The 226,225-nt window shown below is 70.5% G+C and carries 195 protein-coding genes and 14 pseudogenes (2 of these 209 cut by a window edge); 123 read left to right on the forward strand and 86 right to left on the reverse strand.

Going from position 1 to position 226,225, the window contains the following annotated elements; genetic code table 11:
• Positions 1 to 1,484 carry the 5' portion of a hypothetical protein gene (locus tag ACIBJB_RS23965; RefSeq protein ID WP_398933150.1) on the reverse strand. Its footprint begins 826 nt before the window's first position, so 1,484 of the gene's 2,310 nt are visible here — the first part of the coding sequence; the start codon lies at positions 1,482 to 1,484; its stop codon lies beyond the left edge, outside the window.
• Between the two features lie 102 nt (positions 1,485 to 1,586).
• Positions 1,587 to 2,795 carry a pyridoxal phosphate-dependent aminotransferase gene (locus ACIBJB_RS23970; RefSeq protein WP_398933151.1) on the reverse strand — a complete coding sequence of 403 codons (1,209 nt, stop codon included), beginning with the start codon at positions 2,793 to 2,795 and terminating at the stop codon, positions 1,587 to 1,589.
• Between the two features lie 87 nt (positions 2,796 to 2,882).
• On the opposite strand from ACIBJB_RS23970, the gene ACIBJB_RS23975 reads away from it, so the two are divergent.
• Positions 2,883 to 3,509 (forward strand): winged helix-turn-helix transcriptional regulator, encoded by a 627-nt coding sequence (locus ACIBJB_RS23975; RefSeq protein WP_398933152.1) that lies wholly within the window; start codon positions 2,883 to 2,885, stop codon positions 3,507 to 3,509.
• A 428-nt stretch (positions 3,510 to 3,937) separates the two neighbouring features.
• Here ACIBJB_RS23975 and ACIBJB_RS23980 read toward each other — a convergent pair whose 3' ends face one another.
• From ACIBJB_RS23980 to ACIBJB_RS23990, 3 genes are all read right to left on the reverse strand, one after another.
• On the reverse strand, positions 3,938 to 4,756 hold the full coding sequence (locus tag ACIBJB_RS23980; protein ID WP_398933153.1) for a hypothetical protein: 819 nt from the start codon (positions 4,754 to 4,756) through the stop codon (positions 3,938 to 3,940).
• Positions 4,756 to 6,021, reverse strand: a complete 1,266-nt coding sequence (locus ACIBJB_RS23985) for a VWA domain-containing protein (protein WP_398933154.1) — start codon at positions 6,019 to 6,021, stop codon at positions 4,756 to 4,758. Before ACIBJB_RS23985 ends, ACIBJB_RS23980 begins: the two co-directional genes overlap by 1 nt.
• Before the next feature lie 94 nt (positions 6,022 to 6,115).
• Entirely contained in the window at positions 6,116 to 7,600 is a 1,485-nt protein-coding gene (locus tag ACIBJB_RS23990; protein ID WP_398933155.1) for an IucA/IucC family protein, read from the reverse strand.
• Between the two features lie 92 nt (positions 7,601 to 7,692).
• Here ACIBJB_RS23990 and ACIBJB_RS23995 point away from each other — a divergent pair, with 92 nt between their 5' ends.
• The 3 genes from ACIBJB_RS23995 to ACIBJB_RS24005 are packed head-to-tail and all read left to right on the forward strand — an operon-like array spanning position 7,693 to position 10,439.
• Positions 7,693 to 9,189, forward strand: coding sequence for an IucA/IucC family protein (locus ACIBJB_RS23995; RefSeq protein ID WP_398933156.1), 1,497 nt, complete (start codon positions 7,693 to 7,695; stop codon positions 9,187 to 9,189).
• Positions 9,190 to 9,225: 36 nt separating this feature from the next.
• Positions 9,226 to 10,131 carry a HipA family kinase gene (locus ACIBJB_RS24000; protein ID WP_398933157.1) on the forward strand — a complete coding sequence of 302 codons (906 nt, stop codon included), beginning with the start codon at positions 9,226 to 9,228 and terminating at the stop codon, positions 10,129 to 10,131.
• Entirely contained in the window at positions 10,128 to 10,439 is a 312-nt protein-coding gene (locus tag ACIBJB_RS24005) for a SelT/SelW/SelH family protein (protein WP_398933158.1), read from the forward strand. Before ACIBJB_RS24000 ends, ACIBJB_RS24005 begins: the two co-directional genes overlap by 4 nt.
• On the opposite strand, the gene aceB is transcribed toward ACIBJB_RS24005, so the two are convergent.
• Positions 10,429 to 12,054, reverse strand: a complete 1,626-nt coding sequence (gene aceB / locus ACIBJB_RS24010; RefSeq protein ID WP_398933159.1) for a malate synthase A — start codon at positions 12,052 to 12,054, stop codon at positions 10,429 to 10,431. The two genes, ACIBJB_RS24005 and aceB, sit on opposite strands and share 11 nt — an antisense overlap.
• Positions 12,055 to 12,238: 184 nt before the next feature.
• Positions 12,239 to 12,838 (reverse strand): NTP transferase domain-containing protein, encoded by a 600-nt coding sequence (locus tag ACIBJB_RS24015; protein WP_398933160.1) that lies wholly within the window; start codon positions 12,836 to 12,838, stop codon positions 12,239 to 12,241.
• A 205-nt stretch (positions 12,839 to 13,043) separates the two neighbouring features.
• Here ACIBJB_RS24015 and ACIBJB_RS24020 point away from each other — a divergent pair, with 205 nt between their 5' ends.
• A complete protein-coding gene (locus tag ACIBJB_RS24020; RefSeq protein WP_398933161.1) occupies positions 13,044 to 13,328 on the forward strand; it encodes a DUF5955 family protein in 285 nt (94 codons plus the stop codon).
• Here ACIBJB_RS24020 and ACIBJB_RS24025 read toward each other — a convergent pair.
• Positions 13,325 to 14,014 (reverse strand): DUF6304 family protein, encoded by a 690-nt coding sequence (locus ACIBJB_RS24025; protein ID WP_398933162.1) that lies wholly within the window; start codon positions 14,012 to 14,014, stop codon positions 13,325 to 13,327. The two genes, ACIBJB_RS24020 and ACIBJB_RS24025, sit on opposite strands and share 4 nt — an antisense overlap.
• Positions 14,011 to 14,805, reverse strand: a complete 795-nt coding sequence (locus tag ACIBJB_RS24030; protein WP_398933163.1) for an IclR family transcriptional regulator — start codon at positions 14,803 to 14,805, stop codon at positions 14,011 to 14,013. Before ACIBJB_RS24030 ends, ACIBJB_RS24025 begins: the two co-directional genes overlap by 4 nt.
• Positions 14,806 to 15,068: 263 nt before the next feature.
• Between ACIBJB_RS24030 and allB the strand changes: the two genes are divergently transcribed.
• On the forward strand, positions 15,069 to 16,406 hold the full coding sequence (gene allB / locus ACIBJB_RS24035) for an allantoinase AllB (RefSeq protein ID WP_398933164.1): 1,338 nt from the start codon (positions 15,069 to 15,071) through the stop codon (positions 16,404 to 16,406).
• Positions 16,407 to 16,443: 37 nt separating this feature from the next.
• The gene (gene alc, locus ACIBJB_RS24040; RefSeq protein WP_398933165.1) at positions 16,444 to 17,559 is read left to right on the forward strand and encodes an allantoicase; all 1,116 of its coding nucleotides are present in this window, start codon (positions 16,444 to 16,446) and stop codon (positions 17,557 to 17,559) included.
• A 542-nt stretch (positions 17,560 to 18,101) separates the two neighbouring features.
• Here the strand turns inward: alc and ACIBJB_RS24045 are convergent.
• On the reverse strand, positions 18,102 to 18,857 hold the full coding sequence (locus ACIBJB_RS24045) for an SDR family oxidoreductase (RefSeq protein ID WP_398933166.1): 756 nt from the start codon (positions 18,855 to 18,857) through the stop codon (positions 18,102 to 18,104).
• Positions 18,858 to 19,027: 170 nt separating this feature from the next.
• Between ACIBJB_RS24045 and ACIBJB_RS24050 the strand changes: the two genes are divergently transcribed.
• Entirely contained in the window at positions 19,028 to 19,417 is a 390-nt protein-coding gene (locus ACIBJB_RS24050) for a ribonuclease domain-containing protein (RefSeq protein ID WP_398933167.1), read from the forward strand.
• 11 nt (positions 19,418 to 19,428) lie between these two features.
• On the opposite strand, the gene ACIBJB_RS24055 is transcribed toward ACIBJB_RS24050, so the two are convergent.
• Entirely contained in the window at positions 19,429 to 19,629 is a 201-nt protein-coding gene (locus tag ACIBJB_RS24055) for a hypothetical protein (protein WP_311715926.1), read from the reverse strand.
• 169 nt (positions 19,630 to 19,798) lie between these two features.
• Between ACIBJB_RS24055 and ACIBJB_RS24060 the strand changes: the two genes are divergently transcribed.
• The 3 genes from ACIBJB_RS24060 to ACIBJB_RS24070 all read left to right on the forward strand — a co-directional run bounded on the left by ACIBJB_RS24060 (position 19,799) and on the right by ACIBJB_RS24070 (position 23,092).
• Positions 19,799 to 21,058 carry a sensor histidine kinase gene (locus tag ACIBJB_RS24060; protein ID WP_398933168.1) on the forward strand — a complete coding sequence of 420 codons (1,260 nt, stop codon included), beginning with the start codon at positions 19,799 to 19,801 and terminating at the stop codon, positions 21,056 to 21,058.
• Between the two features lie 117 nt (positions 21,059 to 21,175).
• Entirely contained in the window at positions 21,176 to 21,865 is a 690-nt protein-coding gene (locus ACIBJB_RS24065; RefSeq protein WP_398933169.1) for a response regulator, read from the forward strand.
• A 39-nt stretch (positions 21,866 to 21,904) separates the two neighbouring features.
• Positions 21,905 to 23,092: a cytochrome P450 gene (locus ACIBJB_RS24070; protein ID WP_398933170.1), complete on the forward strand. Its 1,188-nt coding sequence runs from the start codon at positions 21,905 to 21,907 to the stop codon at positions 23,090 to 23,092.
• Between the two features lie 410 nt (positions 23,093 to 23,502).
• On the opposite strand, the gene ACIBJB_RS24075 is transcribed toward ACIBJB_RS24070, so the two are convergent.
• Positions 23,503 to 24,525 (reverse strand): Gfo/Idh/MocA family oxidoreductase, encoded by a 1,023-nt coding sequence (locus tag ACIBJB_RS24075; RefSeq protein WP_398933171.1) that lies wholly within the window; start codon positions 24,523 to 24,525, stop codon positions 23,503 to 23,505.
• Positions 24,526 to 24,655: 130 nt separating this feature from the next.
• On the opposite strand from ACIBJB_RS24075, the gene ACIBJB_RS24080 reads away from it, so the two are divergent.
• The 5 genes from ACIBJB_RS24080 (at position 24,656) to ACIBJB_RS24100 (ending at position 32,564) form a co-directional block, all read left to right on the forward strand.
• Positions 24,656 to 25,393 carry a GntR family transcriptional regulator gene (locus tag ACIBJB_RS24080; protein ID WP_328643695.1) on the forward strand — a complete coding sequence of 246 codons (738 nt, stop codon included), beginning with the start codon at positions 24,656 to 24,658 and terminating at the stop codon, positions 25,391 to 25,393.
• Positions 25,394 to 25,512: 119 nt separating this feature from the next.
• Complete coding sequence (locus tag ACIBJB_RS24085; RefSeq protein ID WP_031051879.1) at positions 25,513 to 26,661, forward strand: ROK family glucokinase; 1,149 nt, start codon at positions 25,513 to 25,515, stop codon at positions 26,659 to 26,661.
• Positions 26,658 to 27,242, forward strand: a complete 585-nt coding sequence (locus tag ACIBJB_RS24090) for a sugar kinase (protein WP_398933172.1) — start codon at positions 26,658 to 26,660, stop codon at positions 27,240 to 27,242. The genes ACIBJB_RS24085 and ACIBJB_RS24090 overlap by 4 nt, the downstream gene beginning before the upstream one ends.
• An 85-nt stretch (positions 27,243 to 27,327) precedes the next feature.
• Positions 27,328 to 30,195, forward strand: coding sequence for an SNF2-related protein (locus ACIBJB_RS24095; protein WP_398933173.1), 2,868 nt, complete (start codon positions 27,328 to 27,330; stop codon positions 30,193 to 30,195).
• Positions 30,192 to 32,564 (forward strand): SWIM zinc finger family protein, encoded by a 2,373-nt coding sequence (locus ACIBJB_RS24100; protein ID WP_398933174.1) that lies wholly within the window; start codon positions 30,192 to 30,194, stop codon positions 32,562 to 32,564. Before ACIBJB_RS24095 ends, ACIBJB_RS24100 begins: the two co-directional genes overlap by 4 nt.
• Before the next feature lie 162 nt (positions 32,565 to 32,726).
• Here the strand turns inward: ACIBJB_RS24100 and ACIBJB_RS24105 are convergent, their stop codons facing one another.
• From ACIBJB_RS24105 to ACIBJB_RS24130, 6 genes are all read right to left on the reverse strand, one after another.
• Positions 32,727 to 33,437: a TetR/AcrR family transcriptional regulator gene (locus ACIBJB_RS24105; protein WP_398933175.1), complete on the reverse strand. Its 711-nt coding sequence runs from the start codon at positions 33,435 to 33,437 to the stop codon at positions 32,727 to 32,729.
• A gap of 219 nt (positions 33,438 to 33,656) precedes the next feature.
• Entirely contained in the window at positions 33,657 to 34,415 is a 759-nt protein-coding gene (locus tag ACIBJB_RS24110; protein ID WP_398933176.1) for an SDR family oxidoreductase, read from the reverse strand.
• Positions 34,412 to 35,200: an enoyl-CoA hydratase/isomerase family protein gene (locus ACIBJB_RS24115; protein ID WP_398933177.1), complete on the reverse strand. Its 789-nt coding sequence runs from the start codon at positions 35,198 to 35,200 to the stop codon at positions 34,412 to 34,414. The genes ACIBJB_RS24110 and ACIBJB_RS24115 overlap by 4 nt, the downstream gene beginning before the upstream one ends.
• Positions 35,197 to 36,840 carry an AMP-binding protein gene (locus tag ACIBJB_RS24120; RefSeq protein WP_398933178.1) on the reverse strand — a complete coding sequence of 548 codons (1,644 nt, stop codon included), beginning with the start codon at positions 36,838 to 36,840 and terminating at the stop codon, positions 35,197 to 35,199. Before ACIBJB_RS24120 ends, ACIBJB_RS24115 begins: the two co-directional genes overlap by 4 nt.
• Positions 36,837 to 38,594 (reverse strand): CocE/NonD family hydrolase, encoded by a 1,758-nt coding sequence (locus ACIBJB_RS24125; protein ID WP_398933179.1) that lies wholly within the window; start codon positions 38,592 to 38,594, stop codon positions 36,837 to 36,839. Before ACIBJB_RS24125 ends, ACIBJB_RS24120 begins: the two co-directional genes overlap by 4 nt.
• 337 nt (positions 38,595 to 38,931) lie before the next feature.
• A complete protein-coding gene (locus tag ACIBJB_RS24130; RefSeq protein ID WP_398933428.1) occupies positions 38,932 to 39,093 on the reverse strand; it encodes a hypothetical protein in 162 nt (53 codons plus the stop codon).
• Here ACIBJB_RS24130 and ACIBJB_RS24135 point away from each other — a divergent pair.
• Entirely contained in the window at positions 39,026 to 39,178 is a 153-nt protein-coding gene (locus ACIBJB_RS24135; RefSeq protein WP_398933416.1) for a hypothetical protein, read from the forward strand. The genes ACIBJB_RS24130 and ACIBJB_RS24135 overlap by 68 nt on opposite strands.
• A 347-nt stretch (positions 39,179 to 39,525) precedes the next feature.
• On the opposite strand, the gene ACIBJB_RS24140 is transcribed toward ACIBJB_RS24135, so the two are convergent.
• Positions 39,526 to 39,837: a MarR family transcriptional regulator gene (locus tag ACIBJB_RS24140; protein WP_398933180.1), complete on the reverse strand. Its 312-nt coding sequence runs from the start codon at positions 39,835 to 39,837 to the stop codon at positions 39,526 to 39,528.
• A gap of 145 nt (positions 39,838 to 39,982) precedes the next feature.
• Between ACIBJB_RS24140 and ACIBJB_RS24145 the strand changes: the two genes are divergently transcribed.
• Positions 39,983 to 40,459 (forward strand): ATP-binding protein, encoded by a 477-nt coding sequence (locus tag ACIBJB_RS24145; RefSeq protein WP_398933181.1) that lies wholly within the window; start codon positions 39,983 to 39,985, stop codon positions 40,457 to 40,459.
• 176 nt (positions 40,460 to 40,635) lie between these two features.
• On the opposite strand, the gene ACIBJB_RS24150 is transcribed toward ACIBJB_RS24145, so the two are convergent.
• Positions 40,636 to 41,856, reverse strand: coding sequence for a protein kinase (locus ACIBJB_RS24150; protein WP_398933182.1), 1,221 nt, complete (start codon positions 41,854 to 41,856; stop codon positions 40,636 to 40,638).
• 769 nt (positions 41,857 to 42,625) lie between these two features.
• Here ACIBJB_RS24150 and ACIBJB_RS24155 point away from each other — a divergent pair.
• From ACIBJB_RS24155 to ACIBJB_RS24170, 4 genes and pseudogenes are all read left to right on the forward strand, one after another.
• Positions 42,626 to 42,979 (forward strand): hypothetical protein, encoded by a 354-nt coding sequence (locus ACIBJB_RS24155; protein ID WP_398933183.1) that lies wholly within the window; start codon positions 42,626 to 42,628, stop codon positions 42,977 to 42,979.
• Between the two features lie 773 nt (positions 42,980 to 43,752).
• A pseudogene (locus ACIBJB_RS24160) lies at positions 43,753 to 43,998 on the forward strand (transposase); the annotation flags it as partial.
• Between the two features lie 255 nt (positions 43,999 to 44,253).
• The gene (locus ACIBJB_RS24165; protein WP_398933184.1) at positions 44,254 to 44,376 is read left to right on the forward strand and encodes a hypothetical protein; all 123 of its coding nucleotides are present in this window, start codon (positions 44,254 to 44,256) and stop codon (positions 44,374 to 44,376) included.
• Positions 44,373 to 44,895 (forward strand): annotated as a pseudogene (locus ACIBJB_RS24170) (GNAT family N-acetyltransferase). The gene ACIBJB_RS24165 and the pseudogene ACIBJB_RS24170 overlap by 4 nt, the downstream one beginning before the upstream one ends.
• A 576-nt stretch (positions 44,896 to 45,471) precedes the next feature.
• On the opposite strand, the gene ACIBJB_RS24175 reads toward ACIBJB_RS24170, so the two are convergent.
• Positions 45,472 to 46,125 (reverse strand): TetR/AcrR family transcriptional regulator, encoded by a 654-nt coding sequence (locus ACIBJB_RS24175; protein WP_398933185.1) that lies wholly within the window; start codon positions 46,123 to 46,125, stop codon positions 45,472 to 45,474.
• A gap of 143 nt (positions 46,126 to 46,268) precedes the next feature.
• Here ACIBJB_RS24175 and ACIBJB_RS24180 point away from each other — a divergent pair, with 143 nt between their 5' ends.
• Positions 46,269 to 47,018 carry an NADPH-dependent F420 reductase gene (locus ACIBJB_RS24180; RefSeq protein WP_398933186.1) on the forward strand — a complete coding sequence of 250 codons (750 nt, stop codon included), beginning with the start codon at positions 46,269 to 46,271 and terminating at the stop codon, positions 47,016 to 47,018.
• 152 nt (positions 47,019 to 47,170) lie between these two features.
• Positions 47,171 to 47,563 (forward strand): nuclear transport factor 2 family protein, encoded by a 393-nt coding sequence (locus tag ACIBJB_RS24185; protein ID WP_398933187.1) that lies wholly within the window; start codon positions 47,171 to 47,173, stop codon positions 47,561 to 47,563.
• 10 nt (positions 47,564 to 47,573) lie between these two features.
• Here ACIBJB_RS24185 and ACIBJB_RS24190 read toward each other — a convergent pair.
• Positions 47,574 to 48,071, reverse strand: a pseudogene (locus ACIBJB_RS24190) (IS5 family transposase); the annotation flags it as partial.
• Between the two features lie 75 nt (positions 48,072 to 48,146).
• On the opposite strand from ACIBJB_RS24190, the gene ACIBJB_RS24195 reads away from it, so the two are divergent.
• The 3 genes from ACIBJB_RS24195 to ACIBJB_RS24205 all read left to right on the forward strand — a co-directional run bounded on the left by ACIBJB_RS24195 (position 48,147) and on the right by ACIBJB_RS24205 (position 51,391).
• Positions 48,147 to 49,085: an alpha/beta fold hydrolase gene (locus ACIBJB_RS24195; RefSeq protein ID WP_398933188.1), complete on the forward strand. Its 939-nt coding sequence runs from the start codon at positions 48,147 to 48,149 to the stop codon at positions 49,083 to 49,085.
• 441 nt (positions 49,086 to 49,526) lie between these two features.
• Positions 49,527 to 49,763, forward strand: a complete 237-nt coding sequence (locus ACIBJB_RS24200) for a hypothetical protein (protein WP_398933189.1) — start codon at positions 49,527 to 49,529, stop codon at positions 49,761 to 49,763.
• A gap of 464 nt (positions 49,764 to 50,227) precedes the next feature.
• Positions 50,228 to 51,391, forward strand: coding sequence for a serine hydrolase domain-containing protein (locus ACIBJB_RS24205; protein WP_398933190.1), 1,164 nt, complete (start codon positions 50,228 to 50,230; stop codon positions 51,389 to 51,391).
• A 1,020-nt stretch (positions 51,392 to 52,411) separates the two neighbouring features.
• Here ACIBJB_RS24205 and ACIBJB_RS24210 read toward each other — a convergent pair.
• Both ACIBJB_RS24210 and ACIBJB_RS24215 read right to left on the reverse strand, forming a co-directional pair.
• Positions 52,412 to 53,020, reverse strand: a complete 609-nt coding sequence (locus ACIBJB_RS24210; RefSeq protein ID WP_398933191.1) for a hypothetical protein — start codon at positions 53,018 to 53,020, stop codon at positions 52,412 to 52,414.
• Positions 53,021 to 53,264: 244 nt separating this feature from the next.
• Positions 53,265 to 54,428, reverse strand: coding sequence for a DUF1996 domain-containing protein (locus ACIBJB_RS24215; protein WP_398933192.1), 1,164 nt, complete (start codon positions 54,426 to 54,428; stop codon positions 53,265 to 53,267).
• A gap of 161 nt (positions 54,429 to 54,589) precedes the next feature.
• On the opposite strand from ACIBJB_RS24215, the gene ACIBJB_RS24220 reads away from it, so the two are divergent.
• The 4 genes and pseudogenes from ACIBJB_RS24220 to ACIBJB_RS24235 form a co-directional block, all read left to right on the forward strand.
• A complete protein-coding gene (locus ACIBJB_RS24220) occupies positions 54,590 to 55,585 on the forward strand; it encodes an NAD-dependent epimerase/dehydratase family protein (RefSeq protein WP_398933193.1) in 996 nt (331 codons plus the stop codon).
• A gap of 237 nt (positions 55,586 to 55,822) precedes the next feature.
• A complete protein-coding gene (locus ACIBJB_RS24225) occupies positions 55,823 to 56,548 on the forward strand; it encodes a glycosyltransferase family 2 protein (protein ID WP_398933194.1) in 726 nt (241 codons plus the stop codon).
• A complete protein-coding gene (locus ACIBJB_RS24230; protein ID WP_398933195.1) occupies positions 56,545 to 57,162 on the forward strand; it encodes a DUF2064 domain-containing protein in 618 nt (205 codons plus the stop codon). The genes ACIBJB_RS24225 and ACIBJB_RS24230 overlap by 4 nt, the downstream gene beginning before the upstream one ends.
• Before the next feature lie 209 nt (positions 57,163 to 57,371).
• Positions 57,372 to 57,650 (forward strand): annotated as a pseudogene (locus ACIBJB_RS24235) (class I SAM-dependent methyltransferase); the annotation flags it as partial.
• 188 nt (positions 57,651 to 57,838) lie between these two features.
• Here the strand turns inward: ACIBJB_RS24235 and ACIBJB_RS24240 are convergent.
• Positions 57,839 to 58,339 carry a hypothetical protein gene (locus ACIBJB_RS24240; RefSeq protein ID WP_398933196.1) on the reverse strand — a complete coding sequence of 167 codons (501 nt, stop codon included), beginning with the start codon at positions 58,337 to 58,339 and terminating at the stop codon, positions 57,839 to 57,841.
• Positions 58,339 to 59,571 carry a molybdopterin-dependent oxidoreductase gene (locus tag ACIBJB_RS24245; RefSeq protein WP_398933197.1) on the reverse strand — a complete coding sequence of 411 codons (1,233 nt, stop codon included), beginning with the start codon at positions 59,569 to 59,571 and terminating at the stop codon, positions 58,339 to 58,341. Before ACIBJB_RS24245 ends, ACIBJB_RS24240 begins: the two co-directional genes overlap by 1 nt.
• 113 nt (positions 59,572 to 59,684) lie before the next feature.
• Here ACIBJB_RS24245 and ACIBJB_RS24250 point away from each other — a divergent pair, with 113 nt between their 5' ends.
• The 3 genes from ACIBJB_RS24250 to ACIBJB_RS24260 all read left to right on the forward strand — a co-directional run bounded on the left by ACIBJB_RS24250 (position 59,685) and on the right by ACIBJB_RS24260 (position 63,233).
• Positions 59,685 to 61,031: a hypothetical protein gene (locus ACIBJB_RS24250; protein ID WP_398933198.1), complete on the forward strand. Its 1,347-nt coding sequence runs from the start codon at positions 59,685 to 59,687 to the stop codon at positions 61,029 to 61,031.
• A gap of 337 nt (positions 61,032 to 61,368) precedes the next feature.
• Entirely contained in the window at positions 61,369 to 62,124 is a 756-nt protein-coding gene (locus ACIBJB_RS24255; protein ID WP_398933199.1) for a response regulator transcription factor, read from the forward strand.
• Positions 62,121 to 63,233, forward strand: a complete 1,113-nt coding sequence (locus ACIBJB_RS24260) for a sensor histidine kinase (protein ID WP_398933200.1) — start codon at positions 62,121 to 62,123, stop codon at positions 63,231 to 63,233. The genes ACIBJB_RS24255 and ACIBJB_RS24260 overlap by 4 nt, the downstream gene beginning before the upstream one ends.
• A 32-nt stretch (positions 63,234 to 63,265) precedes the next feature.
• Here ACIBJB_RS24260 and ACIBJB_RS24265 read toward each other — a convergent pair.
• Both ACIBJB_RS24265 and ACIBJB_RS24270 read right to left on the reverse strand, forming a co-directional pair.
• Positions 63,266 to 63,409: pseudogene (locus tag ACIBJB_RS24265) on the reverse strand (IS5/IS1182 family transposase); the annotation flags it as partial.
• Between the two features lie 172 nt (positions 63,410 to 63,581).
• Positions 63,582 to 64,002: pseudogene (locus ACIBJB_RS24270) on the reverse strand (TerD family protein); the annotation flags it as partial.
• A gap of 147 nt (positions 64,003 to 64,149) precedes the next feature.
• On the opposite strand from ACIBJB_RS24270, the gene ACIBJB_RS24275 reads away from it, so the two are divergent.
• On the forward strand, positions 64,150 to 64,719 hold the full coding sequence (locus ACIBJB_RS24275; RefSeq protein WP_398933201.1) for a DM13 domain-containing protein: 570 nt from the start codon (positions 64,150 to 64,152) through the stop codon (positions 64,717 to 64,719).
• 33 nt (positions 64,720 to 64,752) lie between these two features.
• Here ACIBJB_RS24275 and ACIBJB_RS24280 read toward each other — a convergent pair whose 3' ends face one another.
• A complete protein-coding gene (locus tag ACIBJB_RS24280) occupies positions 64,753 to 65,400 on the reverse strand; it encodes a peroxiredoxin-like family protein (RefSeq protein ID WP_398933202.1) in 648 nt (215 codons plus the stop codon).
• A gap of 120 nt (positions 65,401 to 65,520) precedes the next feature.
• On the opposite strand from ACIBJB_RS24280, the gene ACIBJB_RS24285 reads away from it, so the two are divergent.
• Entirely contained in the window at positions 65,521 to 66,111 is a 591-nt protein-coding gene (locus ACIBJB_RS24285; protein ID WP_398933203.1) for a TetR/AcrR family transcriptional regulator, read from the forward strand.
• 123 nt (positions 66,112 to 66,234) lie between these two features.
• Here ACIBJB_RS24285 and ACIBJB_RS24290 read toward each other — a convergent pair whose 3' ends face one another.
• Positions 66,235 to 67,293 carry a PucR family transcriptional regulator gene (locus ACIBJB_RS24290; protein WP_398933204.1) on the reverse strand — a complete coding sequence of 353 codons (1,059 nt, stop codon included), beginning with the start codon at positions 67,291 to 67,293 and terminating at the stop codon, positions 66,235 to 66,237.
• 247 nt (positions 67,294 to 67,540) lie between these two features.
• Here ACIBJB_RS24290 and ACIBJB_RS24295 point away from each other — a divergent pair, with 247 nt between their 5' ends.
• The 3 genes from ACIBJB_RS24295 (at position 67,541) to ACIBJB_RS24305 (ending at position 75,168) form a co-directional block, all read left to right on the forward strand.
• Complete coding sequence (locus tag ACIBJB_RS24295; RefSeq protein WP_398933205.1) at positions 67,541 to 68,032, forward strand: hypothetical protein; 492 nt, start codon at positions 67,541 to 67,543, stop codon at positions 68,030 to 68,032.
• Between the two features lie 75 nt (positions 68,033 to 68,107).
• Complete coding sequence (locus ACIBJB_RS24300; RefSeq protein ID WP_398933206.1) at positions 68,108 to 70,141, forward strand: flotillin family protein; 2,034 nt, start codon at positions 68,108 to 68,110, stop codon at positions 70,139 to 70,141.
• Positions 70,142 to 70,275: 134 nt separating this feature from the next.
• Positions 70,276 to 75,168 carry a DNA repair ATPase gene (locus tag ACIBJB_RS24305; RefSeq protein WP_398933207.1) on the forward strand — a complete coding sequence of 1,631 codons (4,893 nt, stop codon included), beginning with the start codon at positions 70,276 to 70,278 and terminating at the stop codon, positions 75,166 to 75,168.
• Positions 75,169 to 75,883: 715 nt separating this feature from the next.
• On the opposite strand, the gene ACIBJB_RS24310 is transcribed toward ACIBJB_RS24305, so the two are convergent.
• The 5 genes from ACIBJB_RS24310 to ACIBJB_RS24330 all read right to left on the reverse strand — a co-directional run bounded on the left by ACIBJB_RS24310 (position 75,884) and on the right by ACIBJB_RS24330 (position 80,064).
• Positions 75,884 to 76,384 (reverse strand): CBS domain-containing protein, encoded by a 501-nt coding sequence (locus ACIBJB_RS24310; protein ID WP_398933208.1) that lies wholly within the window; start codon positions 76,382 to 76,384, stop codon positions 75,884 to 75,886.
• A gap of 197 nt (positions 76,385 to 76,581) precedes the next feature.
• A complete protein-coding gene (locus ACIBJB_RS24315; RefSeq protein ID WP_398933209.1) occupies positions 76,582 to 76,809 on the reverse strand; it encodes a hypothetical protein in 228 nt (75 codons plus the stop codon).
• Positions 76,810 to 77,187: 378 nt separating this feature from the next.
• Entirely contained in the window at positions 77,188 to 78,486 is a 1,299-nt protein-coding gene (locus ACIBJB_RS24320; RefSeq protein ID WP_398933210.1) for an SLC13 family permease, read from the reverse strand.
• Complete coding sequence (locus ACIBJB_RS24325) at positions 78,483 to 78,842, reverse strand: hypothetical protein (RefSeq protein WP_398933212.1); 360 nt, start codon at positions 78,840 to 78,842, stop codon at positions 78,483 to 78,485. Before ACIBJB_RS24325 ends, ACIBJB_RS24320 begins: the two co-directional genes overlap by 4 nt.
• Entirely contained in the window at positions 78,829 to 80,064 is a 1,236-nt protein-coding gene (locus tag ACIBJB_RS24330; protein WP_398933213.1) for a cation:proton antiporter, read from the reverse strand. The genes ACIBJB_RS24325 and ACIBJB_RS24330 overlap by 14 nt, the downstream gene beginning before the upstream one ends.
• A 1,188-nt stretch (positions 80,065 to 81,252) precedes the next feature.
• Between ACIBJB_RS24330 and ACIBJB_RS24335 the strand changes: the two genes are divergently transcribed.
• From ACIBJB_RS24335 to ACIBJB_RS24355, 5 genes and pseudogenes are all read left to right on the forward strand, one after another.
• The gene (locus tag ACIBJB_RS24335; protein WP_398933214.1) at positions 81,253 to 81,987 is read left to right on the forward strand and encodes a flavodoxin family protein; all 735 of its coding nucleotides are present in this window, start codon (positions 81,253 to 81,255) and stop codon (positions 81,985 to 81,987) included.
• A gap of 33 nt (positions 81,988 to 82,020) precedes the next feature.
• Positions 82,021 to 82,422, forward strand: a pseudogene (locus ACIBJB_RS24340) (MerR family transcriptional regulator); the annotation flags it as partial.
• A gap of 923 nt (positions 82,423 to 83,345) precedes the next feature.
• Positions 83,346 to 83,390: pseudogene (locus tag ACIBJB_RS24345) on the forward strand (hypothetical protein); the annotation flags it as partial.
• Positions 83,391 to 83,449: 59 nt separating this feature from the next.
• Complete coding sequence (locus ACIBJB_RS24350; protein WP_398933215.1) at positions 83,450 to 83,707, forward strand: tyrosine-type recombinase/integrase; 258 nt, start codon at positions 83,450 to 83,452, stop codon at positions 83,705 to 83,707.
• Positions 83,686 to 83,805 (forward strand): annotated as a pseudogene (locus tag ACIBJB_RS24355) (3-oxoadipate enol-lactone hydrolase); the annotation flags it as partial. The gene ACIBJB_RS24350 and the pseudogene ACIBJB_RS24355, both read left to right, overlap by 22 nt.
• Positions 83,806 to 84,084: 279 nt before the next feature.
• Here the strand turns inward: ACIBJB_RS24355 and ACIBJB_RS24360 are convergent.
• Complete coding sequence (locus ACIBJB_RS24360; RefSeq protein ID WP_398933216.1) at positions 84,085 to 87,462, reverse strand: type ISP restriction/modification enzyme; 3,378 nt, start codon at positions 87,460 to 87,462, stop codon at positions 84,085 to 84,087.
• A 264-nt stretch (positions 87,463 to 87,726) separates the two neighbouring features.
• Between ACIBJB_RS24360 and ACIBJB_RS24365 the strand changes: the two are divergent.
• A pseudogene (locus tag ACIBJB_RS24365) lies at positions 87,727 to 87,923 on the forward strand (VapC toxin family PIN domain ribonuclease); the annotation flags it as partial.
• 3 nt (positions 87,924 to 87,926) lie between these two features.
• Here ACIBJB_RS24365 and ACIBJB_RS24370 read toward each other — a convergent pair.
• Complete coding sequence (locus ACIBJB_RS24370) at positions 87,927 to 89,009, reverse strand: hypothetical protein (protein ID WP_398933217.1); 1,083 nt, start codon at positions 89,007 to 89,009, stop codon at positions 87,927 to 87,929.
• Between the two features lie 1,082 nt (positions 89,010 to 90,091).
• On the opposite strand from ACIBJB_RS24370, the pseudogene ACIBJB_RS24375 reads away from it, so the two are divergent.
• A pseudogene (locus tag ACIBJB_RS24375) lies at positions 90,092 to 90,251 on the forward strand (ATP-binding protein); the annotation flags it as partial.
• Positions 90,252 to 90,261: 10 nt separating this feature from the next.
• On the opposite strand, the gene ACIBJB_RS24380 reads toward ACIBJB_RS24375, so the two are convergent.
• Positions 90,262 to 91,344, reverse strand: a complete 1,083-nt coding sequence (locus ACIBJB_RS24380) for an AraC family transcriptional regulator ligand-binding domain-containing protein (protein WP_398933218.1) — start codon at positions 91,342 to 91,344, stop codon at positions 90,262 to 90,264.
• Between ACIBJB_RS24380 and ACIBJB_RS24385 the strand changes: the two genes are divergently transcribed.
• From ACIBJB_RS24385 to ACIBJB_RS24395, 3 genes are all read left to right on the forward strand, one after another.
• Positions 91,334 to 92,398, forward strand: a complete 1,065-nt coding sequence (locus ACIBJB_RS24385) for an AraC family transcriptional regulator (protein ID WP_398933219.1) — start codon at positions 91,334 to 91,336, stop codon at positions 92,396 to 92,398. The two genes, ACIBJB_RS24380 and ACIBJB_RS24385, sit on opposite strands and share 11 nt — an antisense overlap.
• 173 nt (positions 92,399 to 92,571) lie before the next feature.
• Positions 92,572 to 93,477 carry an alpha/beta hydrolase gene (locus ACIBJB_RS24390; RefSeq protein ID WP_398933220.1) on the forward strand — a complete coding sequence of 302 codons (906 nt, stop codon included), beginning with the start codon at positions 92,572 to 92,574 and terminating at the stop codon, positions 93,475 to 93,477.
• Between the two features lie 67 nt (positions 93,478 to 93,544).
• A complete protein-coding gene (locus ACIBJB_RS24395) occupies positions 93,545 to 93,988 on the forward strand; it encodes a tautomerase family protein (RefSeq protein ID WP_398933221.1) in 444 nt (147 codons plus the stop codon).
• 70 nt (positions 93,989 to 94,058) lie between these two features.
• Here the strand turns inward: ACIBJB_RS24395 and ACIBJB_RS24400 are convergent, their stop codons facing one another.
• Positions 94,059 to 94,193, reverse strand: a complete 135-nt coding sequence (locus ACIBJB_RS24400) for a hypothetical protein (protein ID WP_398933222.1) — start codon at positions 94,191 to 94,193, stop codon at positions 94,059 to 94,061.
• A 158-nt stretch (positions 94,194 to 94,351) separates the two neighbouring features.
• On the opposite strand from ACIBJB_RS24400, the gene ACIBJB_RS24405 reads away from it, so the two are divergent.
• The 3 genes from ACIBJB_RS24405 to ACIBJB_RS24415 all read left to right on the forward strand — a co-directional run bounded on the left by ACIBJB_RS24405 (position 94,352) and on the right by ACIBJB_RS24415 (position 97,623).
• Entirely contained in the window at positions 94,352 to 95,122 is a 771-nt protein-coding gene (locus ACIBJB_RS24405; protein ID WP_398933223.1) for an SDR family NAD(P)-dependent oxidoreductase, read from the forward strand.
• Positions 95,123 to 95,197: 75 nt separating this feature from the next.
• Positions 95,198 to 96,082: an MBL fold metallo-hydrolase gene (locus ACIBJB_RS24410; protein WP_398933224.1), complete on the forward strand. Its 885-nt coding sequence runs from the start codon at positions 95,198 to 95,200 to the stop codon at positions 96,080 to 96,082.
• Positions 96,083 to 96,156: 74 nt separating this feature from the next.
• Positions 96,157 to 97,623: a class I adenylate-forming enzyme family protein gene (locus ACIBJB_RS24415; RefSeq protein WP_398933225.1), complete on the forward strand. Its 1,467-nt coding sequence runs from the start codon at positions 96,157 to 96,159 to the stop codon at positions 97,621 to 97,623.
• A gap of 964 nt (positions 97,624 to 98,587) precedes the next feature.
• On the opposite strand, the gene ACIBJB_RS24420 is transcribed toward ACIBJB_RS24415, so the two are convergent.
• From ACIBJB_RS24420 to ACIBJB_RS24435, 4 genes are read right to left on the reverse strand one after another with little or no spacing between them, the layout of a single operon-like run.
• The gene (locus ACIBJB_RS24420) at positions 98,588 to 99,214 is read right to left on the reverse strand and encodes a TetR family transcriptional regulator (RefSeq protein WP_392654369.1); all 627 of its coding nucleotides are present in this window, start codon (positions 99,212 to 99,214) and stop codon (positions 98,588 to 98,590) included.
• A 35-nt stretch (positions 99,215 to 99,249) separates the two neighbouring features.
• Positions 99,250 to 100,008, reverse strand: coding sequence for an SDR family NAD(P)-dependent oxidoreductase (locus tag ACIBJB_RS24425; RefSeq protein ID WP_398933226.1), 759 nt, complete (start codon positions 100,006 to 100,008; stop codon positions 99,250 to 99,252).
• A 16-nt stretch (positions 100,009 to 100,024) separates the two neighbouring features.
• Entirely contained in the window at positions 100,025 to 100,762 is a 738-nt protein-coding gene (locus tag ACIBJB_RS24430) for an SDR family oxidoreductase (protein ID WP_398933227.1), read from the reverse strand.
• 38 nt (positions 100,763 to 100,800) lie between these two features.
• Positions 100,801 to 101,946, reverse strand: a complete 1,146-nt coding sequence (locus ACIBJB_RS24435) for an acyl-CoA dehydrogenase family protein (protein WP_398933228.1) — start codon at positions 101,944 to 101,946, stop codon at positions 100,801 to 100,803.
• 559 nt (positions 101,947 to 102,505) lie between these two features.
• Here ACIBJB_RS24435 and ACIBJB_RS24440 point away from each other — a divergent pair.
• Positions 102,506 to 103,723: an acetyl-CoA C-acetyltransferase gene (locus tag ACIBJB_RS24440; RefSeq protein WP_398933229.1), complete on the forward strand. Its 1,218-nt coding sequence runs from the start codon at positions 102,506 to 102,508 to the stop codon at positions 103,721 to 103,723.
• Between the two features lie 165 nt (positions 103,724 to 103,888).
• Here the strand turns inward: ACIBJB_RS24440 and ACIBJB_RS24445 are convergent, their stop codons facing one another.
• The 3 genes from ACIBJB_RS24445 to ACIBJB_RS24455 all read right to left on the reverse strand — a co-directional run bounded on the left by ACIBJB_RS24445 (position 103,889) and on the right by ACIBJB_RS24455 (position 105,606).
• Positions 103,889 to 104,032 carry a hypothetical protein gene (locus ACIBJB_RS24445; RefSeq protein WP_398933230.1) on the reverse strand — a complete coding sequence of 48 codons (144 nt, stop codon included), beginning with the start codon at positions 104,030 to 104,032 and terminating at the stop codon, positions 103,889 to 103,891.
• Between the two features lie 399 nt (positions 104,033 to 104,431).
• A complete protein-coding gene (locus ACIBJB_RS24450; protein ID WP_398933231.1) occupies positions 104,432 to 105,040 on the reverse strand; it encodes a hypothetical protein in 609 nt (202 codons plus the stop codon).
• Positions 105,037 to 105,606 carry an RNA polymerase sigma factor gene (locus tag ACIBJB_RS24455; RefSeq protein ID WP_398933232.1) on the reverse strand — a complete coding sequence of 190 codons (570 nt, stop codon included), beginning with the start codon at positions 105,604 to 105,606 and terminating at the stop codon, positions 105,037 to 105,039. Before ACIBJB_RS24455 ends, ACIBJB_RS24450 begins: the two co-directional genes overlap by 4 nt.
• A gap of 271 nt (positions 105,607 to 105,877) precedes the next feature.
• Between ACIBJB_RS24455 and ACIBJB_RS24460 the strand changes: the two are divergent.
• A pseudogene (locus ACIBJB_RS24460) lies at positions 105,878 to 106,252 on the forward strand (TetR/AcrR family transcriptional regulator); the annotation flags it as partial.
• 538 nt (positions 106,253 to 106,790) lie between these two features.
• Positions 106,791 to 107,669, forward strand: a complete 879-nt coding sequence (locus ACIBJB_RS24465; protein WP_398933233.1) for an alpha/beta fold hydrolase — start codon at positions 106,791 to 106,793, stop codon at positions 107,667 to 107,669.
• Positions 107,670 to 107,830: 161 nt separating this feature from the next.
• Here the strand turns inward: ACIBJB_RS24465 and ACIBJB_RS24470 are convergent, their stop codons facing one another.
• From ACIBJB_RS24470 to ACIBJB_RS24480, 3 genes and pseudogenes are all read right to left on the reverse strand, one after another.
• Positions 107,831 to 108,241: a hypothetical protein gene (locus tag ACIBJB_RS24470; protein WP_398933234.1), complete on the reverse strand. Its 411-nt coding sequence runs from the start codon at positions 108,239 to 108,241 to the stop codon at positions 107,831 to 107,833.
• Positions 108,238 to 108,393 (reverse strand): hypothetical protein, encoded by a 156-nt coding sequence (locus ACIBJB_RS24475; protein WP_398933235.1) that lies wholly within the window; start codon positions 108,391 to 108,393, stop codon positions 108,238 to 108,240. The genes ACIBJB_RS24470 and ACIBJB_RS24475 overlap by 4 nt, the downstream gene beginning before the upstream one ends.
• Before the next feature lie 313 nt (positions 108,394 to 108,706).
• A pseudogene (locus ACIBJB_RS24480) lies at positions 108,707 to 108,988 on the reverse strand (integrase); the annotation flags it as partial.
• Between the two features lie 420 nt (positions 108,989 to 109,408).
• On the opposite strand from ACIBJB_RS24480, the gene ACIBJB_RS24485 reads away from it, so the two are divergent.
• The 6 genes from ACIBJB_RS24485 to ACIBJB_RS24510 all read left to right on the forward strand — a co-directional run bounded on the left by ACIBJB_RS24485 (position 109,409) and on the right by ACIBJB_RS24510 (position 114,687).
• Positions 109,409 to 110,443 (forward strand): IS110 family transposase, encoded by a 1,035-nt coding sequence (locus tag ACIBJB_RS24485; RefSeq protein ID WP_398933236.1) that lies wholly within the window; start codon positions 109,409 to 109,411, stop codon positions 110,441 to 110,443.
• A gap of 32 nt (positions 110,444 to 110,475) precedes the next feature.
• The gene (gene pcaC, locus ACIBJB_RS24490) at positions 110,476 to 111,774 is read left to right on the forward strand and encodes a 4-carboxymuconolactone decarboxylase (protein ID WP_398933237.1); all 1,299 of its coding nucleotides are present in this window, start codon (positions 110,476 to 110,478) and stop codon (positions 111,772 to 111,774) included.
• Positions 111,775 to 111,807: 33 nt separating this feature from the next.
• On the forward strand, positions 111,808 to 112,443 hold the full coding sequence (locus tag ACIBJB_RS24495; RefSeq protein WP_398933238.1) for an MBL fold metallo-hydrolase: 636 nt from the start codon (positions 111,808 to 111,810) through the stop codon (positions 112,441 to 112,443).
• Positions 112,444 to 112,473: 30 nt separating this feature from the next.
• Positions 112,474 to 113,253, forward strand: coding sequence for an exodeoxyribonuclease III (locus ACIBJB_RS24500; RefSeq protein WP_398933239.1), 780 nt, complete (start codon positions 112,474 to 112,476; stop codon positions 113,251 to 113,253).
• Between the two features lie 153 nt (positions 113,254 to 113,406).
• The gene (locus tag ACIBJB_RS24505; protein ID WP_266509876.1) at positions 113,407 to 113,814 is read left to right on the forward strand and encodes a DUF6278 family protein; all 408 of its coding nucleotides are present in this window, start codon (positions 113,407 to 113,409) and stop codon (positions 113,812 to 113,814) included.
• A 126-nt stretch (positions 113,815 to 113,940) separates the two neighbouring features.
• Positions 113,941 to 114,687 carry an amino acid ABC transporter ATP-binding protein gene (locus ACIBJB_RS24510; protein ID WP_398933240.1) on the forward strand — a complete coding sequence of 249 codons (747 nt, stop codon included), beginning with the start codon at positions 113,941 to 113,943 and terminating at the stop codon, positions 114,685 to 114,687.
• Positions 114,688 to 114,858: 171 nt separating this feature from the next.
• Here the strand turns inward: ACIBJB_RS24510 and ACIBJB_RS24515 are convergent, their stop codons facing one another.
• Together ACIBJB_RS24515 and ACIBJB_RS24520 are read right to left on the reverse strand one after the other, a co-directional pair.
• Positions 114,859 to 116,424 carry a CocE/NonD family hydrolase gene (locus ACIBJB_RS24515; protein ID WP_398933241.1) on the reverse strand — a complete coding sequence of 522 codons (1,566 nt, stop codon included), beginning with the start codon at positions 116,422 to 116,424 and terminating at the stop codon, positions 114,859 to 114,861.
• 116 nt (positions 116,425 to 116,540) lie between these two features.
• On the reverse strand, positions 116,541 to 117,299 hold the full coding sequence (locus ACIBJB_RS24520; RefSeq protein WP_398933242.1) for a hypothetical protein: 759 nt from the start codon (positions 117,297 to 117,299) through the stop codon (positions 116,541 to 116,543).
• A gap of 144 nt (positions 117,300 to 117,443) precedes the next feature.
• Here ACIBJB_RS24520 and ggt point away from each other — a divergent pair, with 144 nt between their 5' ends.
• A complete protein-coding gene (ggt, locus tag ACIBJB_RS24525; protein WP_398933243.1) occupies positions 117,444 to 119,240 on the forward strand; it encodes a gamma-glutamyltransferase in 1,797 nt (598 codons plus the stop codon).
• Positions 119,241 to 119,272: 32 nt separating this feature from the next.
• Here the strand turns inward: ggt and ACIBJB_RS24530 are convergent, their stop codons facing one another.
• Together ACIBJB_RS24530 and map are read right to left on the reverse strand one after the other, a co-directional pair.
• On the reverse strand, positions 119,273 to 121,795 hold the full coding sequence (locus ACIBJB_RS24530) for an ATP-dependent Clp protease ATP-binding subunit (protein WP_398933244.1): 2,523 nt from the start codon (positions 121,793 to 121,795) through the stop codon (positions 119,273 to 119,275).
• A 514-nt stretch (positions 121,796 to 122,309) separates the two neighbouring features.
• A complete protein-coding gene (map, locus tag ACIBJB_RS24535) occupies positions 122,310 to 123,077 on the reverse strand; it encodes a type I methionyl aminopeptidase (RefSeq protein WP_381123666.1) in 768 nt (255 codons plus the stop codon).
• A gap of 32 nt (positions 123,078 to 123,109) precedes the next feature.
• Here map and ACIBJB_RS24540 point away from each other — a divergent pair, with 32 nt between their 5' ends.
• The 9 genes from ACIBJB_RS24540 to ACIBJB_RS24580 all read left to right on the forward strand — a co-directional run bounded on the left by ACIBJB_RS24540 (position 123,110) and on the right by ACIBJB_RS24580 (position 135,045).
• A complete protein-coding gene (locus ACIBJB_RS24540; protein WP_398933245.1) occupies positions 123,110 to 123,361 on the forward strand; it encodes a helix-turn-helix domain-containing protein in 252 nt (83 codons plus the stop codon).
• Positions 123,362 to 123,496: 135 nt separating this feature from the next.
• Positions 123,497 to 126,028, forward strand: coding sequence for a hypothetical protein (locus ACIBJB_RS24545; RefSeq protein ID WP_398933246.1), 2,532 nt, complete (start codon positions 123,497 to 123,499; stop codon positions 126,026 to 126,028).
• A gap of 179 nt (positions 126,029 to 126,207) precedes the next feature.
• Positions 126,208 to 127,050 carry a nitrilase-related carbon-nitrogen hydrolase gene (locus tag ACIBJB_RS24550; RefSeq protein WP_398933247.1) on the forward strand — a complete coding sequence of 281 codons (843 nt, stop codon included), beginning with the start codon at positions 126,208 to 126,210 and terminating at the stop codon, positions 127,048 to 127,050.
• On the forward strand, positions 127,047 to 128,336 hold the full coding sequence (locus ACIBJB_RS24555; protein ID WP_398933248.1) for an aspartate aminotransferase family protein: 1,290 nt from the start codon (positions 127,047 to 127,049) through the stop codon (positions 128,334 to 128,336). Before ACIBJB_RS24550 ends, ACIBJB_RS24555 begins: the two co-directional genes overlap by 4 nt.
• 23 nt (positions 128,337 to 128,359) lie before the next feature.
• Positions 128,360 to 129,919 carry a PucR family transcriptional regulator gene (locus ACIBJB_RS24560; protein WP_398933249.1) on the forward strand — a complete coding sequence of 520 codons (1,560 nt, stop codon included), beginning with the start codon at positions 128,360 to 128,362 and terminating at the stop codon, positions 129,917 to 129,919.
• A 155-nt stretch (positions 129,920 to 130,074) separates the two neighbouring features.
• Positions 130,075 to 130,917: a nitrilase-related carbon-nitrogen hydrolase gene (locus tag ACIBJB_RS24565; protein ID WP_280861628.1), complete on the forward strand. Its 843-nt coding sequence runs from the start codon at positions 130,075 to 130,077 to the stop codon at positions 130,915 to 130,917.
• Positions 130,918 to 130,948: 31 nt separating this feature from the next.
• Positions 130,949 to 132,343, forward strand: coding sequence for a dihydropyrimidinase (hydA, locus tag ACIBJB_RS24570; RefSeq protein WP_398933250.1), 1,395 nt, complete (start codon positions 130,949 to 130,951; stop codon positions 132,341 to 132,343).
• 11 nt (positions 132,344 to 132,354) lie between these two features.
• Entirely contained in the window at positions 132,355 to 133,374 is a 1,020-nt protein-coding gene (locus ACIBJB_RS24575; RefSeq protein WP_398933251.1) for a TIGR03842 family LLM class F420-dependent oxidoreductase, read from the forward strand.
• A gap of 120 nt (positions 133,375 to 133,494) precedes the next feature.
• A complete protein-coding gene (locus ACIBJB_RS24580) occupies positions 133,495 to 135,045 on the forward strand; it encodes an NCS1 family nucleobase:cation symporter-1 (RefSeq protein WP_398933252.1) in 1,551 nt (516 codons plus the stop codon).
• A gap of 55 nt (positions 135,046 to 135,100) precedes the next feature.
• On the opposite strand, the gene ACIBJB_RS24585 is transcribed toward ACIBJB_RS24580, so the two are convergent.
• A complete protein-coding gene (locus ACIBJB_RS24585) occupies positions 135,101 to 135,769 on the reverse strand; it encodes a hypothetical protein (RefSeq protein WP_398933253.1) in 669 nt (222 codons plus the stop codon).
• 151 nt (positions 135,770 to 135,920) lie between these two features.
• Positions 135,921 to 136,925: a carboxymuconolactone decarboxylase family protein gene (locus tag ACIBJB_RS24590; RefSeq protein ID WP_398933254.1), complete on the reverse strand. Its 1,005-nt coding sequence runs from the start codon at positions 136,923 to 136,925 to the stop codon at positions 135,921 to 135,923.
• Between the two features lie 167 nt (positions 136,926 to 137,092).
• On the opposite strand from ACIBJB_RS24590, the gene ACIBJB_RS24595 reads away from it, so the two are divergent.
• From ACIBJB_RS24595 to ACIBJB_RS24605, 3 genes are all read left to right on the forward strand, one after another.
• Complete coding sequence (locus ACIBJB_RS24595) at positions 137,093 to 138,211, forward strand: sensor histidine kinase (RefSeq protein WP_398933255.1); 1,119 nt, start codon at positions 137,093 to 137,095, stop codon at positions 138,209 to 138,211.
• 312 nt (positions 138,212 to 138,523) lie between these two features.
• A complete protein-coding gene (locus ACIBJB_RS24600; RefSeq protein ID WP_398933256.1) occupies positions 138,524 to 139,186 on the forward strand; it encodes a response regulator in 663 nt (220 codons plus the stop codon).
• A gap of 43 nt (positions 139,187 to 139,229) precedes the next feature.
• On the forward strand, positions 139,230 to 140,051 hold the full coding sequence (locus ACIBJB_RS24605) for a class I SAM-dependent methyltransferase (protein WP_398933257.1): 822 nt from the start codon (positions 139,230 to 139,232) through the stop codon (positions 140,049 to 140,051).
• Between the two features lie 222 nt (positions 140,052 to 140,273).
• Here the strand turns inward: ACIBJB_RS24605 and ACIBJB_RS24610 are convergent, their stop codons facing one another.
• The gene (locus ACIBJB_RS24610) at positions 140,274 to 140,951 is read right to left on the reverse strand and encodes a GntR family transcriptional regulator (RefSeq protein WP_398933258.1); all 678 of its coding nucleotides are present in this window, start codon (positions 140,949 to 140,951) and stop codon (positions 140,274 to 140,276) included.
• A gap of 103 nt (positions 140,952 to 141,054) precedes the next feature.
• Between ACIBJB_RS24610 and ACIBJB_RS24615 the strand changes: the two genes are divergently transcribed.
• From ACIBJB_RS24615 to ACIBJB_RS24680, 14 genes are all read left to right on the forward strand, one after another.
• A complete protein-coding gene (locus tag ACIBJB_RS24615) occupies positions 141,055 to 142,236 on the forward strand; it encodes a mandelate racemase/muconate lactonizing enzyme family protein (RefSeq protein ID WP_398933259.1) in 1,182 nt (393 codons plus the stop codon).
• Between the two features lie 166 nt (positions 142,237 to 142,402).
• Positions 142,403 to 143,743, forward strand: coding sequence for a cation:dicarboxylate symporter family transporter (locus tag ACIBJB_RS24620; RefSeq protein WP_398933260.1), 1,341 nt, complete (start codon positions 142,403 to 142,405; stop codon positions 143,741 to 143,743).
• Positions 143,744 to 143,951: 208 nt separating this feature from the next.
• On the forward strand, positions 143,952 to 144,701 hold the full coding sequence (locus ACIBJB_RS24625) for an SDR family oxidoreductase (protein ID WP_398933261.1): 750 nt from the start codon (positions 143,952 to 143,954) through the stop codon (positions 144,699 to 144,701).
• Between the two features lie 141 nt (positions 144,702 to 144,842).
• Positions 144,843 to 145,682, forward strand: a complete 840-nt coding sequence (locus ACIBJB_RS24630) for a helix-turn-helix transcriptional regulator (RefSeq protein WP_398933262.1) — start codon at positions 144,843 to 144,845, stop codon at positions 145,680 to 145,682.
• A gap of 135 nt (positions 145,683 to 145,817) precedes the next feature.
• Positions 145,818 to 146,411, forward strand: a complete 594-nt coding sequence (locus ACIBJB_RS24635) for a TetR/AcrR family transcriptional regulator (RefSeq protein ID WP_398933263.1) — start codon at positions 145,818 to 145,820, stop codon at positions 146,409 to 146,411.
• 113 nt (positions 146,412 to 146,524) lie between these two features.
• Positions 146,525 to 147,259, forward strand: a complete 735-nt coding sequence (locus ACIBJB_RS24640) for an NADPH-dependent F420 reductase (protein WP_398933264.1) — start codon at positions 146,525 to 146,527, stop codon at positions 147,257 to 147,259.
• A gap of 59 nt (positions 147,260 to 147,318) precedes the next feature.
• Positions 147,319 to 148,017 (forward strand): nitroreductase, encoded by a 699-nt coding sequence (locus ACIBJB_RS24645; protein WP_398933266.1) that lies wholly within the window; start codon positions 147,319 to 147,321, stop codon positions 148,015 to 148,017.
• Positions 148,018 to 148,148: 131 nt separating this feature from the next.
• Positions 148,149 to 148,562: a hypothetical protein gene (locus tag ACIBJB_RS24650; protein WP_398933268.1), complete on the forward strand. Its 414-nt coding sequence runs from the start codon at positions 148,149 to 148,151 to the stop codon at positions 148,560 to 148,562.
• A gap of 69 nt (positions 148,563 to 148,631) precedes the next feature.
• Positions 148,632 to 150,458: a gamma-glutamyltransferase family protein gene (locus ACIBJB_RS24655; RefSeq protein WP_398933269.1), complete on the forward strand. Its 1,827-nt coding sequence runs from the start codon at positions 148,632 to 148,634 to the stop codon at positions 150,456 to 150,458.
• A gap of 87 nt (positions 150,459 to 150,545) precedes the next feature.
• The gene (locus tag ACIBJB_RS24660) at positions 150,546 to 151,391 is read left to right on the forward strand and encodes an inositol monophosphatase family protein (RefSeq protein ID WP_398933270.1); all 846 of its coding nucleotides are present in this window, start codon (positions 150,546 to 150,548) and stop codon (positions 151,389 to 151,391) included.
• A gap of 255 nt (positions 151,392 to 151,646) precedes the next feature.
• Positions 151,647 to 153,059, forward strand: coding sequence for a phytoene desaturase family protein (locus ACIBJB_RS24665; protein WP_398933271.1), 1,413 nt, complete (start codon positions 151,647 to 151,649; stop codon positions 153,057 to 153,059).
• A 57-nt stretch (positions 153,060 to 153,116) separates the two neighbouring features.
• Positions 153,117 to 153,626 (forward strand): O-acetyl-ADP-ribose deacetylase, encoded by a 510-nt coding sequence (locus tag ACIBJB_RS24670; protein WP_398933272.1) that lies wholly within the window; start codon positions 153,117 to 153,119, stop codon positions 153,624 to 153,626.
• Positions 153,627 to 153,815: 189 nt separating this feature from the next.
• Entirely contained in the window at positions 153,816 to 154,376 is a 561-nt protein-coding gene (locus ACIBJB_RS24675) for a hypothetical protein (RefSeq protein WP_398933273.1), read from the forward strand.
• 218 nt (positions 154,377 to 154,594) lie between these two features.
• Entirely contained in the window at positions 154,595 to 158,452 is a 3,858-nt protein-coding gene (locus ACIBJB_RS24680; protein ID WP_398933274.1) for a glycoside hydrolase family 2 TIM barrel-domain containing protein, read from the forward strand.
• Positions 158,453 to 158,552: 100 nt separating this feature from the next.
• Here ACIBJB_RS24680 and ACIBJB_RS24685 read toward each other — a convergent pair whose 3' ends face one another.
• Complete coding sequence (locus ACIBJB_RS24685) at positions 158,553 to 159,686, reverse strand: MFS transporter (protein ID WP_398933417.1); 1,134 nt, start codon at positions 159,684 to 159,686, stop codon at positions 158,553 to 158,555.
• A 16-nt stretch (positions 159,687 to 159,702) separates the two neighbouring features.
• Positions 159,703 to 160,065 carry a metalloregulator ArsR/SmtB family transcription factor gene (locus tag ACIBJB_RS24690; protein WP_057608409.1) on the reverse strand — a complete coding sequence of 121 codons (363 nt, stop codon included), beginning with the start codon at positions 160,063 to 160,065 and terminating at the stop codon, positions 159,703 to 159,705.
• A 57-nt stretch (positions 160,066 to 160,122) separates the two neighbouring features.
• Between ACIBJB_RS24690 and ACIBJB_RS24695 the strand changes: the two genes are divergently transcribed.
• Genes ACIBJB_RS24695 through ACIBJB_RS24705 form a run of 3 tightly spaced genes read left to right on the forward strand, consistent with a single transcriptional unit; the run spans position 160,123 to position 164,185 of the window.
• Positions 160,123 to 162,156 (forward strand): heavy metal translocating P-type ATPase, encoded by a 2,034-nt coding sequence (locus tag ACIBJB_RS24695; RefSeq protein WP_398933275.1) that lies wholly within the window; start codon positions 160,123 to 160,125, stop codon positions 162,154 to 162,156.
• Positions 162,157 to 162,205: 49 nt separating this feature from the next.
• A complete protein-coding gene (locus tag ACIBJB_RS24700; RefSeq protein ID WP_398933276.1) occupies positions 162,206 to 163,693 on the forward strand; it encodes an AlkA N-terminal domain-containing protein in 1,488 nt (495 codons plus the stop codon).
• Positions 163,694 to 163,702: 9 nt separating this feature from the next.
• A complete protein-coding gene (locus ACIBJB_RS24705) occupies positions 163,703 to 164,185 on the forward strand; it encodes a methylated-DNA--[protein]-cysteine S-methyltransferase (RefSeq protein ID WP_398933277.1) in 483 nt (160 codons plus the stop codon).
• 44 nt (positions 164,186 to 164,229) lie between these two features.
• Here ACIBJB_RS24705 and ACIBJB_RS24710 read toward each other — a convergent pair whose 3' ends face one another.
• From ACIBJB_RS24710 to ACIBJB_RS24730, 5 genes are all read right to left on the reverse strand, one after another.
• Positions 164,230 to 164,724 (reverse strand): GNAT family N-acetyltransferase, encoded by a 495-nt coding sequence (locus ACIBJB_RS24710; RefSeq protein ID WP_398933278.1) that lies wholly within the window; start codon positions 164,722 to 164,724, stop codon positions 164,230 to 164,232.
• 7 nt (positions 164,725 to 164,731) lie between these two features.
• A complete protein-coding gene (locus ACIBJB_RS24715; RefSeq protein WP_398933279.1) occupies positions 164,732 to 165,460 on the reverse strand; it encodes an SIR2 family NAD-dependent protein deacylase in 729 nt (242 codons plus the stop codon).
• A gap of 92 nt (positions 165,461 to 165,552) precedes the next feature.
• Complete coding sequence (locus ACIBJB_RS24720) at positions 165,553 to 166,044, reverse strand: NUDIX domain-containing protein (RefSeq protein WP_398933280.1); 492 nt, start codon at positions 166,042 to 166,044, stop codon at positions 165,553 to 165,555.
• A gap of 34 nt (positions 166,045 to 166,078) precedes the next feature.
• Entirely contained in the window at positions 166,079 to 167,164 is a 1,086-nt protein-coding gene (locus ACIBJB_RS24725; RefSeq protein WP_398933281.1) for an ADP-ribosylglycohydrolase family protein, read from the reverse strand.
• Between the two features lie 81 nt (positions 167,165 to 167,245).
• Positions 167,246 to 167,623 (reverse strand): winged helix-turn-helix transcriptional regulator, encoded by a 378-nt coding sequence (locus ACIBJB_RS24730; protein ID WP_398933282.1) that lies wholly within the window; start codon positions 167,621 to 167,623, stop codon positions 167,246 to 167,248.
• Between the two features lie 84 nt (positions 167,624 to 167,707).
• Between ACIBJB_RS24730 and ACIBJB_RS24735 the strand changes: the two genes are divergently transcribed.
• Positions 167,708 to 168,616, forward strand: coding sequence for an NAD(P)-dependent oxidoreductase (locus tag ACIBJB_RS24735; protein WP_398933283.1), 909 nt, complete (start codon positions 167,708 to 167,710; stop codon positions 168,614 to 168,616).
• Between the two features lie 174 nt (positions 168,617 to 168,790).
• Positions 168,791 to 169,909: a glycerate kinase gene (locus ACIBJB_RS24740; protein ID WP_398933418.1), complete on the forward strand. Its 1,119-nt coding sequence runs from the start codon at positions 168,791 to 168,793 to the stop codon at positions 169,907 to 169,909.
• 174 nt (positions 169,910 to 170,083) lie between these two features.
• On the opposite strand, the pseudogene ACIBJB_RS24745 reads toward ACIBJB_RS24740, so the two are convergent.
• Positions 170,084 to 171,129, reverse strand: a pseudogene (locus ACIBJB_RS24745) (PucR family transcriptional regulator); the annotation flags it as partial.
• Between ACIBJB_RS24745 and ACIBJB_RS24750 the strand changes: the two are divergent.
• A complete protein-coding gene (locus ACIBJB_RS24750; RefSeq protein WP_398933284.1) occupies positions 171,086 to 172,084 on the forward strand; it encodes an ABC transporter substrate-binding protein in 999 nt (332 codons plus the stop codon). The pseudogene ACIBJB_RS24745 and the gene ACIBJB_RS24750 overlap by 44 nt on opposite strands.
• Before the next feature lie 111 nt (positions 172,085 to 172,195).
• On the opposite strand, the gene pssA is transcribed toward ACIBJB_RS24750, so the two are convergent.
• The 9 genes from pssA to ACIBJB_RS24795 form a co-directional block, all read right to left on the reverse strand.
• Positions 172,196 to 173,014, reverse strand: a complete 819-nt coding sequence (pssA, locus tag ACIBJB_RS24755; RefSeq protein ID WP_057608271.1) for a CDP-diacylglycerol--serine O-phosphatidyltransferase — start codon at positions 173,012 to 173,014, stop codon at positions 172,196 to 172,198.
• Positions 173,015 to 173,036: 22 nt separating this feature from the next.
• Positions 173,037 to 173,693 carry a phosphatidylserine decarboxylase gene (locus ACIBJB_RS24760; RefSeq protein WP_037706416.1) on the reverse strand — a complete coding sequence of 219 codons (657 nt, stop codon included), beginning with the start codon at positions 173,691 to 173,693 and terminating at the stop codon, positions 173,037 to 173,039.
• Between the two features lie 170 nt (positions 173,694 to 173,863).
• Entirely contained in the window at positions 173,864 to 175,069 is a 1,206-nt protein-coding gene (locus ACIBJB_RS24765; RefSeq protein WP_398933285.1) for an acyl-CoA dehydrogenase family protein, read from the reverse strand.
• Between the two features lie 5 nt (positions 175,070 to 175,074).
• Positions 175,075 to 175,581, reverse strand: coding sequence for a MaoC family dehydratase (locus ACIBJB_RS24770; RefSeq protein WP_398933286.1), 507 nt, complete (start codon positions 175,579 to 175,581; stop codon positions 175,075 to 175,077).
• A 2-nt stretch (positions 175,582 to 175,583) separates the two neighbouring features.
• Positions 175,584 to 176,543, reverse strand: a complete 960-nt coding sequence (locus tag ACIBJB_RS24775) for a CoA ester lyase (protein WP_031475710.1) — start codon at positions 176,541 to 176,543, stop codon at positions 175,584 to 175,586.
• Entirely contained in the window at positions 176,540 to 178,588 is a 2,049-nt protein-coding gene (locus tag ACIBJB_RS24780; RefSeq protein WP_398933287.1) for a protein meaA, read from the reverse strand. The genes ACIBJB_RS24775 and ACIBJB_RS24780 overlap by 4 nt, the downstream gene beginning before the upstream one ends.
• Positions 178,589 to 178,605: 17 nt before the next feature.
• Positions 178,606 to 179,943 carry a crotonyl-CoA carboxylase/reductase gene (gene ccrA / locus ACIBJB_RS24785; RefSeq protein ID WP_398933419.1) on the reverse strand — a complete coding sequence of 446 codons (1,338 nt, stop codon included), beginning with the start codon at positions 179,941 to 179,943 and terminating at the stop codon, positions 178,606 to 178,608.
• Between the two features lie 369 nt (positions 179,944 to 180,312).
• The gene (locus ACIBJB_RS24790; protein ID WP_398933288.1) at positions 180,313 to 181,143 is read right to left on the reverse strand and encodes a TetR family transcriptional regulator; all 831 of its coding nucleotides are present in this window, start codon (positions 181,141 to 181,143) and stop codon (positions 180,313 to 180,315) included.
• A 142-nt stretch (positions 181,144 to 181,285) separates the two neighbouring features.
• The gene (locus tag ACIBJB_RS24795) at positions 181,286 to 183,091 is read right to left on the reverse strand and encodes a 3-hydroxyacyl-CoA dehydrogenase family protein (RefSeq protein WP_398933289.1); all 1,806 of its coding nucleotides are present in this window, start codon (positions 183,089 to 183,091) and stop codon (positions 181,286 to 181,288) included.
• A gap of 408 nt (positions 183,092 to 183,499) precedes the next feature.
• Between ACIBJB_RS24795 and ACIBJB_RS24800 the strand changes: the two genes are divergently transcribed.
• Complete coding sequence (locus ACIBJB_RS24800) at positions 183,500 to 184,075, forward strand: adenylosuccinate lyase (RefSeq protein WP_057608263.1); 576 nt, start codon at positions 183,500 to 183,502, stop codon at positions 184,073 to 184,075.
• Positions 184,076 to 184,376: 301 nt separating this feature from the next.
• Here the strand turns inward: ACIBJB_RS24800 and ACIBJB_RS24805 are convergent, their stop codons facing one another.
• From ACIBJB_RS24805 to ACIBJB_RS24820, 4 genes are all read right to left on the reverse strand, one after another.
• On the reverse strand, positions 184,377 to 184,907 hold the full coding sequence (locus ACIBJB_RS24805; RefSeq protein WP_398933291.1) for a GNAT family N-acetyltransferase: 531 nt from the start codon (positions 184,905 to 184,907) through the stop codon (positions 184,377 to 184,379).
• Between the two features lie 41 nt (positions 184,908 to 184,948).
• Positions 184,949 to 185,347, reverse strand: coding sequence for a RidA family protein (locus ACIBJB_RS24810; RefSeq protein WP_398933293.1), 399 nt, complete (start codon positions 185,345 to 185,347; stop codon positions 184,949 to 184,951).
• A 57-nt stretch (positions 185,348 to 185,404) separates the two neighbouring features.
• Positions 185,405 to 186,982, reverse strand: a complete 1,578-nt coding sequence (locus ACIBJB_RS24815) for an alpha/beta hydrolase (protein WP_398933294.1) — start codon at positions 186,980 to 186,982, stop codon at positions 185,405 to 185,407.
• 135 nt (positions 186,983 to 187,117) lie between these two features.
• Entirely contained in the window at positions 187,118 to 188,155 is a 1,038-nt protein-coding gene (locus ACIBJB_RS24820) for an Rv2578c family radical SAM protein (RefSeq protein WP_398933296.1), read from the reverse strand.
• Between the two features lie 135 nt (positions 188,156 to 188,290).
• Between ACIBJB_RS24820 and ACIBJB_RS24825 the strand changes: the two genes are divergently transcribed.
• From ACIBJB_RS24825 to ACIBJB_RS24840, 4 genes are all read left to right on the forward strand, one after another.
• Positions 188,291 to 188,734: an SRPBCC family protein gene (locus ACIBJB_RS24825; RefSeq protein ID WP_057608258.1), complete on the forward strand. Its 444-nt coding sequence runs from the start codon at positions 188,291 to 188,293 to the stop codon at positions 188,732 to 188,734.
• A 166-nt stretch (positions 188,735 to 188,900) separates the two neighbouring features.
• Complete coding sequence (locus ACIBJB_RS24830; RefSeq protein WP_398933420.1) at positions 188,901 to 191,237, forward strand: MFS transporter; 2,337 nt, start codon at positions 188,901 to 188,903, stop codon at positions 191,235 to 191,237.
• Between the two features lie 134 nt (positions 191,238 to 191,371).
• Positions 191,372 to 193,837: a SpoIIE family protein phosphatase gene (locus ACIBJB_RS24835; RefSeq protein ID WP_398933297.1), complete on the forward strand. Its 2,466-nt coding sequence runs from the start codon at positions 191,372 to 191,374 to the stop codon at positions 193,835 to 193,837.
• Positions 193,838 to 193,972: 135 nt separating this feature from the next.
• Complete coding sequence (locus tag ACIBJB_RS24840) at positions 193,973 to 194,698, forward strand: class I SAM-dependent methyltransferase (RefSeq protein ID WP_398933298.1); 726 nt, start codon at positions 193,973 to 193,975, stop codon at positions 194,696 to 194,698.
• A gap of 11 nt (positions 194,699 to 194,709) precedes the next feature.
• On the opposite strand, the gene ACIBJB_RS24845 is transcribed toward ACIBJB_RS24840, so the two are convergent.
• The gene (locus ACIBJB_RS24845; RefSeq protein ID WP_398933300.1) at positions 194,710 to 195,825 is read right to left on the reverse strand and encodes an acyltransferase family protein; all 1,116 of its coding nucleotides are present in this window, start codon (positions 195,823 to 195,825) and stop codon (positions 194,710 to 194,712) included.
• Between the two features lie 147 nt (positions 195,826 to 195,972).
• Here ACIBJB_RS24845 and ACIBJB_RS24850 point away from each other — a divergent pair, with 147 nt between their 5' ends.
• The 6 genes from ACIBJB_RS24850 to ACIBJB_RS24875 all read left to right on the forward strand — a co-directional run bounded on the left by ACIBJB_RS24850 (position 195,973) and on the right by ACIBJB_RS24875 (position 203,493).
• Positions 195,973 to 196,806, forward strand: a complete 834-nt coding sequence (locus ACIBJB_RS24850) for a M55 family metallopeptidase (RefSeq protein ID WP_398933301.1) — start codon at positions 195,973 to 195,975, stop codon at positions 196,804 to 196,806.
• Entirely contained in the window at positions 196,799 to 198,103 is a 1,305-nt protein-coding gene (locus ACIBJB_RS24855) for a M20/M25/M40 family metallo-hydrolase (protein ID WP_398933302.1), read from the forward strand. Before ACIBJB_RS24850 ends, ACIBJB_RS24855 begins: the two co-directional genes overlap by 8 nt.
• 16 nt (positions 198,104 to 198,119) lie before the next feature.
• A complete protein-coding gene (locus ACIBJB_RS24860; protein WP_398933304.1) occupies positions 198,120 to 200,108 on the forward strand; it encodes an LpqB family beta-propeller domain-containing protein in 1,989 nt (662 codons plus the stop codon).
• A complete protein-coding gene (locus ACIBJB_RS24865) occupies positions 200,105 to 201,028 on the forward strand; it encodes an LD-carboxypeptidase (protein ID WP_398933305.1) in 924 nt (307 codons plus the stop codon). Before ACIBJB_RS24860 ends, ACIBJB_RS24865 begins: the two co-directional genes overlap by 4 nt.
• A 107-nt stretch (positions 201,029 to 201,135) precedes the next feature.
• On the forward strand, positions 201,136 to 202,890 hold the full coding sequence (locus tag ACIBJB_RS24870) for an alpha/beta fold hydrolase (RefSeq protein WP_398933306.1): 1,755 nt from the start codon (positions 201,136 to 201,138) through the stop codon (positions 202,888 to 202,890).
• Between the two features lie 39 nt (positions 202,891 to 202,929).
• Positions 202,930 to 203,493 carry a GNAT family N-acetyltransferase gene (locus tag ACIBJB_RS24875; RefSeq protein ID WP_398933307.1) on the forward strand — a complete coding sequence of 188 codons (564 nt, stop codon included), beginning with the start codon at positions 202,930 to 202,932 and terminating at the stop codon, positions 203,491 to 203,493.
• Here ACIBJB_RS24875 and ACIBJB_RS24880 read toward each other — a convergent pair.
• Entirely contained in the window at positions 203,465 to 203,809 is a 345-nt protein-coding gene (locus tag ACIBJB_RS24880) for a DUF6204 family protein (RefSeq protein ID WP_398933308.1), read from the reverse strand. The genes ACIBJB_RS24875 and ACIBJB_RS24880 overlap by 29 nt on opposite strands.
• Before the next feature lie 59 nt (positions 203,810 to 203,868).
• Here ACIBJB_RS24880 and ACIBJB_RS24885 point away from each other — a divergent pair, with 59 nt between their 5' ends.
• Together ACIBJB_RS24885 and ACIBJB_RS24890 are read left to right on the forward strand one after the other, a co-directional pair.
• Positions 203,869 to 204,768, forward strand: coding sequence for an arginase family protein (locus tag ACIBJB_RS24885; RefSeq protein WP_398933309.1), 900 nt, complete (start codon positions 203,869 to 203,871; stop codon positions 204,766 to 204,768).
• A 40-nt stretch (positions 204,769 to 204,808) separates the two neighbouring features.
• Positions 204,809 to 206,734 carry a DUF5107 domain-containing protein gene (locus ACIBJB_RS24890; RefSeq protein ID WP_398933310.1) on the forward strand — a complete coding sequence of 642 codons (1,926 nt, stop codon included), beginning with the start codon at positions 204,809 to 204,811 and terminating at the stop codon, positions 206,732 to 206,734.
• Between the two features lie 13 nt (positions 206,735 to 206,747).
• Here the strand turns inward: ACIBJB_RS24890 and ACIBJB_RS24895 are convergent, their stop codons facing one another.
• Complete coding sequence (locus tag ACIBJB_RS24895) at positions 206,748 to 207,098, reverse strand: VOC family protein (RefSeq protein WP_398933311.1); 351 nt, start codon at positions 207,096 to 207,098, stop codon at positions 206,748 to 206,750.
• A 126-nt stretch (positions 207,099 to 207,224) separates the two neighbouring features.
• Here ACIBJB_RS24895 and ACIBJB_RS24900 point away from each other — a divergent pair, with 126 nt between their 5' ends.
• Together ACIBJB_RS24900 and ACIBJB_RS24905 are read left to right on the forward strand one after the other, a co-directional pair.
• The gene (locus ACIBJB_RS24900) at positions 207,225 to 207,728 is read left to right on the forward strand and encodes a phage holin family protein (protein ID WP_398933312.1); all 504 of its coding nucleotides are present in this window, start codon (positions 207,225 to 207,227) and stop codon (positions 207,726 to 207,728) included.
• 32 nt (positions 207,729 to 207,760) lie between these two features.
• Positions 207,761 to 208,768: an SDR family oxidoreductase gene (locus tag ACIBJB_RS24905; protein WP_398933313.1), complete on the forward strand. Its 1,008-nt coding sequence runs from the start codon at positions 207,761 to 207,763 to the stop codon at positions 208,766 to 208,768.
• A gap of 44 nt (positions 208,769 to 208,812) precedes the next feature.
• Here ACIBJB_RS24905 and ACIBJB_RS24910 read toward each other — a convergent pair whose 3' ends face one another.
• Positions 208,813 to 209,904, reverse strand: a complete 1,092-nt coding sequence (locus ACIBJB_RS24910; RefSeq protein ID WP_398933314.1) for an enolase C-terminal domain-like protein — start codon at positions 209,902 to 209,904, stop codon at positions 208,813 to 208,815.
• Positions 209,905 to 209,907: 3 nt separating this feature from the next.
• A complete protein-coding gene (locus tag ACIBJB_RS24915) occupies positions 209,908 to 210,867 on the reverse strand; it encodes an LLM class F420-dependent oxidoreductase (protein ID WP_398933315.1) in 960 nt (319 codons plus the stop codon).
• A gap of 139 nt (positions 210,868 to 211,006) precedes the next feature.
• On the opposite strand from ACIBJB_RS24915, the gene ACIBJB_RS24920 reads away from it, so the two are divergent.
• Genes ACIBJB_RS24920 through ACIBJB_RS24980 form a run of 13 tightly spaced genes read left to right on the forward strand, consistent with a single transcriptional unit; the run spans position 211,007 to position 221,130 of the window.
• Positions 211,007 to 213,022 (forward strand): FAD-dependent oxidoreductase, encoded by a 2,016-nt coding sequence (locus ACIBJB_RS24920; protein ID WP_398933316.1) that lies wholly within the window; start codon positions 211,007 to 211,009, stop codon positions 213,020 to 213,022.
• Positions 213,019 to 214,866, forward strand: coding sequence for a transketolase (locus tag ACIBJB_RS24925; protein WP_398933317.1), 1,848 nt, complete (start codon positions 213,019 to 213,021; stop codon positions 214,864 to 214,866). The genes ACIBJB_RS24920 and ACIBJB_RS24925 overlap by 4 nt, the downstream gene beginning before the upstream one ends.
• Positions 214,863 to 215,795: a non-homologous end-joining DNA ligase gene (gene ligD, locus ACIBJB_RS24930; protein WP_398933318.1), complete on the forward strand. Its 933-nt coding sequence runs from the start codon at positions 214,863 to 214,865 to the stop codon at positions 215,793 to 215,795. Before ACIBJB_RS24925 ends, ligD begins: the two co-directional genes overlap by 4 nt.
• Before the next feature lie 45 nt (positions 215,796 to 215,840).
• Positions 215,841 to 216,209 (forward strand): gas vesicle protein, encoded by a 369-nt coding sequence (locus ACIBJB_RS24935; RefSeq protein ID WP_398933319.1) that lies wholly within the window; start codon positions 215,841 to 215,843, stop codon positions 216,207 to 216,209.
• Positions 216,210 to 216,267: 58 nt separating this feature from the next.
• Positions 216,268 to 216,693 (forward strand): gas vesicle structural protein GvpA, encoded by a 426-nt coding sequence (locus tag ACIBJB_RS24940; protein ID WP_398933320.1) that lies wholly within the window; start codon positions 216,268 to 216,270, stop codon positions 216,691 to 216,693.
• Positions 216,690 to 217,460: a GvpL/GvpF family gas vesicle protein gene (locus ACIBJB_RS24945; protein ID WP_398933321.1), complete on the forward strand. Its 771-nt coding sequence runs from the start codon at positions 216,690 to 216,692 to the stop codon at positions 217,458 to 217,460. Before ACIBJB_RS24940 ends, ACIBJB_RS24945 begins: the two co-directional genes overlap by 4 nt.
• A 7-nt stretch (positions 217,461 to 217,467) precedes the next feature.
• A complete protein-coding gene (locus ACIBJB_RS24950; protein WP_398933322.1) occupies positions 217,468 to 217,731 on the forward strand; it encodes a gas vesicle protein GvpG in 264 nt (87 codons plus the stop codon).
• Positions 217,728 to 218,453, forward strand: coding sequence for a DNA primase (locus ACIBJB_RS24955; RefSeq protein WP_398933323.1), 726 nt, complete (start codon positions 217,728 to 217,730; stop codon positions 218,451 to 218,453). Before ACIBJB_RS24950 ends, ACIBJB_RS24955 begins: the two co-directional genes overlap by 4 nt.
• Positions 218,453 to 219,559, forward strand: a complete 1,107-nt coding sequence (locus tag ACIBJB_RS24960; protein ID WP_398933324.1) for an SRPBCC family protein — start codon at positions 218,453 to 218,455, stop codon at positions 219,557 to 219,559. The genes ACIBJB_RS24955 and ACIBJB_RS24960 overlap by 1 nt, the downstream gene beginning before the upstream one ends.
• The gene (locus ACIBJB_RS24965; RefSeq protein WP_398933325.1) at positions 219,556 to 219,897 is read left to right on the forward strand and encodes a gas vesicle protein; all 342 of its coding nucleotides are present in this window, start codon (positions 219,556 to 219,558) and stop codon (positions 219,895 to 219,897) included. Before ACIBJB_RS24960 ends, ACIBJB_RS24965 begins: the two co-directional genes overlap by 4 nt.
• Complete coding sequence (locus tag ACIBJB_RS24970) at positions 219,894 to 220,664, forward strand: GvpL/GvpF family gas vesicle protein (protein WP_398933326.1); 771 nt, start codon at positions 219,894 to 219,896, stop codon at positions 220,662 to 220,664. Before ACIBJB_RS24965 ends, ACIBJB_RS24970 begins: the two co-directional genes overlap by 4 nt.
• Entirely contained in the window at positions 220,661 to 220,849 is a 189-nt protein-coding gene (locus ACIBJB_RS24975; RefSeq protein ID WP_007385868.1) for a gas vesicle protein, read from the forward strand. Before ACIBJB_RS24970 ends, ACIBJB_RS24975 begins: the two co-directional genes overlap by 4 nt.
• Complete coding sequence (locus tag ACIBJB_RS24980; protein ID WP_311715835.1) at positions 220,846 to 221,130, forward strand: gas vesicle protein K; 285 nt, start codon at positions 220,846 to 220,848, stop codon at positions 221,128 to 221,130. Before ACIBJB_RS24975 ends, ACIBJB_RS24980 begins: the two co-directional genes overlap by 4 nt.
• A gap of 13 nt (positions 221,131 to 221,143) precedes the next feature.
• On the opposite strand, the gene ACIBJB_RS24985 is transcribed toward ACIBJB_RS24980, so the two are convergent.
• From ACIBJB_RS24985 to ACIBJB_RS24995, 3 genes are all read right to left on the reverse strand, one after another.
• Positions 221,144 to 221,314 (reverse strand): hypothetical protein, encoded by a 171-nt coding sequence (locus ACIBJB_RS24985; RefSeq protein WP_062037266.1) that lies wholly within the window; start codon positions 221,312 to 221,314, stop codon positions 221,144 to 221,146.
• Between the two features lie 42 nt (positions 221,315 to 221,356).
• Positions 221,357 to 222,214, reverse strand: coding sequence for a class I SAM-dependent methyltransferase (locus ACIBJB_RS24990; RefSeq protein ID WP_398933327.1), 858 nt, complete (start codon positions 222,212 to 222,214; stop codon positions 221,357 to 221,359).
• A 100-nt stretch (positions 222,215 to 222,314) separates the two neighbouring features.
• Complete coding sequence (locus ACIBJB_RS24995; RefSeq protein WP_398933328.1) at positions 222,315 to 223,790, reverse strand: bifunctional phosphatase PAP2/diacylglycerol kinase family protein; 1,476 nt, start codon at positions 223,788 to 223,790, stop codon at positions 222,315 to 222,317.
• Between the two features lie 163 nt (positions 223,791 to 223,953).
• Here ACIBJB_RS24995 and ACIBJB_RS25000 point away from each other — a divergent pair, with 163 nt between their 5' ends.
• Positions 223,954 to 225,576 carry an ABC-F family ATP-binding cassette domain-containing protein gene (locus tag ACIBJB_RS25000; RefSeq protein WP_398933329.1) on the forward strand — a complete coding sequence of 541 codons (1,623 nt, stop codon included), beginning with the start codon at positions 223,954 to 223,956 and terminating at the stop codon, positions 225,574 to 225,576.
• A 30-nt stretch (positions 225,577 to 225,606) separates the two neighbouring features.
• Here ACIBJB_RS25000 and ACIBJB_RS25005 read toward each other — a convergent pair whose 3' ends face one another.
• Positions 225,607 to 226,225: the 3' portion of a Vms1/Ankzf1 family peptidyl-tRNA hydrolase gene (locus ACIBJB_RS25005; protein WP_398933330.1), read on the reverse strand. Its footprint extends 485 nt past the window's final position; the window shows 619 of its 1,104 coding nt (coding positions 486–1,104); its start codon lies off the right edge, out of view; the stop codon is at positions 225,607 to 225,609.

Consider the following 226,225-nt stretch of genomic DNA (forward strand, 5'->3'; position numbering starts at 1 on the left):
GCATCCGTCACGCGCGTGGCGGTCGCCGACAGCCGCGCGCGGACGTGGTCGACGAGTTCGGTGACGGTGAACGGCTGAGGCCCGCCGGGGCGCGAAACCCCTCCGACGCGATCGTCGGAGGGCAGCAGCGGCACGGCGAGTGACCACTGCGAGGCGGCCGGCGCATAGCCGAGGAAGGGCGTGTACCCGCTGTAGACCGTGACGTTCCCGTCCTGCGCCTCCCGGATGGCGGCCAGCCGCTCGGCCATCCACTTCCGCGGCGGCACAGTCGGGCGGGGCTGCCGGGAGAACGCCTCGCGGGTCATGGTCGTGCGCAGCAGCCGGTCGACGGCGAGATCATGGCGTACGACCGTCACGTACGCGAGGGCGACCGCCGTGACGGACACCAGCGCGGCCGGCACCCCGGCCAGATAGGAGCCCAGCAGCCAGCTCACGAACGCGGGGGTGGGCAGCGACGAGACGGCGACGCCGAGAGCGAAGGCGATGAGCACCGCGATGCCCGCCGCGACAGCCGTGCCCACCAACACCCTGCCCTCGGGCTGGTGTCGGCCGCGCGTGGCCAGGCTCGGCCGGCCGCCCGCCTGCTGCGTGGTCGACAGGAACAACGTGACGAACAGCAGCCACAGGGGCGCGAAGACGGCCACGAGGGCGAACGCGCCCGTCAGGCGCTGATCCCTGCGGTGCCGCAGCTCCTGTGCCGTCAGACAGTGCCGTACGACGGTCACCAGGTCGACGTCGGGAGAGGCGGCCACCGCGCCCGCCTCGTCGGCCAGGACGTCCTCCACCACGCGGTCGGCGAATCCTTCGTCCACGTAGGCCGCGGCGCACAGATACCGGGTGACGTCACCCGGGGCGCTCCCGACCGGCATGTGGACCGGCGCGGTCGTCATGCCGAGCCCTCCCTCTCTCCAGCGGCGGAGCGGCGCCCTCACGGCGCCGACGGAGCCCGTACCGACCTTTCCCGGCGGACCGGCGGTCAGGAGGGCGAGCAGCGCGCCGACCGCGAGACCGAAGAGGAGAGCGCTGCGCAGCAGGTCCTTCACCAGGGTGTCGGTGGGTTCGAGCACCACCGTGTCGACGAAGGCCTCGTGCATGCCCCACCACGCCAGGTTGGCCAGCGCCGACGCCAGCACGCCCGCGGCGAGGCAGCGGAGCCGGCCCGACGCCCCGCGGGCCGACAGTCGCCTGGCGAAGTAGACGAGTCCCGTGAGCAGGACCAGGACGGCCAGGTCGTTCACGACCAGCGAGGACGTGCCGCCGTACCGCTCGGAGGAGACGTCCCAGCGGGGCAGGAACGCGGCCTCCACCAGCCAGCGCAGGATCTTGTTGTCGGACAGCTCTGTGTAGAACTTCTCGGCGTAGTAGTCCGAGAGCGGCCGCTGCACCCATGGGCTGCCCGCGAGCACCACGACCAGGACCAGCAGCGCGAGACGGCCGCGTAAGGACGGGCGTGTGCCCGGCGCATGCCGACGAGACAAGTACATCTGGGGTTCCCCCATCCCCCGGTCCCCCCGGCCCCGGGATCAGGGGCCGCACTCCATGACATCCCCGCTCTCCCCGACCGTGAACCCCGTCCGCACCACCAGCTACTGCCGGTACCCGCTCAGGAACCGCCCGATCCGCCCGATCGCCGCCTCCAGATCCTGTGCGTGGGGCAGCGTCAGGATGCGGAAGTGGTCCGGGGACGGCCAGTTGAATCCGGTGCCCTGGACGACCTGGATCTTCTCCTGCAGCAGCAGGTCCAGGACGAACTTCTCGTCGTCGTGGATCTTGTGGACCTTGGGGTCGAGCCGCGGGAACGCGTAGAGCGAGCCCTTCGGCTTCACACACGAGACGCCGGGGATCTCGTTGAGCTTCTCCCAGGCCACGGTGCGCTGTTCGTACAGGCGTCCGCCGGGCGCGGTCAGGTCGTGGATGGACTGCCGGCCGCCCAGCGCGGCCTGGATGGCGTACTGCGCGGGCGCGTTGGCGCACAGCCGCATGGAGGCCAGCATGGTCAGGCCCTCGAGGTAGCTCTTGGCGTGCTGCTTGGGGCCGGTGATCACCAGCCAGCCCGAGCGGAAGCCGGCCACCCGGTACGTCTTCGACAGGCCGCAGAAGGTCAGCACGACCAGATCGGGGGCGAGGGCGGCGACGGAGTGGTGCACGGCGTCGTCGTACAGGATCTGGTCGTAGATCTCGTCGGCGAAGACCATCAGGCCGTGCCGGCGGGCGAGGTCGAGGATGCCCTCGATGACCTCCTTCGGGTAGACCGCGCCGGTGGGGTTGTTCGGGTTGATGATGACCACGGCCTTGGTGCGGTCCGTGATCTTCGACGCCATGTCGTCCAGGTCCGGGTACCAGTCGGCCTGTTCGTCGCAGAGGTAGTGCACCGCCTTGCCGCCCGCGAGGGTCGTGACCGCCGTCCAGAGGGGGAAGTCGGGGGCGGGGATGAGGATTTCGTCGCCGTCCTCGACCAGCGCCTGTACGGCCATCGAGATCAGTTCGGAGATGCCGTTGCCGAGGAAGACGTCGTCGACGTCGACCTCCAGGCCCAGGGTCTGGTAGCGCTGGGCGACCGCGCGGCGGGCGGAGAGGATGCCCCGGGAGTCGGTGTAGCCGTGCGCCTGCGGGAGCATCCGGATCATGTCCTGGAGGATCTCCTCCGGCGCCTCGAAGCCGAACAGCGCGGGGTTTCCGGTGTTGAGGCGCAGCACGCTGTGGCCAGCCTCCTCCAGTGCGTCGGCGTGCTCGATCACCGGGCCGCGGATCTCGTAACAGACCTCGCTGAGCTTGCTCGACTGCCGGAACTCCATGCGCTGCTGCCTCTCCGGTTTCGGATGATGCTTGGTTTTACCAAGTAGGAGCTTGGAAAGTCCAACAACTTGTCTAGACTGCGTCGCATGTCACCTCGCCGAAGCTACGACCAGTACTGTTCCGCGGCCCGCGCCCTCGACGTGGTGGGCGACCGATGGACGCTGCTGATCGTCCGGGAACTGCTGGCGGGGCCGCGCCGCTACACGGACCTGCACGCCGATCTGCCGGGCGTGAGCACGGACGTACTCGCCTCACGGCTGAAGGACATGGAGCGCGACGGACTGACCACCCGGCGCCGGCTTCCACCGCCCGGCGCGGCCTTCGTCTACGAACTCACCGCACGGGGACGCGAGTTGCTCCCGGTGCTCCAGGCCCTCGGCACCTGGGGCGGGCCCGAACTCGGCGCCCGACGGCCCACCGACGCCGTACGCGCGCACTGGTTCGCGCTACCCCTGCTGCGGGCGCTGGAGGGAGAGGGGCTCGTCGAAGTGCGGCTGGAGGAGGGCGACTTCCATGTCTACGTCGGCGCGCAGGACGGTCCCGCGTACGGCGAGGGGCCGGCCCCCCGGGAGCCCGACGCCCGGCTGGTCCTGGACTCGGAGGTCTGGAGTGCCGTGGGCCGGGGGGAGTTGAGCCTGGCGGCCGCGGTACGGGACGGCAGGGCCAAGGTGACCGGGGACGGCACGATCGCCAAGGCCCTGCGGGAGGCGTGAACGAAGAAGGCCCGCCGGGGCGGGCCTTCTAGACGGGTCGTCAGGCGCCTGGGAAGGCCGCCCCGACCGGGTCAAGGTGTCCGGGACGGCGCCATCGCCGAGGCGCCGCGGGTGGCGTGAACGAAGAAGGCCCGCCGGAGCGGGCCTTCTCGACGAGCCGTCAGGCGCCCGGCGGTACCCGGGTAGGCCGCCCCGACCCCGACCCTTGTCGAGGTGTCCGGGACGGCGCCATCGCCGAGGCGTTGCGGGTGGCGTGAGCGAAGAAGCCCCCCGGGGCGGGCCTTCTTGAGGAGCTGTCAGCGCCGGGCAGGCATCTGGGAAGGCCGCCCCGACTGCGGTCGAGGTGACCGGGACGGCAGGATCGCCAGGGCGGTGCAGGGTGGCGTGAACGAAGAAGGCCCGCCGGAGCGGGCCTTCTCGACGAGCCGTCAGGCGCCCGGCGGTACCCGGGTAGGCCGCCCCGATCCGCGGGTCAGCGCATACCCGCCGACGCCGGCCAGCGCGGCGAGCGCGCCGCCGATCGCGGTCCACACCCACCGGTCGGACCACCAGCCCGAGGACCAGCCGTCCTCGGGCTCGATGGCGGACAGCACGGCGGAGGAGTCCTCCGAACCACTGTCCTGCGCCTCGGACTTCACCGCTATGCCCGGCACCAGCGGCTCCGCCAGCGAACCGTCCACCGCGGCCGAGCCGCCGATGTCCTTGGAGCCGACCCGGACTTCGGTGCTCACCGGGAGACCCAGGTCGGCGGTGGTGAGTCCGACGGCCGTCAGCCGGACGTAGTACGTGCCCGGCAGCGGGTCGTTGGCCCACGTCTCCGACCAGGCGCGGACCGTGCGCAGCGTGCAGGCCAGCGCCACCGAGGGGGTGTCCGCGGCGGCGGTGCGGGTCTGCGCGCCGTACTGGCAGGACTGGCGGCGCCGCAGACCGTCGTACACGTCGATCTGCCACGTCTGATCGGCGTGGGTCCCGGGCAGCTTCACCGTCGCCTCGACGGTGGGCCGCTGGCCGGCGTCCGCGGGGAACGACCAGTAGAGGTAGTCACCCGCGGAGCCGCTCGCCGTGGCCGTCTGGCCCTGCTCGATCTCCGTCGCCGTACGGAAGGACGTGCCCGCCTGGGTGGGCGCGTCACCGTCCGCCGAGGCCGAGGCCGAGTCCGTCGGTGTCGGCGAGGAGTCGGCCGCGGCCGGCGCGGCGGCCAGCCCGAGCATCAGCAGGGATGCGCTCAATGCGCGTGTGATTCGCATCAGTTGGTCCTCCAGACCGCGACCCGCCAGCGTGACACCCAGCCCCACAGCAGACCGGCGACGAAGCCGGCGAGGATCAGTGCGCCGAGCAGCCACCAGCCGCGCCCGAGGCCGAAGGAGGCCACGTCACTGGCCTTCGACGGTCCGTCCACGACATCGACGGTCAGCTCCAGCGGCAGACCCGGAGTGGTCTTCACCCCGGAGGCCGCCGAGAAGGAGTTGGTGACCTGGAGACAGACGGTCTCGGCGGCCGTGTCCTCGTCATCGGTGTCCGCCTTGGGGTAGCGAAGTCCCGTGGCGATCACATCCGTACGGCCGTTGCCGCCCGCCTCGCCGCGCACGATATCGCGCCCGTGCACGGTGACCGCCCGCAGCAGCACCCCGTACGAGGGGTTCACGGCCCGGTCGGCTCCCACGCTCACCGAGGCCCGCAGCTCCTGGCCCGGGTCGACGTCCACCCGGTACCAGCGCTGCTGGGTGAACTCCTCACGGTCGGTGTACAGACCCGACTTCAACGTGGGCGCCGTCGCGCAGGAGCCGGCCCCCTCGGTGGCCACCGGCGTCACCACCGGGTCGGCCGCGCGGTCCACCAACTGGTTGACCTTGTCGGTGAGTTCGTCGGCGTGCTCGACCGAGGTGTAGGTACCGCCGGTCGCCTCCGCGATGCAGCTCAGCTGCTGCCGCATCTTCGTGTTCGGGACCAGGCCGAGGGTGTCGATGGTCAGGCCGATGCCCTTGGCGGCGATCTCGCGGGCCACCTCGCACGGGTCGAGCGGGGCGCAGGTGTCCTCGCCGTCGCTGATCAGCACGATCCGCTTGGAGGAGGCGCCGTCGGTGAAGTCGTCGGCGGACTTCAGCAGCGCGGGGCCGATCGGCGTCCAGCCGGTGGGGGAGAGGGTCGCCACCTGTGTCTTGGCCTCGGTGCGGTCCAGGGTGCTGACCGGGTAGAGCTGGGCGGTGTCCTTGCAGCCCGTCTTCTGGTTGTCGCCCGGGTAGTTGGCGCCCAGGGTCCGGATGCCGAGCTGCACCTCCTCGGGCGTCGCGTCCAGCACCTCGTTGAAGGCCTGCTTCGCCGCCGCCATCCGGGTGCCGCCGTCGATGTCCGCCGTCCGCATCGAGCCGCTCACGTCGAGGACGAGATCGACCTGGGGCGTGGCCTGGCCGGTGGGTTCACCGGCGACCGCCGCGGCCGGGAAGGCGATCCCCGCCGTCAGGGCGGCGAGCAGGGCGCACACCCCTGCCACCCGCCGTTTTCTTGTGATCATCGCCGGATCCTATTGATCAGGTGCGCCGGGCTCCAAAACGGCTGCTCGGACCGGGCTCCAAAACGGCCGCTCGGACCGGGCTCCAAACGTCGGCTCAGGCAAGGGGGTTGGGCAGCTCGGTCCACTGGTCGCCCGGTGTCCCCGGCGACAGCCGCATCAAGGTCAACGCCTTCGCGGGCAGCGGCTGTTCGAGCAGTGCGGCCAGATCGGGGGTGCGCGGCAGCTGTCGTACGGCGCTCTCCAGCGCTCCTCGCAACGCCGTGGCCGAACCCGCCGTACCCGCGAGGGCTCCGGCCACCAGGGAGCCGAACAGCTTGCGGCGCAGGGTCGGCACGTCGTCCGTGACCAGCCGCCCGGACAGTGCGGGGACCGGGATCCCGTGCCGCGCGAGCCGGGCCGGGCTGATCCGGATGTCGGCCAGGTCCCGGTAGACCAGCCGCTCCGGTGCGCCCGACTCGGACAGGACGACGAGGAGGTTCTGGCCGTGCGCCTCCAGGGCGATGCCGAACTCCAGCAGGCGCAGCCCGACCGTGAGGGACAGCCGGGCGAACTCCGCGAGCCAGGCGGGGGATTCGGGCAGCTCGGTGGTGGCGAGGGCGGCCACCGGGAGGATCCGCTCCCCGTACATCTGAGGGGACTCGCGCAACACGGCCGCCAGGTCGGGCGAGTTGGCCGTCACCGCCCCCAGCGTGCGGGTGAAGTGCAGGAGGCCGTCCATACGCTCCGCCACCGTCTCCGCGAACCGTGAGAGGGTCGCCGACATGCTGATCGAGTAGACGGAGATGTCCCGCACCGACGACGTGAGCCGGGTGCTCAACGCGGTCTTGACGTGCGGTCCGTCGGGCAGGGCGAGGGTGCGCAGGGACATCAACGGGTGTGCCTCGACGCCTTCGGCGACGGGCCGCTTCAGTACGTGCTCCGACTGCCAGGGATGCACCGGCAGCAACAGCCGCTCCCCGTCCCGGAGATGCGACGGCCAGGCGCCCGTCACCAGGCACTCGTCCGCCGGGACCGGCACGAACCCCAGCCGTACCAGCGGCCGGTGCTCGGGCCCGTAGGCCAGCTGCTCGGCCACCGAGAAGCCCGGCCGGGAACGGCAGTTGGGGTGATAGGGATGCCCGTCGACCACCCGCTGCTCCCACTCCCAGTCATGCACCGGCCACGCTTCCGGGCCGGTGGGCTGTCCCGCCCTCGACAGTGCCAACGAGGCGACACTGTCGGCGAGTTCACCGGCGAAATCCGTGGCGTGCGGCACGCCGAGCGCGGTCATCAGGCGCCCCGGATCGTCGTGGGCGACCTCGTCGAGCCGTACGACGGTGGTGTGGGCGGTGGTGGCGAACGGGTCCGGGTGCGGGCCGTGCAGCCTGCGGCCGTCCGGGAGGCGCAGGGTGAGCCCCTCCCGGCCCGTCTCCCGGCCGGTGACCCAGGGCAGTGGCTCGTGCGCGAGCCCACGCCACAGCCGGGACAGCACGGCCGCGCGGGCGCCGGGCAGCTCGGCCGTGTACCGCGCCACGAGGTCGGGGCGCAGGACGGCCAGCTCCTGGGCGAAGTCGGCCTCGGCGGCGGAGGGACGGTGCACGGGCGGGCTCCTCGGGTACGACGGGTGTCACGGTGGAGCGGTGAGGACAGACATACTGATCGTCATCGCCCCAGATGAACCGTAGAGAACGAGTGGATCGCGTGGACCTCCCGCCCCCGCCGGCCGGCACCGACGTCGCGCACCGCGCCGACGCCTACGCGGCCGCACCCCTGCTCAACTGCCTGCTGCGCGAGGTGGCCGAGCCGCTCCCGGACCCCGGCGAGCGCCCGGTGTACCGGCTCCCCAGCGGGAGAGCGCTGCGGGTGCGGGGCGACCGGCGGCCCGCCGAGCCCGAGGTGTACGCCGCGGGCGGCTGGCGGCGCGTCGGCCACACCGAACTCGTGAAGCTCGTCGCCGAGGAACTGACCCGGCACACCGGCGTGTCCCACCACGAACTGCCCGCCGAGATGATCGACAGCCGGGACGCCGTGGCCGCCCTGCTCACGGCCCGGGAGCGGGTCGCGGCACCCGGCGACCCGTATCTGCGCTCCGAGCAGTGCCTCGTCACCGGCCACCCGTACCACCCCGCGCCCAAGGCCCGCGGCGGCGGACCCGTCGCCGCCTGGCTGCCGTACGCCCCCGAGGCCCATGCCCGTTTCCCGCTGGTCCTGCTCGGGCTGCGCGAGGACACCGTCGTCGAGGAGGGCGACACCTCGGCCCTCGACACGCTGGGCGAGGCACCGCCCGGCTACCGGCTGCTGCCCGCCCATCCCTGGCAGCTCGACCTCGTGTCCTGCGCGGAGGCCTTCGAGGACGGCAGGCTCGTCCGGCTCGGCACGACCGGCTTCGAGACCTGGCCGACGGCGGCGGTCCGCACGGTGTACGCGCCCTCTCGGGATCTCTTCCTCAAGTTCAGTCTCGACGTCCGCATCACGAACGACATCCGCCGGCTCTGGCGCCACGACCTGCTCAAACTACGCCGTACGGATGAAGCGACCGCGCGCGCCTTCGCCGCGAGCCCCGGCTCGGCCGCCTGGTTGAGCGACCGCGGCTACCGCACGGCCGACTTCGCCTTCGAGGAACTCGCCGTCCTGGTCCGCGACGGCCTGCGCGGCCATGTGCGGCCCGGGGCGACCCCGCTGCTCGCCGCGGCCCTGGTGGAGGGCTTCGAGGGCAGCCCGCTCGACGGCACCGCGGATCCGGCGGCCTGGTGGGAGGCCTACCTGGGCGTGGTCGTCCCGCCCGCCCTCGCGGCCTTCGCCGACCACGGCGTCGTACTCGAGGCGCATCTGCAGAACACCCTGGTCGCCGTGGACGCCGACGGCACGCCCGTGCAGGCGCTGTTCCGGGACGCCGAGGGCGTGAAACTGCTGGCGGACGTCCCGCGCGCGGCCGGCTGGGAGCGGCTGGTGTACTGCCTGGTCGTCAACCACCTGTGCGAGATCGCCGCGGCCCTCGCCGAACGCCACCCCGGCTTCGCCCCCTGGCCCGCCGCCCGCCGCGAACTGGCCCGCCACGACCTCCCCGAGGCCGCCGCCCTGCTCACCGCGCCCACCCTCCCCGGCAAGACGAACCTGCTGCTGCGCTGGACGGGCGCGGACGGCGCGGACGCCCGCTACCTGCCGCTGCCGAATCCGCTGGCCGGGTGAGCCTGGCCGGATGAGCGCTGACATACCCTGGCCGGTGTGCTGCGCGATGTGACTGCTGTTCGATACGTGGCCCCGCTGAGGTCCGGGGGTTCCGTCCCCGGTGTCGTCGAGGCCGACGACCTGGGCACCTACGTCGTGAAGTTCACCGGTTCCGCGCAGGGCCGCAAGGCGCTCGTGGCCGAGGTGATCGTCGGTGAGCTGGCGCGGGCGCTGGGGCTGCGCTTTCCCGAGCTGGTCCTCGTGCACTTCGACCCGGAGATCGCCGACAGCGAGCCGCACCAGGAGGTACGCGAGCTCCACGGCGCCAGCGCGGGGCTCAACCTCGGCATGGACTACCTGCCGGGCGCCCGCGACTTCACCCCCGAGGTGGCCAGGACGTTCCCGGTCGACCCGGTGGAGGCCGGCCGGATCGTCTGGCTCGACGCGCTCACCGTGAACGTCGACCGTACGGTCCACAGCTCGAACCTGATGGTCTGGCCGACGCTGGGCATCGCACCTCCGCGTCTGTGGCTGATCGACCACGGTGCCGCGCTCGTCTTCCACCACCGCTGGGAGGGCACGGACCCGTCGAAGTCCTACGACTTCCGCCACCACGCCCTCGGGCACTACGGCCCGGACGTCCGCGCCGCCGACGCGGAACTGGCGCCCAAGGTCACTCTCGACGTCCTGCGCGAGGTCACGGCGGCCGTCCCCGACGCCTGGCTCACCGGCTTCGCGACCCCGGACGAGGCACGCGAGGCCTATGTGGCGTACCTCCACGCGCGCGTGCGGGCATCCGAGGCATGGCTGCCCACCGACTTTCCCACCCGGGAGGAACTCGCCGCCGAGGAGGCTCTCCGCGCGGCGAAGACACAGGAAGGCCGGCCCACGTGGCTGAAGCGGGTCCCCGACCTGCACGGCAAACCGGCCGCGGAACAGGATTGGTCGGTGCACCTCGGATGACGGAGCTTTCTTCGGACTCCCGGCGGGTCGAGATCGAGTACTGCACCCAGTGCCGCTGGCTGCCGCGCGCGGCCTGGCTGGCGCAGGAACTGCTCACGACCTTCGAGTCCGAGCTGACGGAACTGGCCCTGAAGCCCGGCAAGGGCGGGATCTTCGTCGTCCGGGTCGGCGACGAGGTCGTCTGGGACCGCCGCGAGCAGGGGTTCCCGGAGCCGACGGCGGTCAAGCAGGCCGTACGCGACCGAGTGGCCCCGGGGAAGTCCCTGGGCCACTCGGACAAGGTCCCGCAGGAGGATGTCAGCCCTTGAGCTGCTCGTACGCCGGCAGGGTGAGGAAGTCCGCGTAGTCGTCGTCGAGGGAGACCTGGAGCAGCAGGTCGTGGGCCTGCTGCCAGTGACCGGCGGCGAAGGCCTCCTCGCCGATCTCCTGGCGGATGGTGGACAGTTCCTCGGCGGCGACCTTGCGGGCCAGCTCCGGGGTGGCGAGTTCACCGTTCTCGAACTCGACGCCCGCGTTGATCCACTGCCAGATCTGCGAGCGGGAGATCTCGGCGGTGGCCGCGTCCTCCATGAGGTTGAAGATGGCCACCGCGCCGAGCCCGCGCAGCCATGCCTCGATGTAACGGATGCCGACCTGGACGGCGTTGACCAGGCCGTTGTACGTCGGCCTGGCCTTCAGCGAGTCGATGGCGATGAGGTCGGCCGCCTCGACGTGGACGTCCTCGCGCAGGCGGTCCTTCTGGTTCGGCCTGTCGCCGAGGACCTTGTCGAAGGACTCCATGGCGATCGGGACCAGGTCGGGGTGGGCGACCCAGGAGCCGTCGAAGCCGTCGGCCGCCTCGCGGTCCTTGTCGGCGCGGACCTTCTCGAAGGCCACCTTGTTCACCTCGGCGTCCCGGCGGGACGGGATGAACGCCGCCATGCCGCCGATCGCGTGCGCGCCGCGCTTGTGGCAGGTGCGGACGAGGAGTTCGGTGTACGCGCGCATGAACGGGGCCGTCATCGTGACCGCGTTGCGGTCCGGCAGGACGAACTTGGCGCCGCCGTCACGGAAGTTCTTGACGATGGAGAACAGGTAGTCCCAGCGGCCGGCGTTCAACCCCGAGGCGTGGTCGCGGAGTTCGTAGAGGATCTCCTCCATCTCGTACGCGGCCGTGATCGTCTCGATCAGGACGGTCGCGCGGATGGTGCCCTGCGGGATGCCGGTGTACTCCTGCGCGAAGACGAACACGTCGTTCCAGAGGCGGGCCTCCAGGTGCGACTCCGTCTTCGGGAGGTAGAAGTACGGGCCCTTGCCGAGGTCCAGCAGACGCTGGGCGTTGTGGAAGAAGTACAGGCCGAAGTCGACGAGCGCGCCGGGGACCTGGGCGCCGTTCGCGTCGACCAGGTGGCGTTCGTTCAGGTGCCAGCCGCGCGGGCGCATGACGACCGTGGCCAGCTCTTCGTCCGCCTTGAGCGCGTACGACTTGCCGGACCTCTCATCCGTGAAGTCGATGTTCCGGGTGTACGCGTCGGCCAGGTTGACCTGCCCGAGGACGACGTTCTCCCACGTCGGCGCCGAGGCGTCCTCGAAGTCCGCGAGCCACACCCGGGCGCCGGAGTTCAGGGCGTTGATGGTCATCTTGCGGTCGGTGGGGCCGGTGATCTCGACCCGGCGGTCGTCCAGGGCCGCGGGGGAGGGGGCCACCTTCCAGGAGTCGTCCGCGCGGATCGCGGCGGTCTCCGGGAGGAAGTCGAGCGTGGAGGTGCGGGCGATCTCGGCGCGGCGCTCGGCGCGGCGGGCGAGGAGCTCGTCACGCCGTGGCGTGAACCGGCGGTGCAGCTCGGCCACGAAGGCGAGGGCCGCCTCGGTGAGGACCTCCTCCTGCCGCGGCAGGGGCTCGGCGTCGACGATGGCCAGCGGGGACGGCGCTGGTGCGGACATGAGCTGTCACTTCCTTCAGCGGTGGCACCGGGTGCCAGTCGAACCGGGTACGCGAGCGGCGCCCTGCACGGGAGTGGGACGCTTCTGATCAGTGGATACTAGTTTCCTCATCGTGGAAGTTCAATGGTTTGTTGATGTCGAGATTCTCCGAGTCGAGGCAATGTGGCGCTCAGTGCCAGTGTGCTCACTCAAGGTGCTTCAGGTCGGCCATGGTGTCGATGTCGTAGGGCTCGGCCACGTCCGCGCACTCGACGAGCGTGATGGCGTCCTCGTGCTCCTTCAGATAGGCGCGTGCCCCCCGGTCCCCGGTCGCAGTCGCGGTGATCCCGGCCCAGTGCGCGGCGCCGAGGAGGACGGGATGGCCGCGTACCCCGTCGTAGGCGGCCGAGACGAGCGAGGTCTCGTCCTCGTACCCGGCGAGCACCCGGCGCACCGCCGCCGCCCCGATGCCGGGCTGGTCGACGAGTGAGACCAGCGCGGCCCGCGCCGTCGTGCCGGTGAGCGAGTCCAGCCCGGCCCGCAGCGACGACCCCATGCCGTCGGCCCACCGCGGGTTCTCCACGAGCACGCAGTCACCGAGCTCCGCCCGCTCCCGTACGACCGCCGCGGCGGCCCCCAGAACCACGTGCACGCGGGTGCAGCCGGCCGCCCGCAGGACGCCGACCGCGTGTTCGACGAGCGGGTGGCCCCGGTGTTCGAGCAGCGCCTTGGGCCGCCCGCCGAGCCGTCGTCCGCCGCCCGCGGCCAGGAGCAGACCGGCGACCTGCTGTTCGTTCTCCGTCATGCGTCCTGCATACCTGACGCGCCGGCGTGCGCCGGGTTTCCACGGGCTGAATTTCGGTCCGCACGGTGGCGCGCGGCGCCCTGCGTGGCGTTTACTGACCCGCGTCCCCCGGGGCCCGACCAACCCCGACGGGGCTTCACGGTGCTGGGGCGCACGAAGGTGTGCGAGGGGGAGAGCTGTGTTGCGGAGCTTGGGGCAGAGGCCAGTGACCGGCAGCGACAACGATCCGAGAGTGGCGGAACTGCGGACCGCGGTGTCCCGGCTGCGCCGCGAACTCGCCGCGCACCCGGCCGAGTTCCCCGACCGGGGCATCGCCGAGGACGAACTCGCCGCGCTGGCCGCCATGACGATCGACGGAACGCCCGAAATCCCGCGCCTGCGACGGTCGTTGCTGCTGGTCGCGGGGGCGATCGGATCGGTGAGCGCGTTGTCGCGGGGACTGACCGACGTGCGCAGGGCGGTGGAGTTGTTCGGGGAGCCGCGGCGCTAGCCCGGGAACGGACCCCGGTAACCCTCGTGCGCGCCCCGGTGCTCGAACTCCGGGCAGAGCCAGGTCTCCTGGACGAACTCGGTGAGGTCCTGCCAGAGCGCGAAGATGCCGGTCGGGCCATGCTTGCCGTCCACCTGCCGGTAGCGTTCCTTGGCGTCACGGAAGCACGCCAGTCCCGCCATGAACCCGTTGCCGGCGGGGTTGTAGTCGGACCACGCGCAGGAGATGCACGCCTTCATCCGGGCCGCCCGCGGCAGCTTGCGCTGGACATCGCACAGCGCGCTCTCGATGTCCCCCTGGCCGTCGGCGTTGCGGAACTCATGCCCGTCGAGGAGCAGGGTGGTGGTCAGGGTCTGCTCGTCCAGGCCGTGGCGCGGGCCCGCCGGGTCCCCGAGCCGCAGCGCGCAGCGCAGCACCCCCGGCCGCACACCGCTTCCCCGGACCTCGACCGGTATCGGCACCTCCCACTCCAGAAGGCAGGAGCACAGCGCGCCGTCGAAGAACGAGAACATCTGCTCGGGCGGCGCGCCGGCCAGGGCGCCGAGGTCGTCCATGGAGTCGCTCTCGAAGCGGACGCCTCTGATCGTCGTACGGATCAGCTCCCGGCCGTCCGACTCGAAGACGATCTCTTCCGTGCCGTGCCGGTCGGTGTATCGCCCCGGCCAGCGGTGCGGGAGGGCCGTCACGCCGGGTTCTGGCCGGCCAGCGCCTCCGACAGCTCCGACGCGACCTGTTGGAGCACAGGGACGATCTTCTCCGTGGCCGCCTCCGTGACCCGTCCCGCCGGTCCGGAGATCGAAATGGCGGCGGCGGTGGGGGAGTTGGGCACCGGGACCGCGAGGCAGCGGACGCCGATCTCCTGCTCGTTGTCGTCGACCGCGTAGCCCTGGCCGCGCACTTCCTTGAGGGCCGCGAGGAAACCGTCCGGCGTGGTGATCGTCTTCTCCGTCGCGGCCGGCATGCCGGTCCTGGCGAGCAGGGCGCGGACCTCGTCGTCGGGGGTGTGGGCGAGCAGGGCCTTGCCGACGCCCGTGGAGTGCGGCAGGACGCGCCGGCCGACCTCGGTGAACATCCGCATCGAGTGCTTCGACGGCACCTGCGCGACGTAGACGATCTCGTCCCCGTCGAGCAGCGCCATGTTGGCCGTCTCGCCGGTCTCCTCGACCAGGCGGGCGAGGTAGGGGCGGGCCCATGTGCCGAGCAGCCGGGAGGCCGACTCGCCGAGGCGGATCAGGCGCGGGCCGAGGGCGTAGCGCCGGTTGGTCTGCTGGCGGACGTATCCGCAGGACACGAGCGTCCGCATCAGGCGGTGGATGGTGGGCAACGGCAGCCCGCTGCTCGCGGACAGTTCGCTCAGTCCGACTTCTCCGCCCGCGTCCGCCATCCGCTCCAGCAGATCGAAGGCGCGCTCGAGGGACTGGACCCCGCCGCCGGCGGACTTGGCGGAGTCGGTGGTGCTGGCGCTGGACGTCGGCACGGCGCGTTCCTTTCGGAGCTGCCTTTCGGGTCTGGGCAGGAGGGCAGAAGCCTACCCGGCAGTCGGTTGACTCCCCGTTGGTGCATAGCTACGTTCTGTCTGTCGGAATTATAATTCCGCTTTGTGGAAACGTCCAGAGTGTCGGCGCAGGGTGCACTGTGGGGAAGTGTGCCCTTGACGGCGCACGACCGGGAGTGAAGACTCCTTCAACAGAAAGTTGAATTCCGTTACGCGGAAGTTAACGGCGGCAGAGAGGGGTCCGGGTGTCCGACACTGAACTGGTGCTGCGCTCGACGCGCGTCATCACACCCGAGGGGACGCGGGCCGCGTCGGTCGCGGTGGCCGGCGGGAAGATCGCCGCCGTACTGCCGTACGAGGCTCCCGTGTCCGGGAACGCCCGCCTGGAGGACCTCGGCGACGACGTCCTGCTGCCCGGCCTGGTTGACACCCATGTGCACGTCAACGACCCCGGCCGCACCGAGTGGGAGGGCTTCTGGACCGCCACGCGCGCGGCGGCGGCCGGCGGCATCACCACCCTCGTCGACATGCCGCTCAACTCCCTCCCGCCCACGACGACGGTAGAGAACCTCCGTACCAAGCAGGAGGTCGCCGCCGACAAGGCCCACATCGACGTCGGCTTCTGGGGCGGCGCCCTGCCCGACAACGTCAAGGACCTGCGTCCGCTGCACGAGTCCGGTGTCTTCGGCTTCAAGGCGTTCCTGTCCCCGTCGGGCGTGGACGAGTTCCCGCACCTCGACCAGGACGGACTCGCCCGGTCCCTGGCCGAGATCGCCTCCTTCGGCGGCCTGCTGATCGTGCACGCCGAGGACCCGCACCATCTGGAGGCCGCCCCGCAGCAGGCCGGACCCCGGTACGCGGACTTCCTGGCGTCCCGTCCGCGCGACGCCGAGGACACGGCGATCGCCCACCTCATCGCCCAGGCGAAGCGGCTGGACGCGCGCGTGCACGTGCTTCACCTGTCGTCGAGCGACGCGCTGCCGCTGATCGCCCGGGCCAAGGCGGAGGGTGTCCGCATCACGGTCGAGACCTGCCCGCACTACCTCACCCTCACCGCCGAGGAAGTGCCGGACGGCGCCAGCGAGTTCAAGTGCTGCCCGCCCATCCGTGAGTCCGCCAACCAGGACCTGCTGTGGCAGGCATTGGCCGACGGCACCATCGACTGCGTGGTCACCGACCACTCCCCGTCCACGGCCGACCTCAAGACGGACGACTTCGCCACCGCGTGGGGCGGCATCTCGGGCCTCCAGCTGAGTCTGGCGGCGGTCTGGACGGAGGCCCGCCGACGCGGCCACTCGCTGGACGACGTGGTCCGCTGGATGTCCGCGCGGACCTCCCAACTGGTGGGCCTGGACCAGAAAGGCGCCATCGAGGCCGGCCGCGACGCCGACTTCGCGGTCCTCGCGCCCGACGAGACGTTCACCGTGGACCCGGCGGCCCTCCAGCACCGCAACCGGGTCACGGCGTACGCGGGCAAGACCCTGTACGGCGTCGTGAAGTCGACCTGGCTGCGCGGCGAACGCATCGTGTCGAACGGCGAGTTCACGGCTCCCCGGGGTCAACTGCTCACCCGTACGCCCTGATCCACCCGCACCGGCAACTCCAGAAAGGCACATGGACGTGACGGCGATACCCAGCTTCACCGGCGACGCGAATCCGTACGGCGGCGGTGACCCGTACGCGGACTACCGCACCGCCGACTTGCCCTTCACCCAGTACGCCAACCTCGCCGCACGGACGCTCGGCGCCGGAGTCATCGCCGCCAACGACGAGTTCTTCGCCCAGCGCGAGAACCTGCTGATGCCCGAGCGGGCCGAGTTCGACCCCGAGCACTTCGGGCACAAGGGCAAGATCATGGACGGCTGGGAGACGCGGCGCCGCCGGGGAGCCTCGGCCGAACACCCCTGGCCGACGGCCGAGGACCACGACTGGGCGCTGGTGCGCCTGGGCGCGCCCGGGGTCATCCGGGGCATCGTGGTCGACACGGCGCACTTCCGCGGCAACTACCCGCAGGCGGTGTCGGTCGAAGGCACGTCCGTGGCAGGGTCCCCGTCCCCGGAGGAACTGCTGGGCGACGACGTGAAGTGGACGACGCTGGTCCCGCGGACGCCGGTCGGCGGCCACGCCGCGAACGGCTTCCCGGTCTCGCTGGAACAGCGCTTCACACACCTGCGGGTCAACCAGCACCCCGACGGAGGCATCGCCCGCCTGCGCGTGTACGGCGAGGTCGTCCCGGACCCCGCGTGGCTGGAGATCCTCGGCACCTTCGACGTGGTCGCGCTGGAGAACGGCGGCCGCGCGGAGGACGCGTCCAACCTCTTCTACTCGCCGGCGTCGAACACCATTCAGCCCGGACGTTCCCGCAAGATGGACGACGGCTGGGAGACCCGTCGCCGTCGTGACCAGGGCAACGACTGGATCCGCTACCGGCTGGTGGCCCAGTCCCAGATCCGCGCGATCGAGATCGACACGGCGTACCTGAAGGGGAACAGCGCGGGCTGGGCCTCGGTGTCGGTCCGCGACGGCGAGGACGGCGACTGGCGGGAGATCCTCCCGCGCACGCGCCTCCAGCCCGACACGAACCACCGCTTCGTGCTGCCGACGCCGGCGGTGGGCACCCACGCGCGCGTGGACATCTTCCCGGACGGGGGGATCTCCCGGCTGCGGCTGTTCGGCTCGCTGACGGAGGGCGGTGCGGCGACCCTGTCGGCGAGGCACCAGGAGCTGGGCGGCTGAGGCGGGCGCCCCGGGGAGAACGCCCCTCCGGGGCACCCGGCGGCGGGCGGCCGCAGCGAGGCCCGCCGCGCCGCCGCCCCGCCGCCCCGCTGCGCACGCGCGCGTGACCTGCCGGGTGCCCGCCGGGGTAACGCCCCCGGGGCGCATGCCACCGCCCGCTGCGCAAGCGCGCGTGGCCGGACACGGCGCCGCCGCCGCGCACGCGCGCGTACATGGCCGGGGTAACGCCCCCGGGCGCACGCCGCCGCCCCGCTGCGCACGCGCGCGTGGCCGGACACGGCGCCGCCGCCGCGCACGCGCGCGTACACGGCCGGCGTAACGCCCCCGGGGCGCAGGCCACCGCCCGCTGCGCAGGCGCGCGTGGCCGGACACGGCGCCGCCGCCGCGCACGCGCGCGTACACGGCCGGGGTAACGCCCCCGGGGCGCACGCCGCCGCCCGCCGCGCAGGCCCGCGTGGCCATACACCGCCGGGTGCCCGCGGGGTAACGCCTCCGGGACGCACGGGTAGGAGCGGTGGGGGCGAGGCGAAGATCCGGCTAGCTCACGCCGCGTGCCCTCCGTCCACCGAGAACTCCGCACCGGTGACGTATGCCGCGTCCGCCAGATACGCCACCGTCGACGCCACTTCCTCCGCCGTCCCGAACCGCCCCACCGCGGTCATCGCGGCCTGCCCCGCCGCGAACGGCCCGTCCGCCGGGTTCATGTCGGTGTCCGTGGGCCCGGGATGCACGATGTTCGCGGTGATCCCCCGCGGCCCCAGCTCACGCGCGAGGGCCTTCGTCAGCCCGGTCAGCGCCGACTTGCTCGTCGCGTACAGGGTCCCGCCGGGACCCGGCACCCGCTGGGTCATACAGCTGCCGATCGTGATGATGCGCCCGCCGTCCCGCATCCGCGCGGCCGCGGCCTGAGAGGCCAGAAACACCCCGCGCACGTTGACGGCCAGCACCCGGTCGACCTCCGCGAGGGACAGCTCAGCCAGCGGACCGAGCACCCCCACGCCCGCGTTGTTCACCAGCACATCCAGCCCACCGAGCGCCTCCGCCGTACGGAGAACCGCCCCCGCCGCCTCCTCCGCGTCCGCGGAGTCCGCCCGCAGGGCGACGGCCCGCCGTCCCAGCGCCTCGACCCGCCGTACGACGTCCGAGGCCGCCTCCTTGCCGTCCACGTACGTCACGGCCACATCCGCGCCCTCCCGCGCCAGCCGCACCGCCGTGGCCGCACCGATCCCCCGGCTGCCCCCGGTGACCAGCGCGACCTTGCCGTTCAGAGTTCCGTAAGTCGTTGTCATGACACCCATCCCACCGCCCCGGACGGAGGACCGCTGGCGGCCAACGGACACGGACCTCGCCCGGTGTTCGTGAAGGCGCCGGGCGGCAGGTTAACTTCCCGAAAACTCATCGGACTTGACGGGAAAATCTCCTGAGTTGTCATTGACATGCCACTGTCTACGCGCGTCATCATGAGGGCATGAGATTCCCCCCACGGATCACTCGTATCGGCGCCGCTGCCGCCGTCCTGTCCGCTCTCCTCGTCGGTGGCGCCGTCACCACCGCGACCCCGGCGGCCGCCGCGGTCGGAAGCATCTGTTACACCAAGCTGCCTTCCCAGGCGTACGACACCCTGGACCTGATCGAGCAGGGCGGCCCCTATCCCTACTCGCAGGACGACAGCGTCTTCCAGAACCGGGAAGGCGTCCTGCCCAGCCAGTCGACCGGCTACTACCACGAGTACACGGTGATCACGCCGGGCTCCTCCACGCGCGGGGCGCGCCGGATCGTCACCGGTCAGAAGAGCCAGGAGGACTACTACACGGCGGACCACTACGCCACGTTCAACCTGGTCAACTACGGCTGCTGACAGCCGTCTTGTCAGCCGGACCGCCGGCTCTCCGCGGCGGCGAACAGCGCGAACGCCAGCACGATCAGGGCGACGCTCGCGTAGACCTCGTAGCCGTCGAGGAAACCGATGCGCTGGACGAGGCCGACGTGCCAGTCGGTGAACTCGTGCAGCAGGCCCGCCCCACCCTGCACCAGGGCGAGAAAACCGAGCAGTTCCAGCAGTTGCTTCATGGGTAGACCCTCGCCCCGCGGACCCCCCACGCACATCGGCCGCGGGGCGAGCCCCGTTCCGCCAAGGCATCGGCAATGCGGGGCCGTCCGCGCCGAAAGTCTGCGGCAGCGCGACTTTGGTCGCCGATCCCGGTCGCGGGGAGGTGTTCCCGTCCCTCACTGCGTAGATTTGTCGACCGTGAGCGCTGACGAGACGGTTCCCGAGCCCCCGGCCTTCCCCGGTCGGCGCTGGCTGCTGCCGTCCGCCGTGATCCACGAGTTCGACCCCGCCGACGGGCGGCCCGGACGGCGGCCCCGGCGCACCGCGCGCGACTGGATCGTCGACTTCTCCTGCTTCCTCCTGGCCGTCCTGATCGGCCTGATCGCCGCGGACGCGGTGGGCGACAACCCCCGTGTGTCGCACACCGCGGCCACCCTGGACCAACTGCTCGGCGCGCTCGCCTGCGCCGCCGTGTGGCTGCGCCGCCGTTGGCCGTTCGGCCTCGCCCTGGCCACGATCCCGCTCGGGGTGCTCTCGGACACCGCCGGCGGCGCCTGCATGATCGCCGTCTTCACCCTAGCCGTACACCGCCCCTTCCGGTACGTCGCCTGGGTGGGCGGCATCAACATCGCCGTGGTCCCCCTCACCTACCGGCTGCGGCCCGACGCGGACCTGCCGTACCTCGTCTCGGTGGTCCTCACCGTGGTGCTGGTCGCCGCGATCGTCGGCTGGGGCCTGCTGGTGCGGGCCAAACGGCAGCTCATGTTCAGCCTGCGTGACCGCGCCCGGCGCGCCGAGACCGAGGCGCGACTGCGGGCCGAGCAGGCGCAGCGGCTCGCCCGCGAGGCCATCGCGCGCGAGATGCACGACGTCCTCGCGCACCGGCTGACGCTGCTCAGCGTCCACGCCGGTGCCCTGGAGTTCCGGCCGGACGCGCCCCAGGAGGAGGTCGCGCGGGCGGCCGGCGTCATCCGGGAGAGCGCGCACGAGGCGCTCCAGGACCTCAGGGAGATCATCGGGGTGCTGCGGGCGGCGGACCACGACGACACGGGCCGCCCCCAACCGACCCTCGCCGCCCTGGACACCCTGGTCGCCGAGTCCCGCGAGGCCGGCATGAAGGTCGTCCTCGACAGCCGGGTGTCCGACCCCGCCGACGTTCCCGCGTCCGTGGGCCGCACCGCCTACCGCATCGCCCAGGAGAGCCTCACCAACGCCCGCAAGCACGCCCCCGGCACGGAGGTCACGGTCACCGTCACCGGCGGCCCGGGCGAGGGCCTCGTCGTGACCGTGCGGAACCCCGCGCCCGAGGGGGAGGTGCCGCACGTCCCCGGCTCGGGACAGGGCCTGATCGGCCTCACCGAGCGCGCCACGCTCGCCGGCGGCCGGCTGGAGTACGGGGCGGAGACGGACGGGGCGTTCGGAGTGCGGGCGTGGCTGCCGTGGGGGTGAGGGTCCTCGGTGTCGCCGGTGGTGTCGTCGGTGGTGTCGTCAATGGTGTCGCCGGTGGTGCAACTCGCCCGCCCGCAAGGGTGATTGCGCCCTGCCTCCGCGTGATTACGTAGGCCCATGACTGTGATCAGAGTGCTCCTCGTCGACGACGACCCCCTGGTGCGGGCCGGTCTGACCCTGATGATGGGCGGCGCGGAGGACATCGAGATCGTCGGAGAGGCGGCGGACGGCACCGAGGTCGAGGCGGCCGTGGACCGGACCCGCCCGGACGTCGTCCTCATGGACATCAGAATGCCGTCGGTGGACGGCCTCACGGCCACGGAACGGCTGCGCGGCCGCCCCGACGCCCCCCAGGTCGTCGTCCTGACCACCTTCCACGCCGACGAGCAGGTCCTGCGCGCCCTGCGTGCGGGCGCCGCCGGTTTCGTCCTCAAGGACACTCCGCCCGCCGAGATCCTCGCCGCCGTACGCCGGGTCGCGGCCGGCGACCCCGTCCTGTCGCCCACCGTCACCCGCCAGCTGATGGAGCACGCGGTCGGCTCCGCCGCCGACATCCGACGGGCACGCGCGCGTGAGCGCGTCGCCGCCCTCAACGACCGCGAACGCGAGGTCGCCGTCGCCGTCGGCCAGGGCCTGTCCAACGCCGAGATCGCCGCCGCCCTCTACATGAGCGTCGCCACGGTCAAGACCCACGTCTCCCGCGTGCTGGCCAAGCTCGACCTCAACAACCGGGTGCAGATCGCGTTGTTGGCGTACGACGCGGGACTGCTGGAACAGTCCGCGGAATCCGAGCGGGACGGGCACTAGGCGCGGTCACCGGGCGTTGAGAGGGTGAAGGGGGAGTCCATGACCGAAGCAGTGATCGATCTCGGGGAGTACGGCGACGCGTTCCGTGTCGACCCGCACCCCGTGTACGCCGAGTTGCGCGGCCTCGGCCCCGTGCACCGGGTGCGACCGCCCGGCTCCGACGCCGGCTACTCGACCTGGCTCGTCGTCGGGCACGAGGAGGCGCGCGCGGCACTCGCCGATCCGAGACTGTCCAAGGACGGCCGCAGGATCGGCATGGTGTTCGACGACGAGGCACTGATCGGCCGCCATCTGCTCAGCAGCGACCCGCCCGAGCACACCCGGCTGCGCGGCCTGGTCTCCCGCGCCTTCACCATGCGCCGCATCGAGCAACTGCGGCCCAGAATCCAGCAGATCACCGACGACCTCCTCGACGCGATGCTGCCGCACGGCCGCGCCGACCTGGTGCAGTCCCTCGCCTACCCGCTGCCGATCACCGTCATCTGCGAGCTCCTCGGCGTACCCGAGATGGACCGCACGGAGTTCCGCAAGCTGTCCACGGAGGTCGTGGCACCCACCAGTGCGGAGAGTTCGTACGACGCCGTCCTGCGCCTCGGTGAGTACCTGACGGAGCTCATCGAGGACAAGCGGTGCGCCGGACCGAGCGACGACCTGCTCGGCGACCTCATCCGCACCACCGCCGAGGACGGTGACCGGCTCTCCCCGTCGGAACTGCGCGGCATGGCCTTCCTGCTGCTGATCGCGGGCCACGAGACCACGGTCAACCTCATCACCAACGGCGTGCACGCCCTGCTCACCCATCCGGACCAACTCGCCGCGCTGCGCGCCGACATAAGCCTCATCGACGGCGCGGTCGAGGAGACGCTGCGCTACGAGGGCCCGGTGGAGAACGCGACGTTCCGGTACGCCGCCGAGCCCCTGGAGATAGCGGGACGGGCCATAGCCAAGGGTGACCCGGTGATGATCTGCCTGAGCGCCGCCGATCGCGACGACTCCCGCTATCCGGCGCCGGACCGCTTCGACATCCGCCGCGACCCGCGCGGCCACCTCGCGTTCGGCCACGGCATCCACTTCTGCCTGGGCGCCCCGCTGGCCCGCCTGGAGGCCCGCACGGCGATCCGGACCCTGCTGGACCGGGCCCCGGCCCTCGCACTCGCCGGGCCCGCGGGGGAGTGGCTGCCGGGAATGCTGATCAGAGGAGTACGGAGCCTGCCGGTGCGGTGGTAGGGCTCGGCGGGTTCGGCTGGTACGGCTTCGGCTCCGACGGGAGGGGCTCGGTTCGGTTCGCCCAGGGGGCCTGGCGGGGTGTGCCGAGGCCGGCGACGGGCGACGGGGGCGAGGTCGGCCGGGCGTGACGGGGCGGGTGGTACGGGAGTTGGCGGACGCCGCCCGCTGACGGCCCACCCCGACCGCCACCGCCCACCCGGGTGACGGGGCCGAGGTCGGCTGGGCGTGACGGCGGCGGGTGACGGGGGCGAAGGTCGGCCGGGGGTGACGGGGGGCGGGTGGGCAGTGTGTGACCGGTCAGGCACTGGGACGTGACGGCGTGAGGTCGGTGAGGCATGACGGGGTCTCGGTGAGGCATGACGGGGCCACCTCGGCCGGCCGGTAAGGCAGGTCGGCCGGCCGTGACGGGTTCAGAACGCGGCGGCGCTCGCACCGCCCGGGATCTCCGCCAGCCGCACGGCCCTGCGCTCGCGCCGGGACACCTCGCACGCCTCGGCGACCCGTAGCGCCTGCAACGCCTCGCGCCCGTCGCAGGGGTTCGCCCGCTCGCCCCGGACCACCTCGATGAACGCGGCCAGCTCGGCCTCGTAGGCCGGACCGAAGCGCTCCAGAAACCCCGTCCACGGCTTGTCCGCCGCGGGCGGCCCCGTCGGCTCGGTGGACGCGATGGGCGTACGGTCGTCCAGGCCCACCACGACCTGGTCCAGCTCCCCGGCGAGCTCCATGCGCACGTCGTACCCGGCCCCGTTGAGCCGTGTCGCCGTGGCCGTCGCGAGGGTCCCGTCGTCGAGGGTGAGCAGGGCCGCCGCGGTGTCGACGTCCCCCGCGGCCCGGAACATCGGAGGACCGGCGTCGGACCCGGCCGCGTACACGTCGACGATCTCGTGCCCGGTCACCCAGCGCAGGATGTCGAAGTCATGGATCAGGGTGTCCCGGTACAGGCCGCCGGACAGCGGCAGCCACTCGACCGGCGGCGGCGCCTGGTCGGAGGTCAGCGCCCGCACGGTGTGCAGCCGTCCGAGCCGTCCCGAGCGCACCGCCTCGCGGGCACCCACGTAGCCCGCGTCGAAGCGGCGCTGGAAGCCCATCTGGAGAACCGTCCCGGCGGTCTCCACCTCGGCGATGGCGTGCAGCGTACCGGGCAGGTCGAGTGCGATCGGCTTCTCGCAGAACACCGGAAGTCCCGAGCGCGCCGCCCGGCCGATCAGCTCGGCATGGGCCGAGGTCGCCGTGGTGATCACCACGGCGTCCACGCCCCATTTGAAGATCTCGTCGACGCCCGGGGCCGCGGTCTCCCCGAGGCGGTGCGCGAGCTCCTGGGCCCGTGCCCCGTCCGCGTCCGTGAGGATTAAGGAACCGACCTCCCGATGGCGGCTGAGCGTGTTCGCATGAATGGTGCCGATGCGGCCCGTCCCTATGACCCCGATGCGCATGTGAACAAAGTGTGGTCGGGAACCCCCCGCTGTCAATCTGTATGTCCGGACAATCTGACTACACGACTTCCCGTCAACAACGCACGGAGCTACGCTCGGGCCCGTGCCGAAACCAGGAGTGGACCCGACCGTGACGCTCGAGCTCAGTGTGGACCGCAGCAGCCCGGTGCCGTTGTACTTCCAGCTGTCCCAGCAGCTGGAGGCCGCGATCGAACACGGAACGCTCACCCCCGGCAGCCTGCTGGGCAACGAGATCGAGCTCGCCGCCCGGCTCGGCCTGTCCCGGCCCACCGTGCGCCAGGCCATCCAGTCGCTCGTCGACAAGGGCCTGCTGGTGCGGCGCCGCGGAGTCGGCACCCAGGTCGTGCACAGCCAGGTCAAGCGCCCCCTGGAGCTCAGCAGCCTCTACGACGACCTGGAGGCGGCCGGTCAGCGCCCCGCGACCAAGGTCCTCGTCAACACCGTCGTTTCCGCCACCGCCGAGATCGCCGCGGCGCTCGGCGTCGCCGAGGGCAGCGACGTACACCGGGTGGAACGCCTGCGCCTCGCGCACGGCGAGCCGATGGCGTACCTGTGCAACTACCTGCCCCCGGCCCTCCTCGACCTGGACACCGCCCAGTTGGAGGCAACCGGCCTGTACCGCATGATGCGTACGGCTGGAATCACCCTGCACAGCGCCCGCCAGTCCATCGGCGCGAGAGCGGCGACGCAGGCGGAGGCGGAACGCCTGGCCGAGGAGGCGGGCGCCCCGCTGCTCACCATGCAACGAGTGACCTTCGACGACACGGGCAGAGCGGTCGAGTACGGCACGCATACATATCGCCCAACTCGCTACTCATTCGAATTCCAGCTCCTGGTGCGCCCCTAAAGGGGCGCGGGGAACGGCGCGACCAGCCGCGAACCGCCCGCACTCGGCAAATAACGCGCGTCTCCTCATTGCTCCCCCCTACAGCACCCGATGTCACGGTGAGGCAGAATCGGGCCTTGATGAGCACCTACGGCAACTTCAGCGCCCCCATAGGCTCCCGCCGCGCCCCCGCCCTGCGGACCGTCGGCACGAGGGAACGCCGCTCACACCTGACCGCACCGCGCGTGCCGACGGTGGGCATCGACATCGGCGGCACCAAGGTCATGGCGGGTGTCGTCGACGCCGACGGCAACATCCTGGAGAAGGTCCGCACCGAGACCCCGGACAAGTCCAAGAGCCCCAAGGTCGTCGAGGACACCATCGTCGAACTGGTCCTGGACCTGTCCGACCGCCACGACGTGCACGCGGTCGGCATCGGCGCGGCCGGCTGGGTCGACGCCGACCGCAACCGCGTGCTGTTCGCCCCCCACCTGTCCTGGCGCAACGAGCCACTGCGCGACCGCATCGCCGGCCGCCTCGCGGTCCCCGTCCTGGTGGACAACGACGCGAACACGGCCGCCTGGGCCGAGTGGCGCTTCGGCGCGGGGCGTGGCGAGGACCACCTCGTCATGATCACGCTCGGCACCGGCATCGGCGGCGCGATCCTGGAGGACGGCCAGGTCAAGCGCGGCAAGTACGGTGTCGCCGGCGAGTTCGGTCACATGCAGGTCGTCCCCGGCGGCCACCGCTGCCCGTGCGGCAACCGCGGCTGCTGGGAGCAGTACAGCTCCGGCAACGCGCTGGTCAGGGAGGCCAGGGAGCTGGCCGCCGCGGACTCCCCGGTGGCGTACGGGATCATCGAGCACGTCAAGGGCAACATCGCCGACATCACCGGTCCGATGATCACCGAGCTGGCCCGCGACGGCGACGCGATGTGCATCGAGCTGCTCCAGGACATCGGCCAGTGGCTCGGCGTCGGCATCGCGAACCTCGCGGCCGCCCTGGACCCGTCCTGCTTCGTCATCGGCGGCGGCGTCAGCGCGGCCGACGACCTGCTGATCGGCCCCGCACGGGACGCCTTCAAGCGCCAGCTCACCGGCCGCGGCTATCGCCCCGAGGCCCGCATCGCCCGCGCACAGCTCGGCCCCGAGGCCGGCATGGTCGGCGCCGCCGACCTCGCCCGCCTGGTCGCCCGCCGCTTCCGGCGTGCCAACCGTCGCCGGGTGGAGCGGCACGAGCGGTACGAACGGTACGTGGAGGCCCGCCGTACGTCCCGGGACACCGCATGACGGCATCCCTGCCACACCAGACCTCGGCACCCCACGGCGAGCCGGAGCGGCCCACCGAGGACCGCCGTCACAAGATCCGCCGCCGGGCGATCACGCTGCTCATCATCGGTCTGCTCATCGGCGTCCCGGCCGGCTATCTGGTGATCTCCGCCAACCAGAGCCGCGACAGCGGCAAGGACAAGGAGGCGAAGTACTCGGCGACGGGCCTCACGCCCGACTGGCCGTCGAAGGTCCAGCGCCGCCTGTACCAGGTGCCGGTCCCGCACCCCGCCGACCTGGTCGCCTCCTACGAGACCAACAATTGGAAGACCAGCCGCCTCTACGTCCAGTTCCGGACGACCGACGCGGGTCTGGCCGCCTTCCTCACCGGCATGGGTGTCAGCCGCGCCGACCTGAAGAAGGGCGACATCTCCATCAGCGAACGCGACCAGAAGGTCAGCGGCTGGCGGTTCGACGGACCACGCTCCTGGTGGGGGCTGACCCACTCCCAGAAGGACCCGGCGCCCACACAGGACGTCATGGTCAACCTGACCGTGCCGAACGCCCCGAAGGTGTACGTCGTCTCGCGCACGGTCCCCTGAGCCGGTCGCCGGAGCCGATTGTCAGACCCCGCCCGTAGAGTCGAAGACGAGTGATCCGACAAGGGGGCGGGAGGTGACAGGACGTATGAGCCACAGCGCCGTGATGGCCGAGCGCACGGGCGAGCAGCAGGGGGCGGCTGTTTCCGTCCGGCTCGCAGCCGTCTTCCTGCCCGCACCACTTCCCCGTGAGGGGCGGATCGCCTTCTGGGATCCCGAGGGCGCGCCCCTGCCGTCCGAGAGCCCCGAGCCAGACGCCGCGCCGCTCGAGCGCACCGAACTCACTGTCGTACGACCGCACGGAGCGGGAGTCCGACGTCGCACCGCCCCCGCCCTCTCGCTCCCGGTCGGCGCGGCCCTCCCGCTGCTCGTCCGGGCCCGGCGCGATCCCGCCGCCCATCCCGCCACGGCCTGCTGGGGCGCGGCCGCCCTGCACGCGCTGCGGCTGACCGCCCGCGGCCGCCTGCTGCCCGGGCTCACCGCCACCGGCCACGACGCGTGGCGGGCCGGGCCGCTGGACCCGGACGACATCGCCCACCTCCGCGCCGTCGCGGCCGCCCTGCCCCACGAGGGCCACGCGGTCCCGCTGCCCGGCCCCGGCCCGCTCCGGCTGCCGGAACCGGAAGCGCTGATGCGCTCTTTCCTGGACGCGGTCGCCGACACCCTGCCCCGCACCCCCGCCGCACCGTTCGCCTCCGGCAAGCCCTTCGCCGCCCGCGCACCGCAGCGGCTGCCGCAGGCCCACGACTGGGCCGCGGAGGTCGCCGCCGGCATGGACGCGGGCGTGCGGATCTCGCTCCGCCTGGACCTGTCGGCGTACAACCTGTTCAACGCCGACGCCGAGGGCGTGCGCAGCGCGGGCGCCGCGATCGTCCAGGTGCACAGCCTCGCTGACCCGACCCTCGTGGCCGACGCGGCGGCCCTGTGGGCGGGGGACGCCGACGCCGTCTTCGGACCACGCGCACGCGTCGACGCGGCCCTCGCGGTGCGGCGCGCCGCCCGGGTGTGGCCGCCCCTGGACCGGCTCTCCGAGCAGGACGTACCCGATGTACTGGCCCTGTCCGACGAGGAGTTGGGCGACCTTCTCGGCGTGGCGGCGCCCCGGCTCGCGGCTGCCGGGGTCGCGGTGCACTGGCCGCGGGATCTGGCGCAGGACCTCACCGCGGCGGCGGTGGTACGACCCGCGCCGGGCTCGGCGACCGACGGCACCGGCTTCTTCGAGAGCGAGGAACTGCTCCAGTTCCGCTGGCAGTTGGCGCTCGGCGGCGACCCGCTGAGCGAGGCCGAGATGGACGCGCTGGCCGAGGCCCACCGCCCCGTCGTACGCCTCAGGGACCAGTGGGTGCTGGTCGACCCCGCCCTCGTCCGCAAGGCCCGCAAGCGTGAACTGGGCCTGCTCGACCCGGTCGACGCGCTCTCCGTCGCCCTCACGGGCAGCGCCGAGGTCGACGGCGAGACGGTGCAGGCGGTCCCGGTCGGCGCGCTCGCCGCCCTGCGCGACCGCCTGACGACCGGAGTCCAGCCCGCCGAACCACCCGCGGGCCTGCACGCCACGCTCCGCGACTACCAACTCCGCGGCCTGGCCTGGCTGGACCTCATGACCTCCCTGGGCCTCGGTGGCTGCCTCGCCGACGACATGGGACTCGGCAAGACGATCACCGTCATCGCCCTGCACCTGCGCCGGGCGCGCCGCGAACCGACCCTCGTCGTCTGCCCGGCCTCGCTTCTGGGCAACTGGCAGCGGGAGATCACCCGGTTCGCGCCCGGCGTCCCCGTCCGCCGCTTCCACGGCACGGACCGCAGCATGGACGACCTCGACGGCGGCTTCCTCCTCACCACGTACGGCACCATGCGGGCGGCGGCGACGAGGCTGGCCGAGCAGCGCTGGGGCATGGTCGTGGCGGACGAGGCCCAGCACGTGAAGAACCCGTACTCGGCGACCGCCAAGGCCCTGCGCACGATCCCCTCGCCCGCGCGCGTGGCCCTGACCGGCACCCCGGTCGAGAACAACCTCTCCGAACTGTGGGCACTGCTGGACTGGACGACCCCCGGACTCCTCGGACCCCTGAAGTCCTTCCGCGCCCGGCACGCGCGCGCGGTGGAGAACGGCGAGGACGAGGAGGCGGTGACCAGGCTGGCGAGGCTGGTGCGGCCCTTCCTCCTGCGCCGCAAGAAGTCCGACCCCGGCATCGTCCCCGAGCTGCCGCCCAAGACGGAGACGGACCATCCGGTCCCCCTCACACGCGAACAGGCCTCGCTGTACGAGGCGGTGGTGCGCGAGTCGATGCTGGCGATCGAGACGGCGCAGGGCATCGCGCGCAGGGGCCTGGTGCTGAAGCTGCTGGGGGCGCTGAAGCAGATCTGCGACCACCCCGCGCTGTATCTGAAGGAGGAGGTCCCGCCCACGGCCGGCGAGCGGCTGGTCGCCCGCTCGGGCAAACTGGCCCTGCTGGACGAGCTGTTGGACACCCTGCTGGCCGAGGACGGCTCCGCGCTCGTCTTCACGCAGTACGTGGGGATGGCCCGTCTGATCACCGCCCACCTCGCCGCCCGCGCGGTCCCGGTGGACCTGCTGCACGGCGGTACGCCGGTGCCGGAGCGCGAGCGCATGGTGGACCGCTTCCAGAGCGGCGCGATTCCGGTCCTCGTCCTGTCGTTGCGGGCGGCGGGCACCGGCCTCAACCTCACACGCGCGGGCCATGTCGTCCACTTCGACCGCTGGTGGAACCCGGCCGTCGAGGAACAGGCCACCGACCGCGCCTACCGCATCGGCCAGACCCAGCCCGTGCAGGTCCACCGCCTCATCACCGAGGGTACCGTCGAGGACCGCATCGCCGAGATGCTCGAGTCCAAGCGCGCCCTCGCCGACGCGATCCTCGGCTCCGGCGAGTCCGCCCTCACGGAGCTCACCGACCGCGACCTGTCCGACCTGGTCTCCCTCCGGAGGCCGTCATGACCCCCGGCCCCGCCGACGAGGCCCGCCGTGCCCTGCGGGCGGCACGGGAGCGGGCGAGCCGGGAGGGGACGGAGGATGCGGGCGGGCAGACGGCCACGGGGGCGGACGGCGGGGAAGCGCAGGAGGCGGGCAGCTCTGCGCCGCAGGGTACGGGGGGCCTCGCTGTCGAGGGGGCCGGTGGTTCCGCGGTGCGGAGCTCGGGCCGCCTTGAGGGCGAGGGGGCCGGAGGTCCTGCGGTGAAGGACGCCGGCGGCCTCGTGGCCGAAGGGGCGAACCGCTCGACGGCCGAGAGTGCGGCCCACCGGGCGCACGCAGCCGCCGATGAGCCGGGGACACCCGGGGGGCAGGGCACGCAGGGTGCGGCGCCCGAGAACACCGCGCGCGACGCGGCACCGCCCGGGTCCCGGCCAGGTGACGCGGCCCGCGCGGCGCTACGGGGAACTGTCGCGGCCCGGCGTGCCCCGAGTGCGGATACGGACGCCGGCTCAGGCCGGTTTGACGCGGGCGCCCTCTCCCCAGCTTCCGCCGGCTCCCCGGGTGGGGAAACGCATCAAGGCGCCGAGCCGGCTCCGCCTGTCCTGGGTGTCCCGGCTGTCCACGACGACGCGGCTGAGCCCCCCGAGGCGCGCCCTGCGGATGCCGCCCGGGAAGCGCTGCGTGCGGCACGCAAGAGGCGGGCGGCCGCCGCGGCCGCCGAGGCCGCACTCGCCGGCCGGTCGCGCCGTACCGCCCCGACCGCGTCCCGGGACCGAAGCCCCGCACCGCGTCCAGCCGCCGGTGCCCGGGCGCGTGATGTAAGGGAGTTGCTGGCCGACGCGTTCCGGATGCCCGACGATGTGGCCCTGCCGGGGGAGGACCCCGAGGACAACGACGATGTGCGGCAGGGGAGTTCCGTTCCACGGCCATCCGCTGTCGACGACAGCTCTCCGAGCACCGGCAACCGAGTCGGCCCGGCTCCGTCGGGCCCGCCCGGCGACGCCCCCGCACGACCCGGCCCCCACTCCCCGGCCCCGCTCGGCGACGCCCCCACGGACACCGGCGCCGACGAGAACCGGCTCCTCCCGGCACCCGCACCGACCCCGGCCTCCGCACACCGCCCCCACACCATGGCCGCTCCCAACCGGGACAACGACCTGCGTCGCACCTTCCCCGCCTTCCCTCCCCGGACCTCCGAGGACGCCCGGTTCGCCGCCACCTGGTGGGGCAACGCCTGGGTCTCCGCGCTGGAGGAGGGCGCGCTGGACGCCAAGCGGCTTGCGCGCGGCCGGAGTTATGCCGAGCAGGGGCATGTCGACGCGATCACCGTGACGCCGGGGCTGGTGCTCGCCTATGTGCAAGGGAGCCGCCCCCGGCCGTACCGCGTGCAGGTGCGGTTGCGGACGCTCGGCGATGCCGACTGGGACCGGTTCCTGCACCTCGCCGCCGACCGGACGGGACACATCGCCGCACTCCTCGACAAGGAGATGCCTCAGGCGCTGGCCGAGTGCGGAGTGCCGTTGCTCCCTGGTCCGGGTGATCTGGAACCGCAGTGCAGCTGCCCCGACCGCGGCCACCCCTGCAAGCACGCCGCCGCCCTCTGCTACCAGACGGCACGCCTGCTCGACGCCGATCCCTTCGTCCTGCTCCTGCTGCGCGGCCGGGGCGAACGGGAACTGCTCGACGCCCTGTCCCGCCTCAGCGCCGCCCGCGCGGCCCGTGCCGCCCAGGAACAGGAACCGGCGCCACTGCCCGGCGTACGGGCCAGTGAAGCCCTCGCGCCCCGCCGGCTCCCGCCGCTTCCGGCCCCGTTGCCCGTCCCCGCGCACCCCGAGCAGCCCCCGGCCTACCCCGCGTCCCCGGGCGGCCCCGACCCCTTCGCCCTGGACCAGCTGGCCACCGACGCCGCCGCCCGCGCCCACGCTCTGCTCGGCACCGGCCACGACCCGGTGGGCGAACTCACCCTGTGGCAGGACGCGGTACGCCTCGCCGCCGCTCGCCCCGGTTCCGGCCTCACCGCAGGCACCCGAGCCCTCTACGCCTCCCTCGCCGCCGCGACCGACCGCACCCCGGCCGATCTGGCCCGCGCGGTCGCCGCTTGGAGGCAGGGCGGGATCGAAGGACTCGCCGTCCTCGAAGAACCCTGGGACCCACCGGCCGGCCGCTTCGACCGGGCCCGCCCCCTCCTCCTCGCCGCCGACCTTCCCGCCTTCCGCCCCTGGCGCAACCACCTCACCCATCCCCGTGGCCACATCCAACTCCGCCTCGGCCGCGACGGCCTGTGGTACGCCTACGAGTCCGAACCCGGCCACGACGACTGGTGGCCCCGCGGCACCCCCGACCTGGACCCGGTCGGCGCTCTCACGGGCCTCGGCACACCGACCGACCTCTGATCCGACCGACACCCATGTCCCAGGCCCCTCGCGCCGACTCGCCGCCCCATGGCCGGACGGGTACGACCCGACCACACCCGGAACGGCTCCACGCCCGCGTGGCCGACGAAGTCGCGGCAGCCCACGTCGGGCCGGCGCTGGTCGAACAGATCAGACGCCGGATCAGAAAGCCTTGTCGGGTGAGGCGTCCGAGGCGGCTGCGGGTGACCTCGACGGGCGGACAGCTGCGGCAGGAGGCTCGACTGCGCCCTGTCCTGAACTGAGCCCGTCCAGTAGCAGGTCCCCGAGCTCGGAGAAGGCGTCGCCGGCGGTCAGGCCGGTCCTCTCCAGGAGGACCCCCGACTGGACCGCGTCGATGGTGACCGCCACGACCTGGGCGGCGAAGTGCCCGTTGAGCGCGCGGAAGACGCCGGTCCGCACGCCCTCCTCGATCAGTTCGTGGACCCGGCGCGCCGCGGCGGCGGAGTTCTTGCGGTAGATCTGTGCGGTCGGTTCGTAACCGACCATGTCGTCGTAGAAGGCGTGGGAATGCCGGCGCATGGCCGTGCCGACGCCGGTGAGGTAGACGCGGATCCGCTGCCGGGGGTCGGGCTCGGTCTGGACAGCCTGTTCGATCTCGGCTGTCGCGTCCCGGAAGAAGGCGCGGGTGACCGCCAGGACCAGCTGTTCCTTCGTGGAGGCGAGACTGTACAGCGTGGCCTTGGAGCACTCCAGCCGCTGGGCGAGCTCATCCATGGTCACCGCGGTGAAGCCTTCGGTCAGGATGATCGCCTCGGCCTGGCGCAGCAGTTCGTCCCGCCGACGAGTGTCGACGACCCGCCTGCGCGTCGTTCGGCGCGGGCGTCGGTCACGCGAGTCAGTCTGGGCCGTCACCGCAGCAGTCTCCCATGGGCGTCCCCGCCGGAAGCGGGGAGTTCTTGTCCGGGCCGGAAGGCCGGCCCGTCCTTGCGTGTGGGTACGAGCGTACCGTCCAACGTACCCACAGTGAGCCCCCGTGGGTGACGTTCGGGCAAGGGTGGGCCGGAACTGTTCGGGACGCGCCTCCCGGTCCGGAGGACCAGCTGGAGACCACTACGTGCGTGCGGCTCGCGGTTACCGGATGGAGGATCCGATGGAGATGCCGCCGTCCACGTCGAGGACGATGCCGGTGATGTAGCCGGCGGCCTCGCTGGCGAGGAAGGCCGCGGCTTCGGCGATGTCCTCCGGCCTGCCGGTGTGCCGCATGGGGACCTTGTTGGTGAGCTTCTCCCGTGCGGGGCCGTTCATCGAGGCGAGCATGGGGGTCTCGATGAGGCCGGGAGCGATGGCGTTGGCGGTGATGCCGTGACGGGCGCCCTCCAGCGCGAGGGTGCGGGTCATGCCGACGATGCCGGCCTTGGCGGCCACGTAGTTGGTCTGGCCGAAGTTCCCGCGCCAGGACATGGAGGAGAAGCTGACGATGCGTCCGTAGCCCTGGCGTTTCATGGGGCCGAACGCGGCGCGGGCGCAGTGGAAGCCGCCGGTGAGGCTGACGTCGACGACCGCGTGCCAGTCGTCGTCGGTGATGTCCTCGACGCGGTTGTCGCGGATGATGCCGGCGTTGTTGACGAGCACATCGAGGCGGCCGAGATCGGTGGTGACGCCGGTGATCCAGTCGTTGACCTGGGCGGAGTCGGTCACGTCCACCACGTCGGTACGGTGTTTCGCGTCGTGGGCGTCGGTGGTGGTCTCGGCGGCGTCGGTGAGGGCCTGTTCGTTGACGTCGGCCAGCGCGACGGTGGCGCCCTCTGCGGCGAACCGTATCGCCATGGCGAGGCCGAGACCTTGTGCGGCGCCCGTGATGGCGACGACGCGTCCGTGGTAGCGGTTCACGTGGTGTCTGCTTTCGTGGTCCGGGGATCGAGGAAGGCCCGCAGTGCGTCGGCGACGGAGCTGGCCGTCCAATTGTCGGCGAAGGTGGCCAGTTCCTCGCGCAGGGCGTCCTCGGGGGCGGCCCCGTCGATGCGGTGCAGCAGGGTCTTGAGCCGTTGCTGGGCGGGGCTGTGGCGGTCGGCCAGTTGCCGGCAGATGCGGGTGGCGGTGGCGTCGAGGTCGGCGGCGGGAACGATCGCCTGGATCCAGCCGGTGTTCGCGAATGCGGTCGCGGGCAGCAGTTCGCCGGTGAGCAGGAGCCAGCGCGACAGGCCGCGTCCGACCGCGCCGGGAAGCCGGACGCTGGATCCGGCGGCCGGTACGAGGCGCCGCTTGATGTGGCCGTCGCCGATGAGGGTGGTGTCGGCGGCGACGACGACATCGCAGGCCAGGGCGAGTTCGAGGCCGCCGGCGACGGCGTGGCCGTGCAGGACGGCGACCCAGGGTTTCGGGCTGGCCGCGATGCGGCTGAAGCAGGCCGACACGTCGGTCAGGAAGCCGACCGGGTTCTCCCCCTGTTCGTGCAGCTCCAGGAACTGGTGGAAGTCCCCGCCGGCACAGAAGCTCGGCCCGTTGCCTGCCACGGCGATGACCGCTGTGCCGGGGTCGGCCTCGGCGCTGGTGATCTGCTTGTCCAGGGCCTCGATGAGGGTGACGTCGAGGGCGTTGCGCCGCTCCGGTCGGTTGAGCCACAGCCACCTGACGGTGCCGCGTTGCTCGACGATGAGGGGGGCCGTGTCGGTCACTGTGCCTCTCGGCTGGAGAGTTCGGTGCGGCGGCGGTTTCGCAGCTGGTAGCGCTGGGTCTTGCCGCTGGGGGTCTTGGGCAGGGCGTCGATGAAGTGGATCGTGCGGGGGTAGGCGTGGGCGGCGTAGCGGGTCTTGACCAGCAGCTGGAGTTCGGTGGCCAGGTCCGGCGAGGCGGCGTGGCCGTCGCGCAGGACGACGTACGCCTCGATGACCTCGCCGCGGACGTCGTCGGGTGCGCCGATGACGCTGCACTCGGCGACGGCGGGGTGCTGGGCGAGGACGCTCTCGATCTCGAACGGCCCGATCCGGTAGCCGGCCATGATGATGACGTCGTCGTCGCGGGAGGAGAAGAAGAAGTCGCCGTCGGCGTCGATGCGTCCGGCATCGCCGGTGAGGTAAAAGCGGCCGTCGGGAGTGAACTTCGCGCCGGCCTGCCCGGGGATCTGGTAGTCGCGGAAGGTCATCAGCGGGCTGGCGGCGACGTCGATCGCGACCCGGCCGAGCACGCCCGGTCCGGCGGGCTCGTCCTTCTCGTCGGCCAGGACGGTCAGGCTCCAGCCGGGCACCGGCCGGCCCATCGATCCGGCCTTGAGGGGACGGGCGAGTTCGGGATGGTGGTGGTTGGCCAGGGGCATGCCGACCTCGGTCTGGCCGAAGTGATCGTGCACGGCCAGGCCGAGCACCGAGCCCGCCCACTCGTTGACCTCGGGGGTCAGGGGCTCGCCCGCGCTGGACGCCCGCTTGAGGTGCAGCCCCTGCGGCACCGGCACCGACGAGGAGCGCAGTCCCCGGTACACCGTCGGGGCGGCGGTGAAGTCGGTGACCTGGTGGTCGGCGAGGGTGCGCCAGGTCGCCTCGGGGGAGAACCCGCCGGACAGCAGCAGGCTGGGGATCCCGGCGGCCATCGGGCCGACGATGGCCGCGTACAGCCCATACGCCCAGCCGGGGTCGGCGGCACACCAGTAACCGCCCTCCCGGGTGACCCCCAGGCCGTACTCCAAGTAGACCTGCCATCCGGCGATGTAGGCGACGGGGTGGATGACTCCCTTGGGCTTGCCGGTGGTGCCGGAGGTGAACATGTGCACCAGAGGGCCGTCCCCGCTGGTGGTGACGGCGGGTACCGGCTCAGGTGACGCGGCGGCGACGAGGTCGGCCAGCGACACGTCACCGTGCGGCACGCCGGGTCCGGTGACGACGACGCGGCGCCGAGGGTCGTCCGGCATGTCGGGGCCCGGGTCGAGCTTGTGGCGCTGGTCCGGGTCGACGACCACCACGTGCGCACCGGAGCCTTCCAGGCGCAGGGCGATGGCCTGGGGCGCGAACGCGGTGAAGAGCGGGACGTAGACCGCGCCGAGCCGCCAGATCGCGAGGATGACGGTGACCAGGTCGGTGCTCTTGCCCATCAGGGTCGCCACCCTGTCACCCGGACCGACGCCGAGCTGCTGCAGCGCCCGCGCACAGCGGTGGGAGTCCGCGGCGAGCTCCCCGTAGGTCAGGGTGGAGGCTCCACCGGCGCCGTCGACCACGGTGAACGCGACGCGGTCGGCGGGGTGCCGGTCGCACAGCAGCCAGGCCACGTCGACGGAAGGGGCCGCAAAGGTCGCGGTCAGTTCGGCGACCCGGTCGGCGGCGGTCACTGCTGGTCCTTGCGGTCGGGCCGGTCGATGATCGGCAGGACCAGGCGGCTGGGGTGGTCCGGCCCGTGGTGGATGTGGTTGATCGCGGGAATCATCTGCTCCTCGCTCTCGCGGGCGATGACGCCGCCGGTGTTGGTGTTGCGGTCGTAGCGGGGGAAGTTGCTGCTGGAGACGTCCACGCGGATGCGGTGACCGGGCAGGAACACGTTGGAGGTTGCGGTCATGTCGACGCTGATCTCATAAACCGTGCCGAGCTCCATCAGTTCTTCCGTGGCAAGGCCATTGCGATAGCGGGCACGCAGGATTCCGTCGCACAGGTTGATCGCTTTGCCGTCGGGGAAGACGTCGACGAGCTTGGCGGTGAAGTCGGTGTCCACCGCGGAGGAGGAGACGAACAGGGTCAGGCTGACCGGACCGGTGACCTCGACAGCCTCGTCGAGTACGGGGGTGGCGAAACACAGGACGTCCTCGCGGCCGGCGACCGTCCGCTGGTCGACCGGGCCGCAGAACCCCGGTGTCGTCGGCATGGACGCGCCACCGGCCGAGGGAACCGGGCGGCGCGGGTCGTAGAGGTAGGTCTCGTGCCCGGCGCCGGCCGGCGGCACGGTCGTCAACACACCGTCGCCGTCAGCGGTGTTGGCGTGGCCGGTGCTGGTGAGGTGGAAGTCGGTCCACTGCGTGTCGGGCAGCGGCCACTCCTGCTCGTCGCGCCACTGGTCGATGCCCATCACGAAGATCTTCACGGGCGCCACGTCGTCCAGAGCGGTGGTGTCGCCGCGCAGCCAGCGGTCGAAGAACTTCAGCTGCAGGCCGCCGAGGCCCATCATCTGGGCACTGGCCAACGGGCCGAAGGAGCGGTCGCGGTACACGCCGGTCGGGGAGGGGTCGTGATCCCACGGACCGACGATCAGTCGCTGCCCCTCGCGCGCTTCCACGCTGCCTGCCTTCTGGCGGGCGGTCGTGTACGTGCGCAGGGTCTGGCCGATGTAGAGGTCGTACCAGCCGCCGATGTTCAGGGCCGGGACGGTGACGTTCTTGAGCTCGGGCGTGAGCTCCATGGCGTCCCAGTACTCGTCGTGGGAGGGGTGGGCCATCCAGTCGTGCCACCACTTGCCGTACTCCGCCAGGACCGGAACCTCGCCCGTCGGCAGCACGTCGTTGAGAGGCTCGGGGTACAGCGCCGCCTGAGCGAGCTGCTGCAGCTGGGACACGGAGCCCTTGCCGGCCGCCAGGGACCGCTGCGCGTCGGCCATGTACATCAGGGCGTTCCACATCGTGACCAGGCTCAGTGACATCGCGCCGCCCGCGGAGAACCAGGGCGCCTCGTAGTTGTCGATCGAGGTCAAGGCGGGCGCGATCGCCTTGAGGGCGGGAGCACCGGTCACCGCGGTTTCCCACTGGACCATTCCCAGGTAGGAGGCCCCGAACATGCCCACCGTGCCATCCGACCACGGCTGGTCGGCGATCCAGGCGACGGTGTCCTCACCGTCGGCCCGGTCAGCCATATGAGGAACGAACTCGCCCTCCGAGCGGTGCGTGCCCCGGCAGTCCTGCATCACCAGGGCGTAGCCGGCCTCCAGCAAAGCCCCCAGGGCGGGCATGGACCCGTGACCGAGGCCCAACACGTCCTTGCCGTAAGGCAGGCGCACGAGCAGCGTCGGCGCCTGTCCCTGGGCCGGATGCCACACGTTCGCGGCGAGGGCCACGCCGTCACGCATCGGAACCTGGACGTCTATGTCGTATAGGTGCTGCATCGCTGCTCCTCATTGAGCTGACGGCTCCCCCGGATGATGCGGGTACGTTAAGAGGTACCTTCGTACCCTGTCAATTACCCTGACCCGGCGACCTGGGGCCGGCCGACGGATCGCCCAACGACGGGGCGCCGGTCGGTGGGGCCCGAGACCCGGGGTCGGTCGGTGCGGCTCGCCATGTCGCGCCATGAGTGGCAGCTCCTGGACTCGTTCGCGGGCGACGGGTGTTGATGAAACGGCGAAGGTGATGAGGACGCCGTGGCCCAGGCCCCCCACATCTGCCCTTACCTGCTGCCGCCCAGCGCATCGAGCAGCTCACCGGGCAGGTCGATGCGCTGAATCAGCGCGTGACCCGGCTCGCCGAACGCCACGCCCCGCAACTGCTCAGGCCCGTGGGCGTCGGCCCGGGCAGCGCCGTCACCTTGCTGATCACCATGGGAGGCAGTGCCGAGCGGCTGAACACCGAGGCGTCCTTCGCCGCCCCGTGCGGAGTCAGTCCCATCGAGTACTTGTCTCCCCCGCGGAGCTCGCGTCGGCTCAACCACGGTGGCGACCGGCAGGGGAGCGCCGCACCCAGGAGGGCATGACCCGGCGTGAGCTCATCCGACGCCTCAAGCGATATGCCGCCCGAGAGGTCTCCCACCTGATCAGGACCGTATCCACCGAACCCCCGTTATAGGGGCGTCCCGTGATTCATCCGCACCGGCGGAGATGCAGGGGCGTTCAGCGTCGGCGGCCGAACGCCCACCAGTCCCGCGCGTACGGCGGTGAGGCGGGGCAGACGGCCGCGGCGGCACAGTCGGGCGTGTTGGGTGCGCGGGCTCAGAGGCGGTAGGCACCCGCCGAACGAGACCCTGCCTGAGTGCCTGAGTGCCTGAGTGCCTGAGTGCCTGAGTGCCTGACGCTGTCGGGGATCTTGAGGAGTCCCTGTTTGTCATGCCTGATGGTCAGGCTGGGCCTGCGGTGTCCGGAGGGTCTCAAGCAGTGTTCGGTTCGGTAGGTGGGCTTCTGCCGGGTGGCGCAGGGTGTCGTCCGGGTGGCCGGTGTAGTGCGCGCGTCGCCCGTGCCGCTGGCGGCTGAGGCAGCCGGCCAGTTCGAGGTCGGTGACGATGCCCTGGACGGTGCGTTCGGTGATGTGGCAGGCCGCGGCGATGTCACGCATCCGGGTGGCGGGGGCGCGCGCGACGGCCAGCAGCACGCGAGTGTGGTGGGTGAGGAAGCCCCAGCCTCCGGCCTGCTTGTTCACCAACCTACTTCCCTCCCTCGCCCACGGGCTGTGATCATGTCCGCAAGGAATTACCGGAACCAGATTTCGCCTGTGTGGGACTGCTGTGATGATGCGCGGGCAAGCGTGGTGGGAAACGTGATGCTTCGGACGTGAGGCGAACGGCATGGACCTGACTGGGCAAGACGAGGGTTCAAGGCCGCTCGTTGACCGTCTGATCTCGGTGTCCGCCGCGTTCGAGGGCAGCGAGGAGATCGCTCAGGCGCGTGATCTCGCCCGCTCATTTCTGGCGGATGTGCATGCGGTGCACGGGCTTCCGGTGTCCGGGCGCGCGGTGGGCGTGGTGGAGTTGGTGGTGAGCGAGCTGGTTACCAACGCCCGCAAATACGCTCCCGGCCCGTGCCTGCTGACCTTGGAGGTCAACGAGGGGGCGGTGGAGGTGACGGTGTGGGACAGCGAGCCGCGGTTGCCTCTCGCCCAGGGCGCCGACCCGAACCGGGTGGGCCAGCACGGGCTGGAGATCGTGACCGCGGTCTGTCAGAGCTTTGAGATGCACCGGGAGCCGGTCGGCAAGCGGATCAAAACCGCGATCGTCCTCGGCAATGACCCGCTCGGAGACGTCGGCGGCGGCCAGGTGCGGTGAGGCACCGAGGCATCTCGCCGGGGCCCAGAGCAAGGTGATGACCACCGACTTGAGAAGGATCGCCTCAGCCTGTGGGTGAGTGGCGATGCGCCAGGACCGGGCCGGGGCCGGCCCGCCACCCTGCTGCCGCACGCCTGCGTGCGCTGCGGTTGTGCACGCTCGCATCCTGCCGGGGTTCAGTCGTCGGAATGCCGTCCCTTGCCCTTGTCTTTTCGGTCAGCGTGCTTGCCTGGCTGTTCGTCGCTCTCGTCGTCACCGTGCTCCTGCGCAGGTGGCGTGGTGGTGGCTTCAGTGGCGGACGGTGGCGTGGGGGTCGGGGACCGGCGCGCGGGTATTGATGTGACGGTGGTGGGGGAAGCGGGCGACACAGGCGCGTCGTCGCCGGAGTTCAGCGATGACCCTAGGGCTGCGGCCCCGGCGAACAGCGCGAGACCTACGCCGCCGAGAACGGCTTTGGACGCCAGTTTGCGGCGTCCGCGGGGGCGGGAGTGCGCGCCGGTACGGGACTCCCCTGTATGCGGGGCCGGGTCGGACATGAGGGCAGTACCGTCTGGCTCGGCCGGCCGTGGTGTCCCGTGCTGCCCGCAGAGCCAGTCGGCCGTCTGCTCGGCGGTGGGCCGGTGGGCCGGGTCCTTCGCGAGCAGGCGCAGTACGTACTCGGATAGCGGCTGTGGTATCTCGGGGCGCAGCCGGTCGGGTGGCGCTGGTGCGGAGCCGACATGCTGCTGCACCACGGCCAGCGAGGTCGCACCCCGGAACGGGGGCCGTCCGGTGAGCAGTTCGTACAGCACGCAGCCGAGGGAGTAGATGTCGGAGGCGGGCTGGGCGGGACGGCCCAGAGCGCGTTCGGGCGCGAGGTAGTCGGCGGTGCCGAGGATTTTGCCGGTGGCGGTCAAGGTGCTGGCGGCATCGTCGGCGAAGCGCGCGATCCCGAAGTCGGCGATCTTCACCGTGCGCTCGGCGGTCAGCATCACATTGGCGGGCTTGATGTCCCGGTGGATCACTCCCTGCTGGTGTGCCGCGCAGAGTCCGGCTGCCGCCTGGGCTATGACGGCTGCCGCTTCCGCCGGGGCGAGCACGCCGCGCAGGGAGCGTTCCTGGGCCAGGCTCCAGCCGTCGATGAGTTCCATGACCAGGTACAGCTGGTCATGGTGCGAGCCGAAGTCGTACACCCCCACCACATTGGGGTGGTTGAGCCGGGCCGCTGTCTGCGCCTCCAGGCGGAATCGCTCGGCGTCCGCCGCCTCTTCAGCACGCAGCAGTTTGACCGCCACAGGGCGCCCGAGAACCTGGTCGGACGCCCGCCACACCTCGCCCATGGCACCGCGTCCCAGCAACTCCTGCACCTGATAGCGGCCCGCCAGTAGACCCTGCACACCCACCCCGATCACCATCATGTTCGCACGTCCCCCGGGCCCTGATTATCGCGGTTTGTTGTCATGCGGGCTGCGGGTGCCCGGGCCGGTGCACACACCCCTTGCGGACCGGACGCCTCACAAGGGCACGCATGGGGCAGGCAGGCGACGGGGGACTCGCCTGCCTGCCCCTGATTGCGCGAGCGCCCACTCGAAAAGGGGGCGAGCGGGCACCGCGGGACCCCTGGGTCCCGGGTCCAACCCCTACAGCGCACTGGAGCGCCGGGCCGTCACACCCTGGGATACCGGGCCTGGACAGGGAGATTGCGGGGCTGTGCGAGCAGGGACAGACCCGGTCACGGGGGGAAACCGAGCCTGCCCCTGCATTTTCGGCGCCTGCGTACCTCCCCCCGGAGGATGAGCGCCATGAACCCGCCCGGGGTCACTCCCAAAAGCGCGCCGCACGCCAGGAGTGTCACGGGCGGACGGAAACAGCCACGAGACCGACACCCTTATGAAGGCGCGCACTTGTCGGCATCATGACTTGGTCACGAATTGCGCGCACGCCGGGCCGGGGATCGTTGTGACCACCCGAACACTTCCCTCGGCCCCATCCGGAAAAGCACCCCGACGCCCAAACAATTGGGTAATTGCCCGAATAGGCAACCATATTTGGGTCATCGCGGACGACGGTGTAACACGGCAGCGCATGCCGAACGCTGAACCAGGAAGAAGCGGGGCGCCGAACCGGTCTGAATTCCGGCACCTGGAGCGAGCGCCCCGGCATGGCACTACGTCGATCGGACTTCCTGTGAGCAACTTCGACCCGGTTCCCGGATATCAGACGTACCAGCAGTCCTCCGACCCGGAACGCTCCGCGCGCCGCCAGGTCGCCACGCGGCGCACGGCTCTCACTGTCTGCACGGTCGCCGACATCGCGGCAGGTCTGCTGGGTCTGTGGATCCTGCTGTTCCTGCTCCACGCGAACTCGGCGAATGTGTTCGTCGAGTTCGTACGGGGAACGGCGAACTGGCTGGCCTGGTGGTCGCAGGACATTTTCACCATGGACACAGAGGGTCTACGTGTTGTCCTCAATTATGGTCTCCCGGCTGTCATGTATTTGCTGATCGGCCATGGGATTTCCGCCCGGCTCAACCGAGCCTGACAGCGGACCGGCCTGTACCGAAGTCCGTCATGCCGAAGGGTTGACTGTGACACGCACCTCCACCGAAAACGATCGCCTGCCGATCTATGAGGACCTGGTACGCGAACGCGGTGACGCCATCGCCGAAGCTCAATTGGCGGCCGATCGCACGCAGCATCAGGCAGCGGAACTACTGGCCGGACGGGATACGCCCCAGCAAGTCCACCGCGGCGACAACAGAGCCGCTGCGGGCGGTCAGCCACAGGGGCGCGGATCAGTGCCGTAGCAGAACTCGGCGAGGACACAGCCGCCTGCCCCGCCTCACTCAAAGAAGCCGCACCCCGGTGCTGTCCTGCCGGTGCCGAGCCCCGCCACGTGGTGAGGCGGGAGAAGCCCGCCAGATGGACGTACCACCGTGATCGTTCGCCTCGCAGGGGGGCCGCTCGCCGGGATCGTGCTCCGGCGACCGGCATCGTCATGGCGGAGATCCGGGCAACCTCCCCACACAGCCAGTAGCACCCCGAGTACTGCGAGACGTGTCCTCTGAAACGGCCATCGTCGAGCAGTGAATGGAGCTGAGTGAGGAGCAGGTGGCCACCTTGCAGGACCTTCTCCGCGAGGGTCGTGATCCGCACATGGAAGTGACCCGTGTGATCACATTCGCGTTCGGTTGAGTCCAGGGAAGTGGTGTACGGGTTCTGAACGGCCACCGGCTGATCTTCGAGGTGTCGAAGCCCGAAGGGAATCAGCACGATGACCGCACCCGACAGTCTGCCCCTGCACGCCTCACCGAAGACAACCTCACCGCGGCGAGTCCCGATCTGCTGCGCGCGATGGTCAAGACGTTCGCCGAGTTCCCGCGCGAGATCTGGCGGCAGATCCGGTCGAACACCCCGTAGGAACGGCTCAACTAGGAGATCCGCCACCGCACCGACGTGGTCGGCATCTTCCCCGACCGCACCGCCCTGATCCGCCTGGCCGGCGCGGTGCCTGCCGAGCAGAACGACGTGCCCTTGTGCTTACGGTGGCGTCGCGGCAGGTAGATCAGTCGTGACGTCTCGCTCGGTCGAACTCGATCGGGTACAACACCGCGTCACGCGCAAGGTTCGGCCGCCAGGCCGACCTCGGGGTTTCCCTGGGTACCTCCCGGAGGCCGAGGCCCTGAGCAACTCCATAGCGTGTCGCTGTACGGCCGGACGAGCTGGCCGGAGCAGGGAGCCGTAGGCACGACACGCCGCACGCACGACAAGCGGTGTGCAAGACACCTGACACGTAAGGCCAAGGGGGAAACCGTCATGGCACTCTCCGATCTCATCAACCCGGTGGTCGCGGACGAACTCGCCAAATTCACCGGCAAGGCAGGCAAGGCCGCCGGGATCAACGAAGGCACTGTCCGGTGCGAAATACTCTCCCGATGAGTTCTCGCACTTCCCCGATCAGCCGGCCGATCACGATACGGAGGGCAGTCGCGCGGGATGCCAAACGGCTCACGCTGCTCGTGCGTGGCTCAGGCGCCTACGAGGGTAAGTACGCAGCTGCAGTCGCGGGCTACCGGGGTCGGTCCTGATTACATCGAGGCCCACCGCGCCTTCGTGGCCGTCGGCGCCGACATGCATGCAGGCCGGGTCTTCGGGTTCTACTCGCTCGTCCTCGCTCCACCGGAGCTCGACCTGCTGTTCGTCGCCGACGAAGCGCAGAGACGGGGTATCGGACGGCTACTCGTCGCGCACATGCAGTCCGAGGCCCGTGCCGCCGGGCTCGACCGTGTCAAGGTCGTGTCGCATCTTCCCGCCGAGGACTTCTACCACCGCGTGGGTGCGGTGCGGACCGGGACCGCGCTCGCGAACCCGCCCGCCGTGCCGTGGGACCGTCCCGAGTGCGGGGCCGAGACGGTGACGCTTTCGGTTGCCTGCTGCTTCGATACCAGGCGCTCATGAAGGGCCTACCGTAATCAGCCGTACGTCTCTGCGCTGTTGGCGGTCAGCGTTATGCGCGCTGCCCATCTCTGCAGCGAGGACCACGGGGTCGTTGTCTTTCGGACCATCGCCTGACCCCCACGCTCCGGAGGTATCCCGCGGCAACAAGGGCTTCCCCAATGGAGGCTCTTCTGGGTGAAGCATTCGTCAGGCCGCTCGCGGGTCCGTCTCGAACGCCGGACCCGCCCGGTGGGCTGCGCCGGCCGTCGGCACGTTTTGATCGAACGACCCACGCAAGGCCCGCATCCGCGAGGAACCTCATGAGCTTCTCTGTCGCTCGGAGGCGGTAGCGACCGTACTCGAGCAGACCAGCCGGGCAACTCCACAGGAAGAGGCGGCTGGCGGGGGAGGAAGTCCCGTCTGGCTTCGTAGATGACGGTTGGTCAGTGGGAGGCGTTTGTTGCTGACTTCGGATGGCGGTTGGCGGCTTGAGGGCCCGTGAAGTCGATGAGGTTTGAAGTCGCTCAGAAGCTGTCCCATACCACCTCGGTCGGTGATGTCCTGTGAGGATCGGCCTCGGGGAGCATCGCGTCGCCCCTACCGGATCGCCGGCAGCAAGGAGTCGTGGACGAGTGCCGGGGGTAGGGGCCCGGTGCCGGTGGCGCACATGCCGTCGAAGGTGAGCCGCAGGTAGCGTCGCCAGGCCGACGGGTCGGCAGCCAGCAGGGGTGCGGCGGTGTAGTACACGCCGCAGATCAGCAGCATCACGTCCTGCCCGTTCAGGTCCGCACGGAGTGAGCCGTCGCGTTGCGCCCGCCGCGCCAGTGACTCGGCTGTGGCGATCAGCTGCTCCTGTCCGGCCTGGATCTCCGGGTGCCGAACATCCGACACCATACGGACTGCCTCCGCCAGCGCCCGGTTGTTTGCGTAGAGATCGACGCCCGCGCTCATGAACTGCAGCAGGGCGGCGTCCGCGTCGGCCTGCTCGGCCTGCCGGCGGCCCACTGCCACCAGCCCGTCGATTGCCTCGCTGATGATCGCGGCGAACAGGTCCTCCTTGGTGGGGAAATGCCGGAAGACGGTGCCCTTCCCGATACCGGCTCGTGCCGCGATCTGCGCGATGGACGCGTCCGCGCCGTGCTCGGCGAACACCTCCGCGGCAGCCTTCAACAGCGCCTTGCGCGTCCGCACCGCGTCGGCTCTCATCCGTCGCGCGGGCGGCGCTGCAGCAGCTTCTTCTTCAGTGTTCATGGGTCCACTCTACGCAACATGACCGGACGGTCCGGTTAGGTGGTACGGTAGTTAACATGACCAGCCGGTCCGGTTACGGTTCGTGGCTGTGGCCGGTCCGGCATTTCCGCATCCCACCGCCTCCCCTTGGAGAACAGAGCACCATGAGCAAGACACTTGCCTTCATCGGCAGTGGCAACGTCGGCGGCACCTTGGCCCGCCTTGCTGTCGCCGCCGGCCTGGACGTCGTCCTGAGCAACTCCCGCGGCCCCGAGTCCCTCGCCGGTCTCGTCGCCGAACTCGGCCCCCGCGCCCGGGCGGCCACTGTCGCCGAGGCCGCCGAGGCCGGGGACCTGGTCGTGGTGTCCATCCCGCTGAGCGCCTACGAGCAGATCCCGGCCCAGCCGCTGGCGGGCAAGATCGTGATCGACACGCTGAACTACTATCCGGAGCGCGACGGCCGCATCGCCGAGCTGGACGCGAACGAGCTGACGAGCAGCAAGCTGGTGCAGCGCCACCTGGCCGACTCCCGTGTGGTCAAGGCGGCCAGCAACATCGTCGTCAGCCAGCTGTTCAGCCTGGCCCGCCCCTCGGGCGCGCCGGACCGCAGTGCCATGCCGATCGCCGGCGACGATGCCGCCGCCAAGGCGCAGGTCGTGGAGTTGCTCGACCTCCTCGGCTACGACGCGGTGGACATCGGCACGCTCGCCGACAGCTGGCGCAGCGAACCAGGCACGCCCCTCTACTGCAAGCCCTACTTCGGGGAAGTGCCCAAGGACGTGAGCTTGGACAAGACGATGGAATGGATCTTCCAGGCCCCGGGCGTTCCGGTACCTGCCGACCGCGTGAGGGAACTGACCGCCACGGTTGTCCGGCCCGCGGGCGGCGGCTTCTCGATCGCCGACTGGAGGTGAGTGGAGAGCATCGCGGAAGAGGTGGAACCGGAACTCCTGCCCGGGTCCGCACACCGACCCACCGCGATGGTTCCGTTCCGCCGGCGGGGAGACAGACGCCTGCGGCTGCTGCCCCGGCCTGATCCAGCAACGCACACAATGGAGAGCCGAACGTGAAACCCACGAATGAGGACACTGCCGAAATCGGCAGGGTCGTGGCGCTGTGGGCGCACCTCATGGACGACCATGAACTGGACCGTCTCGGCGAATGCCTCACCGACGACGCGGTGTGGGACGGCAGCGTCTTCGGCGGCGACCCGGTCGTCGGGCTGGACGCGATCGCGGCCTTCATGAACGCCCCCGGACACGCGAAAGCGCACCACACGACGAACATCGTCGTGTCGGAGGGCCCGGGCGACGAGGTGCGGGCCCGGTCCAAAGGTCTGAGCCTGCTGGAGGGCGGCGGTGTCGCCAGCGTCGTCTACGCCGACGACCTGCGACGCACCGATGACGGCTGGCGCATTTCCCGGCGGGTCATCCATCTCACGTGGCCACATCGCTTCTAGGGATGCTTTCGTCGTGGCGGTGACCGCCGGTCAGCGCCACCCACAGCGGAGTGCCGCGGGCATCGGTCAGCACGTGATGCTTCGAGCCCGGCCGCCCGCGGTCAACCGGGCTCGGACCGACTGTCGGGCTGCTTCGCCCCCGCTTGGCCTGCACATGAGAGGCGTCGATGGTGGCGCGGGAGAAGTCGAGACGGTCCGCCGCCCGCAACCCGTCCAGCAGCACCCGCTGGAGCTCCTCCCACACTCCGGCCTCCCGCCACTCGGCCAGCCGCCGTCAGCAGGTAGGACCGGAACCGAACCCCAACTCCTGCGGCAAGAACTCCCACTGGACACCTGTGTACAGGACGAACAGCACACCCTGGAGCGTCCTGCGGTCATCGACCCGCTTACGCCCCGGGTACCGGAACCGCCGCTCACGCTTCGGCAGCAGCGGCTCGATCACCACCCACAACCCGTCACCGACCTCCCACGGCTTCCGCCGCGGCTGGTCACACCCCCCAGAAAACACGGGATCACGTACATCTCCACCGTGCGACAACACGATCTTCCTGCAAGGACCCCTAAAAAAGGACGTAACACCGCCATGAACGCTTTCACCACCGCCGTAGCCGTCGGGTCGGAAGAACCGCTCAGCCCCGGCTACGACACGGCGACCAAGGACGACGCCGAGTTCAACAAGCTCTTCCGGCACGGCTTCACCACCATCGACGACGTGCAGATGCACTACGTCATCGGCGGCGACGGCCCGCAGGTCATGGTGCTGCTGCACGGCTGGCCGCAAAGCTGGTACGAGTACCGCCCGATCATGCCCTCACTGCTGCCCGGCCGCACCGTCATCGCCATCGACCTGCCGGGCCTGGGCGACTCGACCGGCAACCCGCCCTCCATGACCAAGACGGTCCTGGCCACCTACGTCCACAAGCTGCTCAACCACCTCGGCCACCACGAGAACGTACAGGTCGTCGCCCACGACCACGGCCTCAACGTCGCCTACCCGCTGGCCGCCCAGTACCGCGACCAGGTGGCGGGCCTGTTCCTCATGGACGCCGCCCTCGTCGGCAAGAACCTGAAGTTCGCCACCCTCGAATCGATGTTCTGGCACTTCTCCTTCTTCCTGCAGAATCCGCTCGCCGAGGAACTGGTCACCGGCCGGGTCGAAACCTTCCTCACCTACTTCTTCCAGAGTGTGAAGACCGCCGGCGAGAACGTCTCCGACGACGAACTCGCCGAGTTCGTCCGGGTGTACTCCCGCCCCCAGGTCCTGCACGCCGGCTTCGGGCTCTACCGGACCCTGACCCAGGACGAGGCCGACAACACCACACTCCAGGACACCCCGCTGACCATCCCGGTCCACCTGATCACCCAGGCCGGCCTCGCCGACGCGTTCCTGCCGCCCCTCCAGGACGCCGCCCCCCACGCCACCTCCGCCGTCGTCCCCGGGGCCGGACACTTCCTCCTTCACGAAGCACCCGACCGCGTCCTGGCCGAGATCAACGCCTTCTACCCCAACCCCACCCCCTGACCAAAAAGCACCACACGACCACACGACGTCCAAACCCTCCGATGCCAGAACTCGCGCGTCCTGAACGGCGACCTAAAGCCGGCACACCGAGGCCAACGTAAACGGCGCCTGACGACGTCTCAGCCGGATCACACCTGCCGGCATCCGCGTACGAGTGGAACCGCACCCCGGTCGCGGAACACGTCGAGTTACAGTCCGCGAGCGGTGGGACGGGCGTGGCGCCCGCGCTCGTCGGCGGCGCACGATCCTGCCGGTCCGGCACGGTGAGCTGTCCGGTCCGTCCCTGGGTGCCACGCTGGCATTCTGGCGGTTCCTGTTCGCCTTCGGGCGCACGGCGGCCCCGTGTCGGGGAGGCATGGGTCGGGGTCCGCCGCCAGGACGCGATCTGGATTGCGAGGGGGTGGCGAGTTGCGCTTGGCCAATGTTGGCAGGGCTCTGTTCATGGCCGTGTGGATCGATGCCCTGAACGTTTGGGAGAGCGGCATTCACGCGCGGGGGCTGGTGATCGGTGGAGTCGGTACCTTCGTCCTCGGGCTCCTGATGTTCGAAGGTTTCGAGTGGCGGGACCGCCGTCGCGAGACCAGCATGCCGGGCCCGCCACCGTCGCTTCCCCCGGTTGGCGCAGGATCCGGTCAGGGCAGCAGCATTGGTGGCAACGGCACGAAGGCGGATGGCTGACCGCAGGCGGGCACGGTCGCAGTCGGTGGGATTCGTGGGCAGGCCGTTGCGGTGGCGCACGCTGTGGTCGATGGTCGTCGTTGGGCCGGGCTGGTCCGGTATGTGGCCCTGGGGGCGATCTGCGAGGGGTGAGCGGTGCATCGCGTCTCGCCCAACCTTCAATGAGAATCGCTTAGCCTTCGAGGTGACAGGTCATGCGACCACGGCTGATCAGCGGGTGTTACAACGCTACGCGGGCCACCGACGCAATTCGCTGACCTGCTGAGATTCAGCTTGCCTCGCGTCGAGATCCCGCGTTGAAGCCCGGAGATTCCCTGGGACTTTTCGTATCGTTCCTGGTCATCCGCATGCCAGCGGGGGCCGGGGGGTTTGCCCCATGGGCTTCGGCGGGTCAGCCCCATCGTGGGGGCGGCAGGGGAGTCCTAGCGTGGGTGTCCGATGTCCAACGCAGAGGGAGACTCGGTATGCGTGTATGGACCTGCCGCCGAACCGCCGCCTTGTCGGCCGCCACCGTGCTGGCCGGAATCGTGTTGGCCTCGGGCCCGGCGGAGGCGTCCCAGGCAGGAGGGCTGCATGCTCAGGTGGACTCGGTGCAGCGGACCGGGACGGTCGGGGTGCTGGCCGAAGTGGCCGGACGGAACGCACGCGAGCAGGCCACGGCCGGACTCTCGAATATCGCCGCGGGCACGCCCGCGGCGATAGGCGACCGGTTCCGAATCGGCAGCGCGACCAAGACATTCACCGCCACGGTGCTGCTCCAACTCGTCGGCGACGGGCAGCTCACCCTTGACGACACGGTCGAGCGGTGGTTGCCCGGAGTGGTTGACGGCAACGGCAACGACGGCTCCCGGATCACTGTGAGGCAGCTGCTGCAGCAGACCAGCGGACTGTTCAACTACACGTCGGACTTCCCGGAGATGGACACCAAGGAGAACTTCCTCGCCCAGCGGTACACCACCTGGACCAGCCGGCAGCTCGTGGCCACCGCCATGCGCCATGCTCCGGACTTCGCTCCCGGAACCAGGTGGGAGTATTCCAATACCAACTACATTCTGGCCGGGATGATCATCGAACGGATCACCGGGCGGAGCTGGCAGGACGAGGTCGAGCAACGGATCATCGCGCCACTGGGCCTGCACCGCACCCTCGCGCCAGACACGTCGCCGCGCGTCCCTGGACCGCACCTGCACGGCTACTCCAACTTCGGCTCGGGCGACGCGATCGACACAACGGCGTTCAACCCGACCGCGGCCGGTTCGGCCGGGGCGATCGTCAGCACCACAGGTGACCTGATCCGCTTCTGGTCCGCACTGATCGGCGGCAGGCTGCTGCGCCCGGCCCAGCTCGCCCAAATGCAGTCAACCGTCCCCGCCCCGGCCCTGGCCGAGGAATGGCCCGGCGCCCGCTACGGCCTCGGCATGATGTGGATCCCGCTGACCTGCGGCGGCGGCTACTGGGGCCACGGCGGCGACATGCCCGGTTACACCACGCGTGACGGCTCCACCCCCGACGGGCACCGCACCGCGGTGGTGGCGGTCAGCGGCGACGGCACCCCGGACGGGCTGGCCACCGTACACGCGATGGACAGGCTCATCGACCACCAGCTCTGCGCCGCCAGGAACGGTTGACGGATCGTCGGCCAAACTCATTCCGTCACTTGATGCGCAGCATTTCGGCGGTTCCGCTACGCGCCGTCTGGACCGGTCACGTGTGCTGTCGCGGCCAGTCAGTGCGGCGGTGATGTCCAGCGGGGGACGTCGGCGGGGGGAGAGGTCGGGGCGGGTGCGGTGCAGGCGTGTGGGGTGGCGCCACCGGCCGGCAGGGTCGCGGGCGACGTCGACGCCGGCTTCCACGACCAGCTCGCCAGATCGGGCGGGAGCCCCTTGCAGACGCCGACAAGATCATTTCTCTCCTAAGTATGGCAAACGAGGAAGCACCAGTCCCAGGCCGTCAACGGCCCGGTGTAGCCGGCCCGCCGGAGCCCGAGGCGCAGTGGAGTTCCGCGTCCTTCAGCGCGACTGCCGGGGTGTTGGCTACCGTCTGCACCACCACTCAGTCGGTGGCCGTTACAGCGGTGGCTGGCGTGGTGGCAGCCGTGGTGAGTTGGCCCGTGGGCCACCGGCTGCGCCGCCGCAGTCGGCGCGGTTCAACAGCACGAAGGGGGACGCGCGTTGAACCATGAGGATTCTCGGATTTCTTCCGGCGGGAGTATTCCGGCCTGGTGCGGCACGTGGTCGACCTCCGCCTCGACAACGGGGCGGTGGGTCTGCGGCACGAACGCCTGCGGAGGGCCGCGGCCCTCCTCGACACGGATCTCCGAGCGCCGCTGGAGGATGTAGGCGCGGACCATCGAATACGTCACTCGAAGACTCGTTTGACGGTGTGCCGGTGCTTGTGCGGCGCGTCCAGATCGATCGTCGCCTTGAACGGTCCAGGCGCGAGATCCGGGGCGGAAGCTGCTTGCGTGGCGCCAGCCACACGGGCTCCAGTGCCAGCGCCACAGTCCTGCGGCTCATCCCGTATTTGGAAGACAAAGCCCTGCTGGACAGCCCTTCGGCCCGAGCGTCATGGCGTATCGACGCGTACAACCCGACCTAAACCCACCCACCGTTGGCCTCACAACTGACCTACAGAGCCACCCGTCCCGCTCAGGCGCGGCGCGGAACGGATTCGCTCCTTGTGGTCCCGGCGGCGAGCAGAGCGAAGCCCAGTGCGAAACCGAGCATGGTCCATACGCCGCGGGGCCAGAAGATGTGGCTGTCTGTGAAGGACCAGCCGGCCACCAGGAGAACCACCGTGCCGGGAACGACTCGCATCCCTTGTTTCGGGAAGAGCGCGACGGCTGTGGCCACGACAGCGACGATGAGGGCGTAGGCCCCGACCTGCCCGAGCGACTCACCCGCGTCGTAGAGCGGGTGCTTGATCGGCCCTATGTCCGCTGTCCCGGCAGCGTGCTCGACCGCGGTTCCCGCCGCGATACCGGCCACCGCGTCGAGACCGGTGTAGAAGGCCGCGTACGTGAACGCACTCGTCCAGGCCACCGCCGTGGCGAAGCCCGTGAGATCTGGTCGGGGGCGGTGCCACAGAGGTACGAGGAGGCCGAGCGTAAGCAGCGGGAAGACCGGCAGCAGCGCGATGTGCAACTGTGTCCAGTCCGTGGCCGTTGCCCTGGACAGACCATGCGGGTGTGCGGCGCCCGCCGCAGCCAGTACAAGGGGCGTGACAGTGACGAGCGTGATGTTTCGGATGGTCAACACGCTGTGATCGTAGGCGCGTTACGTCACTTGAGACGGCTGCGTAAGGGCTTCGTAAGATGTTGCGTGGTGCCGTGGAACGCTGGAAACCGTCCGCCGGGGTGATTCCCCTCCGACGCGGCGCCGGCCTCGCCGATCTGGCGGCGAGGCCAGAGCAGAGGACCTTCATGAGCCATCTGGACGGATGGCGTCTCCGGTCAACGGCCCCCGGCCCTGGGGCCGGGGAGTGGCGGCCCGGTCGGTCGGGTCAGCCGCAGCGGCGCCCCGAGTTGATGCAGGAGACCGCCTGCTTCATGAGCTGGCCGGTCATCATCATGTTGATGAAGTCGTTGTGGTCGGTGATGGCGTTGTGCTGCTGTCCCTGGAAGCCGTCGACGGCGAAGTTCGGTGCCGCAGGGGCCTTGTAGGTGAGCCGCATCGTCAGCTGCGGGATGGCCTTGAAGCCGCTTGCGCAGTTGCCGCCTGCGTCGGCGAAGGCGACGTGGCTGCGGTGGTCGGCGCTGTCGACGTTGCGGCCGTCCCAGCAACTCTGGAAGGCGAAGCTGCGCACCACCTTGCTGCCGCTGGGACAGATCGGGTACTTGTCGGTGAGCTGGACCTTGTTCTCGAAGCCGGTGCAGCTCCAGTGGGCGTTGGCGTTCTTGGTCCCGTTGGTGAACGCCTTGGCGTCACCGGTGATGATCCGCAGGAAGCGGGGCATCGCCACGACCTTGCCGGTGGGGCTGCCCTGGTAGGTGATCGTGACGGTCGCGGGCACCAGGATGGCTCCCTTGTTGACTTCGGCGCCGCCGCCGAGAGCGTTGGCGTCGGGACCCTGACGGGTGGTGTCCCGCAGGACAGGCCAGTAGTACGCGGACTGGTCGCCGTTGGTGCATGAGGTGCCCTGGGCGCTCAGGGACTCGTTGGTCGAGTTGAAGTCCACCTTCCGGTTGCCCACGTAGTCGTGGACGTGGTGGGCGCCGTTGCTGACACCGGGAGCCACGATGTCGTTGTCCGAGTTGTGCTGGCCCTGCTTGTTGACTCCGCATCGGGAGGTGAAGGCTCCGGTCGAGGCGCCGGCCTGCCTGCGGACCTTGGGTACGTTCGGGGCCACCTTGGTGATGTCCACGAAGTCGGCCGCGGTGGGCCCGTCGTTGCTCTGTCCTGCGGCTCCGGAGCCGTTTCCTTGCTGTCCGGTGTTGCCTCCGTCACCCTGGGCGCCGCCGGGGCTCTGGCTCGCGGCCCCGGCCCCGGATGTCTGGGTCCCGGGTGCGTCGAGGCCGAGGTTGCAGACGGCGAGAGCATCCAGCCCTGTGGGGCTGGCGGCCGACCGTCCGATGGCGATGGCGATCCGGTCGATGGTCGCCTTCCTCTTGTCTGCCAGAGGGGCCGAGGACCGCGTTCTGTACGAAGTTCGGGCCCCCTTGCCCACGGGTGCCGGCCAGCCGCTGGTTGGCCTCCGCGGTCTGACGGGCCAGCAGTTGCAGGTTCCGGTCCACCTCGGCCTGTGCCTGTTGGGGGACGGCCGGCAGCTTGCCCTTCACGTCCGGACAGCTCTGCCGTGCGGGGTGCTCAAGCTCCTAGCGTTCGCTTATGCGAGTACTGGTCACCGGCGGAGCCGGGTTCATCGGGTGTCATGTCGTCGAAGCGCTGACCGCACGGGGGCACGAGGCGGTCGTGTTCGACCTTCGTGACGGCCAGGACGTACGCGACGCGGAGGCGGTCGCGGCCGCTCTGCCGGGCGTGGACGCCGTGTGCCATCAGGCGGCGATGGTGGGGCTTGGGAAGGGGTTCGGCGACGCGGTCGAGTACGTGTCGCGCAACAACCTCGGTACCGCGGTGCTGCTTTCCGCCATGGCCGACGCGGGGGTGGCGCGGCTCGTACTGGCCGGGTCGATGGTCGTGTACGGCGAGGGCTCGTACGGGTGTGAGCGGCACGGGACGGTACGACCCGGCCCCCGAGCCGTGGCCGATCTGGCCGCAGGGCGTTTCGAGCCCCGGTGCCCGCGGTGCGAGGAGCCGCTGACGCCGGGGCTGGTCGGCGAGGACGCTCCGGTCGATCCCCGGAACGTGTACGCGACGACCAAGCTGGCCCAGGAGCATCTGGCTTCGGCCTGGGCCCGGTCGACGGGCGGCTCGGCGGTTTCCCTGCGCTACCACAACGTGTACGGGCCGGGCATGCCACGCGACACCCCGTACGCGGGGGTCGCGTCCTTCTTCCGGTCCGCGCTGGCCCGCGGTGAGGCACCGCGTGTCTTCGAGGACGGCGGCCAGCGGCGGGACTTCGTGCACGTACGGGACGTGGCGGCGGCCAATGTGGCGGCGCTCGAGAACGAGTCCCCTGCCGGAGCGCTGGCGGCGTACAACACCGGCAGCGGGGAGCCCCACACGGTCGGCGAGATGGCGTGGGCGCTGGCGTCCGCGTACGGCGGGCCCGAGCCAGTGGTGACGGGGGAGTACCGCCTGGGGGACGTACGGCACATCACGGCCGACTCGTCGCGGTTGCGGGCCGAACTGGGCTGGAAGGCCGAGGTCGGCTTCGAGGAGGGCATGCGGGAGTTCGCGAGCGCAGGGCTGCGCGAGGAGTAGTACTCGACCGGGTCTGTCGTGGTCGCGGCGGAGGAGGCGGACGGCGCTCGGCCGACGCACCGGCTGTCGAGCGGCAGCTGGTCGCCGGGGTATACCGACTGCGTCGGCCGCACTTCGGTGCTCTGCTCCCTTCCTCGACGTCCGCGTTTCGTAAGAAGCCGAAGTCCCTTACATACCTTTTGTCTTCGTAGGGTAAAAGCCGTGACGACCTCTCCTGTAACGCGATCGGAAGCGGGGATGACCGCGGCGACTGTCGACGTGGTGCTCCCTTGTCTGAACGAGGCCGAGGCTCTGCCCTGGGTGCTCGCCCGTATCCCGCCCACATGGCGCGCGCTGGTGGTGGACAACGGATCCACGGACGGCTCGCCGGAACTGGCCCGCGACCTCGGTGCGACGGTCGTGCGTGAGACGCGCCGCGGCTTCGGCGCCGCCTGTCACGCCGGGCTGACCGCGGCCACCGCGGACATCGTGTGCTTCTGCGACTGCGACGCCTCCCTCGACCCGTCCCTGCTCGTGCCCTTCGTGCGCGAGGTGCGCGACGGTGAGGCCGACCTGGTGCTGGGGCGGCGCCGTCCGCAGGGCCGGGGCGCCTGGCCCGCGCACGCCCGGTTGGGCAACGTGGCGCTGGCACGGATGCTGCGCCGCCGCACGGGGCTGCGCCTGCACGACCTCGGCCCACTCCGTGCCGGCCGCCGGGAACAGTTGCTCGCCCTGGCACTCACGGACCGCCGCAGTGGCTACCCACTGCAGATGGTCGTGCGCGCGGCCGACGCCGGCTGGCGTGTCGTCGAGCACGACGTGCCCTACCTGCCGCGCACCGGTGCCTCCAAGGTCACCGGTACCTGGCGCGGAACCTGGCAGGCGGTACGGGACATGAGCCGCGTCCTGGCCGAACCACCGGTGCCCCCGGACGGGGCAGGTGCCGACTCATTCGCCGTACTCCCAGGAGGAACCGCTCAGTGACCACTCTCCTCGTCATCGCCAAGGAACCGCGGCCAGGACGGGTCAAGACCCGGCTCACCCCGCCGTTCACGCCTCGCGAAGCGGCGGCGCTCGCCGAGGCGGCACTCGTGGACACCCTGTGCGCGGTGGCGGCCACACCCGCCCGGCGCCGCGTGCTGGTACTCGACGGCGCTCCCGGACCCTGGCTGCCTCCCGGCTTCGACGTCGTCCCGCAGTGCGCGGGAGGTCTGGACGAGCGGCTGGCCGCCGCCTTCGCCGGCTGTGACGGACCCGCGCTGCTCATCGGCATGGACACCCCCCAGGTGACGCCCGCACTGCTCACCGTCGACTTCGCCGACTGCGACGCGTACTTCGGGCCGGCCGAGGACGGCGGCTTCTGGGCGCTGGGCCTCGCCCACCCGGACCCCGAGCTGCTGCGGGGTGTGCCGATGTCCACGCCCACGACGGGTGCCGTGCAGCGTGAACGGCTCGCCGTGGCGGGTCTGCGCGTACGCGAGCTGCCCCGTCTGCGAGACGTGGACACCGTCGGCGACGCGGAGGCGGTCGCCGCGGCTGTGCCGGAAAGCCGCTTCGCCGCCGAACTGGGGCGTCTCGGGGCGGCTGTCGGTCGATGAGCACCGCACATGAGATCGCGTCGCCGAGGGCGATCGCCATGGATCGCCTCGCGCCTGTTGCGGCGATGGGCGCCGCGCGCCCTTGGGCTGCCGACCCCTACTCCGAGGCCCTGGTCACCGGCCGGGGCCCGCTCTTCCTTCGTCGCGCCGACGGCTGGCTGCTGCCGCTGGAGGTGGAACGCTGGTGTGCCAGGGCCGACGCGGCGGACATGGATGTTCTGGAGCACTGCGAAGGCGCTGTACTCGATGTGGGGTGCGGTCCGGGGCGGCTCGTCGCCGAACTCGCCGCCCGGGGCCGGCGGGTGCTCGGCGTCGACGTGAGCGAAGCCGCCGTCGCCCGCACCGTGCGGCTCGGCGGCCAGGCTCTGCAACGCTCCGTCTTCGAGCCGCTCCCGGCCGAAGGGCGCTGGGACACGATCCTCCTCATCGACGGCAACATCGGCATCGGCGGCGACCCGACCGCCCTCCTCCGGCGGATGTCTCAACTCCTCAGCCAGAAAGGCCTGTTGATCACCGAAACGGTCCCGGACAGTGAGGTCGACGAACGCGTCACCGTCCACGTCGTGAGCATCACCGCCGGCGCTCACGGCACGGCCGGTCCGCCCTTCCCCTGGGCCCGTCTCGGCACATCGGCCCTGCTCCGGCTCGCGACACGCGCCGGCTGGCGCCCGGAGCGTCAGTGGACGAGCGGCGGCCGCTCCTTCGTGGCCCTGCGCAACCGCAGGGACCGCAGGGACCGCAGCAGGAGCATCACCGCCGAGCCGCCGAACAGCACCGCGGTGATCAAAAGCCAGCGAGAGAGGAATGCGTCGCCGGACAGGGTGGTGGCGGAGCTGTAGTGGTCGGCCACCTGCCCGCTGATCAGCGGAAACCAGATCAGCAGCAGCAGGCCGGAGAACGCCGCCGGGACGCGCACGTAGACCGTCCACTCCCGGCGGCCGACCACGCCCAGCCCCCGCGCGACGACCCGGTCCGCGCCCGCGTACAGGGGCAGCAACACCAGGTCGTGCACCAGTGCCGCGCCCACGAACCACAGCACGACAGAGAGCCAGTCGTCCGCGAGCAGTCGCACGCCCGCATACCCTGCCAGCGCGAACGAACAGGCCAGAAGCAGGAGTTGCAGCGGGCTGCCCACACGCGGGCGCACCACAAGCCGTCGCATCACACGTCGTCGCATCACAGGTCTCCGAACGTCATCCGTGCCACCCACTTGGTGTTGAGCACGCCGGGCGCCGCGGGGACGATGATCCGCGCCGGGTAGCCGTGGTCCGGGGTCAGCGGCTCGCCGTTGACGAACAGGGCGAGCAGGGAACGCGGGTCGCGCACCTGGTTGTCGCGCAGGGCGGCCCGGCGGAACGCCCCGTGCCGCTGGAGCGACTCCACCATGACGTCGGGCGCCGCGCCGCTCTCGAACCCGACGAGCGCCGCCAGATCCCGCAGGCGTACGCCCCGCCACCACTGGTCGGAGGTCGACCAGCCTTCCACGCACGCGATGGGCAGCGCCGCGCTGTACAGCGGGAGTTGCAGCAGCTCTGCCCGGCTCAGCCGGACCGTCCGCCCCTGCCCCTCGACGACCAGACGCCACGCCTCGTCACTCGTCTCCGTCATGCTGATCCCGCGCGACGCGGCCGTCTTGTTGATCTGGAAGCCGCCGGGTCCCGAACCCGGTTCGGGGCCGCCGTGCGGAGCGAGCAGAGCCGTTGCCCGCAGCGGTCCGTCGAAGCTCCGGCCCGCCGTCGTGGCCAGCAGGAGCAGGGAGCCGCCGCCGACGAAGGCGAGGGCGCCGCGGCGCGAGACGGTGGACGGTGCGGGGTTAGGGGAGACCAGCCCGCCCTCCTCGTCGCGCAGGTGACGCAGATTGCGTACCGCGGCCGGCACCCGCAGCACCGCGTGCGTCACGAACGCCGCGAAGAACACCCAGGCGCCGTAGAAGTGCAGCGGATAGAAGGAGCCGGGGAAGAGGTAGTCGAGCTGGACGTTCAGCACGCCCGTGGTGAACTCGAACAGCGCGCCCCCGACCAGCAGTAGCAGCGAGATCCGCTCCAGCGCATGCGCGAGCGATCGCACGGGCGGCAGGGTGAACAGTCTCGGCAGGACCGACCACAGCTTTGCCAGCAGTACGGGGATCAGCGCGATGCCCAGGGTGACGTGGACGCCCTGGGTGAGTCGGTAGAGCCAGGGCGGGTCGGTCGGCCAGGCGAAGAGGTAGAAGCCGAGCAGGCCCTTGTCCGGGGTCTTGTCGTTCACCGGCGACAGGCCAGGGTTGTAGGCGGCGTACGACACAAGGCCCGTGGTGAAGAGCACCGTGATCCCCACGAGCAGCACGATACCGAGCACGGAGGTGAACCAGGGGCTGCGCAGCGGACTGCGCCAGAAACCGGGGGAGGTGGGGAGTCGATGGTCGCGCATGTCCCGACCGTAGGCCGGTACGGACCGCGGACGGGGCCCACAACTCATGACGAAATGCTGACGTCCAGGCTCACCGGAGTCGCATCCGGCCTTCCCTCGCCTAGCGTGCCGGTGTGAACCGCGATCTTCTCCGCGATCTGTCCGCGGCCCTGGCCGCAGCGCTGCTTGTCACGACGGCGGCTGTGATCGGCACCGTCCTGGAACACCGTTACGGGAGCCTTCATGTCAGCTGGCCGCCGCTTTACGGCCATTGGGAGCCGCATGTCGGCCCCGGCACCCCCGCCGCGATCATGGTGGCCGTCGTGGTCGTCGCGTACGGGCCGCTCCTCGCCGCCCGGCTGCCCTGGCGCGCGCTGCTGTGCACCGCCTGGGGCACCGCCATGGCGTGGACGTTCTCGCTCGCCCTGGTCGACGGATGGCAGCGCGGAATCGCCCGGCGGCTCACGACCAAGTACGAGTACCTCCAGGTCATCGACCCCGTCAACCGCTTCCACGACATCCCCGCCGCCCTGCGGGACTTCACCCACCACATCCTGATCCACTCACCCGACGCCTGGCCCGCGCACGTCGCCGGACATCCCCCCGCGGCCACCCTCACCTTCGTCCTCCTCGACCGGATCGGGCTGGGCGGCGGGGCCTGGGCAGGCGTCTGGTGCATCGCCGTCGGGGCGACAGCGGCAGTGGCGGTCCTCATCACCGTACGAACACTGGCCGGGGAGGCGCTCGCCCGCCGTGCCGCGCCCTTCCTGGTCCTGGCCCCTGCCGCCGTATGGATGGGCACCTCCGCGGACGGGTACTTCGCTGCGGTCGCCGCCTGGGCGATCGCGTTCCTCGCCCTCGCGGTCACGGGACACCGGCCCCGGTCGGCAGCCCTCGCCTCCGGGCTCTTCTTCGGCCTCACCGCGTATCTCTCGTACGGGCTGACACTGTTCGCGGTGATTGCCGCCGGCGTCCTGCTGCTCGGCTCCCGACGGCTCCGCCCCCTGCCCTACGTCCTCGCCGGATTCGTCGTCGTCCCGGCCGTCTTCACGTTCGCGGGCTTCAACTGGTGGGAGGCGTACCACCTGCTGGTCACCCGCTACTACCAAGGGGCCGCCGGCATCCGCCCTTACGGCTACTGGGTGTGGGCGAACCTCGCGTGCACGGCACTCGTCGTAGGTCCGGCGACGGTGGCCGGGCTGCGACGAGCCGGTGCGGCTCCCATCCGCCAGGGTCTTCGCACGTGCCTGCGCCGCTCCGCCGCCGAACCCCGCCTCGCCCTGCTCGTCCTCGCCGCCCTGCTCGCGCTCCTCGCCGCCGACCTCTCCGGTATGAGCAAAGCGGAAACAGAGCGCATCTGGCTGCCGTTCGCGATGTGGCTGCTCCCGGCCTGCGCGTTCCTGAACCGACCCCGCGCCTGGCTCACCGCACAGGCCACCCTCGCCCTGCTCCTCAACCACCTGCTGCTGACGGGATGGTGACCATGGAGACCCGGCTCAAGCCTCCGCGGAGAAGCGCCACCGGGTCACCGCTTCTCCGGACGGATCTTCCCGGCCCTCGCCGTCAGCGCCACCTCCTACCCGCGCACACGGCACCACTCTGGCTTGTGCGAGGGGAGGCAAGCAGGGGTGTCGCGACGCCGGCGCCTCCCGAGCTCAGGCGCCGTCCAGTGACACGGCAACGGCATACGGCGGGAGCGTTTTGGTCGCGAGAACGGCCAGATTCAGGAAAGGGCGAAACGGGCGTCCAGGTCTTACGAAACGCGGACGCCGGGGCGCCCCTGCCGCACGGCAATGAAGCCGGTGGGAAGCTGGGGGCATGCAGCAGCCGCACGAATCCCCAGACTCCGGACATGCTCCACGTGGGCAGGGAGGTACGACCCGCGTCCTCGTCGTGGACGACGACCCCACCGTCTCCGAGGTCGTCTCCGGCTATCTCGACCGCGCCGGGTACCAGGTGGACGTGGCCGGGGACGGTCACTCCGCGCTCGTGCGGGCCGCGGCGCACTGGCCGGACCTGGTGGTGCTCGACCTGATGCTGCCCGGCATGGACGGCCTGGAAGTGTGCCGCCGGATACGTGCCCGCGGGCCCGTGCCGGTCATCATGCTCACCGCCCGCGGCGACGAGGGCGACCGGATCCTGGGCCTGGAAGTGGGCGCCGACGACTACGTCACGAAGCCCTTCAGCCCCCGTGAGCTGGTCCTGAGGGTCGAGTCGGTACTGCGCCGGACCCGGCCCGCCGTCGCGGCTCGCCCCGTGCACGCGGCAGGAGTCACCGTCGACCCGGCAGCCCGCCGCGCCACCAAGAACGGCGCCGAGCTCAGCCTCACACTCCGCGAGTTCGACCTCCTCGCCTTCCTCCTGCGCAACCACGGCCGCGCCTACAGCCGCGAAGAGCTGATGCGCGAGGTGTGGGGCTGGGACTTCGGCGACCTGTCCACCGTCACCGTCCACGTCCGCCGGTTGCGGGGCAAGGTGGAGGACGACCCGGCCCGGCCCCGGCTGATCCAGACGGTGTGGGGAGTGGGCTACCGCTTCGACGCGACGCCCTGCGAGGAGGCGGTCCGACCGTGAGCGACACCCTCCTCATCGCCCTCTTCGCCTTCCTCGGCGCTCTCGCGGCCGGACTGCTCGGGGCGGGTGTGCTGTGGCTGATCCGGCGACGCTCGCTGACCGCGTCCCTCGCCGTGGTCGCCGCCGTGGCCGTGACCGCCATGCTCGCGGGCACACTGGCCGTGGCGTGGGCGATGTTCCTGTCCCCGCACGACCTGAGCGTCGTCACCACGGTCGTGGCGATGGCGGCCGTCGTCTCCCTGGTCACCGCGCTGCTGCTCGGCCGGTGGGTCGTCGCCCGCAGCCGGGCACTCACCGCCGCCGCCCGTTCCTTCGGCGACGGCGGCCATTTCGCGGCCCCCGACGGCTCGGCGACCGCGGAACTGGCCGCACTCAGCCGCGAGTTGGCCACCACCAGTGCGAAGCTGGCCGAGTCCCGCGACCGCGAGCGCGCCCTGGAGACATCGAGACGCGAACTCGTCGCCTGGATCTCGCACGACCTGCGCACTCCCCTCGCCGGGCTGCGCGCCATGTCCGAGGCCCTGGAGGACGGCGTCGCCGCCGACCCCCACCGCTACCTCCGCCAGATGCGCACCGAGGTCGAACGCCTCAACGGCATGGTCGGGGACCTCTTCGAGCTCTCCCGCATCCACGCCGGTGCGCTCGCCCTCTCCCCCTCCCGCATGTCGGTGTACGACCTTGTGGGCGACGCCCTCGCGGGAGCGGACGCCCTCGCCCGCGAGTACGGGGTGTGGCTGGTCGGCGACCGCGTCGAGCCGGTGCCGGTCGAGGTGGACGGCAAGGAGATGAGCCGAGTGCTGGGCAATCTGCTGGTCAACGCGATCCGCCGGACACCCTCCGACGGTACCGTCGCGGTCACCGCCGAGCGCTTCTCCGACGGAGTCGTCCTGTCCGTCACCGACGGCTGCGGCGGCATCCCCGAGGAGGACCTGCCGCGGGTCTTCGACACCGGCTGGCGCGGTACCCATGCCCGTACTCCTCCCGCCGGTGCGGGCCTCGGCCTGGCCATCGTCCGGGGCATCGTGGAGGCTCACCGGGGCCAGGCCGCCGTGCGCAACGTCCCCGGCGGCTGCCGCTTCGAAGTGACGCTTCCCCTGGCCGAGGCATGATCGGGGGCTCCTGAGCCAAGCGAATCCGCCGACGAACGGAAGGGCATCCGGGCTGAGATCCACGGCGGTCGGCCATCCGGATCGGTCAGCAACTGCACGTGCACGCCATTCAGGCGCTGCGTGGCGGAGCAGTCGGCCCGGCCGTCGCCCAGGCGGTCGCACTCCGCGAGCGTCCCTGTGGGCCCGGAGTCCGGCGGGCCGCAGACGACGTGAGCCGCGCCGGGAGCGGATCTGCGGGGATACCGCGCACCGGTGGCTTCAGCCGTTTCCGGGTGCTTGGCGCTTCGGTCCCAGGGGTCCACGAGGGCACCACCATGACGGTCGTACGCTTCCTGCGCTGCTGCTTGGTCAGGGCTGTGGGGTGCTGCCCATCTCGGCGGTGAAGATCACGGGATCGCTGTCGAATCCTCGGACCATCTCGCGGTACTCCCACGTTCCGGAGGCGTCCCTGGTGAACTCCGCGACCGTCGCGGCGGTGATCGGAGAGCTGTGCGAAGTCGTCCTTCAACAGCTCCCGGTACCCCTCGACGACCAGAACTCCGGCGTTCGACAGGTCGCCGAAGGTTTTGGGGCCGCTGTTCTGGTGGATCGCCACGCCCACGACCACCCGTGCGAAGGAGGGCGCGAGGCGATCGAGCTCCAGGGTCATCGCTTCGACGTAGCCGAAGCCCTGGCCGGTCTGGCTGTGCCGGCTCATGTTGATGGTGCCGTCCGGTGAGCGCCTGTCGAAGTGGACGACGTACACCGGCCGCCCGAAGGGGGCGTCCGCTCGAACAGGAGGTGGGACGCCTCCCGCTCCGCCCCCATGGCCGACGACGCGACGTAAGTATTTCGTCATCAGCTGCGGGGTGGGGTACGGGCCGCCCGTGCCCGTTGAATGGGAGCGCAACAGGAAAATCTCAGGAGGCGAGCGGGGATGGGGCGCGTGCGGAAGGCGTTGACCGGGCCGTGGGTCATCGCGGTTGTGGTGGTGGCGGTTGGCGCAGTCGGCCTCGGGCTGTACTGGTTTCAGCCCTGGAAGCTGTGGCAGGACGAGACCGTCCAAGAGGCCCTGCCCGGGGTCGCGGACGTGTCCGCTCCTGCTGCGGCGCCCTCGGAAGAGACCCTCGCGCCGCCCTCCCCGGCCACCGGCCCGCAGGTGCTGGCCAGTGGTGAGCTGATCAGCCACGAGCATGCGACCTCGGGCGCGGTGAAGCTCGTACGGCTGGCTGACGGCTCCCATGTCGTCCGGCTGGAGAACCTCGACACCAGCAACGGACCGGACTTGCGTGTCTGGTTGACCGACGCGCAGGTGAAGCCGGGGAAGTCAGGGTGGCGTGTTTTCGACGACGGGAAGTACGTCAGCCTCGGCAAGCTGAAGGGCAACAAGGGAAGTCAGAACTACGCCCTGCCCCGTGACGTGGATCCGTCGAACTATCGCAGCGTGAGCATCTGGTGCGACCGTTTTGACGTGTCGTTCGGCGCCGCCGAACTCGCCCGTGTCTGACGGCGGTGCGGCCATGTCGCACCACGTCGGCACTCAGCCCAGGGCATCGAGGGCGGCCAGGACGGCGGCGGGTTCGGCGCGCTTGGTGTAGTCGGCGTCGACGAAGGCCCAGCGGATGACGCCGTCGCGGTCGATGACGTAGGTGGCGGGCAGCGGGAGGGTGCGCGGGTGGCCGCCGTTGACGCGCTGGAGGTCGAAGCCGAGCTTGTCGTAGACAGTGGCGAGGTCGTCGGGGAGGTCGAAGGCGAGGCCGTACTGCTTGGCGGTGTCGGAGCCGACGTCGCTGAGGACGCTGAAGGCGAGCTGATGCTTCTCGGCCAGGGAGAGGGACTCGTCGGGGACTTGCGGAGAGACCGCGACGAGGTGTGCGCCGCGTGCGGTGATCTCGTCGTGGTGCTGCTGGAGGGCGCGCAGGGCGATGTTGCAGTAGGGGCACCAGGCGCCCCGGTAGAAGGTCAGGACGACGGGGCCGGTCTTGACCAGGTCGGCCAGGCTCACGGGGTTGCCGGCCGCGGACGGCAGATGGAAGAGAGGGGCCTGTGCGCCGACGGCCAGTGCGCGGTCGGCCTGACCGGAGTTGGCGAGTTCCTGGCCGGCGCGCTGCATGATCTGCCGGATGTCGGCGGGGATCTGCTGCTGGCGGGCTGTGTAGAAGGCGTGCAGCTCGGCGTTGAGGGTCATCGGAAGGTTCCTCCTGGGGCGCCGGTCATGTCGTCTTCCGCTATCTCGGAACGACCGTTTCAAGATAGCGGGCGGGGCGGTATCTTGGAACCCTCATTTCAAGATGCCGAGGACTGAGACATGCCGGACGTCAAACACTTCGATCCCGACACGGCCCTGGACGCCGTGATGCGGCTGTTCTGGCGCCAGGGCGTGGAAGCGACCGGGATCCAGGACGTCGTGACGGCCACCGGCCTGAACCGCTCCAGCCTCTACGCCACCTTCGGCGGCAAGCAGGAGCTGTACCGTGCCGCACTGCGCCGGTACATCGAGCAACGCTCCCGTCCGGCGTTCAGCCGCCTGGCCGGAGACGACCGTGGCCTGCCCGCCGTTCACGACTTCTTCGCCGCGCTGATCGAGGCCCGCTGCTCAGGCGCGTACGCCCAATGGGGCTGCATGGTCTCCAACGCCCATGCCGGTGGCGAGAACAGTGACCCCGACATCCGGGCCGTCCTCGACCGGCACCACGGGGAGCTACGGGAGGCGCTGCGCACGGCACTCGTCGCCGCCGAGACCAAGGCTCAGCTCAAACCCGGCACCGACCCCGGGGCCGCGGCCGACCTGCTGGCCTTGCTCGCCTACGGAGTCAATCTGCGCTCCCGCGCAGGCGCCGATGCCGGGGAACTGACGAGGACGGTGACCGGGGCCCTCGACGCGCTGGGGGCCGCGTAGCCGGGCCGTGCGGCATGCCGCGGGGTCGGGGCTCGAGGTGAGTGGACGCGGGCCATCGAGGGCGGGGGGACGGCTGTGGACGTCGTACGCGCTGTCGGCGGCCGGCCGTGGCGGCGGGCGGTGTCAGACGTCGTTGGCCGGCCAGTCCAGAAGCCGGGCTCCGATCACGGCCGTCTGGAGCATGTAACGGTGGGTCGGGTCGGCGGGGTTGGCACCGGTGAGTTTGTGGATGCGTTCCAGGCGGTAGGTCAGGGCGCGCACGCTGAGGGTGAGGCGGCGGGCGGCCTCGGCGGCCACGCAGCCGGAGTCGAAATACGCGGTGAGGGTGTCCAATAAGGGCTGGGCGCCGCCGCGGGCGGTGGTGAGCGGTCCCAGGGTGTCGGCGACGAGGTCGGCCATGGCTTGGCGGTCGCGGGTGAGGACGGGGTAGACCAGCAGGTCGGCGGCGCGCAGGACGGGGTCGTCGAGGTCGAGGCGCTCGGCGAGTTCCAGGACGCCCAGAGCTTCCTCGTAGGACTGGACGACGCCTCCGGGGCCGGGTTGGGGGCGGCCGATGGCGACCCGGCCGCCGTCGGTGGCGGCGTGCGCCTGCTTGGCGAAGTAGGCGAGGACCTCGTCCTGGTGGCCGGGGGCGACGCACAGCAGGCGGCCGTCCTTGGTGGTGAGCAGGATGCTGCGGTCGCCGAAGCGGGAGATGAGCGCCCGTTCCACCTGCTGGGGCACCGGGTCGCCCTCGTCGTAGGTGGCGGGGCCCTGCGCGACGGCGACGGCGTGGGCGTGGGACAGGCGCAGGCCGAAGCGTTCGGCGCGTTCGGCGAGGCGGCCGAGGTCGCTGCGGCCGTAGAGGAGGTCGTCGATGAACTCGCGGCGGGCGGCCTCTTCTTGGCGTACGGCCAGGTGCTGGGCGCGTTCGTAGCCTTCGGCGAAGGCGTCGATGACCTGCTGCACGGCGGCGAGCGCGTCGTCGGCGGAGCCGGGTGAACCTGGCCAGGCCGTGCGGGCGCGGGTCAGATGCGCGCTGACGAGGGCGCGCAGCCCGTGGCCGGCCTCGGCGGCCTGCTCGCCCAGGGCGCGGCGGGAGGCGATCTCGTCCCGGGTGAGGCGTCGCCCGGTGGCCGACACCTCGGTCAGGATCTCGGCGTAACCGTCCAGAAACTGCTCGGGAAGTTCCCGCTCGGTCACGTCGTCCCCCTGGTTCTTGACGCGCTGGTGACGGCTTCTTAGCGGCCACCGGCATGCAGACCCTAATGAACACTGCCGGGAACCGGCAATGCGCGCTCGGGATCGGATCATGCAGCATGGCTCGCGGGGAGCACGGCGGATGGTCTCGGTGCCGGACACCGGCAGGTACTCGGCACCGAGGCCCGGAACGACCGTGCGCCGTCGGAGACGACTGATGAAAGACCGCGGCGGAGAGGGGGATCAGGAGATGCAGACATTTCTCGCAGCGGCCACGGGCCTGCCCACGATCCTGCTGACCGCTGCGCTCGTCGTGGTCGTCTGCTTCTGGCTCCTGGCCGCCGTGGGCGTCGCCGGCGCCGACAGTTTCGACACGGACGTGGACCTTCGGGCGTGGCGTATGGGCGGGGTGCCCGTGGCGGTCGCCTTCTCCGTGCTGACGGTGCTCGCCTGGTCCTTGAGCGTCGGCGCGACAGTTGTGGTTGCCGTGTTGGCGCCCCCCGGGCCTGTCACCGGGCTGCTGCGCATGGTGGTGCCCGTGGGAGCTCTACTGGTCGCTTGGGCCACGACCTGCCTGATCGTGCGGCCGTTGCACCGCCTTTTCCCGGATGAACCCGCGCCGTCCGTGCTGAGCGAGGCTCGCACGGGCGGCGGCACCAGGCTACGAGGTGCCGGGAGCCGCGATCCCCATGGGGGCGCATCCCGTGTCGCCTTGCACCAGCCGCGGGACCGCGCCGCCTGAGCCCCCGACGTCGCCGGATCTCATCTCCGGCCTTCTTCTTCAGCTCAACTCCCTTACGCCTGAAGGACGTATGCCATGGTTGCCATGCTCGTGGGCATCGGCGTGCTCGTCGCCGTCTGCCTCGTTGTCGTACTTGTCGTCTCCCAGCTGTTCCGCAAGGTGGAGCAGGGCAAGGCGCTGATCGTCTCCAAGCTGCGCAAAGTCGATGTGACCTTCACCGGGCAGGTCGTTCTGCCGGTGCTGCACAAGGCCGAGGTGATGGACATCTCGGTGAAGGCCATCGAGATCACCCGGGCCGGCAAGGACGGGCTGATCTGCCGGGACAACATCCGTGCCGACATCCGGATCTCGTTCTTCGTGAAGGTCAACAAGACCGTCGAGGACGTCGTCAAGGTCGCCCAGGCGGTCGGCACCGCACGGGCGAGCGACCAGAAGACGCTGCAGGAGCTGTTCCACGCGAAGTTCTCCGAGGCGCTGAAGACCGTCGGCAAGCAGCTGGACTTCACCGACCTGTACACCAAGCGCGAGGAGCTGCGGTACCGGATCATCGAGGTCATCGGCGTCGACCTCAACGGCTACCACCTGGAGGACGCGGCGATCGACTACCTGGAGCAGACGCCGCTGACCCAGCTCGACCCGGCCAACGTCCTCGACGCCCAGGGCATCCGGAAGATCACCGAGCTGACGGCCGTGGAGCACGTGCGCACCAACGAGGCCCAGCGCACCGAGGAGAAGGAGATCACCCGGCAGAACGTCGACGCGCGTGAAGCGATCCTGGAGCTGGAGCGCCGGCAGGCCGACGCCGAGATCAAGCAGAAGCGGGAGATCGACACCGTACGGGCCCGCGAAGAGGCCGAGACGGCGCGGGTCATGGAGGAGGAGCGGCTGCGTGCCCAGGGCGCGTTCCTCAAGACCGAGGAGCAGCTCGGTATACAGCGGGAGAACCAGGCCCGTGAGGTCGCCGTCGCGGCGAAGAACCGCGAGCGGGTCATCGCCGTCGAGAACGAGCGCATCGAGAAGGACCGGCAGCTCGAGGTCATCGCGCGGGAGCGGGAGACGCAGCTGACGCAGATCGCCGCCTCCAAGGAGGTCGAGGCGGAGAAGCGGGAGATCGCCGAGGTCATCCGCGAGCGGGTCGCCGTGGACCGTACGGTCGCCGAGCAGGAGGAGGCCATCAAGAAGCTGCGGGCCGTGGAGGAGGCCGAGCGCGGTCGGCAGACCGTGATCATCGCCGCCGAGGCCGAGGCGCAGGAGAAGCTGGTCAAGGACATCAAGGCCGCCGAGGCTGCCGAGCAGGCCGCCGTCCACCGCGCCGCCGAGGAACTCACCCTCGCCGAGGCTCGGTTGAAGAGCGCCGACCTCGACGCACAGGCCAAGCTGCGCCTCGCCGAGGGCATCCAGGCCGAGACCGCCGCCGAGGGGCTCGCGGCCGTCCAGGTCCGCGACAAGGAGGCCGAGGTCATCGAGAAGGCCGGCCGCGCGGAGGCGGAAGCGACCCAGGCCAGGCTGCGTGCCGAAGCCGACGGCGCGCGGGCCAGGGCGCTGGCCGAAGCAGAGGGCATCAGCGGGAAGCTGAAGGCCGAGGCCGCCGGTCTCACCGAGAAGGCGGCCGCGATGGCCGCCCTGGACGACGCCTCCCGCGGCCACGAGGAGTACCGGCTGCGCCTGGAGGCCGAGAAAGACATCCGCCTCGCAGGGCTGGACGTGCAGCGCCAGGTCGCCGAGGCACAGGCCACGGTGCTCGCCACCGGGCTGGAGAACGCCGACATCAGCATCGTCGGCGGGGACTCGGTCTTCTTCGACCGGCTGGTGTCCTCGATCGCGCTCGGCAAGGGCGTCGACGGCTTCGTCCAGCACTCCGAAACGGCCCAGGCGCTCGCCAAGCCCTGGCTGGACGGCACCTCCAGCTTCACCGACGACCTCAGCCGCATCCTCGGCTCGGTCTCCACGGCCGACATGCAGAACCTGACCGTCTCCGCCCTGCTCATGAAGCTCATGAACAACGGCGGCGCGAACGCCGGACAGTTCCGGCAGCTCCTGGACAAGGCCGGCGAGCTGGGCCTCGCCGACACCTCGCTGACCGCTCTCAACGGCAGCGCGAGGGCCTGACCCTCGCCGGGACCCGACCGGCATGCCAGGACCCGAGCTGCCTCCACGGCCCGACCCCCGGCCCGTGGTCCGGAGCTGCCGCACAGGGGACGGCAGCTCCGGACCACGTTTCTCCGACACCCGAGAGGGACCCCATGACCACCGGGACCACCGGTCTGGAAGCCGGCACGTACGAGGTGCTGCGCGACCGGCTCACCGCGCAGGCCGCCGAGCTCGCCCGCCGCGCCGAGACGCTCAACGTCCGCCGGACCGAGGAGTTCGGCTCCACCCGGCTGGAGCTGACGAGCACCGAGCGGCTGCGCACCGAGCACACCTGCGTGCCCCGCGACATCGTCTCCGTCGGCGACACGCTGCTCTTCGGCCACAACGTTCTCCTCGGGTTCCTCGGGACCGAGCCGGAGACGACGGTGGGCGACGTCTTCGCGCTGTACGACCGCGACCTGAACCGCCTTCCCGAGGACGCCGTGCCGGGCCTGCTCGACGACGCCGCCTTCGTCCGGGAGTTCGCCGCCCTCTACCGCTACTACCGCCAGGCCCACCTCCTGCAACTACGCCGTGTCGAAGGCAAGTTGCTGGCCGTCTTCCAGACCGGCGAGAAGGCCGGCGACATCCGCGTGCTGCGCTGGGCCCTGTCCGACGACGGCTCCGCGGCCTTCCTGGACGCGCGCGGCGAGCGCGACCACGTCTTCCCGCCCTCCCACGACTTCACATGGACGCAGACGACCCGTGAGGACCACGTCCTCGGCCGCCACCCGCACGTCTCCATCGAGGGCGAGGTCTTCGTCGAGACCGTCGGCGGCACCTTGACCGTCAAGGTCGAGGACAACACCGAGACAGGCGAGGGGATGTACGCCGAGCCGGTCGACGAGCCGCTGCAGTCCCTTGCCGACGCCGACATCGCGTACGCCCGCGTGGGCGCTCTCATCCTGGTGGACGTCCTCCCGTACAAGGAGGACGTCCACCGCTACCTGGTCTTCAACACGCTCACGAAGAGCGTCGTCCGCCTCGATGGCATCGGCCGGGCCTGCCGTCGGCTGCCCGAGGACCAGGGCATCGTCTTCCCCGGCGGATACTGCCTGGCCACAGGCAGGTACAAGATGTTCGACGGGCTCGACACCGAGGGGCTGGAGTTCGAGCGGATGGTCCGCTCGCCCAACGGCGAGGACGTTCTCTTCGCCTTCCACGCGCGCGTGGAAGGCCGCAGTCTGCTGTTGCCGTACAACATGATCCGCAAGGAGGTCGCCGGCCCGCTGTCCTGCCACGGCTGGGCCCTCTTCGACGACGGCACACTGGTGGTCCTGCGAGCCGACAGCGACGAACCGCAGCGTGTCCACCCCGTCCAGCTCTGGAACTCCCCGTTCGTCTCCGACACCCATGCCGCCGCCCGGCCGGCAGGCGCCGGCTCGCTCGCCCGGATCGGCAACGCCGACCTCGTGCGCGGCATCTCCGACTGCCTCTCCATCACGCGCGCCGTCACCGAGACCACCCCGACGAGGGAGGTGTACGAGGCACTGGCCGCCGCCTGCGTCCGGACCACCGACTCCCATCACTGGCTGGGCGAGCCCGAACTCGGCAATCTGGTCGAGCCGCTCACCCAGGTGCGGACCACCGCCGAGCAGGTGCTGGCCGAGTTCGAAACCGTCCAGGCCCTCACCCGCCAGGCCGCCGACGCGCTGGCCGAAGCCGCCGCCCGGGTAGCAGCGGTCGTTCGACGCCTGCGCGGCGAGGCCCCGCGCAGCGCCGCAGCCTGGGTGACCGGCCTGACCGAACTGCGCCACGCCCAGGGCCACCTGCTCACCCTCAAGGACATGCGGTACGCGGACACCGCCCGCATCGACGAACTCGCCGCCGACGCCGAGGCCGACCTCGCCTCCTTCGGGCAGCGGGCCGTCGCCCACCTCGCGCGCGAGGACGCCTTCGCTCGCCATCAGGCCGACGTCCAGCAGCTCGCTGCCGACGCGGAGGCGATCGCCACCGTCGCCGAGGCAGCGCCCGTCGCCGCCCGCCTTGACGACCTCGCCGACGGACTGGGCACGGTGACCGAGGTCGTCGCCGGCCTCGGCATCGGCGACGCCACCGTCCGTACGGCCGTCCTGGAGCGGATCGCCGAGGTCCTCGGCGGCATCAACCGCGCCCGCGCCACCCTCGAAGGCTGCCGCCGCGCGCTTCTCGACCGTGAGGGGCGCGCGGAGTTCGCGGCCGAGTTCGCGCTGCTCGGCCAGGCCGTCATCGGCGCGCTCGCGGCTGCCGACAGTCCCGAGGGGTGTGACGAGCAGCTCGCCCGCATGCTGGTGCGGGTGGAGAACCTGGAGTCCCGGTTCGCCGAGTTCGACGACTTCCTAGGCGAGCTGGCGGACAAGCGCGACGAGGTCCACGAGGCGTTCTCCTCCCGTAAGCAGACCCTCGCCGACGCCCGCGCCCGCCGCGCCGAGCGCCTGGCCGACTCGGCGAGGCGCGTCCTGCAGACGGTCGCCCGCCGCGCCGGCATGCTCGCCGACGCGGACGCGATCGCCACGTACTTCACCTCCGACCCGATGGCCGGCAAGGTCCGCCGCCTCGCCGACGAGCTACGCGAACTCGGCGACCAGGTCAGGGCGGAGGAACTGGACGGCCGTTTGAAGGCCGCCCGCCAGGACGCGTTGCGCGCCCTGCGCGACCGCACCGACCTGTACACCGACGACGGCCGCACCCTCCGACTGGGCAGCCACCACTTCGCCGTCAACACCCAGCCACTCGACCTCACCCTCGTCCCGCACGGCGACACCCTCGCCTTCGCGCTCACCGGCACCGATTACCGCTCGCCGGTCACGGATCCCGACTTCGCCGCCACCCGGCCGTACTGGGACCGCCCGCTGCCGTCCGAGTCGCCAGAGGTCTACCGCGCCGAGCACCTCGCCGCCCGTCTGCTGGACGAACACGGCCCGGCCGCGCTCGCGGAGGCCGACCTGCCCGCCGTCGTCCGGCAGGCGGCGGAGGCGGCATACGACGAGGGCTACCAGCGCGGCGTCCACGACCACGACGCGGCCGCGATCCTCGCCGCACTTCTCCGCCTGCACGAGGGCGCCGGTCTGCTCCGCCACGAGCCCGCCGCACGCGCCGCCGCCCATCTCTTCTGGGCGCACGGCACGACGGCCGAGGAGCGCGAGAGCTGGACCCGGCGGGCGGTATCGCTGGCGCGCGCCCGGGACACGTTCGGGCTCACGCCCGCCATCGACGGCCTGCGGACCGAACTGGCGGAGGCGATCGGCACACAAGCGGCGGCCGCCTACCTCTTCGAGGAGCTGACGAGCGGGCCCGACGGCTTCGTCATCAGCGCCGGCACCCGCACGCTGCTCGACAAGTTCCGCCGTACGATGGGCACATCGGCCTACGACGACGACCTTGCCGTCCTCACCGACCCGGCCGCACGCAGGCAGCTGGTGGAGGCGTGGCTGACGTCGTACACCACCGCGACCGGCACGGAGACCACCCCCGGCGACCTGGCCGAGGCGGTGGCCGCCGAGCTCTGCACGGACCTGCCCCGCTACCAATCCGACGCGACACTGACCCAGAGCGTCGAGGGGCTGCTGGGCGCCCACCCGCGCATCAGCGGCCGTAGGCTCACGGTCCGCGTGGACGAATTCCTGGCCCGCACAAGGGAGTTCCGCGCCCAAGAAGTTCCTGCCCACCGCGCCTACCAGCGGCGCCGTGCGGCGTTGGTGGCCGCCGAGCGCACCCGCCTGCGCATGGACGAGTACCGGCCGGCGGTGATGTCCGCGTTCGTGCGCAGCAAGCTGATCGACGAGGTGTACCTGCCGCTGGTCGGCGACAGCCTCGCCAAGCAGCTGGGCACCACAGGCGAGTCCAAGCGCACCGACACCGGCGGCCTCCTCCTGCTCATCTCCCCGCCCGGCTATGGCAAGACGACCCTCATGGAGTACGTCGCCGACCGCCTCGGCCTGATCCTGGTCAAGGTCAACGGACCCGCGCTCGGCCATGCGGTGACCTCCCTCGATCCGGCCGAGGCTCCGAACGCGACCGCCCGCCAGGAGGTCGAGAAGATCAACTTCGCACTGGAGACCGGCAACAACACGCTGCTCTACCTGGACGACATCCAGCACACCTCGCCCGAACTGCTGCAGAAGTTCATCCCGCTGTGCGACGCCACCCGCCGCATCGAGGGCGTCCGGGACGGCGAGCCGCGCACCTACGACCTGCGCGGCAAGCGCTTCGCCGTCTGCATGGCCGGCAACCCCTACACCGAGTCCGGCAGCCGCTTCCGCGTCCCCGACATGCTCGCCAACCGCGCCGACGTCTGGAACCTCGGCGACGTCCTGACCGGCAAGGAGGACGCGTTCGCGCTCAGTTTCATCGAGAACGCGCTGACGTCGAACCCGGTCCTCGCTCCGCTCGCCGGCCGAGAGCGCATGGATTTCGACCTGCTGATCCGCTTGGCCGAGGGCGACACGACAGCCCGCGCCGACCGGCTGACCCACCCGTACGCCCCGGCCGAGCTGGAGCGGATCCTGGCCGTGCTGCGCCACCTGCTGACGGCTCGCGAGACGGTCCTGGCGGTGAACGCCGCGTACATCGCCTCGGCGGCCCAGGCCGACGGGACCCGCACCGAGCCGCCCTTCCAACTCCAGGGCTCCTACCGCAACATGAACAAGATCGCCCAGCGCATCCAGCCGGTCATGAACGACACCGAGCTGTCAGCGTTGATCGACGACCACTACCGGGCCGAGGCCCAGACCCTCACCACAGGCGCCGAGGCCAACCTGCTGAAACTGGCGGAGCTGCGCGACACGCTCACCCGCGAACAGGCTTTGCGCTGGGCCGAGTTGAAGGCATCGTACGTCCGCACCCAGACCCTGGGCGGACCGGACGACGACCCACTCACCCGCGCGGTGGCCACCCTCGGCCTGCTCGCCGACCGGATCGCGGCCGTCGAGTCGGCGATCAACCGCGCCGCCGACCCACGCCACCCGATCGCCGACCCCACCGCCCGACACGCGGCCCGCCCCGACCCGGGACACGGGGAGCACTGAGGTGCCGCGCACCCGTCCGGCACCGCTGCCCCGGGAGCTGCCCCACGTCGGCACGGTCCGCCGACGGGCACGCATGGGCACGGGCCTGGTCGTGGCGCTGCTCGTGCTGCCCTTCGCCGTCGGTGGCATGGTCCGGTCGGGTGCGGCAGTGGGGCTCGTGACTGGTCCCCTGGCCTTACTGTGCTGTTCGTCGAGCTGTGCGCGGAACGCGCGCCGACGCGCTGCTCGTCGGCCAGAATGACCGCGCGGACCCTGACAGGCATACGCCCCGTCGACCTGAGCCGCATCACGCATGTCCGACTGCAGACGACGTTCTCGTACGGCACCGTCCGCCGGGCTCTCCTTGTCCGCGACGCACACAGGGTGCGGCTCGGCGTTACCTCCACAGCCCGGCGGCGCGTGCTGCGGCGGGCGTTCGAACGGCAGCCGGGGGCGTCATGGGACCCGGCCCCAGAGTGAACCGGGCAGCGCGTGCCTGGTGATCTGCTGTGTTCTTCGGGGCGCTGATGCTGCTCGACCGGGAGCTCGTGGGACTCATCCCCTGCTGTGGCATCACCTCGAACGCGGTGCCCGCCGTGCCCTGGAGCAGGGCACGCCGCGGTGCGGCATGTCGGCGCTGGAGCGTTCGGGCAGAAGGATCGACGCCGAGGTGTGCCGGGAGATCCTGCGCGCTCGGCCTTGAGCGGTCGGCACACGCGCGAGTTTCACGGCGTGGTCACGTGCTGCTCAATGCTCCTGCGGCGCCCAGCAGTTCGTGCAGGAGGTGCGAGGCCGTGATCACGCCCAGCAAGCGGGTACTGCCTGGCTCCCGGCCGCCCGGTCGGGCTCTGACCTTCTCGGCGACCGCCACGAGCGGGCTGCGTACCTGTGCCATCAGCGCGGCCACCTCCAGCGCGGTGTCGTCGGGGTCGGCGATCGGCGGCGGGGCCGCCTTGCTGGACAGGCAGTCCCCGACGCGGCGGCCGGCCAGCGCCTGGCAGAGCCGGTCGGCGTGCTTCTCGTCGACGACGGCGGCGAGGGTCGGGTCTTCGACGACGTAGGCGGGCACCAGCACTTTGATCATCTGGGAGGCGGGAAGGATCGCCTGCGGCTCGCCCCGCTCGTCAAGCACCAGCAGGCCCGGCAGCTTGTGCTCGGCCATCAGCCGGGCAGCGTCCATGGCGTCGCTGTCGACGCTCACCGTTTCGTATGCGACCGCCAGGTCACGAGCGCGCACGGCGGGCTCCTCTTCCTCTGGAAATGGTCCTGTGCTCAGCGTCGTACGGTTTCGGGGTGCGGGCCAGGTCATTGACGCGGAACATACGCAGCGGCCCTGTTCGAACACGCATCACTCCGCTCCGGTCACCCATCGTGGTCCGACTGGTTCCGGGAGGCCGAGGTCCTGGCATCCATTTCGCCGGGCTGCACCCGAGCTCACCATGGTGGCCCGCCGCTGCCGGGTGCCTCCCTGGCTGCCTGAGACCGCACTGCCCGCCGGTAGAACCGCTCACTGAGCTGTGATCCGCCGATGAGTCCGGCGGCGAACATCAGCACGCCGACCTCCACCATCGAGCCGAAAAACGTGGCGTCCTCGGTGTCCAGCCCGCTCCACCGCAGCATGGGAACCACCAGCCCGCCGATCCAGATCACCAGCAGCGCCACCCCTCGCACCCGGATGCCCCACGGGCTCGTACGACGTCGGACTCGCCCGGGTGCCCAGCCCCGCAACGAGGCTATCGCCAGAGGAAGGGCGAATGCTGACCAACCGATCAGCCACAGCCAGGGGAACAAGGTTCACGCTCCATATCCGGGTGCCGCCCAGCGGCAGAGGGCTTTGTGAGGGCCTGCCGCCCCGACAGGTGCCGGCCCGTGCGGCGCGCCCGGGCGCCAGGTCAGCCGGCCCGCCCCGGCTCCCCCGCCCGTCCCCGCGACGGCCGCGGTGCCGGCTCCGAGGCCCGTCGTACCTCGCACGCCCTTGCTGACGTGGGGACCCCGCGCCTCGGCTGGGGAAACGGGACCATGCAGTCCGTCACCTCCGGATCACGCCAGTGCGAAGTAGCGCAGCCACACGTACCCCGCCGACAGCGCTACGGTGACGACGGTGACGACCAGGCCGTACTTGGTGAACTGCCAGAAGGAGATGGGCTGCCGGTTGCGTTCGGCGATGCCCAGGACGACCACGTTGGCACTGGCGCCGATCGCGGTGGCGTTGCCGCCGAGGTCCGCTCCGATGGCCAGGGCCCACCACATGACGTGGTCGCCCGAACCGCCCATCGACTGCACGAGGTCGCTGGTGATGGGGGCCATCGTGGCGACGTAGGGGATGTTGTCCACGATGCCGGACAGCACGGCCGACGCGCCCAGCAGCAGCATGGAGCCGCCGAGTTCGTTGTCGCCGATGGCGTCGGCGAGGGCCTTGGAGACCTCGCCGATGACGCCTGTCTCGATCAGACCGCCGATCATGATGAACAGCCCGGCGAAGAAGGCGAGGGTGGGCCATTCGACCTCGCCCAGCACCTCCCCGGTCTCCACGGCGGACACCGCGATCAGCAGGCCGGCGCCCAGCAGTGCGACGACACTGGGCTCGTAGTGCAGCACGGGGTGGAGCACGAATCCGACGACGACCAGGGCGAGCACCACGAGCCCCTGGACGAGCATCCGTGGGTCTTTGATGGCCTCGCGCTCCTCCAGCGCCATGACCTCCTCGGCGCGTGCCTCGTCGTAGACGAAGGACTTGCGGAACAGGAAGCGGCACAGAGCGACGAGCACGACGACCAGGATCGCGGAGAGCGGGGCGAGGTGGACAAGGAAGTCGTTGAAGGTCAGGCCGGCCCGGCTGGCGATGATGATGTTGGGCGGGTCGCCGACCAGGGTCGCGATGCCGCCGATGTTGGATGCGAACACCTCGGCGATCAGGAACGGGGCGGCGGGCAGCCCGAGGCGCTCGCAGACCAGCAGGGTGACCGGGGCGATGAGCAGGACCGTGGTGACGTTGTCGAGCAGGGCCGAGGCCATGGCTGTGATCACGATGAGCATGACCATCACGCGGAAGGGTCTGGCCCGTGCCCTTTTCACCGACCAGATGGCCAGATACTCGAACATGCCGGTCTTCTTGAGCACGCCGACGATCATCATCATGCCCATGAGCAGGAAGATGACGTTCCAGTCGACGCCGCTGTGCTCGGAGAAGAAGGCCGACTTGTCGTCGGTCGCGCCGATTGCCAGCATCAGCGCGGCACCGCCGAGGGCTGCCCCCACGCGGTGGATCTTCTCGCTGATGATCAGGCCGTAGGTTGCGACGAAGACGACGATCGCCGCCCAGCTCTGCCAGCCGTTCACGATCCTCCGATGAGTCGTTCCGGCAGGCGGGCGGCCGTCACGGCGCCTGCCGGCCAGGTTCGGTCGCTGTCGTGTCCGACGAGGGTGACCAGTGGGGTGTGCGTGCGGGCCATGAGAGCCGCGATGTGCATGATGCCGACGTCCGGTCCGACCGTCGGCCGGCGGAACCTGCGACGCGGCAGCCTCTCCGAAGGGGGGACCCCCATCGCGACCGTGGGCACGACGGCGTACGGCTGGTCGTCCCGGTTGACGATCAGCAGTGCGGGTGGTTTGTGCTCGGCCGGCAGCAGGGTCGCGTCGGTGGCGTAGTCGGTGGACACGTACGGGTCGGGCACGACGAGTTCATACGCCGACATGGCCGGCCTCCTTGGTGGTACGGGAGGACTCGTCGCCGCCGGGTACGCCGGCGAGGTCCTCGACGTCGAAGAGGCGGGCGATCGGAACGTCGGTGGAGCTGTGCGCGATGATCGAGAAGGCGATGCACACGGCGATGAGCGTGAACGCCTCCTCGCCTTGCGGGGTCCCGGCCTGCAGCACCAGCAGGCCGTACACCACCGACGCGAAGCCCTTCGGCCCGAACCAGGCCGCGACCAGCTTCTCCCGCCGGTCGAACCGGGTACCGACCAGGGAGAGCAGCAGAGAAACCGGGCGGATCAGAACGATGGCCAGGACCACGGCGACGTAGCCGCCGAAGGACAGGTCCCCGAACAACTCAGGCGTCAGCAGCGCACCGAACACCAGCAGCGCCGCGAACTTCGCCAGCTCCGCCAGCGCCTCGCCGAGCGGCTCGAACGCTTCCTTCGCCTCCGGTGAGCGCGCGGTGAGCACCGCGCCCGCCGAGAACGCGGCCAGGTAGGGGTTGGCGTGCGTCAGGTGGCACGTCGCGTAAAGGATCACGCCGATCGCCAGCGGCAGCAGCGGCTGCAGCTTGGGCTCGGCTCCCAGCAGCCGGAACCGCACGAGCTCGATCACCACGAACGGCAGGACGACACCGAACGCCAGCCCGAGGACCAGCTCGAGCGCGATCTTCCCCAGCGACGCCTCGGCGTGCCCGGAGGTCGGCCCGGCTGCGGCGATCAGGATCAGCACGACCGGCAGAGCGAGCCCGTCGTTGATGCCGCTCTCCACGTTCAGCAGCTGCCGCAGCTTCGCCGGGACCTCCTTGCGCCCGACGATCGCCGAGGCGAACACCGGGTCGGTCGGCGCCAGCACGGCGCCGACCAGGAACGACGTCGTCCAGTCCAGGCCCACCAGGTAGTGCGTGATCAGCGCCATGCCGACGAACGCGAGCGGCATGCCCAGTCCGAGGGCGCGGGCCGGGTTGCGCCAGTTGGAGCGCAGCTTGGGAAAGGAGACGTGCATGCCGTCGGTGAAGAGCACCGCGAACAGCGCCAGATCGGCCGTCACGGACACGATCTCGCTGTCCGGCGTGATGTGGATCAGCCCCAGGAAACCATCGCTGACGAGAGCGCCGCCGACCAGGAAGAGAAAGGACGTCGACAGCACGGTCCGGGCGGCCAGACCTGACAGCAGCACCGCGATCAGCAGCGCCACCCCGAAGACCACCACGAGCACCATGATGCGAACCCCCGATCAGCGAAGAGACTTGTCCTCAAACGCCGACCAGGCTTCCCGGCACACCGCTGGGAACCCTACACGTTCTTTACGCGGCACTGACAGGTCACCGGCGCGCACTCTGACATGCCGGACACTGCCGGGTTCCGGAAAAGACGTCTCGGCCGCCTAAGGTGCAGTCGTCCGTTCCGGCCGCCGACGCACGGGTGATGCCGACATGGCGCACGACCGACCCTGCCCGGTCGTTTGAACCGCTGCTGCGCCACGCCGACTTGTCATCGCAGCTCCTGTGGGTCGGGTGCACGCGTGACCTGCAGGGGCAGGAGACGTAGCAGTCCCGCGCATCCCTGGTGGCTCGCGCAGGGCCACCAGTCATGAAGAGGGCGGCGACCCGCGCTCGCGATCGACGCCAGCCTGTTCATCATCACCGTGGAAGGCGGCTCCGCCGGTGAGTGCGGCGGTGGCCGGTCGTCCTCGACGTCGAGCTCGCGTCGTGGTCCTGGTCGTCCCGGGCAGGGCGGTGTAAAACCGTGATCCGTGTGCGATCAGTGCCCCGTAGTCCCCACCCGACCAGGGGTTCGCGGGAGAGCGACCAAGGCGGGGACAGCACATGGCACATGGGCGTGCGGCGATACCGGCGCTGGTTGTAGAGGTGCTGCTCACCGCGTTCTCGTGGTGGGCGGGAGCGAGTGGGCAGGAGCTGCACCTGCCGGGCACCGCAGACGTGAGCGGCGGCCGGGCTGCGGCAGTTCTCCAACAGTGGCTCACACCCTGGTCATACGATTCTCCGGCCTCGGTCCGGTTCGGCGCCGAGGCGCCCGGCCAAATCGGGGACGCGGCTGGTTCGGACGGCATTCGCTACCCCGAGTTGTACGCGACCGCGCTGCAGATCCGGTTCGCCGCGGTCTTCGCCTTCTTCGTGCCCGGGGCGCTGCTCCTGGTCCGCAGGCTGCCGCCGGGGGCACGGCCAGATGCCTGCCGCGCTGTTCGCCGCGGTGTGGTTCTGGGACTGGTGGCCGGGATCTTGGCGGTGACCGTCACGGCGCCGTGGCTGATCGCTCGCAGGGGAGAGCGCCGTGCCGCGGTGAGTCGCAGCGGGACAAAGCGCGCATTCCGCGAGACGCTGCCGCCGGGACGGCGCGGAGGCGCCGCCTCCCCCGCCCCTGTCCGCTCTCCTCCTCGGAGTCCACCATGGCAGCACAGCCCGCCCCGCCTGAGGACGGTTACCGCTTCGACGACCTGCGCGCGCTCTTCGTCAACTGCACGCTCAAGCCGTCCCCCCAGCTCAGCCACACCCAGGGACTCATCGACAAGAGCCGGGCGATCATGGATGCGCGTGGGGTGACCACGGACGAGATCCGTGCGGTCGACCACGACATCGCCCCCGGTGTATATCCGGACATGACCGAGCATGGCTTCACCACGGACGCCTGGCCCGCGCTGTACGAGAAGGTGATGGCCGCGGACATCCTTGTGCTGGCCGGACCGATCTGGCTGGGCGACAACAGCTCGGTCACCAAACAAGTCATCGAGCGGCTCTACAGTTGCTCCAGCCTCCTCAACTCCCAAGGCCAGTATGCCTACTACGGGCGGGTCGGTGGCTGTCTGATCACCGGCAACGAGGACGGTGTGAAGCACTGCGCGATGAACGTCCTCTACAGCCTGCAGCACCTCGGCTACACCATTCCGCCGCAGGCCGACGCGGGCTGGATCGGCGCGGCGGGGCCCGGGCCCTCGTACCTGGACCCCGGTTCGGGCGGCCCGGAGAACGACTTCACCAACCGCAACACCAGTTTCATGACCTGGAACCTGATGCACATGGCGGCCTTGCTCAAACGCGTCGGAGGCATTCCCGCCCACGGCAACCAGCGCTCGGAGTGGGACGCCGGCTGCCAGCCGGGGGCAGACAACCCCGAGCACCGCTGAGCCAGACCGGGAGGTCCGGAGCTGGCACTCAGCGTGAGCAGCGAGCACATGCAGATCGGCGAGGTCGCAGCACGGACCGAGCTGTCGCTGCGCACCATCCGGCACTACGAGGACACCGGCCTCGTCATCCCCTCCGCCCGCTCGCAGGGAGGCTTCCGCCTCTACACCGAGGCTGACGTCGCCCGCCTGATGGTCGTCCGCAGCATGAAGCCCCTCGGCTTCACCCTCGACCAGATGCGCGCCCTGCTCGACGCCACCGACCGCCTCGACTCCGGCGAGGACCTGCCGCCCGAGCAGCGCGAGGAACTGCTGGGGCGGATCAGCGGCTTCGAACAGGCCGTCCACCAGCGCGTGGTCGACCTTCGCACCCAACTGGCAAGGGCGGAGGAGTTCGCGGCCACGCTGGCGGACCGCCTCGCGCGGAGTCCCGCGTCCTCAAGACGTGTCCTCATGACAGCCCCCACTCCAAGGCGGCCCACGGATTCAGACGTCGATTTGCACGTGCCCGCCCGGCGGCAGCCGTCCTGGAGGGCACAGACACCCATTGCTTCGGTGATGGCATCGGAGCCGCACCTGCTACGGCTCCCCGCAGTCCCAGCCGGTTTGCGGCGGGCGACTTCCCGCGGACCACGCCGACGGGCGAGACGGCCGGCTGCGCGGTCATCAGCGTCTTCATGGCACCGGGTGCAGGCCGCGTACTCATCCACGGACTCGGGAGCTCCTCGCCTGGGAAAACCCGCTGCTCGTGTACTTCGCGGTCATGTGGTTCGGCGCTTTCGCCGGCACTACCTGGACTGCCACAGCGGGACGGCGGGCGCCGGCAATCGGCGTCCGCCGCCAGTGGGGGGCAGTTGTCTGCGGCCAGCAGGTCCAGAGGGGGCAGGAGTGGCTGACCTGCACCAACCGGATCTTCCGCGCGCCACCATCGACCCGCCCGTGCGACGAGTGTCGCGCCGGTCTGCTCCGCGGCCCACCAGGTGCACGCTGCTTGCTGTCCTCAGGCCACCAACACCGCTTGTCTTGGGGATGGCGGTCCGGGTCCCAGTCAGTGGCGCGCACTGTAGACCACGGTCGCCGGTTGGCCAAACCGGCGATGGTGACGACCATTGAAGGTGTTCGCATTCGGCTTGGCCCGGCGAAGGAGCCGTGTCGGACGAAGTGGACAGAGGCGCAGGCTCCTGGAGAAGCGAACGGTCCTGTTGCCTGCTGACCTGATGGTTAAGGCGCCCTTCGTTGAAACGCATCGGTGCCTGTGCCTGCATGGAAGGGTTCCGCGCCCTCAAGGAGAGTGAGAAGTCCTGTCAGTTCCGATCAAGAAGCTCCCGCCGAATGCGAAGGGGCAGGTCCGGTATCGGTTTGTGGTCGATGTAGGGAGCGATCCCGTTACCGGTAAGCGCAAGCAGATGACCCGTACCTTCGGCACGCTGAGGGAAGCGAAGGCCGAGTGCGCGTGTACAAGGTCATGGACGAGAAAGGGCTGCGGCGGGTCCGCTTGTACGACGCCCGCGCGAGTTGCTTCACGTACCTCGCGAACAACGGGGTGCCGGATCACCTGCTGGCCCGCTGGGCAGGACACACCAACGTCAAGACCACGAAGCGCTGGTATGTGAAGCCGAATGTGGAGGATCTTCGTCCGGCGGCGGATACGTGGGGAGGTCTGGCGAGCGACCCCGCCCCCGCTCACGAAGAGAGTGTGAGATGTGGGAGCGTGAGCGGGTGAGTGAGAACAACCTCGAAACCCTGCAGTACCGCTTTGACGGGCCAGAAGACGCGCCGGTCCTGATCTTGGGACCCTCCCTGGGTACCACCTGGCACATGTCGTAGAAACCGTCCACGGGCGTCCAGTTGATCCAGGGTGATCGCGTAAGTCCAGGTCAGAGCCCTGTGATGTGAGTGCGTCCGCGGGGTTGGTGACCCGCCCGTGATCGCTTGTGATCGCTCGTGACAGGTGAGGACCCCCGTCGGATCGCTCCGGCGGGGGTCCTGCGTAGACGGGGACCTGATACGACGACGCCCCGCTGGCTTGCTGCGGCGGGGCGTCGTCGTGCAAATACTCCGTTGATGTTGCGGGCGTCAGGCGCTCAGGCCGGGCGGGTGTCAGTCCGAGAAGTCGAGGCTCTCCTGCCCAGGGCCGGGGGTGCGTCGAGACTTCCGCGGCGGTTTCGGTTCCTTGGTTGCGTAGGCAGGTACGGGCAGGATGCCCTCGCCCCGTAGGTCGTCGGTGCTGATGAGCGGGCCGCTGCTCACGGCGTCCAGCAGCCGGGCCTGTCGGGGTTCGAGGGCTACGAGGAGCCCGAGCGCGTTGATGAGGTCAATCAGGTCAACGGTCCACCGGGCAGGCCAGGTCGGGGGCAGGATGTCGTTCAACGGGGTCTGTCGTTCCACGTCTGGCTTGCGCTTGCGGAAGCTGAACCACTTGCGGATCACCTGCACCCCGCCGATCCGATAGTCCCAGACTTCCGGCGCCACCGGACGTATGCAGCCCTTGCCCACCGTGAGGGTTCGCGTGGACGCGTCGTAGGAGATGTCCTCAGGTAACCCGTCGTGCTCTCCGATCACGACGACGCATTCCGGTTGTTCCTCCCGGGGAAGCCTCGGGGGCGAGCCGGGTGAACTGTCGTGGTAGGAGGCGAAGCGCTGGCCGTACGTGTGGATCCACACCGTGCGCCTGCCCACTTCCACGAGCTCCGCCCATAGAGCCGGGTCACGGGTTATAGGGATACGGGCACCGCGCTCGGCGAGGTTCGCGGCGAAGCGGCGAGTGTAGCCGCTGTGGCCGGCTGTTCCCGCGATGTACGCGAAGAGGTCCTCGGCGGTGACCGTCACGCCGTGCGTCTTGGTGAGCAGCCGCAGCAGGCCAGGGGTGACGTTTGGTTCAGCCTGGTGGGGGTGGCGGTAAAGAGGGGCGACGCGGCCGCCTTCGGTGCCTTTGAAGTGATGAATGTCGGGCAGAAGGGCGGTGAAACTCACCGCCGGCCCCGGACGGCCTGATTCCGTGTGGAGTTCGGACAGGTAGATCTGACGCTGGTCGTTGTGGGCGAACCACAAGGCCGGCCGCGGTCGGTCGATCACTCTTCGGTCCGCGATGATGTACTGCCGGTCGAACGTCATCCGTCCGTACTTGACGATGACCGGAACCCTCCCTTTCTCTGCGGCAAGACTGCCCGTCTCCTGCTGGCCGGGCAGTGGTGGTTCCAGCTTGTCTGGACGGCGGTCTCCGGTGCTCTTCATTAGCTCCGCTTTGGCGTCTGCCGGAGCCTGGATGAGCCTGTGCCAGCGCCTCTCCAGAACGTCCCGGCTGGGTGAGACGGGCCAGTTGCGGTTGTTCTTGTTGCCGGAGCTCGTCCAGGGCAGCAGGGCGTCCACCGGTGGCATTGCCGACCACTCGGAGTCGGACGTGACGTGAAAGGGTGCGGTCCACTGTGTGGGGCAGAGCTGCCAGGAGGTCCCTCCGCGATGGCCGTCGAGGCCAAGCCCTTCCAGCCAGTCGAACTTCTCCTCGCGTGTGCCCGCGGGGACGTCGAGTCGCCAGACCCGCGCCGGTGTACCCGCGTCCGGGGCTCCATGGCGGACGAAGACGGCGATACAGATCTCCCGCTTGACATCCTGGAAGACACGGGTGCGAGTGTCGGAGTAGGCGCCCTCGGGGGAGAGACCGATGACCCAGCCCTCGTCGGCGACCTCGCGCAGGTAGTGGCGCATGCCGGCCGAGCCCTCGCTGTCCAGGTATCCGGAGTTGGTGATGAGGGCAACGATCCCGCTGGGGGCCTTCGGCGCTCCCGAGGCGGTCAACTGGTCGAAGACCTTCCAGGTGGACCACGCCCAGAAGTAGACGTAGAGGTTGTCGAGGGCGTATCCGACGCGTCCGTTGTCCTCTGGGTGGAAGCGGGCGAGGATCGGGCCCTGGCTGTTCGGGTTGCCCTCGGTGACCCAGCGTCCGACGCCCGACTGTCTCGCACCCCGCAGGTAGGGCGGATTGCCGATGACCACCATGACCTTTTCGTCCGCCTTGATCTTGTTCGCCATTCGGCGGTGGCGGGCGATCGCCTCGTACATGAAGCCCAGGTGGTGCTCGACGGCGGGATCGTCGAGTGTGTCGGCCACCAGAAGCCTCGGCGGGCGACGCGTGATGTCGGCGTCGTGGGACCGGAAGGCGTGGTGCACACGGAGTTCGGCGACGGCGTACGGCCCGGTCTGTTTCTCCAGCCCGAACAGTCGGCCCGAGAGTTCCCGGAGAAGCCCGGACTTGAGCGTCCTGCCGTACTTCAGTGACAGGGACTTGGCGACGTGGTCGATGATGTTGATGAGGAAGGTCCCGGTGCCCATGGCTGGATCGACGACGGTGACGTCCTCGCTTCCGTACCCGTCTTCCTGGCCGAGCCGGTCTCGCAGCACCTCGTCGGTGAAGCTGACCATGAAGCGGACGACCTCGCCGGCCGTGTAGTAAGTACCCGTCCGCCGTCGCAGTTCCGGGTCGTAGGCGCTCAGAAAGCCCTCGTACAGGTGGAGGTAGGCGTCTCCGGTCTCGTCCTTGAACATCTCGGGGTCGACGGCCGATAAGACGTCGATCAGCGGGTCGATGATGCCCCGCAGATCATCGAGGGCGTCGTCCGTCAGCACCGCGAGCGCCTTGCCCATCAAGGAATGCCGCTTGCCCAGTCGGATTGCGACCTCGGGGAGCGTGAGCCTGCCCAGATCAATGTGCTCAAGACGAGCCAGCAGCATGGCAAACGTCAGCGTCTGACTGTATTGGTCCGCGAACTCCTCAGGGCGAGCGTCGGGGAAGAGCAGGTCCTTCCAGTTGTCGGCCAGGATCGAGAACGCAACGTCAGCCTCCCCGTGCTCCTCGCGGATGAGGCGTTCGGTGACCTCGTCACGCAGCAGGGCGCAGATTCCCGCGATGCGCTTGACCAGTTCGTTGATGCTGTCGTGGACGATGGGCGCCGGCAGGAAGAAATGCGTGAGGGCGCGCTCGAACCCGGTGTCCGCGACGACGAGTTGCCGACTACCGGAATCAAGGTCTCCGACCAGGATTCCGGTCGGGCCGACCTGTACGCCGAAACGGTAGACCGCCCACTGGTATCCGTCGGTGTAGAGCACATTGTGGAGTGCCTTGATCTTCTCCCACTGCTTGCGGTCGTGGCTCTTCACCGACCACTTCTCCGGATTGGCCCCCGAACCCGGCTGCTTCAGCTCGACGTGCCCTATGGTCCTGCCGCCGCAGGCGATGGCGAAGTCGGGCCGGATCCCTAGTTCCTTGATGCGACTCTGACCGTGGACGATGAGCTTGAGGCGTTGCCGCGAGGCCATGCCGCGCAGCAGATGCTCCACCGGCGCGGTCAGGCTGTCCTCCTTACTGCTGACCGCCCCTGCGGGACCTTGCAGCTTGGCCCTGACCTCCTCGCCGAACTGAGCGACGAGGTTCGCGACCGATCCGGTCGTGCCCTTTCCCGCCCAGACGTCCCCTCTTGCCATCGGCCCCCCAAGGTTGCACCCACGCCGACGATCAGACCCATACAGAATGCCCATGACATCCCAAGCAGCAAACGCCAGTGGATGTAGGTTGATTGGTGACAAGTCACCAAAGACCCGCGTACACAGGTGGGTTGGAGCGTGAGCCGGGAGTGCATCCCGGGCGTGCGTCAGCGTGCGGAGCGCAATCGGTGGACGGCACGGCGATCTTGCAGGCACGCTGGGGGCGATCGCGGGAGCTGTGTGCGTGCGTCAAACGAAGCCATCATGGCTGAGGGGCTCCTGGTGATGTCCCCGCTGCTGCTCTCGGAGATCGACCACGTCGCCACGCGCGAGCTCGGCCGTGAAGCGGCGCTCAGCGCGGTCGAGGACATCCGACATTGGGTGCGACGAGGCCGTGTCGTTTGTCCGAGATCACGGATGATCATCTGGGTGTCACCCAGTCGGTGCGCGCCCGCTATCGCGACTCAGGGGCCGTAGGGGCTCCAGTGCCCGAGGAAGGGCCTGAGGTCGTCGGCTCGTGGTTCGGGGATGTCGGGCAGTCGGGGTGGTGTGTGTAATGGGTCGAGGCGCTCGACGGTGGATGCTGCCCAGCTGATCCATGCTTCGGCTTCGGTTCTGGTCTGCCCCGGAGTCATGGCCTCGACCCGCGTGCGTACGGCGCTCAAGTACTCCGTCAGTCCGGTGGCGTGGCGCCATGCCGCTTCCTGCGCTTCAAAGTGTCTGAAGCGGTACGCCTCTGCGTACTGGATGCGGGCGTCTTCCATGGCGGCTTCCCAGCGGATGCGCTTCTGGCGTGCGGCTTCGATCTCGTCGCGACGTCTGCGTTCGGCGGCTTCGCCGCGGAGGGTGACCTCCTGTGCGATCTCGGCGAGCTGGTCTTCGAGGGGGTGGCCGGGGGCGTCGGACCATTCGCTTGCCCGGTGCGGTTGGCCGCCGCTGAGGACGAAGCGGAGGCGTTCGGATGGGGTGTAGTCGAAGCGGGGGATCCTGATCCAGGAGTGCTTCTTGGCGTCGGCGAGTTCCTTCTCGGTGGCGACGTGCTCGGTCCGGTCCTGTTCCTGGAGGACGAGGAACCCCACGGTCTGGCCCTGTGCGGTGATGGTGAAGTGGGGAGACGCTCTGCGGCGGCGATGAGACGGGGGCGCGAAGCCGGTCGCTCCCGCCGAACTGGAGTGTCCTTCGGCCTCGGCAGCGGTGATCAGCGCCTGGATGAGCCGGAGAGCACGTCCTTGGACGGGCCTGGTCAGGCCCAGCGGCTGTTGTTCGTTCTGCATGGCCCGGATCACGGTGTGCGGGCGGGTGAGCCGGGCAGGCACGGGGACGGGTTCGAGGATGGCAAGGCGCCAGGCGGGGATGTCGACGAGCTTGATCTCGTACCCGCCTCGGCACCAACCCCCGTACAGCTCCTTCGTCTCCGGAATCCTTCCGGATCTGCGCGCCGCGGCGATCCGGGACGGCCACTTCTCGGAGTCTGGACCGCTGCCGGGCTTGACGATCTGGCCGCCTGCCTCTGCGAGCTCTTGCAGCAGTTGCTCCGTGAATGTCACGCGACGCTGTGGAGGAGGGCTTGGCTTTCGCGCGGAGGCCGGAGTTTCCTGCGCTCGGGGGGACGGGGGTTGCGGAGCGGCGGCCTGGGTCTTCCGCGGGCGCGATCCACGGGGAGGGTATGTGCCGTGCGCCAGGTAGTGCCGGCCGGCGCTCGTCAGGGCGACGCTCCACTGCCCACCCTTCCGGGAGACCAGGACCAGGCCGCGGTTCTGCAGTGCCTGACAGGTGGTCTTGTAGGAGCTGGTCTCCCAAACGCCGGCAGGACACCCGTCTTCCACCCACCTCAGCACCGAGAGTTGCCGCTCATTGACCTGCCGTTCCAATGGCCCGCCTTCGACTCGAGGTTGACGTACGACGGCGGCATGGTGTCAGTTCCGTTTGTCAGCGGCGGGTGCTTCGAAACCATTTCGCTCGAACGAGCGAAGGCTGCGTGGACCGTGTCTACTGGGTGTCCGTGCGGCGGCGATCTTCGCCATTGCCGCCAGCTCGGTCTCCGTGCGCTGCTGGCGAGCCAGCCCGGTGGCTTCGGTCGGGGCCTTCAGTCGCTGAGCTTCGCGCGCAAGCGTTCGTTCTCCTTCTCGAGGGTCCTAACGCGTCGTTCGAGGTCGGCTCGTGTCGGCTTCTTCGGGGGAGGTGTGGATTCTGTTGGTTCCGGTGGTTCTCCACGCAGTCCGATGGGTTCGAAGGCCACGATTGTTTGCCGGTCTTCCCCGCACTCAGAGCATCCCCTGCCGTTTGCCCCGGCGGAGGGGGGTCGGTGTACGTGTAGTGCGCCTCGGTCTCGATGACGTGGCCGCAGTACAACCGGACACGCCACCGCATGATCTCGTGGTCTGCCTTCTTGAAGGACTGCATCAGCTTCGCGACATTCTCGAACGCCTGGCGGCGACGCTCCGCCCTCGCCGGGTCTGCCCGGCATTTGGCGTTGTCCTCCTCGACCTGACGCCAAACCGACTCGCTGACGACACTCCTACACCGCCCTCACCCACACAGCAGACCGCCTTGCCATGGCTCGCCCGCTGGCCGGTCTTCGAGGGCGACGGACTTCGCCTGGCCAGCCGTCGTGGGGCCTCCGGAAGGGTTCGACGAAGGCGGCCGCGGCCTGCTACTGGTCGCCCAGCTCGCCGAGCGCTGGGGCTGCACGGCACAGCGGTGAGGGCAAGGTCATCTGGGCCGAACAGGCCCTCCCGGGCAGAGGCAGCTCCGAACTCAGACCTGTGGCGGCGGACTTGAGACCGTAGAGAGACGAGATCACCCGGGGCCAGCTCGGGGCTCGCGGAGCACGCTCAGTCGATGAGGGCGGACCTGACCTTTCGGCTCCTGTCCTTCGCGTCGCAGTCTGGAAGGTGACGTGTCGAACCACCGACGGACCGCACGAGTGAGGCTGGACTGTTCCTGCATCCCCAGGCTGGCCGCGATCTGCGAGAAGGACAGGTCGGTCCTCGTGATCAAGTCCAGGGCCTGAATCCTGCGTACACGATCGACGACGCCGGAGAAGGTCGTGCCCTCCTTGGACAGGGACCGCTGCAGTGAACGCGGGTGGAGACTCAGCAGGCGCGCGACTTTCGACAGGTCCGGACCGCTGGATCCGAGCTGTTCGCTGAGAATCGCTGCGACCAGGTCCGACATCGGCACGTGCTGGTGGCCGAAGTGCGTTTCGAGATGGTCCATCGCGATGTCGCGAAGCAGGTCGTCGCTGCCGCTGACCGGTGTCGAGAACAGTTGGCTCGGGACGCGCAGGACCGCGCTCGGACAGTCGAATCTGACCTCGGCCCCGAAGTACTTCCGGTAGGAGTTTTCCTGTGCCAGGCGAGCGTGTGGAAGCAGGACCGAACGAAGTCCGTAGGGTGCGTCGCCGTGGATGAGTGTCAGGACTCGGTGGACGATCCCGATGCCGTAGTCGATCGCCTGTGGTGATGCGTTGATGCCCGTGGTTGTGTAGCGAAGGCCGACCACGCCGGGACTTCCCAACGGATCGTCGGTTTCCTCGAGTGAGAGGGCCGGGCTGTAGACGAACAGGTACCGGCTCGCGCACTCCACAGCCTCGCCGATCGTGCGTGAGTTCTCCATGGCGATCGCCAGCGGTCCCAGCACATGCAGATCCTGTTGCGCCGCCATCCTCAACCCGAGGTCCGGAAGCGCGAATCGGCCGGCCGTTTCCTCGAGAACGCGCTCGACCAGTCGGAGACTGGCGAACGAGTTGCCCTCGGCGATCCTCGCCTCGTCGAAGCCATATGCCGCGAGGAGTTCGGGGCCCGAGCCGCCGATCTCGGTGACGAGCGCGGACAGCCCCTGCAGGGCAGAGCACCGGACAGGAAGATCGGTGTCACGCAAGGACAAATCCTTGTCGCCTCAGGGCAAGTACCGGAATGTTTCGAGGAAGCAAACTACGAGTCACGACCGAGAGGACAGCTTCTATCGAGCTGGAGCCGAAGTGACTGTCGCCCCACCCATGCTAAGCCCCGCCGACCTGCTGACACCCGAAGAGTTGGACGTCCGCTGGAGGCTCGCCGTCCGCGACCGCCTTGCCTCCATGGACCTGCGGCTCACAGGGCCGGTCAAGCGCTTTGGATCTGCTGAGGAGCTGGACCTCGGAGACCTTCTCATCACCGACTGGGTGTGCCCGCGGGTCGAAGGGATCCGAGGCAGAAACGCAGTGCGTCAGGACGATGACGCGCTGCTGCTCCTCGCCGCCAATGCCGGCCAACAGATCATCGAGACTTCTGGCGAGACCGTCATCCTGCGACCAGGAACGGTTCTCATCATGAGCACCCGCACCACCGGGCGGTTCGTCATCCCGGATCACCTGGCCAAACGAACGGTCCGGGTGCCCATGAGCGCCCTGTCCCCGTTCGACGCGGGGGGCGGTGCACCCGGTTGCCTGCTCCTGGACACGGCTCAGAACCCTTTGGCCAACCTCCTCCACGGCTTCCTCATGAGCATGGACCGTCACATCGGGCGGATGTCCGCGGCGGAGGTCGAGGGAGCGCGCAACGCCCTCCTCGTCCTCATCGCAGGCGTGATCCGTGCGAGTCGACCCCACATCGGCGACGACGAGTTCCTGCAGTTGTTCCGACGGCGGCTGGAGGACTGGATCATCGACCATCTCGCCGGTGGACCGATCAGAGTCGCCGACCTCGCTGCCGCCCACAGCGTTTCTCCGAGGACGGTCCACCGGGCCTTCGCGTCGACTGGGGACACCGTCGGGGCGGTCATCCGCATGCACCGCCTGGCAGCGGCCAGAGGCGACCTGGTGAACACGAACCTCTGCATTGCCGCGATCGCGCACCGGTGGGGCTTCTGCGATGCCAGCCACTTCGGACGGGAGTTCCGTCGAGAGTTCTCGCTGTCGCCCGGCGACTACCGGGAAGCCCACGGATGCGCCTGACCGTCGCCTCGTAGGCCGTGGCACACCCGTACCGCCCTGCGGCGCGATTCTTCTATGAGCCCTCACAGGCATTCGTGGATTCTGAGCCCGACACCACTACTCGCGAGTGTCCGACCACTCCGGGTGAACCTCCACACGACCGACGGACCATCGCAAGCGAATCGGAAGAGCACATGAATCGAGAAGACATCGAGTTCAAGGGCGAGGGCGGCGTCACCCTCCGGGGCTGGTTCTATCCGGCCAGGAACACCAGCACGCCGGCACCGGTCGTGGTCCTGGCGCACGGGCTGTCATGCGTCAAGGAGATGCACCTCGACGACTATGCCGTGGTCTTCTCCGAAGCCGGCCTCAACGTGCTCGCCTACGATCACCGGAACTTCGGCGACAGTGAGGGAACTCCCCGCCAGGAGGTCGACCCGGTCCTGCAGTACCGGGATTTCCGGAACGCGATCACCTACGCCACCACCCGCGCCGAGGTGGACGCGTCGAAGATCGGCATCTGGGGCTCCAGCTTCTCCGGTGGACACGTCCTCATGGTCGCGGCGATCGACAAGAGGGTGAAGGCAGTCGTCTCCCAGGTGCCGTTCATCACGGGTCCGCGCACCCTGAGCCGGGCGATCCGGCCGGACTTCATCCCAGTTTTCCGTGCGATCCAGGAGGGCGACCGACTCAACCGGTTCACCGGCGGAGAGCCCGCTATGGTCCCGGTCGTCGCGGCCGACCCTACGGCGCAGGCCGTGATGCCCGCGGCCGACGCCTACGAGTGGTTCAGCAAGACGTCGGCGGACCGGGCGCCCAACTGGAAGAACGAGCTGACGGCTCGAAGCATGGAAATGGTGACCGAGTACGCCCCGGGTACCTTCATCAGCCGCATCGCGCCGACCCCGCTCCTGATGATTGTGGCTGACAACGACAGGGTGGCGCCGTTCGAGTTGGCCCTCGACGCGTACGAGGAGGCCCGGGAGCCGAAGCAGATCATCGTCAAGCAGGGCGGCCACTTCGACTTCTACAGCGGCCCCGGCTTCGACGAGCTCTCCGCAGCCGCACGGGACCACTTCGTCAAGCACCTCCTGGGCTGAGCCCCCCTCCTGAGCTGCATCGACGAGCCGCACCTTCCGTCACCGATCGATCCATCAAGGAGCCGCAATGCCGTACTGGGAGATCTTCACCCCTGAGAGCGCCTTCACCCCGGAGGACAAGGAACAACTGTCCCAGAGGATCACCTCGCTCTACACGGACTACGCCTATGACCTGCCGAAGTTCTATGTCGTCGTTCTGTTCAAGGACATGCCGGCGAACACCATGTACGTCGGTGGCAAGGCAAACAACAACTTCATACGGATCCGCGTGGACCACATTGCCCGGCAGATGGACGACCCCGAGATGCGGTTCCTGTGCATGGAGGTCATCGAGGAGAAGCTGGCGCCGTTGGTCAAGGAGCGCGGCTACGACTGGGAGGTCCACATCGACGAGACCCCCATGGACCTCTGGCGGGTCCAGGGCCTCGTTCCGCCTCCGCCGGAGTCCGACATCGAGAAGCTCTGGGCCAGGGAGAACCAGCCCGTCCCCTATGAGCAGCTGGCCAGCTGATCCCCACTTCGCCCGCCGACGTGCGCAATGCCGCGTCGGCCGGCAACACCAACCTCGTGACCACTGACACTCACTCCTCGCCGGCCGCACCCATCCGCGCCACGGCCTTCGTCGGTCGCTGGCCGAACATCCCGGCCGGGGAGTTCCCCGGCGTACCCACCGGCACCTTCTCGCCCACCACGGCCACGCTCGTGAGCGGCGCCACCGAGGTGGTCCTGATCGACGCGCTCTACCTCAAGGACGACGTCCGCGACCTCGGTGACCTGATCGAGCGCACCGGCAGCGAATACACGATGGGCGCACGGCGCTCCTCACCGTCGGCTGACCGGTCCGATCTCCCACCTGCAGAAAGGAAAGCTGATCATGAGCGGACTTCTCGACGGACGGGTCGCCGTCGTCACCGGCGCGGGGAAGGGCATCGGGCAGGCCATCGCCGAACGCCTCGGCGCCGAGGGGGCGACGGTCGTCGTCTCCGACATCGACAAGGCCGCGGCCGAGAAGGTGGCGGCCGGCATCCCGGGTGCCACTCACCAGGTCTGTGACGTGCGCGACGAGCAGCAGGTCGCCGCGCTCGTCGACGCGACGGTCGAGCGGCACGGCGGGCTGCACATCATGGTGCCCAACGCCGGTGTCGGAGCTCCGTGCCCACTGCTGCAGATAGACCTCGCCGCCTGGCGTGAGGCCATCTTGGTCAACCTTGACGGTGTCTTCCTGGGCATCCGCTACGCGGCACCGGCGATCATCGCCTCCGGCGGCGGCTCGATCGTCACCCTTGCCTCGATCGCGGCGACCACCGGCTCGCCGCTGATGGCGCACTACGCCGCGGCCAAGGCGGGCGTGGTCAATCTGACCAAGACCGCCGCCATCGAGCTGCGCCCGCACGGCGTGCGGGTCAACGCATTGCTGCCGGGGTTCATCGGCACCGACTTCATGACCGCGGCGGCACCGCGCTTCGATGAGTTCGCCAGCCTGCCCGCGGGTGGATTCGACGCCCTGATGCGGCAGAAGCAGGGACGCTACGGCACCCCGGCCGAGGTCGCCGAAGCCGTGCTGTTCCTCGCCAGCGAGCGGTCATCGTTCTGCACGGGCAGCGGGCTGGTGCTCGACGGCGGCCTCGACGCCTCCCTTCTGTAAGACCGATCCCGGCCCTTCGCCCGCCGACGTGCGCGATGCCGCGTCGGCCGGCAACACCGCAACCGGAGGTACCTCGTGACCACTGACACCCACTCCTCGCCGGCCGCACCCATCCGCGCCACGGTCTTCGTCGGTCGCTGGCCGAATGTCCCGGCCGAGGAGATTCCCGGCGTACCGAATGGCACCTTCTCGCCCACCACGGCCACGCTCGTGAGCGGCGCCACCGAGGTGGTCCTGATCGACGCGCTCTACCTCAAGGACGATGTCCGCGACCTCGGTGACCTGATCGAGCGCACCGGCAAGAAGCTCACGACGATCTACATCACCCACGATCACGCTGATCACTACCTGGGCTTCGGACCGCTCCTGGAGCGGTTCCCGGAGGCGAAGGCGGTGGCGCTGCCCCACGTGGTGGAGTCCATGAAGCAGACCATGGAGCAGCAGATCGAGGAGTGGCGCATGCTGTTCGGCGACACCTGCATCATGGCGGGGCCGCTTCCGGAGCCGCTCGAAGGCGAGACGCTGTACGTCGACGGATCTCCCCTGCGCATCATCGAGGTGAAGCAGGCCGACATCCATCCCACGAGCATCGTGCACATCCCCGAGATCGACGTCGTCGTGGCCGGTGACTCCATCTACAACGAGATCCACCCGATGCTCGGCCTGTCGACGCCCGATGAGTGGCAGGACTGGCTCGAGACCGTCGACACCGTGGAGAGCCTGCGCCCGCGCATGATCGTGTCCGGACACCGCAGGCCTGACGGCGACGACTACGCGGTCGAGACCATGATCGCCCAGACCCGCGCCTACATCCAGGACTTCGCGGCTGCCTGCGAGGTCGCGAAGGATGCCGAAGAGCTGGTGGCCACCATGGTGGACAAGTACCCGCACCACGGCAACGTCTGGACGCTCCAGTTCTCCGCAGGCGCGGCGATCGCGAAGCGCGATGTTGCTGAGTGACCGAGCCTGTCACCCGAAGCCCGCACTGTTGCCTTCGCGTTGAAACGCGCCACACCACGATAGGTGACCTCACCATGAATTTCGCCTCGCTGCCCGACCGTCGCGCCGCATCCGCTCCGGACGGTCCCGCGGTTGCCGACGGGCGTCAGTCGCTCACCAATGCCCAGTTCCTGACCCGTGTCCGGGCTGCTGCTGGTCACCTTCAGGACCTTGGGATCGGTACTGGCGATGTCGTGGCGCTCAAGCTGAGGAACCGCGTCGAGTTCGTGCTTCTGATGTTCGCGGCCTGGCGGCTCGGGGCGACCGTCACCCCGGTCAATCCGAGCCTGACCGAGGGTGAGGTCGCACGGCAGCTCGACGACTCGGGCGCACGCGTGCTGGTCGTCGAGGACGGCACGACCGCCGCAGGCGTCGCCACGCTGGCCGTTGACGACCTGTACGGAGAGGCGGTGGGGTCGGGTCCGACGCCGCAGCCGGACTCGACCGCGCTGGCACTCTTGATCTACACCAGCGGAACGACGGGCGTACCGAAGGGCGTGATGCTTGACCACTCCAACATCGACGCGATGGCGGCGATGGGGTGCCAGGCGATCGAGGCCGGGCCGACCGACCGCTGCTTGCTGGTCCTGCCGCTCTTCCACGTCAACGGCATCGTGGTCAGCGTGCTCACGCCGCTGGTCGCAGGCGGCAGTGTCTTCATCGCCGACCGGTTCGACCCCGAGACCTTCTTCGATCTCGTCGAGCGGGAGCGACCCACGTACTTCAGTGCCGTGCCCACGATCTACAACGTGCTCGAGGCGCTGCCGGCCGACGTTCGACCCGACACGTCCTCGCTGCGTTACGGCACGTGCGGTGCGGCACCCGCCTCCGCCGAGTTGCCGATCCGATTCGAGGCTCGGTACGGCTTCCCCATCATCGAGGGTTACGGGCTGTCCGAAGGAACCTGCTTTTCCACCGTCAACCCCGTCGCGGGTCCGCGCCGGGCAGGCACCGTGGGGGTTGTCGTCCCGGGGCAGGAGCTCCGGATCGTCGACGAGCAGGGTAACGAGCTGGCGACCGGCATGGATGGTGAGGTCATCGTGCGTGGCCCCAACGTCATGCGCGGTTATCTCGGCCGGCCGGAAGACACGGCGAAGACGATCGTGGACGGCTGGCTGTACACAGGCGACGTAGGCCACCTGGACGCGGACGGCTACCTGACCCTGGTCGGGCGGTCGAAAGACATGATCATCCGTGGTGGCGAGAACATCTACCCCAAGGAGATCGAGGACGTCCTCACGGCTGACCCGTCTGTCCTCGAGGCCGCCGTCATCGGTGTGCCTGACGACAAGTGGGGAGAGGTGGTAGTCGCCTACGTCCAGCCGCGACCTGGTATGACTGCCCACCCCGCGGCTCTGGAAGCGCTGACTGCGCAACATCTCAGCGGCTACAAGCGGCCGACGTCGTTCTTCGTGGTCGACGACCTCCCCAGGAACGCCGTCGGCAAGATCGACAAGCCCTCCTTGCGGGCCGCTCACGCCGCAGCCCTGTCATCCCACTGACCGCCGGTAGTTCGCTGGTCATTGAGGGCTCGCCCTCTTCGAAGGTCGGGTGGCCCGAGGGGCGATTCCCTCCCGCCACCCGATCGTCCTCGGTCGCAGAGGCCGGCGTGACGCTTCAGGGGCTTGCTCGTGTGGGGGTTGGAGGACCGCGAGGCAAGGGGCGGGCAGCTGGCGAACGGTTCTATGTCCCGCGCCACGTCCGACCACCGCAACTCACCACGGCCTGCGCGACCGACGACCCTGCCTGCATCTCGGCAGCGCACATTGGCCATCGCGACGCCCACGACGGGATGGCACGGAGGCGGTCAGGAGCCGGCTCACCCGACTGAGCGCATGCGAGCCGTGAGGCCCCCGGCAGAACTTCGGCCACCGCCGACGCCCGATCGGACATGCTGTCTCTTGATCCGGATCGGTGGTGGGCCTGGGCGTGATCGCCCTCGCGCAGCCGATGGTGTCCTTGGACACCACGATCGTGAACCTCGCTCCGCCCTCGGCCCAGCGGGGACTGGGGGCGTTCGATGACAGCCGCCAGTGAGTGATTACCGCATAAACGCTCGTGTTCGGGAGTCTGCCTGCGGGTGGTCGGCTATCACGAGGGCTTCGATGCCCTGGATGTTTCATCGAGGGCCTGGCTTGAGGACGCCTGGTCTCCCGACAGCGGCGATCCAGCGGCAGGCGTCCGGCGCCGCGGCCCGGCGGGATCGGCCGAGCCCTCGGTAGGCACAGTGCACGAGATCGTCACCTGTGTCGATCCATGGCCGATAGCGATGGCGCACCGGAGCGCCGAGCGCCGCCGGGAGGCGTGGGTTCGAACTGCCGGAGCGAGGCAGGCGCACCCAGGAAGGTCTGGCAGGCCGACCATCCCCAACTCGACATCTGGGTGCTCGACTTCTCCGGGAAACCGGGGCACCCGTGGCTGGCCGAGCACGACGTAGACGTGATGGGAGAGAGCCGACGTCGTTCGTCAGCCTGCGGTCGCGGACCGGTGGTCGGTGCCCAGCATGGCCAGCACCAGCGTCGCGTAGCGGCGGCCGAGGCTGACGGGTGTGTGGTGGCCGCCGGGGGCGTACCAGCGGCTGACGTCGACGCCGAGGGAGAGTACCGCCAGCGCGACACCGTCCGGGTCCTCGGTGCGGAACGCCCCGGACGCGATGCCGGCCGCGATCTCGTCGAGCACCACTTCCTCGGTGCGGCGGCGGAGCTGGAGGATCTCGTCACGGTGGTCCGGCGCGAGTGCGCCGAGCTCGTACTGGACGACGCGGGCGAGCTGGTGGTGGCGGGCGTGCCAGGCGGTGTAGTCGTGAACCAGCGCCCGTAGCCGGCCGACCGCCGTCACCTCCTCCCTCAGGGCGCGTTCCACTGCGGCCAGTGCGCTGCGGTGGCCGGCGAGGCTGATCGCATAGAGGAGGTCTTCTTTCGTGCGGTGGTGCGCGTAGACGGCCGACGGGCTCATCCCGGCGGCGGCGGCGATGTCGCGTGTGGAGGCGCCGTGGTAGCCGCGGGCGGCGAAGGCCGTGAGCGCCGCCTCGAGGATGCGCCGGGAGCCGGGGCCGGCCTCGCCCCACAGGTCGTCGGTTGCGCTGGTTGTCACGCGCCCATTCTTGCGGATCACGTCTGTAGGTCTGCTCAGCTGATGATGAGGCCGCCGTCGACGGTGAGGGTGGTGCCGGTGACGTAGCTGGAGGCGTCGGAGGCGAGGAAGACCACGGCGGCGGCGAGTTCCTCGGGTTCGCCGGTGCGGGGAAGCGGGATGCGGCGGACGATGTCGTCGATGATGTCGGCCTCCTGGCGGGCGGTCATTTCGGAGGCGAAGTAGCCGGGGGCGAGGGCGTTGACGCGGATGTTCTTGCGGTGGCTCCACTGGGCGGCCAGGTCGCGGGTGAGACCCAGCAGGCCCGCCTTGGAGGAGGAGTAGCCGGCCTGTGGCAGGCCGGTGTTGACCAGGCCGAGGGCGCTGGCGATGTTGACGATGGAGCCGCCGCCGGTCATCACTCGGGCTGCCGCCTGGGCCATCCAGTAGGCACCCATGAGGTTGATGTCGATGATGCGCCGGAAGTGCTCCGGTGTCTCCCGGCTGGCCGGGACCGCTTCGGCCACGCCGGCGTTGTTGACCAGGACGCCGACGTGGCCGAAGTCCGCGGCGGCCGCCGCGACCGCGTCACAGTCGTCGGGCGAGGAGACGTCGGCCTTGACGCACAGGGCGCGGCGGCCCGTGGCCTCGACGAGGCGGGCGGTGTCGGCGAGCCGGTCGACGCGTCGGGCGGCCAGGACGACGTCGGCCCCGGCTTCGGCGAGGGCCTGGGCGAAGGCGACGCCGAGGCCGGAGGAAGCACCGGTGACGATGGCGACACGGTCGTCGAGACGGAAACGGTCGAGGATGTTCACAGGGGCTCCAGAGAGGTCAGATGGACAGGCCGCCGTCGACGGGCAGCACGGCACCGGTGATGTAGCCGGCCTCCTCAGAGGCTAGGAAGGCGACAGCTGCGCACATCTCGCTCGGGTCGCCGAAGCGGCCCATCGGGATGCCGGCAGTCAGCTCGGCGCGCTTCTCGGCGGGGACGGAAGAGACCATGCGGGTCTCCGCGTTGGGGGAGATGGCGTTCACGGTGACGCCGAAGCGGGCGAGCTCTTTGGCGGCGGTGCGGGTGAAGCCGATGATCCCGGCTTTGGCGGTGGCGTAGTTGGCTTGGCCGATGTTGCCGTGCAGACCGGAGTAGGAGGTGACGTTGACGACCCGGCCGTACCTCTGCGCGCGGAAGTGGGGGACGCACGCCCGGGTGAACCGGAAGGCGCCGCCCGCGTGAACGGCCAGTACGGCGTCCCAGTCGTCGTCGGTGAGCTTCCACAGGACGCCGTCGCGCAGGATCCCTGCGTTGTTGACCAGGACGTCGACGCGGCCGGTCTCGGCCAGCGCGGTGGCGACGACACGCTCCGCGTCGGAGCTGGAGGTGACGTCCGCGGCCACCCACAGAGTGTCCAACTCCTTCGCCGCCGCGCGGAGTTCGTTCTCGTCTCGGTCGACCAGGACCACGTCCGCGCCTGAAGTGCGCAGGTGGCGACCGAGTTCGAGGCCGATGCCGCGGGCTGCGCCGGTGATGATCACGGTGTGGCCGGTGAAGTCGAAGCTGAGGTTGCCCATCGGGCGCTCCAATCCGGAAGACGAGGTGCCCAAGGGCCTTACAGGCCGAGGTCGCGGCCGATGAGTTCCTTCATGATTTCGTTCGAGCCGGCCCAGATCTTGGTGACACGGGCGTCCTGCCAGGCTCGGGCGACCCGGTATTCGTTCATGTAGCCGTACCCGCCGTGCAGTTGGACGCAGGCGTCGAGGACCTCGTTCTGCACCTGGGCGGTCCACCATTTGGCCTTGGCCGCGTCCACCGCCGAGAGCCGGCCCGTGACGTGGGCGGCGACGCACTGGTCGACGAAGGCCTGGGTCACCTCGATCTGGGTGACCATCTCGGCCAGCCGGAACTTGTTGTACTGGAAGGAGCCGACGGACTGGCCGAAGGCCTTCCGCTCCTTCACATACTCCAGCGTCTCGTCCAGGATCTGCGCGGCGTGGGCCAGGTTGAGCACGGCGGCACCGATCCGCTCCTGCGGGAGCCGCTCCATCATGTGGATGAACCCGCGGTCGACTTCGCCGATGACGTTGGCGCCCGGGACGCGCACGTCGTGGAAGAACAGCTCGGCGGTGTCGGCTTCGTGCTGACCGACCTTCTCCAGCTTGCGCCCGCGCTCGAAACCGGGCATGTCCGTCTCCACGGCGAACAGCGTGATGCCCTTGGCGCCCTTCTCCGGGCTGGTGCGAGCGGCGACGACCACGAGGTCGGCGCCGAAGCCGTTGGTGATGAAGGTCTTGGAGCCGTTGAGGGTCCAGGTCTCGCCGTCGCGCACGGCCGTGGTCCGCAGGGCCGCAAGATCGGAACCTGCCGAGGGCTCGGTCATACCGATCGCGGTGACCAGCTCGCCCGCGCAGAACTGCGGTAGCCAGCGCTCACGCTGCTCCTCGGTGGTCAGCTCGACCAGGTAGGGGGCGACGACCTCGCAGTGGATGGTGAACGAGGAGGCGAATGCCACCGACAGCCTGGCGAATTCCTCGTGCAGAACCGCGGTGAAGCGGTAGTCGCCCGCCTCGCTGCCGCCGTACTGCTCCGGTATCAGCAGCCCGAGCAGTCCTTGCTGCCCAGCGGCCTTCCACGCGGCGCGGTCGATTGCCCGCTGCTGGATGAACTCCTCCTGGCGCGGCCGCAGCTCGCGCTCCACGAATGCCCGGACGGAGGTCCGGAAGGCCTCGTGGTCGGCATCGAAGACAGTACGGCGCACAGGAGCTCCTCGTCGCTCGCCGGAAAGAGGAAGTAGGAAGTAAGCGAGTGCATAGTAACTATGCGAGTGCTTAGTTTTCTTAGGCGGGTCGATTCCGTCAACCCCGTCTGCGAGGCAGGCGGACATGACGTATGCCACGGGGGTCCTCCATCGCGCGCAGTGGAGTACGCCGGCGGTTCCCCCATCAACTCCCCGCACATCAACCGTGTTGGCGGGTCTGGTTGAGCGGGGTGACGGGCGGCCATGCCCGCAGGCAGGCGCGGATCGGTGGCGTGCTCGTGCTCGCTCCGCAGTGCGGCCGAACGTCTGTATGCGATTGCCTCGGTCGCCGAAGGCGCCGGAGGACGGCGGGCCGGGGCGAGGCGCTCACCGAGGTACCCGAACCAAGACGAAAACGGGCAGGGTCGTCTGGCGCGGACGTACCACGGCGAGGCGCGATCGTCCTATGGGGTACCTGTTTCGGGTGGCTACCTTGCGGACGTAATCCCTGTTCTGCCGGAGCTTGAGAGCCGCTCGCCCGGACAGAACCCACCGCCAGATCTCCGAGAAGAGCACTCAGATGCCCGAAGCCGTGATTGTGTCCTACGCCCGCTCGCCGATCGGTCGGGCGTTCAAGGGGTCGCTGAAGGAGATGCGCAGCGACGATCTCGCCACCCAGGTGATCGCTGCGGCGCTCGCCAAGGTTCCGGGACTCGACCCCGATGAGATCGGAGACCTGATCCTCGGCTGCGGTCTGCCCGGTGGCGAACAAGGCTTCAATATGGCGCGCAACGTCGCGGTCCAACTGGGCTACGACAACCTGCCGGGCACCACAGTGACGCGTTACTGCTCATCGTCGCTGCAGACGACGCGGATGGCCTTCCACGCGATCAAGGCAGGCGAAGGTTCGGCCTACATCTCGGCGGGCACAGAGGCCGTGTCCCGGTATGTCAACGGCAACTCGGACTCCTGGCCGGACACGCAGAATCCCGCGTTCCGCGTTGCTCAGGCACGCTCGGCCGCCAGGCAGGCGAGCCACGAGGCTTGGACCGACCCGCGCGAATCGGGAGTGGTACCCGACGTGTACATCAGCATGGGTGAAACCGCGGAGAACGTTGCCTCCCTCACGGGCATCAGTCGCGAAGAGCAGGACCGGTGGGCGGTTCGTTCGCAGCACCGAGCCGAGGAGGCCATCGCGCGCGGCCACTTCCGTAAGGAGATCACCCCCATCACCCTGCCCGACGGCTCGATCGTGACCGAGGACGACTGCCCGCGGCCCGGGACGACGCTCGATGCGGTCTCCGCGCTCAAGCCGGTCTTCCGTGAGAAGGGCTCCGTCACCGCCGGCAACTCGTGCCCGCTCAACGACGGAGCGGCGGCCCTCGTCATCATGTCCGATGTCCGGGCGCGTGAACTCGGCCTGCAGCCGCTGGCCCGCATCATCTCCACCGGCGTGACCGGCCTCTCACCGGAGATCATGGGCCTCGGACCCATCGAGGCCACCCGTCAGGCACTCGACCACGCAGGCCTGACCATGAGCGACGTCGATCTCGTCGAGATCAACGAAGCATTCGCCGTGCAGGTGCTCGGCTCTGCACGGATGCTGCAGATCGACGAGGACAAACTCAACGTTTCAGGAGGGGCCATCGCATTGGGCCACCCCTATGGGATGACCGGAGCGCGGATCACCGGATCGCTCATCAACAACCTTCAGACCCATGACAAACAGATCGGCCTGGAGACGATGTGCGTCGGCGGCGGGCAGGGCATGGCCATGCTGATCGAGCGGCTCGCCTAGGGCGTAGCCCGTCGGTCCCGGCACGCGCAGAGATCCATACAGTCGCGCGACGCGGCCGGATCGACCGCGGCCGCCTCAGGCCGAACTTTCGCCGAAGCGGGCCAGCGCAGCCTCTACGCAATGCCTGGACCGAGCGAGGAACCGAGAAGCCGACTTCTCCCGGGCTCACCACCTCAGCCGGCCCGCACGCTGCTGCTCGGCAGGTACGACACCGAAGGCCGCTTGCGGTACGTCGGCCGCACCACCACCCTCGCCCAGGCGGCAGGTGCTGCGGTCGTCGGCCTGCTCGCTGCGGGGCGGCGCGGTCATCCGTGGACACGCTGGTTGTTCTCTGCCGGGTGGGGCAGCCGGGAGACGCTGAACGTCACGCTGGTGGAACCCGAGCTGGTGGTAGAAATCGGCGTCGACGTCGCCCGCGACGCCTCCGGCCGGTGGCGCCACCCCGCACGCCGGCACCGCGCCCGCCCCGACCTCTCTCCCACCGGCATCGCCCCCTGTAGCGCGCCGCTTCGCATCAGGCCGTCAGTGAAGGCGGGGGCGAGGGCGAGCGCTGGCTGCTACCTGGGGGCGGCGTCCGGTGACGTCCCCGCCCGGGCCGTCGGGCAGGGCGATGCGAGCGGTGACGCGTTTACCGACCGGCTCCCGCTGAACCTCGCAACGAGGCAACGGCAGACCTTGCGAGACGGAACAGCCGCCGAGCTTGTGCGCTCACTGCCCGTACGCCCGGTCGTAGAGGCTCCGCAGCTTCGGGGTGGCCTCGGCATCGCCGTAGCACACCGGGACCTTGCCGTCCTTGGCGTAGACGAGGTAGGTCTGGCCGACAGCGAACTCCTGGCCGAATGACTCCAGTTGTCCTTCGTGGGTGTTGTCGAGCCGGACGGTGGAGGCGTCTTCGCCGCGGTACCAGTGGTCCACTCGGAGGGTGACCTGGTCGCCGTCGACGGAGGTCGCGGTGCCCTCGAAAGCGGTCCTGTACTGGCGCAGGGTGGTGACGTCGAGTTCGGCGCACCCTGTGGCCGGGCCGCCGCCTGTGTCCTGCTGGACGGTCAGGACCAGCGGGGCGGCCACGGCCGGAGGAGTGTCGCGGGTCGCCGTGACTCCCCAGGTGATGCCGGCTCCCACCGTGAGCACAGCGGCGGCTGCTGCGGCCAGCAGCAGGGGGCGGCGGGGGCGGTCCGATGTGCGGGGGGAGGTGCGGACTGCGGTGTCGGCGGTCATGGTGGCCTCCAGGAGACGGTTGATGTCGGGCTGGGGAGCATCAGAGGTCCGCGCCGGGTCGATGGCCCTCATCCGGGCCAGCAGTTCTTCGTCGTTCACCGGTTGCTCCTTCCTTCACCCGTCTCATGTCCGGCCTTGTCATCATTCTTTCGGTCAAGCAGAGCGGCGAGTTTCTTCTTTGCCCTGTGCAGGCGAATGCTGACGGCGTTGGCGGTCAGTCCGGTCACTTCCGCTATTTCGCGCGAGGTCAGCCCCTCCCATGCCCAGAGCAGCACCACCTCACGGTCCAGGGCGCCGAGTGTGCCGAGTGCGGCGTGCAGTTCGGGGTGGTCGGCTTCCCCGGGCTTTGGCGGCGGGGCGGTACGGGTCAGCCGCTCCACCAGCCGGAGCCGGCGCCCGTCCGCCCGGCGGACGTTGGACAGGCAGCCGCGTGCGACGCCGTAACACCAGGGCAGCACGCCGTCGAGGTCGGTCACGGGGCCCTTCCCGAGCCCGGGCACGTCCTCGAGGCGGCGCCAGAGCACGAGCATCGTCTCCGCGAGGATGTCGTCCACCGCGTCGGCGTCCGCCCGGCGCAGCAGATACCGGTGCAGCGGCTCCGCCACCGCGCGCGCCAGCGCATCGAAGCGGGCTTCTCGGGCCCGGGCAAATTCCTGCTCCAGCATGGATTCCACACCCCCACCTGTCCGGCCGGGGCCTGTTCCTTTCATCGCCACGGGCACTGTACTTACCCAGCCCAAGGGAGGTCCGTCGCGCCGACCGAGGCGACGACCCCATCCCTGCCGTCCCGGCCTGCGAGGTCCGGCACGGGCAGGTCGGCCACGACCCTTCGCGCGCGTCCTCCCAGAGTTAGAAGCCGCTGCGGCAGAGATCCTCTACAACGCCGCCCAGCGGGCGCGGGCATGACCAGGGGCTGCACCGCGTCCCCGCCCGGACTTCGCGGCCGGACGCCTGCCGGCGGCGGACGACGGCCGTTCACCCCGCGAGCGGATCCTGCACGTCTTCGACCAGCTGGAGGAGCAGGCGGGTCTTCCCGAGTTCCGGGGCTGCCGGTACCTGGCTGTGCAGATCGAGCTCAAGAATCAGGCCCACCCCGCGAGCCGGGTCGCCCACCGGATCAAAGCGAACCTCACGGACTTCTTCCGTTCCGAGGCCGAACAGGGCGGCGCGAGCGATCCCGACCTGCTGGCCCGCCAGCTCATCCTGGTCTTCGACGGCGCCAGCGCCCGCGCGGGCATCCAGGCCGACAACCTGACCGGGCTCATCGCACCCACCGTGGCCAACCTGCTCGATGCGGCAGGCATGCACTGACGCATCCCCTTTCGAGCAGGCGCCGTGACCGTGCCCTCCCCAGGCCGATGGCTTCCACCCCCGATTCCCCGCAATCGAGGGGAGCCCGGTGGCTGTTAAGGGTGTTGACGGGCGTGCCGCGCGCCGGGAAGACCGTCGTCTCGTCGACATCAGCGCCCAACAGCAGGTAAGCGGTTTCCCAGGACCTCATGCAGTCGGCCTGGACCGCTTGGCCGCATCACCCTCGGCCTCGACGGCTGGCCACGGTGGCGTAGCCCTACACCTGCAGTTGGAGCGTTCAGGCGTGCCGTAGTAGCCCTTGAGGCCGGAATCGGCGACCGCCGTGCGGATGGCACCCTCGCGTCTCCCCTGTGCGCTGACCCTATTTGCTACGGATGGCAACCTCAGCCTTGCGCTCGGAAACCGACCGGTTTATGATGATGGAAACCGGTCGGTTTCTCAATAAATCCAAGGCCTGGTCCGTGGTCACGCCCCCCTTCGGGCGGGCCCTGTCCGAATCACCCGTCCGCAGCCGTTCAGACAAAGGGAAACTGACGAGATGCCCAGCTCAGAGCCACGTCCCACGATTCACATCCCGGGAACCACCAGCCACACCATCACCCCGCGCACAGGGCGTCGCAGCAACGAGGGAACACTGCGCTACCTCAAGGCGGGCACCGGTGCTCCCGTGGTCCTGCTGCACACCGTGCGCACCCAGGCCGAGCACTTCCGCTCCCTCATCCCCCTGATCTCGGACCAGTACACCGTGTACGCCCTCGACCTGCCGGGGATGGGCTACTCCGAGATCGTGCCCGGCGCCTCGTACGATGAGCCGGCCATGCGCGCGGGCGTCAAGCGGCTCCTGACCGAACTCGACCTTCACGACGTGACCCTGGTCGGGGAGTCCATGGGGGCGGTGCTCGCCCTGACCACCGCGGCCGACCTGCCGGAGCGGGTACGGCGCGTCGTCGCGGTGAACACGTACGACTTCCCCGGCGGGATCGCCCGCTCCAGTCTCCTCGCCCGTGTCGTGGTCGGCGGTGTTCTCACTCCAGGGGTGGGCCCGGTGATCGCCGGGGTGGAACCCAAGCCGGCCCTTCGCAGGATCCTGCAGGGCGGGCTGGTCGACAAGACCGCTCTGCGGGCTGACTACGTCGACGAGCTCCTCCAGGTGGGCAGCCGCCCCGGCTACCCGGCCGTCGCCCGGGCCGTGTACCAGAGCCTGCCCAGTCTCATCGCCGCCCGCTCGCGCTACCCCGAGGTCAAGGTGCCCGTCCACCTCGTCTACGGGGAGCAGGACTGGTCCCGGCCCTCGGACCGGCAGGCCGACAAGGAACTGCTGCCCGCCGCCGACTTCACACAGGTGCCGGGAGTAGGCCACTTCATCGCTCTGGAACGGCCCGGCATCCTCGCCGATCTGTTGAGCGCGGCGGCGTGACCGCTGCCCGACGTCCTGGCACGCAGAGGAACGGTGCAGAACCGGAGCGCCGCCGAGATCATGTGGCAGTGGGGCGCATCGTCGGCGATAGTGGCTGATCAGAGGTCTGGCCTGATGCGCATGGCGCCACCTGGGCATCGCCGCCGAGCGGGCCCGCAGCGTCACTCCTCGGACGGACGGAAGGCAACGACGTTGTCTGGGACCTGCGAGCGGGGCGCCGACTGGCTCTGCTGGTCGGTGAGGACCGCAGCGGCGAGGCTGAGCCGGGTGACCAGCTCCCGCAGCTCCTTGATCTCCCTTCGCTGGTTCGAGACGGTCTCCTTGAGCTTGACCACGGACTCGCGTAGTCGGCGCTCCGCCTCGGGGACCTGCTGCGCTTCGGTGCGTACCCGCTCGTAGAATTCGTTCTTCAGATCCGCGTGCCGCTTCATCAGGGCCATGCGGTGGACGTCGGCCTCGACGGCGAGGGCCGCGATGGTGAGACTGCCGTTGGAGGCGGTGGCCTGCCCGGCCAGGAGGCGGTCCATGGCCTCGCGGATGCGCGTGCGCTCGTCGGTGGGTTGCTCGGTCATCTCAGGACCTCGGCGGTGGCGGCGGCCTGGCGGAGCCGGGCGGCGTTGGCCCGCAGCCGGTTGCCGATGTGCATGGGTGCGTGCGCGGCGAGCTGGTCGATCTCGTCGGCGCGATCACGCAGTTGACTGGCGTGAGTGTCGGTGCGGGCCATGTTTGCGCAGCCTGCCCGGCAGTCGAGCACATTCGGCGAGGTCGCGTTCGGTGCGGGAAACGAAGCGCACGAACACCAGCAGTTGGCTCCAGTAGTGGTCGGCGGAGGAATGGCTCGTCCACCGACGCGACTGGGCAGCATAGAGCGCGGCCAGCGAGTGCTGCATACGCTCAGGGGCGGGGAGCTTCGCGAAGTCGAACTCCTTCTTCTCGCCGGCCTTGTTGCCTACCCGTCACTACCAGTCCGTCCCGGGGTTGCGGCGGTTCGGTGCGGTGGTCGGCCGGCGGTAACACGGCCCTCCGTCCCCGCCCGCTCATCTGGTCACCCCGAGCAGCGTGTCGACGTCCTGGATGCCGGCCGTCTCCCGAGCCAGCCGAGTGAACACGTCGTCGATGCCCTCGCCTCCCGAGCCCTGGCCGTTGGTGATCTCAGCAGTGGCGAGGATGGACTCCAGCTGCAGGTGCGCGACGGGCGCGAGGTAATGGCGCTTGGTCACCTCCACGTCCGCGTGCCCGAGGAGGGTCTTCACCAACCACCAGGGATCGCCGAACAGCAGCGCGAAGTCCCGCCGGTCTGCCGCGGTGAGCCCGTAGCGCGTCGTGCGCTGTTGTGGTCGGTTGGGATCCAGTTCTGGGTGTTGCGTGAGGGGGGGGTGAGCGTGTTCTGCGACCCCTGAGCGGAGGTGAGATGGGGGCGGGAGGATGAGTGGGTGCTGTCCCGGGCCTGGGGTCTGACTCATGACATGTTTGACCGAGGTGTCCTGATCTCACGGTGTCGGCTGTTGGCCGGGGATGGTGCGTTGTCGGTGCCGGGCTGGCGGGGTGTGTCCCGATAGGGGCTTGCCGATTGTTGTGGCGTCCTCACGATTCTGACCACCCGACGCGGTCCGGTACCGGCAACGCGACGCGCCGTCGGACCGGAAAGGGGAACGGGCATGTCGAGATCGACCATGTCCAGTACGCCGCCTGCTCCGCAGACCCGCCGTCGTCGCCCTGCGGGGGAGGTGGTTTTGGGAGTGGACACGCACCGGGACGCTCATGTGGCTGCGGTGCTCTCCGTGATGGGGACAGTGCTTGCCACTGACGAGTTCCCGGCCACCGCGGCCGGGTACTGCGATCTGCTGAAGTGGGCCAGGAAGTCGGGAGCCGTGAAGCGGGCCGGGGTGGAGGGCACCGGCTCCTATGGGGCTTCCTTGTCGCGCTATCTGCTGGCCCAGGGCATAGACGTGTTTGACGTGAATCGGATGGATCGGGCAGATCGCCGTCGGCGCGGCAAATCGGATCCGCTTGATGCTCAGAACGCGGCGCGAGCCGTATTGAGCGGGCGTGCCTGCGCCCGGGCGAAAGCGGGCGACGGGCCGGTGCAGATCGCGAGAATGTACAAACTCACGAAGGTGTCGGCCGTCAAATCGCGCACGCAGGCCATCAATCAGCTCAAGTCCGTCCTGATTACTGCCGATCCTGCCTTGCGGGAAGAACTGGCCGGACTGGGCAATGCCGAACTCTTCCGGGCCTGTGCGCGGTTCGCCGACGTGAGCAGTTGCGAGGAGGACGGTGAGGAGTCGGTGCTGCAGGCCACTCGGATCACGCTGGGTCTGCTGGCTCACCGGATCGGCCAGCTCTCCGAGCAGATCCGGGAGGTGGACGTTCGTCTGGCCCGGCTCGTGGAATGTCATGCCCCGCAGCTGCTCGACGTGGTGGGGATCGGTCCGGACACGGCCGTCGCCCTGCTGATCACGGTGGGGGACAACCCGGAACGCCTGGACAGTGAGGCGTCCTTCGCCGCCCTGTGCGGGGTCAGTCCCGTCGAGCGTTCCTCCGGACGCCGGCAGTACCGTCGCCTCAACCGCGGCGGCGACCGTCAGGCCAATGCCGCGCTCCATCGCATCGTGTTCACCCGTCTACGGGTCGACCCGCGCACTCAGGACTACTACGAGCGCCGGATCAAGGAGGGCAAGACCCGGCGCGAAATCGTCCGTTGCCTCAAACGCTACGCTGCCCGGGAGGTCTTCCACCTGGTCAAACAGCTACAGCCAGGACCCCGCTTATAGGGGCTGTCGTGACAGATGAGAGGCTCAGACGGGTGAGCGAGACACCACCGAACACCCTGCAATACCGCTTTGACGGGCCAGAAGACGCACCTGTCCTGATCCTGGGTCCCTCCCTGGGTACCACATGGCACATGTGGGACCGCCAGGTCCCGGAGCTGGTCAAGCAGTGGCGCATCTTCCGGTTCGACCTGCCGGGGCATGGCGGCGCGCCCGCGTACCCGGCGGGCTCGGTCCGCGATCTCACCGACCGATTGCTCGCCACGCTCGACCGGTTCGGTGTGCAGCGCTTCGGCTACGCGGGCTGCGCGTTGGGCGGCGCGGTCGGCATGGAAATGGCGCTGCGCCACCCGGAGCGGCTCGCCTCGCTCGCCCTGATCGCCGCCTCGCCCCGCTTCGGCACGGCCGACGAGTTCCGCCAGCGCGGGGTGATCGTACGGACGAACGGGCTCGATCCCATCGCCCGCACCTCGCCCGAGCGCTGGTTCACCTCCGGGTTCGCCGCCGCCCAGCCCGCGATCACCGAGTGGGCCGTGCAGATGGTCCGCACCACCGATCCGGGGTGCTACATCGCGGCCTGCGAGGCGCTCGCCGCGTTCGACGTGCGGGCCGACCTCGCGCGGGTCGGGGTGCCGACCCTCGTCCTCGTCGGCTCCGACGACCAGGTCACCGGCCCCGCCGAGGCCCGCACCCTGGTCGCGGGCATTCCGGACGCCCGGCTGGCCGTCGTGCCCGGCGCCTCCCACCTGGTGCCGGTCGAGCAGCCCGCGGCCGTCACCGACCTGCTGGTCAGACACTTCTCCACCGCCTGGCAGCCCGCCTTCGACTCGGCCACCGGCCAGACCGCGATCCCCCCGAACCCGCTCAACCCGGTCCTGACGGCCGCGCCGCCGCAACCCGTGCCGATCGCCGAGATCGCGCCGGCCGCCCCCGCCCCCCAGTCGGGGACTCGTCCCGACCCGTACGACGCCGGCATCAAGGTGCGCCGTGAGGTGCTCGGCGACGCGCACGTCGACCGGGCGCTCGCGCAGGCCGACGAGTTCTCCGGTGACTTTCAGGAGTTCATCACCCGCTACGCCTGGGGCGAGATCTGGGACCGGCCCGGCCTCGACCGCCGCTCGCGCAGCTGTGTCACCCTCACCGCCCTGGTCGCGGGCGGACATCTGGACGAGCTCGCCTTCCACACCCGGGCCGCCCTGCGCAACGGCCTCACCCCGTCCGAGATCAAGGAAGTGCTCCTCCAGGCGGCCGTGTACTGCGGTGTCCCGGCGGCCAACAGCGCGTTCAAGGTGGCCCAGCAGGTGATCCGCGAGGAGACCACGCCGACCGAGTGAGCCGGGCGCTTCGCCCGGAGGCAGGATGGACCCATGAAGCTCACGAAGATGTCGCACTCCTGTGTCCGCCTGGAGAAGGACGGACAGACGCTCGTCCTCGACCCCGGCGCCTTCAGCGAGGAGGACGCCGCCCTCGGCGCGGACGCGATCCTCGTCACCCACGAGCACTTCGACCACTTCAGTGAGGAACGGCTGCGGACGGCCCTGGACGCCAACCCGGCCGTGGAGATCTGGACGCTGAAGTCGGTCGCCGAGAAGATCTCGACCGCTTTCCCGGGCCGGGTGCACACCGTCGGCCACGGCGACACCTTCACCGCCGCCGGTTTCGACGTCCAGGTCCACGGCGAACTGCACGCCGTGATCCACCCGGACATCCCGCGCATCACCAACGTCGGCTACCTCGTCGACGGCGGCCGGATCTTCCACCCCGGCGACGCCCTCACCGTCCCCGACCACGCCGTCGAGACGCTGATGCTCCCGGTCATGGCCCCCTGGAGCAAGATCTCCGAGGTCATCGACTACGTCCGTGAGGTCAAGCCCCAGCGCGCCTACGACATCCACGACGCCCTTCTCACGGACCTGGCTCGCCCGGTCTACGACAACCAGATCGGCGCCCTCGGTGGCGCGGAGCACCTGCGGCTGCAGCCGAGGGAGAGCACGGCACTCTGAGTGTCAGTGCCGCCCGGTAGGTTGTTGGGCATGCGCATCGCGACCTGGAACGTCAACTCGATCACCGCCCGTCTCCCGAGGCTGCTGGCCTGGCTGGAGAGCACCGGCACCGACGTGCTGTGCCTCCAGGAGGCCAAGATCGCCGAGGAGCAGTTCCCGTTCGACCAGCTGCGCGAGGCGGGCTACGAGGCGGCGGTGCACGCGACGGGCCGGTGGAACGGCGTGGCGGTGATCTCCCGGGTGGGCCTGGAGGACATCGTCAAGGGCCTGCCCGGCGACCCCGGTTACGACGGCGCCGCGGAGCCCCGTGCCATCTCCGCGACCTGCGGCCCGGTCCGCGTCTGGTCGGTCTACGTGCCGAACGGCCGCGAGGTCGACCACCCGCACTACGCCTACAAGCTCCAGTGGTTCGAGGCCCTCAGGGCCGCCGTGGCCGGTGACGCCGCGGGCAGCCGCCCCTTCGCGGTCCTGGGCGACTACAACGTGGCGCCGACGGACGACGACGTCTACGACGTGGCCGCCTTCAAGGGCGTCACCCACGTCACCCCGGCCGAGCGCGCGGCCCTCGCCTCCCTGCGCGAGGCGGGCCTGTCGGACGTGGTCCCGCGGCCCCTCAAGTATGACCACCCGTTCACGTACTGGGACTACCGCCAGCTCTGCTTCCCCAAGAACCGCGGCATGCGCATCGACCTGGTGTACGGCAACGAGCCCTTCGCGAAGGCCGTCACCGACGCGTACGTCGACCGGGAGGAGCGCAAGGGCAAGGGCGCGTCCGATCATGCGCCGGTGGTCGTGGACCTGGACGTCTAGACCCCACGACAGGGACGAAAGGCGCATCGCGCCGCCAAGGAGACATCAGCGGCCCCCTCAACGTGCCATGCGCGGACTCGGTGCGAAGTCGACCGGAAACGAGGGCCCGCGCGCCTGTGGTGCATGCGGCCGGGTGAGTGACACGCTGGACGTATGAAGATCCCTTTTCTGGGCGGCCGGAGTGAGAAGCCCGGAACCCGCGACCCCGAGGGCATCGCCGAACTCCTCTCCGAGTGCGAGCTCCTGCGCTCCCACGCGTCCCGTTCAGGTGTCCGACTGGACGACACCGCGGCCTCGTTGGAGGCGCTCGATCAGCTGGTGCCGGGCTGGCGCGACGACGAGGAGATCCTGCTCTGGCTCGGCAACGACGCCGGGCTCTACCTGGGCACGGTCATCGTGCGGACCGTACCCGGAGCGGCCTGGGATCTGCGTTCGGACGGCCAGCCCGTGATCCGGCTGGAGTCCGGCCGTGAGTTCGACGTCGTGGCCTCAGGACACGAGTGGGCCGCGAGCGGCGTGCCCGAGCTGTCCCAGCTCTACGCGGAGGTCGCCGAGGAGTGAAACCGTGGCCGTAAGTGCGGCGTAAATACGGCTTATGACCGAAAAGTGCGTGTCGTTCCTCAAGTGCGATCTTGCCTCGATAGGTTGCGGCAACCACGACACAGCTGAGAGTGAGTAGGGCTGGGTATGGCCGTCGTCGATCCGTTGATCGAACTGCGTGACGTCAACAAGTACTACGGGGAGCTGCATGTCCTGCAGGACATCAACCTCACCGTCGGCAAGGGGGAGGTGGTCGTGGTCATCGGCCCTTCGGGGTCGGGCAAGTCCACGCTCTGCAGGACGATCAACCGCCTGGAGACCATCAAGTCCGGTTCCATCACGCTCGACGGGCAGCCGCTGCCCGAGGAGGGCAAGGCCCTCGCGAAGCTCCGTGCCGAGGTCGGCATGGTCTTCCAGTCCTTCAACCTGTTCGCCCACAAGACGGTCCTGCAGAACGTCTCGCTGGGCCAGGTCAAGGTCCGGGGGCGCAAGAAGGAGCAGGCCGACCGTCGCTCCCGCGAACTCCTCGACCGGGTGGGCCTCGCCGACCAGGCCGACAAGTACCCGGCCCAGCTCTCCGGCGGCCAGCAACAGCGCGTGGCCATCGCCCGTGCCCTTGCCATGGAGCCCAAGGCCCTGCTCTTCGACGAGCCCACCTCGGCCCTCGACCCGGAGATGATCAACGAGGTGCTGGAGGTCATGCGGCAACTGGCCCAGGAGGGCATGACCATGGTCGTCGTCACCCACGAGATGGGCTTCGCACGCTCGGCCGCCAACCGCGTGGTGTTCATGGCCGACGGCCGTATCGTCGAGGACCGAGCCCCCGACGACTTCTTCACCAACCCCGACAGCGAGCGCGCCAGGGACTTCCTCTCCAAGATCCTCAAACACTGAGAGGGGGCGCGGCCATGTCCTTGAACCTCGACTACGATGGTCCGCCCCTCCCCACGGTGACGGCGACCGAGCCTCCAGGGTCGCCGCTGCCGGGTCGGGGGTCCCCCCACGGCCCTTGAACCGCAGGGGGCGGCAGTCACAGAGCCATACCCGCCCGGCGCCGGCCGGAGATCACTGCTCGCGCAGCGGAATCGACACGTACGACGGGTCGTTCGACGGCGAGGAGAAGGTCAGCTGGGCGCCGGACGGGTTGTGCTCGATGTAGAGCGGGTCAACTGTGTCGACCACCAGGGCCAGTCGGTGCCCTGCCGGGACGTCGTAGGCCGTGGAGAACAGCTCCAGGTCGACTCCGATCGGCTTCCCGGGCGTCTGCCCGTGGAAGGTGTAGGGCGCGTGGGAGACCAGCTTGCCGAGGCCGAGCGGCCCCACGTCGTAGAGGTAGGCGACGAGGGTGCCGCTCTCCTTGGTGGGCGTCACCGTGGTGTGCAACTTCGCGGTGCCGCGGACCTGTTGGGCGGTCGGGTACTTCTCCGACTGCCATACGGCGGCCCAGCGGCGGGGGAGCAGGGGGATCGACGCAACCGGGGGAGCCTGGGCGATCTGGTCGAGGATGCTGGACAGGAAGACGATCCCGCCGTCGGCGCCCGAGTCGACGTTGGTGTGGATCGTGGTGGTGCCCGAGAGGGCGATCTTCTTGCGGGTCGCGCCGACCGACTTCCAGTCCGGATAGCCCTCGTAGCCGCCTGCGGAACGGGACTTGAGCCGGACCGGCTCCTCGCGGTCGATCCCGTTGTCCGCGCCCTTGAGGTAGTGGTCGAACCAGCGCTCGGTGTCGGTCCACACGTCGTTGGGCAGACCGAACAGCCCGGTCAGCTCGGCGGTGGCGTGGTCGCCGGGGCGGAACTCCAGTCTCTTCGGGCCGGTCAGCTTCTCGTAGAAGTCCGCGTACTGGTTGGGCGCGAAGACCGTGTCGCCCCACGCGTTGGCCATCATGACCGCCGCGCCGTTCTGGTTGAGTTGGTCCACGTATGTGGCGGCCGAACGTTTCTTCCCCCAATCGATCATCTCCTGCTCCTTCGACAGGTTCGACGCGTAGAAGTTGTCGAAGATCTGCCGGAGTTCGGCGCTCTGGCGGCCGGTGACGAGGCTCGCGCCGTCCAGTAGGGCCCCGGCCTGGACGTGCTGGGTGCGGCCGGAGTAGATCGAGTCGATCAGGTCCGCCCAGCCGCTGAGAGACGCGACCGCCTTGACGCGCTTGTCCTTGGCGGCGGTGAGCAGGCTGATGCCGGCGCCGTAGGAGACGCCCGCCATGCCGATGTGCCGGTCGTCCGCGGGGGTGTTGGCGAGTGCCCAGTCGATGACCTTGGAGGCGTCGGCGGTGTCGGGAGGGCCCGCCACCTGTATCTCCCCGCCCGACTGCCAGAAGCCGCGGACGTTGTAAGTGACCACGACGTAACCGGAGTTCGCGAGCTTCTGGGCCTGGGCGAGGTACTCGACCTGCGGCAGGCCCCAGCTCGTGGGCAGGACGAGCAGCGGGTAGCGCCGGGTGCCGTCGGCTCCGGCGGGCGTGACGACGTTCGCCTTGAGGACCGTGCCGCCGTCACCGGCGATGTCGACGAACCGGATGGCGTCCGCCGCCCGGGCGGTGGGGGCGAGTCCGAGGGCGCTACCGGCGATCAGAGTCGCGGAGACGGCGCCCACGGTGGTCGTACGCAGGGCCTTGCGAGGGTGTCCCACGGGTCACTCCCTACTCGTGTCACTGCAAAGTGACCAGACGGTAACCTCGACGCTTTACCGGAGGTAACCCGTCGGTAAGTTACGTGGGAGTAACGATTGTTGTGGTGTGAATCAATTCAGGAGGCGCGGTGGGAGTTGCGTGGAGCCGCCGGGGCCGGAAGGGGGGTCTTGGCCTCCCGGGTCACGTCCGCGACCAGCTCCACGACGTCCGGCCCGTAGGCCCCGGAGTTGACCACCTTCAGCAGCAGCACGAAGGTGCTGTCGCCGTACTTGCGGGTCAACCGCTCCTGGTTGCGGGCCAGATAGCGGGTCGCCGCCTGGTTGGTGATCGCGGTCTGGCCGCAGAACAGGAAGACCGGCCGGGCGCCGTTGCTCTGGTCCACGGTGAGCCGGGCGAGGAGCGCGTACTCGGAGGTGCCGACCTCCACCCGGTAGCGCTCGGTGCCGATCTGGAAGGCGCCGCGGTCCGGGCTCGGCTCGGCGTCCACGTTCACGCGGATGCCGGGCAGCAGAGACGAAAGGTGCGCGGCCATACGGCGGTTCGAGGCCGGCCCGCCCACACAGAACTCGGTGCGCTCGCCGAAGCCCTGCCGTGCCGCGTCGTGCGGGAGGACCTGGGCGTGCGCGTTGCAGTCCTTGATGAGCGCGGCGAGCTCCAGGAGGGCGAACACGTCGTAGCGCATCACCGCGAGGTCCGGGCCGCCCGCGCCGCGGTTCACGACCAGGAGCGACTCGGAGTTGTCCGGCAGCCCGAAGAAGGCCTGCTTGCGGCGGAGCTTCCGCTTCCACAGATACGTCCGGGCGAGCCAGCCGAGCGCGGCACTGAGGCCGGCCGCCACCACGCCCAGGACGATATTGCGCACGTCGTCAGTCATGTGCGCGCATGGTAGCGGGCCGACACCGTTGGTACGTACCGGTGTTCGAAGTGTGGCATTTGCATGACACCTGACCCGAAGAGGGCTGTCGGGGCCCCGGTGATGTGGTTACGCTGCGCGGACGGTCCTGGCCTGGAGGTACGGATGCGTCGCCCTGTCGCACGGAAACTGTCGGTCCTGGCGGTCTCGGCCGCCGTGGTGTCGGTGGGGGCGGCAGCGCCGCCGCAAGCCACCTCGACACCCGAGAAAGTACCCGTCGCCGTCGGCTACGGCGGCGCCGTCTCCAGCGTCGACGCGGACGCCTCCGCCGCCGGCATCGAGGTCCTGAGGAACGGCGGCAACGCGGTCGACGCGGCCGTCGCCACCGCCGCCGCGCTCGGCGTCACCGAGCCGTACTCCTCCGGCATCGGCGGGGGCGGCTACTTCGTCTACTACGACGCCAAGTCCCGTACGGTCCACACGATCGACGGCCGCGAGACGGCACCGCTGACCGCCGACTCCGACCTCTTCCTCGAGAACGGCAAGCCGCTCGCCTTCGCCGACGCCGTCAGCAGCGGACTGAGCGTCGGCACCCCGGGCACGCCGGCCACCTGGGCCACGGCGCTGGGCCAGTGGGGCAGCAGATCGCTCGGCAACGTCCTGAAGCCCGCCGAGCGGATCGCCCGTCAGGGCTTCGTCGTCGACGACACCTTCCGCTCGCAGACCGCGTCCAACGAGACGCGGTTCCGCTACTTCCCGGACACGGCGAAGCTGTTCCTTCCGGGCGGGCAGCTGCCGGCCGTCGGCTCCACGTTCAAGAACCCCGATCTCGCACGCACCTACGCGGAGTTGGGCCGCAAGGGCGTCGGCGCGATCTACCACGGCGACCTCGGTGACGACATCGTCGACACCGTGAACAACCCGCCGGTGGACCCGGGCTCAGGGTGGAACGCGCGGCCGGGGGACCTGTCCGAGAAGGACCTCGCCGCCTACCGGGCCAAGCTCCAGAAGCCGACCAGCACCTCGTACCGGGGGCTCGGCGTCTACTCCATCGCGCCCTCCTCCTCCGGCGGCACGACGGTCGGTGAGGCCCTCAACATCCTCGAGAACACCGACCTCTCGAAGGCCAGTGAGGTCCAGTACCTGCACCACTACATCGAGGCCAGCCGGATCGCCTTCGCGGACCGGGGGCGCTGGGTCGGCGACCCCGCCTTCGAGGACGTACCGACGAAGGAGCTGCTGTCGCAGCGGTTCGCCGACTCGCGGGCCTGTCTGATCAAGGACGACGCGGTGCTCACGAGCCCACTGGCGCCGGGGGACCCGCGCGATCCCGCGGCCTGCTCGGACGGGGGCACGGCGGCTCCGACGACGTACGAGGGCGAGAACACCACGCATCTGACGGTGGCCGACAAGTGGGGGAACGTCGTCGCCTACACGCTGACCATCGAGCAGACCGGTGGCAGCGCGATCACCGTGCCCGGGCGCGGCTTCATCCTCAACAACGAGCTGACGGACTTCTCCTTCGCTCCGGCCAACCCGGCCGTTCACGACCCGAACCTGCCCGGCCCCGGCAAGCGGCCCAGGTCCTCGATCTCGCCGACGATCGTGCTCGACCGGCACAACAAGCCCGTGGTGGCGCTCGGTTCGCCCGGCGGGGCGACCATCATCACCACCGTGCTGCAGGTACTGACCGAGTTCGTGGACCGTGGACTGCCGCTCGTGGACGCGATCGCCGCGCCTCGGGCGAGTCAGCGCAATGCCGCACAGACCGAGCTGGAGCCGGCCCTGTACAGCAGTGGGGTGCGGTCCCAGCTGGAGGCGATCGGGCACTCGTTCAAGCTGAATCCGGAGATCGGGGCGGCGACAGGGGTGCAGCGGTTGCCGGGCGGGAAGTGGCTGGCGGCCGCTGAGACCGTTCGCCGGGGCGGCGGCTCCGCGCAAGTGGTGCACCCCGCGCCGTAGGGGTCCGAAGGTGCGCGGGGCTGCTCGCGCACCTACGGAGTCCCGGTGAACGTCAAGCCGCCTGCCTCCGTGTCCACCGTCACCCGGCCGCCGTCCGCGATCCTGCCGTCCAGGAGGAGGCGGGACAGCTGGTTGTCCACCTCCCGCTGGATCGTGCGGCGCAGCGGCCGGGCGCCGTACTCCGGCTGGTAGCCGCGTTCGGCGAGCCAGTCCACCGCGCTGTCGGTGAAGTCGACCGAGACGCCCTGGGCGTGCAGCAGGCGGCGGGTCCGCTCCAGCAACAGCCTGGTGATCTCACGCAGTTGATCACCCGTCAGCTGGCGGAAGACGACGATCTCGTCGATCCGGTTCAGGAACTCGGGACGGAAGTGCTCGCGCAGGGGGCGCAGGATCCGCTCCCGTCGGGCCTCCTCGTCCGAGTCCGCTCCGCCCGGCCCGAAGCCGATGCCCGCACCCCTGCGGGTGATCGCCTCCGAGCCCAGGTTGCTCGTCATCACGATGACGGTGTTGGTGAAGTCGACCGTGCGGCCCTGGGAGTCGGTCAGCCGTCCGTCGTCCAGGACCTGGAGGAGGATGTTGAACACATCCGGGTGGGCCTTCTCCACCTCGTCCAGGAGCAGCAGCGAATAGGGGTGCCTGCGGACCACCTCGGTGAGCTGGCCCGCCTCCTCGTGGCCGACGTATCCGGGCGGGGCGCCCACCAGACGGCTGACCGTGTGCCGTTCCTGGTACTCGCTCATGTCCAGCCGGACCATGCGCTCCTCGCTGCCGAACAGGGAATCGGCGAGGGCCCGGGCCAGTTCGGTCTTGCCGACGCCCGTCGGGCCGAGGAAGAGGAAGCTGCCGATCGGGCGGTCCGGGCTCGCGAGGCCCGCGCGGGAGCGCAGCACGGCGTCCGAGACGACCCGTACGGCCTCGTCCTGGCCGACCACCCGCTCGTGCAGGTGCTGCTCCAGGCCGAGAAGGCGGTCCTTCTCCTCCTCGGTGAGGCTGCTGACCGGGATGCCCGTCAGCCGGGACACCACCTGGGCGATGGCCTCCGCGGTGACCTCCAGGTGCTGGCCCTCGTCGGCCTCGTCGTGTCCGGTGGCCTCGCCGATCCGCTGCTTCAACTCCGCGATGCGATCGCGCAGTTGTGTGGCCTGCTCGTACTGCTCGTCGGCGACCGCCTGGTCCTTGTCCCGGGTCAGCTGCTCGACCTCGCGCTCCAGGGCCCGTACGTCTGTGCCCTTGGTCCGCGCGCGAAGGCGAACCCGCGCCCCCGCCTGGTCGATGAGGTCGATCGCCTTGTCCGGCAGGCGGCGGTCGGGGAGATAGCGGTCGGACAGCTCCACGGCGGCCACCAGCGCCTCGTCGGTGTAGCGGACCTGGTGGTGGGCCTCGTAGCGGTCGCGCAGCCCGCGCAGGATCTCGATCGCGTCCGCCGCGGTGGGCTCCGGCACCAGGATGGGCTGGAAGCGGCGGGCCAGGGCCGCGTCCTTCTCGATCCTGCGGAACTCCTCCAGGGTGGTCGCGCCCACGATGTGCAGTTCGCCGCGGGCCAGGGCGGGCTTGAGGATGTTTCCGGCGTCCAGCGAGCCGCCCTCGCCGCCCCCGCCCGCGCCGACGACCGTGTGCAGTTCGTCGATGAAGACGATCAGCCGGTCGGAGTTCTCGCGGATCTCGCCCACGATGTTCGTCAGACGCTCCTCGAAGTCGCCCCGGTAGCGGGTGCCGGCCACCACCCCGGTCAGGTCGAGGGCGAAGACCCGACGCCCGGTCAGCACGTCGGGCACATCCCCGTCGACGATCCGCTGTGCCAGGCCCTCCACGATGGCGGTCTTGCCGACGCCCGCGTCGCCGATGAGCACCGGGTTGTTCTTGCCACGCCGGGACAGCACCTCGATGGTCTGCTCGATCTCCTCGTCCCGTCCGATCACCGGGTCGATACGGCCCTGGCGGGCCAGGTCGGTCAGATCGCGGCCGTACTTGTCGAGGGTGGGCGTGCCCGTGCTGCGCGGTGCCTCGCCGCGGGGCTGTCCGGAATCCGGGGCCGTCTCGGGCGGCAGACCGGTGGAGGAGAACCGCGCCGAGTTCAGGATGTGCCCGGCGGCCGAGTCGGGGTTCGCCGCCAGGGCGCTCAGGACGTGCTCCGGGCCGATGTAACCGGCGCCGCGGGCCCGGGCCAGGTCGTGTGCGTCCAGCAGGGCCCGCTTGGCGGCCGGGGTCAGGGACAGCGAGGTGGGTGGCGGGGCCTCTTCCGGCTGGTGCTGGACGGGGCCGGAGCGTTCGTCGATCTCCGAGGCGAGGGAGTCGGGATCGGCGCCGGCCCGGCTCAGCAGGGTCCGGGTCGGCTCGGCGGCGAGCGCGGCGCGCAGCAGGTGCTGGGTGTCCAGATCCCGGCTGCCGTGCTCGGCGGCGTACTGGGCGGCGCCCCGCACCAGCTCCCGGGCCGGCTGGCTCAGCAGCTGGCCGATGTTGATCTGCCGGGGGCCGGGACGCGGTCCGCCGAAGAAACGGGCGAGAAACTCTCCGAAGGCGTCGTAGCCTTCCGGTCCGCTGAATCCGCTGGTCATGGCGTTCCCATCCGGCATCCCCGCGCGGGCCGGGGATCCCCTCGCTGATCGACGTGACGGGGTCGGGTAACCCGGGTGTCAGCCGGTTACACCTTCGCACGGATGGGGGAGCGGGGCACTTTCAGCGGGCGGCCGGCTTGGCCTCATGGCACAGCTCGTCGGGCGCGGCGCGCTGCACGAGGCCCTCCTCGGCCTGTGCGCCGAGGAGGGCTGCCCAGCTGTCTCTGCGACGCGGCGGAAGCCGTGGAGGGCCATCTGCTCAGCGGCCATGCTCCCGGCCCGGGCCGGCCGGACGCCGGCAGTGCCGAGACGTGCGGCAATTCGCGAAGGACGGGCGCCGGGTGTCGCGCTCTCGACCGGCGGGCTCTCGCAGGGCAGCCGCTGCGAGAACGTGAGCCGCCGCTCCTCGCCCTTGCGCGGGCAGAGTTACGCGACTCTCCGTCGACCGCGTACCTGCTCCGGCCCCTCCTGAGGAGGACCTCGCCCCTCGACTCCCGCGGGGACGCAGGTCGACTCAGCGCGCCGTCAGGACGCGTGGGCCCGCGTCCGTGATCGCCACGGTGTGCTCGGTGTGTGCCGCCCGCGAACCGTCGTTGGTCTTCAGCGTCCAGCCGTCCGGCGCCGCGTGGTACTCGTCCGTGCCGCCGGCGATGAGCATCGGCTCGATCGCGAGCACCATGCCGTGCCGCAGGGCGAGGCCCCGTCCCGGGCGTCCTTCGTTCGGTACCGGCGGGTCCTCGTGCATACGGCGGCCGATGCCGTGTCCGCCGAAGTCGTCCATGATGCCGTAGCCGCCGTCCCGGCACACCGTGCCGATCGCGTGCGCGATGTCCCCGATGCGGTTGCCCACGACCGCCGCCGCGATCCCGGCCGCCAGCGCCTGCTCCGCGGTCTCGATCAGCCGGACGTCGGCGGGGCGCGGCCTGCCGACCGTGAAACTGATCGCCGAATCACCGGCCCAGCCGCCGAGTTGGGCACCGCAGTCGATCGAGACGAGGTCGCCGTCGCGCAGCCGGTAGCCGGTGGGGATGCCGTGCACGATCGCGTCGTTCACGGAGGCGCAGATGACGGCGGGGAAGGGGGTGGTGGCGAAGGAGGGGCGATAACCGAGGAAGGGCGAGGACGCCCCGGCCTCCCGCAGCACCCCGCGTGCCACCTCGTCCAGTTCCAGCAGGGAAACGCCCACGTCAGCGGCTTTTTGTACGGCGGTCAGGGCGCGCCCGACCACCTGTCCCGCCTCGTACATGGCCTCGATAGATGTGTCTGTCTTCAGCTCCACCATGCCAATTACTATACCGGTATTAGAATGGGGGCATGGTGCGCACCCCTCTCACTCCCGAAGAACACGAACGCGGCGAGCGGCTCGGCCGGCTGCTGCGCGAAGCCCGTGGCGGCCGCAGTATGACCGCGGTCGCGGCGAGTGCCGGGATCTCCCCGGAGACCCTCCGGAAGATCGAGACCGGGCGGGCTCCCACCCCGGCCTTCTTCACGGTGGCCGCGCTCGCCCGGGCCCTCGGGCTCTCCATGGACGAGCTGGCCGGACTGTGCGAGTTGGCGGGCGTGTGACGGAAGTTCGCTCACCGGTCCGGGGCCGGGTCGGGAGGGTCCTGCTGCTCCTTTGCAAACTGGTTGTAGCCCGTTCGTAACACTGCTGGTGTTGCCTTACGGACCGGAGTGCTCCGGTCTAACGGGAGTTGAGCGATGGCAGTGGATCAGCTCCCGGGGCGGCTGCGGGAGTTCGTGGCCTACCTGGACGGCCTGCTCGCGCGCCTGGATCAGGGCGGCGGCTGGTGCGCGGTGTTCTGGCAGCGCGACCCGGACGGTATGCAAGCCTGCCTCGACGGCCGCGAAGTGCCGCCCTGGGACGTGGTCGAGTCCCTCCTCCAGGACCTTGCCGCTGAGTACGGCCCCGAGTTGGCCCACGTGGAGGCGGAGCGGGCCCGCCCCTTGCACGCCGCCGCCCAGACAGCCCACGACGCCCGCCCCGGTGGCCGGGACGCCCTCGGCGACCGCTTCGACGTCATGCTCCGCGAACAGCGCTACGCCGCGGAACGGCAGGCCGAGTTGGGCCGCCTGCTCGCCACCGCCAGAACCCAGGAGGAGGCCGACGCCATCCGTCTGGACCTCGCCTGGGCCCGCGACGACCACGAGCGCGCCGTCCGCCGCTGCGCCGAACTCCAGTCCCGGATGGCCGAGTTGGACGGCCGGTCGATGGGCGGCCGGGTCCGGGCGATACGACGGGGGCAGGTCGCGGACGGTGGAGCGTTCCGGGGGGCGTACGGGGACGGGGGCGACGCGACCGGGGCTGGCGGCCATGTGTCCGGCGGTACCGGGGGCGGCAGGCTGGCCGACGGCTATGGCGGTGGGGCTGCTGGGGTCGGCGGGGACGGAGTGGGTGGTGCCGGGGGTGCTGGGCGGGGGCTGGGCGGCTATGGCGGTGAGGCTGCTGGATTCGACCGCCACGAGTCGGGCGCCCGCGGAGCCGGTGGCCGAGGCCCCGAGTTCCCGAACATGCCCCAGCAGCGCGACACCACGTCGACCGCAGGCACCGAAGCGACCCACGGCGGACCCGCCGAGCAGTGGCCGGGCCCCGCCGAAGCGGCCCGCTCCGGGCACGCTAAGCAGGGGTCGGCTCCTGCCGGGATGGACGGCTCGGGGCACGACCCGTGGCGGTCGGGCGCTGCCGAAGAGGCTCGCCCGGGCCATGCCGTGCAGGGGTCGGCTCCTGCCGAGGTAGACGGCGCAGGGAACGCGCGGCTATGGGCGGATGCGGCCGAAGCCCCTCGCTCGGGGCACGGCCCGCAGGGGTCGGTTCCTGCCGGGATGGACGGTCCGGGACGCGCCCCACGCTGGGCGGGTGCTGCCGAGGCCGCTCGCTCGGGGCACGCTTCAGAGGGGTCGGCTCCCGCCGGCGTGGACGGCGCAGGGCACGCCCCGCAATGGTCGACTCCCACTGCTGCGGACGGTCCGGGACGCGCCCCGCAGTGGTCGGGGTCCGCCGAGGCGGCCCGTGCGGGGCGTACCCCGGAGTGGTCGGACTCGGCCGAGGCGGCCCGTCCGACGGATACCCCGCGGTGGTCGGGTTCGGCCGAGGCGGCCCGTCCGACGGATACCCCGCGGTGGTCGGATTCCGCCGATGCGGCTCGTGCGGGACGTACCCCGCAGTGGTCCGACTCGGCCGAGGCCGCCCGTCCGACGGATACTCCGCAGTGGTCGGATTCCGCCGAGGCGGCTCGTACGGGGCACACCCCGCAGTGGTCGGACACCGCCGAAGCCGCCCGTCCGGGATACCGCCCGCAGTCCGCCGCCCCCGGCGACGCAACCCGCCCCGGCCCGCACCGGCACAGCGAGGCCGACGCGTCCCGCACGACGTACGCCCCGTATCAGCAGGGTTCGCCCGCGGTCGCCCGTCCCGACCGCACGCCCCAGCCCGACGCCGAGGTCCCGCAACAGCCGACCCCCGCCGCCCAACCGCCGGAGGCCCCCGCACCCACGACGAACAAGCGCAAGCGCCGCCGTGGCAGTGCCCGTTTCGCCGGTATGGCCGAGGAGGGCGGCGCCCCCGTCGTCGTACCCCCGGCTGCCGTGCCCGATCTGCCCACCGGGCCCGTGACCAAGGGGCGCACCCCGCGCGGGGCCCGTTTCGCCGGGGCCGCGGAGGCGGCGGAGGAGCGGTCGGCACAGCGGGGCGAGGCGGCGGACGTAGCCGCTCGGAGGGAAACCGCCGACACCATCGCGACGCTGACGCGGCTGCGCGCGGAGGGCCGGACCGGTGAGGCGCACGCGCTGCTCGCCGAGGTCGCCCACTGGCCCGCCGACCGCTTTCCGCTGCTCGCCGCGGAGCTTCAGCACGCCGGGCTCCGCGCCGACTGGGCGACTCTCATGTGGGAGGCCGCCTCGCTGCCCGCCGACCGGCTGGTGGCGGCAGCCGACGCGCTGGTCGCGGCCGGGCGCGGCGCGGACGGGGAACAGGTGCTCCGGCAGGGCGTCGCACGGCCCGCGGGCGAGATCGGCACCGCCGTGCTCGCACTGGTCGCCGACGGCCGCCGTCGTGAGGTCTCCGCGCTCCTCGACGCCTACGTCCGCGTCCGCACCCCCGAGGAGGCCGCCCGCAGCGCCGAGCCCGGCCCACAGACCCTCGTACCGCTCCTCCTGGCCGCCGCGCGAGGCGTCTCGGACGAGCGGCACTGGGACCTGGTCCACGCCCTGCGGGTCGCCGGATTCTCCGCCTGACAGGTCCCCCACAACCTGCTGACCGGCCACGTCGCTCCTCCACTGGAGTGTGAAACGTGATCGACTTCGCGGGTTAACGACGATGGTCTTGGCAAGCCTCTCCAGGAGGCTTACGTTCGTCCCTCTACGGCTACATCTACGGGCGTAGAGGCTCTGACGTCCCGCCGAAGGAGCAGCTCATGGCCAACGTCGTACGTGCCGCTCTGGTCCAGGCCACCTGGACCGGCGACACCGAGTCCATGGTGGCGAAACACGAGGAGCACGCCCGCGAGGCGGCCCGACAGGGCGCGAAGATCATCGGGTTCCAGGAAGTGTTCAACGCCCCCTACTTCTGCCAGGTCCAGGAACCGGAGCACTACCGCTGGGCCGAGCCGGTGCCCGACGGCCCCACCACCAGTCGTATGCAGGCACTCGCCCGCGAGACCGGCATGGTGATCGTCGTGCCGGTGTTCGAGGTCGAGCAGTCCGGCTTCTACTACAACACCGCGGTCGTGATCGACGCCGACGGCAGCGTCCTCGGCAAGTACCGCAAGCACCACATCCCGCAGGTCAAGGGCTTCTGGGAGAAGTACTACTTCAAGCCCGGCAACCTCGGCTGGCCGGTCTTCGACACTGCCGTGGGCAAGGTCGGCGTCTACATCTGCTACGACCGCCACTTCCCGGAGGGCTGGCGGCAGCTGGGGCTCAACGGCGCCCAGCTCGTCTACAACCCGTCCGCCACGCACCGGGGACTCTCCTCCCACCTGTGGCGCCTGGAGCAGCCCGCGGCCGCCGTCGCCAACGAGTACTTCGTCGCCGCGATCAACCGGGTCGGCGTCGAGGAGTACGGCGACAACGACTTCTACGGGACGTCGTACTTCGTCGACCCGCGCGGTCAGTTCGTCGGGGACACGGCGAGCGACAAGGAGGAGGAACTGGTCGTCCGCGACCTGGACTTCGACCTCGTCGAGGAAGTGCGGCAGCAGTGGGCGTTCTACCGCGACCGCCGCCCCGACGCCTACGAAGGGCTGGTGCAGCCGTGACCGAGGACCTGCTGGGACGCCACCGTGCCGTCCTGCCCGACTGGCTCGCCCTCTACTACGAGGACCCGCTGGAGATCACACACGGCGAGGGCCGCCACGTGTGGGACGCCGAGGGCAACAAGTACCTCGACTTCTTCGGCGGCATCCTGACCACGATGACCGCGCACGCCCTGCCCGAGATCACCAAGGCGGTGAGCGAACAGGCCGGACGGATCGTCCACTCGTCGACCCTGTACCTGAACCGGCCGATGGTCGAACTCGCCGAGCGCATCGCCCAGTTGTCCGGCATCCCGGACGCCCGGGTCTTCTTCACCACCTCCGGCACCGAGGCCAACGACACCGCGCTGCTGCTCGCCACGACCTACCGCCGCAGCAACACCATCCTGGCGATGCGCAACAGCTACCACGGCCGCTCCTTCAGCGCGGTCGGCATCACCGGCAACCGCGGCTGGTCACCCACCTCGCTGTCCCCGCTGCAGACGCTGTACGTCCACGGCGGCGTGCGCACCCGCGGCCCGTACGCCTCCCTCGGTGACGACGACTTCATCGCGGCCTGCGTCGACGACCTCAAGGACCTGCTCGGTCACACCCGCCCGCCCGCCGCCCTGATCGCCGAGCCGATCCAGGGTGTCGGCGGCTTCACCTCCCCGCCCGACGGCCTCTACGCCGCCTTCCGCGAGGTGCTCGACGAGCACGGCATCCTGTGGATCGCCGACGAGGTGCAGACCGGCTGGGGCCGTACCGGCGACCACTTCTGGGGCTGGCAGGCGCACGACCGGTCGGGCCCGCCGGACATCCTCACCTTCGCCAAGGGCATCGGCAACGGCATGTCCATCGGCGGAGTCGTCGCCCGCGCCGAGATCATGAACTGCCTGGACTCCAACAGCATCTCGACCTTCGGCGGCACCCAGATCACCATGGCGGCCGGCCTCGCGAACCTGACGTATCTCCTGGAACACGACCTGCAGGGCAACGCCCGGCGCGTCGGCGGACTGCTGATCGAGCGGCTGCGGGCCGTCGCGGCGCAGGTCCCGGGCGTACGGGAGGTGCGTGGGCGCGGTCTGATGCTCGGCGTCGAGCTGGTGAAGCCCGGCACCGACGAGGCCGACCCGCAGGCCGCGTCCGCCGTGCTCGAGGCGGCCCGCGCCGAGGGGCTGCTCCTCGGCAAGGGCGGCGGGCACAACACCAGCGCCCTCAGGATCGCCCCGCCCCTGTCCCTGACCGTCGCGGAGGCCGAAGAGGGCGCCGCGATCCTCGAACACGCTCTGAGGAGCACCATCCAGTAGGTCCACAGCAAGGGAACACCGTCATGAGCACCACCTTGGAGCGCCTGGGGCCCCTGGAACCTTTGGAACCGACGCTGTCGGTCCGGCAGGTCCTCATGCTGGAACGGGTCCTCGCCGGGGAGCCCGAGGTGGTGGCCGGTGCCGGTCAGCTCGACCGGGCCGTGCGCTGGGTGCACGTGGCCGAGGCCGCCGACGTCGGCGTGATGCTCAGCGGTGGCGAGATGGTCCTCACCACCGGCGTGCTGCTCGCCGGTGACGACGACAAGCAGGCCGAGTACATCCGGTCCCTGCACCGCGCGGAGGCCGCGGCCGTGGTCCTCGGACTCGGCCGCGCCTTCCCGTCCCCGCCGGACGTGATGCGCCGGGCCGCCGAGCGGTGCGGGCTGCCCATGGTCGTCCTCCACCGGCCCTTCCCCTTCGCGGAGTTGACGGAGGAGGTCCAAGCCCGGCTGGTACGGCGGAAGTTCGCCGCCGTCAGCATGTCCGAGGCCGTGCGCACCGCCCTCACCGGACTCATCACCGCGGGCGCCCCGCTCCAGCGGATGCTGGACGAGATCGCCCACCACAGCGGCTGTCCCGTCGTCGTCACCAACCTCGCCCACCGCGTCCTCGCCACCGCGGGAGAGCGGTCCGCGGTGGACGACGTACTGCGCGACTGGGAGCGCATCGCCCGTCAGGCCGGCGGCAGCGAGGGCGACGGCTGGATCCGCGCCGAACTGGGCGGGCGCGGGGAGCGCTGGGGTCAGATCATGCTGTGCGGCTACCGGGGCGACACCGCCACCGGACGGCTGCTCGCCGACCGCGCCGCCGAGGCCCTCGTCCTGCACCGCATGCTCGGCGGCACCTCCGCCCACACCTGGGAGGAGCAGTCCGCGCAGAGCCTGCTGACCGACCTGGTCAGCGGGGTCGTACCGGCGAGGCAGCTGCTGCCCCGCGCACGGGCGGCCGGACTGCCCGTCAACCGGCGCACCTTCGTGCCGCTCGTGGTGCGGGACGGCGATCCGGCCGAACTCGACCGGGTGCTACGGCTGTTGGGCCTGCCCGGCATCGTCGCCGAGCTCGCCGACGGGGCCACCGCCGTACTGCTGAGCCTGGCCCGGGACCAGGACGCCACGGTGCTCACGGCGAACTTCGCGGCCCGGCTGTCGGGGACGGTCGTGGCGGCAGCGGATCCGAGGACCGCCTGGGACGACGTTCCCGCCGGTATGCGTGAGGCCCGGCATGTCGCGGACGCCGTCGCCTCGGGGGTCCTCGATCTCCCGGCCGTCGTCCGCCTCAAGGACGTCCATCTGCGCGGTCTGATACGGCTGTTGCGCGACGACCCGCACGTGCAGTCCTTCGCCGAGCGCGAGCTGGACGGACTGCTGTGCGCCGCGGGAGACGATCTGCTGGCGGTGCTGCGCACCTATCTCGCCACCGGCCGCAACAAGTCCCGCACCGCCCAGCTCCACCACGTCTCCCGCCCCGCGCTCTACCGGCGGCTGGAAGCGATACAGGGCCGGCTCGGCGTCGACCTCGACGACTTCGAACAGGCGGCCTCGGTGCACATCGCGCTCCTGGCGCACGACGCGCAACAGGGCTGAAACATGCCACGACCTGGGAAAACGGCGGTGAAACATGGGCTCGCGAGAGGGTGACACCGTGGCACGCCCAAGGCCCGCAGACGTGACACCGTGCAACTCAATGCCAGTTTCCGGACTTCCTAGTCTTCTCGCACACCGAGTGACCGGAGGTCCCGATGAGCAGAGTGATTCGTGCCGCCCTCTTCCAGACCGCGTGGACGGGCGACAAGGAGTCGATGATCCAGGTACACGAGCAGGCGGCCCGGGACGCGGCCGCGCAGGGTGCTCAGGTCCTGTGCTTCCAGGAGCTGTTCTACGGGCCGTACTTCTGCCAGGTCCAGGACAAGGCGTTCTACGAGTACGCCGAGCAGATCCCCGACGGCCCGATCGTCAAGCGGTTCCAGGCGCTGGCCAAGGAACTGGGCATCGTCCTCATCCTGCCGATGTACGAGGAGGAGCAGCCCGGCGTCCTCTACAACACCGCCGCGGTGATCGACGCGGACGGCTCGTACCTCGGCAAGTACCGCAAGCACCACATCCCCCAAGTGCCGGGATTCTGGGAGAAGTTCTACTTCCGACCCGGCAACCTCGGCTGGCCGGTCTTCGACACCAAGGTCGGGAGGATCGGTGTGTACATCTGCTACGACCGTCACTTCCCGGAGGGCTGGCGGGCGTTGGGCCTGGCCGGTGCCGAGATCGTCTTCAACCCGTCGGCCACCTCGCGCGGACTGTCCGCCTACCTGTGGCAGCTGGAGCAGCCGGCCGCGGCCGTCGCCAACGAGTACTTCATCGGCGCCATCAACCGGGTGGGCGTCGAGGAGCTGGGCGACAACGACTTCTACGGGACGACGTACTTCGTCGACCCGGAGGCGCAATTCGTCGGCGAGGTGGCGAGCGACAAGGAGACCGAACTCGTCGTCCGCGACCTGGACATGGCCAAGCTTCGCGAGGTCCGCGACCGCTGGCAGTTCTACCGCGACCGCCGTCCGGACGCGTACCCCCCGCTGACCGCACCCTGACCGAACCGACCACCTTGGCAGGAGAGGGAACATGAGCAGCCGTACCGTCATCCGCGGTGGCCTCGTCATCACCGCGTCCGACGAGATCCACGCCGACGTGCTGATCGAGGACGGCCGCATCGCCGCCCTCGCCGTGCCCGGTACCCAGAGCTGGACCGCGGACCGCACGATCGACGCCACCGGGAAGTACGTCATCCCGGGCGGCGTCGACGCCCACACCCACATGGAGCTGCCGTTCGGCGGCACCTTCGCCTCCGACACCTTCGAGACCGGCACCCGGGCCGCCGCCTGGGGCGGTACCACCACGATCGTCGACTTCGCGGTGCAGAGCGTCGGCCACACCCTGCGCGAGGGCCTGGACGCCTGGCACGCCAAGGCCGAGGGCAACTGTGCCATCGACTACGGCTTCCACATGATCGTCTCCGATGTGAACCAGGAGACGCTCAAGGAGATGGACCTGCTGGTGGAGGAGGGGGTCACCTCCTTCAAGCAGTTCATGGCCTACCCCGGCGTCTTCTACTCCGACGACGGCCAGATCCTGCGCGCCATGCAGCGCTCCGCCGAGAACGGCGGCCTGATCATGATGCACGCCGAGAACGGCATCGCGATCGACGTGCTGGTCGAGCAGGCGCTGGCGCGCGGCGAGACCGACCCCCGCTATCACGGCGAGGTGCGCAAGGCCCTCCTCGAGGCCGAGGCCACCCACCGCGCCATCAAGCTCGCGCAGGTCGCCGGCGCGCCCCTCTACGTCGTGCACGTCTCGGCCATGGAGGCGGTGGCCGAGCTGGCACGCGCGCGTGACGAGGGGCTCAACGTCTTCGGAGAGACCTGCCCGCAGTATCTGTTCCTGTCGACGGACAACCTCGCGGAGCCGGACTTCGATGGCTCGAAGTACGTGTGCAGCACGCCCCTTCGTCCGAAGGAGCACCAGGCCAAGCTGTGGCAGGGCCTGAGGACCAACGACCTCCAGGTCGTCTCCACCGACCACTGCCCCTTCTGCTTCGTGGGCCAGAAGGAACTCGGCCGCGGCGACTTCTCGAAGATCCCCAACGGCCTCCCCGGCGTCGAGAACCGCATGGACCTGCTCCACCAGGGTGTCGTCGACGGACACATCTCGCGCCGCCGCTGGATCGAGATCGCCTGCGCCACCCCGGCCCGGATGTTCGGCATGTACCCGAAGAAGGGGACCATCGCCCCGGGCGCCGACGCCGACGTCGTCATCTACGACCCGCACGCCGAGCAGATCGTCTCCGCCGAGACCCACCACATGAACGTCGACTACTCGGCCTACGAGGGCAAGCGCCTCAAGGGCCGGGTCGAGACGGTCCTGTCGCGCGGCGAACTCGTCATCACCGAGCGGGAGTACACCGGGCACGCCGGGCACGGCACGTACACCCCCCGCTCCACCTGTCAGTACCTCAACTAGGAGTGGCGCCCATGGACTTCGGACTCGTCCTGCAGACGGATCCGCCCGCCTCGAAGGTCATCAGCCTGATGAAGCGGGCCGAACGCAACGGCTTCACCTACGGGTGGACCTTCGACTCCGCCGTGCTCTGGCAGGAGCCGTTCGTGATTTACAGTCAGATCCTGTCGAACACCTCGAAGTTGAAGGTCGGCCCGATGGTCACCAACCCGGGCACCCGTACCTGGGAGGTCACCGCCTCCACCTTCGCCACCCTCAACGACATGTTCGGCAACCGCACGGTGTGCGGCATCGGCCGCGGCGACTCCGCGATGCGCGTCGCGGGGCGTACGCCCAACACGCTGGCGCGGATCAGCGAGGCCATGAAGGTCATCAGGGCGCTCGGTTCGGGCCAGGAGGCCGACCTCGGCGGCACGGTGATCAGGTTCCCGTGGATCAAGGAGGGCGCCGAACTCCCCGTATGGATGGCGGCGTACGGTCCGAAGGCACTGAAGATGACCGGCGAGGAGGCCGACGGGTTCATCCTCCAGCTGGCCGACCTGTACCTGACCGAGTACATGGTGAAGGCGGTCAAGGACGCGGCCGTCGCCGCGGGCAGGGATCCCTCAGAGGTCAAGATCTGCGTGGCCGCCCCCGCCTACGTCACCGAGGACGACTCGCCCGAGGCACTCGCCCACGCGCGCGAGCAGTGCCGCTGGTTCGGCGGCATGGTCGGCAACCACGTCGCCGACCTGGTCTCCAAGTACGGCGAGCACTCGGCCGCCGTCCCCGACGAGCTGACGGACTACATCAAGGCGCGTGAGGGGTACGACTACTCGCACCACGGGCGGGCCGACAACCCGGACACCGCGTTCGTGCCCGACGAGATCGTCGACCGCTTCTGCGTCATCGGACCGGTCGAGAAGCACATCGAGAAGCTGAACGCGCTGCGCGAACTGGGCGTCGACCAGTTCGCCGTCTACGACATGCACGACGCCCAGGAAGCGACCATCGACGCGTACGGCTCGAAGGTCATCCCCGCCCTCAACGCCTGACCCGCGATCCCCGACCCCCCACACCTTGTTCCCCCCTCTCCTCCCGCCGTCCCGGGGTGGAGAGGGGCCCAAGGCCCCCGCACGGCCTATCCCGTCCCGCTCTGATCGATTGGCCTGCCCATGACCGAAACAGTCCCCACGGGGTCGCCGATATCGCCGTCCGCCGGTGGCCGCGTCGAACTCGCCCCCGAGGCCTTCCCCGCCGACAGCCCCTTCGCCAACGAGGACCTGCGTCCCGTACCGGTCTCCGAGCGCAAGTGGACGACGTACAACTTCGCGGCCCTGTGGATCTCCATGGCGCACTGCATCCCCAGCTGGACCCTGGCCTCCGGCCTGGTCGCGCTCGGCATGGACTGGAAGCAGGCCGTGTTCACCATCGCCCTGGCCAACATCATCGTGCTGCTGCCGATGCTGGCCACCGGGCACGCCGGACCCAAGTACGGCATCCCCTTCCCGGTTCTCGCCCGCGCCTCCTTCGGGCTGCGCGGCGCCAACATCCCGGCCCTGATCCGGGCGGCCGTGGCCTGCGGCTGGTTCGGCATCCAGACCTGGATCGGCGGCAGCGGCATCTTCGCGCTGGGCTCCAAGCTCACCGGCGGCCACTGGGAGAACGCGGGCAAGATCGCGGGCAACCCCTGGCCCCTGTGGCTCTGTTTTCTGCTGTTCTGGGCGCTCCAGATAGCGATCATCTACCGCGGCATGGACTTCCTGCGCCACTTCGAGAACTGGGCCGCGCCCTTCGTGATCGCCGGTGCTCTCGTCCTGCTGATCTGGATCGCGGTCAAGGCGGACGGCTTCGGCGCGCTGCTCGACCAGCCGTCGAAGCTGGGCTGGGGCCCCGACTTCTGGCCGGTCTTCTTCCCGTCCCTGATGGGAATGATCGGCTTCTGGGCGACTCTGTCCCTGAACATCCCTGACTTCACTCGCTTCGGTGCCAGTCAGAAGGCGCAGACCTGGGGCCAGGCCCTGGGGCTGCCGACCACGATGACCCTCTTCGCGGTCCTCGCCGTGCTGGTCACCTCCGGCTCCGAGGCCATCTACGGCGAGGCCATCTGGGACCCGGTCGCGCTGGCGGCCAAGACGGACAACGCCTTCGGTCTGCTCTTCGCGCTCGTCATCGTGCTGGTCGCCACCATCTCCGTGAACATCGCGGCGAACGTGGTCTCGCCGGCGTACGACCTGTCCAACCTGGCCCCGAAGTTCGTCAACTTCCGTACGGGCGCGCTGATCACGGGTGTCGTGGGCATCCTGATCTTCCCGTGGAAGCTGATCTCCACCCCGGAGTTCTACATCTTCACCTGGCTCGGCGTGGTCGGCGGTCTGCTCGGCACGGTCGCGGGCATCCTCATCGCCGACTACTGGATCGTCCGGCGTACGGTCCTGCACCTCGTGGACCTCTACACGCCCGGCGGCCGCTACTGGTACACCAACGGCTGGAACTGGCGGGCGATCGTCGCCTTCGTGGTGGGCGGTCTGCTCGCGGTCGGCGGCTCGTACTCGGGGGTGGGCGCGGACGGCAAGAAGACGGGGCCGTTCCCGACCGACGGTCTGATCCCGTTCCTCAAGCCACTGGCCGACTACGGCTGGGCGGTGGGCCTGAGCGCGTCCCTGCTGCTGTACATCGCGCTGATGCTGCCGAAGGGCAGGGAGCAGGAGGGGATCGCGGCCTGACGGTTCGCGTCACGCGCGCGTGGAGGGCGGTCGGGCTAGGTCCCGGCCTGTCGGCTCAGGCCTTCTGGCCGCTCTCCAGTGCCGCCACCGCCTCCTTGGCGGCCTTGATGGCACCCTTGTTGATCTCGTCCGTGCTGGGCGCCTTCTTCGACTCGAAGTCGCTGCCGTTGTACGTCACGGTCACCAGCGCGTTGGACGCCTGGATGATGACCACGCCCTCACGGGTCTGCTGCTTGTCCTCGGTGGTGAGGTTCACCACCGAGTAGCCGGCGTCCCCGACGCCGGGCACGCTGCCGCCGCCGCTCTTCTCGGCGGTGTTCTCCTTGTACGACTTGGCGGCCGCCGCGTCGGACTCCGTGATCTCGAAGGAGACGTCGAGCCAGCGGTAGTCGTACCCCTTGAGCGCGTTCCAGGAGCAGGTGCGACGCAGGGACGTGTCCGTGGAGGGGATCTCCTTGCCGGCCGTCTTGGCACCCGGCACGAGCGACTTGATGGTGGCCGTACCGATGCTGCCGCAGGGAGCGGGGGCGGCGGCGTACTGCTTCGAGGCCGCTGCCGTGGACGCGCCCGAGGGGGTCTCGCCGGCGGCGGACTGCGGCGCCGACTCCTTCTCGGCGGCCGGCGTCGTGGCCGGGCCTGACGTCAGCGCCCAGCCCGCCGCGGCGAGCACGACGACGGGCGAGATGCGCGCGGTGAGGGCGAGCGGCAGGGAAAGAGTTCGCACGGCGCACTTTTCGTGGGGGACGGACGGTGCGGACGGGTCCGCACTGCGGACGGGACGCCAGTTTCACACGTCTCCCTGTGGGGTGGAAGTGTGAACTCGCTCCGTACCGATGCCGTCACAGCACCCTGCCGTCGATGCGTCATGTGTCCGGTTATGTCCGGGCGATGGGCCGGTAGAGGGCCGATTCGATACGGTCCACGGCCAGGAACGCCCCGTAGGACACAAGGTGCACCAGAAGCTCGTCGGTGTGCTCCGGCCGCCGCCAGGCCGCCACGTCCTCGTCGGTGATCCGGTACGGCGCGAGCGCGGCCAGCAGCACCAGACGCGCGCCGGGACGCTCCCGCCGGTCCGGGAGGCCGCTCAGGTCGAGCGGTGGATGCGACCCGTCCCAGTCCAGCAGGGTCTCCTCCACGAGGTCCTGGTCCTCGGTGCCGAGGAGGTGGGCGCCCGCCATGGCCGCCCGGAGCAGTGCCGCGTACGCGAGCCCGACGGGCGTGCCGTCCGCCCACGCCGGGGCTTCACCGGGGTCGGGCAGGTCGAGCAGCGCGAGGGACGCGCCGGGCGGGGCGGGTCGGCGCACGGTCCGGGCGAGCGTGCGGCCCGCGAGGCTGCGGACGGCCCGGAAGCGCTGGGCGTTGCCCGGCAGCAGGTTCTCGGTGAGCAGGGCGGACACGATCCGGTTGATGAAGTGGAAGGCGAACGCCGTGCCGAGGTAGCCCGGAGCGTGCTCGCGCGGGAACGGGTAGGGCTCGGCGCCGAGGCCGCCCGGCACGCGCGTGTGCCTGCCCCAGTCCAGCACGCGCGCGTGCTCCTCGTTCTCCGGCCGCTCTCCTCGGGCGACGCGTTCGGCGAGTGCGTGGTCGCCGGTGGCGTGCAGCAGCATGGTGTGCGCGTCCACGCAGAACGGGCACCGGTTGGCCAGCGAGACGCCGAGCGCCGCCAGCTCCTTGCCGGTGCGGCTGCCGGGGCCCGCGATCAGCGACTCGCGCATCAGCGCCCAGGCGGGGGCGAGGAGGTCCGGCGCGGAGGAGAGGACCACGAAGGTGACGGGTTCGTCGATGCCGAAGTCGCGGGACAGCTGCTCGTAGACCTCGGCGACATGGCCGGTGGCGGCCTTGGGCGGCAGGGGCCGGGTGTAGCGGAAAGGTGTGGACATGGACAGCAGCGTGCGCCCCGACGGCGGCCCTGGTCGTCGTACCGTCGAAGGGAGTTGGCGCTGCATCCGTGAGCGCGGGCCAGGCCGGCGACTACTACGGCGGGAGTAGCGGGGGAGTTGTCCACAGGGCTGACGCCGGCGTCGGTGCGGCGGTCTAGCGTGTGGGCATGAGCGGGCACTCGGTCGACTCGGCCACCTCCCAACGACTCGCCGATCTGGCCCTCGTGGTCGTGGTCGGCGGACTGTGTGTGGTCGCGGCGGCTCTGGACGCGGACACGACCGCCCTGGACTACGCGCTCCTCGTGATGAGTGCGGCCGCGCTCGCGTTCTACCGCGCGGTGCCGCTGGCGGTGCTGGCCGTGGCCACGCTGAGCGGGGCGGCCTACGTCCTGCACGCCCACCCGGGATCCCTCGGCGCGCTGTCCGTCTTCGCCGCCGTGCACCTGGCGTCCCAGCTGGGGCACCGGGGCTGGGCGGCCGCGGCGAGCGGGGTCTTCCTCGGTGCGTACGCGATCACGGGCCCGACGGTCCAGGAGGCGGTCGAGAAGACCGGGCTGCTCGCGGGCTGGTTCGTGTGCGCGGTGGTGACAGGCCTCGCCGGTCGCAACTGGCAGGCGTATCTGCGCCAGACCGAACAGCGCGCGCTGGAGGCCGAGCGCACCCGGGAGGAGGCCGCCTTGCGCCGCGCCGGGGAGGAACGGCTGCGGATAGCCCGGGAGTTGCACGACTCCCTCACCCACAGCATCTCCATCGTCAAGCTCCAGGCGGGCGTGGCCGTCCATCTGGCCCGCAAGCGGGGCGAGGAGGTGCCGCCCGCCCTGCTCGCCATCCAGGAAGCGGGCGGCGAGGCCATGCGCGAGCTGCGCGCCACCCTGGAGGTCCTGCGCACCGACGAGCCGACCGGCACCCCGGCGCTGCTCGTGGAGCGGGCACGGGCGGCGGGCCTCGCCGTCGAACTGAGCGTGACGGGCGAGGAGTGCGCCCTGCCCGCTCCGCTCGACCGCGCCGTGTACCGGATCGTCCAGGAGTCCCTGACGAACGCGGCCCGGCACGCGGGACCGGCCAAGGTGCGGGTGGAACTCGCGTACGGCAAGGACGACGTGACGATCCGTGTGGACGACGACGGGGCCGCGGATCCGGACCGACCGCCGCAGCCCGGCCACGGCCTCACGGGCATGCGCGAACGCGTCACGGCCCTGGGTGGCACGCTGCACACCGGCCCCCGCACGGAGGGCGGGTTCTCGGTGCGGGCGGAGCTGCCTTTGGGGGCGGGGGAGGCGGTGTGATCGGGGCGTGGGGTGACTTCTCTGTGTGCGAGGGATGCGGGGGCTTGAGGACGGGGGCGGATCCCGGGGGTGCGGGATTGGCTGCGAGGGTGGGGGGCGGGTTCATGGTGGGACGTGCATGGGTTGCGACGGTGGGGGACTGGTTCCCGGTGCGCGGGGGATCGTTCGCCAGGGCGCGGGGCGTTTTCACGGCGGGCGCGGGACCGGCGCCCCGCGGTGGGGGCGGCTTCCCGATGGGCCCTGTACCGGTCTCGGGGGAGGCGGCGTGAGTGAGGCGACGGGCGGCTTCCCCGGTGGCGTGGAGGTGTCGGGGTGATCAGGGTGGTGCTCGTCGACGACCAGGCGTTGATGCGGGCCGGTTTCCGGGCCCTGCTCGACGCCGAGGACGGGATCGAGGTGGTCGGGGAGGCGGCGGACGGGGAGAGGGGCGTGGATCTGGTGCGCGCGCAGGTGCCCGACATCGCGCTGATCGACGTACAGATGCCGGTGATGACGGGCATCGAAGCGACCCGGCGGATCGCTGCCGATCCGGAGCTGGCGGGGGTCCGCGTGGTGATCCTCACCAACTACGGTCTCGACGAGTACGTCTTCGAGGCACTGCGGGCGGGTGCGAGCGGCTTTCTGCTGAAGGACACCGAACCGGCCGACCTGCTCCAGGCCATCGAGGTGGTGGCCCGGGGCGAGGCCCTGCTGTCCCCCGCGGTCACCCGCACCCTGATCGGCGAGTTCGTGTCCCGCCCACCCGACCGGTCCACCGCCCCCGGCCTGGAGTGCCTCACCCGCCGCGAACGCGAGGTGACCGCCCTGGCCGCCCGCGGCCTGACCAACGAGGAGATCGCCGAGCACATGGTGATCAGCCCTCTCACGGCCAAGACGCACATCAGCCGAGCGATGACGAAACTGGGTGCCCGTGACCGCGCCCAACTGGTCGTGTACGCCTATGAGTCGGGTCTCGTGACGGCACGCGGCTCCTGATATCCCGTTGCCCGGGCCGGACGTGGATCAGCACCATGAGGCGATGACCGAGACACCACCGCGGATGCACCAGGAGATCCTCGCCTACTACGCCCGGGGCAAGGAGGACGCCAGGCTCAAAGAGGGCGGAGCGCCCGCCGGGCGGCTGGAGTTCTGGCGCACCCAGGACGTCCTGCGCAGACTGCTGCCCGCCCCACCCGCGCGCGTCCTGGACGTCGGCGGCGGCAGCGGCGTACACGCGGAATGGCTCGCACAGGACGGGTACGCCGTCGAACTCGTCGATCCCGTACCGCTCCACGTCGAACAGGCCTCGCGGCTGCCAGGGGTCGCCGCTCAACTCGGGGACGCACGTGAGCTGGCCGCCTCCGACTCCTCGTACGACGTGGTGCTCCTGCTCGGCCCCCTGTACCACCTGCCCGAACAGGCCGACCGGGTACGCGCGTTGGCCGAGGCGGGCCGGGTGGTCCGGCCGGGCGGGCTGGTGGTCGCGGCCACCATCAACCGGTACGCGCAACTGCACGACCTGCTGCGCGAGGAGCGCTACTTCACCCCGGAGCACCGCGAACGCACCGACGCGGTCCTCGCGGACGGCCGCCATCCCTACCATGACGAGGGCTTCTTCACGGTCGCCCATTTCGCCCAACCGGACGAGGTGACCGCGGAGTTCACCGACGCGCGGCTGGCCGTCCAGGGGCAGTACGGCGTCGAGGGCGTGGCCTGGCTGATGGGCGGCGTCGAGGACTGGCTGGACGATCCGGCCCGGAGCGAGACCGTGCTGGCAGCGTGCCGGCACATCGAGTCGGAGCCGACGCTGCTGGGGGCGAGTGGGCATCTGCTCACGGCCGGCAGACGGCCGCCGGCGTGACACGCACCGGACGACGATCAGGCATGGGAAGCCCCGGTGCGGTGGCGTTCGGCCTCCGCGACCCGGATTGCGATCGTGGAGGCCGACGCCGGAGCGGGTGCGGTGCGAGCCGCATCCGCCTTCCTCGGCGCCGGCGCCTGTCTGTTCACGGTGCCGATGTACAACTGCTCGGCGACCGCACGCCGACGTCATCACGACGGCGTGCGGTCGCCGCGCGTCACGTCAGCGAACGCCCTCGCGGTCTTCGAGGGCGCTGATGGCGGTGGCGGTGAGGCTGTGGGTGATATGGCCCCGCATCAGCTGGGCGGCTTCGGCGGCGCGGCCGTCCACGATCAGGGAGACGAGTTGGTGGTGTTCCTGCAGGTCCCGGGTGCGGGGTTCGTCACCGGGCGGGAGTTCGAGGCCGAGGCGCCGGTAGCGGTCGGACTTGTCCCACAGGTCGTCCAGGAGACGGATGAGGACGTCGTTGTGCGAGGCCCGGTACAGCGCCTGGTGGAAGGCGCGGTGGGCCGTGAGTGCCTCTTCGCCCCATTGGCGGGTGACGGGGAGGAGCTTGTCGACGGCGGCCCGCATCGTGGCGATGTCGTCGTCGGTGCGTCGCTGGGCGGCGAGTTCGGCGGCGGTCGGGTCCAGGGACAGGCGGACCTCGAACAACTGGCGGGCCTCGGTCGAGCTCATGACGGAGACCCGGACGTCGCGGTGGGTGTCGACGGTCACGAGTCCCTCGCTGCTGAGGCGCCGGATGGCCTCGCGCAGGGGCGTGATGCTCATGTCGAGGGACTCGGCGAGGTCGTACTGGGCGAGCCGTGACCCGGCAGGGAGAGTGCCGAAGAGGATCCGGTCGCGGAGTTCCGCGTAGGCGAGGTCGCTCTTGCTGAAGAACAGGTTCTGTCCTGCCATGGCCCCCTGACCGTTCTCTCCGGAGCTTCTTCCGGAGCTTCGCCACCCCTTGACATCCCGCATCGGACCGGCCCAGTCTAACAGCCGTCACATCTTATAAGATATGAGAGGCGCCGCAGTGAAGATCACCAACGTCTACGAGGGCGTCGTTCCGATCAGCTCCTCGATCCGCAACGCCTGGATCGACTTCAGCTCCATGGACTGTTCGATCGTGGCGATCGAGAGCGACGTCATCCGGGACGGCAAGCCCGTGGTGGGCTACGGCTTCAACTCCAACGGCCGCTACAGCGCCGGGGAGATCCTGCGCCGCCGCATCCTGCCCCGCCTCCTCGAGGCCGAGCCCGGCAGCCTGCTCGACGAGCGGGGCGGCCTGGACCACGCCAAGGCGTGGGACGTGATGATGCGCAACGAGAAGCCCGGCGGGCACGGCGAGCGCTCGGTCGCGGTCGGTGTGGTGGACATGGCCCTGTTCGACCTGGCCGCCAAGATCGAGGGCAAGCCGCTGTACCGGTATCTGTCCGAGCGCTACGGCGACGGGCAGCCCGACGACTCCGTCTTCGTCTACGCGGCCGGCGGCTACTACGCCCCGGGAAAGACCCTCACCGACCTCCAGGACGAGATGCGCGGCTTCCTCGACCTGGGCTACGACGTCGTCAAGATGAAGATCGGCGGCGCTGACCTGGCGGAGGACCTGCGCCGTATCGAGGCCGTCATCGACGTCCTGGACGGCGACGGCTCCCGGCTGGCCGTCGACGTGAACGGCCGCTTCGACCTCGACACGGCCCTGGAGTACGGGCGGGCCATCGAGCCCTACGGGCTGTTCTGGTACGAGGAGATCGGCGACCCGCTCGACTACCACCTCAACGCCACCGTCGCCGAGCACTACACCGGCCCCATCGCCACCGGCGAGAACCTCTTCTCCCTGCAGGACACCCGCAACCTCATCCGCTACGGCGGCCTGCGCCCCGACCGCGACACCCTCCAGGTCGACCCCGCGCTCTCCTACGGCCTGGTGGAGTACCTGCGCATCCAGGACATGCTCCGGCAGCACGGCTGGTCATCGAGGCGCTGCATCCCGCACGGCGGGCACCAGTTCTCCCTGCACATCGCCGCCGCCCTCAAGCTCGGCGGCAACGAGTCCTACCCGGGCGAGTTCCAGCCCACCGGCGGCTTCGCCGACGACGCCGTCGTCGAGAAGAGCCGCGTCGGCCTGACCGACACCCCCGGCATCGGCTTCGAGACCAAGGCCGCCTTCCACAAGGTGCTGCGCGCCCTGCACAGCTGACCGCCACCACGCCGCGGACGCGCCCGCCACCGGGCGGGCGCCGTCGACTGGCACTGCCGGACGCGGGCGCCGCACGCGAGATCGGGGGCGCGCGAGCCGCGTCGCGTCCCCGGCACCCCCCATGGGACATGGCCACACACGATCGTCGTGCAAAGGAGCACCAACGATGACAAGCATCACCGCCGCCGGCCGCCCGCAGCGGTCACGGCTGAGCCGTCTCATACGGGAGCTGTGGTTCCAGGTCGTCCTGGCCGCCGTCCTCGGCATCGCCGTCGGCGTCCTCGCGCCCGGGCTGGGCGAGGACCTGAAGCCGCTCAACGACTGGTTCATCGCGCTGGTCAAGATGATCGTGATCCCGGTCGTCTTCTGCGTGGTCACCACCGGCATCGCCTCCATGGACAACCTGCGCAAGGCCGGCCGGATCGGTGTGAAGGCGATCGGCTACTTCCTGGTGCTGTCCCTGGTGTCCATGCTGATCGGGCTGGTCGTCGCCAACATCTTCCAGCCCGGCTCCGGCCTGCACGTCGACCCCTCGTCACTGAACGCCGACGACGTGCCCAAGACCGCCACCGAGCACGCCACCTTCACCGGCTTCGTCTCCTCCCTCATCCCCGCCTCCCTGCTGGGCGCGATCACCGGGGACGCGATCCTGTCCGCGCTGATGGTCTCGATCGTCTTCGGCGTGGCCCTGAACATGGCGGGCGAAGAAGGGGCACCGCTGACCCGCGGCATCAAGGCGTTGTCGGACGTCGTCTTCCGCATCGTGGGCTGGGTGATGCGGCTCGCGCCCCTGGGCACCTTCGGCGCCCTGGCCACCGTGGTCGCCACCTACGGCGCCGAGAGCCTCAAACAGCTCGCCTACCTCATCATCCTGTTCACCGCGACCTGCGTCATCTACGTCCTGGTCGTCCTCGGCGCCATCATGCGGGCCTGCCGCCTGAGCCTGTTCGGCCTCATCCGCTTCCTCAAGGCCGAACTGCTCGTCGCCCTCAGCACCTGTTCCAGCGAGGCCGTCCTGCCCCAGCTGGTACGCAAGCTGGAGATCCTCGGCATCGGCCGGCCCGTGGTCGGCATCGTCATTCCCTCCGGGTTCTCCTTCAACCTGGACGGTTCCGCGGTCTACCTCACGATGGCCTCCCTCTTCCTGGCCCAGGCCATGGGCATCGACCTGTCCTGGCAGCAGCAACTGATCATGGTCGGCGTCATGATGCTCACCAGCAAGGGCACCGCCGGGATCGCGGGCGGCGCGTTCATCGTCCTGGCCAGCACCGTCACCGCGGTCGGCCACATCCCGCTCGCCGCCCTCTCCCTGATCGTCGGCATCGACCGCATCCTCAACGAGGGCCGCGTCTTCATCAACGTCCTCGGCAACGCCGTAGCCACCATCGTGATCGGCAAGTGGGAGAACGACTTCGACACCGCACAGGCCCACAAAGTCCTGCACTCCCGCACCACCACGCCGCCGCAGACCGAGCGGGACACCGCCGAGGTCGGCGCCGACACGTAGCCGGGCTCGTCGAGTGCGGTCATCCCTCGACGGCATGTACGTCACTCACCGGCGGCAGCGACACCGAACTCCGCTGGGTGGGACCGCTTCACCAGGCAGAGACCGCCGATCCATGGATAAACCTTCCTCTCCCGCCCCTCCTCGGGCGCCCCTACGGTCGAGGGCGCGGGCGCGCACCGGCCCGCCGTACCGAAGGAGCAAGGCCCCCATGAAGATGACCGGCAACACGATCCTGATCACCGGCGGCACCTCGGGCATCGGCCTCGGCCTGGCCCTGCGCCTGCACGAGGCCGGCAACAAGGTGGTCGTCGCCGGCCGGCGCAAGGAACTCCTCGACGAGATCACGGCCGAGCACCCGGGCATCGACGCGCTCGTCCTCGATGTCGCGGACCCCGACTCGATCGCGCGGGCCCGGGAGAGCGTGGCGGCGAGCCACCCGGAGCTGAACGTGCTGCTCAACAACGCCGGCATCATGCAGCTGGAGAACCTCCTCGACCCGGCCGGACTCCAGGTCGCCGAGGATCACGTCGCGACCAATCTGCTCGGCACGATCCGGATGACGTACGCCTTCCTGCCGCTGCTCGCGGGCAAGGACGACGCGGTGGTCATGAACGTCACCTCCGCGCTGGCGTTCGTCCCGTTCCCAGTCACGCCGACGTACAGCGCGACCAAGGCCGCGCTGCACTCGTTCTCCGAGAGCCTGCGCATCCAGCTCGCCGGTGCCGACGCCGGCGTGCAGGTGATCGAGATCGTCCCGCCGGGTGTGCGCACGACCCTGCTCGGCCAGCAGGACAGCGAGCAGTCCATGCCGTTGGACGACTTCCTCACCGAGGTCCTCGATCTGCTGCGTGAGAACCCCGACGCGAAGGAACTGGTCGTCGAACGCGCAAGGTTCATCCGCGACGCGGTGGCCAACGGCTCCTACGACGACGTCCTCGCCATGATCAGCAGCAGCTGACCGACCTGCAAAGCCCACCGTAGGGACAGCGGGTCATGCAGGTCACGTGCCCCTCGGGCCGTCTCGTCGCGAGCGCCCGGCTGCTCAGCCATGGATCGGCGGTCTCTGGATAGCTGGGCGGGATGCGGCGAGGATGGGCGCATGGACAAGAAGGAACTGGCGGAATTCCTGCGCCGTCGGCGTGAGACCTTGCGCCCGCGCGACGTCGGGCTGGTCGAGGGGCCGCGCAGGCGGACGCAGGGGCTGCGCCGCGAGGAGGTCGCCCAGCTCGCCGGCATGTCCACCGACTACTACGCCCGCCTCGAGCAGCAGCGTGCTCCGCAGCCCTCCGTGCAGATCACCGCCGCTCTCGCCCGGGCGCTGCGGCTGTCCCTGGACGAACGCGACCATCTCTTCGTCCTCATCGGCCACAACGCCCCGGCCCGCTTCCACCGCTCCGAACACGTCAGCCCGACGCTGCTGCGGGTCCTGGACCGCCTGGACGACACCCCGGCCCTGGTGCAGACCGACCTGGTCGACACCCTCGCGATGAACCCCCTGGCCGTCGCACTGCTCGGCGACCAGATGCGCCACACGGGTCTGGCCAGTAGCGGCTTCTACCGCTGGTTCATGGACCCGGCGGAGCGTCTGGGGGTCCCCGAGGAGTCCCACGAACGCCACGGCCGCGCCCAGGCGGCACGCCTGCGGGCCGCGCTGACAGCCGGCAGCGACACCCCCCGAGCCGCCCGGATCCTCGCCGAACTCCAGGAACACAGCCCCGAGTTCGTCCGCATGTGGGAACTGCAGGAGGTCGCCCGACGCTACGAGGACTGCAAGACCGTCGTGCATCCCGAACTCGGCCGCATCGATGTCGACGCCCAGCTCCTGTTCACCGAGAACCGCGCCCAGACCCTGGTGGTGCTGACCACCCGCCCCGGCACGGAGAGCCAGAGCAAGCTCGAACTGCTCTCCGTCATAGGGCACCAGCAGCTCACCCGCTGACGTCCCGGCCGCTGTCAGGACCCCGTGGCCGGGCCGCCGGTTTGACCGGATGCCGCCTCCGCTTTACTCTCGAATGCATACGGAGGCGGCGTCCGTTTTGATGCGGCCGCAGGGTGACGACGGGCAGGAGGGCGCATGAGCGCCGGTGCACAGCGCGAACGCAAGCCGCGCGCGGACGTTCAGCGCAACCGCGCGGCCCTTCTGGAGACCGCGCAGCGTCACTTCCTGCGGCACGGGGTAGGCACCTCCCTCGAGGCGGTGGCCAAGGAAGCGGGCGTCGGTCCCGGCACCCTGTACCGGCACTTTCCGACGCGGGAGGCGCTGCTCGCGGCCGTGCTGCAGACCCGCTCCGAGGAGCTCGTGGCCCGCCAGGCGGACATCGAGCAACTCGGCGACGCCGCCGAGGCGTTGGATCAGTGGCTGCGGGCGATGGAGGAGTACTTCAGCGCCTACAGCGGCCTTCCCGAACCGCTCATGGCCGCGGCCCGGGCGCAGGAGCCCGACAGCCCCCTCACCATTCCCTGCGACATCCTCATCACCGCCACCGACCAGTACGTGCGAGCAGCACAGCGCGCGGGACACGTGCGCGCGTCGGTACGGGGATACGACCTGTTCCTCGCGGCCTGTTCGCTTGCCTGGATCAAGGGCAACGGCCCCGACGAGGAGTCGCTCGACCGGCTCCGCGCACTGATCGCGAGCGGCTACCACGAGCGGGACGCCCAGGCGTAACCGCCCTACGCCGCTCGGCCCGGCAACGCCGAACGCCGGGCGGCTCGACCACTTACACCTGTCACCTCGCTCCACCCTCACGGGTGGCAGCACGACCCAGCGAAGGACAAATCATGAAAATCACTGTTATAGGCACCGGCGCCATCGGCGGGAATCTCGCCGTCAAGCTCAGCACGGCCGGTCACGACGTCCAGGTCGCCGACGCCCGCGGCATCGAGGCCGTCCGGGCCGAGGTGCTGGAGTCCGGGGTCCGCGCGGTGGAGCTGGAGGAGTCGGTCCAGGGCCGGGACGTGATCATCCTGGCGATCCCCTTCGGGGTGACGGGACAGCTGGCGGACCTGTTCGCCTCCGTCCCCGCCGAGACGGTGGTCATCGACACCTCGAACTACTACCCGCACCTCAACGGGCAGATCGAGGCGGTGGACCACGGCCAGGTGGAGAGCGTGTACACCGCCGAGCAGCTCGGCCGTCCCGTCGTCAAGGCGTGGAACGCCGCACTGGCCGAGACCCAGCGCACGCGAGGCGTCCCGGCGGGAACCCCCGGCCGTATCGCCCTCCCGGTCGCCGGCGACTCCGACGAGGCGCGGAAGGTGGCCATGAGCCTGGTGGACGACACGGGCTTCGACCCGTACGACGCGGGCTCCCTGGCCGACTCCTGGCGCCAGCAGCCGATGGGCCCCGCCTACTGCACCGAGCTCACCCTCGACGAGCTCCCCGCCGCCCTGGCCGCGGCCGATCCGGTCAAGGACAGGGCTGTCCGCGACAGCATGCTGGAGCGCATGGCCGCCCTCCCGGCCGACCCCACCGTCGACGACATCGTCGAGATGAACCGCGCCGCCCACCGCTGAGCCACTTGACCAACGCGAACACGAAGAGCGCGCTGTCCCCCCAGAGAGGAAGAAGCGCCTTGACCGGCACCGCATCACCCTTCACCGACATCGCCCGCGCGCGACGCTCCCCCCGCCGTTTCCTGGCCACCCCGCTGTCCCCTTCGGTAATCCGTGGCGTACTGGAGGACGCCCAGACCGCCCCCTCGAACAGCAACACCCAGCCGTGGACCGTGCACGTCGTCTCGGGTGCGGCACGGGACACCTTGGCCAAAGAGCTGCTCCGGGCCGAGGAGGAGGGACGGACCTCCCCGGATTTCACCGGCGGCTACGGTGAGGGCATCTACCTCGAGCGGTCGCAGGCCTTCGGGGCGAGGGTGTACCGGGCCCTGGGCGTAGAGCGCTCAGACCGGGACGGCAGGCGGGCGGCGGTCCGCGAGAACCTGGAGTTCTACGGCGCGCCCCATGCCGCCTTCCTGTTCATGCCGGCCCTCGGCGACGGCGTACGGACAGCCGGGGACATCGGCATGTACGCACAGAACTTCCTGCTCTCGCTGGCAGCCCGGGGGATGGCCGGCATCCCGCAGACCATCCTCGGTGTCTACGCCGACACCGTTCGCGAGTTCCTGGACGTTCCCGAGGAGCTGAAGCTGCTGTTCGGCATCTCCTTCGGCATGGCCGATCCGGCGGCGCCGGTCAACGCGGTCGGCAGGGAACGCGTCCCGCTCCAGCAGAGCGTGGTCCTGCACGACACCCCTGGTGTCCTCGACAGGGAGTAGCACGTCCGCCCGTAACAAGTCCGGCACCCGGGCCCCGGAGCGCCGCGGCGGCAGGAGCCCGCACCCACGACGGCTGCTCATCCAGCGCGCCCGGGGCCCGCGTTTCCTCCACCTCGTCCGCAGGAGTAACCATGGCAAGCCGCGGCCAATTCGACGAGCCGCTCACCGCCGACCAGCTCGCCGACGCCGTGCCCAGCCCGCACGACCCGCGCTCCGCCCGCGCCCTCGAAGTGGCCCGGGAAGGCTGGACCCTGCGCGACGTGCTCGCCCACGGCGTCATCGACTACCACCCGGTGGTCGCCGGCACCGCCGCCGACGTGGCCGGCCACATGCAGCAGTGGTTCGAGGCAGGGGCCTGCGACGGCTTCTCGATCGCCGTCGACGGCCACGACGGCTTCGACGCCTTCGTCGACCAGGTCGTCCCGATCCTGCAGGAACGCGGCCTGTTCCACGACGACTACGAAGGCCCCACCCTGCGCGAGAACCTCGGCGCCCACGAGCAGTACGGCCTCGACCCGCGCCTCACGAAGCCGGCCCGGTCATGACTAACCTGCTGGGGGACCGGGCGGAGGAGAGCTCCGACCCGAACTCCCCGAACAGCGAGGTCGGCCCACATGTTCACCACCCGCCCCACCCTCCAGGGCACCTTCGGCATGGTGTCCTCCACGCACTGGCTGGCCTCGCAGTCGGCGATGGCGGTGCTGGAGGACGGCGGCAACGCATACGACGCGGCCGTGGCCGGGGCCTTCGTGCTGCACGTCGTCGAACCGCACCTCAACGGGCCCGCCGGCGAGGTGCCGATCCTGCTCGCGCCCGCAGGTGGGGAGGTGCGGGTGCTGTGCGGGCAGGGCGTCGCGCCCGCCGGGGCGACCGTGGCCCACTACAAGGGGCTGGGCCTGGATCTCGTTCCGGGCACCGGCCCCCTCGCCGCCGCCGTCCCGGGCGCCTTCGACGCCTGGATGCTGCTCCTGCGCGACCACGGCACCAAGTCCCTCGCCGACGTCCTCAAGTACGCCATCGGGTACGCCGAGGACGGGCACGCGCCCGTGGAGAACGTCGGCGCGACCGTCGAGAGCGTACGGGAACTGTTCGAGACGGAGTGGACCTCGTCGGCGGAGGTGTTTCTGCCAGGAGGAGAGGCCCCTCGGCCCGGTGCGCTGTTCCGCAACCCCGCCCTCGCCGCCACCTGGAAACGGCTGATCGACGAGGTGGCCGGGGCGGGCGACCGGGTCGCACAGATCGAGGCGGCGCGTGAGGTGTGGCGCAGCGGATTCATTGCCGAGGCGCTCGTACGACAGGCGCGGCGACCCACCATGGACACCAGCGGCTCGCGGAACACCGGCACGCTCACGGCCGCCGATCTCGCCGGGTGGTCCGCGACCTACGAGGCGCCGGCGACGTACGACTGGAACGGCTGGACCCTGTGCAAGGCCGGCCCCTGGAGCCAGGGCCCGGTCCTCCTCCAGCAACTCGCGCTGCTGCCGCCCGAGTTGCCGCGGTACGGGTCCGTCGAGTACGTCCATCTGCTGGTCGAGGGCTGCAAGCTGGCCATGGCCGACCGGGAGGCCTGGTACGGGGACGCGGCCGACGTGCCGCTCGGTGAGCTGCTGTCGGCGCGGTACAACGCGGGACGGCGTGAGCTCGTCGGCGACAAGGCCTCCCATGAGCTCCGGCCGGGCAGTCCGGGTGGGCGTGTTCCCCGGCTGAGCGCGCACGCGCGCGTGGTCGTCACCGACGAGCCCGGCTTCAGCCCGATGGGCGTGGGCGAGCCGACGGTCGCGAAGAACCCCACGTCTCCCGTGCCGGGGGAGCCCGTGGTCGGCCCCGACGGCACGACCCGGGGCGACACCTGCCATCTCGACGTCGTCGACCGCTGGGGCAACATGGTGGCCGCCACGCCCAGCGGGGGATGGCTCCAGTCCAACCCCGTCGTACCCGAACTGGGTTTCCCGCTGGGCACCCGGCTCCAGATGACCTGGCTGGAGGAGGGGCTGCCCAACTCCCTCACTCCCGGCCGCCGCCCCCGCACCACCCTCACCCCCTCGATCGCCCTGCGCGACGGGGTGCCGGTGCTGGCGTTCGGCACGCCGGGCGGAGACCAGCAGGACCAGTGGCAGCTCCACTTCTTCCTGGCCCTCGCCCTGCGCTCCCCGGTCCGCGGCGGCCTCGACCTCCAAGGCGCGATCGACGCCCCGAACTGGCACAACGACAGCTTCCCGGGGTCGTTCTATCCGCGGGGGATGCGGCCCGGAAGCGTCACGGTGGAGGCGCGGACGGATCCCGGGGTGGTCGAAGGGCTACGGCGGCGGGGCCACGACGTGACGGTGGGGGAGCCGTGGTCGGAGGGGCGGCTGTGCGCGGTGGCGCGGGACCCGGAGACGGGCGTGCTGTCGGCGGGGGCCAATCCCCGGGGCATGCAGGGGTATGCGGTGGGGAGGTGACGGGGCGGATCCCGGTGTTCACGGCGATTCCACTCGCCCGTCCGCGGGCGGGTGGGGATTGTCAGTCCCGCGTGCTCTCATGGAGTCATGATCGAAGACATGGAAACCATCGACGAGTTTCTCGACCGGCACGCGGACGACGTGGAAGAGGCGGTGCGCAAGGCCGCCGCGGCCGAGGTCATGCCGCGCTTCCGGCGGCTCGCCGCGCACGAGGTCGACCAGAAGGCCGGTCCGCACGACCTGGTCACGGACGCCGACCGGCTGGCGGAGCAGTACCTCACCGAGGTGCTCGGCGCCCTCCTGCCCGGCTCCCTCGTCGTCGGTGAGGAGGCGGTCCACGCCAACCCGGCGTCGTACGAGGCGCTGCAGGGCGACACCCCGGTCTGGATAGTCGACCCGGTCGACGGCACCCGGCAGTTCGTGCACGGCGACCCCGGTTTCGGCATGCTGGTCGGGCTGGCCAAGAGCGGTGTTCTGCTCGCTTCCTGGACCTACGCCCCGGCGCGGGACCAACTGGCCACGGCGATACGCGGCCGGGGCGCGTTCCTCGACGGCGAGCGGCTGTACGCCGGCGTCCCCGACCCCGGCCGCGACCTCCAAGTGGCCACCTCCCACCCGGACTACACGACGGAGGAGCAGAAGCGCGGCCTGCTGGGACTGTGGACGGACGGCGTCGCACCGCGCCGGTGCGGCTCGGCCGGCCTGGAGTATCTCGCCATCGCCCGGGGTGAGTTGGACGCGGTGGCGTTCTCCTGGGAGGCGGCGTGGGACCACGCGGCGGGCCTGCTGCTGGTCGAGGAGGCGGGCGGCGCCCATCTGACCCTCACCGGCGAACCGTTCCGCATCAGGGGCGGCAACACCCTCCCCTTCACCGCGGCCCGGGACGCGGCGACGGCCCGGAGGGTGAGGGGGCTGCTGGCGGGCGAGGCCTGACGGCGAGGACCGGGCCGGGGTGGCCGCGTCCGGAGACCGAAAACTCTCGGGTTGCCGTCTCGGCGGCGCGGCGCCGACTTCCCGCCGACCGGCTGTCACCGACCGGCCCCCACCGGCTCCGCTTCTGACCGCACCCCGCCCCGCCCGCGCGCCCCCGACCTCCGCGAATTACCCCCACGCCCCGAGACTGTCGGTCCCCCGGCATATCCTGATCCTCTGGCCATCGGCTGACGAAGGGGTCCGAAGGTGCCGTCGATGCTCGATGCGGTCGTGGTGGGTGCGGGGCCGAACGGACTGACGGCTGCCGTGGAGCTGGCCCGCCGCGGCTTCTCCGTGGCCGTCTTCGAGGCGCGCGGCACCGTGGGCGGGGGGGCCCGCACCGAGGAGCTGACCCTCCCCGGCTTCCTGCACGACCCGTGCTCCGCGGCCCACCCCCTCGGCATCAACTCCCCGGCGTTCCGTGCCCTGCCCCTGGAGCGCTACGGCCTGGAGTGGCTGCATGCCGAGCTGCCCATGGCGCACCCCTTCACCGACGGCACCGCATCCGTGCTGTCGAGGTCGGTCGCCGAGACGGCGTCCTCGTTCGGACCGCGCGACGCGGGGACCTACCGACGGCTCGTCGCGCCGTTCCTGCCCAGGTGGGACACCCTGGCGCGCGACTTCATGTCCCTGCCCGCGACCGCGCTGCCCCGTGACCCGGTCACCCTCGCCCGCTTCGGTCTCGTCGGTCTGCCCCCGTCGACCTGGCTGATGCGCCGGTTCCGCGACGAGCGCGCGAAGACTCTGTTCGCCGGACTCGTCGCGCATGTCATGGCCCCGCTCGGCGGTTTCGCCACCGGCGCCATCGGCCTGGTCTTCGCCCTCGCCGCGCACGCCCGCGGCTGGCCCGTGGCCCGCGGGGGCTCCCAGTCCATCTCCGACGCGCTCGCCGCGTACCTCGAGGACCTCGGCGGCACCGTCCACACCGACTACGAGGTCAAGCGGCTCGACGACCTGCCGCCCGCGCGCGCGTACGTCTTCGACACCTCGCCCACCGCCCTGGCCCGTATCGCCGGCTTCGGCAATTACTACGAGGGCTACCGCTACGGCCCGGGCGTCTTCAAGGTCGACTACGCCCTCGACGGCCCCGTGCCGTGGACCGCGAAGGAGGCGCGTGGCGCGGGCACCGTGCAGATCGGCGCCGACAGCGCGGAGATCGGCACCGCCCTGCGCGCCGCGTCCCGGGAGGGCCGCGCACCCGACAGGCCGTTCATGATCACGGTGCAGCCGAGCGTCGTCGACCCCGGTCGGGCCCCCGCCGGAAAGCACGTGTTCTGGGCCTACGGCCATGTGCCCAGCGGCTGGACCGGCGACCTCACCGACGCCATCGAGCGCCAACTGGAGCGTTTCGCCCCGGGCTTCCGCGACCGCGTCCTCGCTCGCGCCACCGCAGGCCCGCCCGAACTGGCCGCCCGCAACGCCAACTACGTCGGCGGCGACATCGCCTCCGGCGCGGTCAGCGGACTCCAGGTCATGCTGCGCCCCAAGCTCTCCCTGTCCCCGTACAGCACCCCTCATCCGGCCGTCTTCATCTGCTCGTCGGCGACCCCACCGGGACCGGGCGTGCACGGCATGTCGGGCCACAACGCCGCGAAAGCCGTATGGCGGAGGCTGCGACGGCAGATCTGACCGGCAGCAGATCTGACCGGGCTGCCCCCGGCGGGACGTGCTGGAAGAGTGGTGGTCATGACCACCATCAGGCTCGTCCAGGGCGACATCACCCGAGAGAGCGCCGACGCGATCGTCAACGCGGCGAACTCCTCCCTCCTCGGCGGGGGAGGAGTCGACGGCGCCATCCACCGCCGCGGCGGCCCCGCAATCCTGGCGGACTGCCGCAAGCTGCGCGCCGGTCACTACGGCAAGGGGCTCGCCACCGGAAAGGCGGTCGCCACCACCGCGGGCGACCTGGACGCGCGCTGGGTGATCCACACCGTCGGCCCCCGCTACAGCCAGGAGGAGGACCGCTCGGAGCTGCTGGCCTCCTGCTACCGCGAGTCCCTGCGCGTCGCCGACGAACTGGGCGCCCGGACCGTCGCCTTCCCGGCCGTCTCCGCCGGCATCTACGGCTGGCCGATCGACGACGCCGCCCGGATCGCCGTGGAGACCGTACGGGAGACGGAGACCGCGGTCGAGGAGGCCCGGTTCGTGCTGTTCGACGAGAAGGCGTACCAGGCGTTCGCGCGGCAGGTCGACTGAGCTCGCCGGGCTCCTACTCCGACGGCCGAATGGCCGCGCGCGCCGAAAGCGGGGGCGCAGGCGGGGAAAATGACTGGTCAGAGGCGTCTCGACGCGATGCTCGTCCGAGGGCGGGCCCCCGTGACCGGTTGCGAGGCGCGGGGGAGTTTTTCACGGTGGGCCCAAAGAAGTACTTCGAAAGGACCCTGCATGCGCCCCCTCGTCTCCCGCGGCCTCCTCCTGCCGACGCTGGTCTGTACCGCGCTGATCCTCGGCCCGGTCGGCACCGCGGCCGCCGTCGTCGACGCAGGCCGCGGCGCGTCGGACCACGGTGTGGCTCAGGCAGCCACCTGGTACGGCACCGACGACACGGACATCCTGACGCACCGCCTCGACGCACTGGACCGCTCCGCGCACGGCAGCGTCCTCCAGCCGCTCCTGGACGCCGTCACCGACCTCACCGCCCTGGACGGCAGCCACCTCGACGCGAGCGAGGCGGCCGCCCACGCCAAGGCCGTGAAGGCGGCGAACGCCGAGGTCCAGGAACAGCTGCGGAAGCTGAGCGCCACGGACCGGTCCGTGGCGGCGGCCGACCCGGTCTCCGACCTCCTGGCCGCCCTCCAGTCCGCGGTCGACGACCTGCTCACGTCACTGACCTCGCTGGATCTGGGCGGTGTGGTGGGCTCGGTCACCGGACTCCTGGGCTCCGTGGTCGGAGCCGTCACCGGGCTCCTCGGCGGCGGACTGCCCTCCTTGCCGGCCACCGGCTGACACCAGGCATCCCACGGCACCCCCGCGCGAGCGCACGCGGGGGTGCCGCATGTCGTCATGGCCCCAGGACCCCACAAAGTCCGACAGAGTCATTGCCTCGCACGTCTTCGGGATCTAGGTTGAGTCGCATCCTGTGCCTCAAAGTCACCAATAGTGCACAGGAATTGACGCTCCCTCAGTACGTACACCGCACTGTCGTCCCGAGGAAGGTTCCACCGATGCCCCACCCGTATCTGCCTGCCCCCATCAGCCGCCGGCGTCTGCTGGAGTCGGGGGCCGCCGTCCTCGGCGCCCTCGCCCTCTCCTCCGGTCCCCTGGCCGGCCGCGGCCACGCGGCGGAGGGCGCCCCGGAGTGGAACGGCGCCATCGACCTCTTCCGGGTGGGCACCCAGCCCCCGCACACCACCCTCATGCCGTACGCCAACACCGGCCAGGCGCTCGCCGCCGACCGCACCCGCTCGCCGTACCGGCTGAGCCTCGACGGCACGTGGAAGTTCGCCTACGCCGACCGACCCGCCGACCGCGACACCGACTTCTACCGCACCGACGTGGACGACAAGGACTGGGACACCCTTCCCGTCCCTTCGGTATGGCAGGTGCATGGCTACGACTTCCCCATCTACGTCAACATCACCTACCCCTGGTGGGGCCCCAACGGCCTCGGCGAGGAGGCGCAGCCGCCCGCCGCCCCGACCCGCTACAACCCCGTCGGCCAGTACCGGCGCACTTTCACCGTGCCGAAGGACTGGTCGGGACGGCGGACCTTCCTGCACTTCGAGGGCGTCAAGTCCGCGCACTACGTGTGGATCAACGGTGAACTCGTCGGCTACCACGAGGACTCCTTCACGCCCGCCGAGTACGACATCACCCCGCACCTCAAGCCGGGCACGAACCAGATCGCGGTCGAGGTCTACCGCTTCTCCGACGGCGACTGGCTGGAGGACCAGGACATGATCCGGCTGAGCGGCATCTTCCGCTCGGTCTACCTCTACTCCACCCCGGCCGTCCACCTGCGTGACTTCAAGCTGGACACCCCGCTCGGCGACGACTACACCTCCGCCGAACTCTCGGTCACCGCGAGCGTGCGCGACTACGGCGGCGGCAACCAGGGCCGCTACACGGTCGAGACACAGCTGTACGACTCGGGCGGCCACGCGGTCTGGTCCCGCCCCCTCCAGCAGGCCGTCGCGCTCGACGCCGGCGACGAGACGACCGTACAGGCGGCCAAGGCCGTACCCGCCCCGAAGCTGTGGTCGGCCGAACACCCGAACCTCTACACCGCCGTCCTGCGGCTGCGCGACCCCGCGGGCAAGGTGATCGAGACGCTCTCGCACCGCGTCGGCCTGCGGGAGTTCGCCCTCAAGGACGGGCTGATGCGCATCAACGGCAAACCCGTCTCCTTCCGCGGCACCAACCGCCACGAGATGCACCCCGACCGCGGCACCGCGCTCACCCGCGCGGACCTCGTGAAGGACATCACGATCATCAAGCGGATGAACATCAACTCGGTCCGCACCTCGCACTACCCCAACAACCCGCTGTGGCTCGAACTCGCCGACGAGTACGGCCTCTACCTCGCCGACGAGACCAACCTGGAGACCCACGGCATCCGCAACCAGTACCCCGGCAACCACCCCGACTGGAGCGCGGCCTGTGTGGCCCGCGCCCAGAACATGGTCCACCGCGACAAGAACCACGCCTCGGTGGTGATCTGGTCCCTCGGCAACGAGGCGGGCGGCGGCAGCACCTTCGTGAACATGCGCGACTGGATCAAGTCGTACGACACCACGCGCGTCGTCCAGTACGAGGGCGACGACCGGCCCACCATCAGCGACATCCGCTCGGAGATGTACGACAGCCCCGCCACCGTCGAGTCCCGCGCGAAGAACACCAGCGACACCCGGCCGTACGTGATGATCGAGTACTGCCACGCGATGGGGAACTCCAACGGCAACTTCAAGAAGTACTGGGACATCGTCCGCCGCTACCCCGTTCTCCAGGGCGGCTGGATCTGGGACTTCGTCGACCAGTCCCTCAGCGAGCCGGTCCCGGTCCGCCAGTTGCTGACCGAGAGCGGGCCCGGCGCGCTGAAGGGCGAAGTCCTGCCCGCGAGCGCCAGGTTCGACCGCGACCAGGGCGTCTCGGGAGGTACCGTCTTCGCCCGCGACGCCCGCCTCGACCTCACCGGCTCGCTGACCCTGGAGGCCTGGTTCACCCCGAAGGTGACGGGCAATCACCAGCCGATCATCGCCAAGGGCGACACCCAGTACGCCCTCAAACAGTCCGGGAAGTCACTGGAGTTCTTCATCTACGGCGGCGGCCAGTGGGTCACCGCCACCTGGGCGCTCCCGGACGACTGGACGGGTCGGGAACACCACGTCGCCGGTGTCTTCGACGCGGCCACGGGCACGCTGACCCTCCATGTGGACGGCCAGGTCAGGGCGACCAGAAGCACCACGCAGCGGCCGAGCAGCAACACCGCGCCGCTCGCGCTGGCCGTCGATGCCGACAACTCCACAAGGGAGTTCAGCGGCACGATCAGGAAGGCGCGCGTGTACGGCCGAGCCCTGGGCGCCGCCGAACTCGCCTCCGACGGCCGGGGGCCCGGTGATGAGGGGGTGCGGTTCTGGTTCGACGCGGCGACCGTGGGGCTCACCGAGAAGCGGCCCGCCCAGAAGACCTTCTTCGCCTTCGGCGGCGACTGGGGCGACAACCCCAACGACGGCGCCTTCGTCGCGGACGGCATCGTCACCGCCGACCGCGGCCACACCGGCAAGGCCGCCGAGGTCAAGCAGATCTACCAGGCGGTCAACGCGTCCTGGGCCGCGAACGGGTCGGTGACCCTGGTCAACGAGTACCTGTTCACCAACCTCCGGGAGTTCGACGGCACTTGGACCCTCTCCGCCGACGGGAAGGTGGTCCAGCGGGGGAAGCTGACACGGGACCAGCTGAATCTGGCACCGCTGTCGAGCAAGGACATCACCGTCCCGTACAAGCTCCCGAGCGCCCCCGCGCCCGGCACCGAGTACTTCCTCCAACTCTCCTTCACCACCAAGGAGTCCACGCCCTGGGCGAGGGCCGGCTTCGAGGTGGCCAAGCAGCAGCTCGCCGTCGACGCGGACAGTCCGGCGGTGACCCCGGTGCCGCTCGCGAAGGTCCCGGCAGTGACGTACGAGGACGCCTCCGGTCAAGTCACCGTCACGGGCAAGGACTTCTCCGTCACCGTCGACAAGGGCAGCGGGACCATCACGTCGTACAAGGCCCACGGCACCCGCCTGATCACCTCCGGACCCGTGCCCAACTTCTGGCGGGCGCCCACCGACAACGACCACGGCAACGGGCAGCACACCCGCAACCAGACCTGGCGCGACGCCGGCACGAACCGCAAGGTGACCGACGTGAGCGTGCGGGCGCTGCGGGACCGGGCCGTCGAGATCAAGGTCAGCGGCACCCTGCCGACGACGACCGAGTCGGCGTACACCACGACCTACACGGTCTTCGGCAACGGTGAGATCAAGGTCGACAACACCCTGCACCCGGGCGCGAGTTCACTGCCGTACATTCCGGAGGTCGGCACGATCCTGTTCCTGCCGCGCCGCCTGGACCGGCTGCACTACTACGGCCGCGGACCCGAGGAGAACCACTGGGACCGCAACGACGGTACGGACGTGGGCCTCTACTCCGGGACCGTCGCCGAGCAGTGGACGCCGTACATCCGCCCGCAGGAGAACGGCAACAAGACGGATGTGCGCTGGGCGGCACTGACCGGCCATGACGGCGTAGGACTGCTGGTGTCCGGTGAGCCGCTCCTGGAGGTCAACGCCTCGCACTTCACACCCGAGGACCTGTCCAACGGGGCGCGCCACGACTACCAGCTCACCCCGCGCGACGCGGTCGTCCTGCGGGTGAACCACCGGCAGATGGGCGTCGGCGGCGACAACAGCTGGGGCGCCCACACCCACGACGAGTACAAGCTGTTCGCCAACCGGGACTACTCGTACACGTACCGGCTGCGCCCGCTGACGGATGTGGCCCGGGCGACGGCGGCCTCGCGGCGGCCGACGGGCATGGCATAAGTGGCGCGCCGGATGTGCCGGACCAGGCCGTCGGGCACCTGACGGGCTTGTCGTGGCCGGTCGCGCGGTTCCCCGCGCCCCTTCGGGCGCGGGGAACGTCTCACCCGCGCCTACGAAGGAGCCCTACTGCCAGCACCGGCCCGCACGCCAGCAGCACCGCCAGTACCCCGTAGCCATACGTCAGGGTTGCCGACGCGGCCACTGCCGCGACCATCAACGGGCCACCCGCGTCCCCGAGTTCACGCCCGAGCTCTGCCGCCCCCATCGTCTGTCCCAGCCGTTCCGGCGGAGTCGAGGCCGCGAGCGCCGCGAACCCCAGCGGAGTGATCAGCCCCGTGCCGATGCCGATCAGCGCGGCCCCCAGAAGCACACCCGCGAGCCCCGGCAGCATCGCGCAGCCCAGACCGGCCGCCGCCAGCAGCAACCCGGCGGTCAGCCCACCCCGTACGGTGAGCCGCCCCGCGTCCAACGCCCGCCCGGCGCGCGGCTGTACGACCGCCGCGCAGGCCGCGAGCACCGACACCGCGGCACCCGTCGCCACCGTGCCGAGCCCCGCCACCGCACCCGACACGGGCAGGAAGCCCACACCCACCGAGAGCGCGGCGGTCGCCCCGGCGAGCGCGGCCGTCGGGACCAGGAACGCCGGGTCGGCCAGCCGCCGGGCCAGGTCGAGGACCGTCTGCCGGGCCCGGGGGAGGGGCGGTACGACGGGCACGGCGATCAGCGCCCACACCGCCACGGCCGCGCCCAGCACCGCCAGCACCGTGAACAGCAGCCGCAGCCCGCCCGCCCACACCAGTACCCCGCCGAGGAGTGGGCCCAGGGTGTAGCCGACGGACTTGTAGAACCCGTAACTCCCGAAGGCCCGCCCGTGTTTCGCGGCCGGATTGAGCCGGGCCACCAGCGCGGACGCGGCGGGGGAGAAGGCGGAGGCCGCCGCACCTTGCCCCAGCCGCGCGGCCCACAGCCACCCGGGGCTGTCGGCGAGGGCGTAGAGCGCGGACGCGACGGCGAAGGCCACCAGCCCGCCGAGCAGCACGGGGCGCGCCCCGATCCGGTCGGCGATCGTGCCGAACAGCGGCTTGAGCAGGACCTCCGCGCCGTCGTACAGGGCGAGCAGACCGCCCAGCACCAGCAGTGAGGTGACCGCGTCCGCCGAGTCCGCGCCGAGGTTCGCGGCGATGCCGTGCGCGCCGAACGCGGTGGTGAAACCGGCCGCGTACAGCGGCCACATCAGACGCCGGGGCGGCTCACTCGGTGGCGTCACTGAGCCCCAGCCGCAGATGTTCGACGTGGTACACGGCCTGGTCGAGCAGCTCGGCGACATGGTGGTCGTGCAGCGCGTACACCACCGACCGACCCCGGCGCTCGCCCACCACCAGGCCCAGATTGCGCAGCAGTCGCAACTGGTGCGAGCACGCCGACTGCTCCATGCCCACCTCGGCGGCCAGCTCTGTCGCCGGCAGCGGTCCTTCGCGCAGCCTCGCGAGGATCAGCAGACGAGAGGGGGTGGAGAGGGCCTGGAGGGTGGTGGCCACCTTCGCCACGTTCGCCGCGTCCAGACGTACGCGCTCGGCGGTTTCCTGCGCGGTGGTGACGGCTCCATGACCCATGGGCGGTATCTTACCCATCGCACATGAACAGATGAATGAGTCTTCATGTGTTCCTGTATGGTGGCTCGGGTGTCCACGACTCTCACCCCCACTCGTGTCCCCTCACCTGCCCGCACCGCACCCCGCCGCCGCACCCGCGTCCTGGCCCTGCCCGAGGCCCGCTGGGCGCTGGCGTCGACCGTCGCCTTCATGGCGGCCCTGGTCCTGGACCTCGGCGGCCTGCCGTGGTGGGCGTACGGTCCGCTGTACGCGGTCGCCTATGTCACCGGCGGCTGGGAACCGGCCCTCGAGGGGCTCAGGGCGCTGCGCGACAGAACCCTGGACGTCGACCTGCTGATGATCGTCGCCGCGCTGGGCGCGGCCGCGATCGGACAGGTCCGGGACGGCGCCCTGCTGATCGTCATCTTCGCCACCTCCGGCGCGCTGGAGGCACTGGCCACCGCCCGCACCGCCGACTCGGTACGCGGCCTGCTCGATCTCGCGCCCTCGATGGCGACCCGGCTGACGGAGAACGGCGAGGAACCGGTCCCGACGAGTGAACTCGCCGTGGGTGACGTCCTGTTGATCCGGCCGGGCGAACGCATCGGCGCGGACGGACGGGTCCTGGAAGGGGCGAGCGAGGCCGACCAGGCCACCATCACCGGCGAACCCCTCCCGGTCACCAAGGGCCCCGGCGACGAGGTCTTCGCCGGCACCCTCAACGGCACCGGCGTGCTGCGCGTCCGCGTCGGGCGCGACCCCGCCGACTCCGTGATCGCCCGCATCGTGACCCTGGTCGAGGAGGCTTCCCGCACCAAGGCGCCGACCCAGTTGTTCATCGAGAAGGTCGAGCAGCGGTACGCACTGGGGATCGTGATCGCCACGCTCGCCGTGTTCGGCGTGCCGCTGATCTTCGGCGCCGACCTCACCGACGCGTTGCTGCGCGCGATGACCTTCATGATCGTCGCCTCGCCGTGCGCGGTCGTCCTCGCGACCATGCCGCCCCTGCTGTCCGCCATCGCCAACGCCGGGCGGCACGGCGTCCTGGTCAAGTCGGCGGTCGCGATGGAGCGGCTGGGCGAGGTGGACGCCGTAGCCCTCGACAAGACGGGGACGCTGACGGAGGGGACACCGGAGGTCTCGGCCGTACGGCCGCTGCCGGGCTCCGGGCTGACGCCGGACGCTCTGCTCGCGCTGGCCGCCGCGGCCGAGCACCCCAGCGAGCATCCGCTGGGGCGGGCGGTGGTGCGGGCGGCGCGAGAGCGGGGACTGCGGATCGCGGACGCGCGGGACTTCGCCGCCGTGCCCGGACGCGGGGTGACGGCGGTGGTCGGGGGGCGGGTGATCGGGGTCGGGCGCGCGGGTGACCCGGTGACCGAGAGCGTGGATCCCGGTCCCAGTCCCGATGCCGATCCCGGTGCCGATGCGACCGCGGTCGTCGATGGGCCGCGTGCCGATGCGCCTCGCGCGGCCGTCCCCGGCACCGAGGACGGCGACACCGTCGTCCTGGTGACCGGCGACGGCGTCCCCCTCGGCACCCTCGCCCTCACCGACCGTCTGCGCCCTCAGGCTCCCGCCACCACCGCCGCGCTCACCGCGCTGACCGGCACGGCTCCCGTCCTGCTCACCGGTGACAACGCCCGGGCCGCCGCGCGGGTCGCCGAGGCCACCGGCCTGGTGGACGTCCGCGCGGACCTGCTGCCCGAGGGCAAGGTGGACGCCGTACGAGAGCTGCGCGACGCCGGGCGCAAGGTGCTGTTCGTCGGGGACGGCGTCAACGACGCACCCGCGCTCGCCGCCGCCCACTCCGGCATCGCGATGGGCCGTGCCGGCTCCGACCTCGCGCTGGAGACGGCGGACGCGGTCGTCGTACGGGACGAGCTCGCGACCGTCCCCTCGGTCGTACGCCTGTCCCGGGCCGCCCGCCGACTGGTCGTCCAGAACCTGGTGATCGCGGGTACCTTCATCACCGGACTCGTCCTGTGGGACCTCCTCGGCCACCTCCCGCTCCCGCTCGGCGTCGCGGGGCACGAGGGCTCGACCGTGCTGGTCGGCCTCAACGGGTTGCGGCTCCTGAGGGAAACCGCGTGGCGCCAGGGCACGCGAGGTTGATGTCGGATTCTCGCCAGCCCGGGCCGGGCCGGTGGCCGATGCTGGACGCATGCAGACGGGGATGTACACCGAGACCGAGCGCTGCGTGCGCGCCGTGCAGTCCAAGGACGCACGGTTCGACGGATGGTTCTTCACGGCGGTCCTGACGACCCACATCTACTGCCGGCCGAGCTGTCCGGTCGTCCCGCCCAAGCCCCAGAACATGACCTTCTACCCGAGCGCGGCGGCCTGCCAGCAGGCGGGGTTCCGGGCCTGCAAGCGGTGCCGGCCCGACACCAGCCCGGGCTCCCCGGAGTGGAACCAGCGCGCCGACCTGGTGGCCCGCGCGATGCGGCTGATCGCCGACGGCGTGGTCGACCGCGAGGGCGTGCCCGGCCTCGCCGCCCGGCTCGGCTACAGCGCCCGGCAGATCGAACGCCAGCTGCTCGCCGAACTCGGCGCGGGCCCGCTCGCCCTCGCCCGGGCCCAGCGTGCCCAGACGGCGAGGATCCTCATCGAGACGACCGCGCTCCCGATGGCGGACATCGCCTTCGCGGCCGGCTTCTCCGCGATCCGCACGTTCAACGACACCGTGCGCGAGGTCTTCGCGCTCTCGCCGAGCGACCTGCGCACCCGCGCCGCGAAGAGGTCCCGTAACGCTCCGGACACCCCGGGCTTCCTGTCCCTGCGCCTGCCGTTCCGTGCGCCCCTCAACCCCGACAACCTCTTCGGCCACCTCGCGGCCACCGCCGTCCCGGGGGTGGAGGAGTGGCGGGACGGCGCGTACCGCCGCACGCTGCGGCTGCCGTACGGACACGGCATCGTGGCGCTCGCGCCCCAACCCGACCACATCGCCTGCCGGTTGATGCTGAGCGACCTGCGCGACCTGACCGTCGCCATCAGCCGCTGCCGCCGCATGCTCGACCTGGACGCCGATCCCGTCGCGATCGACGACCAGCTGCGCACGGACCCGCTCCTGGCGCCCCTGGTGGACAAGGCGCCAGGCCGACGCGTCCCGCGCACGGTCGACGAGGCGGAGTTCGCCGTCCGGGCCGTGCTGGGCCAGCAGGTCTCCACGGCGGCGGCCCGCACCCACGCGGCCCGCCTGGTCACGGCCCACGGCGAACCGGTCGACGACCCCGAGGGCGGTCTGACACACCTCTTCCCGTCGCCCGAGGCTCTGGCCGCGGTGGACCCCGACTCGCTCGCGATGCCCCGCACCCGCCGTACGACCTTCACCACCCTGGTCGGCGAACTGGCCGACGGCAAACTCCAGTTGGGGGTGGAGACCGACTGGACGGAGACCCGGACCCGTCTCCTCGACCTCCCCGGCTTCGGCCCCTGGACGGTCGATGTCATCGCCATGCGCGCCCTCGGCGACCCGGACGCCTTCCTCCCCACCGACCTCGGAATCCGCCGCGCGGCCCAGGAGCTGGGCCTGCCCTCCACCCCGGCCGCGCTGACGGCCCGGGCGGCGGCCTGGCGGCCCTGGCGGGCCTACGCCGTCCAGTACCTGTGGGCGACCGACAGCCATCCCATCAACTTCCTGCCCGTATAAGGACGTCCAGTGAAACAGCACACCGTGATCGACAGCCCCTACGGCCCCCTGACCCTCGTCGCGGACGACGGCGTCCTGTGCGGCCTCTACATGACCGACCAACGCCACCGCCCACCGCAGGAGACCTTCGGCGAGCCGGCCGACGGCTGGTCCAAGGAGGCCGAGGACCAGCTGACCGCCTACTTCGAGGGCGAGTTGAAGGAGTTCACCCTGGAACTGCGCCTGCACGGGACGGCTTTCCAGCGCACGGTCTGGGAACAGCTCCGCCGGATCCCGCACGGCGAGACCCGCACCTACGGCGAACTCGCCGACGCCCTCGGCAACCCCAAGGCTTCCCGCGCGGTCGGCCTCGCCAACGGCAGGAACCCGATCGGCATCATCGTCCCCTGCCACCGCGTGGTCGGCGCGGACGGCAGCCTCACGGGCTACGGCGGCGGGCTGGAACGCAAGCAGCGGTTGCTGGACTTCGAGCGGGGGGCGGCGCTGTTCTGACCGGTAGCCGGTGATTCCCCCGGGACCGCCGTGCCGTGCGACCCTCAGCCGCGCAGGTCCCGTCGGTACCGGATGCCGGTCTTGCCGCCGAGGTCGGCCGGGCCCGCCGGGCCGACCGGGGTGAAGCCCGTCTTGGCCAGCACCCTCTGGGACGCGATGTTCTCGTGGCTGGTGGCCGCGCAGAGTGTGTCCAACTCGTACCGGGTCGGCGCGAGACGGCACAGCTCGCGGACGGTCGCCGTCGCCACCCCGCGGCCGGTGGCGTGCCGCGCGACCCGGTAACCGAGGTCCGCGGTGCCGTTCTCGATGTCGACGAGGTTGAACCTGCCGAGGACCGAACCGTCCTCGGCGAGCAGCACATGAAAGGCGCAGAGACCGGTCTCCTGCTCGGCCAGCAGGGCGTCGAACCTTTCGGCGAACCGGTCGAAGAAGGTATCGCCGCGGTCGGTGACGGACGCGGCGAAAAAGGCGCGATTGGCCACCTCGAAGGCCAGGACCGCCGGGGCGTGTTCCGCGCGCAGTCGCAGGAGCTCGGGCATCGGGACCTCAGCCCGCGCTCAGGCCGCGGAGCAGTTCGGGCAGCGCCCTGCCGATCGGCTCCCGGATCACCTCGTCGGCGCGGTCGTCGTACGGTGTCGGGTCGGCGTTGACGATGACGAGCCGGGCGCCGTGGTCGGCGGCGACACCCGCGAGGTCCGCCGCGGGCTGGACCTGGAGGGTGGTGCCGACGGCGATGAAGATCTGGCAGGCCTTGGTGATGGCGACGGCCTCGCCCATGACGACGGGGTCGAGGCGCTCGCCGAACATCACGGTCGCCGACTTGAGGATGCCGCCGCAGGTCAGGCACGGTGGGTCCGACTCGCCGGCCTCGACCCGGGCGAGCGCGTCCTCCATCGGACCGCGGGCGTGGCACTTCGTGCACACCACCTGCCGTGCGGTGCCGTGCAGTTCGAGGACCTTGCGGGCGGGCAGCCCGGCGAGCTGGTGGAGGCCGTCCACGTTCTGCGTGATCACCCGCACCGGCACCCCGGACTTCTCCAGCTCGGCCACCGCCACGTGCGCGGCGTTGGGCTCGGCCTTCAGGGTCCGGTTCGCGCGCCGCATCTGCCACGACCGCCGCCGGATCTCCGGATCGCTCATGTAGTAGTCGTACGTCACGAGCTTCTCGGCCTCGGGATCCCGCCGCCACAGGCCGTTCGGGCCGCGGTAGTCGGGGATCCCGGAGTCGGTGGAGATACCGGCGCCGCTGAGGAGCGCGACGAGGGGCTTGGTCATGGTGCCGAGGGTAGGACGGGTGATCCGGGTGCGGCGACCGGATATCCATCCGCCTGGGCGCACGCAGGCACGAGTGCGGGCAGCGCGCCGGCTCAGCCCACCCGGCGTCCGTTCTCCAGCTCCAGCGTTCCCGACCCGTCCGCCAGCACGTCCAGCGCGGCCAGGACCCGGCGGCCGAGACCGTCGGGCAGATACTCGGCCAGCTCCTCGTGCGGGACCAGGCGCCACGACAGCAGCTCCTCCTCCTGGAGCCGGATCGCCTTGAGGTCGTCGTCGCCGAGGACACCGCCGTCGTAGAGGTACGCCACCAGCGGCGGCCAGGGCGGCCTGTACACCCAGTCCACCGCGAGCAGCCGGCCGAGGTCGCGGTCGAGTCCGATCTCCTCGAGCGTCTCGCGGCGCGCGCCCTGGCGCGGGGTCTCGCCCTCGTCGGACTCGATCGTCCCGCCCGGAAGCGCCCAGCCCTCACGGTAGTTGGGCTCGACGAGCAGGACCCGGCCCGAGGCGTCACGGAAGAGAGCGGCGGCACCGGCGAGGATCCGGGGAAGACCGGCGATGTACGTGGCGAAGTCAGGGGTGGTCATCCTCGAAGGGTAACCACGCCTCGTCCCGGTCGCCTCAGGCCTCCGCCTCCGCCTCCGCCTCCGCCAACCGCACCGTCCGCTCGGCCAGTTCGCTGATGTGCACCCCGTCGAACCCGAACACCGCGCTGCGCACCCGGTCCTCCAGCGGCACCTTCCACTGGTCCGGGATCGCGCCCGCGCCGGTGAGCACCCCGGCCACCGAACCGGCGGTGGCTCCGTTCGAGTCGGTGTCCAGGCCGCCCCGGACGGTGAGCGTGATGGTGCGGGTGAAGTCGCCGTCGCCGTAGAGCAGTCCGGCGGTCAGGACGGCCGCGTTCGGGATGGTGTGGATCCAGCCGAGCCCGGCGGTCTCCTCCGAGAGTGTCGTCAGGGTGTCCTCCCAGGTCATCCGGGTGTCGTGCAGGGACACCACCCGGCGTACCGTGCGCGCGAGGCGGCTGCTCGCGGGGATCACCGCGAGCGCCTGGTCCACGGCCTGCCGCACGGTGCCGGCCGTGAACGCCGCCGAGATCAGCGCCGCCGCCCACATCGCCCCGTACACGCCGTTGCCGGTGTGCGAGAGCACCGCGTCCCGGCGGGCCAGGGCGGCGGCGCGGCGCGGTTCGCCGGGGCAGGTCCAGCCGTAGATGTCGGCACGGATGAGGGCGCCGATCCACTCCTGGAAGGGATTGTCGTACGTCGCCGTCAGCGGCGGTTTCAGTCCGTTGGCGAGGTTGCGATAGGCGGCCCGCTCCGCGGTGAACGTCTGCAGATACGGCAGCCTCAGGAGCCACAGATCGCCCACCTGTTCGGTGCTGAAGCCGAAGCCGTGGGTCTCCAGGAGGTGGAGACCGAGGATGGCGTAGTCGACGTCGTCGTCACGGCAGCTGCCGTGGATGCGGCCGCGCACGCACTCCCGCCACTCGGGCCGCAGCTCGAAGCCGTCGCTCTCGCCGACGGGTTCGGGAAGGTAGTCGGTCAGGGGCAGGGCGGCGGCCTGCCGGAGGTAGCGGTCGATCCGGTCCCGCGTCCACAGGTCGCCCTGCTCGACCGGTTTGCCGAGCATGTTGCCCGCGATCCGGCCGAGCCAGCCCCCGAGGACGCGGTCGGCGAGCTCTGGTTCGGTGCCCACAGGGGTCATAGCTCCGGTGTACCCGATTCCGGAGCCTGGCACAGTCCCCCTCCGCGGTGGTGGTGTCGTCGCTCCGGCCGTGGGACGGGTTCATGCCCTGCCGGGTGAGGCCTTTGCCACCTCGACCTTTTCGAGGCCTTCGCGACGTGTCCGTTCGGTCCCCCAGACGCCGAGCGGCCCGAGCGCCTGATGGAGCGTGTGCCCGTCCTCGGTCAGGGAGTACTCCACCCGCGGTGGCACCTCGGCGTAGACCTCCCGGTGGACGAGTCCGTCCGCTTCCATCTCCCGCAGGTGCTGGGTGAGCATCTTCTCGCTCACTCCGGGCAGACCGCGGCGGAGTTCGGCGAAGCGGCGTACCCGATGAGTGTCGAGTTCCCAGAGGATGAGCCCCTTCCACTTCCCGCTCACCACGTCCAGCGCGGCGTCGATGCCGCAGATGTACGGCCCGCGCCTCGGTCCTCTGGCCATCACTGACCCCCCTTACTAAAAGGTAAGTACCGCAGAAAATAGTGGGTACTTCCGAGCTTCGGGGCGCTCTTCCAGGATGGAGGCGTGAACGGACACCAGAACCCCACCACCAAGCAGGGCAGCCCTGTCACCGTGATCGGGCTCGGCCCGATGGGCCGGGCGATGACCCGCACCCTCCTCACCGCAGGCCATCCGGTCACCGTCTGGAACCGCACCGCGGGCCGGGCCGACGGCGTCGTCGCCGAGGGAGCGACGCGCGCGGCGACACCCGGCGAGGCGGTCGAAGCGAGCGACCTCGTGATCCTCAGCCTCACCGACTACCGGGCGATGTACGACATCCTCGACGGCTCCACCGCGTTACTCGCCGGCCGGACGCTGGTCAACCTGAGCTCGGACACGCCCGACCGCACACGCGAGGCGGCGACCTGGGCGGCGGGCCACGGCGCCGCCTTCCTCACCGGTGGTGTCATGGTCCCCGCGCCGATGGTCGGCACGGAGGCGGCCCATGTCTACTACAGCGGCCCCGGCGAGGTGATGGAGCACCATCGGGCGACGCTGGCACCGCTCGGCGCGCCGAGGTATCTGGGCGAGGAGCCGGGCCTCGCCCAGATGATGTACCAAGCGCAGCTCGCGGTCTTCCTCACCACCTTGTCCGCACTGATGCACGCCACCGCGATGCTGGGCACCGTGGGAATGAAGGCCACGGAAGCCCTGCCGGAGCTGCTCTCCTCCGCCGACTCGATCGGCGCCATCCTGAGGGCCGGGGAGGAGACCCCCGGTGCCGCGCTGGACGCCGGTGAGCATCCCGGAGACCTCAGCACGGTCACCATGATGGGCGCGACGGCCGACCACATCGTCGAGACGAGCAGGTCACTCGGCCTCGACCTCGCCCTCCCGCTGGCCGTGCAGGCCCATTACCGACGCGCGATCGAGAACGGACACGGCAGCGACAACTGGACCCGAGTCATCGACAGCATCCGCGAGCCGCGCTGACGGGACGCCGCACGAAGGGGCCCTTCGTGCGCTCCACGACGGACGAGTTTTCCTCCTTCTCAGGGACCGGGCGGTGCATGACGTCGGGGGGCGTCTCCGGTTAAGGTCGCAGCGGCGCGACTGGCCTTGACGTGCGCGAGGCCCGGAGAGCAAGGGGAAAACGTGACACAGCGCGTGCTCATCGCCGCGGACAAGTTCAAGGGCTCGCTGACGGCCGTGCAGGTCGCCGAGCGGGTGACGGCCGGGCTGCGCCGGGTCGTGCCGGGCCTGGAGATCGAGGCGCTGCCCGTCGCCGACGGCGGTGACGGGACCGTCGCCGCGGCCGTCGCGGCCGGTTTCGAGCGCCGGGAAGTGCCGGTCGCCGGGCCCCTCGGGCAGGAGGTCACCGCCGCCTTCGCGGTCCGCGGGGACACCGCTGTCGTGGAGATGGCCGAGGCCAGCGGCCTGCAGCGGCTGCCCGCAGGCGTCTTCGCCCCGCTCACGGCGTCGACGTACGGCTCCGGAGAGCTCCTGCGCGCCGCGCTGGACGCCGGCGCCCGCACGATCGTGTTCGGGGTCGGCGGCAGCGCCACCACCGACGGCGGTGCCGGCATGCTCTCCGCGCTCGGCGCCCGCTTCCTGGACGCCGACGGCGAGCCCGTGGCGCCCGGCGGCGGAGGCCTCGCCGATCTCGCCTCGGCCGACCTGTCGGGCCTGGATCCGCGGTTCGCGAACGTCGAGTTCATCCTGGCCAGCGACGTCGACAACCCGCTGACCGGCCCCAAGGGCGCCCCCGCGGTCTACGGCCCGCAGAAGGGCGCCTCCCCGGACGACGTGGAGGCCCTCGACAGCGCCCTCGCCCACTACGCGAAGGTGCTGGAGGAGGCCGTCGGCGCGAAGGCCGCAGGGTACGCCGCCTCACCGGGTGCGGGCGCGGCCGGCGGCATCGGCTACGGCGCCCTCCTCCTCGGCGCCCGGTTCCGCCCCGGCATCGAGGTCATGCTCGATGTCCTGGGCTTCGCGCCCGCGCTGGAGTGGGCGGACCTGGTGATCACCGGGGAGGGCTCCCTCGACGAGCAGACCCTGCACGGCAAGGCCCCGGCGGGCGTCGCCGCGGCGGCCCGCGCCAGGGGCAAGGAGGTCGTCGCCGTGTGCGGCCGCCTCGCGCTGCCCCCGGAGGCCCTCGGCCGGGCGGGCATCCGTCGCGTCTACCCGCTCACCGACGCCGAGCCCGACATCCAGCGGTGCATCTCCGAGGCGGGCCCGATCCTGGAGGACGTGGCGGAGCGGATCGGCCGGGACTTCCTGGTCTGAGCGGCTTCTTGAGCCGGGCCGCTGTATGTGCCGACCGCGTGTTCCGGCCGGGCCGCCGATCTCCCGGGGCGAGGCTCATGTCTGCCGAGTGGCCTGCGTCTGCCGAGCGGCTGCGTCGGCCTCGCCGCGGGTGCCGGTCGGCCGAGCCATCCGTCTCGGCCGCCACTCCGCACATCACTGACGCGGCCCCGACAACCGGTACGCGTCCAGCGCCAACGTCATCTCGATCAGGTCCCGGGGCCGGGCCAGCGAACGGGACGTGAGCTGCTCGAGCCGCCGCAGCCGGTTGAAAACCGTGTTGCGTGGCAGTACAGCCGTCCGGCGGCCCGCCCCGCCGACCCCTCGCACACCAGCCACACGTCGAGGGTCTCCAACAGTACGGCCCGGTCGGCGGGCTCCAGCTCCAGGAGCGCGCCGAACACGTCCGACACCAGCCGGTCGGCCAGCTCCGGCTGGCTCACCACCAGCGCGGTCGGCATCCGCTGATCAAGGCGTACGACCGCGGTGGCGTCCGGCGGACAGGTGCGCAGCGCCAGCTCGGCGAGGCGCCGGGCCCGCCCCAGCTCGGCGAGGCCGGGGACCACCGGACTGATCCCGCCCGGCCCCGCGCACCGCCCGTCCAGCGCACGCGCCACCGCGTCCAGGCCCTGCCCGGGCGCGAGCGCCACGACCGCCACCTCGCCGTCGGCCCGCATCCGCCAGATGAACCGGAACCCGGCGCCCCGCACCGGCCGCTCGGCCGCCTCCCGCCGCTCGGCCCGCAGCACCACCACCGCGTACGGCCCGTGCTCCGGCAGATCGAGCCCCGCCGCCGCCCGCGCCGCGAGCCCGGGCGTCGCCTACCCCTCCAGCAGGGCGTCGAGGAGCGCCTGCAGTTGTTCGTCCGTACGCCGCCTGAGCTCCGCCTCGGTGGCGCGGTACGCCTCCGACGCCGCCTGCGCCTGCGCGTCCACCGCCGACCACACCATCGTGGTCGACCGCATCAGCGCCGCGAGCCGCTCCGGCTCCCGACCGGCGGTCCCCTCCACGAGCGCGTCCCACACCAGGTAACCGGCGTTCCGGTAGGCGTGTACCAGAAGGTCCAGCGGCAGCCCCTGATGGGCCCGGCGCCGGCCCGCGTCCTCGGCGTACTCCAGGTCGCGGCGCGGGGAGTCCCGGGGCGCGGAGATCGTCTCGATGCCGATCCGCATCGCCTCCTCGGCCTCCCGCCACTGCTGGTCGCAGAAGGCCGTCTCCGGCTACACCGAGCTGGAGCCGAAGGTGCTGGGCTTCGCGCAGTTCATCGGCTCGCCGTTCGTCGCCGCGGTCAAACAGCGGATCGACGGCCAGGACAAGGGGCTGGTGCTCCCGCAGGCCTGGTCGGCCGCGCTGCTGGGCAGCCCGTACATCCGGGTCATCGGATCCACCTACGACATCGAGACGATCAACGCGGTCGACTTCCTGATCAAGGAGAAGGGGCTGAAGAAGGGGGACAGGATCGGCCATGTGTACTTCGAGGGCGACTACGGCGAGAGCGCCCTGGTCGGCTCCCGGCACATCGCGAAGGAGGCCGGGCTCACCGTCGTCGAGCAGAAGATCAAGCCGACCGACAACGACATGACCGCCCAGGTCACCGCCCTCAAGCAGGCCGGCGTCAAGGCGATCGTGATCAGCGCGGGCCCGCGGCAGGCGGCTTCGCTGGTGGGCGTGGCGGCGGCGAACGGCTTCGCCGTACCGGTCATCGGCAACAACTCGGCCTTCGCGCCGCAGCTCCTGGCCACCCAGGCGGGCCCGGCCCTGACGAAGAACTACTACGTGGCCTCGCCCTCGCTCCCCATCGGCGCGGACACCCCGGAGGCGAAGAAGCTCGTGGCCGACTACCGGGCCGCCTACCCGGACGACGCCCTGGACAACGGCATCGTCGCCGGCTGGACCGCCGCGTCGGCCTTCGGCGAGGCACTGAAGAAGGCCTGCGCGAACAAGGACCTCACCAGGGAGGGCGTCGACAAGGCCCTGTTGTCGATCGACTCCTACGACGTCGGCTTCGGCGTCGCCCAGAACTTCACCGACCCCAAGTCCCCGTCCTCCCGCGAGAGCGTGATCCTCCAGCCGGACAAGAGCGTGACGGGCGGCATGAAGGTCGTACGGGAGGCGGGGGCGTCCGCGGTGGCGGAGGCGTACACACCGGGGGCGTGAGGGGCGGGGCGGAAAAGCTCGGCCGAGCGCCGTACAGGCAGCGGTGGCCGCAACGGTGAGGGGCCCGAACCGTCAACGGTTCGGGCCCCTCGGAAGCGTGTGCGGCGGAGCCTACGGCAGCTGGGCCGCGCGGGCCTCGCGCCGGTTGCCGCGGAAGTTGTTCACCCGGCGGGCCGTGGCGAACAGCGGGATCACCGCACCCATGACCAGCTGCAGGGCGCAGCCCGTCTGGAGGAGGAGCTGGCCGCCCGGGGCGCCGAACGCCCAGGCCGCCAGGAGGCCCATCCCGAGGACGATCCAGGAGAGCATCGCGACCGCGAGGCGGCCCCGCGGCTTCGGGTACTCGACCCGGCTCACCATCAGCCAGGCGGTGCCCAGGATCGCGAGGAGCGTCGCCACGAAGGGGAGCTCCAGCAGGACGATCGAGACCACTGTCAGCGCGCCGAAGGGCGACGGCATGCCCTGGAAGGTGCCGTCCTTCACCGTCACACAGGAGAATCTCGCGAGCCGGAGGACCACCGCCAGCAGCACCACGACGGCGCCCACCGCCGCCACCCGCTGGGACGCGTCGTCCGCCACCATGCCGTACACGAGCACGAAGTACGCCGGGGCCAGACCGAAGCTGATCAGGTCCGAGAGGTTGTCCAGCTCCGCGCCCATCGGCGACGAACGCAGCTTGCGCGCCACCAGGCCGTCGAACAGGTCGAAGACCGCCGCGCAGAGCATCAGGATGACCGCGGTGGCCGCGCTGTTGCGCGCCATGCCGGTCTCCTGGCTGTCGGTCAGGTGCGGGATCAGGATGCCGGTGGTGGTGAAGTACACCGCCATGAAGCCGCACGTGGCGTTGCCGAGGGTGAGGGTGTCCGCTATTGAGAGGCGGAGAGAAAGAGGCATCTCCTCCTCGTCGTCGACCTCGTCGGCCTCGGGCACCCAGCCCGCCTGGGTCTCAGGATCAATCACGGTCAATGCGAGTCACCCCAGCCACCGTCTTCTGGCCGACCTCGACCGCGACCTCCACGCCCTCCGGCAGGTAGATGTCGACACGCGAGCCGAAGCGGATCAGACCGATACGGTCGCCCTGCTCGACCTTCGTGCCCTGCGGGATGTAGGGGACGATGCGACGGGCCACCGCGCCGGCGATCTGGATCATCTCGATGTCACCGAGTTCGGTGTCGAAGTGCCAGACGACGCGCTCGTTGTTCTCGCTCTCCTTGTTGAACGCCGGAACGAACCCACCGGGGATGTGCTCCACCGAGGTCACCGTGCCGGAGAGCGGCGCGCGGTTGACGTGGACGTTGAGCGGGCTCATGAAGATCGCGACCCGGGTGCGACCGTCCTTCCACGGCATGATGCTCTGCACCACACCGTCGGCGGGCGAGATGACCCGGCCTGGGGCGATCTCGCGCTCGGGGTCGCGGAAGAACCACAGCATGCCCGCCGCCAGCGCGGTGGCGGGCACGGCGACGGCCTTGGCGGCGCCGGACTTGCGCGCGCGTACCAGGCTCAGTGCTGCGGTGGCGACGGTCGGGAGGAGCCACGGCGATGCTCCGCGCGCCAGGCGTACGCCTGCCAGGCTGTCGCGAGGTGCAGAGGTTTGGCTGTGGGGCATGGATGACCTTCGTAGCGGATGATGCCGCGCACTAGACGGGGGACGGCGGCTTTCCGGGATCGTACCGGTCGCGGGCCACAACTGGGCAAGCCAGGAAGCCGAGTCGGCGGCGGAACCGCCTTGACGGGGTGTGATCTTCTTCTCCAAGAAAACACCCCGTATCCGGACATCTAGCCCTGGAACCGATACTCTTCGAGCAGCCTGCGACCGATGATCATTTTCTGGATCTCGGCGGTACCTTCACCGATCAGCAGCATCGGAGCCTCACGGTAGAGGCGCTCGATCTCGTACTCCTTGGAGAAGCCGTAGCCGCCGTGGATCCGGAAGGCATCCTCCACGACCTCTTTGCAGTACTCGGAGGCGAGGTACTTCGCCATCCCTGCCTCAAGGTCGTTTCGCTCACCGGAGTCCTTTTTGCGTGCCGCGTTGACCATCATCGCATGCGCGGCCTCGACCTTGGTAGCCATCTCGGCCAGCTTGAACTGAATCGCCTGGTGCTGAGCGATCGGCTTGCCGAAGGTGTGACGCTGCTGGGCGTACGAGACGCCCAGCTCGAAGGCACGCTGAGCGACGCCACAGCCACGCGCCGCCACATTGACGCGGCCCACCTCGACCCCGTCCATCATTTGGTAAAAACCTCGGCCGGTGGCCCCGCCGAGCACTCGGTCGGCCGGAAGTCGCAGGCCATCCATGATCAGCTCGGTGGTGTCGACCCCCTTGTAGCCCATCTTGTCGATCTTCCCGGGGATGGTGAGGCCGGGACGGACCTCTCCGAAGCCGGGCTCCTTCTCGATCAGGAAGGTCGTCATCGACTTGTGGGGCGCGGTGCCCTCAGGGTGTCCTTCATCACTTCGGACCAGGACGGCGACCAGACTTGACGTTCCGCCGTTCGTCAGCCACATCTTCTGACCGTTCAGGACGTACTCGTCGCCGTCCCTGACCGCCTTGGACGTGATGGCGGACACGTCGGAGCCGAGCGCCGGCTCCGACATCGAGAAGGCGCCGCGGATGTCGCCGGCCGCCATCCTCGGCAGGAAGTGGTCCTTCTGCTCCTGGGTGCCGTGCTGCTTGAGCATGTACGCCACGATGAAGTGGGTGTTGATGATGCCGGAGACCGACATCCAGCCGCGGGCGATCTCCTCCACACACAGCGCGTACGTCAGGAGGGACTCGCCCAGACCGCCGTACTCCTCGGGGATCATCAGCCCGAACAGGCCCAACTCCTTGAGCCCGTCGACGATCTGCTGCGGGTACTCGTCGCGGTGCTCCAGCTCGGTCGCGACCGGGATGATCTCCTTGTCCACGAAGTCGCGGACGGTGGAGAGGATCTCCTGCTGGATGTCGGTCAGACCGGCGGTCTGGGCGAGGCGTGCCATGGGGGTCAGCCCTCCTGAAGTTCCGGGCGGCCGGGCTGCTCGCCGCCGCGCTCCTTGATGTAGGTCTCGGTGGGCACCATGACCTTGCGGCGGAACACGCAGACCAGCGTGCCGTCCTGCTTGTAGCCCTTGGTCTCGACGTACACGATCCCGCGGTCGTTCTTCGACTTGGACGGCCACTTGTCGAGCACGGTCGTCTGGCCGTAGATCGTGTCGCCGTGGAAGGTCGGCGCCACGTGCCTGAGCGACTCGATCTCCAGGTTGGCGATCGCCTTGCCGGAGACGTCCGGCACGGACATGCCCAGCAGCAGGGAGTAGATGTAGTTCCCGACCACGACGTTCTTGCCGAAGTCGGTCGTCTTCTCCGCGTAATTGCTGTCCATGTGGAGCGGGTGGTGATTCATGGTCAGGAGACAGAAGAGATGGTCGTCGTACTCCGTGACCGTCTTCCCGGGCCAGTGCTTGTAGACCGCCCCGACCTCGAACTCCTCGTAGGTGCGTCCGAACTGCATGCCTACGCCTCCGGGATCTCGAACTTGGACGTGCGCTGCATGCCCGCCGCACGGCCCTTGCCGGAGATGACCAGCGCCATCTTGCGGCTGGCCTCGTCGATCATCTCGTCGCCGAGCATCGCCGAGCCCTTCTTGCCGCCCGCCTCGGACGTGTAGTAGTCGTACGCGTCCAGGATCAGCTCGGCGTGGTCGTAGTCCTCCTGGGAGGGCGAGAAGATCTCGTTGGACGCCTCGACCTGGCCCGGGTGCAGCACCCACTTGCCGTCGAAACCGAGGGCCGCGGCGCGCTGGGCGACCTCGCGGTAGCCGTCGATGTTGCGGATCTGCAGGTAGGGGCCGTCGATCGCCTGGAGGTTGTTGGCGCGGGCGGCCATCAGGATCTTCATCAGGATGTAGTGGTAGGCGTCCGCCGGGTAGCCGGGCGGCTGCTCGCCCACGACCAGCGACTTCATGTTGATCGACGCCATGAAGTCGGCCGGGCCGAAGATGATCGTCTCGACACGCTGGGACGCCGTCGCGATCTCGTTGACGTTGTTGAGGCCCTGCGCGTTCTCGATCTGCGCCTCGATGCCGATCTTGCCGACCTCGAAGCCCATCGTCTTCTCGATCTGGGTCAGCAGGAGGTCGAGCGCGACGATCTGCTCGGCTGTCTGCACCTTCGGCAGCATGATGCAGTCGAGGTTCTGGCCGGCCCCCTCGACGACCGTGACGACATCGCGGTACGTCCACTCGGTCGTCCAGTCGTTGACCCGCACGACCCTCGTCTTGCCGGTCCAGTCGCCCTCGTTGAGGAACTTGACGATGGTGTGCCGCGCCTCGGGCTTGGCGAGCGGCGCGCACGCGTCCTCCAGGTCGAGGAAGACCTGGTCCGCCGGGAGGCCCTGCGCCTTCTCCAGGAAGCGGGGGTTGCTTCCCGGCACCGCGAGACACGAGCGGCGGGGACGCAGACGGTTGACGGTCATGCGGGGACCTCCAGGGGGTCGAGCTTGTTCGCTTTCCGGATCTCGTCGACGATGCGGCCGATGATTCCGGTGATGTCGAAGTCCTTCGGGGTGAAGACCGCGGCCACGCCGGCAGCCCTGAGCTGTTCGGCGTCTCCATTGGGGATGATCCCACCGGCGATGACAGGTACATCTGTGGCGCCTGCCACATGCAGCCTTTCGAGCACGTCCGGCACCAGCTGCGCGTGCGAGCCGGACAGGATGGACAGGCCGACCGCGTGCACGTCCTCGGCGAGGGCCGCGTCCACGATCTGCTCGGGCGTCAGCCGGATGCCCTGGTACACCACCTCGAAGCCGGCGTCCCGCGCGCGTACGGCTATCTGCTCGGCGCCGTTGGAGTGCCCGTCCAGGCCCGGCTTGCCGACCAGGAAGCGCAGCTTTCCGACGCCCATGTCCTTCGCGGTCACCTCGACCCGGCGGCGGACGTCGGCCATGGCCGAGCCCGCCTCCGCGGGAACCGCCACCGGCGCCGACGACACGCCGGTCGGGGCGCGGAACTCGCCGAACACCTCACGCAGCGCCCCGGCCCACTCGCCGGTCGTGACCCCGGCGCGGGCGCACTCCAGGGTGGCTTCCATGAGGTTGGCGGTGCCCTTGGCGGCCTCCTTCAGCTTCTCCAGCGCCTTGCAGGGGCGCGGGTGGTTGAAGGGCGGCTGGTAGCGGGTGTCGCGCCAGTGCTGGAGCCCCGAGATCACCCGGGCCTCGACGGCCGGGTCCACCGTCTGGATCGCGGTGTCCAGGTCGGCCGTCAGCGGGTTCGGCTCGGTCGTCTCGAAGATGTTGACGCCGACGATCTTCTCCTGCCCGGACTCGATACGGGCCCGGCGCTCGGCGTGCGAGGAGACGAGCTGCGACTTCAGATAGCCCGACTCGACGGCGGCCATCGCGCCGCCCATCTCCTGGATCCGCTCGATCTCCGCGAGGGACTCCTCGACCAGCGTGCTCACCTTCGCCTCGACGACGTGCGAGCCCTCGAAGATGTCCGCGTACTCCAGCAGGTCGCTCTCGTAGGCCAGCACCTGCTGCATCCGCAGCGACCACTGCTGGTCCCAGGGCCGGGGGAGACCGAGGGCCTCGTTCCAGGCCGGCAGCTGGACGGCACGCGCGCGTGCGTCCTTCGAGAGGGTCACGGCCAGCATCTCGAGGACGATCCGCTGGACGTTGTTCTCCGGCTGCGCCTCGGTCAGCCCGAGGGAGTTGACCTGGACGCCGTACCTAAAGCGCCGGTGCTTGGGGTTCTCGATGCCGTAGCGCTCACGCGTGACCTTGTCCCAGATACGGCCGAAGGCGCGCATCTTGCACATCTCCTCGATGAACCGGACGCCCGCGTTCACGAAGAAGGAGATACGGCCGACGACATCGCCCATGCGCTCCTGCGGCACCTGGCCGGAGTCCCGGACGGCGTCCAGGACCGCGATCGCCGTCGACATCGCGTACGCGATCTCCTGGACCGGTGTGGCGCCCGCCTCCTGCAGGTGGTAGCTGCAGATGTTGATCGGGTTCCACTTCGGGATGTGGGAGACCGTGTACGCGATCATGTCCGTCGTCAGGCGGAGCGAGGGCACTGGCGGGAACACGTGCGTGCCCCGCGACAGGTACTCCTTGACGATGTCGTTCTGGGTCGTGCCCTGGAGCTGGGTGATGTCCGCGCCCTGCTCCTCGGCGACGACCTGGTAGAGCGCCAGCAGCCACATGGCGGTGGCGTTGATCGTCATCGAGGTGTTCATCTGCTCCAGGGGGATGTCCTGGAACAGCCGGCGCATGTCACCGAGGTGCGCGATCGGCACGCCGACCCGGCCGACCTCGCCGCGGGCGAGGATGTGGTCGGAGTCGTAGCCGGTCTGCGTCGGCAGGTCGAACGCGACCGACAGGCCGGTCTGCCCCTTGGCGAGGTTGCGCCGGTACAGCTCGTTGGACGCCTCGGCCGTGGAGTGACCGGCGTACGTGCGCATGAGCCACGGCCGGTCCTTCTCCCGCTTGCTTTCGGCGAACTGACGCTCAGTCATCTATGACCCCGGGTGTCTCAGATGTTGCGGAAGCGGTTGATGGCGTCGATGTGCTTGGCGCGCATCTCCTCGTCGCGCACGCCGAGACCTTCCTCGGGGGCCAGGCACAGCACGCCGACCTTGCCCTGGTGGAGGTTGCGGTGCACGTCGTAGGCCGCCTGGCCGGTCTCCTCCAGGGAGTAGACCTTCGACAGCGTCGGGTGGATCTTGCCCTTCGCGATGAGCCGGTTGGCCTCCCAGGCCTCGCGGTAGTTGGCGAAGTGCGAGCCGATGATCCGCTTCAGGGACATCCACAGGTAGCGGTTGTCGTACTCGTGCATGTAGCCCGAGGTCGAGGCGCAGGTGGTGATGGTGCCGCCCTTGCGGGTGACGAAGACGCTCGCGCCGAAGGTCTCGCGGCCGGGGTGCTCGAAGACGATGTCGATGTCCTCGCCGCCGGTGAGTTCGCGGATGCGCTTGCCGAAGCGCTTCCACTCCTTCGGGTCCTGGGTCTGCTCGTCCTTCCAGAACTTGTAGTCCTCGGCGTTGCGGTCGATGATCGCGTCGGCGCCCATCGCCCGGCAGATCTCCGCCTTCTGCGGCGAGGACACGACACAGATCGGGTTGGCGCCGCCGGCCAGCGCGAACTGCGTGGCGTACGAGCCGAGTCCGCCGCTCGCGCCCCAGATCAGGACGTTGTCGCCCTGCTTCATGCCGGCGCCGTTGCGGGAGACGAGCTGCCGGTAGGCGGTGGAGTTCACGAGGCCCGGGGCGGCGGCCTCCTCCCAGCTGAGGTGGTCCGGCTTCGGCATCAGCTGGTTGGACTTGACCAGTGCGATCTCTGCCAGGCCGCCGAAGTTGGTCTCGAAGCCCCAGATGCGCTGCTCGGGGTCGAGCATCGTGTCGTTGTGGCCGTCCGAGGACTCCATCTCGACCGAGAGGCAGTGGGCGACGACCTCGTCGCCGGGCTTCCAGGCGTTGACGCCCGGGCCGGTGCGCAGGACGACGCCCGCGAGGTCGGAGCCGATGATGTGGTACGGCAGGTCGTGCCGCTTGGCCAGGTCGTTGGTACGGCCGTAGCGCTCCAGGAACCCGAAGGTCGACAGCGGCTCGAAGATCGAGGTCCACACCGAGTTGTAGTTGACACTCGATGCCATGACGGCGACCAGGGCCTCGCCCGGGCCGAGCTCGGGCACCGGCACGTCGTCGAGGTGGATCGATTTGCGCGGATCCTTGTCGCGGGTCTCCAGACCCGCGAACATCTCCGTCTCGTCCTTGTGCACGGTGATCGCGCGGTACGACTCGGGGAGCGGCATGGCGGCGAAGTCGGCCGGAGTCGAGTCCGGCGACTGGATCGCGTCCAGGATTTCCTTCACGGTCACGGTGTTGCCTCCGGCGAATGGCGTCTTGAGGGGAGACGCTGAGGGTTACGTCGGTGCCGTCGGTTCGGCGGTCATGCTGTTCGGCAGCGCTTTGTGGCGCGGGAGGTTGCCTGTGACGCAGGCGTCCGGGCGGGCAATTCGATGAGTTGCTGGGACAGCCGGCGTACGAAAGGTCTCTGCACGCCGGCCGCCCGGACACCTTCAAAGTAAGACACCGCGTGCCACCGTGCAAGGCACTGAGTGCCAGAGATTGCTCTCAGATGAAATCTTTACGTAACAAATGAGCGATGATCGATCAAAGCTACCGGTGAGTAGGCACCAATCGGGCGCTATCGGTCGCCGGACTCGACGCGCCCGCCCTCGTCAGCGCTCCTTGAGTGCCTGCTCGATGGCCCGCATCACTTCGTCGAGCGGCGCGTCCGTGCGGGCGACGGTTACCAGGACCTCTCCCTGAGAGGCCACGGAGGCCGGGGCCGGCCGCGGCGCGGTGGTGTCCCGCCCCGCCCCGATCCCCGTCCCGAAGGTCTTCTGCACGATCGCGAAGGCGTGGTCCAGCTGTGCCTCCACGTCCCCCTGCCCCCCGGCCCGGAGCCACCGCCGCAGCACGTGGTTGTGCGCCGTGACCACGGCGGACGCGGCGACCTCCGCCAGCAGCGGATCGTCGTTCGCGTCGTCGTCGTGCGCGTGCTCGTCGAAGTGCCCGAGCAGATAACGCGTGAACAGGCGCTCATAGCGTGCCACCGACGCGATCTCCGCCTCGCGCAGCGTCGGCACCTCGCGCGTCAGCTTGTAGCGGGCGACCGAGATCTCCGGCCGGGCCGCGTACATCTTCATGACTTCCTTGATGCCACGGCACACCGTGTCGAGCGGGTGCTCGTGCGCGGGGGCCGCGTTCAGCACGGCTTCCGCGCGGATCAGCGTGTCGTCGTGATCGGGGAAGATCGCCTCTTCCTTGGAGCGGAAGTGACGGAAGAAAGTGCGGCGGGCGACCCCGGCCGCGGCCGCGATCTCGTCGACAGTGGTTGCCTCGTACCCCTTGGTGGAGAACAGCTCCATCGCGGCGGCCGCCAGTTCTCGGCGCATCTTGAGCCGCTGGGCGGCCGCACGACTGCCTGCGGCGCTTTCCGGCGCGTCGGACGTGGCTGGTGTACGGGAGGACTTGGCGGGCTGGGACATGACCCGAACGTACTGCATGTGCGCAGGTTGGTGCGCGTGTCCCGGGGTTGTCCCGCCCGGGGCCGACGGGCGGGGGCCGGACCCCGTCAGCGGGGGACGACTGCCCGGATCGAGCAGTCCACCCCAGTCCTCACCCTCCGTGAACCAGTCGCCGGGACGCTCAGCGCCGGGCATATTCGCGGAAGCCACGGCCGGTCTTGCGGCCGAGGCAGCCCGCGGCCACCAGGTGCTCGAGCAGCGGGGCCGGAGCCAGACCCGGGTCGCGGAACTCGCGGTGCAGGACCTTCTCGATCGCGAGCGAGACGTCCAGGCCGACGACGTCCAGGAGCTCGAAGGGGCCCATCGGGTAGCCGCCGCCCAGCTTCATCGCCGCGTCGATGTCGTCGAGGGACGCGTAGTGCTCCTGCACCATCTTGATCGCGTTGTTGAGGTACGGGAAGAGCAGGGCGTTCACGATGAAGCCCGCACGGTCGCCGCAGTCGACCGCATGCTTCTTGATCTTGACGCAGACCTCGCGGACCGTGGCGTGGACGTCCTCGGCCGTCAGGACCGTACGGACGACCTCGACCAGCTTCATCGCGGGCGCCGGGTTGAAGAAGTGCATGCCGATCACGTCCTGCGGCCGCGAGGTGGCGCGGGCGCAGGCGACGACGGGCAGCGAGGAGGTCGTGGTGGCCAGGACCGCGCCCGGCTTGCAGACCTTGTCCAGCGTCTGGAAGAGCTGCTGCTTGATCTCCAGGTCCTCGGCGACGGCCTCGACGGCCAGGTCGACGTCCGCGAAGGACTCGTACGAGCCCGCCGGGGTGATCAGGTCCAGGGTCCGCGCGGCGGCCTCGGCGGTCATCCGGCCCTTGTCGACAGAGCGGGAAAGCGACTTGCCGATACGGGCCTTCGCCGTCTGCGCCTTCTCCTCGCTGCGGGCGGCGAGCACGACCTCGTAACCGGCCTTGGCGAAGACCTCCGCGATACCGGACGCCATGGTGCCGGAGCCCGCGACGCCGACGGAGCGGACCTCGCGGCCCTGGTTTCGCGCGGAGCTCTCCAAGGGAGTCAGCGCGTCCCGCACGACCGTCGCGCTGCCCGGAGCCTCGTAGGTGTAGAAGCCGCGTCCCGACTTACGTCCGGTCAGGCCCGCCTCGCTGAGCTGCTTGAGAACCGGGGCGGGGGCGTGCAACCGGTCGTGGGACTCGGCGTACATCGCCTCCAGGACCGTCCGCGCGGTGTCGATGCCGATCAGGTCCAGCAGCGCCAGGGGGCCCATCGGCAGACCGCAGCCGAGGCGCATCGCCGCGTCGATGTCCTCGCGGGAGGCGTACTTCGCCTCGTACATCGCGGCCGCCTGGTTGAGGTAGCCGAACAGCAGCCCGTCCGCGACGAAGCCGGGCCGGTCGCCGACCGCGACGGGCTCCTTGCCCAGGTCCAGGGCGAGGTTGGTGACCGCGGTGACCGCCGTCGGCGCGGTGAGCACCGAGGAGACGACCTCGACCAGCTTCATCGCGGGCGCCGGATTGAAGAAGTGCAGGCCCAGCACGCGCTCCGGGCGGGCCGAGTCGGCGGCCAGCCGGGTCACGGACAGGGCGTTGGTGCCGGTCGCGAGGATCGTGTCCGGGCGCACGATCCCGTCGAGCTCGCGGAAGATCTGGTGCTTGATCTCGTACGACTCCGGAGCCACCTCGATGACGAGGTCGGCGTCGGCCGCGGCCGTGAGGTCGGTGCAGGTGCGGACACGGGTGAGGACGTCGGCGCGCTCCTGCTCGGTGAGCCGGCCGCGCTGCACGGCACGGGCGGTCGCGGTCTCCAGGGTGGCGGCGGCCTTGGCGGCCGCGGCCTCGCTGATGTCGATGCCGACGACCTCGCGGCCGGCCCTGGCGAGGACCTCGGCGATGCCGGTGCCCATGGTGCCGAGGCCGATCACGGCGATCGTCCTGAGCGGGGACAGGGAGGGGTCGGACAGGGGAGTGGCCATCGCGGAACTCCAGGAATGAGGGTGACGACTGGGAGCGCGACCCGGTACGCCGAGGGGCGCACCGGGTGCGTGAGGAACTGCTGAATGCGGGTGTTGCCGGGCTGCGAGCGCACACGCCCGGGCCGTCGTCGCGGGCATTGCACATGCCCGGAGAACGGTGGAATCCGACCGGCCCTGTCCCAGGCCGGGTCGTACTGGTGGTACTCGAGGTACCGAACCGACTTCCCCCACTGCCTTAAGGGCGTGGGAGGTGCCCCCACACGGCGGCTGCGTCACCAGGCCACCGCAAGGAGTTCCACGAGTGGGTAACTCGCTCGTCTGAGCTTAACCGGTGGGTAACGAGCGCGCCAGCCCCCGGATTTGTGATGTACGTCCCGCGCGCTCGGCGGGCCGCCTAACCTCGGGTTCATGGACGAAGAGTTGCGATCACTCACGGAGCGTTTACGGCAGGAGTCGGGAGCGTCGGCCGCCTATGACCGTCTGATGGCGACCGAGGACCTCGACGAGCTGGCCGGGGTGCTCACCGAGCCCGGACAGCCGCTGTGGGCCCGGGAGCTCGCCGCGTTCCGGCTCGGCCTGGCCGGGGACCGCCGCGCCTTCGAGTCCCTCGTCCTGCTGCTCAACCACCGGGATCCGCCGCGCTGCGCCGCCGCCGCGTACGCCCTCGCCCGTCTCGACGATCCCCGCACGGCCCGCGCGGCCGCCGCCCTCGCCACCAATGAACTGCGGGTCGCCTACGCGCTGCACCCGGTCCGGCTCCTGGCCGAGCTGCGCGCCCCCGAGTCCGTGCCCGCACTGATCACCACGCTGGAACGCCGACTGCGCCCGCACGACCCCTACCGCCGCGTGGCGCTCGCCTGCGTGGAGGGCCTGGGCACCCTGGCGGACACCCGCGCCAGACCCGTACTGAACGAGGCGCTCGCTCATCCAGCGCTGGCGGAGGCGGCGGTGCGGGCACTGGCACGGATCCCGAAGCAGCGGTGAGCCGGGCGGTGGCGTGCGGGGAGCGTGTCGGGCGGGCGCGGGGGCGGGTGGTGGACGGTGAGTGGGCGGGCATCTGCGGTGGGTGTGGGCGTGGGCGTGGGCGTGGGCGTCGGCCGCGGCCCGCAGGGCGGTGAGGTGCGGATGCGGGCGAGGTTGCCGGATCGGCGTCGGTGAGCGTTGTGCCCGGCGGTGCGTGCGTGTCGTGGGGCTTGCCATACGGCGGAGGTGTGGACGTGGGCGAGGGTGTCCGGGCCTTCCGTTCGGGCGGTCGGCCGCGCTCCGCCGCACAGGTGGCGGGCCGTCAGGTGTGGAGCGTCCGGGCGTACCGCGCCTCCGGCACCGGGACGCCGTCCACCTCGAAGGGCTCCTCGGTGCCGTCGGCCTCGAAACCGGCCCGTTCGTAGAAGCGGCGCGCGCGGGTGTTGTCCTTGAGGACCCACAGGTACATGCGCTCGTGGCCCATGGCCGTGCGGTTCCGCAGGGACTCCAGCAGCAGGGCGTGTCCGATGCCCGTGCCGTATCTCCGCGGGTCCACGTAGACGGCGTACAACTCGGCGTCGGCGGTACGGACTTCGCCGTCCCGGTACGGACCGTGACAAGCCCAGCCCATGACCTCGCCGTCCCACTCGGCCACGAGGTTCACGACGCTGCCGTCCGCCTGCTCGAAACGGGTGCGGTGCCGCTCGGCGTCGCGCGCCACGCTCATGGCGTCGAGGTACGACTGCGGGATCAGACCCCGGTACGCGCTCTGCCAGCCGCGGACGCGGATCTCGGCCACGCGGTCGCAGTCGGCGAGGGCCATCGGGCGGATGAGGAGTCGGTCGTCGTCCATGGCGGCACCCTAGGCATCACCCGCCCGCTCCGGCCTCGGAATTATTCGCCCACCACCGCGAACGCCTCCACCTCCATCAGGAACTCCGGCCGCGCCAGCGCCGCCACCTGCACCGCCGAGGCCGCAGGCAGCCGGTCGCCGGAGATGTGCTCGGCGCGGGCCGCGCGGAGCGCCGGCATGTGGGCCATGTCCGTGACGAAGTAGGTGAGCTTGACGACGTCGTCGAAGGTCGCTCCCGCGGCGGTCAGGCAACGGCGGAGGTTCTCGAAGACCTGGCGGGCCTGGGCCACGGCGTCGCCCTCGCCGACGAGTTTGCCGTCCTCGTCGAGGGCCACCTGCCCCGACAGCGCGACGAAACGGCCACGGCCCAGCACCACGTGGGAGTACTGGGCCGCGGGGGCGACCCCGGCGGGGGCGGGAATCCTGGTCAGCTCACTCATGCGTCCATGGTGGACCACGGCACTGACAACGCCCGTCCCCGACGGAGCGTCAGGCGCTCAGCCGCGGGCGCCGAGATACCGGTGCAGCGCCGCGCCGCGCGAGGACGTCGACGCCGCCTTGGCGGTCAGCGGCTTCGGATCGGGCAGTGCCTTGCAGACCGCGTCGGCCTCGCCGCCGCCACGTGGCACCCTGCCGTCGGTCAGATACGTGGCGAGGTACTTGTCCAGGCAGGTGTTCCCGCTCAGCGTGATGCCGTGGTTCCCGCCGCCCTCCTCGACGACGAGGCTCGAGCCGGCCAGCAGACGGTGGACCGTCGCGCCACCCTCGTACGGGGTGGCGGCGTCGTTCGTCGCCTGGAAGAGCAGCACCGGCGGCAGCTTGCCGTTGGCGATGTTCACCGGCTTGAGCGAGCCGGTCGGCCAGAACGCGCACGGCGCGTTGTACCAGGCGTTGCTCCAGGCCATGAACGGGGCCTTCTCGTACACGGCCCAGTTGTCCTTCTGCCACTGCCGCCAGTCACGCGGCCAGGAGGCGTCACGGCACTGGACGGACGTGTAGATGCTGTAGCCGTTGTCCCCGGACGCGTCCACGGCGCCGAAGTCCTCGTAGACGTCGACCAGCGGGTCGGCGTTCTTGCCGTTCACGTACGCCGCGAACGCCTCGGCCAGGTACGGCCAGTAGCCGTTGTAGTAGCCGCCCGGGATGAAGGTGTCCTCCAGCTCCGAGGCGCCTACCTTGCCGTCCGCGGGTTTCTTGGCGAGGGCCGCCCGCATCGCGTACCACTTGGCCTCGATCTTCTCGGGGTCGGTGCCGAGCTTGTAGGTCGCGTCGTACTTGGCGATCCAGGCCATCAGCGCGCGGTGCCGGTCGTTGAACGCGTAGTCCTGGCCGAGGTTGTCGTCGTACCAGACGCCGGTCGGGTCCACGATCGAGTCCAGGACCAGGCGGCGCACCTGGTGCGGGAAGAGCTTGGCGTAGACCGCGCCCAGGTAGGTGCCGTACGAGTAACCGAAGTAGTTGATCCTCTTGGCGCCCAGGGCCCGGCGGATGGAGTCCATGTCCTGCACGGCGCTGATGGTGTTGATGTACGGCAGCACGCTCGCGTACTTCCGGCCGCAGGCCGCGGCGAAGGACTTCACTCGCTCGAGGTTGGCCTTCTCGATCGCGGGTGTGCTCGGCACGGAGTCCGGACGTACCGGGTTGAAGTAGCCCGGCTTGCAGTTCAGGGCGGGCTTGCTCTTGCCCACCCCGCGCGGGTCGAAGCCGATGACGTCGTACTGGGCCGCGACGGCCTTGGGGAGGCCGGAGGCGATGAACCCGGCGAAGGTCAGACCGCTGCCGCCGGGGCCGCCGGGGTTGACCAGCAGCGGGCCCTGGTACTTCTTCGCGGTGTGGGGGACCCGGGACAGCGCGAGGGTGATCTGCCGCCCGCGCGGGTGCGCGTGGTCGAGCGGCACCTTGAGGGACGCGCACTGGAGCGTCGGGTAGTCGGCGGTGCCGCACTTCTTCCAGGTGGGTCGGGCGGCGAATGCGGTGGGTGCGGACTGCGGGGTGCCGGCGTCGGCAGGGACGGCGGTGAAGGTCCCCGCCACGACGATCGCGGCACCGCACAGCACGGCTGCGCGTTTTCTCATGAAGTCCTCCCAGGACGGAGGGTTTCGGGCCGCGAGGGTCACGGTCCACGCCGCATCGTCCCGGAAAGTCCGCCCGGAAGAACGTGTTCTGACAATACTTGACCCGATTGGGCCGCCCGTTGCGCTCGAACGCTCTCAGATCAACGTGAGTTGGGTCGGTTCGGACATCGGCGCGACCTCGGGCTCCGGCTCCCGGATCCGTCGTGGCATGCCCGCGCCCGCAGGGCCGATGCCGTACTCCTGGGCCAGCTCGTGTACCTGACGGGTGATCCGGCGCTGGTACCACTTCGGGGCGTAGGCGCCGTCCGCGTAGAGCCGCTCGTAACGGCGTACCAGATACGGGTGCTCCCGGTTCAGCCAGGCCATGAACCACTCCCGGGCGCCCGGCCGCAGATGCAGCACCAGCGGGGTGACCGAGGTGGCCCCCGCGGCGGCGATCGCACGCACGGTGGCCCGCAGCTGTGCCGGCTGGTCGCTCAGGAACGGGATCACCGGCGCCATCAGCACCCCGCACCCGATCCCGTGCTCGCCCAGGGTCCGTACGACGTCCAGGCGCCGCTCCGGAGCCGGGGTGCCCGGCTCGACGGTGCGCCACAGCTCGGGGTCGGTGAAGCCGACCGACACGGAGATCCCGACGTCCGTCACCTCGGCGGCCTGGGTGAGGAGGTCGAGGTCCCGCAGGATCAGCGTGCCCTTCGTCAGGATCGAGAAGGGGTTCGCGTGGTCGCGCAGGGCGGCGAGGATGCCCGGCATCAGGCGGTAACGGCCCTCCGCGCGCTGGTAGCAGTCGACGTTGGTGCCCATCGCTATGTGGTCGCCGGTCCAGCGGCGCGAACCCAGCTGGCGGCGCAGCAGCTCGGGGGCGTTCACCTTGACCACGATCTGCGAGTCGAAGCCGAGACCGGTGTCCAGGTCGAGATAGCTGTGGGTCTTGCGGGCGAAGCAGTACACACATGCGTGCGTGCAGCCCCGGTAGGGGTTGACCGTCCACTCGAAGGGCATGCGGGAGGCGCCCGGTACCCGGTTGATGATCGAGCGGGCCCGGATCTCGTGGAACGTGATCCCGGCGAACTCGGGCGTGTCGAAGGTACGGCTGACCACCGCGTCGGCGCCGAACAGGGCGGCGTCGGCCCGACCGTGTTCGGCGGACTCGGTGAGGTTCTCCCAGCGCATGAGGCCTCCTCGGTAGCACTGCCCCCTGAGTGAAACACTTGTTCGAATTCCTGTGCAACCCCCGATTTGGGTGCCCGTGGGCGGGGGTGGTTGGCTTGCCCCGACCCCGAGAACTTGAAGTCCTGGAGGAAGTCGATGGCGCAGGTCGAGGCCACTACGGAGCGGATCGTCGCGGCGGACGCGGAGAAGGTGTTCGACGCCGTCGCCGACTACAGCGGCACGCGCGGGAAGGTGCTCCCCGAGCAGTTCAGCGAGTACGAGGTGCGCGAGGGCGGCGACGGCGAGGGCACCCTCGTCCACTGGAAGCTCCAGGCCACCAGCAAGCGCGTGCGCGACTGCCTCCTGGAGGTCACCGAGCCCACCGACGGCGAGCTCGTCGAGAAGGACCGCAACTCCTCCATGGTCACCACCTGGCGGGTCACCCCGGCAGGCGAGGGCAGGTCCCGCGTCGTCGTGACCACCACCTGGGACGGCGCCGGCGGCATCGGCGGCTTCTTCGAGAAGACCTTCGCGCCCAAGGGCCTCGGCCGGATCTACGACGCCCTCCTCGGCCGGCTCGCCGCCGAGGTCGAGAAGTAAGTCCCCGGCGCTCGGCGGATGTTGATCTCGGTCACCGGATCGAGTGGAACTCCGCAGGGCCTCCTGGTATGCCGTAACTCGTCGCGCTTGTTCGTAGTTGTCGCCCAAAGCGGGAATTGTGTGGCAGGCGCGACGAGGGGAGCGGGACGTGGGCGTGACGACTCCGATGCACGAGGAGCGGGTCGAAGCGCCACCCGAACCCCCCGCCCCGTCCGTCGAACTCGGCCCGCGCCGGTTGCGGTTGGTGTTCTTCGGGCTGATGCTCGCGCTGCTCCTCGCGGCGCTGGAGCAGATGATCGTCGCCACCGCGCTCCCGAAGATCGTCGGTGAGCTGCACGGCCTGGACCGGATGTCCTGGGCGATCACCGCCTACCTGCTCACCGCCACGATCGGACTGCCGGTCTACGGCAAGCTCGGCGACCTGCTCGGCCGCAAGGGCGTCTTCCAGTTCGCGATCGTCGTGTTCGTCGCCGGCTCCGCGCTCGCCGGACGGGCCGCGACCATGGACCAGTTGATCGCCTTCCGCGCGGTCCAGGGCGTCGGCGCGGGCGGTCTCATGATCGGTGTCCAGGCGATCATCGCCGACATCGTGCCGCCCCGGCGGCGCGGCCGCTTCATGGGCCTGATCGGCGCCGCCTTCGGACTGGCCTCCGTCGCGGGCCCGCTGCTCGGCGGCTACTTCACGGACCACCTCTCCTGGCGGTGGTGCTTCTACATCAACGTGCCCTTCGGCCTGCTGACCCTGGCCGTCGTCACCGCCGTACTGAAGCTTCCCAAGCCCCGGGCCACACCCCGGCTCGACGTCCTCGGCACCCTCCTGCTCGCCGCCGCCTCCACCTGCCTGGTGCTGCTGACCAGTTGGGGCGGGACCGAGTACGCCTGGGACTCGCGGGTCGTCCTCGGACTCGGCGCCGGGGCCGCCGTCTCCGCGGTGCTCTTCCTCGTCGCCGAGCACTTCGCCGCCGAACCCCTCATGCCGCTGAGGCTGTTCAGGGATTCCGTCTTCAACATCACCGGTCTGGTGGGCCTGGTGATCGGCGTCGGGCTCTTCGGGGCGGCGAGCTATCTGCCGACCTTCCTCCAGATGGTCGACGGGGCGAGCGCCACCGAGTCCGGACTGCTGATGCTGCCCATGATGGCCGGGATCGTCGGCGCCTCCATCGTCTCCGGGCAGCTCATCAGCCACACCGGCCGTTACCGGATCTGGCCGATCCTCGGCAGCGCCCTCTCCGTCGTGGGCATGTGGCTGCTGTCCCGCCTCGAGGTCGACACGCCCCGGCTGCACTACAGCGTCTGGATGGCCGTCCTCGGCGCCGGGATCGGCATGGTGATGCCGGTGCTGATCCTCGCCGTGCAGAACTCCGTCCGCCCCGCCGACCTCGGCACCGCCACCAGCGCCAACAACTACTTCCGGCAGATCGGCGGAAGCGTCGGAGCGGCGATCTTCGGCACCCTCTTCGCCGACCGGCTCGCCGACGCGCTCACCGAGCGGCTGCCGGCCTCTGCCGGGCTGCCCGACCCCGAGTCCATCACCCCGCAGCTCGTCCACGCCCTGCCGCCGGCGCTCCGCGACGGCTACATCCGGGCCTACGCCGACGCCATGCCGAGGATCTTCCTCTACCTCGTGCCGGTTCTCCTCCTCGGCCTGTTCCTCGCCTTCTTCCTCAAGGAGAAACCGCTGGTGACCCACCCCACCGTCGACACGGAGACCGTCCCGATCCCACAGGCTCTCCCGCCGCGCACCGCCGGGGTCCCCGTGTGCGGCACCGTGCAGCACACTGACGGTGCCGTCCTGCCCCGGGCCGCGCTCACGCTCATCGACGTGGCCGGAGCGCAGATCGGGCGCGGTGCCAGCGGCGAGGACGGGCGGTACGCGCTGTCGACGCCCGGACCGGGGGCGTACGTGCTCATCGCCGCCGCGGGCGGTCACCAGCCGCAGGCCGTGTCCGTGACGGTCGGCGAGCGTCCCGTCGAACTGGACGTCGTCCTCGGCGGCGCCGGACGGCTCGCGGGCCGGGTGCGGACCGCCGACGGCACGCCTGTGCGGGACGCCGCCGTCACCCTCACCGATGTGCACGGCGAGGTCGTGGCCACCACCCGCAGCGGAGACGAGGGCGGCTACGCCGTCACCGAACTGGTCGCCGGTGAGTACACGCTCGCCGCCAGTGCGCCCGCGTTCCGCCCCGCAGCGCTCCCCGTCACGGTCCAGGCCTCGCGGGAGACCCGTCAGGACGTCGAACTCGCGGGCGGCGCGGTGCTGCGCGGCACCGTGCGGGCCGGTGACGGACGGTCCGTCGAGGACGCGCGCGTGACGCTCCTGGACATGGCCGGCAACGTCGTGGACACCCGCACGACCGGCCCCGACGGCACCTTCCGCTTCGTCGATCTGTCCGGCGGCGAGTACACCGTCATCGCCGCCGGCTACCCGCCGGTCGCCACCGTCCTCCAGGTGGCCGGAGGCGGCCGCACGGAGCGGGATCTGCAGCTCGGACACGGTGACTGACGGAGCGTCAGGGCGGGGGCGCACGCCGGTGCGGTCCGGTCCGGGCCAATTCCCGCATTGCCGCACACCGTGACGGCCCGGCGCCGTACGGTGGAGTAGGCGGGCACAGATCTTGCGGAGAGAGGGCCTGGGCCATGGACCGTGGCACCGAGAGGGGCACACCTCCCAGCCGCGGAGCTGGGAACGGCGCGGCGGACGGACCCACCGCGGCCGGACGTGTCCCACTGGCCGTGGTCGTGGTGGACCGCGACGGCTTGGTCTCCCACTGGAGCCGCGGCGCGAGCCGTCTGTTCGGCGCCGGCAAGGAGGAGGCCATCGGCCGCTCGGCGGCCGACCTGCTGCCCGTCTCCGGAGCACTCGCCGAGCAGGACGACCTGCCCTACGGCGGGTACGCGGCCTACGACGGACTCGGACCCGATCTCGAGTCCTCCCTCGACGGCGGCCTCTCCTACCCGGCCGCCGGCCGCGCCCGTCTCACCGTGCCCGGCGCGGACCGCGTGGACGTCCTGTGGTGGGCCTACCCGCTGGTGGGCCCCGGCCGGGAGCGTCTGCTGGTGCTGGCCGCCGACGCGGGCGCACTCCACCAGGACCTGGACCTGGACGAGGGCACCGTGGCCGTCGAGCGGATCGCGCCCGCCTTCGCCCTGCACACCGACTTCCCCGACGCCGACGAACTCGCCCGCCGGCTCCCCGAGATCCTGCCCAGCATGAGCGTCGGCGAGAGCGCCCGCATCGTCGCTCAGGTCCTCGAACTGGGTTATCCCGTCATGGAGTTCAGCCAGAACGACCGGGTGCCCGTCACCCCCGACTGGGGCGTGCCCCGGCGTGCCGAACGCAGGGCCCGCCGCGAGCGGGCGGCCCGGGCGGCCGCGGAGGGCCTGCCGCTGCCGCAGGACGACCTGGACGAGGGTGAGGACCTCGAGTACGTCGCCGTACGCGAGCGGCTGGAGTTCCTCAACGAGGTCAGCGGGAAGATCGGCACCTCCCTCGACCTGTCGCAAACCATCGTCGAGGTCAGCAAGGCCGTCGTGCCCCGCTTCACCGATGTCGCCGGCACCTATCTGCGCGAACAGGTCGTCGCCGGCGAGGGGTTCCCCGACGGTGTGCCCGACACCACCACCATGTGGCACCGGGTGGCCCTGGAGCACACCGACGAACCCGGCCGCTGGGACGACGTCGTGCCGGTCGGCGAGGCCATGCCGTTCCCCGCGCACACCCCGTTCTTCCAGTGCATGACCACCGGTGAGCCCGTCCTCGTGCCGCGGATCAGCGAGCAGATGGGGCACGCGATCGCCTCGCAGTTCGAGAAGCGGGACATCAGGCCGCTGATCACCGGCCGCTCCATGCTGGTCGTACCGCTGAAGGCCCGCAATGTGGTCCTCGGCTTCATGATCCTGCTGCGCCACCCCGAGCGCGTCGAGTTCAACGACATGGACCGGGTCACCGGCGCCGAACTCGCCGCCCGCGCGGGCCTCGTGCTCGACAACGCACGCATGTACACCTTCCAGGAGTCCGTCGCCGAGACCCTCCAGGACAGCATGCTGCCGCACATCCCGCCCCGCATGGCGGGCTGCGACATCGCCACCCGCTATCTGCCGGGCACGCTCCTGGGACGCGTCGGCGGCGACTGGTTCGACTCCGTCAAACTGCCCGGCGCGCGGACGGCTCTGGTGGTCGGTGACGTGATGGGGCACGGGCTCAACTCGGCCGCCATGATGGGCCAGCTGCGTACGGCCGTACACACCATGGCGGCGCTCGACCTGCCGCCGGCCCAGCTGCTGCGCAACCTCGACGACCTCGCCCAGCGACTCGGGGACACCTATCTCGCGACCTGCCTCTACGCCGTCTACGACCCGATCGCGAGCGAACTCCACCTCGCCAACGCGGGCCATATCCCGCCGGTGATCGTGCGGGCCGGGGACGGGCGCAGCGAGCTGCTCGACCTGCCCACCGGTGCGCCCATCGGTGTCGGCGGGGTGCCCTTCGAGGCGGTACACGTGCGCGTGGCGCCCGGTGACCGGCTGCTGATGTGCACCGACGGGCTGGTGGAGGTGCGGGGCGAGGACATCGGAGTGGGTCTCGCGACGCTCACCGAGTCCGCCGCGCATCCGGCCGCGTCCATGGACGACGCCTGCGACGCCATCATCCGTGCGCTCAACACCCGCGGCGGCCGCAAGGACGACGTGGCGCTGCTCATGGCCCGGCTCAACGGCATCGAGCCCGACGACGTGGCCGAGTGGCGGATCGCCCTGGATCCGGCCGAGGTGGGGCGGGCCCGGGCGGTCGTGCGGGAGCAGCTGCACGACTGGGGGCTGGGGAGGCTGGCCGACGGCGCCGAGCTCATGGTGAGCGAGCTGGTGACCAACGCGGTGCGGCACTCCCACAGCCGTCCCGTCGAGCTGCGGCTCGTGCGGGGAGACTCCCTGCTGTGCGAGGTGGACGACGACGACCATGATCTGCCGAACCTGTCGAGTGCCGGGCCCACCGATGAGCAGGGGCGGGGACTCAGGGTGGTCAGCACGCTCGCCCGGGAGTGGGGGGCGAGTCGCACGAAGGCCGGGAAGACCGTCTGGTTCGAACTGACCCTGCCGCGTCGCTGAGCGGCTCCCTACGGGCGCGGTCTCTCGAACTGGCAGTGAAGGAACGCGCCATGCGCTTGTCCGCGTACCCTCGGCGCGATACACCGTACTGGCCTGTCAGATGTGGCGGGTCGTGTTCGCATCCTGGGGAGTGGCATGAGCGTGAGCGGTCGGTACCGGGAGTCCTGGGAGGGCTTCTGGCGGGAGGCCCCGGGGCGTCAAGGGGCCGTGTTCTGGGACGCGGAGCCGGTGTTGACCGCCGGAGTCCACCTCGCCCACTTCGAGCCGCTCCTGGTCGATCCCGGGCTGCCCCTCGTGGACCTGGGCTGCGGGAACGGCACCCAGAGCCGTTTTCTCGCCGCCCACTTCACCCAGGTGATCGGCGTCGACCTGTCCGCCGCCGCCCTCGATCGCGCCCGCGACGCCGACCCCGACGAGCAGGTGACGTACCGGCTCCTCGACGCCTCCGACAAGGGTGAGCCGGAGAACCTGCACGCCGAACTCGGGGACGCCAACGTCTACATGCGGGGCGTGCTGCACCAGGCCGCGCCCGAGGACCGGCAGCAGATGGTCGACGGCATCGCCACGCTCGTCGGGAAACGCGGCCGGGCCTTCCTCGTCGAGCTCTCCGAGGCGGCCAAGTCCGTCCTGATGGGTCTCGCACAGAGCCCCGACGGGCCGCCCGCCAAGCTGGCGCCCATCTTCGCGCACGGCATCGCCCCCGGTGAGGTGGCCGACGAGGCGGTGCCCGTGTACCTCGGGGCGGCCGGGCTGACGATCGTGGCGAGCGGTGAACTGCCCCTCGTCACCACCGAGTACCGCTCCGACGGCACCCGGATCGAACTGCCGTCGAAGTGGTGGGTGGTGGGACGCACCGCCTGACGACGCAGGCCCTACCGGCGCACCTGCGCCGGTACCGCGCCCGTGCCGGGCGAGGTCTTCCGGAACGCCCACTCCATCCTCGGCTCCATCACGCACCGGAAGACCCGCCGCACGGGCGCGGTGCACAGCGCGGTCACCACCACGGCGGCGACGACGGTCACGGCGATCTCGCCGAGCGGTGTGTGCGCCCAGTGGTGGCCGGCCCAGTCGACGTGGTTGCCGGCCTGGACGACGAAACCGTGCAGCAGATAGCCGTAGAGCGTGCCCGCGCCCAGGGCCGTGAACCACATCCGGCGCCCGGGCACCCAGGACAGGAAGCAGGCGACCAGGACCAGCGAGCAGCCGAAGAGGGCCAGTGTCATCAGCGGCCCGTACCAGGCGGGCACCCCGAAGTCCTGGGCGGCGCCGCGGTGGAAGAACCACGCGTAGTCCATGCGCGGAACCGCCCAGTACGAGAACACCACCGCGGCCGCGAAGACCGGCACCGCGAGGATGCGCACCCGCCACTGCCGTACCAGGGAGAAGTGCGCGGGGCGCAGACACAGGCCGAGCACGAAGTACGGCAGGAACTGCAGGGTGCGCTGGAGGTCGAGGTCGTCGCCGATGGACGGGCTCAGGCTGGCGAGCGCGGCAACCGTGAGGGCGATCGGCAGGGGCCAGCGCACGCTCCGCCAGATCGGGGTGGTCAGCCGCCAGATGAACAGGGCGGCCAGGAACCACGTCAGATACAGCGGGTCCAGGAGGCTGATCGCACGGTCCGGGACACCGTCGGACCACCGGGTGAAATAGGTGTACGCCGTCTCGAACACGACGTAAGGGACGACGACCCCGGTGACCAGTCGCTTGATCTTCGCCGGGCTCGCGTCGAAGGAGCGGGAGAAGTAGCCCGAGATGATGATGAACGCCGGCATGTGGAAGGCGTAGACGATCGTGTAGAGCGCGGTGACGGCACGGCTGTCGGAGCGCAGCGGCTCCCAGGCGTGTCCCATGGCCACCAGCACGATCGCGAGGTACTTGGCGTTGTCGAAGAACGCGTCGCGCTGCTTCGGGCGTCCGGGCGGGTTCCCCGGCGCGGTGGTCGCCGTCGTCCGTCGTGCCGACCGTACGGGCTGTGCGGTGTCGCTCACGCTTCTCCCTGTCCGTCTCCTGTGGAACCCGCGAGGGAGGATACGCGTCTTCCAGGGGTCGCCTGTGCGGCAGGGGGGGGCGGCACCAGGGCTCGCCTCACCACCTGCGGGCGACGCAAACCTCCGCGACGCGTAACGTGGCGGACCATGAAGATCCTGATCAGCGCCGACATGGAGGGCGCGACCGGAGTGACCTGGCCGGCCGACGTGCTGCCGGGCACACCGCAGTGGGAGCGGTGCCGGGCGATGTTCACCTCGGACGTGAACGCCGCCGTGCTGGGCTTCTTCGACGGGGGCGCCGACGAGGTACTCGTCAACGAGGCCCACTGGACCATGCGCAACCTCCTCCTGGAGCGGCTCGACGAGCGCGCGCAGATGCTCACCGGCCGGCACAAGTCGCTGTCCATGGTCGAGGGCGTCCAGCACGGCGACGTCGACGGCATCGCGTTCCTCGGCTACCACGCGGGCGCGGGCCAGGAGGGCGTTCTCGCCCACACCTACCTCGCCAACTCCATCACCGGGGTGTGGCTGAACGACGTGCCCGCGAGCGAGGGACATCTCAACGCGCACGTGGTCGCCGAGTACGGCGTCCCCGTGGTCCTCGTCACTGGCGACGACGTGGCCTGCGAGGACGCGCTCGGCTACGCTCCCCAGGCGCTGAAGGTCGCGGTCAAGGACCACGTCTCGCGGTACGCGGCCGTGTGCCGTACGCCGACCCGCACGGCCGCCGACATCAGGGCCGCGGCCAAGGAGGCGGCCCAGCTGGCGGTCCGTCAGAAACCCGTGCGGACAGGCCCGTTCACGATCGCGGTCGAGTTCGACGCCGAGCACCTCGCGATGGCCGCCACCGTCGTGCCGGGCGTGGATCGGATCGGGGCGCGGAAGGTGGCGTACACCAGCGAGACCATGTACGCGGGAATCCGTACCTTCAAGGCGGTCACCACCATCGTCTCGGCCGCCGTGGAGGAGCAGTATGGCTGACCAGCAGGCACTGGATGAGGTCGTCCGGTTCACCTCCGACCTCATCCGTATCGACACCACCAACCGGGGCGGCGGCGACTGCCAGGAGCGCCCCGCCGCCGAGTACGCGGCCGAGCAACTGGCCGGGGCGGGCCTCGAGCCCATGATGCTGGAGCGCACCAAGGGCCGCACGAACGTCGTCGCCCGCGTCGAGGGCACCGACCCGTCGGCGGACGCGCTGCTCGTCCACGGTCATCTGGACGTCGTGCCCGCCGAGGCCGCCGACTGGAGCGTGCACCCCTTCTCCGGAGAGATCCGCGACGGGGTCGTCTGGGGGCGCGGCGCGGTCGACATGAAGAACATGGACGCGATGATCCTGGCCGTGGTGCGGGGCTGGGCCCGGCAGGGCGTACGCCCCCGGCGGGACCTCGTGATCGCGTTCACCGCCGACGAGGAGGCCAGTGCCGAGGACGGCTCCGGGTTCCTCGCCGACGAGCACCCGGAACTCTTCGAGGGCTGCACGGAGGGGATCAGTGAGTCGGGGGCGTTCACCTTCCACGACGGCGCCGGGCGGCAGATCTACCCCATCGCCGCGGGGGAGCGCGGCACGGGCTGGCTGAAGCTCACCGCGCGCGGCCGCGCCGGGCACGGCTCCAAGGTCAACAAGGAGAACGCGGTCACCCGGCTCGCCGCCGCCGTCACCCGCATCGGCGAGCACGAATGGCCGCTGCGGCTCACCCCGACCGTCCGCGCGGCCCTCAGCGAACTCGCCGCGCTCTACGGCATCGAGCCGGACCTCACCGACGTGGACCGGCTGTTGGAGAAGCTGGGCCCCGCCGCCAAGCTGGTCGAGGCAACTGTCCGCAACAGCGCCAACCCGACCATGCTGGAGGCCGGTTACAAGCTCAACGTGATCCCGGGGGAGGCCGTGGCCTACGTCGACGGCCGCTACCTGCCCGGTGGTGAGGACGAGTTCCGGACGACCCTCGACCTGCTCACCGGCCCCGACGTGGACTGGGAGTTCAGCCATCGCGAGGTCGCCCTCCAGGCACCGGTCGACTCGCCGACGTACGCGAGGATGCGTGCCGCCGTCGAGGAGTTCGCGCCGGAGGGGTACGTGGTGCCGTACTGCATGTCCGGCGGCACGGACGCCAAGCAGTTCTCCCGCCTCGGCATCACCGGGTACGGGTTCGCGCCCCTGAAACTCCCGGAGGGCTTCGACTACCAGGCCCTGTTCCACGGGGTCGACGAGCGCGTCCCCGTCGAGGCACTGCACTTCGGCGTACGGGTTCTCGACCGCTTCCTGCGAACGGCCTGAGCAAGTGGGGGAGAACGTGCAGACGTCGGCATACGGTTCCTGGCCCTCACCCATCGACGCGGCGGTCGCGGCCGCGCACGACGGGTACCCCGAATGGCTGGGCTTCGTCGGGGACGAGGTGTGGTGGACCGAACCCCGGCCCACCGAGGGTGGCCGCCGCACACTCGTGCGCAGACGCGCCGACGGGCAGGAGGAGTCGGTGCTGCCCGCGCCGTGGAACGTGCGCAGCCGGGTCATCGAGTACGGCGGTCACCCCTGGGCCGGGGCGGTGGTGGCAGGCGAGCCGCTCGTCGTGTTCGTGCACTTCGCCGACCAGCGGCTGTACCGGTACGAGCCCGGCGGCGAGCCGAGCCCCCTCACACCCCTCTCTCCGGTGGGCGGCGGACTGCGCTGGGCGGAACCGCAGTTGAGACTCGACCTCGGTGAAGTGTGGTGCGTCCTCGAGGAGTTCACCGGCGACGGGCCCACCGACGTCCGCCGGGTCCTCGCCGCCGTACCGCTCGACGGCTCGGCCGTACGGGACCGGGACGCGGTGCGCGAACTCACCGACGACCGCCACCGGTTCGTCACCGGCCCCCGCATCTCCCCCGACGGCTCGCGCGCGGCCTGGCTCGCCTGGGACCACCCGCGCATGCCCTGGGACGGCACGGAACTGGTCGTCGCCGAGGTCCGTGAGGGCTTGTTCCACGAGCCCCGGACGGTGGCCGGCGGCCCCGAGGAGTCCATCGCCCAGGCCGACTGGGCCGCGGACGGCCGACTCCTCTACGCGAGCGACCGCACCGGCTGGTGGAACCTCTACCGCGACGGTGAGCAACTCTGCCCGCGCGAGGAGGAGTTCGGCGGCGCCCTCTGGAAGCTCGGCCACCGCTGGTTCGCGCCCCTGGACAGCGGACTGATCGCCGTCGTGCACGGCAGCGGCGCGACCGCCCTGGGGATCCTGGACCCCGAGACCGGCGAACTCGTCGACGCGGCAGGGCCCTGGACCGAGTTCGCGCCCACCCTCGCGGTGCACGGCGAGCGAAGCGGGATGGGGGTCCCCCCGCCCGAAGGGTGGGGGAGGGTCGTCGCCGTCGGCGCCAGTCCCCGCACCGCCTACGAGGTGGTCGAGCTGGACACGCGCACGGGCCGGGCCCGGGTGATCGGCGCCCCGCACGACGACCCCGTCGACCCCGCCTACTACCCCGAGCCCCTGATCCGCACCTTCACCGGACCGGACGGCCGGGACATCCACGCCCACGTCTACCCGCCGCACCACCCCGGACACCGGGCGCCCGGCGGTGAGCTGCCGCCGTACGTCGTGTGGGCGCACGGCGGACCCACCGGACACGCGCCCCTCGTGCTCGACCTCTCGATCGCCTACTTCACCTCGCGCGGCATCGGTGTCGCCGAGGTCAACTACGGCGGCTCGACCGGGTACGGACGGGAGTACCGCAACCGGCTGCGTGAGCAGTGGGGCGTGGTCGACGTCGAGGACTGCGCCGCCGTCGCGCTCGCGCTCGCCGACGAGGGCACCGCCGACCGCGACCGGCTCGCCATCCGCGGCGGCAGCGCGGGCGGCTGGACCGCGGCCGCCTCGCTCACATCGACCGACGTCTACGCCTGCGGCACGATCGTCTACCCGATCCTCGACCTGACCGGATGGGGCACGGGGGAGACCCACGACTTCGAGTCCCAGTACCTGGAGAGCCTGGTCGGGCCGCTCGCCGAGGTCCCCGGACGGTACGCGGAACGCTCGCCCGTCGAGCACGCCGACCGGCTCACCGTGCCCTTCCTGCTGCTCCAGGGCCTGGACGACGTGATCTGCCCGCCCGCCCAGTGCGAGCGGTTCCTGTCCCGGATCGCCGGCCGGCAGGTGCCGCACGCGTACCTCGCCTTCGAGGGGGAGGGACACGGATTCCGTCGGGCCGAGACGGTGATCCGGGCCCTGGAGGCCGAACTCTCCCTGTACGCACAGGTTTTCGGGCTGAACCCGCCCGGCGTACCGACATTGGAGCTCATCAGGTGAAGGAACTCGTCAGGCCGCCCAGACTCGCCCCGGGCGCGCGCGTGGCCGTGGTCGCGACCAGCGGGCCGGTGCCGGAGGAACGGCTTCAGGCGGGCCTGGACATCCTGCGCGGCTGGGACCTGGACCCCGTGGTGGGGCCCCATGTCCTCGACCGGCACGGCGAGTTCGGCTACCTCGCGGGCACGGACGCCGACCGGGCGGCGGATCTCCAGAACGCCTGGTGCGACCCGTCCGTGGACGCCGTGCTGTGCGCCCGGGGCGGATACGGCGTGATGCGCATGGTCGACCTGCTCGACTGGAACGCCCTGCGCGCGGCCGGTCCGAAGGTGCTGGTCGGGTTCAGTGACGTGACCGCGCTGCACGAGGCGTTCGCCGCCCGGCTCGGCCTGGTCACGCTGTACGGTCCGATGGCTGCCGGCATCGACTTCATCAAGAACACGCGGGCCCAGGAGCATCTGAGGTCGACGTTGTTCGCGCCGGAGACGGTCCGCACGATCGCCTCCGGCGGCAGGGCCCTCGTCCCCGGCCGGGCCCGCGGTGTCACCCTGGGCGGCTGTCTGTGCCTGCTCGCCTCCGAACTGGGCTCCGGGTACGCCCGGCCCGGCGCGCGCGGGGGCCTGCTCTGCCTGGAGGACGTCGGCGAGGAGACGTACCGCCTCGACCGCTATCTGACCCAGCTCCTGCGCGCCGACTGGCTCGACGGGGTGCGCGGGGTGCTCCTCGGGTCGTGGGAGAGGTGCGAACCGTACGAGAGGGTGCGCGCACTGCTCCTCGACCGGCTCGGGGGACTCGGCGTACCCGTCGTCGAGGAGTTCGGATTCGGCCACTGCGAAGGGGCGTTGACGATCCCGTTCGGAGTGGCCGCCGAGCTCGACGCCGACACGGGCACGCTGACGCTGGAAGAACCCGCCCTCCACTGAATCTCCGTCAGAAACACCCGGTCGGGCGATTGACCTCCTCTGACACGTGTCACACCATGACTACCGGTCGGTAAGTTTCGGGTTGTCGTCAGTGTGGAGGTATCTCCGTGTTCCGTCGTGCGCTCGGACTCTCCGTCCCGCTCGCTCTCCTGCTGGGCGTCCCGCTCACCACCCCCGCCCCGGCGACCGGCCAATACACCGTCAGCGCGCTGAAGTTCACGGTCCGGTCCGGCGGTCGCACCTGCACGATCGACGCCGACCTGTACCGCCCTTCGGGCGTCGGGCGGGCGCCCGCCGTGCTCACCACCAACGGATTCGGCGGCAGCAAGTCCGACGGTTCCACGGACGCCACCGCCAGGGCCTTCGCGCAGCGCGGTTATGTCTCGCTCGCCTACTCGGGCCTCGGCTTCGGCAGGTCCGGCTGTCTGATCTCCCTCGACGATCCCGGCATCGACGGGACGGCCGCCTCGGCGCTGGTCGACTTCCTGGGCGGGAAGCGTGCCGCCGACGACGGGACCAGGGCCGACTTCGTCAGCCTCGACGGCCCGGGCGACCCGCGGGTCGGCATGATCGGAGGCTCCTACGGAGGCGCGATCCAGCTGGCGACCGCCGCCGTGGACCACCGGGTGGACGCGCTCGTGCCGATGATCACCTGGAACGACCTGGCGTACGCACTGGCCCCCAACAACGCGACGCGCGCAGGGAGCGTCCCCGGTGCCTTCAAGTGGCAGTGGGCCAACGGCTTCTACCTCATCGGCGAGGGCCAGCCGCTGACCGAGGTGAACCTCGACCCGTCCCGGATCAACTCCCTCGGCTGTCTGCACTTCGTGACCGAGGCCTGCGACACCGTCCGTACGCTCAACGCCGGGAGCTTTCCGGCGGCCCGCACGGCCGAGTTGCTCGACTACGCGCACAGTGTCTCGCCGGTGTCGTACCTGAGCCGCGTCAAGGCTCCCACCCTGCTCGTCCAGGGACAGGCCGACAGTCTCTTCAATCTCAACGAGGCGACGGCGACTTACAAGAAGCTCAAGGCGCAGGGCACGACCGCCAGGATGATCTGGCAGTCCGGCGGGCACAGCGGAGGGATCACCGATCCGGCGGCCGGTGAACTCAACCTCGTCCAGGGCAACCTGGAGACCAGCTATGTCGGCAGGCGGGTCCTCGCCTGGTTCGACCGGTATCTGCACGGGCGGCGGAACGTCGACACGGGCCCGGCCTTCGCCTACTACCGCGACTGGATCACCGACCCGAACGGCACCTACGCCACCGCCGACCACGTGCCCGCGCTCAGCCAGAGGCTCTACCTCTCCGGGGACGGCAAGCTCGTCGACAACAGCCGGAAGGTGGCATGGGGCAGTCGGTCGTACAGCAACAGGCTTGTTCCCACGAGCCATTCGGAGAGTTCGCTGTACGGCGCCCTCGGCCTCCCGGACCCGGCGCCGTACGACACCACCGGCACCTACGCCGACTGGACCAGTGCGCCGCTGCCCCGGACCCTCGACGTCGTCGGCGCCCCGAAGGTCACCCTCGAGGTGAACTCCCCGAAGGCCGAGCGGACGCAGCACTCGGGCGACGCCGCCGACAAGCTGGTGCTGTTCGCCAAGATCTACGACCTCGCTCCGGACGGCACGAAGACGCTCGCCCACCGGCTGGTCGCCCCGGTCCGGGTGCCCGACGTGACGAAGCCGTTCACGGTCACCCTGCCGGGGGTCGTCCACCGCTACGAGGAGGGGCACCGGCTCCAGTTCGTCATCGCGGCCAGCGACGACGCGTACTTCGGGAACCGGGGGATCAAGCCGGTGACCGTGGTGAGCGCGCCCGGACGGGCCGGGGTGCTGGAGCTGCCGGTCGCGGGACGGTGAGTTACGCGGCTCTGGTGAGGATCGCCGTAGGCTGGCCGGATGCCGCACACCACGTCCCGCTATCTCGCCGAAGGCCCCCGCGTGGGCATACGCCACTTCACCTACGAGGACGGCGCCGAGTTCACCGCCCGGGCCCGGGAGAGCAAGCAGCTCCACCAGCCGTGGCTGTTCCCGCCCGACAGCGAGAGCGCCTATCTCGCCTACGCCGGCCGGCTGATCGAGGACCGGACCAAAGCGGGGTTCCTGGTCTGCGAGAAGGACGGCGAGCGGGGCGACGGGGCCATCGCCGGGTACATCAACATCAACAACATCGTCGAGGGCGGCTTCCGCTGCGGGGCCCTGGGTTACGGCGCCTTCGCGCACGCCGCCGGGCGCGGGCTGATGCGCGAAGGGCTGAACCTCGTGGTCGACCACGCCTTCGGTCCGATGCGGCTGCACCGCCTCGAGATCAACGCACAGCCCCGGAACACCGCCTCCCTCGCCCTCGCCCGCAGCTGCGGCTTCCGGCTCGAAGGCTTCTCACCGAAGATGATCTACATCGACGGGGACTGGCGGGACCACGAGCGTTGGGCCATCACCGCCGAGATGCGGGCTTCCGGTTGATCTTCATGGTGTCGAGGTCGGTGACCGTCGACTTCAGGTCCCGGAAGCCGTAACCGAGATCCCGCAGGGTGACCTCGGCGCGGTCCTCGGCGATCGCCCCCGCCATCTCCTCGCCGTCCGCCGCGTCCGAGACCACCACGTACCGCATCGAGAAGTGCTTGAGCGGCGCCGGCTCGTACGACAGCGAGCCCTCCTCGGTGAACCGCATGCTCGCCATGCCGTGGTCCGCCGCCTCGGCGAGCAGCCGGGCGCGGGCCTCGTCGGTGAGCCCCTCCCACGTGCCGCGGACGATCACCCGGTAGGTGTGCTCACTCACTGTCGCTCCCTCGTCAATCTCCGTGGACGGCCGACTGTACGTCGGCGAGGATGATCCGCATGCGGAATATCGTCGTGCTGGACGCCCCCTCCAACCTCGGCCTGCGTCCGCCCGCCCCCGGCACCGTCCCCGGCTGCTACAAGCTCGCGGGCGCCCTGCGCGAGCAGCGGATCGTCCAGCGGCTGCACGCCCTGGAGGGCGGGGTGGTGGTGCCGCCGCGCTACGACCTCGGGGACTGGCAGGAGGGCGACGGCGTGTTCAACGCCGCCGCAATCGCCTCGTACACCGTCAGGCTCGCCGACCGCATCGAGCGCCATGTACGCGCCGGGGAGTTCCCCGTCGTCCTCGGCGGCGACTGCTCCATCCAGCTCGGCGCCTCGCTCGCCCTGCGCCGCGTCGGACGCTACGGCCTGGCCGCGATCGACGCCTCGCCGGACTTCCGGCACACCGGTAACTCCGACCGGATCGGCGCGGCGGGCGGCGAGGAGGTCGCGCTGGCCACCGGGCGCGGGCAGGAGGACCTGACGAACCTGGAAGGCCTGCGGCCCTATCTGCGGGACGAGGACGTGCGGTTCTTCGGGATCCGGGATGAGTTCGAGGAGGACCGGGCCGAGCTCGCCGCCCTGAAGATCCCGGTCGTGACCGTCGGTGATCTCCGGGAGTGGGGCACGGACGCCCTTGCCCGGGCCACCGTCGAGGCCTTCGGGATCCCCGAGATCGACGGCTTCTGGGTACACCTGGACGCCGACGTCCTCGACCCGTCCGTCATGCCCGCCGTCGACAGCCCCGACCCGGAGGGGCTCCTGCCCGGCGAACTCACCTCCCTGCTGCGGCCGTTGCTCGCCTCCCCCTCCTGTGCAGGTCTCAACATCACCATCTACGACCCTGATCTGGACCCCGAGGGCACGGCCGGCGCGCTGCTCACCGACATCGTCGTGGATGCCTTTGCGCAATCCTGACCGGCAGCTCCCCTGGCCGACTCACCGCCGAGCGGTTTCCATGGTGATCGTGACGACGATCCGGCGAGACGTGCTCACCCTGCCCGCCGCACCGCTGGGCCCGGACAACCCGCTGCCGCCGCTGCGGCTCCTCCACGAGGTGCATCGCATCGACGTACGGGACCGGGACGACCTGCCCCGCGACATGGCCCGGCAGGCCGGTTACGGGCCGCTGAACAGCCTGCTGCCCGTCCGCGTCCGGGACGGCTACGGCAGAGAGCGCGCGCCCCGCGAGTTCGAGACGATCGTGATCGAGAACGACCGGCTCAGGGCCACGGTCCTCCCCGGTCACGGCGGCCGGGTCGCCTCCCTCCTCCACAAGCCGACCGGGAGTGAACTCCTTTACCGCAACCCGGTCTTCCAGCCCGCGAACTTCGCTCTGAACGGCGCCTGGTTCTCCGGCGGTATCGAGTGGAACATCGGCGCCACCGGTCACACCACCCTCTCCTGCGCCCCCCTGCACGCCGCCCGCGTGCCCGCCCCCGACGGCGGGGAGATGCTCCGCCTGTGGGAGTGGGAACGGCTGCGCGACCTGCCCTTCCAGGTGGACCTGTGGCTGCCGGAAGAATCGGACTTCCTGTACGTCGGGGTGCGGATCCGCAATCCGCACGAGCGGCCGGTGCCGGGCTACTGGTGGTCGAACATCGCCGTGCCCGAGGAGCGCAGGGTGCTCGCCCCGGCCGAGGAGGCCTGGCACTTCGGACACGAGCGGCACCTGAGCCGGGTGCCCGTCCCGCCGGACCCGCTGAGCAGCCCGTACGCCGCCGACTACTTCTACGACCTGCCCGACGGTCAGCGCCGCTGGATCGCCGCCCTCGACTCCGAGGGGCACGGCCTCGTGCAGACGTCCACCGACGTGCTGCGGGGCCGCAAGCTGTTCGTGTGGGGCACCGGCAGCGGCGGCCGGCGCTGGCAGGAGTGGCTCACCGAGCCCGGCACCGGCGGGTACTGCGAGATCCAGGCCGGGCTCGCCCGCACCCAGCTGGAGCACGTACGGCTGGACGCGGTGAGCGAGGTGGCGTGGCTGGAGGCCTATGGGCCGCTCAGCGCGCCGCCGAAGCCGGCCGCGGCGGAGGCGCGCCTGGAGGCCGTACTGCCGCGTGCCGCCGTCGACGAGGCCTACGCCGCCTGGAAGCCGTACGCCGACACCGAACCCGGCGAGGTCCTCGCCGTCGGTTCGGGCTGGGGCGCCCTCGAAGTGCTGCGCGCCGACTGGAAGTTGCCCGGCACGCCCTTCGAGGAGAGCACCCTCGGCGAGGCCCCGGCGCCCTGGCTGGAGCTGCTGCGGGCCGGGTCCTTCCCCGAACCGCGCCGGGTGCGGCCGCCCGGCGGGACACTGGTCGCGCAGCACTGGCGGGACATGCTGGAGACCGCGCCCGCCACCCCGCTCACCGAGTACCACCTGGGAGTGGCCCAGTGGCACGCCGGTGACCGGGCACAGGCGGTGCGCAGCTGGGAGCGGGGGCTGGAACTCGCCCCCTCCGTCTGGCCGTTGCTGCGCTGTCTCGCCGTCGCCGACCAGGAGACCGGCAACCGGGAGCGGGCCGCCGACCGGTACGCCGACGCCTTCGACGACCTGTGCCACGAGCGGCGCGACGACGGCGAGTCGTGGACGGCGGCCACCGCCGCGCTGGGCCGCGAGGCGATCGAGGCGCTCCTCGCGGCAGGGCGCACGGCCGAGGCGCGTTCCGTGTGGGAGCGGCTGCACCCGGGGATCCGGGCGCGCGGCCGGTTCCGGCTGATCGAGGCCGAACTGCTCCTCGCCGAGGGGCGGCCCGAGGCGGCGCGCGCCGTCTTCGACGAGGGCTTCGAGGTCGCCGATCTGCGGGAGGGCGCCGAGGCGATCAGCGAACTGTGGAGCCGCGTCAGCTCCCCCGAAGAACCGCTTCCGCCGCACTACGACTTCCGCATGCGGCCGCAGACGTAGGCACGTCGGTCCTCTAGCCGACGTTGCGGTCCACGTACTCGTACACCACGCCGTCCGGATGCATCGCGATCAGGTTGCGGCCCACCGGAGTCGGCACAGGGCCGGCGATGACGCGGGCGCCCAGCTCGCTGAGCAGCCGGTTGGCCTCGTCGACGTCCTTCACCGCGATGGTCGCCGCGACCTTGCGCAGCACCTCCAGCTCGGCCTCGGGTCCGCTCATCAGCAGGAAGCAGCCCACCGCGGCCACCTGGACGCCGCCGCGCTCGAAACGGAGAGCCTTGGCGCCCGCCAGCCGTTCGTAGAAGACGACCGCGGCCTCCAGGTCATCGACACAGACACGCAGCGTGGTTCCCAGAATGTCCATGCGGACGAGCCTAATTGCGGCGGCCGGGCCGCGGAGATCGTTTCACGCGATCCTCCCGACCCGACCGCCCGCACCGCACAGGCGACCCCGGCGTTATGGGCACGCCTGTGCGGGTACCCGGCGGCCATGGAGCGCTTGGATCACCTGGAGCATCTGGACAAGCATCTGGTCGACGAGCTGGCGCAGGTGGCGCGCGAGACCGTACGGGACGAGCTGCGCGAGCAGACGCGCAAGCAGCGCCGTACGGCCATGCTGTACGCCGCGTCCGGTGCCGTCGCGCTGTACGCGGGAGCCGCCCTGGCACTGGCCGTGGGCCTCGCCCTCGCTCTCGGGCTGCCCGACTGGGCCGCCGCGCTGATCACCGCCGCGATCCTGGGGGCGGTGGCCTATGTGCTGCGCGGTGCCGCCAGGCCCGCCGCGTCCCGGCCCACGGCCGGGCAGGCGGAGACGGTGGCCGGACAGGACAGGGTCGCCGGCGCAGCGGCACCGGTGGCCGCACCGCCGAGCGGGCTCGGGACGCCGTATCCGCCCGTGCCGCCGGTCGCCCCCGGGGCGGTCGGCACACCGGAACCCGGCGCGGCGCCGCGGCAGGACGACGTCGACCCTGAGCAGCCGCACCACCGGGCGTGACGCGTGGGGACAGACGCAGGGAAGCAACGGGCGTGAAGCACGGCAAGGTCGTCGTGGTGACCGGGGCCAGCGGCGGCGTGGGACGGGCCACGGCCCGGGCCTTCGCCGAACGCGGGGCCCGGGTCGCCCTGTTGGCGCGGGGCCGCGAGGGCCTCGCGGCCGCCGCCGACGACGTGCAGCAGGCGGGCGGTGAGGCGCTCGTCGTGAGCGTCGACATGGCCGACTCCAAGGCCGTCGACGACGCGGCCCAGAAGGTCGTGGACGCCTTCGGGCACATCGACGTCTGGGTCAACAACGCCTTCTCCGGGGTCTTCGCGCGGTTCACGGAGATCACGCCGGACGAGTTCCGGCGGGTGACCGAAGTGACGTACCTGGGCTATGTGTTCGGCACCCGGGCCGCCCTCCACCACATGCTGCCACGGGACCGCGGGAGCATCGTGCAGGTGGGCTCCGCGCTGGCCTACCGGGGCATTCCGCTGCAGTCGGCGTACTGCGGGGCCAAGCACGCCATCCAGGGCTTCAACGAGTCCCTGCGGTGCGAGCTGCTCCACGCGGGCAGCGGTGTCCGTACGACGATGGTGCAGCTGCCGGGCGTCAACACCCCCCAGTTCGACTGGGTGTTGAACCGGATGCCGGGCCGGGCGCGTCCGGTGGCTCCGGTGTACCAGCCGGAGGTCGCCGCTCGCGCGATCGTGCACGCGGCCTTCCACGCGCGGCGGCGGGAGTACTGGGTCGGCGGGTCCACGGTGGCCACGCTCATCGCCAACGCGGTCGCGCCGGGGTTTCTGGACCGGTACCTCGCCCGCACCAACGTAGAGGCACAGCAGGAGGAGGGGGAGCACGGCGGTCCCGGGAACCTGTGGGTGCCCGCGGACGGGCCGCACGGGCGGGACTTCGGGGCGCACGGGCGGTTCGACGAGGAGGCCGTGTCCTCCAGCCCGCAGGACTGGCTGTCCCGGAACCGGGGACGCATGCTGGTGGCCGCCGCGGCCGGTGGGCTGGGCGCCGCGGTGACCGCAGGGCTGCGGCGTCGGAGCTGATTCCCTAGCGGGATTAGCGGATTAGCGGATTAGCGGGAGGTGTGTCAGGCCACCCGGTACTCCTCCACCTCCTCCGTGCGCAGCGTGAGGCCGTGTCCCACTCCCGCCACCGGGCGGACCGTGCCGCCCGTCGGGTCCAGTGCCCCGTCGAAGAACATGTCCTCGATGCGGACGTGGTCGTGGAACCACTCCATGTGCCGGATGTTGGGGATCGCGGCGGCCGCCGCGGCGTGCGCGTGCGGAGCGCAGTGGGTGGAGATCTCCAGGCCATGGGACTGGGCCAGGGCCGCCGCGCGCAGGAACTCCGTGATGCCGCCGCAGCGGGTCACGTCCACCTGGAGACAGTCCACCGCGCCCGCCGCGATCATGCGGGCGAAGTACGGGAGGTCGTAGCCGTACTCGCCGGCCGTGACATCGCAGACCAGTGCGTCGCGGACCAGGCGCAGACCGGTCAGGTCGTCCGAGGACACCGGCTCCTCGAACCAGCCGACGCCGTGCTCCACCAGGGCGTTGCCCACCCGGACCGCCTGCTTGCGGGTGTACGCGCCGTTCGCGTCGACGTACAACTCGGCGTCCGCGCCGATGACTTCGCGGGCCGTCCGGACCCGGGACAGATCGCGGGGGACCGCGCGCCCCCAGCTCTCGCCGATCTTCACCTTGACGCGGGGAATGCCCTGACCGTGCACCCAGCCGTTGAGTTGCGCGGCCAGATGCGTGTCGTGGTACGTCGTGAAGCCACCGCTGCCGTAGACGGGAACGCGTTCGCGGGCGACGCCGAGCAGGCGCGCCAGCGGGAGTTCCAGGAGGCGGGCCTTCAGGTCCCACAGGGCGATGTCGAGGGCCGAGACCGCGCAGCCCGCGATGCCGGGGCGGCCCGCGTTGCGGAGCGAACGGCACATCGCCTCGTGCAGCGCCGGGATGTCCAGCGCGCTGCGGCCCTCGACCAGCGGGGCGAGGTGCTCGGTGAGGAAGTCGCCGACCGCGGCCGGGCCGTAGGTCCAGCCCGTGCCGGTCTCGTCACCCGTCGTCACCTCGACGATCACCATGGTCGTGGTGTCCCAGGACAGTGTGCCGTCGGCCTCGGGGGCGTCGGTCGGCACCGTGTACACCGAGACGACCGGCCTGAGGAGTTTCATCGTTCATCCCTGCTGGAGCTGGGGCAGCACCTTCGTACGGTAGAAGTCGAAGAAGCCGCGCTGGTCGGGGCCGATCTGGTTGACGTAGACGCGGTCGAAGCCCGCGTCGGCGAACGCGCTCAGCGCGCTGATGTGATCGTCCACGTCGTCCCCGCACACCGCCTTCTCGCGCACCATCTCCTCGGTGACCAGCGGCTCCAGCTGCTCGAAGTGGCTCGGCGAGGGCAGGATCTGGGCCATCTCGCCGGGCAGGAACTGGTTGAACCACAGCTTGCGGACCGTACGGACGCACTCGTCCCGGTCGACGCCGTAGCAGACCTTCGTACCGCCGATGACCGGCTTCCCGGCCCCGCCGCCCTTGCGGAACTGCTCCACCATCGACTCCTCGGGCATCATCGTGATGTAGCCGTCGCCGACCCGGGACGCGAGCGCGGTGGCCGCCGGGCCGAAGCCGGAGATGTCGATGGGCACGGGCTCGTCGGGGACCGTGTAGAGACGGGCGTTCTCCACCGTGTAGTGCGGGCCGTGGTGGTTGACCTCCTCGCCCGTGAAGAGGCGCCGCATCACCTGGATCGACTCCTCCAGCATCTCGAGCCGGATGTGCGCGGGCGGCCAGACATGGCCGAGGATGTGCTCGTTGAGGGCCTCCCCGGAGCCGACGCCGAGGCGGAAGCGGCCGTTCGTCATCACGGCCGAGGTCGCCGCGGCCTGCGCCACGACCGCCGGGTGGATCCGCACGGTCGGGCAGGTCACGGCCGTCTCGATCGGAAGGGACACCGCCTCCGAGAGCGCGCCGATCACCGACCAGACGAACGGGCTCTGGCCCTGCGCGTCGTTCCACGGGTGGTAGTGGTCGGAGATCCACAGCGAGCGGAAGCCCGCCTGCTCCGCCATCCGCGCCTGTTCGACGAGGTCGGCCGGACCGAACTCCTCGCACGACAGGAAATAGCCGTATTCGGGCATGGGGGGTACCTCCGGCGGTTCCGTGATGAGAGGGCCCTGTCCGAGTACCCGGCGGCCCGTACGGAAACCGGCGTTTGGGTGCTCCGGCCAGGGGGACGCGGAAGGCTCCCGAGGTACGCGACAGCCCCGGAGGCGAACCGTGAGTCGACCCCGCATCGTGATCGTCGGTGCCGGCTTCGCCGGGTACCGGACGGCCAAGGAACTGTCCCGAAAGGCCCGCGGCAAGGCCGACATCACCCTGCTCAACCCGACCGACTACTTCCTGTATCTGCCCCTGTTGCCCCAGGTCGCCGCCGGGATCCTGGAACCCCGGCGGGTGACCGTCTCCCTCTCCGACACGCTGCCCCGGGTGCGGCTGGTGCTCGGCGAGGCCGACGGCATCGACCTGGACGGACGCACCGTCCACTACACCGACCCCGAGGGCGGCGTCGGCACGCTCGGCTACGACCGGCTGGTGCTGGCCGCCGGAAGCGTCAACAAGCTGCTGCCCATCCCCGGGGTCGCCGAGCACGCGCACGGCTTCCGCGGTCTGCCCGAGGCGCTGTATCTGCGCGACCACGTGACCCGGCAGGTGGAACTCGCCGCGGCCGCCGACGACCCCGCGACCTGCGCCGCGCGGTGCACCTTCGTCGTGGTCGGCGCGGGCTACACGGGCACCGAGGTCGCCGCGCACGGCCAGCTGTTCACCGACGCGCAGGTCCGCAGGCATCCGTTGCGGAAGGGCATGCGGCCGCGCTGGCTCCTCCTGGACATCGCGGAGCGGGTCCTGCCCGAGCTCGACGAGCATCTGTCCCGCACCGCCGACCGCACGCTCAGGGAACGGGGTGTGGAGGTGCGGATGGGCACCTCCGTGAAGGAGGCCACGCCGGACGGAGTGCTGCTGACCGACGGCGAGTTCGTCGAGACACGGTCGCTGGTGTGGTGCGTGGGCGTACGGCCCGATCCGCTCGCCGAATCGCTCGGGCTGCCCATGGAGCGCGGCCGGCTGCTGGTCGACCCGAACCTGCAAGTACCGGGGCGGCCCGAGGTGTTCGCGTGCGGTGACGCGGCGGCGGTGCCCGATCTGGAGAATCCGGGGCAGTTCACGCCGATGACGGCACAGCACGCCTGGCGGCAGGGGCGTACGGCGGCCCTCAACGTCGCCGCCTCCCTGGGGGCCGGTGTGCGCCGCCCCTACGACCACCGGGACCTCGGCTTCGTCGTGGACCTCGGCGGAGTGAAGGCCGCCGCGAATCCGCTGGGCGTCCCGCTGTCAGGCCTCGCGGCCGGTGCGGTCACCCGCGGTTACCACCTCGCCGCGATGCCGGGCAACCGCGTCCGGGTCGCCGCCGACTGGCTGCTGGACGCCGTACTCCCGCGCCAAGCCGTCCAGTTGGGCCTCGTACGGTCCTGGTCGGTACCCCTGGACACGGCCTCACCGGAGCTGGCCCGGGTCCCGGGACGACCGCAGGCCCGCCAGGAGGCCGACGCCCGCTCGGGGCCCGGGGCCGCGACGGAGCAGGAGACGAGGCCGGGCGGGCGACCGACCGGGCAGGGCGAGTCGGGGGAGCCTGCGGTGGGGCGGGGCGAGTCGGGCCGGACTGCGCCCGGGCAGCCGGGCGAATCTGCGGCCGGGCGGGCCGAGCTGGTGGAGCCTGCGTCCGGACAGGGGGAGCAGGTCGAGCTGGGAGAGTCGGGGAAGCCCGCGACCGCGCAGGCCGAGACCGTGGCCGAACAGGCCATTGCGCGGGAGCCGGCTGTGATGGCGAGCGCGGGCGAGGCGGTCATCGCGGAGGCGAAGGCGCGGGAGACGGCCGAGCAGGAGCCGCCTGGGCGGCGGGCGGCCGGCCAGGAGTTGCTTGGGCGGGACGCGGCTGGGCAGGAGGCGCCTGGGCGGCGGGCGGCTGAACCGCAGGCGCCCGAGCCTGCCAAGAGCCGGTCCGGGGGTGAACCGGCGAAGAAGCAGCCGGTTTCCCAACCGGCCGAGAACCAACCGGGCCGCGAACCCGCCAAGAACCAGCCCGGCGGTGAACCGGCGAAGAGCCAACCCGCCCCCGAACCCGCCAAGAGCCAACCCGGCCCCGAACCCGCCAAGACCCAACCCGACGGTGAGCCGGCTCAAGCCCCCGGCCCCGTCAAGCGTACCGACGCGGACCCCGCAGAAGGAGACTCATGAACACCGGTGAACTCGTCGAACTCGGCCAGCAGTTGCGTGTGGACAGCGTGCGCTCCGCGGCTGCCGCGGGCTCCGGGCACCCGACCTCCTCGATGTCCGCCGCGGACCTGATGGCCGTACTCCTCGCGAACCACTTCCGCTACGACTTCGACCGCCCCGAACACCCCGGCAACGACCGCTTCGTGCTGTCCAAGGGCCACGCCTCGCCGCTGCTGTACTCCGCGTACAAGGCGGCCGGCGCCGTCGACGACGAGGAGCTGCTGACCTTCCGCAAGCTCGGCAGCCGGCTCGAAGGACACCCCACCCCGCGCAAGCTCAAGTGGGTCGAGACGGCCACCGGTTCGCTCGGCCAGGGGCTCCCCGTGGGCGTCGGCATCGCGCTGGCAGGGAAGCGGCTTGACCGCACCGGCTACCGCGTGTGGGTGCTGTGCGGGGACAGCGAGATGGCCGAGGGCTCGGTGTGGGAGGCCGCCGAACACGCCGGTCACGAGCACCTCGACAACCTCACGGCGATCGTCGACGTCAACCGGCTCGGCCAGCGCGGCCCCACCCGGCACGGCCACGACCTCGACGCCTACGCCCGCCGCTTCCAGGCCTTCGGCTGGCACACCGTCGAGATCGACGGGCACGACGTGGACGCCATCGACCGCGCGTACGGCGAGGCCGAGTCCACCAAGGGCCAGCCCACCGCCATCCTCGCCCGCACCCTCAAGGGCAAGGGGGTCGCCGACGTCGAGGACCGCGAGGGACTGCACGGGAAGCCGCTGAAGAACGCCGACGACGCCATCGAGGAACTCGGCGGCGTACGCGACCTCCGGGTCCAGGTGCACGAGCCGCCGGCCGCCCGCATGCTGCACGCGGTCCGCTCCGGGCACCTGGAACTGCCCCGCTGGGACACCGGTGAGGAAGTGGCGACCCGCAACGCCTACGGGCAGGCCCTCACCGCCCTCGGCACCGGACGCGGTGACGTCGTCGCCCTCGACGGCGAGGTCGGTGACTCCACCCGCTCCGAGTTCTTCGCCAAGGAACACCCCGACCGCTACTTCGAGTGCTACATCGCCGAGCAGCAGATGGTCGCGGCCGCCGTGGGACTCGCCGCGCGCGGCTGGGTACCGTACGCCGCCACCTTCGCGGCCTTCCTCACGCGCGCCTACGATTTCGTGCGCATGGCCTCCATCAGCGGGGCCGGCATCAACCTGGTCGGCTCGCACGCGGGCGTCGCCATCGGGCAGGACGGGCCCAGCCAGATGGGCCTGGAGGACCTGGCGATGATGCGGGCGATCCACGGCTCGACCGTGCTGTACCCGTGCGACGCCAACCAGACCGCCCACCTGGTCGCCGAGATGGCGGGCCTGGACGGCATCCGCTATCTGCGCACGGGCCGCGGCGAGAGCCCGGTGATCTACGGCCCCGAGGAGGAGTTCCCGATCGGCGGCAGCAAAGTGCTGCGCTCCTCCGAGAGCGACCGGCTGACGGTCGTCGCCGCGGGCGTCACCGTGCACGAGGCACTGAAGGCCGCCGAGGCGCTGGACCAGGAGGGCATCCGCGTCCGCGTCGTCGACCTGTACTCGGTCAAGCCCGTCGACCGCGCCACCCTGCGGCAGGCCGCCGAGGACACCGGCTGCCTGCTGACCGTGGAGGACCACCGCGAGGAGGGCGGCATCGGCGACGCCGTCCTCGACGCCTTCGCCGACGGCCGGCCGGTACCGCGCCTGGTGCGCCTGGCCGTCCGTACGATGCCGGGCTCGGCGTCGCCCGAGGAGCAGCTGCACGCCGCGGGCATCGACGCCGAGTCGATCGCGGCCGCCGGACGGCTGCTGGTGGAACAGGCGATCGTGCCGTGACCGGGAACGACGTACGGACCGTACGGGCGGGGAAGCACACCGTCGAGGTGCACCGGCCGGACAAGGTCCTCTTCCCCGGCGGCGACGGCGCCAAGGAGTACACCAAGGGCGATCTCGTCGACTACTACCGGTCCGTCGCGCCCTTCATGCTGCCGCACCTGCGGGGCCGTCCCCTGATGCTGGAACGGCATCCGGACGGTGTCACCGGCCCGCGGTTCATGCAGAAGAACACCCCGGACTCCTACCCGGAGTGGATCGGCCGCGTCGAGGTGGAGAAGGAGGGCGGCACCGTCTGCCACACCGTCTGTGACGACACCGCCACCCTCCTGTACCTCGCCGACCAGGCCTCCCTCACCCTGCACCGCTGGCTGTCCCGGGTCGGCAGCGTCGAGCGGCCCGACCGGATGGTCTTCGACCTCGACCCGGCCGGGGACGACGACTTCGCCGCGGTCCATGAGGCGGCCCGGCTGCTCGGGGAACTGCTCGACGAGCTGAAGCTGCCCTCGGCGCTGATGACCACCGGCTCGCGCGGACTGCATGTGATCGTGCCCCTCAACGGCCGGCACGACTTCGACGAGGTACGGACGTTCGCCAAGGACGTCGCCGACACCCTGGTCGCCGACCACCCGGACCGGCTCACCACCGCCGCCCGCAAGAAGGACCGCGGCGACCGCCTCTACCTCGACGTACAGCGCAACGCCTACGCGCAGACCGCCGTCGCCCCCTTCACCGTACGCGCGAAACCCGGCGCTCCCGTGGCCACCCCGATGGCCTGGGACCAGCTGGACGACCCGGACCTGGACGCCCGCCGCTGGACCATCGCCGACGCGGTCGAACAGGCCCGCGGCAATCCCTGGGCCGGGGTCATGGCCAAGGGACGCGCCCTCGGTCCCGCCCGGCGCAGGCTGAACGCGTTGATGCCCGCTTGAAGGTTTGGCGAAGGAACGAGCGGCCACCCGAGGTGAGAGGTGGCCATGACGAACACAAAAAACTCATCGGAATCACAGAATTCACGAAATGCCCGCGAAGGGGCAGAAAAGGACACCGAAGAGAGCGTGGCGGAAAACCGGCGGCCGAGCCCCATGGAGGTGCTGCGCAACGCGCGCACCCAGCTGGCCGAGCTGACCGGCATGGCCGCCGAGAACGTGTCGTCCTTCGAACAGACGGAGGATGGATGGTCGCTCGAGATCGAGGTCCTGGAGCTGTCCCGCGTGCCCGACACGATGAGCCTGATGGCGAGCTACCAGGTCGATCTCGACCCGGAAGGACAGCTCACCGGCTATCGGCGCGTTCGCCGTTACGAACGCGGGCGCGCGGACGCACACAGGCAGGGCGGCCGTTAGGCCGCCCAACCACACAGACATCCGTTCACCAGCACACAGAAGAGGAGGCGCGGTCGGCATGACCGTTGTCCCGGCACAACAGGGCGGTGGCGGAGGCGGCTCCAGCGGCCTCTACGACGTTCTGGAACTGGTCCTCGACAGGGGTCTCGTCATCGACGCGTTCGTACGGGTCTCCCTTGTCGGCATCGAAATCCTGAAGATCGACGTCCGGGTCGTCGTGGCCAGCGTCGACACCTATCTGCGCTTCGCCGAAGCGTGCAACCGGCTGGACCTGGAGGCCGGGCCGCGCAAGGACCCCGGTCTGCCCGACCTGGTCGGCGAGATGACCGAGTCCGGCGCCCGCGGCAAGTCCAAGGGAGCGCTCTCCGGTGCCGCCGAGACCATCTCCGGTGCTTTCAAGCAGGCCCGTGAGGAGGGCCAGCCGGAATCCAGGCCGCGCGCCCGCAAGGCGACGTCCTCGCGCCGGAAGGAGGAAGAGGAGTGAGCACGTACGTGTACGGCATCACTGCCGCTTCCCACCCCACGCTGCCCGAGGACCTGGTAGGGGTCGGCGACCCCGCGCTTCCGGTGCGGGTGCTGAAGGAGGGCGATCTGGCGGCCATCGTCAGTGACGCCCCCGAAGGGTTGCGGCCCAAGCGCCGTGACCTCCTCGCCCACCAGAACGTCCTGAGCGAGGCGGGCGCGGACGGCTGCATCCTGCCCATGCGGTTCGGCAGCGTGGCCCCCGACGACGACACCGTCACCGGGGTGCTCGCGGAACGCCAGGAGCACTACAAGGAGCGCCTGCGGACCCTCGACGGCAAGGTCGAGTACAACGTCAAGGCCACGCACGACGAAGAGGCCGTACTGCACCGCGTGATGTCCGACAACCCGGAGATCCGCGCCGTGACCGAGGCCAACCGGAAGGCGGGCGGCGGCAGTTACGAGGAGCGTCTCAGGCTCGGCGAGATGGTCGTGGCCGCGGTCAAGGCCCGTGAGGCGGAGGACGCCGGCGAGGTGCAGCGCGCCCTGGAACCGGTCGCCGACGCGATCAGCGTGGGCCCCGAGTCCTCCGGCTGGCTCGCCAACGTCTCGTTCCTCGTGGAGCGCGACTCGGCCGCGTCCTTCCTGGACGCGGTGGACCAGCTGCGCAAGAGCCATCCGCACCTCGACCTGCGGGTCAACGGCCCGCTGCCGCCGTACAGCTTCGTCGACCCGGGCCCGGCCGAACCCGCGGGCACCACGGCCGGCGTCGACCACGCGGAGGAGTGAGGCGGCCGTGGGTCTCATCGGAGAGGTGCTGCTGCTGCCGTTCGCCCCGGTACGCGGCAGCGCCTGGGTGATCAGACAGGTGCTGCACGAAGCGGAGCGCCTCTACTACGACCCGGCCACGGTCCGGGCCGAACTCGCCCAACTCGAGGAGCGGCTCGAGGCGGGCGAGATCGACGAGGAGGAATTCGACCGACAGGAGGACGAGCTCCTCGAGCGACTGGAGATCGGCCTGCGCGGCGGCGCGGGGACTGGCGACGGGACGACACGATGAACCGAGTGGGAATGGGCCTCGCGATAGGGGCCGGATACGTCCTCGGACGTACGAAGAAACTGAAATTCGCGTTCGCCGTCGGCTCGCTCGTGGCCGGCAAGCGGATGCACCTCAGCCCGCGCGCCGTGGCTGACCTGGTCTCCCAGCAACTGCTGAAGAACCCGCAGTTCAAGGAGATAGGGGACACGCTCCGCGAGGACCTGCGAGGCGTCGGCAAGGCGGCCTCGGGTGCCATGGTGGAGCGGCAGATCGACGCGATCGCCGACCGGCTGCACGGCCGTACCGCCCAGGTCCGCGACCAGCTCTCGGGCGTGGCGCCTCAGGTACCGGGCTTCTCCGAGGACGAGGAGACCGAGGGCGACGAGGAGCCCCGCGAGGAGGAGACTGGAGACACGGAGGCCGAGGCCGACGAGGAGCCCTCGGAGGAGCGCTCGGACGACGAGGCCGACGAGGCCGACGAGGCCGGGGACGAGCAGGACCAGGCTCCGGCCGCGGCGAAGAAGGCCGCCAAGAAGGCGACCGCCAAGAAGACGGCCGCGAAGAAGGCGTCGGACCGGAAGCCGCCCGCGAAGAAGACGGCACAGAGCCAGGGCCGTACGGCAGGCAAGAAGACCGCGGCCAAGAAGACCACGGCGAAGAAGACGGCCGCCAAGAAGGCGACCGCGGCCAGTGGGGCCGGCCGAGGCGCCCGGTCCCGGCTGCCGAAGGGAGGCGGTGAGTGATGACCGAGACGCTCGGATCCGCCGGCAACGCGACCGACAAGGCGAAGAACAACCCGCTCACCGACGTGGCCCACAGCGAGGCCGCCGACCGGCTCAAGGCCGAGCTGCAGGAGTACGTCTCCGCGCAGGCCCAGCGCATGCTGGTGGGCGTCGGCCGCAAGCTGGGTGAGACCACCGGCAAGCTGAACGACATCGCCGAGGGCAACAGCCCCGGCTTCGCCAAGCTCGCCCTCGACGGCGGCCGCAAGATCGCCCAGGGCAAGGGACCGCTGCGTTCCGCGCTGGAGGCCGGGGCCACGAGCGCGAAGGACAACGTGGTCGGCGCGCTGAAGAACCTCGGCGGCGGCAAGGGCAAGCGCAAGGGCGGCGCGGGCCAGAAGCCGACGGTGATCATCGAGTACATCGACGTGGGGGTGCCGCTGCGCACCGCCTACGACCAGTGGACCCAGTACCAGGACTTCTCCACCTTCGCGAAGGGCGTCAAGAGTGCGAACCGCGCCGACGACACCCACACCGACTGGCAGATGAAGATCTTCTGGTCCAACCGCAGCTGGAAGGCCACCACCACCGACCAGATCCCCGACGACCGGATCCACTGGACGTCGGAGGGCGCCAAGGGCACGACCAAGGGCGTCGTCTCCTTCCACAAGCTCGCCGACAACCTCACCCGCGTCCTGCTGGTGATCGAGTACTACCCCAAGGGCCTGTTCGAGAAGACCGGCAACATCTGGCGCGCCCAGGGCCGCCGGGCCCGGCTGGACCTCAAGCACTTCGCCCGCTTCATCACCCTCAAGGGAGAGGCGGAGGACGGCTGGCGCGGCGAGATCGAGGACGGCGAGGTCATCAAGAGCCACGAGGACGCGGTGGCGGAAGAGGAGGAGGCCGAAGGCACCGAGGAAGAAGAGGAAGAGCAGGAAGGCCCGTACGCCGAGGACGAGACCGAGGACGAGGGCGAGCCCGAGGACGAGTACGAAGAGTACGACGAGGAGGCCGAGGAGGAGCCCGAAGAGGAGCCCGAGGCCGAGGCACCCGCGGACGAGGAAGACGTGCCCGAGGAAGAAGAGGAAGAGGAATACGAGTACGCCGAGGGCGGGAGCCGACGATGAGCATGCCCAGCCGGCTCCCGGATCCCTACGGCCAGGGGAGCGGCGCCAACCTGGCCGACATCCTGGAGCGTGTGCTGGACAAAGGCATCGTCATCGCGGGAGACATCCGCATCAACCTTCTCGACATCGAGCTGCTCACCATCAAACTGCGGCTCATCGTCGCCTCGGTCGACAAGGCCAAGGAGATGGGTATCGACTGGTGGGAGGACGACCCGGCGTTGTCCTCCCGCGCCCGCCGTGACGAACTCGCCCGGGAGAACAGCGAGTTGCGTGAGCGGCTCGCGCGCCTGGAAGAGCTGGAGCCCAGCCGCCGCCGTGCCGAGGAGGAGAGTTCATGACCGGACTGCGGTACGTGTACGCCGTCTGCCGCCCCTTCGGCACCCCGTTGCAGGCCCAGCTGGCCGGGGTGGCCGGTGACCCGCCCAGACTGCTGCACCACCACGGCCTGGTGGCCGTGGTCAGCCATGTACCGGAGCGGGACTTCGCCGAGGAGCCGCTCCGCAGGCATCTGGAGGACCTGGAGTGGCTGACCGGGACCGTGCGCGCGCACCAGAGCGTGATCGACGCGCTCACCGTCGTCACCACCCCGCTGCCGCTCCGGCTCGGCACCGTCTTCCGTGACGACAGCGGCGTCCGGGTGATGATCGAGGAACGCGAGGAAGGCTTCCGGCGCACCCTCGACCGGCTTCAGGGCCGGGTGGAGTGGGGCGTCAAGGTGTACGTCGAGACGGAGCCCCCGGCCCGTGCGGAGGCCACCGAGACGCCGGCCAAGCCGGTCTCGGGCCGGGACTATCTACGGCAGCGGCGCCAGCGGGTGCGTTCGCACGAGGACAGGTGGCAGCAGGCGGAGGCCTTCGCGACCCGGCTGCACGAAAAGCTTTCCGCCTACGCCGAGGACGCGCGGCTGCACGCCCCGCAGAACCCCACGCTTTCCGGGGCCTCAGGACAGAATGTTCTGAATGCCGCCTATCTTGTGCCGCGCGGCGAGTCCGAGGAATTCGTGGAAATGGTCGACCGGACCAAGGACGACGTCCCGGGAATGCGGGTGGAACTCACAGGGCCCTGGGCGGCCTATTCCTTCGCGGGGGAGGAACAGCAGCCGTGACCGTCATCGAACGCCGTGAGGTGGCCCTCGTCGACCTGCTCGACCGGCTGCTGGCCGGTGGGGTCGTCATCACGGGGGACATCACCCTGCGCATCGCGGACGTCGACCTCGTCCGCATCGACCTGAACGCGCTGATCAGCTCGGTCAACGCTCAAGTCCCCTCACCGTGGGAGGAGTTGCTGTGACGACCCGACGCAACCGGCTGGACCTGGAGCCTGACACGGTTGAACGTGACCTGGTCAAGCTCGTGCTGACCGTCGTGGAGTTGCTGCGGCAGCTCATGGAGCGTCAGGCGCTGCGCCGGTTCGACGTGGGCGACCTGAGCGAGGAGCAGGAGGAGCGGATCGGGCTCACCCTGATGCTCCTCGACGACCGCATGACCGAACTGCGCGAGCGGTACGGACTGCGGCCCGAGGACCTGAACCTGGACCTCGGGCCGCTGGGACCGTTGCTTCCCCGGGAATGAATTCCCGGGAACGTCACCACCTGTACCAACGACCCCTGCTTCCGGCCGACGTCGTCCCACGCATCAGGAACCCCAGCAACCACAGCACGAGCACAGCCAGTGCGATCCACCAGAGAATCTTCACTGCGAAACCGGCGCCGAAAAGAATCAGCACCAGAAGCAGCACGAGCAGGATGGCAATCATAATGTGAACCTCCTGCATTCCGAGTCTCCCGGAATCTGCGTTTCAGACTTCCTTTCGGCACAGAATTTCTCCGTGCAGCACACAGAACCACCCGTCGTCCTTCGTACCCCAGTCCCGCCAGGCCTCCGAGACGGCCCGCAGCCGCTCCGCGGTGGCGTGGCCGCCCTCGGTGGCCCGCTGCGCGTACGCCGAGGCCACCGTGCGGTCCGCCCACAGCCCGCTCCACCACTCCCGCTCCTCGGCGGTGGAGTAGGTCCAGGTGCCGGAGCTCGCCGTGATGTCCGTCAGACCCGCCCGCAGCGCCCAGGACTTCAGCCGCCGCCCGGCGTCCGGCTCGCCGCCATTGGCCCGGGCCACCCGGCGGTACAGGTCCAGCCAGTCGTCCAGCCCCTCGGACGCCGGGTACCAGGTCATGGCCGCGTAGTCCGAGTCGCGTACCGCGATGAATCCGCCCGGCCTGGTGACCCGCTTCATCTCGCGCAGCGCCCGCACCGGGTCCCCGACGTGTTGCAGCACCTGGTGGGCGTGGACCACGCAGAAGGTGTCGTCCTCGAAGTCCAGGGCGTGCACGTCCGCGACCGCGAAGTCGACGTTCGTCAGATGGCGCTCGGCGGCCGTGGCGCGGGCCTGGTCCAGGATGCCGGGCGCGTGGTCGACGCCCGTGACATGCCCGTCCGGGACCAGGGCCGCCAGGTCCGCGGTGATCGTGCCGGGCCCGCAGCCGATGTCCAGGATCTTCATGTGGGGCTTCAGCGAACCGAGCAGGTAGGCAGCCGAGTTGGCGGCGGTGCGCCAGGTGTGCGAGCGCAGCACGGACTCGTGGTGGCCGTGCGTGTAGACGGCGGTCTCCCGCGGCTTGTCCTGAGCTTTGTCCTGCGCCTTGTCCTGTGATTCCGGCATGGCTGGGCTCCCCTTTTCGACCTGTCCGTCGGTACCCAGAACCGTACGCTCGTATGTCGAATGGTGAGACCCGTGTATTGGTATGTGGACTGATGAGGGGTCAGTTCCCGGGCAGGGGGCGGTACACGGTGAGTGCCTCGGGCAGCTTCTCCAGCGTGACTTCGCCCTCCACGTCGGTCACCTCACCGTCGTAGGCGAGGAGCGTGCCCGGCGCGACGCCCGACAGACGCAGTCGCCCCACCTGGACCGCCGCATGGGCGGGGGAGCGGGTCAGGGGACCCGCGACCGCGGCGGCGAGCAGGCGCAGCGCGGGCCGGCGTCCGCCGTGCACGACCCGCACGTCGAACCGTCCGTCGGCGAGGTCGGTGCGGCGGCCGGGGGTGAGCCCCATCCGGTGGTAGGTGCCGTTGCCGACGAACAGCAGCCACAACGGCCTGGCCCGGCCCCGGAACTCGGCCTCCAGCGGACGCCGGTCGGCCCGCAGCACCCGCAGCGCCCCGAGCACCCCGGCAGGCCAGCCGCCGATCCGGGGCGACCAGCGCTCCCGCTCGCGCACCAGCTCCGGATACACGCCGAGGCTGCAGGCGTTGACGAAGACACCCTCGCGGCCGTCGCTGCTGAACCGGCCCGCGTCCACGCGCACGGCCTCGCCCTGCCGGACGGCCCGGGCCAGATCCCGCGCTCCCTCCACGCCGAGGTCGTAGGCGAAGTGGTTCAGGGTGCCGCCGGGCAGTACCGCGAGCGGCACGCCGTGGCGCAGGGCGATCTCGGCGGCCGCGTTGACCGTGCCGTCGCCGCCGCACACGCCGAGCACCGTGGCCCGGGCCGCCGCCTTCTCCAACTCGGCCCGCAGGTCCGCCGGTTCGCACTCGACGATCTCCGCCAGCGGCAGCCCGTCGTGCAGGGCGCGCACCCGGTCGGCGGTGCCCGACGCGGTGTTCGCCACCATCACCAGACCCTCGCCGTCCGGCAGTGCCGGCACCTGCGCGCGGGGCCGGGCCGGCGGCACGACCTGGGCGCGCGTCGGCACCAGGCCCCGTACGGCGAACGCGGCGCCCGCGCCCAGCGCCGCACCGGCCAGGACGTCGCTCGGGAAGTGCACACCGGTGTAGACCCGGGAGAGCGCGACCGACCAGGCGATCGGGGCCACGGCGGCGCCCCAGGCGGGGGACTCCAGCGCGACGCCGGTCGCGAAGGCCGCCGCCGACGCGGAGTGGCCGGAGGGGAACGAGGTCGTGATCGGCTGCCGCTTCAGCTGCCGGACCAGCGGGACCGGGTCCAGGACGGGGCGGGTGCGGCGGACCGAGCGCTTGCCGAGGGTGTTGATGGTCAGGGAGGCGAGGGTCAGGGAGGCGAGGCCCCGGGCCGCCGCACGGCGGGAGCGCGGGGTGCGGCTCGCGGCCATCGCGGCGGCGGTGGCGAACCAGAGCACGCCGTGGTTCGCGCTTCTGCTCAGCCGGGGGAGGATCGGCTCGGCCGCGGGCCAGTTGCGGCCGGCCGCGAACTCGAAGAGACGGGAGTCGAGGGTGCGGAGGCGCTCGCGCGCGGGGATGGTGAGATCGACGTCGGGGCTCATGCGGTTGCGGGTACCCGCCGTGGGGGTGACTGTTCGGTGCCGGGTGCCGGTTCGTTGTGGCTTGTCGCGCAGTTCCCCGCGCCCCTAAGGGGGCGCTTTCACCGACCGGTACCAGGCATTAAGCGTTTGCCCAGGTCCCGCCGTTGCGTCGACAATGCGCCCCATGGGACATCTGGAAGCCGCGCACCTCGAGTACTACCTCCCCGACGGGAGGGCGCTGCTCGGCGATGTGTCCTTCCGGGTGGGGGAAGGGGCCGTCGTGGCCCTCGTCGGGCCCAACGGTGCCGGCAAGACCACCCTGCTGCGGCTGATCTCCGGTGAGCTGAAACCGCACGGCGGGACGGTCACCGTGAGTGGCGGCCTCGGGCTGATGCGCCAGTTCGTGGGGTCCGTACGGGACGAGACGACCGTACGGGACCTGCTCGTGTCGGTCGCGCCGCCGCGTATCAGGGAGGCCGCGCAGGCCGTCGACCGGGCCGAGCACCTGATCATGACCGTCGACGACGAGGCCGCCCAGCTGACGTACGCGCAGGCCCTCTCCGACTGGGCCGAGGTGCGCGGGTACGAGTCCGAGACGCTCTGGGACATGTGCACCATGGCCGCGCTCGGGGTGCCGTACGACAAAGCGCAGTTCCGGCAGGTGCGGACCCTGTCCGGCGGTGAGCAGAAGCGGCTGGTGCTGGAGGCGCTGCTGCGCGGCACGGACCAGGTGCTGCTGCTCGACGAGCCGGACAACTACCTCGACGTGCCCGGCAAGCGCTGGCTGGAGGAGCGGCTGAAGGAGACCCGCAAGACGGTGCTCTTCGTCTCCCACGACCGGGAGCTGCTGTCCCGGGCCGCCGAGAAGATCGTGTCCGTGGAGCCCTCGCCGGCCGGGGCGGACGCCTGGGTGCACGGCGGCGGTTTCGCCACGTATCACGAGGCGCGGCAGGCCCGGTTCGCCCGCTTCGAGGAACTGCGCAAACGCTGGGACGAGAAGCACGCGCAGTTGAAGAAGCTGGTGCTGAATCTCCGTCAGGCCGCCGAGAACAGCCCCGACATGGCCTCCCGCTACCGGGCCGCCCAGACCCGGCTGCGCAAGTTCGAGGAAGCGGGCCCGCCGCCCGAGCCGCCGCGCGAGCAGGACATCAAGATGCGGCTCAAGGGCGGTCGTACCGGCGTAAGGGCCGTCACCTGCAAGGGACTTGAACTGACCGGCCTGATGAAGCCCTTCGACCTGGAGGTCTTCTACGGCGAACGCGTCGCCGTCCTCGGCTCCAACGGCTCCGGCAAGTCGCACTTCCTGCGGCTGCTGGCGGGGGACTCCACCGTGGCGCACACGGGACAGTGGAAGCTCGGGGCGCGGGTCGTGCCCGGGCACTTCGCGCAGACGCACGCCCATCCCGAGCTCTTCGGCCGCACCCTTCTCGACATCCTCTGGAAGGAGCACGCCCAGGACCGGGGCGCCGCGATGTCCCGGCTGCGCCGCTACGAGCTGACCGGCCAGGCCGAGCAGGGCTTCGACCGGCTCTCCGGCGGTCAGCAGGCCCGCTTCCAGATCCTCCTCCTGGAGCTCCAGGGCGTCACCGCGCTCCTTCTGGACGAGCCCACGGACAACCTCGACCTGGAGTCCGCGGAGGCCCTCCAGGAGGGCCTGGAGGCCTTCGAGGGCACGGTCCTCGCGGTCACCCACGACCGCTGGTTCGCGCGCTCCTTCGACCGGTACCTGGTCTTCGGCTCGGACGGGCGGGTGCGCGAGACGGCGGAGCCGGTGTGGGACGAGCGGCGCGTGGAACGGGCCCGGTAACCGCGGGTCACCGGGCCCGTCCGAGGCGCCTCAGACCCAGCGCAGCAGTGCGCCCAGGCCGCCCACCGGGGCCTCCTCGCTCGCCGGTGTCACCGACAGCGCCGGGGCCCCCGTCGCCACCGCCGACCTGATCAGCGCGTCGTCCGCCCGGGCCGGCCAGGAGTTCTGTTCGCCGAGGATCTTCAGATCCGTGCGGCGGACCGCCACCTGGTCCGGGTCCTCCCCGATCCACACCTCGCGGTGCGCGTCGGGCCCGTCCGGGCGGATCAGGAGTTCGTCGATACGGTGCTCGCGCGCCGCCTCGACCAGCGCGGGCACACCCTCCACGGCTCCGGGCTGCCCGTCGTCGCCCGGTGTGCGGGCCGCGAGGAACCGTTCCAGCTCCCGCTCGGCGCGCTGCCGTACATGTGCGGCACGGGCCTGTTCCACGTCCTCGTCGAGCAGTCGGCTGCCGGCGCCGTGCTCGGCCTCGACGACCCGGTCCTGCAGACGCTTCGGCAGCCGCTCGTGCACGGACCGCTTCTCCCGCTCGTCACCGACCAGGATCAGCAGGTCGGCACCGGTCTCCTCCTGGCAGACGGCGAGCGCGTCGGCGATCTCGGCCGCGTTGTGCTCCCAGGTGTTCTCCACCCGCAGCTGGAAGTGCCGT

Origin of the sequence: Streptomyces sp. NPDC050759, from assembly GCF_044456945.1 — a bacterium.
Classification (GTDB): Bacteria; Actinomycetota; Actinomycetes; order Streptomycetales; family Streptomycetaceae; genus Streptomyces.

Excerpts from the sequence above, each read along its gene's own strand:
- ACIBJB_RS23970 (WP_398933151.1), bottom strand. The coding sequence starts at position 2,795 with ATGGAGTTCCGGCAGTCGAGCAAGCTCAGCGAGGTCTGTTACGAGATC.
- ACIBJB_RS23975 (WP_398933152.1), top strand. The coding sequence starts at position 2,883 with ATGTCACCTCGCCGAAGCTACGACCAGTACTGTTCCGCGGCCCGCGCC.
- ACIBJB_RS23980 (WP_398933153.1), bottom strand. The coding sequence starts at position 4,756 with ATGCGAATCACACGCGCATTGAGCGCATCCCTGCTGATGCTCGGGCTG.
- ACIBJB_RS23985 (WP_398933154.1), bottom strand. The coding sequence starts at position 6,021 with ATGATCACAAGAAAACGGCGGGTGGCAGGGGTGTGCGCCCTGCTCGCC.
- ACIBJB_RS24005 (WP_398933158.1), top strand. The coding sequence starts at position 10,128 with ATGACGGAGCTTTCTTCGGACTCCCGGCGGGTCGAGATCGAGTACTGC.
- aceB (WP_398933159.1), bottom strand. The coding sequence starts at position 12,054 with ATGTCCGCACCAGCGCCGTCCCCGCTGGCCATCGTCGACGCCGAGCCC.
- ACIBJB_RS24015 (WP_398933160.1), bottom strand. The coding sequence starts at position 12,838 with ATGACGGAGAACGAACAGCAGGTCGCCGGTCTGCTCCTGGCCGCGGGC.
- ACIBJB_RS24045 (WP_398933166.1), bottom strand. The coding sequence starts at position 18,857 with ATGGGTGTCATGACAACGACTTACGGAACTCTGAACGGCAAGGTCGCG.
- ACIBJB_RS24050 (WP_398933167.1), top strand. The coding sequence starts at position 19,028 with ATGAGATTCCCCCCACGGATCACTCGTATCGGCGCCGCTGCCGCCGTC.
- ACIBJB_RS24055 (WP_311715926.1), bottom strand. The coding sequence starts at position 19,629 with ATGAAGCAACTGCTGGAACTGCTCGGTTTTCTCGCCCTGGTGCAGGGT.
- ACIBJB_RS24065 (WP_398933169.1), top strand. The coding sequence starts at position 21,176 with ATGACTGTGATCAGAGTGCTCCTCGTCGACGACGACCCCCTGGTGCGG.
- ACIBJB_RS24070 (WP_398933170.1), top strand. The coding sequence starts at position 21,905 with ATGACCGAAGCAGTGATCGATCTCGGGGAGTACGGCGACGCGTTCCGT.
- ACIBJB_RS24075 (WP_398933171.1), bottom strand. The coding sequence starts at position 24,525 with ATGCGCATCGGGGTCATAGGGACGGGCCGCATCGGCACCATTCATGCG.
- ACIBJB_RS24085 (WP_031051879.1), top strand. The coding sequence starts at position 25,513 with ATGAGCACCTACGGCAACTTCAGCGCCCCCATAGGCTCCCGCCGCGCC.
- ACIBJB_RS24090 (WP_398933172.1), top strand. The coding sequence starts at position 26,658 with ATGACGGCATCCCTGCCACACCAGACCTCGGCACCCCACGGCGAGCCG.
- ACIBJB_RS24095 (WP_398933173.1), top strand. The coding sequence starts at position 27,328 with ATGAGCCACAGCGCCGTGATGGCCGAGCGCACGGGCGAGCAGCAGGGG.
- ACIBJB_RS24100 (WP_398933174.1), top strand. The coding sequence starts at position 30,192 with ATGACCCCCGGCCCCGCCGACGAGGCCCGCCGTGCCCTGCGGGCGGCA.
- ACIBJB_RS24125 (WP_398933179.1), bottom strand. The coding sequence starts at position 38,594 with ATGCAGCACCTATACGACATAGACGTCCAGGTTCCGATGCGTGACGGC.
- ACIBJB_RS24135 (WP_398933416.1), top strand. The coding sequence starts at position 39,026 with ATGGGAGGCAGTGCCGAGCGGCTGAACACCGAGGCGTCCTTCGCCGCC.
- ACIBJB_RS24130 (WP_398933428.1), bottom strand. The coding sequence starts at position 39,093 with ATGGGACTGACTCCGCACGGGGCGGCGAAGGACGCCTCGGTGTTCAGC.
- ACIBJB_RS24145 (WP_398933181.1), top strand. The coding sequence starts at position 39,983 with ATGGACCTGACTGGGCAAGACGAGGGTTCAAGGCCGCTCGTTGACCGT.
- ACIBJB_RS24150 (WP_398933182.1), bottom strand. The coding sequence starts at position 41,856 with ATGATGGTGATCGGGGTGGGTGTGCAGGGTCTACTGGCGGGCCGCTAT.
- ACIBJB_RS24165 (WP_398933184.1), top strand. The coding sequence starts at position 44,254 with ATGGCACTCTCCGATCTCATCAACCCGGTGGTCGCGGACGAACTCGCC.
- ACIBJB_RS24175 (WP_398933185.1), bottom strand. The coding sequence starts at position 46,125 with ATGAACACTGAAGAAGAAGCTGCTGCAGCGCCGCCCGCGCGACGGATG.
- ACIBJB_RS24180 (WP_398933186.1), top strand. The coding sequence starts at position 46,269 with ATGAGCAAGACACTTGCCTTCATCGGCAGTGGCAACGTCGGCGGCACC.
- ACIBJB_RS24195 (WP_398933188.1), top strand. The coding sequence starts at position 48,147 with ATGAACGCTTTCACCACCGCCGTAGCCGTCGGGTCGGAAGAACCGCTC.
- ACIBJB_RS24200 (WP_398933189.1), top strand. The coding sequence starts at position 49,527 with ATGGCCGTGTGGATCGATGCCCTGAACGTTTGGGAGAGCGGCATTCAC.
- ACIBJB_RS24205 (WP_398933190.1), top strand. The coding sequence starts at position 50,228 with ATGCGTGTATGGACCTGCCGCCGAACCGCCGCCTTGTCGGCCGCCACC.
- ACIBJB_RS24220 (WP_398933193.1), top strand. The coding sequence starts at position 54,590 with ATGCGAGTACTGGTCACCGGCGGAGCCGGGTTCATCGGGTGTCATGTC.
- ACIBJB_RS24225 (WP_398933194.1), top strand. The coding sequence starts at position 55,823 with ATGACCGCGGCGACTGTCGACGTGGTGCTCCCTTGTCTGAACGAGGCC.
- ACIBJB_RS24240 (WP_398933196.1), bottom strand. The coding sequence starts at position 58,339 with ATGCGACGACGTGTGATGCGACGGCTTGTGGTGCGCCCGCGTGTGGGC.
- ACIBJB_RS24245 (WP_398933197.1), bottom strand. The coding sequence starts at position 59,571 with ATGCGCGACCATCGACTCCCCACCTCCCCCGGTTTCTGGCGCAGTCCG.
- ACIBJB_RS24255 (WP_398933199.1), top strand. The coding sequence starts at position 61,369 with ATGCAGCAGCCGCACGAATCCCCAGACTCCGGACATGCTCCACGTGGG.
- ACIBJB_RS24275 (WP_398933201.1), top strand. The coding sequence starts at position 64,150 with ATGGGGCGCGTGCGGAAGGCGTTGACCGGGCCGTGGGTCATCGCGGTT.
- ACIBJB_RS24280 (WP_398933202.1), bottom strand. The coding sequence starts at position 65,400 with ATGACCCTCAACGCCGAGCTGCACGCCTTCTACACAGCCCGCCAGCAG.
- ACIBJB_RS24285 (WP_398933203.1), top strand. The coding sequence starts at position 65,521 with ATGCCGGACGTCAAACACTTCGATCCCGACACGGCCCTGGACGCCGTG.
- ACIBJB_RS24295 (WP_398933205.1), top strand. The coding sequence starts at position 67,541 with ATGCAGACATTTCTCGCAGCGGCCACGGGCCTGCCCACGATCCTGCTG.
- ACIBJB_RS24300 (WP_398933206.1), top strand. The coding sequence starts at position 68,108 with ATGGTTGCCATGCTCGTGGGCATCGGCGTGCTCGTCGCCGTCTGCCTC.
- ACIBJB_RS24305 (WP_398933207.1), top strand. The coding sequence starts at position 70,276 with ATGACCACCGGGACCACCGGTCTGGAAGCCGGCACGTACGAGGTGCTG.
- ACIBJB_RS24325 (WP_398933212.1), bottom strand. The coding sequence starts at position 78,842 with ATGTCGGCGTATGAACTCGTCGTGCCCGACCCGTACGTGTCCACCGAC.
- ACIBJB_RS24330 (WP_398933213.1), bottom strand. The coding sequence starts at position 80,064 with ATGGTGCTCGTGGTGGTCTTCGGGGTGGCGCTGCTGATCGCGGTGCTG.
- ACIBJB_RS24335 (WP_398933214.1), top strand. The coding sequence starts at position 81,253 with ATGGCAGCACAGCCCGCCCCGCCTGAGGACGGTTACCGCTTCGACGAC.
- ACIBJB_RS24350 (WP_398933215.1), top strand. The coding sequence starts at position 83,450 with ATGGACGAGAAAGGGCTGCGGCGGGTCCGCTTGTACGACGCCCGCGCG.
- ACIBJB_RS24360 (WP_398933216.1), bottom strand. The coding sequence starts at position 87,462 with ATGGCAAGAGGGGACGTCTGGGCGGGAAAGGGCACGACCGGATCGGTC.
- ACIBJB_RS24390 (WP_398933220.1), top strand. The coding sequence starts at position 92,572 with ATGAATCGAGAAGACATCGAGTTCAAGGGCGAGGGCGGCGTCACCCTC.
- ACIBJB_RS24395 (WP_398933221.1), top strand. The coding sequence starts at position 93,545 with ATGCCGTACTGGGAGATCTTCACCCCTGAGAGCGCCTTCACCCCGGAG.
- ACIBJB_RS24405 (WP_398933223.1), top strand. The coding sequence starts at position 94,352 with ATGAGCGGACTTCTCGACGGACGGGTCGCCGTCGTCACCGGCGCGGGG.
- ACIBJB_RS24415 (WP_398933225.1), top strand. The coding sequence starts at position 96,157 with ATGAATTTCGCCTCGCTGCCCGACCGTCGCGCCGCATCCGCTCCGGAC.
- ACIBJB_RS24430 (WP_398933227.1), bottom strand. The coding sequence starts at position 100,762 with ATGGGCAACCTCAGCTTCGACTTCACCGGCCACACCGTGATCATCACC.
- ACIBJB_RS24440 (WP_398933229.1), top strand. The coding sequence starts at position 102,506 with ATGCCCGAAGCCGTGATTGTGTCCTACGCCCGCTCGCCGATCGGTCGG.
- ACIBJB_RS24445 (WP_398933230.1), bottom strand. The coding sequence starts at position 104,032 with ATGACCGCGCCGCCCCGCAGCGAGCAGGCCGACGACCGCAGCACCTGC.
- ACIBJB_RS24455 (WP_398933232.1), bottom strand. The coding sequence starts at position 105,606 with ATGCTGGAGCAGGAATTTGCCCGGGCCCGAGAAGCCCGCTTCGATGCG.
- ACIBJB_RS24465 (WP_398933233.1), top strand. The coding sequence starts at position 106,791 with ATGCCCAGCTCAGAGCCACGTCCCACGATTCACATCCCGGGAACCACC.
- ACIBJB_RS24470 (WP_398933234.1), bottom strand. The coding sequence starts at position 108,241 with ATGACCGAGCAACCCACCGACGAGCGCACGCGCATCCGCGAGGCCATG.
- ACIBJB_RS24475 (WP_398933235.1), bottom strand. The coding sequence starts at position 108,393 with ATGGCCCGCACCGACACTCACGCCAGTCAACTGCGTGATCGCGCCGAC.
- ACIBJB_RS24495 (WP_398933238.1), top strand. The coding sequence starts at position 111,808 with ATGAAGCTCACGAAGATGTCGCACTCCTGTGTCCGCCTGGAGAAGGAC.
- ACIBJB_RS24500 (WP_398933239.1), top strand. The coding sequence starts at position 112,474 with ATGCGCATCGCGACCTGGAACGTCAACTCGATCACCGCCCGTCTCCCG.
- ACIBJB_RS24505 (WP_266509876.1), top strand. The coding sequence starts at position 113,407 with ATGAAGATCCCTTTTCTGGGCGGCCGGAGTGAGAAGCCCGGAACCCGC.
- ACIBJB_RS24510 (WP_398933240.1), top strand. The coding sequence starts at position 113,941 with ATGGCCGTCGTCGATCCGTTGATCGAACTGCGTGACGTCAACAAGTAC.
- ACIBJB_RS24520 (WP_398933242.1), bottom strand. The coding sequence starts at position 117,299 with ATGACTGACGACGTGCGCAATATCGTCCTGGGCGTGGTGGCGGCCGGC.
- ggt (WP_398933243.1), top strand. The coding sequence starts at position 117,444 with ATGCGTCGCCCTGTCGCACGGAAACTGTCGGTCCTGGCGGTCTCGGCC.
- ACIBJB_RS24530 (WP_398933244.1), bottom strand. The coding sequence starts at position 121,795 with ATGACCAGCGGATTCAGCGGACCGGAAGGCTACGACGCCTTCGGAGAG.
- map (WP_381123666.1), bottom strand. The coding sequence starts at position 123,077 with ATGGTGGAGCTGAAGACAGACACATCTATCGAGGCCATGTACGAGGCG.
- ACIBJB_RS24540 (WP_398933245.1), top strand. The coding sequence starts at position 123,110 with ATGGTGCGCACCCCTCTCACTCCCGAAGAACACGAACGCGGCGAGCGG.
- ACIBJB_RS24545 (WP_398933246.1), top strand. The coding sequence starts at position 123,497 with ATGGCAGTGGATCAGCTCCCGGGGCGGCTGCGGGAGTTCGTGGCCTAC.
- ACIBJB_RS24550 (WP_398933247.1), top strand. The coding sequence starts at position 126,208 with ATGGCCAACGTCGTACGTGCCGCTCTGGTCCAGGCCACCTGGACCGGC.
- ACIBJB_RS24560 (WP_398933249.1), top strand. The coding sequence starts at position 128,360 with ATGAGCACCACCTTGGAGCGCCTGGGGCCCCTGGAACCTTTGGAACCG.
- ACIBJB_RS24565 (WP_280861628.1), top strand. The coding sequence starts at position 130,075 with ATGAGCAGAGTGATTCGTGCCGCCCTCTTCCAGACCGCGTGGACGGGC.
- hydA (WP_398933250.1), top strand. The coding sequence starts at position 130,949 with ATGAGCAGCCGTACCGTCATCCGCGGTGGCCTCGTCATCACCGCGTCC.
- ACIBJB_RS24575 (WP_398933251.1), top strand. The coding sequence starts at position 132,355 with ATGGACTTCGGACTCGTCCTGCAGACGGATCCGCCCGCCTCGAAGGTC.
- ACIBJB_RS24580 (WP_398933252.1), top strand. The coding sequence starts at position 133,495 with ATGACCGAAACAGTCCCCACGGGGTCGCCGATATCGCCGTCCGCCGGT.
- ACIBJB_RS24590 (WP_398933254.1), bottom strand. The coding sequence starts at position 136,925 with ATGTCCACACCTTTCCGCTACACCCGGCCCCTGCCGCCCAAGGCCGCC.
- ACIBJB_RS24595 (WP_398933255.1), top strand. The coding sequence starts at position 137,093 with ATGAGCGGGCACTCGGTCGACTCGGCCACCTCCCAACGACTCGCCGAT.
- ACIBJB_RS24605 (WP_398933257.1), top strand. The coding sequence starts at position 139,230 with ATGACCGAGACACCACCGCGGATGCACCAGGAGATCCTCGCCTACTAC.
- ACIBJB_RS24610 (WP_398933258.1), bottom strand. The coding sequence starts at position 140,951 with ATGGCAGGACAGAACCTGTTCTTCAGCAAGAGCGACCTCGCCTACGCG.
- ACIBJB_RS24615 (WP_398933259.1), top strand. The coding sequence starts at position 141,055 with ATGAGAGGCGCCGCAGTGAAGATCACCAACGTCTACGAGGGCGTCGTT.
- ACIBJB_RS24620 (WP_398933260.1), top strand. The coding sequence starts at position 142,403 with ATGACAAGCATCACCGCCGCCGGCCGCCCGCAGCGGTCACGGCTGAGC.
- ACIBJB_RS24625 (WP_398933261.1), top strand. The coding sequence starts at position 143,952 with ATGAAGATGACCGGCAACACGATCCTGATCACCGGCGGCACCTCGGGC.
- ACIBJB_RS24630 (WP_398933262.1), top strand. The coding sequence starts at position 144,843 with ATGGACAAGAAGGAACTGGCGGAATTCCTGCGCCGTCGGCGTGAGACC.
- ACIBJB_RS24635 (WP_398933263.1), top strand. The coding sequence starts at position 145,818 with ATGAGCGCCGGTGCACAGCGCGAACGCAAGCCGCGCGCGGACGTTCAG.
- ACIBJB_RS24640 (WP_398933264.1), top strand. The coding sequence starts at position 146,525 with ATGAAAATCACTGTTATAGGCACCGGCGCCATCGGCGGGAATCTCGCC.
- ACIBJB_RS24650 (WP_398933268.1), top strand. The coding sequence starts at position 148,149 with ATGGCAAGCCGCGGCCAATTCGACGAGCCGCTCACCGCCGACCAGCTC.
- ACIBJB_RS24655 (WP_398933269.1), top strand. The coding sequence starts at position 148,632 with ATGTTCACCACCCGCCCCACCCTCCAGGGCACCTTCGGCATGGTGTCC.
- ACIBJB_RS24660 (WP_398933270.1), top strand. The coding sequence starts at position 150,546 with ATGATCGAAGACATGGAAACCATCGACGAGTTTCTCGACCGGCACGCG.
- ACIBJB_RS24665 (WP_398933271.1), top strand. The coding sequence starts at position 151,647 with ATGCTCGATGCGGTCGTGGTGGGTGCGGGGCCGAACGGACTGACGGCT.
- ACIBJB_RS24670 (WP_398933272.1), top strand. The coding sequence starts at position 153,117 with ATGACCACCATCAGGCTCGTCCAGGGCGACATCACCCGAGAGAGCGCC.
- ACIBJB_RS24675 (WP_398933273.1), top strand. The coding sequence starts at position 153,816 with ATGCGCCCCCTCGTCTCCCGCGGCCTCCTCCTGCCGACGCTGGTCTGT.
- ACIBJB_RS24680 (WP_398933274.1), top strand. The coding sequence starts at position 154,595 with ATGCCCCACCCGTATCTGCCTGCCCCCATCAGCCGCCGGCGTCTGCTG.
- ACIBJB_RS24685 (WP_398933417.1), bottom strand. The coding sequence starts at position 159,686 with ATGTGGCCGCTGTACGCGGCCGGTTTCACCACCGCGTTCGGCGCGCAC.
- ACIBJB_RS24690 (WP_057608409.1), bottom strand. The coding sequence starts at position 160,065 with ATGGGTCATGGAGCCGTCACCACCGCGCAGGAAACCGCCGAGCGCGTA.
- ACIBJB_RS24695 (WP_398933275.1), top strand. The coding sequence starts at position 160,123 with ATGGTGGCTCGGGTGTCCACGACTCTCACCCCCACTCGTGTCCCCTCA.
- ACIBJB_RS24700 (WP_398933276.1), top strand. The coding sequence starts at position 162,206 with ATGCAGACGGGGATGTACACCGAGACCGAGCGCTGCGTGCGCGCCGTG.
- ACIBJB_RS24710 (WP_398933278.1), bottom strand. The coding sequence starts at position 164,724 with ATGCCCGAGCTCCTGCGACTGCGCGCGGAACACGCCCCGGCGGTCCTG.
- ACIBJB_RS24715 (WP_398933279.1), bottom strand. The coding sequence starts at position 165,460 with ATGACCAAGCCCCTCGTCGCGCTCCTCAGCGGCGCCGGTATCTCCACC.
- ACIBJB_RS24720 (WP_398933280.1), bottom strand. The coding sequence starts at position 166,044 with ATGACCACCCCTGACTTCGCCACGTACATCGCCGGTCTTCCCCGGATC.
- ACIBJB_RS24725 (WP_398933281.1), bottom strand. The coding sequence starts at position 167,164 with ATGACCCCTGTGGGCACCGAACCAGAGCTCGCCGACCGCGTCCTCGGG.
- ACIBJB_RS24730 (WP_398933282.1), bottom strand. The coding sequence starts at position 167,623 with ATGGCCAGAGGACCGAGGCGCGGGCCGTACATCTGCGGCATCGACGCC.
- ACIBJB_RS24750 (WP_398933284.1), top strand. The coding sequence starts at position 171,086 with ATGCCGATCCGCATCGCCTCCTCGGCCTCCCGCCACTGCTGGTCGCAG.
- ACIBJB_RS24760 (WP_037706416.1), bottom strand. The coding sequence starts at position 173,693 with ATGCCCCACAGCCAAACCTCTGCACCTCGCGACAGCCTGGCAGGCGTA.
- ACIBJB_RS24765 (WP_398933285.1), bottom strand. The coding sequence starts at position 175,069 with ATGGCACGCCTCGCCCAGACCGCCGGTCTGACCGACATCCAGCAGGAG.
- ACIBJB_RS24770 (WP_398933286.1), bottom strand. The coding sequence starts at position 175,581 with ATGCAGTTCGGACGCACCTACGAGGAGTTCGAGGTCGGGGCGGTCTAC.
- ACIBJB_RS24775 (WP_031475710.1), bottom strand. The coding sequence starts at position 176,543 with ATGACCGTCAACCGTCTGCGTCCCCGCCGCTCGTGTCTCGCGGTGCCG.
- ACIBJB_RS24780 (WP_398933287.1), bottom strand. The coding sequence starts at position 178,588 with ATGACTGAGCGTCAGTTCGCCGAAAGCAAGCGGGAGAAGGACCGGCCG.
- ACIBJB_RS24790 (WP_398933288.1), bottom strand. The coding sequence starts at position 181,143 with ATGCAGTACGTTCGGGTCATGTCCCAGCCCGCCAAGTCCTCCCGTACA.
- ACIBJB_RS24795 (WP_398933289.1), bottom strand. The coding sequence starts at position 183,091 with ATGGCCACTCCCCTGTCCGACCCCTCCCTGTCCCCGCTCAGGACGATC.
- ACIBJB_RS24800 (WP_057608263.1), top strand. The coding sequence starts at position 183,500 with ATGGACGAAGAGTTGCGATCACTCACGGAGCGTTTACGGCAGGAGTCG.
- ACIBJB_RS24805 (WP_398933291.1), bottom strand. The coding sequence starts at position 184,907 with ATGGACGACGACCGACTCCTCATCCGCCCGATGGCCCTCGCCGACTGC.
- ACIBJB_RS24810 (WP_398933293.1), bottom strand. The coding sequence starts at position 185,347 with ATGAGTGAGCTGACCAGGATTCCCGCCCCCGCCGGGGTCGCCCCCGCG.
- ACIBJB_RS24815 (WP_398933294.1), bottom strand. The coding sequence starts at position 186,982 with ATGAGAAAACGCGCAGCCGTGCTGTGCGGTGCCGCGATCGTCGTGGCG.
- ACIBJB_RS24820 (WP_398933296.1), bottom strand. The coding sequence starts at position 188,155 with ATGCGCTGGGAGAACCTCACCGAGTCCGCCGAACACGGTCGGGCCGAC.
- ACIBJB_RS24825 (WP_057608258.1), top strand. The coding sequence starts at position 188,291 with ATGGCGCAGGTCGAGGCCACTACGGAGCGGATCGTCGCGGCGGACGCG.
- ACIBJB_RS24830 (WP_398933420.1), top strand. The coding sequence starts at position 188,901 with ATGCACGAGGAGCGGGTCGAAGCGCCACCCGAACCCCCCGCCCCGTCC.
- ACIBJB_RS24835 (WP_398933297.1), top strand. The coding sequence starts at position 191,372 with ATGGACCGTGGCACCGAGAGGGGCACACCTCCCAGCCGCGGAGCTGGG.
- ACIBJB_RS24840 (WP_398933298.1), top strand. The coding sequence starts at position 193,973 with ATGAGCGTGAGCGGTCGGTACCGGGAGTCCTGGGAGGGCTTCTGGCGG.
- ACIBJB_RS24850 (WP_398933301.1), top strand. The coding sequence starts at position 195,973 with ATGAAGATCCTGATCAGCGCCGACATGGAGGGCGCGACCGGAGTGACC.
- ACIBJB_RS24855 (WP_398933302.1), top strand. The coding sequence starts at position 196,799 with ATGGCTGACCAGCAGGCACTGGATGAGGTCGTCCGGTTCACCTCCGAC.
- ACIBJB_RS24875 (WP_398933307.1), top strand. The coding sequence starts at position 202,930 with ATGCCGCACACCACGTCCCGCTATCTCGCCGAAGGCCCCCGCGTGGGC.
- ACIBJB_RS24885 (WP_398933309.1), top strand. The coding sequence starts at position 203,869 with ATGCGGAATATCGTCGTGCTGGACGCCCCCTCCAACCTCGGCCTGCGT.
- ACIBJB_RS24890 (WP_398933310.1), top strand. The coding sequence starts at position 204,809 with ATGGTGATCGTGACGACGATCCGGCGAGACGTGCTCACCCTGCCCGCC.
- ACIBJB_RS24895 (WP_398933311.1), bottom strand. The coding sequence starts at position 207,098 with ATGGACATTCTGGGAACCACGCTGCGTGTCTGTGTCGATGACCTGGAG.
- ACIBJB_RS24900 (WP_398933312.1), top strand. The coding sequence starts at position 207,225 with ATGGAGCGCTTGGATCACCTGGAGCATCTGGACAAGCATCTGGTCGAC.
- ACIBJB_RS24910 (WP_398933314.1), bottom strand. The coding sequence starts at position 209,904 with ATGAAACTCCTCAGGCCGGTCGTCTCGGTGTACACGGTGCCGACCGAC.
- ACIBJB_RS24915 (WP_398933315.1), bottom strand. The coding sequence starts at position 210,867 with ATGCCCGAATACGGCTATTTCCTGTCGTGCGAGGAGTTCGGTCCGGCC.
- ACIBJB_RS24925 (WP_398933317.1), top strand. The coding sequence starts at position 213,019 with ATGAACACCGGTGAACTCGTCGAACTCGGCCAGCAGTTGCGTGTGGAC.
- ACIBJB_RS24935 (WP_398933319.1), top strand. The coding sequence starts at position 215,841 with ATGACGAACACAAAAAACTCATCGGAATCACAGAATTCACGAAATGCC.
- ACIBJB_RS24940 (WP_398933320.1), top strand. The coding sequence starts at position 216,268 with ATGACCGTTGTCCCGGCACAACAGGGCGGTGGCGGAGGCGGCTCCAGC.
- ACIBJB_RS24955 (WP_398933323.1), top strand. The coding sequence starts at position 217,728 with ATGAACCGAGTGGGAATGGGCCTCGCGATAGGGGCCGGATACGTCCTC.
- ACIBJB_RS24960 (WP_398933324.1), top strand. The coding sequence starts at position 218,453 with ATGACCGAGACGCTCGGATCCGCCGGCAACGCGACCGACAAGGCGAAG.
- ACIBJB_RS24965 (WP_398933325.1), top strand. The coding sequence starts at position 219,556 with ATGAGCATGCCCAGCCGGCTCCCGGATCCCTACGGCCAGGGGAGCGGC.
- ACIBJB_RS24970 (WP_398933326.1), top strand. The coding sequence starts at position 219,894 with ATGACCGGACTGCGGTACGTGTACGCCGTCTGCCGCCCCTTCGGCACC.
- ACIBJB_RS24985 (WP_062037266.1), bottom strand. The coding sequence starts at position 221,314 with ATGATTGCCATCCTGCTCGTGCTGCTTCTGGTGCTGATTCTTTTCGGC.
- ACIBJB_RS24990 (WP_398933327.1), bottom strand. The coding sequence starts at position 222,214 with ATGCCGGAATCACAGGACAAGGCGCAGGACAAAGCTCAGGACAAGCCG.
- ACIBJB_RS24995 (WP_398933328.1), bottom strand. The coding sequence starts at position 223,790 with ATGAGCCCCGACGTCGATCTCACCATCCCCGCGCGCGAGCGCCTCCGC.
- ACIBJB_RS25000 (WP_398933329.1), top strand. The coding sequence starts at position 223,954 with ATGGGACATCTGGAAGCCGCGCACCTCGAGTACTACCTCCCCGACGGG.